Raw genomic sequence first — 228,501 nt, 5'->3', positions numbered from 1 at the left:
ACCTTCCGGCACATCGGCCGTACGGTCATGCAGAAGCTGGAGGCGCTGCCCGGCCACCCGCTGGGCGACGACTTCGAGCCGATCTCCTCGCTGCCGAAGAAGCTGCCGCTGCCCGGCGTCGCCAACCCGCGCGCGGTCGCCCACCGGCTGCTGGTCGACAACCCGGCACCCGGCCCGCGCATGGCGGCCGACACCGCCAGGCACCTGGCCACCCACTACGGCTCGCTGGCCTTCGACATCGCGCGGCTGGCCAACGAGAACCCCGAGCTGGGCGCGCGCGTCCACCCGGACGCCCCCGAGATCTGGGCGCAGGTCGTCTACGCCCGCGACAACGAGTGGGCTCAGACGGCGGACGACGTGCTGCGCCGCCGTACGACGCTGACGATCCGCGGTCTCGCCACCGACGACGTCCGCGGCAAGGTGCAGGACCTGCTCGACAGGAAGTAGGTCCTCCCGGTCACCCGGAAGCCCTCCGGAAGACCCTCCGCCGGCCTGCTCCCCTGACCGGGGCCGGTGTCAGGGACGGCCCCTCCGTACCGGGGCCGGAACAGGAAGGGGCGGCTCCACCCCTATGGGGCCGCCCCTTCCGCATGCCCGTCCGCCCTCGTGGCGGTCAGGTTGTCAGTGCCGGATGTTTTCCTGGGGACATGAACATCGATCAGGCGGATCCGGCCGAACTGGCGGCCCTGCGGGAGGCCTTCGCCGTGGCCGACGGCGGGAAGTCGGCGCTCGGCTGGGAGGCGGTCCGCGCCTTCGAGGCGGAGCACTCGGTGGTGCTGCCGGAGCCGTACCGCACGTTCGTGGCGGAGGTGACCGACGGGTCGTTCCAGGGACCGCCGGCGTACGGCCTCGTGGGGCTGGCCGAACTGCCCTCGGACTGGGGCGACGACGGCGCGCGGCGAAACCTGGCCAAGCCGTTCCCGCTCACCCGGCAGTGGCTGTGGGAGGAGGAGGACGTGCCCTTCGAGGACGAGGACCCCGAAGCGGTCGTCGAGCAGGTCCTCCACCACGGTTCCGTCGTCCTGGGGACGGACGGCTGCGCGATGAACTGGCATCTCGTCGTCACCGGCCCCCAGCGGGGGCGGATATGGCTGGTGACCGACGTGGGTGCCATGCCGTTCGACGCGGGGTCCGGCCACACGACCTCCGCGCCCGGATTCGCGGGCTGGGTGGCGCACTGGGCGGCCGGCAAGGAGTGGTTCGACGCCGCCTGAGGCCGCCCGAGGCGGGTCAGCCGACCGACTCCACGAGCGCCCGTACCGCCTCGACGCCCGTCAACTCATCGCGGCGGACGATCAGTTCGCGCCCCAGCAGCAGTGCGCGCCGGGAGGCGGGCACCGGGTCCGGGAGGGTCGTCAGGTCGGTCAGGTGGGCGAAGCCGATGATGCGGCGGACGATCTCCGTGCCCGCGTAGCCGACGGAGTCGGTCCACACGCGGCGCAGGAAGCGGTCGAGATAGGCGTCGTCGAAGAAGGTGTCGACGCGGGTCGGCCCCAGACGGCGGAACTCGGCTTCGAAGGCCTCCCAGGACAGGCGGAGCTGGCCGGCGTGGTCGGACAGCGTGCCCAGGGCGCGCGCCCGTTCCTCGGCGACCAGCACGTTCGCCCAGTAGAGGCCGAGGTCGTAGCCGATGGGGCCGACAAAGGAGAACTCGGGGTCGAAGACCCGGACCACGGGCGCGCCTTCGCGCCTGCCGACCATCACGCTGCCGGTGTGCAGGTCGCCGTGGAGGAGTGCCTGGGCGCTGGTCATGAAGGTGTGGCGGAGATCGGCGACCTCGGTGCGCAGCCGGGTGTCGGCGCGGAAGGCCGCGGCCAGGTCGTCGAGGCCGGGATGCCAGTGGTTGTGTTCGTGCTCGACGTACGGCTCGGACAGCACGACGTCTTCGGTGATCTTGCACAGCTCCGGACTGACGGAGGCCGCGATCAGCGCCTTGCGTTCGGCGGACGGCATGCCGAAGTCGCTGGTGGCGAAGGAGAACTGGGCGACGAACTCGCCGATCCTCGCCGAGGTGTGCGGGCCGTAGGCGGCGCCCTCGTTGAGCAGTGTGCGCAGTACCTCGAGGTCGGACATGTCCTCCATGACGAGGGCGTAGTTCTCGGGGTCGTAGCCGTGCACCGCCGGGATCTTGTCGGGGGCGACCCTGGCGACCTGCTGGTAGGCGCGGGCCTCGGCGTCGGCGCGGTCGGGGTTCATCGGCCAGGAGGGACCGGCGACGCGGACCCAGGGCAGGGCCTGCTTGACGGCGAGGCTGCGGGTGCCGTCGGCGGAGGAGGCCAGGAACACCCGGTTCATGTTGCCGTCCGACACCTCCCGGACCCGGATGTCCGCGAGGTCCTCCCAGTGGCCCCGCTCGCCGAGGTAGGCGGGGATGTCGTCGGTCTCCAGGATGCGGTAGCCCATGGTCGTGAACTCCCTTATGCGGTGCGGCGCTTGGACAGGGTGAAGCTGAAGACCAGGGCGAGGATCAGCACCGCGCCCTCGACGACGTCCTGCGTGTAGTACGGCAGGCCCTTGATGGTCAGGCCGGTGGTGATGATGCCGATGAGCACCGCGCCGAGGGCCGTGCCCCAGACGTTCGGCCGTCCGCGGCCCAGGACGGAGGTGCCGACGAGTGCCACCGCGACCGCCTCCAGCAGCTGGGAGGTGCCGGCCGACACGTCGCCCTGGCCGATCCTGGACGCCAGGATGAGGCCGCCCACCGAGGCGAGGACGCCGGAGATGACGTAGGCCAGGGCGCGGTAGGCGCCGACCCGGATGCCGGCCAGCCGGGAGGCCTCGGGGTTGGCGCCGATGGCGTAGAGGACGCGGCCCCAGCGGGTGCGGGCGAGGAAGACCCAGGCGGCGATCGTCAGACCGCCGAAGATCAGCACGGAGATCGGGACGCCGAGTACCGTGCCTCGGTCGATCTTCAGGAAACCGTCGGTGAACCTGCCGGGCGCGGTCGATCCGTCGGACATCGTCATGCCCGGAGTGATCGACTGGCCGTCGACGAGGATCAGCTTGCTGCCCTGGATGACGAACATCGTGCCGAGCGTGGCGAGCATGTCGGGGATCTTCAGAACGACGATCAGCAGGGCGTTGAGGAGGCCGGCGAGCGCGCCCGCCACCAGGACCGCGAGGATCGCGACCGTGCCGACCTGGTTGAAGACGACCATCGTCTGGGCGGCGACGGAGACGCCGAGGCCGGCGACAGCCCCGACGGACATGTCCATTCCGCCGACGGCCATGGTGAGGGTGACACCGAGGCCGAGGATGGCGGCGACGGAGACGTACCGCAGGGTGTCGAGCAGGGTGGCCGACTCGCGGAAGGAGCCCTCGCTCAGCGCGAAGTACAGGAACAGCGCGACCGTCACGAAGATGAAGCCGTACTTGATCACGGCGTTCTGGACGCGCACCGCGGTGCCGGCCGCCGGCCGGATCGCCGCCTTGGTGGGGACCTCGGTGCTCTGGGTGGTGGTCATGGGGTGATTCCTGGGCCTTCGTGGGGGCGGGCCGACATCAGACGGACGCCGAGATGGTCTGGATCACGCGGTCGCGTTCCGCGTCTTCGCCGTACGCGTCGAGATGGACCTCACCGGCCGCGAGGACGACGACCCGGTCGGCCACCTCCAGGACCTCGTCGACGTCGGCGGACAGGACGAGGACGGCCGCGCCCTCGGCGGCGAGGGCGCGGGCCCGGCGGCCGATGTCGCGCCGCGCGCCGATGTCCACACCTCGGAACGGTTCGTCCAGGATGAGGACACGCGGGGCGTGGGCGAGCCAACGGCCGACGACGACCTTCTGCTGGTTGCCACCGGACAGTTCCTCGACGGTGCTGTGCTCGTCGCGGGTGACGACGCCGAGGGCGTCGATCGTCTCGCGGCCGAGGGCGTCCTCCTTGGGCCGGTTCATGAGACCGGCCCGGGAGAAGGACTTCAGGAACGGCAGCGAGATGTTCCGCGCGACCGACCAGCCGGGCACCAGGGCGTCGGCGTGCCGGTCCTCGGGGACGAGGTGGACGCCGGCGCGAATGGCGTCGGAGGGGCGGCGGGGCGCGTAGGCCGTGCCGTCCAGTTCCACGGCGCCGGTGGCGAAGGGCTCGGCGCCGAACAGGCCGCGCGCCAGCTCGGTCTTGCCAGCGCCCAGCAGGCCCACGACGCCGGTGACCTCCCCGGCGCGCAGATCGAGGTCGAGGGGGGTGCGGCCCTCGAAGAGGCGGACGCCGCGCAGCGAGAGGGCGACCTCCCCCTCGGCTCCTTCCCTGACGGGCCGGGCGGTGGTCACCTCCTGGGACTGGGCCAGCATCGCGCGCAGGGCCGCGTCCCAGTCGAAGGGCCTGGCCTGGTCCTCGGTGAGAAGACCGTCGCGCAGGACGACCAGGCGGTCGGCGAGCGCGTCGATCTCGCCGAGCCGGTGGGAGACGTAGAGCACGGCGATGCCGTCCTGGCGCATCCGCTCGACGAGCGCGAACAGCCGCTGTGCCTCGGCGGCGGAGAGCGCGGAGGTCGGCTCGTCGAGGATGAGCAGCCGGGGGCGGGTCGCCAGCGCGCGGGCCAGGATCAGCAACTGCCGGTCGGAGATGCCGAGTTCGCCGACATCCTGCTTGAGCACCTGCTCGTTCCAGTCCAGGCCGAGGCCCGCCTGGATCTCGCGGGCCCGGGCGAGCGTGCCGCGGCCGCTCAGGAACGGGTTGCCGCGCTTTTGCGCGAGCTCCTCGAAGACCAGGTTCTCGGCGACCGTGAGGCCGGGCACGATGCCCTCGCCGATCCGCTGGTGCACCGTCTGGATGCCCAGCTGACGAGCGGCCAGCGGCGAGGCGAGGGCGACCGGGGTGCCGTCGACGCGCACCTCTCCCCCGTGGTCCGTGTGGACGCCCGAGAGGATCTTGATCAGCGTGGACTTGCCGGCGCCGTTCGCGCCGAGCAGCGCGACCACGCTGCCCGGTGCGATGTCCAGCGTCACGGAGGCGAGCACCGTCCTGCCGCCGAAGGCCATGCTGACGTCGGTGAGGCCGACCGCCGGGACGGTCCCCGAAGGGCCGGAGTCAGTGGGCGACATTCGAGATCCAGTCCGCGGTGGAGACCTGAGACAGGTTCAGCGCGGGCAGCGCCTCCCGCAGCTGGTCCATGTTCGCGATCTTCTTCTCGCGCAGGAAGTCCTGGGTGATGGCGACGGCCGGGAACTCGACGGAGGTCCTGTTCAGCTGACCGGCCAGCTCCAGCGCCGTGGTGCGGACGACTGCCGCGCCGACGGCGGACGGGTCGGTGCCCGCCGTGGCGACCCAGGGGCTGTCGGCGGCGGTCATCTGCTGGATGTCGGCGTTGGAGACGTCGGCGCCGAAGACCTTCACCTTGTCCTGGAGCTTCTTGTTCTGCACGGCGAGCACGGTGCCCTTGGCGAGCTCGTCGTAGGGTGCGAAGACGCCGGCCACGTCGGAGTGCTGGGTGAGCGCGGCGGAGACGAGGGGAACGTTGTCGGTGGCCGTGGAGTCGGTGACCTTGCCGACCTTGAACTGCTGCTTCCAGGCCTGCGAGGTCACCGTCGACTTCCAGACGCCGTCGCGCTTGTCGAGGGCCGCGTAGCCGGCCACGTTGACGTAGCCGACCTTGGCGTTCTTGCCGACCTCCTTGGCCATCACGTCGAGGACCGCCTGGGCCATGCTCTCGTCGTCCTGCTTGGTGGAGACGACCCCCTCGGTGGCGGTCTCGACGTCGTAGACGACGACCTTGATGCCCTTCTTCACGGCCTTGTCGATCTCCGGCTGGATGGTCGCCGGGAAGCCGTGGTCGATGATGATCGCCTTCGCCCCGGAGTTGATCGCCGAGGACAGGTCGGTGGCCTGCTTGGCGTTGTCGGCCTGGGCGTCGTACACGGTCAGGTCGATACCGAGCGCCTTGGCCTGGGCCTTCGCGCCGTTGCCCCACTGCTCGAAGTAGTCGCCGGCGCCGCTCTGCCGGACCAGGGCCACCTTGACCGCGCCCGCGCTGAAGGGGGCGGGCTTCTTGCCGGTGGCGGCGGAGGCCGAGGCGGCGGCGTTGCCGGTGCCCTTCGAGGCGTCCGTGGACTGCGCGCAGCCGGAGAGGACCAGGGCGGAGACGGAGGCCAGCGAGAGCACGGCGAGAGGCAGACGGACACGGGACATGAGGGGCTCCAGGTGCAAGGTGACGCAGAGGGGTGGGGCGCAGGGGAGGCGAAGCAGGGATGCGTGAGCCCGGAGCGAAGGACGGGAACGAGCCATCGCGTGTGGCGGGGAGCGCCCCGGGAACGGGGGCGCGTCAAAGCTCCGGGAGGGGTCAGCGACAGCTGGCCGTGGTCGACCGGAGCAAGTCCACGTACAGCCGCCGCACGAGCAGCAGCGTCTTCATATGCAGATCATGAGAACGATTTCAGCCACCCGTCAAAGCAATGGACATCGCATCTCAATATCCGAGACAACGATTACGTCACAGGCGGGGACCGCGCCGCCGGGAGTTACCATCACGGAACCGGCATCCGACCCGGCACAGTGAGGCCCCCGATGACCAGACATCGCGCGAACGCGCTGCGCATGCCCTGCATGCGGCGCTGTCCCGGCGCGCCGTGTCGCGGCTGAGTGACCGTCCTCCGCCGCCCCGTCTCTCCCCCTCTTGCCCCTCTCCTCCCCTCTCCTCCCCGTCCGATCCGTCTCGGTATCCGGACACCCCTTCCAGAAGCCTGGAGTTGCTTCCATGACGCTGCTGACGACCTGGTCCGAGTCCGGCCCGGAGACCCTGGTCCGCCGCACCTCCGACCCCGTCGAGATCGCCACGGCCCTCGAGCCGCTGGGCGTGCGCTACGAACAGTGGCCGGTCCGCGCGGACGTGCCGTTCGATGCCGACAGCGAGACGGTGTTCGCGGCGTACGGCCCGGAGATCGAGAAGCTGAACGCCCAGGAGGGCTTCACCACCGTCGACGTCCTCGGTCTGCACCCGAGCGACGACCCGGAGTTCCCGGCGAAGGCGAAGGCGGCCCGCGAGAAGTTCCTCCAGGAGCACACCCACGACGACGATGACGAGGTCCGCTTCTTCGTCTCCGGCTCCGGCATCTTCTACCTGCACGTGAACGGCGAGGTGCACGCGGTCTTCTGCGAGAAGGGCGATCTGCTGGGCGTGCCGCGCGGCACCACCCACTGGTTCGACATGGGCACCAGCCCCTCGTTCACGGCGATCCGCTTCTTCCACGAGGAGGACGGCTGGATCGGCAGCTTCACCGGCTCCACCATCGCCGGCCGCTTCCCGGACTACGACACGATCGCGGCCGGCTACGCGGCCGACCGGGCCGCCGCGTGAGCGTGCCGGGCCCGGCGTACGACGTGGACGCCGTGGTGCTCGACATCGAGGGCACCACGAGCGCCACGGGCTTCGTGGTGGACGTGCTGTACCCGTACTCCCGCGCCCGCTTCGCCGAGCTGCTCACCGAGCGGGCCGAGGAGCCCGCGGTGGCACGGGCGATCGCGCAGGTACGTGAGCTGACGGGCGAGCCGGACGCCGACGCGGCCGCGATCGAGAAGACGCTGAACGCCTGGCTCGACGAGGACCGCAAGGCGACCCCGCTGAAGAGCCTCCAGGGCGTCCTGTGGTCCGAGGGCTTCGCGCGCGGCGACCTCGTCTCGCACTTCTACGACGACGTCGTGCCGCGGCTGCGCGCCTGGCACGCGGCGGGGCTGCGGCTGTACGTCTACTCGTCGGGCGCGGTGTCCGCCCAGCGGGCGTGGTTCACCAACAGCCCGGCGGGCGACCTCACCTCGCTCCTGTCCGGGCTGTACGACACCGAGAACGCCGGCCCCAAGCAGGAGCCGGAGTCGTACCGCCGTATCGCCGCGTCGACCGCGGTGGCGGCCGACCGGCTGCTGTTCCTCTCCGACCGGCCCGGCGAGCTGGACGCGGCCCGCGAGGCCGGCTGGCACGCGGTCGGCGTCCGGCGGCCGGGGGAACCGTATTTCGGGCAGGGAGTCGGCGACCACCCGCAGGCGGGGACGTTCGACGAGATCACCGTGAGCAACTCCAGGAGCACTTCATGACCGCCGACCTCACCGCAATCGACCTGGAGGAGGCCGGGGCGGTCCTCGCCGCCGAGTCCGCCCGCTTCGCCTCCTTCGGCTGGATGCGCGGCACCTCGGGCAACCTGTCGGTGGTGCTCACCCGCGACCCGCTGCGGCTCGCGGTCACCGCGAGCGGCCACGACAAGGGTGAACTGACCCCCGCGGACGTGGTGCTGGTCGACGGGAACGGCGCCGCCGTGCACGAGGGCAAGCCGTCCGCCGAGGCCGAACTGCACGCGCGCGTGGCCGCGCTGACCGGCGCGGGCGCGGTCGTGCACGTGCACACGGTGGCCTCCGTGGCGCTCGGCCATCGGCACCCGGGCGGGATCGTCTTCAAGGACATCGAGATGCTCAAGGGCGTCGGCCAGCCCGCGCACGACGTCGAGGTGACCCTGCCGGTCATCGCCAACAGCCAGGACATGAAGGTCCTCGGCGACCGGCTGGAGGCGGCCCGCGAACCCCGGATGCCCGCGGTGGTCGTGGCCGGGCACGGCCTGTACGTGTGGGGCGACACCCCGCGCCAGGCCCGTCACCACACCGAGGTCGTCGAATGGCTCCTGGAGCTGGAGCTGACGCGGCGCTGACCACGAGAGACCCGCGCGGCACGCGGGACGCGCGAGACACGCGAAAGGCCACGGTCCCTCGACCGTGGCCTTCGGTGTGTCCGGCGCAGCCGGTGTGCTCGGCGCGGCTCAGCGCAGCCGGTCCCCGGGCAACTGCCCCGCGGACACCTCCAGTACGCCCCGTTCGGTCACCAGGCCCGTCACCAGCCGGCCCGGCGTGACGTCGAACGCCGGGTTGTGGCCGCGCGACTCGGCGGGCGCGGTCCGCACCCCGGCCCACTCCAGCACCTCGTCCTCGCCGCGGAGTTCGATGTGGATGGCGGCACCGTCCGGCGTCGAGAGATCGACCGTGGTGGTGGGCGCCGCCACCAGGAACGGGATGCCCGCGTCGGCGCAGGCGAGGGCGACCCCCACGGTGCCGACCTTGTTGGCGGTGTCGCCGTTGGCCGCGATGCGGTCGGCGCCCACGATCGCGGCGTCGACCTCGCCGCGCAGGACGGTGCCGGCGGCGGCCCCGTCGGGCTGGACGAAGTGCGCTATGCCCTCCTGGACCAGCTCCCAGGCGGTCAGGCGCGACCCCTGGAGCAGCGGGCGGGTCTCGTCGACGTAGACGACCTCGAGGCGTCCGCGCGCGTGCAGTTCGCGGATGACACCGAGGGCGGTGCCCCAGCCGGCGGTGGCCAGCGCGCCGGTGTTGCAGTGCGTCAGGATCCGCAGCGGGCGGTCCGTGCCCACCCGCTCCAGCAGCCAGTCCGCGCCGAACGCACCCATCGCACGGTTGGCCTCGACGTCCTCGCGCTGCACGGCGGCCGCCTCCGCTAGGACCGCGTCGAGTCCCTCGTCGAATCGGGTCATGACCCGGTCCACGCACACCATGAGGTTCACGGCGGTCGGGCGGGCCTCGCGGACGCGGGCGACGGCCTTGCGTATCTCGTCGTCCGTCCAGCCCTCGCGCTCGCCCTCCATGAGCGCGATCGCGACGCCGTAGGCGCCCGCCGCGCCGATCGCGGGGGCGCCGCGCACGACCAGCCGCTGGATCGCGTCGACCAGGGTGTCCACATCGTGGACATCGACGGTCGTGGTGCGGTGCGGGAGGGCCGTCTGGTCGATCAGCGCGAGGCCGGTTCCGGTCCACTCGACGGCGCGCAGTTCCTGGGACATAACGGGACGCTCCTGATGTTCCAATGGTGTTCGACACCGTACATGACCTCGAAGAACGGTCGATGGACGGTGAACGAACCACAGTTCGAGACACCCCGTCGGGTGTCCGGAAACGAGTGTTAGAGTCCAGCACCCGCATCCGCAGGGCGATACCGGCATCCCGCAGAACGAGACGAAGGGGGAATCGCATGCCGCTGCTCACCAGGCGCCGCTTCCTCGACTTCGGCCGCTGCGCCGGCGACGGCTGTCGCGGCTGAGTCCGTCCCCGCAGCCCTCCCCCGCGGTCTCTGCCGCACCGAGCACCGTCGCTCACCTCACCCCGCCGTACGCGCGCACCTCAGCATCGTGATGCGCCTCTCGGCATACCCGGAAGGTTCCCCGATGCCCCGCAGACACCGTCGTTCCGTGCAGCTCGCCGCCCTCGCGACCGGCACCGTGCTCCTCGCCACCGCCTGCAACGCCGCCGCGAAGAAGGACGACTCCGCCACGGGCGCGAGCGGCGGCAGCGGCAAGTCCTTCACCCTCGTCACCCCCGACGCCGTCGGCCAGAACGAGTTCCTCAAGCTCGCGGTGACCGGCATCAAGAGCGCGGCGAAGCAGCACGACGGGACCCAGAAGGTCTACGAGTCCACCGACACCGCCTCCCAGCAGCAGAACGTGCAGGCCGCGGTGGACGCCAAGCCGGACGTCATCGTCCTCGTCGGCTTCGAGTTCGCCGACCTCGTCGCCCAGCAGGCCGAGAAGAACCCGGGCCAGCAGTTCCTGATCATCGACGCGTGCACCACCAAGACCTTCAAGAACGTCAGCTGCGCGGTCTTCCGTGAGCACGAGGGCGTCTACCTCGCCGGCGCCGAGGCGGGCCTGCTGAGCAAGTCCGGCAAGGTCGGCGCGGTCGACGTGCTCGACACTCCCCAGTTCCGCCGCTACAGCGACCCGTTCGCGGCCGGCGCCAAGAAGGTCGCCGCCAAGACGCAGGCATCGACCCGCTTCGTCGGCGGCCAGTCCCCGTTCGACGACTCGGCCCGCGCCAAGGAACAGGCGAACACCCTGCTGGCCAAGGGCTACGACCAGATCATGGCGGCTGCGGCGGCCGGCAACTACGGCGTCTTCGAGGCCGCGAAGGCCAAGGGCGCGTTCGCGTACGGCGTCGACGTCAACCAGTGCTCCTCGGCGCCGGGCACGGTCGTCGACAACGTGATCAAGCGCACGGACATCGCCGTCGAGAAGGGCATCGAGTCGGTCCTCGGCGGCACGACCGGCACGACCGTCTCGTACGGCCTCAAGGAGGGCGGCATCAGCCTGACCGGCCTGGAGGACGGCGTGGACACGTCGAAGTGCGTGATCGCCGACCACAAGGACGTCCTGACGAAGGTCGAGGCGCTGCGCGACCAGATCGTCTCCGGAGAGCTGAAGGTCGATGACCCGGCCGCCGGCTGAACCCGAGAGCGGCGCGGGCGTGACCGGCGTCGCCGTCGAGCTCCGGGGAATCACCAAGCGGTTCCCCGGCACGCTCGCCAACGACGCCGTCGACCTGACCGTCCGTCACGGTGAGATCCACGCCCTGATGGGCGAGAACGGCGCGGGCAAGTCCACGCTGATGTCGGTCCTTTACGGCATGGAGCGCGCCGACGCCGGAACGATCCGGATCGACGGGCGGGAGGTGCGCTTCACGAGCCCCTCCGACGCCATGGCCGCGGGGCTCGGCATGGTCCACCAGAGCTTCAAGCTGTTCGACTCGCTGACGGTCGCCGAGAACGTCGTCTACGCGGCCGAACCGCGCCGCTTCGGCCTGGTGGACCGGGCCGCGGCCCGCCGCCGGGTACGTGCGCTCGCCGAGGAGCACGGGCTGGCCGTCGACCCGGACGCCCGGGTCGGCGACCTGCCGGTCGGGCTGCGGCAGCGCGTGGAGATCCTCAAGCTGCTGCATCGCGGCGCCCGTACGCTCATCCTCGACGAGCCGACCGCCGTGCTCACGCCGGCCGAGGCGGACACCCTGTTCGGCGTGCTCAAGTCGCTGACCGCGCAGGGCCGTACGGTCGTCCTCGTGACCCACAAGCTGCGCGAGGTGCTGGAGGGCAGCGACCGGGTGACCGTCCTGCGGGACGGCCGGGTCGCCGCCCGGCTGGTCACCTCCCACACGACGGCCGACGAGATCGCCGCCGCGATGACCGGCCGCGCGGTGGAACTGGACCGTGTCCACGCACCGGGAACGCCCGGTGGGGCAGTCCTGCGGGTCACCGGGTTCAGCACGGATTCCGTCCACGATGTGGACCTCACCGTCCGCGCCGGTGAGATCGTCGGTATCGCGGGCGTCGCCGGGAACGGCCAGAGCGAGCTGGTCGAGGCGCTGGCCGGGCTGCGGCCCGTCGCCGCCGGACAGGTCACGCTCCAGGGCGACGACGTCACGCACGCCTCGGCCACCGAGCGCCGTGCGAAGGGGCTCGCCTACGTCCCCGAGGACCGGCACGCGGTCGGTACGGCACCCGCCGCCTCGGTCGCGGACAACCTGGCGATGGGACACCACCGCACCACCCTCTCCGCCCGCGGCCTGCTGCCGCCGGCGGCCGTCCGCGCGCACGCCCGGCGGCTCGTAGAGCGCTTCGGCATCAAGGCGGCGACCACCGAGGTCCCGGCCTCCGCGCTGTCCGGCGGCAATCTCCAGAAGCTGCTCATCGGCCGCGAACTCGCGCATGACGCACCGCTGTTGCTGGTCGAGCAGCCGACCCGGGGCGTCGACATCGGCGCCATCCAGAACATCCACGACCAGCTGATCGCCTACCGCGACGCCGGTCACGCCGTCCTCCTCGTCTCGGCCGAGCTCAGCGAGATCCGCGGCCTCGCGGACCGGGTGCTCGTCATGTACGAGGGCCGGGTCGCGGCCTCGTACACCAGGGAAGAGGCGGACGAGCGGACGCTGGGCCTCGCGATGGCGGGCGCCCCCGTGGAGGCCACCGACATGAACCCACCGACATGACACGCATATCCGGAGCCCTGCGCTCCCCCCTCACCTTCTCCGTCCTCGCGGGCCTCGTCATCGGAGCGCTGTTCCTGCTCGGCACCGGCGCGGACCCGGTCACGGCGTACCGGGCCGTCGTGACCGGCGCGCTCGGCGCCGACGGCATCGGCTCGACCCTGACCACCGGCACCAGCGTGCTCGGTCTGGCGCTCGCGCTGGCGATCCCGCTGCGGGCCGGGCTGATCAACCTCGGCGGTGACGGGCAGATGGTGCTCGGCGGGATCACGGCCGCCGTCACCGGTCTCTACTCGCCGCTCCCCGCGCCCCTGACCGTGGTCCTGGCCCTGCTCGCCGGGATGGCGGCGGGTGCCGGGTACGCAGTCCTGGCCGCCCTGTGCGAAAACCACCTCGGGGTCCCGCTGCTGGTCAGCAGCCTGCTGCTCAGCTATCCGGCGGTGTCGCTCGCCTCCTACCTGGCGCGCTACCCGCTCAAGGAGCCGGGCTCCAGCCTGCCCCAGACCCGTGCGCTGCCGGACGGGGTGGCACTGCCCGCGTTCGGCGACTCCACGGTCACCCTCGGGCTCGTCCTCGTCGCGCTCGCCGCCGCCGCGTACTGGTTCACCGACCGGCGCACCGCCGTCGGCTACGAGATCCGCATGACGGGCCTCAACCCCCGCTTCTCCGCGTACGCGGGCGTCGAACGCCGGGGCCTGACCCTGAAGTTGATGGCGCTCTCCGGCGGCCTCGCCGGACTCGTGGGCGCCATCGGGGTGCTGAGCTTCCCCTACCGCTTCGTGGACGGCTCGCTCACCGCCCCCGGCTACACCTGGACCGGCCTGACGGCGGCCCTGCTCGCCGCCGCGGCTCCGCTGGGCACGGTGGTCGCCGCGTTCTTCTTCGCCGTCCTCCAGGTCGGCGGACTGGCGATGGAGCGCACCACCGAGGTGCCGCGCGAACTGACCCAGGTGCTCCAGGCGATCGTGATCGTGTTCCTCGCGGCCCGGCTGCGCTTCCCCAGCCGCTGGTTCGGCCGCCGCACCCGCGAAAGCGAGGCGGTGTGATGTTCCTCGACTCCGATCTCCTCATGTCGGCGCTGCGCGCGCTCACCCCGATCCTGCTGGCGGCCCTCGGCGGCGCCCTGTGCGAGCGTGCCGGGGTCTTCAACATCGGCCTCGAGGGCATGATGCTGATGGGCTGCTTCACCTCCGTGGCGACCAGCTGGTTCACCGGCAGCCCCTGGCTCGGCGTCCTGGCGGCGGCCCTCGCGGCGGCCGCCTACTCGCTGATCCTGGCCGTGGGGGCGGTCACCCTGCGCGGGGACGCGGTGGTCCTCGGCATCGCCATGAACCTCCTGGCCGTCGGCCTGACCAGCTTCCTGCTGCGCACCGTCTTCGGCGTGCAGGGCACCTTCGACGATCCCTCCCTCGCCGGGCTGCCGCTGATCGGTGGCTTCACCCCGCTCGCGTACCTGTCGTGGGCGGCGGTCGCGGTCGCCGCCCTGCTGCTGTCGCGCCACGTGTGGGGGCTCCGGCTGCGCGGGGTCGGCGAGGCGCCCGCCGCGGCGGCCACCCTCGGGGTGAGCCCGGCGAAGTACCAGTACGGCGCGATCCTGCTGTCGGGCGTGCTGTGCGGTCTGGCGGGCGCCCAGCTCGCCCTCGGCAACGTCACGTTGTTCACGGAGAACATGACGGCCGGCCGTGGTTGGATCGCTGTCGTGGCCGTCATGCTGGGCCGCGCCGCGCCCCTGGGCGTCCTGCTCGCCGCGCTGCTGTTCGGGCTCGCCGAAGCGGCCGGGTTCCGCCTCCAGGGTCTCGGCCTGCCGCAGCAGGCGACCGACGCCGCGCCCTACGTCGTCACGCTCGGCGCCCTGTTCCTCACGACGGCCCGCCGCCGTCGCCGCCCCCGTACCACCGGAGCCGTCCAATGACGCAGGACCTGCTGCCCGTCACCCGCATTCCGCGCGCCGGTCTCCCCGCGCACGCCGTGGTCGTCGGCGACCCGGCCCGCGCCGCGGCCGTCGCCGCGCTCCTCGACGGCGCCGAGGAGGTCTCGTACCACCGCGAGTACCGGGTGTTCAGCGGAAGCTGGAAGGGCGTGCCGGTCGTCGTCGCCTCGCACGGGGTGGGCGCGCCCGGCGCGATCCTGCTGTTCCAGGAGCTGGCGGACGCGGGGGTGCGCACCTTCGTGCGGTTCGGTACGGCGGGCGCGATGCAGCCGGGCATCGGGGACGGTGACCTGGTCATCGCGGAGGCGGCCGTGCGCGACGACGGCGTCACGCATCAGCTGCTGCCCCCGGAGTACCCGGCGGTGTCCGCGCCCGAGGCGGTCCTCGCCCTCCAGCGCGCGGCCCGCCAGGCCGGCGCCCCGCACCACCGGGGCGTCGTGTGGACCCGGGCCGCCTTCCAGCCAGGCCTGCTCCCGCTCTTCCCCTACGCCGGCGCCGGGCTCGCCGCCATCGAGATGGAACTGTCCGCGCTGCTGGTCACGGCTTCGCTGCGCGGCCTGGTCGCGGGCGGTGTGCTGGTGATCGACGGGGCCAACGCCGACGAGCTGGTCGACGAGCAGGCGACCGGCGGCTACGACCCGCACCGGGAGGTCGTCGCGGCCGGCGTCGAACGGGGCGCGGTGGTGTCCCTGGAGGCGCTGCGGCTGCTCGCGGAAGCGGAAGGTGAGCAGGCGTGAGCATCGATCTGCTGGTGCACGGCGGCGACGTCCTGACCGTCGACGACGCCGGAACCGTCGTCCGGGGCGGGGCGGTCGCGGTCCATGAGGGCGCCGTCCTCGCCGTGGGACCGGCCCAGGAGCTGCGCGAGCGCCACACCGCGGCCGAGGAGATCGACGCCGCCGGCTGTCTCGTCCTCCCCGGGCTGATCAACACGCACACCCACCTCGCGATGACCCTGCTGCGCGGGCGCGCCGACGACGTGACCCTCCAGGGTTTCCTGGAGCGGGTGCTGAGGTGGGAGGCGGAACTGCTGGCGCCGCGGAACGTGGCGGCGGCGGTGCGGCTGGCGGTCGCGGAGAGCCTGCGCGCCGGGGTGACCTCGGCGCTGGACATGTACTGGTTCCACGAGGCGGCCGAGCAGGCGGCCCGCGAGACGGGCTGGCGGCTGCACACCGGACCCACCTTCATGGACGTGCCCGGCCCGCCGGACGGCATCGCGTACGAGGAGCGGCTCGGGTGGGCGCGACGCGACCTCGAAGCGCGCGGGCCCGCCCGGCCCGGACACCGGCCGGTCGTCTTCGCGCACTCGGCGTACACCCTGTCCCCCGGGCAGCTCACCGAAGTCTTCACGCTGGCCCGGGAGTTCGGGGCGCTGGTGCACATCCACGCGGCCGAGAACGCCACCGAGGTCGCCACCGTCGAGGTGCAGCACGGGAAGCGGCCGGTGGAGCTGCTGGACTCCCTCGGGCTGCTCGGCCCCGATGTGCTGCTCGCGCACGCCGTCGACCTCACCGGGCCCGAGATCGCGGCGCTGGCCCGGACGGGCACGGGCGTCGCCCACTGTCCGGTGTCGAACCTGAAGCTGGGCTGTGGCATCGCGCCCGTGCCGCGGCTGCTGAGCGCGGGCGTGACGGTGGGGCTGGGCACGGACGGTGCCGTCAGCTCCAACTCGCTGGACGTGCTGGGGGCCGTGCGGCAGGCGGCGCTGGTGCACAAGGCATCCGGCGATCCGACGGCGGTCGGCGCCGAGCAGGCCGTACGGATGGCGACGATCGAGGGGGCGCGGGCGCTCGGGCTCGGCGAGCAGCTCGGTTCGCTGGAGGCGGGCAAACGTGCCGACCTGATCGTCCTCGACCTGGACGCACCGCATCTGCGGCCGCGCCACGACCCGTGGTCGACGCTGGCGTACGCGGCGCACCCGTCGGACGTGCGGGACACCGTCGTCGACGGGCGGGTGCTGATGCGTGATCGTGGGCTGACCACGGTCGACGAGCGGGCGGTGATCGCAGACCTGGAGGCACTGCTCTGATCTGCCCCCATAATGGCGCTGAGACATCCGATGTCTGGATGTGACGTCTGGATCCGATGTCCGGGCGAGGAACCACAGGGAGGCCGGCATGGCAGTCACCGACGAGGCGATCGAGAAGATCAAGGGCATGATCGTCTCGGGTGCGCTGCGCCCCGGGGACCGGCTGCCCAAGGAGAGCGAGCTGGCCGCCGATCTCGGTCTGTCCCGCAACTCCCTGCGCGAGGCGGTGCGCGCCCTGTCGCTGATCCGGATCCTGGACGTGCGACAGGGCGACGGCACCTACGTCACCAGTCTCGATCCGCAACTGCTCCTCGAGGCGCTGAGTTTCGTCGTCGACTTCCACCGCGACGACACGGTCCTGGAGTTCCTGGCCGTGCGCCGCATCCTGGAGCCGGCCGCCACCGCGATGGCCGCCCTGCGCATCAGCGAGCAGCAACTGGACGCGCTCGACGCCCAGTTGGACAAGCTCGGGGCCGATCCCTCGGTGGAGGAACTGGTCGCGGGCGACCTGGAGTTCCACCGGGGCATCGTGCAGAGCGCCGGCAACTCGGTGCTGTGCTCACTGCTCGACGGACTGTCCGGGCCCACCACCCGGGCGCGTATCTGGCGCGGCCTGACGCAGGAGGACGCGGTCGCCGGCACGCTGCGCGAACACCGGGCGATCCTGGCGGCGCTGCGCGACCGCGACGCGGAGGCGGCGCGGTCGTGGGCGACGGTGCACATCGCGAGCGTGGAGCAGTGGCTGCGCTCGACGCTGTGAGTCCGCGGCGTGCGCCCACCCTGTGCGCCGCCTGTGCGTCGACGCCGTGAGTCGGGTCCGGCAAGGGGTGTTCGGGGGTGGCGAACGGGGCAGTGATCCGTTCACTCCCCCGTGCAAGGGGGCTGCGAGCGCCCCCGCGGAACGCCGTAAGGTTGGGTGGTCAAGCGAGGGCACGTCGGAAGGAGGCGCTGGGTGATCGAGCTCGAGGGGGTTCCCGAGCTGATCGACCCGGTCATGGTGGCCGCGTTCGAGGGCTGGAACGATGCCGGCGACGCCGCCTCCACCGCGGTCGGGCACCTGGAGCGGGAGTGGAAGGGCGAGGTGTTCGCGGCGCTGGACGCCGAGGACTACTACGACTTCCAGGTGAACCGCCCCACGGTGTGGATGGACGCCGGCGTGCGCAAGATCACGTGGCCGACGACAAGGTTGTCGGTCGTCCGCGTCGGCGGCGACAAGCCGCGCGACCTGGTGCTCGTCCGCGGCATCGAACCGTCCATGCGCTGGCGCTCGTTCTGCAACGAGCTGCTGGGCTTCGCGCACGAGTTGGGTGTGGAGCTGGTGGTCATCCTGGGCGCCCTGCTCGGTGACACCCCGCACACGCGTCCGGTGCCGATCAGCGGGACCACGTCCGACGCGGACCTGGCGCAGCGGATGGACCTGGAGGAGACCAAGTACGAGGGCCCCACGGGCATCGTCGGCGTCCTCCAGGAGGCGTGCACGCACGCGGGGGTGCCCGCGGTGAGCCTTTGGGCGGCCGTGCCGCACTACGTCTCGCAGCCGCCGAACCCGAAGGCGACGCTGGCCCTCCTCAACCGGCTGGAGGACCTGATCGACGTGCGCATCCCGCTGGGCGAGCTGCCCGAGGACGCGCGCGCCTGGCAGGTCGGCGTGGACCAGCTGGCCGCGGAGGACACCGAGGTCGCCGAGTACGTGCAGACGCTGGAGGAGGCGCGGGACACCGCGGAGCTGCCGGAGGCGTCGGGCGAGGCGATCGCCCGCGAGTTCGAGCGCTATCTGCGGCGCCGGGACGGCGGCGGTCCGCCGGACCCCGGGGAGCGGACCCGGCCCCCGAAGCCGCCGAAACCGAGCGGCGACGCCTCCGACGACAGCGATTCCTCGGAGGACTAGGACACCGGGCAGGACAGAGGACCGAGAGGGGCGGTGCGCATCGGCGCACCGCCCCTCGTCGTACCCGGTGCAAGGCACCCGGTACGGGCGCCTTCGGCTACAGCGCCACGCCCAGCAGCGCGTCCACGGCCCGCGAGACGACGCCGGGGGCACCGATGTCCGTACCGCCGTGCTCCTGCTGGAGCGCCGCCCAGCGGTCGACGGCGGCGAGCGCGGCCGGGGCGTCGAGGTCGTTGCCGAGCGCCTCGCGGATCTCCTCGACGAGCGCCTCGGCGGGCGGCCCGTCGGGCCGGGAGACGGCGGCACGCCAGCGCCCGAGCCGGGCCTCGGCGTCGACGAGGACCTGGTCGGTCCACTCCCAGTCGGCCCGGTAGTGGTGGGCGAGGAGGGTGAGGCGGATGGCGGCGGGGTCGACGCCGTCCTGGCGCAGCTTCGAGACGAAGACGAGGTTGCCCCGGGACTTGGACATCTTCTCGCCGTCCAGGGCGACCATGCCGGCGTGGACGTACGCCTGGGCCATGGGGAACTCGCCGGTCAGCGCCTGGGCGTGGGAGGCGCCCATCTCGTGGTGCGGGAAGGCGAGGTCGGAGCCGCCGCCCTGCACGTCGAAGCCCATCCCGAGGTGATCCAGGGCGATGGCCACGCACTCGATGTGCCAGCCCGGCCGGCCGCGGCCGAGCGAGCCGCCGTCCCAGCTGGGCTCGCCCTCACGGGCCGCCATCCAGAGCATCGGGTCGAGCGGGTTCTTCTTGCCGGGGCGGTCGGGGTCGCCGCCGCGCTCGGCGGAGAGCAGCCGCATGGCGGCCGCGTCCAGGCCCGAGACCCGGCCGAAGTTCGGGTCGGACTCGACGGAGAAGTAGACGTCGCCTTCGAGCTCGTAGGCGGCGCCGGCGTCCCGCAGCCGCTCGACGAGCGGGACGATGCCGGGTATCGCCTCGACGGCGCCTATGTAGTGCCGCGGCGGCAGCATCCGCAGGGCCGTCATGTCCTCGCGGAAGAGCGCCGTCTCCTTCTCGGCGAGGGCGACCCAGTCGACGCCGTCGCGTTCGGCCCGCTCCAGGAGCGGGTCGTCGACGTCGGTGACGTTCTGGACGTAGTGAACCTGCCGCTTGGTGTCGAGCCACACGCGCTGAACGAGGTCGAACGCGTTGTAGGTCGCCGCGTGACCGATGTGGGTCGCGTCGTACGGCGTGATGCCGCAGACGTAGATACGGGCGACGGGACCGGGGGCGAGGGAGACCAAGCCGCCGGTCGCGGTGTCGTGGATCCTCAGGTCGCGGCCCTGACCAGGCAGGGCGGGGACCTCGGAAGCGGGCCAGGCATGCATGTCATGAGCCTAACCGGACGGAAGTTGCGTATACGAACCGGAGCACGCCGGATGGCCGGGAAGGCCCTCTTGTGTGACCCCGTCCGGCATGCGTGTGGGCCGGTGCGGGGCGGCCGCCATGCCGGACGGGTCAGACCGGGGGCCAGGGGATGGCCGGCCAGTCGCCGCTCGGCTCCGGGTGCTTCCCGGCCTCCAGCAGCGCGTCGGCACGCGCGCGCGTGGCGTCGACCTCGGCGGGGGTGATGAGCGCGGCCAGGATCACCGCCAGCCGTCCGCCGGGCTCCAGGGCGCCTCTGAGGCCCTTGAGCACGTCGACGGCCTCGCCGGTCAGAGGCTCCCCCGCCCAGCCCCACAGGAGCGTACGCAGCTTGTTCTCGGCGTTGAAGGTGACCCCGTGGTCGATGCCGTACAGCCGGCCGTCGGCGGTGGGCAGCAGATGGCCGCCCTTGCGGTCGGCGTTGTTGATCACCGCGTCGAGGACGGCCAGCCGCCGCAGCCGTTCGTCGTCGGCGTGCACGAGCAGCGCGGTGCGGCCCTCGCCGACCTCGGCGAAGCCGATCGCCCTCCAGCCCGGCTCGGGCTCCTGCGCGTCCACCAGGGCGAGCAGGTCGGCCTCCGGGGCCGTCTCGATCCACAGCTGGCACATGCCCTCGCCGTACGGCCCCTCGCGCAGCACGGTGGGCGGCACGAGGCCCCAGCCGGTCGCCTCGGAGACCTCGTAGGCGGCGACCTCGCGCTGGGCGAGGTTGCCGTCGGGGAAGTCCCACAGCGGCCGCTCCCCGGCGACGGGCTTGTAGACGCAGGCGGCCTCGCGGCCCTCGTGCACGACGGTGCAGTACAGGGCCGCGTTGGAGGCGTCGCGGATGCGCCCGCGGACGGTGAGCTCTCCGCGCGCGAGGAGCTCGGCGGCGGCGGGGTCGGTGGTCGTCACGCCCCCCGGCGGTATCCGTTCTGGCGCGGACATACGTGTCCTTCCGGATCGAGCGGCAGGCTGCACAGCGGGCACGGCGGCCGGCCCGCGTTGACGACGTCGAGGGCACGCTTGGCGAAGGCCCTCGCCTGCGCGCCGCTGAGCCGGACCCGCAGCATCGGGGGCCCGTTCTCCTCGTCCTGGAGGAGTTTCTCCTCGGCCTCGGCGAGGTCCTCCTCGGAGTCCGCGTCGAGTTCCACGAGCGCCTGCGCCTCGACGATCATGCGCTGTTCCTCGCCGTCCCAGGCGAGGGCCATGGTGCCGACCCGGAACTCCTCCTCGATCGGTGTGTCGAGGGGAGCCGTGTCGGTGTTCTCGGCGGGCGACATCGCGGGCACGGGGGCGCTGCCGCCGGTCCGGCGCACGACCTCGTCCAGCAGTTCGTCCATGCGCTCGGCGAGCGCGGCGACCTGGGTCTTCTCCAGGGCCACGCTGGTCACTCGGGAGCCGGCGGTGGCCTGGAGGAAGAAGGTACGGCGCCCGGGCAGTCCGACCGTACCGGCCACGAAGCGGTCCGGGGGGTCGTAGAGGAACACCTGACGGGACACGTCCTGTCTCCATGGGAATCGTGGGTCATCGTGGGCCGGGGAACGAGTGGGGGAACGTCCCTGCGGGTACGCGCGCGTTTGCGGACCGCTTCACCCTACTGCGGCCGACGATCACGGTGCGCCCGCACCACCCCCGACCGTCGCGTCCCCGGCCGGCGGCTCCTCGCGCGGGGCGAGCGACGCGAAGTCGCCGGTGTCGCCGAGGCGCACGAGAAAAGGGCGCAGCCGGGTGTAACGGATCGCGGTGACGGAACACGGTTCCACGGAGATCCGCTGGAAGAGGTCGAGATGAAGCCCGAGGGCGTCCGCCACGAGCGACTTGATGATGTCGCCGTGCGAGCACATCAGATAGACGGCGTCGGCGCCGTGGTCGCGCTCCACGCGCGCGTTCCACTCCCGCACCGCCTCGGCGGCGCGGGTCTGCATGGCCCGCATGGACTCGCCGCCGGGGAACGCGGCGGCGGAGGGGTGCGCCTGTACGACCTCCATCAGGGGCTCGTCCGTCAGCTCGGCGAGCTTGCGCCCGGACCAGTCGCCGTAATGGCACTCCCCGATCCGCTCGTCGGTGTGGGCGCGCAGCCCGGGGCGGGCCTCGAGGAGCGGCCGGATCGTCTCCTGGCAGCGTTGGAGGGGGCTTGCGACGACCTCGGCGATCGGCAGCGCGTCGAGCCGCCCGGGCAGGGCTGCCGCCTGCGCGGCTCCCCGCTCGTCGAGGGCGACGCCGGGCGTCCAGCCGGCGAGCAGTCCGGAGGTGTTGGCGGTGGACCGGCCGTGCCGGACGAGGATCAACGTGGGCATGCGGCCCAGGGTAGGCGCACGCGGTCGTGCGCCGGTGAGCATCCGAAGGGAGAATGCGCCGAGTGATCGTCGACTGCGCTGTCTATCGTGACGGGCACCGTACGGAGGGCCCGGAGGACTTCTCGGACGCCCTGGCCGAGGCACGGGCCGCGGGCGGATTCGTGTGGATCGGGCTGCACGAGCCCACGGAGAAGGAGTTCGACCACGTCACGCACGAGTTCGGCCTGCACCCGCTCGCCGTCGAGGACGCCCTGAAGGCCCACCAGCGGCCCAAACTGGAGATCTACGACGACTCGCTCTTCCTGGTGTTCAAGCCGGTCGTCTACGAGCCCGAGAGCGACTCGGTCTCGTCCGGTGAGGTGATGGTCTTCCTCGGTGACGGCTTCGTGGTGACCGTCCGGCACGGCGAGGGCGCTCCGCTGGCCGCCGTACGGCACCGGCTCGAACGCGAGCCGCAGCTGCTCGCCAAGGGCCCCACGGCGGTGGTGTACGCGATCGCCGACGCCACGGTGGACCACTACCTGGACGTGGCCACGGAGCTCCAGACGGACCTGGAGGAGCTGGAGGCGGAGGTGTTCTCGCCGGACGGCGGCGGCACACGGAACACCGCGTCGCGGATCTACCGGTTCAAGCGGCAGATCCTGGAGTTCCGCCGGGCGACCGGCCCGCTGGGGCCGCCGCTGACCCGGCTGACCGGCACCAGCGTGTCCGGCCCGGGGGTGCCCTTCGTGGACGACCGGGCACGTCCCTTCTTCCGTGACATCAGCGACCACCTCACGCGGGTGAACGAGTCCGTGGAAGGGCTGGACCGGCTGGTCACGGACATCCTCTCGGCGCATCTGGCGCAGATGAGCGTCCGGCAGAACGACGACATGCGGAAGATCTCGGCGTGGGCGGCGATGGCCGCGGTCCCCACGATGATCGCGGGCATCTACGGCATGAACTTCGAGCACATGCCGGAGCTGCGGTGGGTGTGGTCGTATCCGGCGGTGATCGCGCTGATGGCCGGGCTCGAGGTGCTGCTGTACCGACTGTTCAAGCATCGGGGATGGCTCTAGGGACGGCTGCGGGGCCGGCCGGCGCGCGCGGGGGTCAGGCGTACTCGGGAGCCGGGACCGCCGGACCGCCGAGCGCGTCGCGGCGCTCGGGCATCTCCAGGCGGACCATCCGCCGCCAGCCCGCGAACCGCTCCCACGCGTACAAGGCGTGGATGCCGGCCGCGAGGAGCGCCGACCTGGCCCTCGGCCAGCCGAGGATGTCTCCCATGTGGGCCATGACGGCCAGGCTCACGTCGCGGTAGATCCGGATCTCGGCGAGCGCGCACCGGCGGAGCGTCTGCTGGATGGCGCGGCCGTGCCCGGCGCGGGCGAGGCGCAGCAGTTCCTCGTGGCAGTAGGCGAGGTGGTTGTCCTCGTCGTTCGAGATCATCTTCACCGCGCGGCCGAGGTCGGGGTGGTCGGCGAAGTGCTTGCGCAGCAGCGCCATCTGCTCGGCGGCCCGCTGTTCGGTGACCCGGCTGTGGGCGAGGTAGGTGACGATGTCGTGCGCGGTCAGTGGATGGTCGGCGCGGAGCCGGTCGTGCGCGAGGCCGATACCGGCGCGCTCCAGAAGCATCGTGTAGTCGGTGTCGCGCGGGACGGGCACGGGGGCGAGCCCGCGCTTGCGCATCAGGGCGTTGAAGATCCGCCCGTGCTTGTCCTCGTCGGCGCCGTGCCGGGCGATCTTGGGAGCGAGGTGGTGTTCGCTCTGCGGGACGAGCGCGGCGATCCGGGCGTTCTCCCAGCCGCCCTGCGACTCGCCGCCGGCGGCGATGGAACAGAAGAGCGCGAAGGACTCGTCGTTGTCGATGATCTCCTGGAACAGACTCTTGGCCGAAAGCATCGTGGGGCACCTCTCCGCATTGCGCAGGATTCCGCAGCATTCCGCAAGGAACGAGTCAAATGCGGCAGGGGAGGCGGTGCAACAGCTGTGTCCGACAACTCCGCCGAAAGAGGTACCCGAGGAGTCGGCCCGGGAGCGTAACCACGCGCCGCGTGGCGCGTTGTTCCGCATGACGGCCGTGGCGGGGAAGACCCCCGAGCCCCCACCACGGCCGCTGAAATTCCCGGAGGTCCCCGTCCCGGCTAGCTCAGGCCGGCGAGCTCGATGGCCTGCGCGCCGGCCCGCAGCGAGGCGAGGCGCTCGTCCAGGGTGAAGCCCGCGGGGGCGAGGGTGAGGGTCGTGACGCCGGCCGCCGCGTAGGCCTTCATCCGGTCGGCGATCCGCTCCACCGAACCCAGCAGCGTGGTCCGGTCGATCAGCTCGTGCGGCACGGCGGCCGCGGCGCCCTGCTTGTCACCGGACAGGTACTTGTCCTGGATCTCGTCGGCCGCGGCCTCGTAGCCCATGCGGCGCGCGAGCTGGTTGTAGAAGTTCTGCTTGCGGCTGCCCATGCCGCCGACGTACAGCGCGGTGTAGGGACGGAAGGTGTCGGCGAGCCGCTCGACGTCCTTGTCGTCGCCGAGGGCCAGCGGCAGCGTCGGGCAGACGTCGAAGCCCTCCAGGGTCTTGCCGGCCTTCTCGCGCCCGGCCCGCAGGTGCTTGATCGCGGTGTCCTCGAGGTGCTCGGCGGACGGGAAGATGAGCAGGGCGCCGTCGGCGATCTCGCCGGTCTGCTCCAGGTTCTTCGGGCCGATCGCGGCGATGTACAGCGGGATGTGCTCGCGCTCCGGGTGCACGGTCAGCTTGATCGGCTTGCCCGGGCCGCCCGGCAGCGGCAGTGTCCAGTGCTCTCCGTCGTACGACAGCCGCTCCCGCGTCATCGCCTTGCGGACGATCTCCACGTACTCGCGGGTGCGGGACAGCGGCTTGTCGAACTTGACGCCGTACCAGCCCTCGGAGACCTGCGGCCCCGAGACACCGAGGCCGAGGCGGAAACGGCCGCCGGAGAGCGAGTCGAGGGTGGCGGCGGTCATCGCGGTCATCGCCGGCTGGCGGGCCGGGATCTGGAAGATCGCCGAGCCGACGTCGATGCGCTCGGTCTGCGCGGCCACCCAGGTGAGCACGGTGGCCGCGTCGGAGCCGTAGGCCTCGGCGGCCCAGCAGACGGCGTATCCGAGGCGGTCGGCCTCCTGGGCGACGGCGAGGTTGTCGCCGTCCATTCCGGCACCCCAGTAGCCGAGGTTGATCCCGAGCTGCATGGCCGATCCCCTTACTGATCAGTAACGACGCTGTTGCGGAGACCTTAGCGCGGGGGCCGGGGGCCCGGGAGGCCGGTGTGGCGAGGGTCGCGCCGACCGGAGCCGGGGCCCCGGCCTGCGGAACTCGGCTCCCCCTCCCGGAAATTCGGTTATCCACAGGCAACCCACTGCCCATCTCTGGCCAGTAATCTCGGCATCCATGGAGCAGAGGCATCTCGGCCGCACCGGCCTGCGTGTGTCCCGCATCGGGCTCGGCACCCTGACCTGGGGCCGCGACACCGACGAGCACGACGCCGCGGACGTCATGAAGACGTTCTGGGAGGCGGGCGGGACCCTCGTCGACACGGCCGACGTCTACGGCGACGGGGACGCCGAGTATCTGCTCGGACGGCTGTTGGAGGGCCTGGTGCCGCGCCGGGACCTGATCATCTCGACCAAGGCGGGCAGCGTCCCCGACCCGGACCGCCGCTACGACGGCTCCCGGGGGCACCTCCTCGCCGCCCTGGACGCCTCGCTGGCCCGGCTGGGCACGGATCACGTCGACCTGTGGCAGGTGCACGCCTTCGACCCCGGCACCCCGCTGGAGGAGACCCTCCAGGCCCTCGACATCGCTGTCACCAGCGGCCGCGCCAGATACGCCGGGGTCTCCAACTTCTGCGGCTGGCAGCTCGCCAAGGCGGCCACCTGGCAGCTCTCCGCGCCGGGCACCCGGACCCGCCTCGCGGCGACGCAGATGGAGTACTCGCTGCTGCAACGCGGCGTCGAGCGCGAGGTGCTGCCGGCCGCCCTGGATCTGGGCATCGGCCTGCTGCCCTCCTCTCCGCTGGGCCGCGGCGTCCTCACCGGCAAGTACCGGGGCGATGCCCTGCCGCCCGACTCGCGCGGCGCCTCGGACCACTTCGGGCTCTTCGTGGAGCCGTATCTCGACGACACCGCGAGCCGCATCGTGGACGCCGTCGCGACCGCCGCGGACGGGCTGGCGGTGACGCCGCTCCAGGTCGCCCTCGCCTGGGTCCGCGATCGGCCCGGCGTGGCCGCCCCGATCGTCGGCGCGCGCAACGCGCAGCAGCTCACGGCCGCATTGTCAGTGGAGGCCCTTAGTCTTCCTGACGAGATCTGCCGGGCCCTCGACGATGTGTCGGCGCCCGTGCACCGCTATCCCGATCACGACTGGAGCACGCTGTGAGCACGGAGCCGGTTCCCCCGGAGAGCACCGAGAACGCCGGACCGGCGACGCCGGACGCCGCCGAGGAGCCCGGGAGCCCGGACGGCACCGCGAAGGCGCAGCCCGAACCGGCGCCCGCGGACAGCGCTTCGACGAGCGACGACGACACCCCTCCCGCGCGCGACGCTGAGGGCGTGAGCAACGGCGAAGGCGAGGAGACACTCGCCGCAGACGAAAACCCGGCAGCGGAGACAGAGGACGGGACAGAAGCAGCAGCTGAAGCAGCAGCAGGGACGGAAGCGGGCAAGGCCGACGCCGAAGCCGAAGCGGCCGCGCAGCTCTCCGAGGCGCAGGCCGAGCTCGCCGCGCAGAAGCTCGAGCGGGAGCGGATCGAGCGGCGTCGGGCCGAGAAGGCGGAGCCGATCGCCAGCGGGACCAAGCTGAGCGGGAAGGCCGCCGACCTGCTGGCGGCGGTGCGCGCGGTGGAGGGCGGGGCCAAGCCCCCGGCCACCGTGTTCGCCGAGCCGGCGCCCGCCCCGCGCCGCCCCGCCCCGGAGCCGGTCAGCCGTCCCCAGCCGGTGCCCTCCGTACCGACGGCGGCCGCCGCGGCAACGCCCGCGGCGGAGGCCGTCGAGGGCGTGCGTCACGTGCTCTCCGACGGCGGCGCCCCCGAGACACTCGCGCCGCAGACCGCCGCCGCGCTCGGTGAGGGCGCCGAGGATCTGCTGCGCGAGGACCCGTGGCAGTTGCTGCGCGTCCCCGGGGTGCGTCCCGAGCAGGCCGACGGGTTCGCGCGGGCGCTGCTAGGCCCTCAGTGCGCCCCCGACGACGAACGGCGCGGCCGCGCGGTGACGGTCTGGCTGCTGGAACAGGCCGCCCTGGCCGGGCACACCGCCCTGGAGTTGCCGACGCTCACCGCCGCCCTCGGCCGGCAGGCCGTGCCGGACGCCGAGGCGGCCGTGCAGAGCGCGCTGGCCGAGGGCGAGGCCCTCGTCTTCCAGGACGCCCTGGACTCCGTGGACGCCGCCCGGTCCGGTCAGTCCGAGGGGCCCGCCGAGAACAACGCGAACGACACGAACGCCGGTGACGGCGGGGACGAGAGCGGGGAAGACGGCGAGGAGTCCCGGCCGGTCCGTGTCCTGGTGGGCCTGGAGCGGTACGCGCTGGCCGAGGAGAGCCTCGCCGACGCCCTGGCCCGGGTGGTCAACTCCCTGGCCAAGGAGGACTCCGCGCGGTGGGAGTCGGTGACGGCCGGCGCGTCCGGCAGTACGGCCGAACTGCTGCGCGCGGTCGCCGGACACGGCCTGGTGCTGCACACCGGCGGCGACGCCTCCCGGGCCGAACCGGCGGCGCTGCTCAGCGCGGCCCGGACCCTGGGCCTGCGCGCGGTCGCGGCCTGCCACACACCGGACGGGCGGCAGCGGTTCGCTGCTCTGCTCGGCGAGCGGGCAGAGGAAGGCGCCGTCGTGACCGTCCCCGGGCTGCTCGCCGGCACCGAGGGTCCGGGGCGGGACGCCGACGGGGCCTTCGCCCTCGACCTGCTGGTCCTGCTCGACGCGCCGCAACTGGACGTGGAGAGCGCCGCGATGCTGGTGGAGTCGCTGCCGGACGGGGCGCGGCTGGTGCTCAGCGGTGATCCGGCGGTGCTGTGGTCGGCCGGTCCGGGCCGGGTCTTCGCCGATCTGCTCGCGGCGCGCGCCTGCCCGCAGGTCGCCTCGCGCACACCCGACCCGGGACCGATCGGTGAACTCGTCTCCGGCGTCGGCATCGGCGAGCTGAACCAGGTGGACGCGCCCGGCAAGGAGATCGTGATCGTGCCGGTGCGCGAGGCGGGCGAGGCCGTGCACCGGACGGTGCAGCTCGTCGCCGACTCGGTGCCGCGGGCCTTCGGGATCACCCCCGAGGAGACGGTGGCCATCACCCCGGGGCACGGCGGCGCGGCCGGCACGCGCGCGCTGAACGCCGCCCTCAAGGAACGGCTCAATCCCGGCCCCGGCCGGTTCGGCGGCTTCGACCCCGGCGACCGGATCGCCTACTCGCCCGCGCCGGGCCGTACGGTGCCCGGCCGGGTGGTGACGGCCGACGCGGAGGGGCTGCACCTGTCCTGCGCCGACGGACCGGTGGTCGTGCCGAGGGAGCGGGTGGAACAGGCCGTACGGCACGGGTGGGCGCTGACCGCGCACCAGGCCGTGGGCAGCCGGTGGCCCGCGGCGGTCGTGGTGCTGCCCGGGGACGCCGGGCAGGCGCTCTCACGCCCCTGGGTCTACACGGCGTTCGGCCGGGGGGAGCGCCATCTGTCCGTGGTGCACGGCGTGGAGCAGGCCCTGCCGAAGGCCGTCGCCGAGGTCCCGGCGAAGCCCCGCACGACCCGGCTTCCGGTGCTGTTGCGCACCCAGGTCCCGGCGGCCGAGTAGCGCGAACGGCGGCGGTCCCGAGGGTCTCTTCCCCTCGGGACCGCCGCCGTCACGCAGACCCGGAGGCTTCCGCTGCCCGCCGCCCGCCCGCCGCTGCCGGCTGCCGGTCAGCGGCGGTCGGCGTCCAGCGGCTCCAGTTCCTCGTCCTCGATGTCGTCCACGAGATCCTCGTCGTCGCCGTCGTCACCGTCGTCGAGTTCGTCGAACACCGCGCTCACGTCGAAGCGGCAGACCACCCGCCCGGGGTCGGCCTGCTCGAAGGGTGTCTCCAGCCACTCGCCCGGCTCGGCCGGTTCGTCGGCCGCCAGCACCCACAGCGTGGAGTCGCCCTCCTCCAGGCCGAACTCCTTGTGCCGGGAGGCGATCTCGTCCGCCTCGAACTCGCCGAACAGGATGCCCAGCGCCCCATGCACCGTGTCCGAGAGCGCCCCGCCCGCCCCCTCGCCGTCCGCCGCCTCGATCCGCTGGGCCTGCGCCAGCAGCCGCTGTGGCTCCGCGACGGCGTAGTCGCGGCGGATCAGCACACTCAGCGCGTTCGGCTCCTCGGGACCCGCGTACGGCGGCAGGGAGTCCTCCGCGCCGGGGATCTCGAAGGGCGTGACCTCGTCATATCGGTCGTAGAGCAGTTCGTCGTAGACCTCGGCGGCCGCGGCCAGCTCGTTGAACGCCTCGTAGACAGCCGGGTCGTCCTCCCCCGTCCTGCGTTCGACCGCGGCCAGGTGGCGGTCGAGCGCGGTCTTGACCGCCTCGGCGGCGGCGCGTACCTCGGCAGCGGTGGGCTGCGCAGCATCAGACATAGTGCAGACGCTATCCGTACCGGACCCCAGACCGCACAATAGATGCGATGCCGGAATACGAATTTGTCGACGTCTACGTACCGCGCGGGGTCTCCCGCAAGGACGCGACCCGACTGCTGACCGACCATGCCGAGTACGGACACTGGGAGTTGGACCGCCTGAGCCTGCTGCGTGACGGCAGCCGCAGGGTGCGGTTGCGCCGGCGGATCATCCGCCAGGTGCGGGCCACGTGGTGAGGTGATCCCACGGGTACGGAGCGGGCCCCGCCGAGGCGGGGCCCGCTCCGTCGTGGGCACCCCGCAGGCTTACGCGGAGGGGCGCGCCTTGCGGTAGAGCACCGCGCCCGCGAGCAGCGCGCCCACGCCGGCCGGCAGGGCGAGGCCCATCGGCAGCTCGCTGCCGGTGTGCGCGAGCTGCGCGGCGTGGGCGGCGGGCCGGTGGACGGCGGAGGCGCCGGCCGGGCTCACGTGGTCCGAGGTGGACGGCACACCCCCGGGTCGGGACGGGTTGGACTGTCCGTGCCCGCCCGGCTTGCCGGGGCCGTGCCCTCCGGGCTTGCCCGGCGTCTCGTGGCCGCGCGAGGGGGGCGTGTGGGGGCCGGTACCGCTGTCATTGGCGCAGTCGTTGCCGAAGGACGGGTTGAGGATCCCGACGACGTCGATGCTGTTGCCGCACACGTTGACCGGCACGTCGATCGGCGCCTGGACGTGGTTGCCGGAGCCGACACCGGGCGATCCGCCGGTGTGCCCGCCCGCGTGCGCGCCCCCGGAGCCTCCTTGCGTGCCGGAGCCGCCGTGGCCGCCGCCGTGGTTCCCGCCGTGGCCTCCACCGTGGCTTCCGCCCCGGCCGCCACCGCCGCCCTGGTGGTCGCCGTAGCCACCGCCCCGGTGGTCGCCGTGACCACCGCCCCGCTGCTCGCCGTAGCCGCCCGACCGCGCACCGCCGCCCTTGTTGGCGCAGGAGTTGCCGAAGGTCGGGTTGAGCGCCCCGACGACGTCGACGGTGTTGCCGCAGACGTTCACCGGAACGTTGACCGGCGCCTGCACGGAGTTGCCCGACAGCACGCCGGGCGAGTCCGCGGCGCCGCCGTTCGCGCCGGAGTCGGCGTGGGCGTAGCCGCCCGCGGCGGCGATCACCCCCGTCGCCGCCGCCACGGTCATGAGGCTTTTGCGGGTGACCTGTCGCATTACTGAATCCCTGCTTTCGATCTCGTCATTCGTCCCGAATGCGCTCGCATCATGGCAGCTGTTCGATTCATTTCGGGCTCTTCGACTTCTTCGGCTTTTCCTTCGGAAAAAGACCGGTCGGCCCCGGAGCGCATGGCGCGCGCTCCGGGGCCGACGGTATGGACGGACGACCCCTCAGCGGGTCGACGTCACTTGTTGATGCAGGTGTTGCCGAAGGCGGGGTTCAGCAGCCCGATCACCGAGATCGTGTTGCCGCAGACGTTCACCGGGACGTGCACGGGCACCTGGATCACGTTGCCCGAGGCGACACCCGGGGAGTGCACGGCAGCACCCTGGGCACCGGCATCGGCAACAGCCAGACCCGCGCCCGCGAGAACCAGCCCACCAGTGGCAGCCGCAGCAGCGACGACCTTCTTGATCATTATTCCTCCTTGTTGGCAATGCGATCCCAAGCAGCGGATCGCATCACCAGTAACGAGGGGGAATTAATGAGGCTACGCGCTTATCGGCGCATTCACTCTTCCCAGTCCCGCCCGCACAGGCGGCCGATTATCTTCGCCCGTTCTCCGCCCGGTGGATTCTCGTCTCACCGGGACAATTCAGGACGCGTCGATGAACCGGTCGAGCACGCGCACGCCGAACTGGAGCCCGTCCACCGGGACCCGCTCGTCCACGCCGTGGAACATCCCGGCGAAGTCCAGCTCCGGCGGCAGCTTCAGCGGGGCGAAGCCGAAGCCGCGGATACCGAGGTCGTCGAAGGACTTGGCGTCCGTGCCACCGGACAGCATGTAGGGGATGGCCTTGGCGGTCGGGTCCTCGGCGAGCAGCGCGGACTGCATCGCCTCGACCAGCGGCCCGTCGAAGGACGTCTCCAGCGCCTTGTCGGAGTGCACGTCCTCGCGGCGCACCTTCGGGCCGAGGATCCGGTCGAGGTCGTCCAGGAACTCGTCCTCGTGCCCCGGCAGGAAGCGCCCGTCGACGTGCGCGGTGGCCTCGCCCGGGATGACGTTGACCTTGTAGCCGGCGCCCAGCTGGGTCGGGTTGGCGGTGTTGCTCAGCGTCGCGCCGATGAGCTTGGCGATCCCGCCCAGCCTGGCGAGGGTCGACTCCATGTCCTCGGGGTCGAGCTCGGTGCCGAGCGCGTCGCCGAGCTCGTCGAGGAAGGCGCGGGTCGTCTTGGTGACCCGTACCGGGAAGGTGTGCCGGCCGAGCCGCGCGACCGCCTCGGAGAGTTCGGTGATGGCGTTGTCCCGGTGGATCATCGAGCCGTGTCCGGCGGTGCCGGCCACGGTCAGCTTCATCCAGTGCATGCCCTTCTCGGCCGTCTGGATGAGGTAGAGCCGCCGCTCCTCGCTCACGGTGAACGAGAACCCGCCCACCTCGCTGATCGCCTCGGTGACGCCCTCGAACAGGTCGGGGTGGTTGTCGACCAGGTGCCGGGCGCCGTAGGTGCCGCCCGCCTCCTCGTCGGCGAGGAACGCGAGCACGATGTCGCGGGGCGGCCTGCGCCCGGAGCGCAGCCGGTCACGGACGACCGCCAGCGTCATCGCGTCCATGTCCTTCATGTCGACCGCGCCCCGGCCCCACACGCACCCGTCGGCGACCTCGCCGGAGAAGGGATGGTGGGTCCAGTCGACCGCGTTGGCCGGTACGACGTCGAGATGACCGTGGATGAGCAGCGCGGGCCTCGACGAGTCCTCGCCCTCGATACGGGCCACTGTAGAAGCGCGGCCCGGGTGCGACTCGAAGATCTTCGGTTCGAGTCCCACTTCGGCGAGCTTCTCGGCGACCCACTCGGCCGCCTTGCGTTCACCCGGACCCGAGTGGTCGCCGTAGTTGCTGGTGTCGATCCGGATCAGCTCGCGACAGAGGTCCACGACCTCGTCCTCGCCGGTGACGCTCCTGGCCGTGCCGTCGGTCGCGCTCACGCTGGTTCCTCCCGCTGTCACTGCTGGTGGGTCTCCTTCATCCTCCCTCTCCCCCGCTCCCCGCCCAAGGCCGGTCCCGGCCCGACACACGCCGTTCACGCGGGACGCGGCATCCGGCGGGGCGACCGCCCGTGATCGGGCACCCCGGAAAGCCTGGTAATGTTTACGACGTCGCCGCGGGGGAAACCCCGCACGACAGACACCTTGTCCGGGTGGCGGAATGGCAGACGCGCTAGCTTGAGGTGCTAGTGCCCTTTATCGGGCGTGGGGGTTCAAGTCCCCCCTCGGACACAGAAGCGGAACCGGTCGGGATGTTCGCAAGACCATCCTCGCCAGGTTTCGGATTGCCGGTGAGTCACATGACTCACCGGCAATTCTTCGTTCCCGGAGCCTTCGGGCTCTCCAAGCGCTGCGACACCGGCCCCGGCCCCGGGCCCGCCCTGGGCCGCGCCCGCCGATCCGGTCACTGATACTGGGAAAATGGGCAAATTTGGGCAATCTGTCCCAACGAGCCGACGGACCGACCACGTGCCGCCGAAGGGCGGGCCGCCGGAGGCCGACCCGAAGGCCCGTCACCGTTCGGCCGGCCGACGTCTGCTGTCGTTGCGGAAACCGCGCAGCGTCGCCGGTCAGGTCTTCCTGCTGCAACTGGTGGTCGTCCTCCTGCTCATCGCCACGGCCGTGGTGGTGCTCGTGATCCAGGACCGCAACCGCGCGATCCAGGAAGCCGGCGACCGGTCGCTGGTGGCCGCCGAGTCGTTCGCGAACGCCCCGGGCACCGCGGAGGCGATGAAGAGCGACGACCCGACGGCGGCACTCCAGCCGCATGCCGAGGCGGTGCGCAAGAGGACCGGCGTCGACTACGTGGTGGCACTGAGCCCCTACGGCTTCCGGTGGACCCACCCGGACCCGGACCAGATCGGGAAGCACGTCTCCACCTCCTACGGTCAGGCGCTCGAAGGCGAGCCCCACCAGACCACGTTCGACAGCAGTCTGGGGAAGGCGGTCGACTCGACGGTGGCCGTCTTCGACGAGAAGGGGACCGCGGTCGGCCTCGTCACCGTGGGCGTCACGGTGGACAAGGTGACCAGTGTGGTGCAGCACCAACTGCCGGTGATCTTCGCCGCCGGCGGTGTCGCACTGCTGCTGGCCGCGGGTGGGTCGGCACTGGTCAGCGGGCGTTTGCGGCGCCAGACCCGGGGCCTCGGGCCGGTGGAGATGACCCGCATGTACGAGCATCACGACGCGGTGCTGCACGCGGTCCGCGAAGGCGTGCTCATTCTGGACGGTGACGCGAGGCTGCTGCTGGTCAACGACGAGGCGCGCCGGCTGCTCGCGCTGCCGCCGGAGGCCGAGGGCAGGCCGGTCACCGGACTCGGGCTGAACCCGGCCCTGGCCGGACTGCTGGCATCGGGCCGGGCGGCCACCGACAAGGTCTTCCCGGCCGGGGACATCCTGCTCGCGGTCAGCGTGCGGCAGGTGGGCTCGCAGGGGGGCAGCGTGGCCACCCTGCGGGACACCACCGAGCTGCGCGCCCTCGCGGGCCGGGCGGACGTGGCGGGCGGGCGCCTGCAACTGCTCTACGAGGCCAGCACGCGGATCGGCACCACCCTCGACATGAAGCGCACCGCAGAGGAACTGACCGAGGTCGCGGTCCCGCGCTTCGCCGACTTCGCCACCGTCGAGTTGCTGGAGCCCGTGCTGCAAGGGGGTGAACCGACGGGGGCGAGCAGGGAGATGCGCCGTATCGCCACCGAGGGCATCCGGGACGACGTGCCCCTCTACCCCGTCGGGAGGCGTATGCACTACGCGCCCGGCAACCCGGTGGCCATCGGTATGACCACCGGCCGACCGGTCCTGGTGGCGGACCTCGCCATGGCCGACGGATGGCGGGTCCAGAACCCGGAGCGGGCCCGGAAGGTCATCGAATTCGGTATCCACTCCATGATCTCGGTGCCGCTCCAGGCCCGGGGCCAATTGCTGGGTGTCGTGGAGTTCTGGCGTTCGGAGCAGGACCCCTTCGAGCCGGACGACCTGTCCCCCGCCGAGGAACTCGCCGCCCGGGCGGCCGTGTGCATCGACAACGCGCGGCGGTACACCCGCGAGCACACCACGGCCGTCACCCTGCAACGCAGCCTGCTGCCCGGCGTGCTCCCCGAGCTGTCCGCCCTGGAGGTCGGGCACCGGTACCTGCCCGCCAAGGCGGGGGTGGGCGGCGACTGGTACGACGTCATCCCGCTGCCGGGGGCCCGGGTGGCCCTGGTGGTCGGCGACGTCGTCGGACACGGCCTGCACGCCGCCGCGACGATGGGTCGTCTCAGGACCGCGGTGCACAACTTCGCCGCTCTGGACCTGCCTCCGGACGAGCTTCTCGCGCACCTCGACGACCTGATCACCCGGATCGACGAGGACGCGGCTGCCGAGGGCAACACCGAGGCCGTCACCGGTGCCACCTGCCTGTACGCGGTCTACGATCCGGTCTCCGGGCGGTGTGTTCTCGCCCGAGCCGGTCATCCCGGTCCGGCGCTGGTCTCCCCCGACGGCTCCGTGACCTTCCCCGACATCCCCGTCGCCCCGCCGCTCGGCGTCGGCGGGGGCCTGCCCGTCGAGACGGCCGTACTCCGGCTGGCGGCCGACAGCCGGCTGGTCCTCTACACCGACGGCCTGGTCGAGGCCCGCGGCCGTGACATCGACACCGGGCTCGGCATGCTGAGGCAGGCGCTCGCCCATACGAACGGCGCCACCCCGGACGACACCTGCCGGACGGTGCTCGACGCGATGCTGCGCACCAGATCGACTGACGACGTCGCCCTGCTCGTCGCACGCACCCGGCTGCTCGACCCGGAGCAGGTCGAGGAGTGGGAGGTGCCCGACGACCCCGCCGCCGTCTCCCGGGTCCGCGCCGAGGCCACCCGCAGGCTGGAATCCTGGGGGCTCGGCGAGGCCGCCTTCACGACCGAGCTGATCCTCAGCGAACTCGTCACGAACGCCATCCGGTACGGAGCGAGCCCCATCAGCCTGCGACTGCTGCGCGACCGCGACAGTCTGATCTGCGAGGTCGCCGACGGCACCAGCACCTCCCCGCACCTGCGCCGCGCTGCCATCACCGACGAGGGGGGTCGTGGGCTGTTCCTCGTCGCGCAGATGTCCCGCCGCTGGGGGACCCGGTACACCGACCGAGGCAAGATCATCTGGGCTGAGCAGGCGCTCGACGCCGGAGCCGCCGGGGACCTGAGCGGTCTCCTGATGGCGGACCTGTGAAGCGGGGACGGAAACCGGACCGCCGCTCCGGGGTGGGCCCTCGCCCGGCACGTTCCCGGCGCGTTCAGGAGCTGTCGCCGACCGTGAAGTACGGGATCTTGGCCGGGTCCTGGCCGAAAGCGGCCCCGAGATAGACGGCCGACAGTTTGGTGAGCGTTCCGTCGTCGATCAGCTGCCTGATGATCCGGTCCAGCTCGTCCTTGTCGGGTGACCCCTTCGGGTAAAGGGCGCCGTAACCCTGGTCGGTCCTGTACTGGCCCACGAGACGCACCTTGCCCTCCCGCTTCTGGGGATACGCCAGCAGAATCGTCGTGTCGTGGACGACCGCGTCGATGCGTCCCTCCTCCAGCGCCGCGACCATCTCCGGGTCGTTGGGGAAGGCGGTGACGGGCTTGGTCGGCTTGAGGCGCTTCTCGACGAACTCCTCGCCCGTGGTGCCCTCGGCCACTCCGATGCGGACGTCACGGATGTCGGCTTCGTCGATCTTCTCCTCGTCCCTGATCAGCACTCCCAGGGTCGAGGAGAGGTAGGGCGGGGAGAACTCGGCCACCTTGCTCCGTTCCGGGGTGATCGTGATCTGCGCCAGGGCCAGGTCGAAGTCCTTGGTCCGGCCGGACACGACCTCCGGGAAGGGGGCGTTCTCGACCTTCACCCGGTCGAGTCCGGATCGATAGGCGATGTTGGCGGCCATGCAGTACTCGTAGCCGCTCTTGATGGAGTCCGGCGTGTCGCCGTTCCACCAGCCGGGCGCGGGCAGGGTCGTCTTGACCGTGAGGGCGCCCGCCGTCTCGGGCGACAGGTGGAACTCCCCGTAATGCCCCGAGACCGGGCAGTCGCCGTAGCGGACATTCGGCGCCTGCGACCTGTCCCGGTCACAAGCCGATGTCGCGACGATGAGCGCCACGCCGACAGCCAGAGAGCCGATCGCTGCCGCGGCGCGCATCATTGCACCTCCGGTAGGGGCATACTCCTCGATTCACCATGGATCACCACAAACCATACGACTGCCGGAGCCAGGCGGGAGGACTCCGGGGCGCGGGTCGGGTCGTCCGCCTTCCAGCGGTGCCGGAGTGACCGGCCGGAAGCAACGGGGCCACCGCCGGCACCCGGCGCGTGGCGCACGGAGTGCGTCGTCGGATCCGGCGCCGCTCCCGGTCCCGGTCCCGGACCCGGTCCGGGACCCGGGGGATCGCCGGCCGAGTGCGGGGCGGTTTCGGTTCTCGGGAGTTGCGGCCGATCGGCCGGGCCGCCCTCCCCGTTCTCGCCCCTCCCCGTTCCCGCCCTCGGCGCGCGCACCTCAAACCAGGACATCAGGTCGGCAGAGGCGACCTTCCCGCCGATGTGGGGCAAGTCTCGCCGCCTCGCGAAGCTCGCAGGTCAGGGCGTCGCTGTTGATCTTCCGCATCGCCCCGGACGGCCTCCCCGAGTGGCCGGCCCACCGCGGCGAGCCTAGCGTCGTACTAAAATTTCCGGCTTGTTACGGAGCTGGACCGGACAACCCCAGGCAGACCTGCGGGCCCGCCGGCTCCCCGGAGGCTTCCGGATCGAGACGCGAGGACCGATGGCAGCCATCGACGAGAGCAGTGCTCTCGGCCTGCTCGACGAAGAAATCCGCGCACAACTCGGCGACACCGCCCGCTTCTCCGGCGGCCCCGCCGCCTCCCCCCGCACCCTCGTCGACATCTTCGACGCGTCCGTGCGGTCGTTCCCGGACGAGCTCGCCCTGGACGACGGCAGCACGACCCTCACCTACCGCGCCCTCGCCGTCGAGGTGGAGAACCTCCGGCGCCGGCTGTCCGCCGCCGGGGTCGGGCTCGGCGACCGGGTGGGCATCCGTGTCCCCTCCGGCACCAACGACCTCTACGTGGCGATCCTCGCCGTCCTCGCCTCCGGCGCGGCCTACGTCCCGGTGGACGCCGAGGACCCCGACGAGCGGGCCGAGCTGGTCTTCGGGGAGGCGGACGTCCGGGCCGTCGTCGGCGCCGGGCACGAGATCACCGTCCACGGCACGCCGACGGCTGCCGCCGCCCGGCCCGGCATCGAGCACGACGCCTGGATCATCTTCACCTCCGGCTCCACCGGCAAGCCCAAGGGCGTCGCCGTCAGTCACCGCAGCGCCGCCGCCTTCGTGGACGCCGAGGCCGCGCTGTTCCTCACCGAGGAGCCGATCGGACCCGTCGACCGGGTCATGGCCGGGCTCTCCGTGGCCTTCGACGCCTCCTGCGAGGAGATGTGGCTGGCCTGGCGCTACGGGGCCTGTCTGGTGCCCGTGCCCCGCTCCCAGGTCCGCAGCGGCGCCGATCTGGGGCCCTGGCTGGTCGAGCAGGAGATCACGGTCGTCTCCACGGTGCCGACGCTGGCCGCGCTGTGGGAGCCCGAGACCCTCAACGACGTACGGCTGCTGATCTTCGGCGGTGAGGCCTGCCCGCCCGAGCTGGTGCAGCGGCTGGTGACGGAGGGGCGGGAGGTCTGGAACACGTACGGGCCGACCGAGGCCACCGTCGTCGCCTGTGCCTCGCTGATGTCCGGCGCGGAGCCGATCAGGATCGGGCTGCCGCTCAGGGGCTGGGAGCTGGCCGTCGTGGACGAGGCCGGGGAGCCGGTTCCGCTGGGCGGCAGCGGGCAGCTGGTGATCGGCGGGGTCGGGCTCGCACGGTATCTCGACGCCGAGAAGGACGCGGAGAAGTACGCGCCGCTGAAGTCACTGGGCTGGGAGCGGGCGTACCGCAGCGGTGACCTGGTGCGCGCCGACGCCGAGGGGCTCGTCTTCCTCGGGCGGGCCGACGAGCAGATCAAGCTCGGCGGGCGGCGGATCGAGCTGGGCGAGGTGGACGCGGCGCTCCAGGCGCTGCCGGGTGTCGCGGGGGCCGCCGCCGCCGTGCGGGCCGCCCGCAGCGGCAACCAGCTCCTGGTCGGATACGTCGTGACACAGGAGGGCTGGGACCAGGCGGCGGCCGTGCGGCGGCTGCGCGCCGAGCTGCCGGCCGCCCTCGTGCCGCTGCTCGCCCCGGTGGCCGACCTGCCGACCCGCACCTCGGGCAAGGTCGACCGCAACGCCCTGCCCTGGCCCCTGGAGGGCGTGCAGACGGGCGGCCCGGCCGAGCAGCTCTACGGCACCGAGGCCTGGCTGGCGGAGCAGTGGACCGAGGTCCTCGGCATCCCCGTGGGCAGTGCCCGTGACGACTTCTTCGCGATCGGCGGCAGCAGTCTCGCCGCCGCCCGGCTGACGACACGGCTGCGCACCCGCTACCCGAGCGCGGCCGTCCTCGACATCTACCAGCAGCCCACCCTGCGCAAGCTGGCCCGGCATCTGGAGAGGTCGGCGCAGGACGACGGGTCGACCCGCGTCGTCGCCCCGGTGCCCGCGCGCGCCAAGGTGATCCAGACGCTGCTGCTCGTGCCGCTGTTCACCCTGCTGGGGCTGCGCTGGACGGTGCCGCTGGCCGCGCTCGGCAACCTGCTGCCCGCGTACGGCTGGCTGCCGACCGCCCCGTGGTGGCTGGTCGGGTCCGCCGCGCTGCTGCTGTTCAGCCCGCCCGGACGGCTCGCGATCGCCGCGGGCGGGGCGCGGCTGCTGCTGCGCGGTGTGCAGCCTGGACGGTACGCGCGCGGTGGCGGCGTCCATCTGCGGCTGTGGACGGCGGAACGGCTGGCCGAGTTCAGCGGGGCGACCTCGCTGACCGGGTCCTGGCTGGAGCGCTACGCGCGGGCCCTGGGGGCCAGGGTCGGGCCGGACGTGGACCTGCACTCGCTTCCGCCGGTGACCGGCATGCTGAAGCTGGGCCGGGGCGCGGCCGTGGAGTCCGAGGTGGATCTGTCCGGCTGGTGGCTGGACGGCGACCGGTTGGAGCTCGGCACGGTCAAGGTGGGCGCGCACGCCGTCGTCGGCACGCGCAGCATGCTCTTCCCGGGCGCCCGGGTCGGCAAGCGGGCCGAGGTGGCGCCGGGCTCGGCGGTCACCGGTCAGGTGCCCACCGGTCAGCGGTGGGCGGGCGCGCCCGCGGTCAAGCTCGGCAAGGCCAAGCGCAACTGGCCCAAGGAGCGGCCGGCACGGGGCACGTCCTGGCGGGTGCTGTACGGGCTGTCCGGTCTCGCGCTGACCGCGCTGCCGGTGCTGGCGGCCGGGGCGGCCCTGCTGGTGGCGAGCCGCTTCGTGACCCCCGGCGGCGGGCTCGGTGAGGCCCTGCGGGGCGCCGCCCTCGCCCTGGTCCCGGCCACGCTCGCCTTCGGTCTGGCGTACGCGGTGCTGCTGCTGATCGCCGTACGGCTGCTGAGCATCGGTCTGCGTGAGGGCACGCATCCCACGCACAGCAGGATCGGCTGGCAGGCATGGACCGTCACGCAGCTCATGGACCACTCGCGCGAGACGCTCTTCCCGCTCTACGCGGGGCTGGTCACGCCGGTGTGGCTGCGGTTGCTCGGGATGCGGATCGGCAAGGGCGCCGAGGTCTCGACCGTCCTCGCGCTGCCCAGCCTGACCACGGTCGGTGAGGGCGCGTTCCTCGCCGACGACACGCTGACCGCGCCGTACGAGCTCGGCGGCGGCTGGATGCGGATCGGGCGGGCGGAGATCGGGCGGCGGGCCTTCCTCGGCAACTCGGGGATGACCGCGCCGGGGCGGAGCGTGCCGGACGGCGGCCTGGTGGGGGTGCTGTCGGCGACGCCGAAGAAGGCGAAGAAGGGCAGCTCCTACCTGGGTCTTCCGCCGGTGAAGCTGCCGCGGAACACGACCGGGGGCGACCAGAGCCGGACGTACGAGCCGCCCGCGCGGCTGCTGTGGGCGCGTGCCCTGGTGGAGCTGTGCCGGATCGTGCCGGTGTTCTGCTCGGCGGGGCTGGCCGTGCTGACGGTGGCGGTGCTGTGCGCGCTGGGCGTCTGGGCGCCGCTGCTGTCCGGGCTCGTCCTGCTCGGGGCCGGGGGCGCGGCGGCCGTCGTCTCGATCGTCGCCAAGTGGCTGCTCGTCGGACGGCATCGCAGCGGGGAGCATCCGCTGTGGTCCGGCTTCGTGTGGCGCAACGAGCTGGCGGACACGTTCGTGGAGGTCGTGGCGGTGCCGTGGCTGGCGGGCGCCGTGCCGGGCACGCCGGTGATGACGGCGTGGCTGCGCGGGCTCGGCGCACGGATCGGCAAGGGCGTGTGGGTGGAGAGCTACTGGCTGCCCGAGTCGGACCTGGTGACGCTGGAGGACGGGGCGACGGTCAACCGTGGGTGCGTCCTGCAGACTCACCTCTTCCACGACCGGATCTTGCGGACGGATACTGTGGTCCTCCGTGAGGGTGCCACGCTGGGCCCTGGCGGGATCGTGCTGCCCGGCAGCACGATCGGGGCCCGGACGACCCTGGGTCCCGCGTCGCTCGTCATGGCCGCGGAGTCCGTCCCGGACGACACCCGCTGGCTCGGCAATCCGATCGAGGCATGGCGTCCCTGAGAAGGGGCTACTCGCAGTCGGTGGGCGGTGCACCGGCGGCGGGTGGTTCGAGCACAGGTCAGGGAGCGGACGGGGACGTGGCAGTTCAGCAGGCGGTCGGGCCGGATCCGTATTTCCCGGCGAACGGTGATTCCCGTTACCGGGTGCACCGCTACGAGCTCACGCTGGACTACCGGCCCGCCCCGAACCGGCTGTCGGGCGCGGCGCGGATCAACGCCATCGTGGGACGCTCGGCGCTGCCGGAGTTCCAGCTGAACCTGGCCGACTTCAAGATCGGCCGGGTCCGGGTGGACGGCCGGCCCACGCACTACACCCACCGCGGCGGCCGGCTGCGCGTGCGGCCGGCCAAGCCGCTGCGCGCCGGGGCCGCCTTCACCGTCGAGGTCCACTGGTCGGGCAACCCCAAGCCGGTGAACAGCCCCTGGGGCGGGATCGGCTGGGAGGAGCTGGGCGACGGGGCGCTGGTGGCGAGCCAGCCCGTCGGGGCGCCCTCCTGGTACCCGTGCAACGACCGGCCCGCGGACAAGGCGTCGTACCTGATATCGGTCACGACGCCGTCGGCGTACTCGGTGGTGGCGGGCGGCCGGTTGCTGACGCGGACCACGAAGGCCTCGACGACCACGTGGGTGTACGAGCAGGCGGCGCCGACGTCGAGCTATCTGGTCGGCCTGTCGATCGGGAAGTACCAGACCGTCCTGCTGGGCGACCCGGGGCTCGGGGGCATCCCGCAGCACGGGCACCTCCCGGCGGAGCTGCTGGCGGAGTTCTCGCGGGACTTCGCGCGCCAGCCCGGGATGATGCACCTCTTCCAACAGCTCTTCGGGCCCTACCCGTTCGACGAGTACGCGGTCGTGGTGACCGAGGAGGCGCTCGATGTCCCGGTCGAGGCCCAGGGGTTGTCGCTGTTCGGCGCCAACCACGTGGACGGCGCGCGGGGTTCGGAGCGGCTGGTGGCGCACGAGCTGGCGCACCAGTGGTTCGGCAACAGTGTGTCCATCGCCGACTGGCGGCACATCTGGCTGAACGAGGGGTTCGCGAAGTACGCGGAGTGGCTGTGGTCGGAGCGGTCGGGCGGGCGCAGCGCGCAGCAGCTCGCCGCGGTCGCGCACCGGTCGCTGGCCTCGCAGCCGCAGGACCTGCGCCTCGCCGATCCGGGCCGCAAGTCGATGTTCGACGACCGGCTCTACGAGCGCGGCGGGCTCACCGTGCACGCGCTGCGCTGCGCGCTCGGCGACGACGCGTTCTTCCGGATGCTGCGTGCCTGGCTCGGGCTGCACCGGGGCGGTTCGGTGACGACGTCGACGCTCACCGCGCACGTGGCACGGTTCGCACCGGAGCCCCTGGACGACCTGTTCGACGCGTGGGTGTACGGCACCGTGCTGCCGCCGCTGCCGGTTGCGTCGGTGGGCCGGGGCGCGGAGTCGGCGTAGGCGCTCCGCTGTGCTCGCGCTGATGAACCGGGCGGTGGTGAGCCGCCCGGTGTTCGGCCTGCGGGCCGGTGGGGGCTGATCGCGCGGTTCCCTCGCCCCTCACGGGGCACGACGCCCCCCGACGGGTGTGATCGGCAAGGCGGGCACAATGGGGTCATGGCCCGACGTACCGCCCGCCCGCGCACTTCCCCCGTCGGCTGCCCGTGCGGGCTGCCCGCCGCCTATGACGCCTGTTGCGGTCGTTACCACTCGGGCGGCGAAGCCGCGCCCGGCGCCGAGGCGCTGATGCGGTCGCGGTACAGCGCCTTTGTCCGGGGTGACGTGGGATATCTGCTGCGGACGTGGCATCCGCGGACGCGGCCGGAGCGGCTCGAGCTCGATCCGGGGATGCGGTGGACGGGCCTGGAGATCCTCGGGACGGCGGACGGGAGCGCCTTCCACACGACCGGGACCGTGGAGTTCCGGGCCTCCTACCGGGGCGGCGCGCTGCACGAGCGCAGCCGCTTCGAGCGGGTGGCCGGGGCGTGGGTGTACGTGGACGGGGAGTTCCCGGAGGGCTCCGCATGACCCGCTAGGGCGCCAGGATGTCCAGTTCCTGGAGGGCGCCGACCGTGATCTCCCGGGTCAGTTGTTCCGCGCGGGCCGCGTCGCCCTCGCGGACCGCCTCCGCGACCTGGACGTGGAGGGTGACGGCGGTCGGGTCGGGGTCCTCGAACATGACCTCGTGATGGGTGCGGCCCGCCAGGACCTCCGCGACGACGTCGCCGAGGCGGGCAAACATCTCGTTGCCCGAGGCGGCGAGGATCACCCGGTGGAAGGCGACGTCGTGGACGAGGTATGCCTCCAGCCGGTGGCCGCGTGAGTTGGCCACCATGCCGAGCGCGCACTCGGTGAGTTCGGCGCACTGCTCCGCCGTGGCGTGCTTCGCCGCCAGGCCCGCCGCGACCGGCTCGATCGCCGAGCGCAGGACGGTGAGGGAGCGCAGCTGGTGCGGGCGGTCGGCGCCCGCCAGCCGCCAGCGGATGACCTGCGGGTCGTAGACGTTCCACGCGGCCCGGGGGCGGACCGTCACGCCCACGCGGCGGCGGGACTCGACCAGGTGCATGGACTCCAGGACGCGGACCGCCTCGCGCATCACCGAGCGGGAGACGTCGAAGCGCTGGGCCAGTTCGTCGGTGCGCAGAACACTGCCCGGCGGGTACTCACCCGCGGTGATGGCGGGGCCCAGGGCGTCCAGTACTTGGCCGTGCAGACCCCGGCCCGGAGTGGTCATGCACTCAGAGTACGGGGTAGATCACGGAGCCAAAAAGTCAGACTTATTTGTCACACACTCTTGAATTCGTCGTACCTAATCGGTTTCAGTGTCGTCGGCGTCCGTTGGCGTCAGACGTCGGAGCAGACAGCGAGGCAGAGATGCGTACCCCCCATGTCGTCGTGGTGATGGGCGTCGCCGGCACGGGCAAGACCACCATCGGTCCCCTGCTCGCCGCCCGGTTGGGCGTTCCGTACGCCGAGGGCGACGACTTCCACCCGCAGGCCAACATCGACAAGATGTCGGCCGGCACCCCGCTCGACGACGACGACCGTCGGCCGTGGCTCGACGCCATCGGCGGCTGGGCGGAAGCGCGGGCCGGACTCGGCGGGGTCGTCAGCTGCTCGGCGCTGAAGCGGTCGTACCGCGACCGGCTGCGGGCGACGGCCCCCGGGGTCGTCTTCGTGCATCTCGCGGGCGACCGCGCGCTGATCGAGGACCGCATGGCGCACCGGCAGGGCCACTTCATGCCGACCGCGCTGCTCGACTCCCAGTTCGCCACGCTCCAGCCCCTCCAGGCGGACGAGGCGGGCGTCGTCGTCGACGTCTCCGGCAGCCCGGAGGCCATCACCGGCCGGGCCGTGACCGCGCTCGACGCGCTCCCTCAGCCTGCCTGACCTTCCCGCACCACCCCGTACTTCCCTCCCCCGTCCCCGTCACCTGCAAGGGAATCACCCGTGACCAGACTCAGTGTCGAGATGCTGGCAGCGGACACCGTCGAGCCGATCACCTCGGCCGGCCACGCGCAGCTGGGCATCGCCGTTCTGGCGGGCATCGCCGTGATCGTCCTGCTCATCACCAAGTTCAAGCTCCACGCCTTCCTGGCGCTGACCATCGGCTCGCTCGCGCTGGGCGCGTTCGCCGGGGCGCCGCTGGACAAGGCCATCGCCTCGTTCACCACCGGGCTCGGCGCCACCGTCGCCGGGGTGGGCGTGCTGATCGCGCTGGGCGCGATCCTCGGCAAGATGCTCGCGGACTCCGGCGGCGCCGACCAGATCGTGGACACGATCCTCGCCAAGGCGGGCGGCCGCTCGATGCCGTGGGCGATGGTGCTGATCGCCTCCGTGATCGGTCTGCCGCTGTTCTTCGAGGTCGGCGTGGTGCTGCTGATCCCCGTCGTGCTGATGGTCGCCAAGCGGGGCAACTACTCGCTCATGCGGATCGGCATCCCGGCGCTGGCCGGCCTGTCGGTGATGCACGGTCTCGTCCCGCCGCACCCCGGTCCGCTGGTCGCGATCGACGCGGTCGGCGCCAACCTGGGCGTCACCCTGGCGCTCGGCGTGCTCATCGCCGTCCCGACGGTCGTCGTCGCGGGTCCGCTGTTCTCGCGGGTCGCCGCCCGCTGGGTCGACGTCCCCGCTCCCGACCGCATGATCCCCCAGCGGCCCTCCGAGGACCTGGAGAAGCGACCCGGCTTCGGCGCCACGCTCGCGACGATCCTGCTGCCCGTCGTCCTCATGCTGTCCAAGGCGCTGGTCGACATCGTGGTGGACGACCCCGAGCACACCGTGCAGCGCGTCTTCGACGTCGTCGGATCCCCGCTGATCGCGCTGCTCACCGCCGTACTCGTCGGCATCTTCACCCTGCTCCGGCCCGCCGGGTTCGCCAAGGACCGGATCTCGGGGCTGGTCGAGAAGGGCCTCGCGCCCATCGCGGGCATCCTGCTGATCGTCGGCGCGGGCGGCGGCTTCAAGCAGACGCTGATCGACTGCGGCGTGGGTCGGATGGTCCTGGACATCTCCAAGGACTGGTCGATCCCGGCGCTGCTGCTGGCCTGGCTGATCGCGGTCACCATCCGGCTGGCGACGGGTTCGGCGACCGTGGCGACGATCTCGGCGGCCGGCCTGGTCGCACCGCTCGCGGCCGACATGTCGACCACGCACACCGCCCTGCTGGTCCTGGCCATCGGCGCCGGCTCGCTGTTCTTCAGCCATGTCAACGACGCGGGGTTCTGGCTGGTGAAGGAGTACTTCGGACTCACCGTCGGCCAGAACATCAAGACCTGGTCGGTCATGGAGACCATCATCTCCGTGGTCGCCGGCGGCCTGGTCCTGCTCCTCTCGCTGGTCATATAGCGGTACGGCGGGAAGGAGAAGGAGTACGGGCATGAGTCATCCCCTGTTCGACATCAGCGGCCGGACCGCCCTGGTCACCGGCTCCAGCCGGGGCATCGGGCTGGCCCTGGCCCGGGGCCTCGCGGAGGCCGGCTGCACGGTGGTACTCAACGGGCGGGACGCGGACCGTCTCCAGCGGGCGGCCGCCGGGCTGCCGGGCGAGGTGCACACGAGCGTGTTCGACGTCACCGACGGCTCCTCGGTGGGCGCCGGGATCGCCGGGATCGAGGACCGGGTCGGTCCGCTCGACATCCTGGTCAACAACGCGGGTGTGCAACTGCGCGCTCCGCTCCTGGAGTTCGCCGAATCCGACTGGCACCGGCTGCTGGACACCAACCTCACCAGCGCGTTCCTGGTGGGCCGGGCGGCCGCCCGCGGGATGACGGAACGCGGCCACGGAAAGATCATCAACATCTGCTCGCTCCAGAGCGAGGTGGTCCGCCCGGGCATCGCGCCCTACGCGGCCACCAAGGGCGCGCTGAAGATGCTCACCAAGGGCATGTGCGCGGACTGGGGGCCGTACGGCGTCCAGGTCAACGGGCTCGGTCCGGGCTACATCGAGACCGAGCTGACCGGGCCCCTGGTCCGGGACGAGGAGTTCAGCGCGTGGGTGCGGCGCCGTACCCCGGCCGGGCGGTGGGGCCGCACCGAGGACCTGGTGGGCGGGGTGCTGTTCCTCGCCTCGCCCGCGGCGGACTTCGTCAGCGGACAGGTGCTGTACGTCGACGGCGGTATGACGAGTGTGCTCTGAAGGGGCGTGACGAGGGATGCTCGGTTGTGTGATCCACGGTCGGGGCGACCTGCGCGTCGAGGAGCTGGCGTCGCCGGTGCCCGGACCGGGCGAGGTGCTCGTCGCCGTCCGCTACGGCGGGGTCTGCGGCTCCGACCTGCACTACTGGCGACACGGCGGGGTCGGTGACTTCCGCCTGAAGGAGCCGATGGTGCTGGGACACGAGGTGGTGGGGACGGTCGTCGCGTACGGCTCCCCGGCCCCTTCGGGTCCCCCTGCCGGTACGCCGGTCGCCGTGCACCCGGCCACCCCCTGCGGGGTGTGTCCGGAGTGCGCGGACGGGCGGCGCCATGTCTGCCGGGACACCCGCTACCTCGGCAGCGCGGCCCGGACGCCGCACGTGCAGGGCGGGTTCGCGGGCGAGATCGTCGTCCCCGTCGGGCAGGTGCGGTCGCTCCCGGAAGGGCTTCGGCCGCGTCGGGCCGCGCTCGCCGAGCCGCTGTCGGTGGCGTTGCACGCGGTGCGGCGGGCCGGGGCGGTGTCCGGGCGGCACGTCCTGGTCACCGGTGCCGGACCGATCGGCGCTCTGGTGGTCGCGGCGGCGAAGGCGGCCGGCGCGGCCCGGGTGACCGTGACCGACCTGCTGCCCACCGCCCTCGGCCATGCCCGCGCCGTGGGCGCCGACACCGTCGTACGGGCCGACGATCCGGCGGATCCCGGGTGGCCGTCGGAGGTGGACGTGGCCGTCGAGGCGTCCGGGGTGGCCGCCGGTCTCGACAGCTGCCTGCGGCTGGTGCGCCGTGGCGGGGTCGTCGTGCAGCTGGGCATGCTGCCGCCGGGGCAGAGCCCGTTCGCCGGGAACCTGGTGGTCAGCCGGGAGATCGAGCTGCGCGGGGCGTTCCGCTTCGACACGGAGTTCGACGCGGCGCTGCGCCTGCTCGCGGCCGAGCCCGCCTTCGACGCGCTGATCAGCGCGGTGGTCCCGGTGCGGGACGCGGAGTCGGCGTTCGCGCTCGCCGCGGACCGGGACCGCTCGTGCAAGGTGCTGCTGGACTTCGGGAGTCGAGAGGCCGGGTGAGGAGAGCGGTCGAGGGGTCGGCTAGGGGCGCCACAGGCGGTGTTCCCGGCGGGCCCATTCACGGCTCACCGAACCCGTGCGCATCCCGCGACGGGCCTCCGGGTCGCCCAGGGCCATGCCGATGTGGCCGGCCAGGACGACGCCGATCGTCAGGGCGAGCCAGTCGTGGACGAAGGTCGCGCTGGTGCGCCACATGATCGGGGTGAGGTGGGTGAACCACATGAGCAGGCCGGTGCCGACCATCACGAGGGTCGCCCCGGCGATCCAGGCCGCGTAGATCTTCTGTCCGGCGTTGAACTTGGCCGCCGGACGCGACTGCCGGCGCTTGTCCCGGCGCAGGGCGGCCCCGAGCCAGCGACGGTCGTGCGGGCCGAAGCGGTTGAGGTGGCGCAGGTCGGAGCGGAACGCGCGGGAGGCGAGGCCCGCGAGGACCGGGACGGGCAGGGCCAGGCCGGCCCATTCGTGGACCCGGACCACCAGCTCGCGCCGGCCCACGAGCTGGGCGAACTCGGGGATGTACAGGAAGGCCGCCGTCACCACGCACACGCCCATCAGCAGGGCCGTGGCGCGGTGCACCCATCGTTCGGCGCGGGTGAAGCGGGGGATCCGCGTGGTCGCCGGCGGCGCCTCAGCTCGTAGGCTCATCGTCCCGTCCGTTCGAGCGGCCGACCCAGGCGTCGACGTCGTAGCCGCGCTCCTCCCAGTAGCCGGGCTTCACCTTCTCGGTGACGGTGATGCCGGAGAGCCACTTGGCGGACTTGTAGAAGTACATGGGCGCCACGTAGAGGCGGACGGGGCCGCCGTGGTCGTGGCCGAGGTCCTTGTCCTGCATGCGCAGCGCGACGAGGACGTCGGCGCGGCGGGCCTGGGCGAGGGTGAGGCTCTCGGTGTAGGCACCGTCGAAGCAGGTGAAGCGGATCGCGCCGGCCTCGGCGCGGACTCCGGCCGCGTCGAGCAGGGCGGACAGCCGGACGCCCTCGAAGGGCGTGCCCGGCACCCGCCAGCCCGTGACGCACTGGACGTCCTTGACCATCCGGGTCTGGGGCAGGGCCCTGAGGTCGGCCAGCGTGTAGGTGGCGGGCCGGTCGACCAGGCCGTCCACGGTGAGGCGGTAGTTCGTGGCGTTCCTGTGCGGGACCGAGGAGGTCACCGAGTAGTAGCGGAAGCCGCCGCCGTTGGGGAGCAGACCGGTGAGGCCGGTGGGGTCCTTGTCGGCGGCGCTGCCGAGGAAGGCCTCCATACCGCGCTGGAGCGGGGGCGCCGCGACGACCCCCAGGGCGCCGAGGGCGAGCGTGCCGAGGAAGACCCGCCGGCCGACGGGTGTGCCGCGTTCCGCGGGCGCTGCGTCCGGGCCGGCTGCCTCGGATGGTTCGGCCGGCTCGGATGGTTCGGGGTTCACCCTTCCATTCGAGCACTCGGGGGCCTGCCGGGGCCAGGGATCCCGGGCGGCCGTCAGACTTCCGTCATCACTTCTCACCCGGCTCTCAGACCGAGCGCGGCGGCACGGGCCGTGTGGAAGGCCCGGTGGGGGTCGCGGTCGGGGTAGGACCAGGGCTCCGAGGTGGCGTGCCGGCCGATGCGGTGGAAGAGGGCGGCGGCCTCGGCGCTCCGGCCCTCCAGGACCTTGGCGTGGGCGAGGAAGTTCAGGTCGATCAGGTGGCGGGGGTGGTCGTCGTGCTCCCACTCCAGCCACCAGTCGAAGGCGGCCTTCGTCACGCCCCGGGCCCGGCCGTCCCGCCAGTGCCCGGAGGCGGCGGGGTCGGCGGGCGCGAAACCGTGGGCGGCCAGGACGCGGTAGCGCTCGGCGTGCGCGACGACCGGGAGGATCGCCAGCGGGGAGTCGGCGGGCGCCTGTTCGGCGGCCCAGGCGGCGAAGTCGTGGACCTCGTGCAGCGGGTCCGGGCCGCCGTCCGCCCGGCGCTCGGCGAGCCTGGCGACCATGAGGTGGTGCGCGTGATGGTGGTCGCGGTGCCGGGACCGGATCTCCTCGAAGATCCGCACGGCCGCCGCCCCGCCGTCCCGTTCCAGCTGGAGCAGGCCGAGCCAGGGGGTGGGGTCGGCGGGCGCGAGCGCGGCGGCGGACCGGCAGGCGGCTCGGGCGACCGCCGCGTCCTCCTTGCCGCGCAGGGTCCGGCGGACCTGGGCCAGGGCGAGCAGCACGGCGGCGTCGGCGCTGCCGGGTTCGGCGAGCAGCCATTCGTGGGCCCAGGCGGCCGCGTAGGGCTCCAGGGCGAGGACCGCCGTGCGGTGGGCGCGGCGGTCCCAGTCGGCGCCGGTACGGGCCAGCAGGGAGCGGACGGGCTGTCGGCGGCCCTGGGCCAGCGCGGCGCGGGCGAGGCCGAGCTCGGTGTCGTCCAGGGCCGGGTCGGGGATCCGGCGAACGCGCTCGTGATCGCGGCCGGGAGGGGGCGGGGGTAAGGGCACCGCGGGACTTCCTCATCCTCCTCGGCGGCGGATCCGACATCGGCCCGCGATCGGCCGATCACGCACAGCCAATCCCTAGGGAACACTCACCGTCAAGGGTCGGGGAGGGACGAACAGGTGCCACAGGCGCCGGCCGCTCCCCCGGTGGCGGGAATCCGGTGGTGGAGCGCCGCTGGTGGGACCCCCCGCCGCCGGGTGTCCCGGCGGCCGGTGTGGCGTACGCCATGGCGCGGCCCGGCCGGAGCCCACACCATGGCGGTAGGGCCGCCCCGCACCCCCGACCCCGTTCCCGGGTGCCGCGGCCGGGTCAACCGCCCGGTTCCGGGTACTCGGGGCGCCGAGGGCGCTGGAACGCTACAGTCGGCCACTACGCATCCCGTCCGTGGTCCGACCGGATGATCGAGGTAGGCAGCGTGTCGGTTCTGGTTCTGGTTCTCGCCGTGAGCGCCGCCTGCTGCCTGGGCTTCGGGTTCGTCCTCCAGCAGAACGCGGCCCAGCGGGCGCCGCTCGGCGACTTCCTCTCCCCGCGGCTGCTGCTCGACTTGATCAAGGTGCCGCGCTGGCTGGGCGGCATCGGTCTGATGGTGGCGGGCATGGCGCTGGGTGCGATCGCGCTCGGACAGGGCGAGATCTCCCTGGTGGAGCCGCTGCTCGCGACCAATCTGCTGTTCGCCCTCGCGCTCTCCCGGCACCAGACGAAACAGCCGCTCGGCCGCCAGGGCTGGGCGGGCCTGCTCCTGCTCGCCGGCGGGGTGACCACCTTCATCGTGGCGGGCGAGCCGCGCGGCGGCACGGCGGTCACGGATCCGCTGCGGCACTGGCTGATCATCGGGGTGATGGTCGGGCTGGCGCTGCTGCTCACCACCTACGCCAAACGCTCCCGGCTCAGCTCCGGCCCGGTGCTGCTGGCCCTCGCGGCCGGCCTGCTGTACGGCGTCCAGGACGCGCTGACCCGGGTCAGCGGACAGCGCTTCTCCGCCGGCGGCCTCGGCGAGCTGATGACCGGCTGGCAGCCGTACGCGGTGCTCGCGCTCGGCGTGACCGGCCTCGTGCTGGTCCAGAGCGCGTTCGAGACGGCACCCCTGCGGATGTCGCTGCCCGCGCTGACCGCCGCGCAGCCCCTCGCGGGGATCATCTGCGGGGTCGGCTTCCTCGGCGACCAGTTGCGCACCGACACCGGCGCGCTGGCCTGGGAGGCGGCGGGGCTCGCGGCGATCGTGGCGGGCATCGTGCTCCTCGGGCTGCACCCGGCGATGCCGCGCGGCACGGCGCCGCGCGAACGGGTCCCGGACCTCCAGCCCCAGTAGCCGCCGGCACCGGCGGCGGGCCTGCTTGGATGGGCCCATGAGCGCTGCTGACGAGATCCTCGACATCGTCGACGAGAACGACCGGGTGATCGGACAGTTCCCCCGCGGGCAGGCGTACGCCGAGGGCCTGCGACACCGGTGCGTCTTCGTCCGGGCCAGGGACGCCGAGGGCCGGATCTTCGTCCACCGCCGCACCCCGACCAAGCTGGTCTTCCCCTCGCTGTACGACATGTTCGTCGGCGGGGTGGTCGGCGCGGGCGAGTCGTACGACGACGCCGCGCTGCGTGAGGCCGAGGAGGAGCTGGGCGTGAGCGGCCTGCCCCGCCCGGAGTTCCTCTTCAAGTTCCTGTACGACGCCGGCGCCGCCGGGAGCTGGTGGTCGGCCGTCTACGAGGTCCGCTGCGAGCTGCCGGTGCGCCCCCAGGCGGAGGAGGTGGCCTGGCACGAGTTCCTCCCCGAGGAGGAGGTCGAACGGCGGCTGTCCGTATGGGAGTGGGTGCCGGACGGGCTGGCGGCGTACGAGCGGCTGAAGGCGCACCGGACAACCGGCTGAGCGGGGCGGGAACCGCTGCGGCGGGCGGCAGGAGCGGGGCGGTCGGCGGTCGGCGGTCGGCGGTCGGCGGTCGGCGGTCGGCGGTCGGCGGGTAGGGTCCTGCGGGTGATCGAGTTCGTACGGAACGTCCGGTTGTGGTTCGCTCCCGAGCAGGTCCGGGAGGAGGGCCGCACCCCCGACTACCGGTTCTCGCTGGCCAACGAGCGCACGTTCCTCGCCTGGCTGCGGACCGCGCTCGCGCTGATCGGCGGGGGCTTCGCGGTGGATCAGTTCCTGCCGGATCTGCGCTGGGGCTGGCGGGTCGGGCTGGCGCTCGCGCTGCTGGCCGCGGGCGTGTTGTGCTCCCTGCGCGCGGTCAACCACTGGATGCGCTGCGAGCGGGCGATGCGCCGGGGGGAGGACCTGCCGGCGTCCCGCTTCCCGGCGCTGCTGGGCGTGCTGGTCGCCGTGGTGGCCCTGGCGATGGCCGTCGTGGTGCTGGTGGGGTGGGAGGGGTGAGCGAGGTGGCCCGGCCGGTGCGTGACCCCGGCCTGCAGCCCGAGCGGACCCGGCTCGCCTGGCGGCGTACGACGCTGGCGAGCACGGTGGCCGCCGTGCTCGCCGTGAAGGCGGCGCTGCACGGCGGGGTGTCGGCGTCCGGGATCGTCGCCTGCGCGCTGTGCTGCGGCCTGTGGCTGGCCTTCCTGCTGCTCGCGCACCGCCGGATCCACGCCCTGTCCGCCGCCGCGGTCCCGGCGGCCCTCAGCCCGCGGCACGCCACGGCGGCGGTGCTGTGCGCGGTGGCGACGGCGGTGTGCGCCGCGGCGCTGGTGGTGGTCTAGCGACTCGTGCGGGGTCCCGCCGGCCTCACCGCTCCGCGTTCTCGGCGGCCTCGTCCGCCCAGTCCACCGTCACCACGATCTTGCCCCGGGTGCGGCCCTGTTCGTTGAGCCGGTAGGCGTCCGCGGCACGCTCCAGCGGGAAGGTGTCGGAGACGTGCACGGACACCACACCCTGTTCGGCCAGTTCCGACAACCGGGTGAGGTCGCCGGCGTCGGGACGGACCCAGAAATACCGGCCGCCGTACCCGACGACATCCCCGTCGGCGATCGACGCCAGGCGTCCTTCCGGGGCCAGCAGATTGGCGGAGACCCTCAGCGTGTCGCCGCCGACCGTGTCGAAGACCGCGTCCACGCCCTCGGGGGCCAGCCCGCGCACCCGCTCGGCCAGCCCCTCGCCGTAGGTCACGGGTTCGCCGCCCAGCGAGCGGACGAAGTCGTGGTTGGCCTCGCTCGCCGTGCCGATCACGCGCGCGCCCAGATGGCGGGCGAGCTGCACGGCGATGGAACCGACGCCGCCCGCGGCCGCGTGGACGAGAACGGTCTCGCCGCGCTTCACCTGGAGGGCCTGGTTCAGCACCTGGTAGGCGGTGAGCCCGGTCAGCGGCAGGCCCGCGGCCTCCTCCCAGGTGAGGTTGCGCGGCTTGCGGGCGAGAGTGCGCACCGGGGCGCCGACGTATTCGGCGAAGGTGCCGCGGGAGAGGAAGTCCTCGCGGACGTAGCCGATCACCTCGTCGCCGACCGCGTACTCGGCGACGGACACCCCGAGCTGCACGACGACCCCCGAGACGTCCCACCCGGGGATCACCGGGAAGACGGCGTCGAGCATCGGGTCCAGGTAGCCCTCGCGGGCCTTCCAGTCGACAGGGTTCACGGCCGCCGCCCGGACCTTCACCAGCACCGAGTCGGGGCCGATCTTGGGCTCGCGGACGTCCCCGTACACGAGCGTCTCGGGGCCGCCGTAGCGTGAGTAGCTGATGGCCTTCATGGGTCCGACCCTCCGGGGTACCCGGACGCCACGCAAGCCGAATGACCCGATATGCGGAGTTCGCGTGGCAGCCTGTCCGACGTCATCACCCCGCAGCTTCGAAGGTGAGCAGCATGACCACCCTCCATCTCGAGCACTCCGCACACACCCACACGCACGGCCCGGACTGCGGGCACACCGAGGTGCGGCACGGCGGCCACGTCGACTACGTCCACGACGGGCATCTGCACCGTGCGCACGGCGGCCACTGGGACGAGTGCGAGCCGGGCGGGCACGTGACCCACGACGGGCACGAGCACCGGCACGGCGAGGACTGCGGGCACGCGCGCGTACGGCACGGCGACCATGTGGACTACCTGCACGACGGGCACCGGCACGCCGAGCACGAGGGCCACTGGGACGACCACTGACGCGTCCGAAGGACGACGGCCGGGCGGCCGGAACCGCCCCGACGACGGCTCCCCGGGTACTGCCCGGGGAGCCGTCGTCCTATCGTGGCCCCGATCACGTTGGGCGTGACCACTGGACGGCATACCGACCGGTCGGCATCATAGTGCGCATGCTGATTACCCGTCCCGTCCGCAGGAGCCGCGCATGAGCCCCGACCACCCGCCCGGACTCGATCTCGACCGGCTGCGCGCCCTGCTGGAGCGCGAACGTCCCGGCCTGGTCGACGGCCCCCTCACCGGCCGGCTGATCGAGGGCGGACGGTCCAACCTCACCTACGCGGTCTCCGACGGCACCGCTAAGTGGGTCGTGCGGCGCCCTCCGCTCGGGCACGTCCTGGCCACCGCGCACGACATGCGGCGCGAGCACCGGGTGATCAGCGCCCTGCACCCGACGAGCGTGCCGGTGCCGCGCCCGGTACTGCTGTGCGAGGACCCCGACAACGAAGCGGCGCCCGGAGCGCCCTTCTACGTCATGGAGTTCGTCGAGGGCACCCCCTACCGCACCGCCGACGAGCTCGCCCCGCTCGGCGAGCGGCGCACCCGGGACGCGATCCTGTCGCTGGCGGACACGCTGGTGGAACTGCACGCGGTGGACCCCGCCGCGGTGGGCCTGGCCGACTTCGGCCGCCCCGAGGGCTTCCTCGACCGGCAGCTGCGCCGCTGGGGCAAGCAACTGGACGCCTCGCGCAGTCGCGACCTGCCCGGGATCGACGAGCTGCACGCGGCGCTCGGCCGCGGGCTGCCGCACTCCCCCGCCCCGGCGGTCGTGCACGGCGACTACCGGCTCGACAACGTCCTGATCGGGACCGACGACACGATCCGGGCGATCCTCGACTGGGAGATGTCGACGCTCGGCGACCCGCTGACCGACCTCGGCCTGCTGGTGATGTACAGCGTGCCGCTGGAACTCCCGAACTCGCCCATCTCCACGACCGCCTCGGCACCCGGGCACCCGTCGCCCGCCGAGCTGGTCGAGCGGTACGCGACCCGCTCGGGGCGCGACGTCTCGGCGGTCTCCTGGTACACGGCGTTCGCCTGGTTCAAGCTCGCCGTGATCCTGGAGGGCATCCACTACCGGTACACGCTGGGCCAGACGGTCGGGCGCGGCTTCGACCGCATCGGGGAGCTCGTCCCCGTCTTCATCGAGCACGGACTGACCACTCTCCAGGAAGGCTGACCGGCATGGACTTCGCGTTCGACGCACGCACCGAGGAGCTCCGCGCCAGGCTGCTCGCCTTCATGGACGAGTACGTGTACCCGGCCGAACCCGTCGCCGAGGAACAGCGCGCGCTGCTCGCCTCGCCGTGGGACACCCCGGCCGTGGTCGAGGAGCTGAAGGAGCAGGCCCGCAGCCAGGGCCTGTGGAACCTGTTCCTCCCCGACGCCGAGCACGGCGCCGGTCTGACGAACCTCCAGTACGCGCCGCTGGCCGAGATCACCGGCCGTTCCCCGCAGTTGGCGCCGACGGCCCTGAACTGCGCCGCCCCGGACACCGGGAACATGGAGGTGCTCGCCCAGTTCGGTGACGAGCGGCAGCAGAAGCAGTGGCTGGAGCCGCTGCTGGCCGGGGAGATCCGCTCGGCGTTCGCGATGACCGAGCCGGAGGTGGCCTCCTCCGACGCCACCAACATCACCACGCTCATCCGGCGGGACGGCGACGAGTACGTCGTCACCGGGCGCAAGTGGTACATCTCCGGGGCGATGAACCCGGACTGCAAGATCTTCATCGTGATGGGCAAGACGGACCCGGACGGCGCCGACATCCGCCGTCAGCAGTCCATGGTGCTGGTGCCGCGCGACACACCCGGCGTCACCGTCAAGCGCGCCATGAAGGTGTTCGGCTACGAGGACCACTCCCACGGCGGCCACGCCGAGGTGGTCTTCGACCAGGCGCGGGTGCCGGTGACGAACCTGATCGGCGAGGAAGGCGGCGGCTTCGCCATCGCCCAGGCCCGGCTCGGCCCCGGCCGCATCCACCACTGCATGCGGCTGATCGGCATGGCGGAGCGGGCGATCGAGCTGATGTGCCGCCGGGCGGTCTCCCGCGACGCCTTCGGCAAGGCGCTGGCCCGGCAGGGCGTGGTGCAGAACTGGATCGCGGACGCGCGGGTCGCCGTCGAGCAACTGCGGCTGCTGGTCCTGAAGACGGCCTGGATGATGGACACCGTCGGCAACCGGGGCGCCCACACGGAGATCCAGGCCATCAAGATCGCGACGCCCCGCGCGGTGGTCGACATCCTCGACCGGGCGATCCAGCTGCACGGCGCGGGCGGTGTGAGCCAGGACTTCCCGCTGGCCGAGCTGTACGCGAGCGCCCGCACCCTGATGCTCGCCGACGGCCCGGACGAGGTCCACCAGCGGTCGCTGGCCCGACGGGAGCTGAAGAAGTACCTGTAGACGCACAGGTAAGGGGCGGGCGCCTTGGCGACCGCCCCTTACCTGTGTCCTTGTCCGCTCAGGGGCGCAGCGCCCGCAGCAGCAGATCCGCCAGATGGTCGGCGACCTCCTGGGGCCCCATGGAACCGTCCGGGCGGTACCAGGTCGACAGGTGGTGCACGGAGCCGAAGTGGTAGTCCACGACCAGGTCGGCCGGGGTCGCCGTGGAGAAGACGCCGGCCTCCTGGCCCTCCTCGACGAGGGCGCGGAAGCGTTCGTGGTAGCGCCGGCGCTCGGCCCGCACCTGCTTGTTCTTCTCGGGGCTCAGGTGATGCATCGAGCGGAAGAAGATCGACGCGTCGTCGAGGTTCTCGATCGTCGTGACGACGACGTCCGCCGCCGCGCCCCTCAGCCGCTTCTCGATCGGCTCGTCGGCGTTCGCGAAGGCGTCCAGCCGCTCCTGCTGCACGCGCAGCACGCGCGCGTACACCTCGTGCAGGAGGTCGTCCTTGGAGCCGAAGTAGTGGTACAGCGCACCCTTGGTGACGCCTGCCGCCTCGACGATCTCCTGCACCGAGGTCCGGTCGTAGCCCTGCTCGGCGAAGAGCCGGGTGGCGGCGGCAAGCAGCCGTTGCGGAACAGGGGCCTCTGCACCGTCCGTCGTCCTGGGCACTGCCGCCACCTGCCTTCCTCTATGCCGCATCGGCGAGCCGTACCGGCTGTCGTGCTGCTGACCTGACGCTGATTGTCACTGACTGTCCTGTGGACGGGAGCGCAGCTCCCGACGGAGGATCTTGCCACTCGCCGTCTTGGGCAGGTCGGGCAGGATCTCCACCTGGCGCGGATACTTGTACGCCGCCAGCCTGTCCTTGCAGTAGGTCGCGAGCGTATCGGCATCCGCGTCGGCGCCGGGACGCAGGCTGATGTACGCCTTGACGGTCTCGCCGCGATAGCCGTCCGGCACCCCGACGACGGCCGCCTCGCGCACCGCCGGGTGCGTGTACAGCACGTCCTCGACCTCGCGCGGCCACACCTTGAAGCCGGACGCGTTGATCATGTCCTTCTTGCGGTCCACGACGTACAGCCAGCCCTGTTCGTCCATGAAGCCGATGTCGCCGGTGCGCAGCTCGCCGTCGGGGAAGGTCTCGGCGGTGGCCTCGGGGCGGCGCCAGTACCCGGGGACCACCTGCGGACCCCGCACGACGATCTCGCCCTGCTCGCCGAAGGGCACCTCCGCGCCCTGCTCGTCGACGATACGGACGACCGTGTCGGGCCCGGGCACGCCGACGGCGAGGGTCCCGGAGGCCGGGTCGACCGGCGCCTCGTGCTGGGGCGGCACGGAGGCGCAGGGCGCGGTGCACTCGGTGAGTCCGTAGCCGTTGCGGATGTACGGCCCGAAACCCGCCCGGAACTTCTCCACCAGGGCGGGCGGCACCGGCGCGCCGCCGGAGGAGATGTTCACGAAGGACGCGAAGTGGTCGCGGGTGACGCCGGGGTGGGCCGCCAGCGCCATGAAGGCGGTGGACGGGCCCACCGTGTAGTGCGGCTTGTGCTCGGCGAACGCCTCCAGCACGACGCCCGCCTCGAAGCGGTACGTCAGGACGAGGGTCCCCGCGCTGTTCAGGCAGGCGCCGAGCTGACAGACCATGCCGGTGATGTGGAACAGCGGCGCGAGGGCGTAGTAGACGGGCGCCTCGGGCAGGCGCAGCCCGGTGCGCTGCCGCTCGGCGTTGACCATGATGTTGCGGTGGGTGTTGGTGGCGCCCTTGGGGGCGCCGCTCGTGCCCGAGGTGTAGCTGATCAGGGCGATGTCGGCGGGGGCGGCCTCGCGGCCCTCGGGGGCCTTGTGGCCGGCGCGGGCGACGGCGGTGAGATCGTCGGCGTCCGCCGCCTGCGGGAGCCGCTCGAAGGTCAGCACGCGCGCGTCGCCGCGGGTCTGGAAGTCCAGCTCGCAGCCCGTGAGCACGATCCGCACCGGCGAGTCGGCGACCGTCTCCCGCAGATACGACTCCCAGGCCCGGTCGGAGCAGATCAGCGCCGCCACCTCGCCGTCCCGCAGGACGTGGGCGACCTCGCCCGACTTGTACATCGGGTTGACGGGGACGACGGTCGCGCCCGCCTTCCAGGCGCCGAGCAGGGCGAGGACGAAGAGCGGGGAGTTCTGCAGCAGCACGGCGACCCGGTCACCGGGCTCCAGGCCACGGGCGGCGAGGTGACCGGCCACGGAGTCGCTGAGCTCGTCCACCTCGCGGTAGTTGAGCCGCCCGTCGAAATAGGCGAGACAGGTGCGGTCGGGGGCCTCGGCGACGGACCTGCGGAAGGCGTGCACGAGGGAGTCGGCCGGGTCGATCGGGGCGCGCTGGGCCTCGTCGAGGAGGGCCACCCAGGGCTTGGCCGCGTAACGGGAGGCGGACACGGTCATTCGGCGGTCTCCCACTTCTGCTGGAGGTGGTTCATGTTGGTCAGCCAGCGGTCGGGGTCCTGGGCCCGCACCTGGTAGTACCCGGCGACCTCGGGGTGCGGCAGGATCAGGAAGCGGTCCTCCGCGATGCCCTTGAACAGGGCGTCCGCCACGTCCTGCGGCTCGATCGCGGTCGGCTTGAGTACCAGGTCGCCCGCGCTGCCGGTGGCGTCCAGCATGTCGGTGCGCACGCCCTGGGGACAGATCGCGTGGACCTTGATCCCGCGGTGGCGGTAGGTCAGCGACAGCCACTCGGCGAAGGCGTACGCGCCGTGCTTGGTCACGCTGTACGGGGCGGCGCCGATCATCGTGAGCAGCCCGGCGGCGGACACGGTCGACACGAACCGGCCCCGGCCGCGCTCCAGCCAGTCCGGGAGCAGCGCGTGGGCCGCGCGGACATGGGCCATGACGTTGACGTCCCAGGCGAGCGCCCAGACGGCCTCCTCGGCCGACTCCGAGCCGCCCGAGGCCACTCCGGCGTTGGCGCAGTACACGTCGACCGTGCCGCCGAGCGCCTCCCGGGCCCGGTCGACGATCTCGGACGCGTCGCCGGGGACCGCGATCCCGCCGATCTCGTCGGCGACGGCGTGCGCCCGGTCCGCGTCCAGGTCGTTGACGACGACCCGGGCTCCCTCGGCGGCGAAGCGGCGGGCCAGCGCGGCCCCGATACCGCCTCCCGCTCCGGTCACGACCACTCCGGCATCCTGCACGGCTTCCACCATCGGTCTCCTTCGACGCGACTGCGGCACGAATCGGCTCTATCGCCAGACTAACCAGTCGGTATGTTGTGACGGAAGGGCTGCCCCGGATCGGCTCGGGCCCGTTCCGGTGGACAGGGCCGGATCGGCGCTTGTACGCATGAGCCGTGACGTATGGCCAATTGCCCCCGTTCGCAGGACGATACGCGCACTTGGCGCACCGCTCGGGGGACGAGGGGACCAGTCATGGCGGATCCGGCGATGAGCGTGACTCCCTACTGGGAGCTGATCTTCGACGCCGACGGGGACGCCGACGGCGCGCGGCGGGACCGGCTGCTGACCGGGGTGAAGCGGAGCGGTGTCCGTGACCTGATCGTCTTCGCGCACGGCTGGAACAGCGACCGCTCCGGCGCGACCCGGCTCTACAGCCGCTTCTTCGCCCCGATTCCCGCGCTGGCCCCGGCGGCGCGCATCGGCTACGTGGGCGTGGTGTGGCCGTCGATGCGGTTCTCGGACGAGCCGATCCCCGACCTGCCGCGCTCGGCGGCGGCCGAGGAGACCCGGCGCCCGGCCCTGGACGGGGACACCCGGCACGCGCTCCTCGAGACGTTCCCCGGCCGGGCCACGGTGGTCGACCGGATCGCACGGCTGCTGGAGCAGCGGCCGCCCGAGGAGGCCGAGCTGGAGGAGTTCGGCCGGCTGGTGCGGCTGCTGGTGGACGTGGTGCCGCCGGGACCGCAGGCTCTGTTCGGGGCGGACACGCTGGCGGAGGGTGTGCCGCAGGACGAGCCGGAGATGTTCGCCTGCCCGACGGCGGTGGCCTGCGAGCAGTTCGCGCGGGCCCTGTCCGGCCTCGACTCCGCACCGGGGGCCGGGGAGTTCGCGCTGCCCAACCCGTGGGACGGGGCGCACGAGTTGCTGCGGCAGGCGACGTACTACGCGATGAAGCGGCGCGCCGGGACGGTCGGGGAGCGTGGACTCGGGCCGCTCGTCGGGCGGTTGGCCACGACGGCGCCGGCCCTTCGGGTACATCTGGTGGGGCACAGCTTCGGCGGGCGGCTGGTGTCGTTCGCGCTGCGGGGGCTGCCGGACGGCGTGCGCACGGTGAAGTCCGTGACGCTGCTCCAAGGCGCCTTCTCGCACTACGCGTTCGCCCCGCGAGGGGTGCTCCAGGGCCAGCAGAACCGGATCGACGGCCCCCTGGTGTGCTGTTATTCACGGTTCGACCAGGCGCTGAGCACCATGTACCCGCTGGCCTCGCGGATGGCGGGCGACGCCCGGGGGCTCGTCGGGGAGGTGCTGGGAGCCAAGTGGGGCGCCCTGGGGCACGACGGGGTGCAGGCCGTGCCGGGCACGCACGCGCGCGTGCTGGCCGACGCGCTGTCCCGGCCCCTGCCGACGTCGGGGTGCGTGAACGTCGACGCGGCGGCGGTGGTCCGGCGTGGTGGGGCGCCGGCCGGGGCGCACAGTGACATCGTGCACCCCGAGCTGGCGCGGCTGGTGCTGGCGGCGGGCCGGATCCGCTAGGACGCGCCCCGCCACCGCAGGGGCCGACGGTGTGACATGACCACCGGTGGCACGTGGCTACCGGTGTGACGTGACTACCGGTGTGACGTGAACTCCACCACCTGCTGGAAGGTGGGCCGGTTCTGCCAGCCGATGTTGCCGTGCTTGATGCCGCCCAGGGTGCGCTGGACGATCGAGTCGGCGCACCACTGGTTGCCCGCCGCGCACAGGGTGTCGCCGGGGTAGACCTGGGCCGCGGTCTTGCCGGCCGCCGTCTTCAGCGTGCTGATGAGGATGTCCCGGCAGCTGCTGACGGTGCCGCTGCCGCAGTACTTCTGGGGCAGCGCGCCCTGCACCGACTCGCCGAGCACGGCCCGGATGTCCTTGTCGACATAGCTCCACCAGCCGTACTGGAAGGAGCTTCCGGCGTGCGCCCCGGTCGGGCCGTGGGCGGCCGACGGAGCCTCGTCGATCGGCAGGTTCGCGGTGAACGCCGTGTACAGGCCGGTGCCGAGGCCGGGTTCGAACTCGGCCTTCACCAGCAGCGGCCACCAGGCGTCCAGGATGCGGATCGCGTCGGCGTCGGCGTACGTCTTGGAGCCGGCCGACGTCTCCGTCCGCCTGCCGCCCGCCGTCAGCCAGGTCTGGAGCTTGGTCACCGCGGCCGCGGCCGTGGAGTCGGTGACCGTGGAGCTGTTGATCACCTTCAGCAGATCGGGCAGGACGTCCTCGGCGCGCAGGTCGGCGAGGGCGGCGTCCGCCATCGCCTTCGTCAGGGACGCGCGGGTGACGCCGCCGGCCGCGACCAGCTTCTTCACCCGGTCCTCCAGCAGGTTTCCGCGGTGCACGGAACCGTCGCCCCAGGACGCCGTCGAGTAGTCCTTGGCCTGCTTGTTGTTCCAGGAGACGTAGTAGTCCTGGTCGATGGAGTTGGGGTGCGCCGAGGCCGGTGTGTACGCGGCCGTGTTGGTGGCCGGCACCCAGCTCCTCCACTCGTACGCCGGCTGCGCCCACACCGGGAACTCGGCGTCGACGCCGCTCGCCCGTACCGGGTTGTCACCGCTGTTGTAGTACGCGGTGTGCGTGGAGTCGGCGTAGAACCAGTTGAAGGTGTAGTTGATGTGCTGCACCGCGCTCTGGAAGGTCTGCGGGCTCTTGACGTAGTCGGGGTCGTTCAGCATCTGGAAGCCGATGATCGAGTCGGCCTCGTGCATGAAGGACGAGCGCAGGGTCGTGTAGGCGACCTTCTTGCCACCCACGGTCGCCCGGTACTCCACGGGACCGTACTTGGTGCGGTACACGCGCATCGTGTACGAACCGGCGGCCGTCCCGTCGGCGGTGGTGGGCTTCCAGGCGTTCTTCTGCTCCACCACGTCCATGGCCGTGCAGGTGCCGTGGAAGAGGTAGTGGTAGTCGTCCTGGCAGAGTTCGACCGCGTAGGTGTCGATGATGTCCTGGCCGGAGGTCGTGGCGCTCCACGCGTAGTCCTGGCCGCGGCCCAGCTCGACGTACATGCTCAGACCCGCGAAGGAGGCACCGCGAGCGCTGATGCCCGGGCCCTGGATCTCCTGGAGCATGAGCAGCTGCGGGGCGAAGTAGCCGGTCTGCGGGCCGAAGACGGCGATCGGGTGGCCGCTCGCGGTGGCCTGGCCGCTGACGACGAGGGCGTTGGACATGCCGCGCCTGGCCGAGCTGAGGGCGGTCGCGGTCGCCGTGGCGGAGGTGGCGGTCGCCGTGGCGTCGCCGCCGGTGCCCGTGGCGTCGTAGATCAGCGGCTCCGAGGTCACCGAGCCGGTGTCGGGGAGTGCCGCGCCCTGCGGGCTCGCGGGCTTCGTGGCGTAGGGGAAGCTCTGGCCGTCGTGGACGGTGAGCACGGCCTCGGGGTCGTTGCGCTCGCGGAACGCCTCCCAGACCTGGGTGCCCTGCTCCACCCCGTACTTCTCCTGCGCGGCGAGCAGCGACACCGCGTTGTTGACCTCCCCGCCTCCGCCCGAGCCGAAGAGCGCGCCGATGACCGAGGCCAGCGCCACCAGGTCGGTGATCTTGAAGTGGTCGATGGTGCCCGCGTTGGTGATTGAGTCCTTGTGGCCGGTCAAGACGTATTCACCGGGGAAGTAGCGGCCGCTGTCGGAGGCGTCGATGTAGGCGTTGACGCCGGCCAGGTAGGCGTTGGCGTCGGCGAGTGCCTGCTGGCCGCGGGTGCCGTTGCCGGCCACCGCGTTGTCGATCTGGGCCTGGAGGTCTGCCTCGGTGTACGGAGCGTTGCGCCAGAACTGCTGTTCAAGACCCTGGTTGGAGGGGTCGCCGCCCGCGAAGGCGGTGAGCTGGCCACGGCCGACGTGCCGGAAGACGTCCATGAGCCACAGCCGGTCCTGGGCCGCCGCATACCCGGCGCCGAACTCGGTGCCGTATCTGGTCGTACCGGTGATGTGCGGCACACCCGTCTTCTTGTCGCGGACGATCGTGACGTCGCTGCGGCCCGCGGGACTCAGGGTGGAGGCGACTTGATCGGAAGCGACACCGAACGACGCGTCGTTGAAGAACGTGTTGATCGTGGCGTTCGTGAGCGTGGGGTAGCCCTTGGCCAGGTTGGCGTAGGGGCCGAGCTGGTCCTCGGCGTGTTCGGGCTGGGTGCCGAAGGCCTGGTTGAGGAGGATCTGCGCCAGGGTGGCGTTGCCGTTCTCGCCGGGCGGCAGGATGTCGGAACACTGGCCGCCGCAGTAGTCGTTCGCCGCCGTGACCTCGGCGGCTGCCGCCACTTGGGAAAGCGGCGACAAAAGACCGGCAATCAAGGCGCATACGGAGGCTGTCTTCAGGAACCCGGGGAATCTGCCGGGAGTTCTCAGTCTGTCGAGAGTGAAGCGGGGGGTTCGCCGTGGCATCGGCTGCTCCTAGCGACGGGGGGGTCTGCGGAAGGTTACCGCCGGTATCCCCGGGATTGAAGATGAACATGCGTCAAGTTTTCGACAGGTGGAGGTCCTCGGAAATCGGATGGAGCCGAATCGCATGTCGATACGTCTATTCGACGACGTCCGTACGACGACGCCGAAGTGACCGAAGTGCAGATGCAGATGTGACGGAGGTGCAAGGCGATGGCCGGATTCCGGAGTCTGGCGAGACAGGTGCGAGACCCCCGGTGCGATCTGGCACTGCGGCGGTACTCCCTGCGCAAGTGCCTTGAACGGTTCGCCCCCTACGGACACCGCGCGACCTGGGACCACCTGTGCTCCCGGGCCGGGTTCGGTCCGGAGGACCGCTCCCCCGATCCTGCGCGGCTCGTGGCCGCGTTGGACGAGTTGGAGGAGGCGCGGGCGGTGTGGCTGGCCTACGAGGTCGAGTTCGCCGAGCGCCGCAAGAAGGAGAAGCACGACGGGCTGCGCAGGCCCGGCACGGTGGACGACTGGCACCGGCTGACCTGGGGCGGATTCGGCGTCGCCTGGTGCGACGACCCGCGGCTCCACCCCCGTGAGCCGCTGGCCGACGTGCTGCGCAAGCTGATCGCCGCGCTGGAGCGTGCACCCGGTTCCGGCTGCCCGGTGTGCGGCGGCGAGCGGCTGCCGTGGAAGTACGACCTGGATCACGAACCGTCGGCCGGGCCGGTCTGCGCGGACTGCGGAATTCTCGTACCGCGCCCCGTGCTCACGCCCGAGGCCCTGGCGTACGCCAGGAGCGGACGACTGCTGGTGTCGGCCTGACACCGGCCCGAGTTCTGCCCAAGGTCGGCCCCCGGCCGGCCTGAGAGCACGGCGGGGGTGCGCCGGGGATGCCGCACCCCCGGTTTTTGCCGGTGCGGCCGACCGAGGCCGTTGTCAGGGGCGGGTGTCACCATCGGGGCATGGTGCAGGTCTGTCTCAACGGAGCGCGCGGCGCGGCGGACGGTGCGATCGTGCCGCTGACGCCCGAGGCGATGGCGGACGCCGCGGCCGAGGCCGTCGCGGCGGGGGCCACGGATGTCCATGTCCATCCCAAGACGCCGTGCGGCCGGGACACGATGTCGCCGCGGGTGGTCGCGGCGACCCTCGACGCGATCCGGGCGCGGGTGGCCGTACCGGTCGGCGTGACGACCGGCGCCTGGGCGCACCCGGACCCGGCGGCCCGGCTCACCCGGGTGCGCGACTGGACGGTGCTGCCCGACCACGCCTCCGTCAACTGGCACGAGCCGGGCGCGGAGGAGCTGGCCACCGCCCTTCTCGGGAGAGGTGTGGGCGTGGAGGCCGGCATCTGGTCCGGTACGGACGGCGCGGCCCGGTTCGCCCGCTCACCCCTCGGCCCGAAGGTGCTGCGGGTGCTCGCGGAGGTGACGGACACCGCCCCGGACACGGCCGAGGCGACCGCGCACGCTCTCCTGACCGACCTCGGCACCGCGTTCGGCCGTCCGATTCTGCTGCACGGGGAGGACGGCGGCGCGTGGCCGGTACTGCGGCTGGCGGCGCGGCTGGGCCTGCCGACCCGAGTGGGCCTGGAGGACACACTGACCCTCCCGAGCGGCGAACGGGCCCTGTCCAACGCCCAGTTGGTGACGGAGGCGCTGGCCCGGCACGGGTGAGTCCACCGATCGGAGGAGGGACGCTACCAGCCGATATTCGGTCGCTCCACCCCTTTCCTGCGGGGAGAGTTGAGGAGATGAAACCCAACCGAGCCATGCCCCGCAGGACTTGAAGGAGCCCTCATGTCGACGCTGCGCGTCACCGCCGAAGTGCTGACCGTCCACGAACACCCCAACGCCGACGCCCTCGAACTGGCGCAGGTCGGCCTGTACCGGGCCGTCGTCGCCAAGGGCGCGTACCGCACCGGCGAGGCCGCCCTGTACATCCCCGAGCAGTCGGTGCTCCCCACCGGGCTCGTCGAGGAACTCGGGCTGACCGGGCGGCTGGCGGGCAGCGGGTCGGACCGGGTGAAGGCGGTGCGGCTGCGGGGCGAGCTGTCTCAGGGGATCGTGTGCCGGCCCGAGGCGCTGGCGGACGTCGACCTGGCGCTGGCCGCCGCGGAGGGCACGGACTTCGCGGAGCGGCTGGGCATCGTCAAGTGGGTGCCGCCCATCCCGCCGACCATGAGCGGCGACGTCGAGGCGGCGCCGGATCTGCTGTCCTGGGTCGACATCGAGAACATCCAGCGCTACCCCGGCATCTTCGAGCCCGGCGAGCCGGTGATCCTGACCGAGAAACTGCACGGCTCGGCATGTCTGCTGACCTATGTCGCCGACGACGAGCGGGTGTACGTCTCCTCGAAGGGATTCGGCTCGAAGTCCCTCGCCCTGACGGAGGATCCGAGGAACCTGTACTGGCGGGCCGTTCGCGGCCATGGCGTCCCCGAGGCGGCGGCCCGTCTCGCCGACCGGCTGGGCGCGCGCCGGATCGGTGTCTTCGCCGAGGTGTACGGAGCGGGTGTGCAGGACCTGTCGTACGGCGCGGACGGCCGGCGCGACACCCTCGGGTACGCGGTGTTCGACGTGTCCGCCGAGATCGACGGCGTGGTGCGCTGGCTGGACGCGGCGGAGCTGCTGGACGGCGAACTGCCTCTCGTCCCCCGCCTGTTCGAGGGCCCGTACGACAGCGAGCGGGTCCTGGAGATCGCGACCGGCCGCGAGACGGTGTCCGGACGCGGGCTGCACCTGCGCGAGGGCGTGGTGATCCGGCCGGCCGTCGAGCGGTACAGCCCGGTGACGGGGGGACGGGCGATCGCCAAGGCGGTGAGCGGCGCGTATCTGACCCGCAAGGGCGGAACCGAGTACGAGTGAGGAACCGGGTGGGTGTGCGGGGGGGGGTGGCGGCGCGCGGGCGGGCGGGGGTGAGGGGGTGCTCCTGACGCACCGGACGCACCGGAGGCGCAGGGAGGCCGCGCGGCTCCGCTCAGCAGCAGCCTGCCGCCTTCTCCTCCTCCCGCCGCCCCTCCTCCCGCTGCTCCCCCGCCCGCTGCTCCCCCGGCCCCTGCTCGACCGTCTTCCTCTCGCCCGCCCTCTTCTCCACCAGCAGCCGTGAGCCGGAACCCCGTTCGCCGGAGGCGTCGTCCGGGTTGGACAGGACGCAGGTGGCGAGGGACAGACAGCCGCAGCCAATGCAGTCGGTGAGGTGGTCGCGGAGCCGGTTGAGCTGCTTGATGCGTTCGTCCAGCTCCGCGCGCCATGCCGCCGAGAGACGGGCCCAGTCCTCTCGGTTCGGGGTGCGTTCCTCGGGGAGTTCGGCGAGGGCCTCACGGATCGTGGCCAGCGGGATGCCGACGCGTTGCGCCGCGCGGACGAAGGCGACGCGACGCAGCGTGTCGCGGTGGTAGCGGCGCTGGTTGCCCGCCGTACGACGGCTGCTGATCAGCCCCTTCGTCTCGTAGAAGTGCAGGGCGGAGACGGCGGCGCCGCTGCGCGCGGCGAGCTGGCCGACCGTGAGCTCGTGGATCTTCTCGGGAATCTGGGGCACCCCTGGAAGCCTACCGATCGCCTCGTCCGCGGGTCCGTTGACATCGGACCGGCACCCGACCATGCTAAGCAGTCGCTTAGACCTATGGCACGGTGACATGGGCAGCTGATGACGCGAGAGGGCCGCAGACATGGCAGAGCCGAGGATCTTCACGTCCGCAGACGACCTGAAGGCGGCGGTGGGCGAGCAGTTGGGGTACACCGACTGGCTGGAGGTCGACCAGAAGCGGATCGACCTCTTCGCGGAGGCCACCGGAGACCACCAGTGGATCCATGTCGACCCCGAGAAGGCCGCCGCGGGCCCCTTCGGCACCACCATCGCGCACGGCTATCTCACGCTCTCCCTGCTGCCGCTCTTCGGCCCGCAGCTGATCAAGGTCGAGAACGTGAAGATGGGCGTCAACTACGGGACGAACAAGGTCCGCTTCCCCGCCCCGGTACCCGTCGGCTCACGCGTGCGCGCCACCGCGACGATCACCGGCGTCGAGGACGTCACCGGCGGCGTCCAGGTGGCCGTCGCCTTCACCGTGGAGCGCGAGGGCGGGGACAAGCCCGTGTGCGTGGCGGAGTCGGTGTCCCGCTACTACCTCTAGGCGCCACCCCCGCCGGGCGCTACTTCGCCGCGCCCACCATCCGCAGCACGAGGTCGGCGTACAGCGCGCCGACCTCGTCGGGTGTGCGGGGGCCGTCCACGTTGAACCAGCGGGCCACGTCGATGCAGAGGGACAGCACGGCGAGGGTCGTACCGTGCACGTCCAGCACGGCGAACTCGCCGCTCGCCACGCCGTCCTCGATGATCCCGCGCACCTCGGCGTCGACCTGCCGGCGCAGGTCGAGGATCTCGGCGCGGGCGTCGGGACCGAGCGCGTCCAGTTCGTACTGGACGACCCGTGCCGTCGTGCGCCGCCCGGCGTGCCAGCGGACGAAGGAGCTCACGGCGTCCGCGAGGCGCCCGGTGGCGTCGCCCTCGCCGGCGGCCGCCGTGCGCAGAATGCCCAGCGCGCGGTCGTGGCCGATCCGGCTGATGCGGTGGAGCAGCTCTTCCTTGGTCTTGTAGTGGATGTACAGGGCGGCCGGGCTCATACCCGCGCGGCCCGCGATGTCGCGGGTCGTCGTCGCGTGGTAGCCGCGCTCGGCGAAGGCCTCCACGGCCGCGACCAGCAGTCGCCGGGCCGCGTCAGGGGTGACCTCTTCCCACGGCTCGATCTCGCCGCCGGCCGTCTCCTCCGCCGTAGTCATCGCTCGTTCGCCCCTCTCGGTACAGGAGCTACACCATACCGCCGAAGGTGAGCGGCCGCTTAGCGTGCCTGCTCAGATCTTCTCGAAGGGGTCGTGGTCGGCGAGGAGCTTCTCCAGACGGGCCTGGTCCACCCGGCTCACGATCTGCCCGGCCTCCTGGCGGTCCCGGATCACCTTCGCCAGCGTAAAGGCGGAGGTCACCAGGTACAGGACGGCGATCGCCAGGAAGCCGCGCACCCAGGCGTCGGTGTGGAGGTTGTAGATGCCGATGGCGGTGGCCGCGATGGCGATGCCGAAGGAAGCGACGGCCTGTCCGTAGAACGCCGCCGTGCTCTGCTGCTTGACCGGTGTGTCACTCATGGGGACAAGCTTCGGCGCGGGGGGCCGGCGCCACATCCGCGCACCTACTCAGACACGTACTCAGGCGCTCCGGATCAGAACGCCGAAACCCCCGTCAGCGCCCGCCCGATGAGCAGTTTCTGGATCTGGCTGGTGCCCTCGTAGAGGGTCATCACGCGGGCGTCGCGCAGGAGCTTGCCCACCGGGTACTCGTCGATGTAGCCGTAGCCGCCGAAGACCTGGACGGCGTTGTTGGCGGCTCGGACGGCGGCCTCCGAGGCGAAGAGCTTGGCCTTGGAGGACTCGGTGGCGAACGGCAGGCCCCGGTCGATCAGGTCGGCGACCCGCCAGGTCAGCAGCCGGGCCGCGTCCACGTCGACCGCGATGTCGCTGATCAGTTCCTGGACCAGCTGGTGGTGGGCGATGGGTTTACCGAACTGCTCGCGCTCGCCCGCGTACCGCACCGCCGCGTCCAGGGCGGCCTGCGCGATGCCCACACAGCCGGCCGCGACCGACATGCGGCCCTTGGCCAGCGCCGACATCGCGACGGAGAAACCCTTGCCCTCGGGCGCCAGCATCGCGGAGGCGGGGACCCGGACGTCGTCCAGGACGAGTTCGGCGGTCGCCTGGCCGCGCAGGCCGAGCTTGCCGTGGATCGCGCGGCGGCTCAGGCCCGGGGTGTCGGTGGGGACGAGGAACGCGGAGACGCCCTTGTGGCCGGGCGCGTCGGTGGAGCGGGCGAAGAGCAGGACCACGTCGGCCCAGGTGCCGTTCGTGATGAACATCTTGGTGCCGTTGATGACGTAGGAGTCGCCGTCGCGGACCGCGCGGGTGCCGAGGTTGCCGGCGTCCGAGCCGGTGCCGGGCTCGGTGAGGCCGAAGCAGCCGACGTACTCGCCGGACGTCAGGCCCGGCAGCCAGCGCCGCTTCTGCTCCTCACTCCCCCAGGCCGCGACGGTCTTCGCGACCAGCCCGAGGGAGACGGACACGATCCCGCGCACGGACGAGTCCCCGCGGCCCAGCTCCTCCGTGACCAGGCAGTACGCGAGGTGGTCGCCGCCCGAGCCGCCGTACTCCTCGTCGATCGTCAGGCCGAGGAAGCCGACCTCGCCGAGCTTCTTGACCAGGGACCGGTCGATGTCCTCGGCGCGGTCCCAGGCGACGACATGCGGGGCGACCTCGCGGTCCACGAAGTCCTTGGCGAGCCGCCGGACGGCCTCCTGCTCCTCGCTGAGCTCCAGATTCACCACGAGATCACCTCACAGAGGAAGGCCTTCAGGACCGCTTCACGATGGCCACTTAAATTAGCAGTGCTAGTTTTCGTTCCGCAGCCCTACTATGTGCGCCATGGCCCGACCGCGCAAGCCCCTTCTCAGCACCGACCGGATCGTCGAGACCGCACGGACGCTCGTGGACGCGGAGGGCCTGCCGGCCGTCTCCACGCGCCGGCTCGCCGCCGAGCTGGGGGTGAGCGGACCCTCGCTGTACAACCACTTCCGCACGAAGGACGAGATCCTGGAGGCCGTCGCCGACTCGGTGAGCGCACAGGTCGACCTGTCGATGTTCGAGGACGGCCGGGAGTGGCGGACCGCGCTGCGCGACTGGGCGGTCTCCTACCGCGCCGCCCTGCGCGACCACCCGAACATCGTCCCGGTGCTCGCCCAGGGCCCCGGCCGCCGGCCGGCCGGGCTGCGGCTCGCCGACGCGGTGTACGGCGCGATGGTCCGCGCCGGATGGCCGCCCGCCCAGGCCACCTCCATCGGCGCGCTGATGCGGTACTTCGTCATGGGCTCCGCGCTCGGCTCGTTCGCCGGCGGCTTCGTCGACGACGTGAGCGCCTACGACCCCGCCGACTACCCGCACCTCGGACAGGCCCACCTCCTCGCCGAGCAGCAGGAGAAGATCGACGACCGGGCGTTCGAGACCGGGCTGACGGCACTGCTGGACGGGCTCTCCAGGCAGTTCGAGCAGCTGCGCTAGCACGGTTCGGCGGTCGCCGAAGTGTCCGTCGCGCATGCTGGGAGACGTGAGCATCACGGGCACCGGGAACCACAGGGACGTACGGGCGCCGGGGCTGGCCGCACTGGCCGGGCTCCTCGCCGACGAGACGCGGGCGGTCTGTCTGCTGGCGCTGCTCGACGGGCGGGCGTGGACCGCCGGTGAGCTGGCCCGGCACGCGGGCGTGGCCCCGTCGACGCTGAGCGAGCACCTGGGCAAGCTGGTCGCGGGCGGGCTGCTGGCCGAGGAACGGCAGGGGCGGCACCGGTACGTACGGCTCGCCGACACCCGGGTCGCCCAGCTCGTGGAGGACCTGGCCGTCCAGGTCGCCCCGCACCCCGCCCACCGGCCGCGCACCCTGCGGGCCGCTAGCGCCGGATCGGCGATGGCCCGGGGCCGGACCTGCTACGACCACCTCGCCGGCCGGCTCGGCATCGCCGTCACCGACGCGCTCACCGCCCACGGGCTGCTGAGCGCGGTGAGCGGGCCGGGGGGACGGACCGACGGGGCGGAGGCGGGACCGGCGGCGAGCGGACCGGCTGCACCGGCGTCATCGGCGGGCTGGCCGACGTCATCGGCGTCATCGGGGGCCAGGGAGCGGGCCACCGGGTTCCTGTTGACCGAGGCCGGACTGCGGTGGTTCGCGGGCAGTGGCATCGCGCTCGACCGCGCGACCCGCCGGCCGCTCGCCCGCGCCTGCCTCGACTGGACCGAGCGCCGCCCGCATCTGGCGGGCGCGGCGGGCGCGGCCCTGTGCCGGCACGCCCTCGACGCGGGATGGTGCGTGCGGATCGGCACCGAGCGGGCCGTGAAGGTGACGGCGGCGGGCGAACAGGCGCTGGCCGAGCTGCTGGGCATAGAGGCGGAGACGCTGCGCTGACCCGCACGCGGTGACCCACACGCGGTGACCCGGACTCGCAGCCCCTGGAGCCCCGGTCTCTCGGCCTCTCGATCACTCGTCCGAAATCCGCGAGCTTTCGGCCCGCGACTCTTCCTAGCCTGAGGAGCATGATGAACAGCCCCCGGCGTACCGAACGCCGTACCGAGTTGCTCGCCGCCGGTGCGGCCGCCGTGACCGTCGTGCTGTGGGCCTCGGCCTTCGTGTCGATCCGCAGTGCGGGCGACGCGTACTCGCCGGGGGCGCTGGCGCTCGGGCGGCTCGTCTCCGGGGCGCTGGTGCTGGGGGTCATCTGCGCCGTGCGGCGGGCGGGGTGGCCGCCGAGGGCCGCCTGGCGCGGGATCGCCGTGTCGGGCGTGCTGTGGTTCGGCTTCTACATGGTGGTGCTCAACTGGGGTGAGCAGCAGGTGGACGCGGGGACGGCGGCGCTGGTGGTGAACATCGGGCCGATCCTCATCGCCCTGCTCGGCGCACGGCTGCTCGGGGACGTGATGCCGCCGCGGCTGCTGGCGGGGATGGCCGTGTCGTTCGCGGGCGCGGTCGCGGTGGGGCTGTCGATGTCGGGCGAGGGCGGATCGTCGGTGCTCGGGGTGGTGCTGTGTCTGCTCGCCGCCTTCGGTTACGCGGGCGGGGTCGTCGCACAGAAGCCCGCCCTGGGCCGGGCGACCGCGCTCCAGGTGACGACGTTCGGATGTGTCATCGGGACGGTGGTGTGTCTGCCGTTCGCGGGGCAGCTGGTCCACGAGGCGGCCGACGCCCCGGTCTCCGCGACGCTCAACATGGTCTACCTGGGCGTCTTCCCGACCGCGCTCGCCTTCACCACGTGGGCGTACGCGCTGGCCCGGACGACCGCGAGCCGCATGGGCGCGACCACGTACGCCGTGCCCGCACTGGTCGTCCTGATGTCGTGGCTGGCGCTGGGCGAGGTGCCGGGGCTGCTCACCCTGGCCGGTGGGCTGCTGTGCCTGGCGGGTGTGGCCGTGTCGCGGTCGAGGCCGCGTGCGCCGCGCACCCCGTCGGCGCAGGAGCCGGAGGTGACGCGGGGGGCGGAAGCGGCGCAGGGGGCGGAGGCGGGGCAGGACGTTCCGGCGCCGGGGGCCGACCGGGAGATCGGCCCCCGGACGGGCTGAGAGCGCCGGAGCGAGCCGACGGCGTCGGCGCGAGGGTGCCGGAGTAGGCCGAGGGCGCCGGAGCGGGGCCCGTCAGAACATCACCAGCGCCCGCCCTCCCTTGCCCGCCAGCATGTTGTCGAAGGCCCCCGGGATGTCCTCCAGGGCGATGCGCTCCGTCACCAGGGCGCTCAGGTCGAGGCGGCCCGCCCGGACGTGGTCGGCGAGGACCGGGAGGTCCTTCGCCGGGTCGCAGTTGCCGTAGACGCAGCCGGCGAGGGTGCGGCCCCAGTGGAAGATCTCCAGGGCGTTGAAGGTGACCTGCTGGTCCTTGCCGCCGATGCCGACGACCGTGGTGCGGCCGCCGCGCCGGGTCGACTCCCAGGCCGTCCGGATGGTGACCGCGCGGCCCACGCACTCGACGGCCACGTCGACCCCCTGCTTGCCGGTGAGGGCGCGGATCTCGCGGGCGGTCCGCTCGGAGGCGACCACGTACTCCGTGGCGCCCGCCGCCCGGGCCAGCTCCTCCTTCTCCGGGGAGACGTCGACGGCGACGATCGTCGAGGCGCCGGCGATCCGGGCCGCCTGGAGGGTGGCGAGGCCGACCCCGCCGACGCCGAAGACGGCGACCGTCTCGCCGGGGCGGACCCGGGCGGAGTGGTGGATCGCGCCGTAGCCGGTGAGGACGGCGCAGCCGAGGAGGGCCGCGTCGGCGAGCGGGATGCCGTCCGGCAGGGGCAGCACACAGGAGGCCGGGACGACGGTCTCCTCGGCGAAGGCGGCGACGTTCAGCCCGGGGTGGAGGTCGGTGCCGTCCGTCGTGCGGGCGTACACCTCCGCGGCCCCGTTGAGGGCGTTCACGCACAGCCACACCTCGCCGAGCGTGCAGGGGTGGCAACTACCGCAGGAAGGAGCCCAGTTGAGGATGACACCGGCGCCGGGCGCCAGGTGTTCGACGCCCTCCCCGACGGCGACGACCGTGCCCGCGCCCTCGTGGCCCAGGACCGCGGGGAGCGGCAGCCGCATGGTGCCGTCGGACAGGGACAGGTCGGAGTGACAGACCCCGGCGGCGGCGAGCCGGACGCGGACCCGGCCGGGGCCGGGGTCCGGAAGGACGATCTCCCTGATCTCCAAGGGAGCACCGATGGCGGGGAGTACGGCGGCGCGGACAGCCATGTTCGGTTGACTCCCTTAGAACTGGAGGGACTTGGTCTGGAGGTACTCGGCGAGGCCGTGCGCGCCGAGCTCGCGGCCGACGCCCGACTGCTTGTAGCCGCCGAACGGCGCGAGCGGGTTGAAGCGGCCGCCGTTGATGTCGACCTGACCGGTCTCCATCCGGCGCGCGAAGGCCACCGCCTCCGCCTCGTCACCGGCCCAGACGGCACCCGCGAGCCCGTAGACCGTGCCGTTGGCGATCCGCAGGGCGTCCTCCTCGTCCTCGTAGCGCAGGACGGACAGGACGGGGCCGAAGATCTCCTCCTGGGCGATGGCCATGCCGGGGGTGACGTCGGCGAAGACCGTGGGGCTGACGAAGTAACCCAGCTCGCGCGGGGACTCGGGGCCGCCCGCGACCAGCCGCGCGCCCTCGGCGACGCCCTTCTCGATGTACCCGCGCACCCGGTCCCGCTGTGCGGCGTTGACGACGGGGCCGATGCGGTCGGCGTACTTGGCGGCCGCCGCCGCGGCGAGCTCGACCGCCTCGTCGTACCGGTCGCGGTGGACGAGCATCCGGGTCCAGGCGCTGCACGTCTGGCCGGAGTTGGACATCACGTTGGCGACGCCGACGTTGACCGCGCGGGCGAGGTCGGCGCTCGGCAGGATGACGTTGGCGGACTTGCCGCCGAGTTCCAGGGCGACCTTCTTCACGGCCGCGCCCGCCGTCGCCGCGATCCGCCTGCCCACGGCCGTGGAACCGGTGAAGGACACCAGGTCGACGCCGGGATGCTCGACCAGGGCCTGGCCGGCGACCGGGCCGAGGCCGGTGACGAGGTTGAGGACGCCGGCCGGGACGCCCGCCTCGTGGACCGCCTCGGCGAAGAGCTGGGCGGTCAGCGGGGTGTCCTCGGCGGGCTTCAGGACCACCGTGCAGCCCGCAGCGAGGGCCGGGGCGACCTTGGCGACGATCTGGTGCAGCGGGTAGTTCCAGGGGGTGATGGCGCCGACCACGCCGATCGGCTCCTGGAACACGGTCGAGTTGCCGACCTTCTCCTCGAAGGGGTGGGTCGCGGCCAGCTCGGCGTAGGAGCCCGCGACCGCGATCGGCACCGCCGCGTGGACGGCCTGGGAGAAGGCCAGGGGCGAGCCGAGTTCGGCGGTGACCGTCTCGGCGATCTCGTCCTTGCGGGCCGCCAGGACGTCCCGGAGCGCGGTCAGCCGGGCCGCGCGCCCGGCGGGCGGGGTCGCGGCCCAGCCCGGCAGGGCTGCGCGGGCCGCCCGTACGGCGGTGTCGACGTCCACGGCGTCGCCCGCCGGGACCCGGGCGATCACCTGCTCTCCCACCGGGTCGACGACCTCGATCACATCCCGGCCCGCGGCCGGGCGCCAGGCGCCGTCGAGATAGATGCCGTCATGTGCCTTCATCGCGTTCCCTTCGGGCGGGCGTCGTCGTCCGCGACCTAAACTAGCGCTGTTAGTTTTCTGGCACCAGGGGACGACGGGTGAAGGACTCGGAACACGCGGGGTACTGGACCGTGGCCCCCGCGGGACGCCCTCTCACTCGTCGAGGTCCGGCAGCCTGGCCGGAGCCGGGCTGATGCGCTCGCCGTGCTGGTCGAAGACGAAGAGATGGGCGATGTCGACGAGGAGCGGGACCTGCATCCCGTGCCGGAGGTCGAAGTCGGGGGTGGTGCGCACGACGAGGTCGCCGAGGGGACGGGCCTCCGGGGACGCGAGCGGCCCCTCCTGCGCCGACGGCTCGTCCAGTACGTCGACCGCGCCGGTCCGCAGGCCGCCGGCGCCCTTGCGCAGCCGGCCCAGGACCCCGCCCTCGCGGCGGCGCCGCCGGGGCGGCCGCCGACCGGGACGGGGCGCCTCCAGCTCCGGCACGACCGCGAGCCGGGAGCCGGTGTTGAAGTGGACGAGCACCTCGTGACCCTGGAACTCCACGTGCTCCACCAGGCCGGTGATGTGGGTCTCGCCGGGCCGGGCGTCGGCGGGCGTGGCGATACGGACCGCCTCAGAACGCAGCCCGACGATCACCTCCCGGCCCTGCTGCACGCGCAGCAGCTTGTGGTCCAGGGAGTGGGGCTCGGGCAGCCGCAGCGCCTGCTTGCCCAGGTTGATCGTCATGGCTCCGTCGAGCGGGGCGCGGACCAGACCGCGCAGCAGGTTGATGCGCGGGGTGCCGATGAACGCGGCGACGAAGACGTTGCGCGGCAGGGCGTAGACGGACCGCGGAGTGCCCACCTGCTGGAGGACTCCGCCACGCAGCACGGCGACCCGGTCGCCGAGCGACATGGCCTCGGACTGGTCGTGCGTGACGTAGACCGTGGTGACGCCCAGATGCCGGGTCAGCTTGGATATCTCGGCCCGCAGATGGTTGCGGAGCTTGGCGTCGAGGTTGGACAGCGGCTCGTCCATCAGGAAGGCGGAGGGGTGCCGGGCGATGGCCCGACCCATGGCGACGCGCTGGCGTTCGCCGCCGGAGAGCTGGCCGGGGAAGCGGTCGAGCAGGTCCTCGATGCCGAGCATCCGGGCGGTGGCGTCCACGCGGGGGCCCGGGTCGGCGCCGGGGGCCTCGATGCGCAGCGGGAAACCGATGTTGTCGCGGCCGGTCATGTTCGGGTAGAGCGCGAAGTTCTGGAAGACCATCGCGATGTCCCGCTCCGAGGGCGCCAGGTCGTTGGCGTACTCGCCGTCGAGCCGTAACTCGCCCTCGGTGATGTGCTCCAGGCCGGCGATCATGCGGAGCACGGTGGACTTGCCGCAGCCGGAGGGGCCGAGCAGGACCAGGAACTCACCGGGCGCGATGTCCAGCGACAGCCGGTCCACGACCCGGACGCCTCGGGTGTGGACCTTGCTGACGTCGTGCAACGAGATGGCGCGTGTCATGAGAAGTGTCCCCGGGGACTCGTGTGCCGGGCCGGCCCGGCCGGTGCTCCGTTGTCCGACCTGCCCCGTGCGGGTCGAACGGGGCTTGTGAGTCACGGAAGTTAACGGACTGTGCGCACCGGGGGGAAGAGACATGCCCGGATCGGACTCACCCGTCCGACTGGTGAGAAACCGGACTGTCCGGTTCAGCGGGTGTCGGCCCCGCGGCCGGGGACCCCGGCGCGGCCACGGCCGGGATCAGCGGGTCGCCGTCAGATGGGCGAAGACGACGACGTTGCTGGTGTATCCGGTCGCATGCCGGAAGAGGCCCCCGCAGGTGAGAATGCGCAGCTCGGGGCGGCGGGTCGGGCCGTACACCTCCTTGTCGGGGAAGGTGGCCTTGTCGAAGACGCGCACCCGGTCCACGGTGTAGACGGCCGTACGGCCGTCGGCGCGCCGGGCCTCGATCCGGGCACCCCGGGCCACGCGCGCGAGGCCCGCGAAAACCGCCGGGCCGGTCTTGGTGTCGCGGTGGCCCACGGCGATGGCGGTGCCCCGCTCCCCGGGTGTGGGGCCGCCCGCGTACCAGCCCACCAGCTTCGGCCGGTCGAGCGGGGGTGTCCCGAGGTGCCGGTCCGGGCCGAGCCGGAGCGGGACGATCGGCGCGTCGATGCCCAGCGAGGGCACGCGCAGGGTGGTCGCCGGGGACCGGGGCAGCGGGCGGGGCGGGGGTCCCGGGCTCTTCGACGCCCCCTTACCCGCCGTCCGGCCCTCGTCGGCGTCGCCCCCGGGGGCCGGGGCGGCCTGCGCCCCGCCGGACGCCACCTCCCCGGCCCTGGCCGCCGTGGCCGGGCCGTCGTGCCCCCCGCACCGGACTCCGACCGTCACCAGGACGACCGCGAGCACGGCCGTCCTGGTGAGGCGGTAGGCGCGGGTCCGGTGCCAGGGCCTGCGTACGCGCCTACGCGGCACCATGGGTGCGCCGACGGATCAGGCGGAAGTAGGCGACCCCACCGACGGCCACCAGTCCGACGGCCGCGGCTCCGGCCAGCGGGGTGAAGGCCTGCGTGGTGTCGGCGAGACCGCCGCCGCCCGCGTGCACGCCGCCCTCCGGGCCGCCCTTCTCGCCGCTCCAGGCGGAGCCGCCCTGCGTTCCGCCTTCCCGTCCGCCGGCGCCCTGCGAGGTGCCGTTCTGCGTGGTGCCGTTCTGGCCACCGCCGTTCTGACCGCCGCCGTTCTGACCGCCGCCGTTCTGGCCGCCACCGGCCTGGCCGTCGGGACCGCCGACTTCGCGGCCGTCGTCCGTGATCGGCCGGTTCGGGCTGCCGTTCCCCTCGCGCTGACCCTCAGGGCAGTTGATCTTGAAGACCTTCACCTTGGGCGAGGGCACCGGGACATCGCCGGGGATGGTCCACTCGAGCGTGTACGACCCCTCGGCCAGCCCCAGGGTGTCGGTGTGCCCGGCACCCTGGGTCAGGGTGATGGTGCCGGTGACGGTGGCGGTGTCGGGGGCCGGGGGCCGCGCCTTGATGGTGTACCCGACGGAGGGCAGCTCGCCGAAGTTGGCGGCGTCGAGGTAGAAGCGGCAGGCCACGGGGTCGTCCTTGGAGACGCCCGGGGGGACATGCTCGCGGTGGATCCTGATGTCACCGGCTTCCCCGACGGCCACGGCGGACGGTGCCGAGAGGCAGGTGAACCCCGCCGCGGCGAGCACCGTGAGGGCCGTGACGCCGAGGCGGGAGCCGAGGGCGGACGGGAGCGTCGAGCTGGACATGCGCATTCCTCCGAGTCAGGACGATTTTCATACAAATCGCTCTTGCACCTGACTCTCTTTCACATCGGCGCCCACGACTGTGGGAGCGCCGCCCGACGCGCCGTCAGACATCGCTCGACCGGCGCAATCCCGATCCGGACCGGCGCCGCCGGGGCACGGCCGCCTCCACCTGCCCGTCCCCGCGCGACCGCGCCGCCACCCCCGACGACACCAGCAGCAGCACGCCCAGCATCACGAACGGCGCGGCCACCCCCGCGACCCCGGCCACCAGCCCCGCGGCGGCGGGCGCGGCGACCTGGCCCAGGCGGTTGCCGGTGAGGCGCAGCGCGAGCGCGGTGGAACGGGCGCCGTCGGGCGCCGCCTGGACGACGGTCGTCATGGACAGCGGCTGCCCGACGCCGAGGCAGAAGCCGAGCAACGCGAGGATCACGCCCAGTCCCCAGACCGGCACCGGCAGCGCGATCCCGGCGCACAGCAGGGCCGCCAGCAGACAGGTCACGGTGAGCAGCAGGGTCCGGCCGAGCAGCCGCAACAGGGGGGTGAGGACGAGCCGGCAGGCGATGGAGGCCGCCGCGCGGACGCTGAGCAGGACGCCGATGACGGACGGCGCGATCCCCCGGTGTTCGCCGACCACCGGCAGATAGGCGGTGAGGATGTCGGTCGCGGACAGCACGGACAGGCTGATGAGGATGCCGGCGGGGACGCCCCGGGCGTTCAGGATGCGGCCGACGGGGACGCGTTCACCCTGCTCCGTACGGGACTTGGGCGTCGTGTCGCGGTGCTCGATGCGCCACAGCGAGGTGAACGCGACCGCGCAGCCGGCGCCCGCGACCAGCAGGGCGAGTGCGCTGCTGTCCGTCATGTCGCCACCGCCGATCAGCGCTCCGGCCGCGATCGGGCCGGCCAGCTGGCCGAGGGAGGCGCCGATCGTGAAGTGGCCGAAGTTGCGGTCCTGTTCGTGCGGCGCGGACTGGCGGGCGACGAGCGACTGGGAGCCGATGACGAAGCAGAGATGACCGAGGCCCATCACCCCGCTCCACAGGGCCATCGTCCAGAGGGAGCCGGCGACTCCGCTCAGCACACAGCCGCCGGATATGAGGACCACTCCGACCGGCAGCAGCGGCGCGCAGCGGCCGTGGTCGGTGCGACGGCCCAGCGGTACGGCGGCGAAGAGCGGCAGCAGCGCGTACACACCCGCGATGACGCCGATCGCCCGCTCGTCCGCGCCCAGCGCGAGGGCCCGGTAGGAGACGGCGGGCCGGGCCATCGACACCGCCCCCTGCGCGAAGCCGAAGGCGATGACGAGACGGAGCAGCCAGCCGCGGTTCCTGCCGGGCCTCACAAGTTCCTCCATGGTCGGCTCAGATGATCCCGAACAGGATGCCCGCGCCGAGGATCGCCAGACAGGTCAGGGCGGCCCACTTGACCACGAACCGCGTGTGGTCGCCGAACTCGACCTTCGCCATGCCGACGAGGACGTAGACGGCCGGGACGAGCGGGCTCGACATGTGCAGGGGCTGGCCGACGAGCGAGGCGCGGGCCATCTCCAGCGGCGAGACGCCGTGCGCCGCGCCGGCCTCGGCGAGGACCGGCAGGACGCCGAAGTAGAAGCCGTCGTTCGACATGAAGTAGGTGAGCGGCAGGCTCAGGACGCCGGTGACGAGGGCCATGTGCGGACCCATGCCCGCGGGGATGACGTCCACCATCCAGGTGGCCATGTGGTCGACCATGCCGGTGCCCTGGAGGACGCCGGTGAAGACGGCGGCGGCGAAGACCATGCCGGAGACGTTGAGGACGTTGTCGGCGTGGGCGGCGAGGCGGGCCTTCTGGTCCGGGATGTGCGGGAAGTTGACGCTGAGGGCGAGCGCGGCGCCGAGCAGGAACAGCACCGGGATCGGCAGCCACTCCATGATCATGGAGGTGAGCAGCGTGACCGTGAGCAGCGCGTTGAACCAGTACAGCTTGGGGCGCAGGGTGGCCCGGTGCGGGTCGAGGCCCTGGAAGTCGTCGTCCTCGTCGTCCTCGTCGTCCTGCGCGGCAGCGGCGGCCGCGTCGGTTCCGGCGCCGGAACCGGATCCGGAACCGCCCTTGCGGACAGGGGTCTTGCCGTCACCGGAGCCGCCGGCGCCCACCAGGACCGTCTCGGTCTGCTTCTCCTCGACCAGCACCTCGTCCAGCGTCAGCGTGCCGAGCCGGGCGCGCTCACGGCGGCCGAGGACGTAGGAGAGGGCGATGACGAAGAGCAGGCCCACGGCCAGGGCCGGGATCATCGGCACGAAGATGTCGCTGGCGTCGAGCTTCAGCGCGGTGGCGGCGCGGGCGGTCGGGCCGCCCCAGGGCAGCGTGTTCATCACGCCGTTGGCCATCGCCGCGACACCGGTCATCACGACCAGGCTCATCTTCAGGCGCTTGTACAGCGGATACATCGCCGAAACGGTGATCATGAACGTGGTGGAGCCGTCGCCGTCCAGGGAGACGATCGCGGCGAGCAGCGCCGTACCGACGACGATGCGGAGCGGGTCGGCCTTGCAGAACTTCAGGATGCCCCGAACGATCGGGTCGAAGAGGCCGACGTCGATCATCACACCGAAGTAGACGATCGCGAACATGAGCATCGCCGCCGTGGGGGCGAGGCTGGTGACGCCGTCGATGACGTAGTCACCGAGCTTGGCGCCCTTCCCGACGAAGACGCAGAACAGTGCCGGGATCAACACGAGCGCCGCGATCGGCGACATCTTCTTCAGCATGATCAGGACCAGGAAGGTCGCGATCATGGCGAAGCCGAGGATGGTCAACATGAGTGGATACCTAACGTTCGCCCTTGAACATCCCACCTGGGGGTCGGCGGTGGGTTGACGTTAGGTCCGTTCAAACGGTGTTAACAAGACGTTGACGTGCGAGCAATAAGCGCAAAACTCCAGGTCACAGCTTTGCTCAGCTCAGGAGGCCGTCACGGGGGCAAGTTCCACCGGTACTCCGTTGAGAACGGCGTTGCCCGACAGCGGGTCCAGCAGGCTGCCGTCGAGGAGCTGGTTGACGTTGACGCCGGGGTCGGTGGCGGCATGGCTGAGACGGGTGCCGGGGCGGTCGTGGCCCCAGCCGTGCGGCAGGCTGACCACGCCCCGGCGCACGCCGTCGGTGACCTCGGCCGGTGCGGTCACCTCTCCCCCGGCGCCCTTCACCCGTACCGGCGCGCCGTCCCGCACGCCGAGCCGTTCGGCGTCCTCGGGGTGGATGTGCAGGGTGCAGCGGTTGGTGCCGCCGGTGAGCGCGGGGACGTTGTGCATCCAGCTGTTGTTGGACCGCAGATGGCGCCGCCCGACCAGAACGAGTTCGTCGGGCCGTCGCTTCAGCCCCTCCCGCAGCCGCGGGAGATCGTCGACGATCGGCTGCGGCAGCAGTTCGATCCGTCCGCTGAGCGTCTTCAGCGGCTGGGGCAGGCGGGGGCGCAGCGGCCCGAGGTCGATGCCGTGCGGGTGGGCGAGCAGCCGGGCGAGGCCGAGTCCGTCCGGGCGGGTGCCGAAGCCGTCGCCGTAGGGGCCGAGGCGCAGCATCATGTCGAGCCGTCGCTCGGGACCGGTCTCGCCGGTGAGCTGTGCCGCGAGCTCGTGCGGGTCGCGGCCGTGCACGGGCGAGTGCGGCTCCTTCACCGCCTTGCCGAGGGTCTGGCCGATGACCAGGTCGTCCACGGCGGACGGATCGGCGCCGTGCATGCCGGTGGCGGCCAGGGTCAGCCGGGCGAGGATCTCGGTCTCGGCCATCCGGCCGGGCTCGAGCGGGACGGCGGGCCGGCTGTAGCGGACCTGGTTGCGCACGGCGAGGGTGTTGAAGGCGAAGTCGTGGTGCGGGCTCTGCGAGGGCGGCGGCGGGGGCAGCACCACGTCGGCGTGGCGGGAGGTCTCGTTCAGGTAGGGGTCGACGCTGACCATGAAGTCGAGGGAGTCGAGCGCCTTGTCGAGCCGGTCGCCGTCCGGGGCGGACAGGACGGGGTTGGCGGCCACGGCGACGAGCGCGCGGATCGGCTCGCCCTGCTCCGTGGCGGTGTCGATCTCCTCGGCGAGCGCCGACAGCGGCAGCTCGCCCTTGGCCTCCGGGTGCCGGCTCACCCGGGAGTGCCAGCGCGCGAGTTGGAAGCCGTGGCCGGGGCCGGCCGGCCGGGGTGTGCGGTCGGTGGCGGCCTGCGGGAAGAGGGCGCCGCCGGGCCGGTCCAGGTTGCCGGTGAGGATGTTGAGGATGTCGACGAGCCAGCTGGCGAGGGTGCCGTAGGGGACCGTGCAGCTGCCGATGCGGCCGTAGACGGCGGCGGTGGGCGCGGCGGCGAGTTCGCGGGCCAGGGTGCGGATGAGCGAGGCGTCCACGTCACAGGCGGCGCTCACCGCTTCGGGGGTGAAGTCCTTTACCGCTTGGGCCAGTTCCTCGAGGCCGTCGAGGTGCGGGGCCGACTCGCCGGGATCCACCAGGAGTTCCTCGTAGAGCACCTGGGCCATCGCGGCGAGGAGCAGCGCGTCCGTGCCCGGCCGGATCGGGATGTGCCGGTCGGCGAGCTTCGCGGTGCGGGTGCGGCGCGGGTCGATGACGGTGAGGGTGCCGCCGCGGGCCTTGAGCGCCTTGAGTTTGCCGGGGAAGTCGGCGGCGGTGCACAGACTCCCGTTGGACTCCAGCGGGTTGGCGCCGATGAGCAGGAGATGGTCGGTGTGGTCCAGGTCCGGCACCGGGATCGCGTTGGCGTCGCCGTACAGCAGGCCGCTGGAGACGTGCTTGGGCATCTGGTCGACCGTGGAGGCGGTGAAGAGGCTGCGGGTACCGAGGCCGGCGATGAGCACGGTCGGGTAGAGCGCGCCGGCCATGGTGTGCACGTTGGGGTTGCCGAGGACGACTCCGACGGAGTTCGCCCCGTACCGCTCGACGACCGGCCGGATCCCGGCGGCCACGGCGTCGAAGGCCTCCTCCCAGGTGGCTTCGCGCAGCTCGCCGTCCCGGCGCACCAGGGGCGTCCGCAGCCGGTCGGGGTCGCCGTCGACGGCACCGAAGGAGGCGCCCTTGGGGCAGATGAAGCCCTTGCTAAAGACGTCCTCCCGGTCGCCGCGGGCGCCGGTGACCTCCGTCCCCTCGATGGTGAGCGTCAGCCCGCAGGTGGCCTCGCACAACGGGCAGATTCGCAGGGCGGTGCGGGACACGGGTCCTCCTGAAGCGTGGCGGCAGCGATGACGCACGGACTGCCACCGAGCATACCGACCGGTATGAACGGAGGGGAGGGGTCTCGGGGTGACGGCGCGAACTCGCGAGCGGCTCGTTCCGGCACCCGTGCCGGACGGCTCAGTCCAGGGTCCTCGCCAGATACGCCCGCAGCAGCTCCCGCGTCTCGTCGATCACCTTCGGGTCGCCCTCCGGATGCACCCGGAAGGCCAGCTGGACGAGGGTGTCGGCGGTCTCCACGGCGATCAGGAAGGTGCGGCGCAGGTCGTCGTCGGGCTCGCGGACGAGATAGTCGGAGAGCAGGTCGGTGAGGCGGTCGGCGACCCGGTGGTTGGGTTCCGCGTGCCGGGCGCCGACCGGGATCTGGTTGCCGAAGTCGACGAGGGAGAACCCGGGAGCGGTGTGCTTCATGGCCAGGTACTCGTCGAGCACGGCGTCCATGGCGGCCCGCCAGTCGCCCCGGCGCGCGCCCTTCAGCCGCTCGGTGACGCGCTCGGAGTAGCGCTCGAGGTTGCGCTGCGCCAGCGCGTCGGCCATCTGCCGCTTGTTGCCGAAGAAGCGGTAGACGGAGCCGATGGGGACGCCGGCACGCTCGGCGACGGCCCGGGTACTCAGGCCGTCGTAGCCGACCTCGTCCAGCAGGTCGGCGCAGGCGTCGAGGATTCTGGTCAGCCGTTCGGCGCTGCGCCGCTGCACGGGCGCACGACGGAGCGATGTCGCTTGGGGCACGGAGCTCATGATGCCTTTCCGTCGCGGCGGGGTGAACCTCACCCCTCGGTACGGAGAAAGATGCCTGATGCACTCAACGAGGGCCCGCCGGGGGCGGACGCTCAGGGCGAGGGCTCCGACGCCGTGATGTACGCCGTGCTCTCCACCGGCTTGCCGTCCACCGCCCACACCGTGCCGTCGTCCGCGCACAGCCGGGCGGTGACCTGGTGGGTGCCGTGCGGCAGGTAGCCGGCCGGGATGCGGTAGGACGGGGTGCGCAGGTCGGCGACCGGCTGGTCGTCCACGTAGAGCCGGGCGGCGCCGCGGCCGTGGGCCACCCCCGCCTTCGCCGCGGTGGGCGTGAACCGGAAGTTCTCCACCTTCAGGCGGACGTCCCAGCTCCCGTCGGCCTCGGGCTCCACCTCGACACCGACCTCGGGTGCCCCCTTCTTCTCCACCTCGCGGTAGTGCCGCCCTTCGTCGTCCGTGTCCTTCAGGACCTTGCCCACCGGCGAGGGGGAGACCGACGCCGCGGTCGACGCGTCCCCCCGCTCATGGGCGTCACTGGTGCCGCAGCCCGCGGATCCGGCCAGCAGCAGGACACAGACCGCGGGCACGGCGAGGCTTCCGCGCGTCCACGACATGCGGGGGAGCGTAGAACAACGGACCGACACGCGGATCCCCCTGGAGTCTGGTTCCGGCCGTCTTGATCGTCCTCCAGGAGGAGGACCGGCGCACCTCTTGCGCCGGGGAAATCGCAATCCTACGGTGATGCATAGGAATCAGCAGGCGCACCCGCGGGGCGCCGGAGGGAGCGATCATGAGCAGCGGGGACGCACGCAAGACGGCCGAGGGCCTGACCTATCTCTCCGGGTTCGGCAACGAGCACGCCTCCGAGGCCGTGCCGGGGGCCCTGCCCGACGGCCGGAACTCGCCGCAGCGCGCGCCTCTCGGCCTGTACGCGGAACAGCTGAGCGGTACGGCGTTCACCGAGCCGCGCGCCCACAACCGTCGCTCGTGGCTCTACCGGATCCGCCCGTCGGCCGCGCATCCGGCGTTCACCCGGGTCGACGACGGCGCGCTGCGCACCGGCCCCTTCACCGAGACCGTCCCCGATCCGAACCGGCTGCGCTGGGACCCCCTGCCCGAGCCCCCGGTCGGCACGGACCTGCTCGCCGGCCTGTGGACCCTCGGCGGCAACGGCGACGTCACCCAGCGCACCGGCATGGCCGTGCACCTGTACCACGCGAACGCCTCCATGGAACGCGTGTTCAGCGACGCCGACGGCGAGCTGCTGATCGTCCCCGAGCAGGGCGGACTGCTGCTGCGCACGGAGTTCGGGCAACTGCACGCCGAGCCCGGCGAGGTGGCGCTGATCCCGCGCGGGGTCCGCTTCCGCGTCGACCTGCTGGACGCCTCCGCCCGCGGCTACGTCTGCGAGAACTACGGCGCTCCCTTCCGCCTCCCCGACCTGGGCCCGATCGGCGCCAACGGCCTCGCCAACCCCCGTGACTTCCGCGCGCCCGTCGCCGCGTACGAGGACGTCGAGGGCCCGGTGGAGGTGGTCAACAAGTACTGCGGCCACCTCTGGAGCGCGACGTACGACCACTCCCCGCTCGACGTGGTCGCCTGGCACGGCAACCACGTGCCGTACGTCTACGACCTGCGCCGCTTCAACGTCATCGGGACCATCTCCTACGACCACCCGGACCCGTCGATCTTCACGGTGCTGACCGCCCCGTCCGACACCCCCGGTCTGGCCGGCGTCGACTTCGTGGTCTTCGCCCCGCGCTGGCTGGTCGGCGAGGACACCTTCCGGCCGCCGTACTTCCACCGGAACGTGATGAGCGAGTACATGGGCCTGATCGAGGGCGCGTACGACGCCAAGACGGCCGGAAAGGGCGGCTTCGTGCCGGGCGGCGGTTCGCTGCACAACATGATGTCGGCGCACGGCCCGGACCGGGAGACGTTCGACCGGGCGAGCGCCGCCGAGCTGGGGCCGCAGAAGATCGACGACGGGCTGGCGTTCATGTTCGAGACCCGCTGGCCGATCGCCCTCACCCCGCACGCGACCCGGGCGGACCACCTCCAGCAGCGCTACGACGACGTCTGGCAGGGCCTCGAACGCCACTTCCGTCCCTCCGACGGAACATTGCACTGAACGATGCCGACCGGTACGGATAGCCCGTGACCTCCTTCGCGCCGGACTCGATCGTCCTCACCCGAAAGCTGCCGCTCTGGTACCAGGTGTCGCAGTCGCTGCGCGCCTCGATACTCGGCCGCTCGCCGCAGGACCCGCTCCGACTGCCCACCGAGGAGCAGTTGGCGGGTCACTACGGGGTGAGCGTGCTGACCATGCGGCAGGCGCTGAAGGAGCTGGAGGACGAGGGGCTGATCAGCCGGCACCGCCGGCGGGGCACGTTCATCGAGCCGAGCGCCCGACGGGGCGCTCCGGTCCGGCTCCTCGGCTCGGTCGACGCGATCGTGGCCCAGCAGTCCGCGATGACGACGGAACTCCTCGACCACGGCCGTACGTCCGTCCCCGCCGAGGTCGCCGAGCACTTCCCGGACCTGGCCGAGGTGACGACCTACCACCGGCTGCGGAGCGACGAGAACACGGGTGAGCCGACCAACCACGCCCGCAACTACGTCCGTCCCGAGATCGCCGCCCGGATCGACCCCGAGGACCTGGTCCGCCGGCCCATGACGAAGGTGCTGCGGGACCTCACGGGCGTGGACATCAGCCGGATCACGGACACGGTCGAGGCCCGGCTGGCTGACCCGGAGACCGCCCAGCTGCTGCGGGTCCCGCTGCTCAGCCCGATCCTGCACTACACGGGCGTCATCTACGACACCGGCGGACAGGTCCTCGACGTGGCCGTCATCCACTACCGGGGCGACCGTTTCTCCTTCACGGTCTCCCTCGACGCGACGTGACCGGCCGCGGGCGACCCGTCGTACGATGCCCAGCGTGACGCCCGACGACGCTCCGCCGCTGGCGGACCTCATGCCGTGGTCCGTCGCACCGCCGCGGCTCGGCCGGGGGTGGCCGACGGACCCCGACCCGGCTTCCCTGAAAGCCCGCTGGGACGCCCTGGTGAAGACCGAGGGCCCGGGCCGCGAGGCCCTGTTCGAGCCGACCCGCTCCCGCACCCTGCACACGGCGGTCGGGCAGCTGCCCGGGCACCTCGGCGGCACCGAGAGGCTCGTCCGCGCCTCGGGCCCCTGCCCCGAGCCGGTGCGGGTGCTGACCGGGCCCTTCGACGAGCACTGGCTCATCCCCGACCACCGGCTGATCGACGCGGCCCGCCCGGAGCTGTGGCGGGTGGCGGACGAGCACCAGGTCTTCGTGGTGGAGACGCCGTCCCCGCCGGGCCCGCCGCTGCTCGCGACCGCCCTGATCCCGCTGGCGCGCCCCGGGCGGATCCGCCCGCTGTACCGGCGCCCCGGCGGCGTGGAACCCAACCTGGCGCCGGGCCTGTTGGAGCACCTCGGCCACTCCCCCGATCCGGTGGACTTCCTGGCCTGGACCCTGACCGCCGTCCGCCCCGATCTCACGGTCCCGCTCACCCGTGACCCCGGGCTCTGGGCCCGGGGTGTGGAACTGGGCCGTCGCGCCCTGTGGCTGCTCCGCCGCGACGGCGACCGCCCCCGGCTCCCGGGCGGCCGCCGCCCCTACGTCCGCGCCCCGCTGCCCAGCCAGCCCCTGACGCTGCACTACGACCGCGACGAGGAGACCCTGCACCTCGACGGCGGCCGTGTCTCCCCGGTCCCGCCCGCGGCCTGGGACTTCGCGGCGGGCGGGGTCCGCGTCCTGGAGCAGTGGTTCGCGGCCCGGACGGCGGAGCCCGCACCGGGCACCCTGGCCGCGATCCGCCCGACGGCCTGGCCGCAGGCCTGGACCTCCGAACTCCTCGAACTGATCACGGTGTTGGCGCTGTTCGCGGAGGCGCGCGCCCAGCAGGAGGAGTTGACGGTGCCGGACACGGTCACCGCGAAGGAGCTGCGCGCGGCGGGTGTCCTGCCGGTGCCGGACCAGGTCCGGCACCCGGCGACGGTCCTCGACCACCACGAGGAGGGCCCGGAGGGCCAGTTCGCCCTGATCTAGCATCCACCCCATGGAACAGAGCCCCCCGCCGCTGCCGCCGCCCCTGGAGGGCCTGACCGTCGTCGCCGTCGAGCAGGCGGTCGCGGCCCCGTTCGCCACCCGCCAGCTCGCCGATCTCGGCGCCCGGGTGATCAAGGTCGAGCGGATCGACGGCGGTGACTTCGCCCGCGGCTACGACACGGCCGCGGCCGGCCTCGCCTCGCACTTCGTGTGGTGCAACCGGGGCAAGGAGTCCATCGCGCTGGATCTCAAGGACCCACGCGGCCTGGACGTCGTACGGCGGCTGATCGCCGACGCGGACGTGTTCGTGCAGAACCTCGCGCAGGGGGCGGCGGCCCGGCTGGGTCTGGACGCGGCCACGCTGTGCGCGGCGCATCCGCGCCTGGTCGCCGTCGACATCTCGGGGTACGGCGCGAGCGGGCCGTACGCGGACAAGCGGGCGTACGACATGCTCGTGCAGTGCGAGGCGGGGCTGGTGTCGGTGACCGGGACGCCCGAGCAGCCGGTGAAGGCGGGGATCCCGGCGGCGGACATCGCCGCGGCCATGTACGCCTTCTCCGGCGTGCTGGCGGCGCTGGTGCGGCGCGGCACGACCGGGCGGGGCGGTCCGGTGGAGGTGTCGATGCTGGAGGCGCTCGCGGAGTGGATGGGGCATCCGCTGCACCACACGATGCACGGCGGCGCCGCCCCGGCCCGCACCGGCCTCGCGCACGCCGTGATCGCGCCCTACGACGCCTACCCCACCGCCGACGGCGGGCGGGTGCTGTTGTCCGTGCAGAACGACCGGGAGTGGCGACGGCTGGCCGAACAGGTCCTCGGCCGACCCGACGCGGGCACGGATCCCGCGTACGCGACGAACGCGGCCAGGGTGGCGAACCGGGAGCGTACGGACGCGCTGGTGACCGGGGCACTGGGCGCCCTGGACGCCGACGAGGCGCTCGCACGGCTGGAGGGCGCGGGCATCGCCTGCGCACGTCTGAGGGATCTGCACGAGCTGGCGGAGCATCCGCAGCTGGCGGCCCGTGAGCGGTGGCGGGAGGTGGGGACGCCGGTCGGACCGCTGCGGGCACTGCTGCCCCCGATCACGCTGCCGGGCGGGGCGGAGGCACGAATGGGAGACGTGCCCGCGCTCGGGGAACACACCGAAGCGCTGCTGCGTGCCGTGGGGATGACGGACGAGGAGATCGCAGCGCTGCGCCGGGACGGTGTGGCCGCCTGAGCGCGGGACTCAGTACGTGAGGACGCGCCGGCCGGTCAGTGCTTGTTGCCTCCGAACAGTGACCGCCGCAGTCGGCGCAGCGGCGCGAAGAGCGAGACACGGCTCACCCGTGCCCGCGTCGTCTTGGGGCCGTGGCCACGCGCGGGTTCACGCGCGGTCAGCTCCCGCATGAGCGAGGTCGCCTCGAGCGTCTCGCGCTGCGGTATGGCGGGGCCCGCCAGCACCGAGAGATGGCGGTCGAGGCGCGAACTGGTCGCACTGCTCCCGCAGGTGATCGCAGGGACCCTCGCCCTGCTGTGCATCGTTATCTGTTCCATGTCACTCCCCACCCGTACGAGTCCACCCGGCCCGGGCAGGGTAACCCTATCGCCCCGTCGAGGCACACGTGTATCGAGCTCACAGGATTCACCTTCCCCGTAAGGGGGTTGACGACGCCTCTCCGATCACTCTCCGAATCCAACCGATTTCAGGGTGAGTTGGACAACCGGCTGTGTAGTGGGCTGTGGTGATCCCCCGTCCGGCTCGACGGTCACAGCGAGTGATGTCGCGACCTTGTCGAGACCGGTGGCGACCAAGGGCGTGTCGCCGTCGAAGAGCCCGAGGGAGCGCGGTTGCGCGTCGGGGCGCATGAGCCACAGCTGATGCACCTGTCCGGTGGGCAGCTCGCCGTATCCGCTCAGGGTGACGATCGCCTCCCCCTCCCCGGCGGAGGCGATCACTCCGATACTGCGGCCCTGCGCGTCCTTCCCGGTGCTCGCCCGCGCGTCGGGAGCTGCGAGAACGTGGGCGATGTCACGCGCACGGTCGCGCTCGGCGTTCAGTTCGTCCTGGGCACGGCCCGCCTGCACGGCGAAGAGCGAGGCGACGACGAGGGCCGCCGCGGCGGTGGCCGTGGCGAACGGCACGAACAGCGGACGGCGCGCGCGGGGCGTACGGGAGCGTCCGGGCGGCGGCTGCGTGCCCCAGACGTGCGGCGGCAGTTGGGGCGCGCGCTCCCTCGCCGGCGCGCGAGAGGACTCCTGCGGCGTTCTCTGCACGGCCGCCAGCACCCGGCTGCGCATGTGGGCCGGTGGCTGCGCGGCCTGGGACCAGGCGAGCCGGACCGCGTCCTCGGCCAGCGCCCGCACCTCGGCGGAGCAGCGGTCGCAGCCCGTCAGATGCTTCTCGAAGCGGCGGCGTTCGTCGGGTTCGAGGGCGTCGAGCGCGTAGGGGGCGGCCAGCGAGTGCAGGTCCTCGCGGCGGAACAGGCCGAGCACACTCATGCGGCACCTCCCAGGCAGTCGCGCAGCCGCGTGAGTCCGTCACGCATCCGGGTCTTCACCGTGCCCAGCGGCAGCGACAGCCGGTCGGCCACTTCACGGTACGTGTAGCCGTCGTAGTAGGCGAGAGTGACGGACTGGCGCTGGAGCGCCGTCAGCCGGTCGAGGCAGCGGCGGACCAACTGGCGTTCCAGGCCCGCCTCGACCTCCTCGGCCACCTGGTCGAAGGCCGGGTCGTGATAGCGCGACGCCTCACGCTGCTCACGGTCCACGGCCGCACGGGCGCTGCGCACCCGGTCGACGGCGCGGCGGTGCGCGAGGGTGAGGATCCAGGAGAGGGCGCTGCCGCGGTTCGGATCGAACCGGCCGGCCGAGCGCCAGGCCTCCAGGAGCACCTCCTGGGCGACCTCCTCCGACTGCGCGGGATCCCTGACGACCCGGCGTACGAGCCCGAACACCGGCCCCGACACCAGTCCGTAGAGCTGTTCGAATGCGCGCTGGTCGCCCCCAGCCACGAGCACCAGTAGCTCGTCCGCCTCCATGCGGTCCCCCTCCCTGCGGCCGCCACACCCGGGCCGCCCCGTCACACCAGGCATTCGCAACGAACACACCTCCGGATGGGGGGTACGTATCGAAGCGCCGAAAACGCGGGTGAGCAGGAAAGAAAAAGTTTTTGGGATTCGACCAATCCGAACCCACCCCCCGCTCCGTATCACTGTCCGTCAGGCAACTTGGCACAGAGGACGGACGGCATGACAGCTTTCTCCAGGAGCGGCAACGGACGCAGGAGCGTCGCGACCCTCGTCTGCGGTGCGTTGGCCGCCGGGGGGCTCGCAGCCGCCGGCGTGGCCACGCTGGTGCCGGGGGCGGCCTACGCCTCCAGCCACCGCGAGGCCCCCCTCATCTCGGGCACCCCGCAGTACGACAACACCGACGTGTACGCCTTCGTCAGCCCGGACCACCCGGACACGACGACGATCGTCGCGAACTGGATCCCCTTCGAGGAGCCGGCCGGCGGTCCCAACTTCTTCCCGTTCGCCGAGGACGCCCAGTACGACCTGCACATCGACAACAACGGTGACGCGAAGGAGGATCTGACCTTCCGCTACACCTTCAAGACGCATGTGAAGAACAAGAAGACGTTCCTCTACAACACGGGTGTGGTCGAGAGCCTGGACGACGCCGACCTGAACATCACGCAGACGTACGACCTCGAACTGATCAAGTCGAAGAAGGGGAAGGTCGAGCACGAGACGAAGATCGCGGACGACGTGCCGGTGGCACCGTCGAACGTGGGCAAGGCCTCGATGCCGCACTACTCGAAGCTGCGCGACCAGGCGATCTACAAGCTCTCCAGCGGCGCCAAGACCTTCGCGGGCCAGGCCGACGACCCGTTCTTCCTCGACCTGCGCGTCTTCGACCTGCTGTACGGCGGTGACCTCTCCGAGGTCGGCAACGACACGCTCAAGGGCTACAACGTCAACTCGATCGCGCTTCAGGTCCCGAACGACATGATCGCCGAGTCGAAGCACCAGCCGATCGTCGGCATCTGGTCGACGACGCAGCGCGAGAACGCCCAGGGCCACTACTCGCAGGTCTCGCGGCTCGGCATGCCGCTGGTCAACGAGGTCGTCAACCCGATCAAGGACAAGGACAAGTTCAACGCGTCCGAGCCGAAGGACGACGGCCAGTTCCTGAAGAACGTCACCAACCCCGAGCTGCCCAAGCTCATCGAGGCGATCTACAAGATCAAGGCGCCGGCCGAGCCGCGCAACGACCTCGTCGACGTGTTCCTCAAGGGTGTCAAGGGCCTCAACCAGCCGCCGTACGTGACGCCGTCGGAGGAGCTGCGCCTCAACACCTCGATCAAGCCGACCGCCAGCCCCAAGCGGCTCGGTGTCCTCGACGGTGACAACGCGGGCTTCCCGAACGGCCGTCGCCTCACCGACGACGTGATCGACGCCTCGCTCCAGGTCGTCGAGGGTGAGCTGGTCGGTTCCAAGAACGACCTGGGCGACGCGGTCGACAAGAACGACAAGTCCTTCGAGAAGTACTTCCCGTACGTGGCCCTGCCCACCGAGGGCTCGCGCGGCGCGACCGCCAAGAGCGGCGCCGACGTCCGCAGCCAGCTCGGTGACGCCCTCACGGGCTCCGACAGCAACACCACGCTGATCGCGTCCTCCGCGGGCGCCGGCGCGGCGGGCATCCTCCTCATCGGCGGCGGGCTGATGTGGTGGCGAGGCCGGCGGCGGGCCTACTAGGCCCTCCTCCCGAGCGGGGCCCACTGGGCCCTCCTCCCGAGCGGGCCGGGGAGAATCCTGCGCTCCCCGGCCCGCCTCACAGACTGGCGCGGCCCGCGTACTCATCCCCCACGGCGCGGGCCGCGCCGCCCCTGTGCAAGCAGGCTGAACGACCCCAGGCGACCTAGGAGAGGGCATGTCCCCGCGGACGAACGACGGCGAACCGGAGCCCACCCGACCGGCCTCCGCCCGACCGGTACCGGCCTCCGGCACACCGGTTTCCGGCGCACCGGCCTCCGGCGGACCGCTCGCGAACCCCGGCCGACCGGCGCCGCACCCCGGCCCGGGCCCGGCCTCCGAGGAAGCCTCCTCAGACACGAAGACCGCGGCAGAGGCGAAGCCCGGAGACCCGGCGGAAGCCGCCTCCCGGGCCGACGCCCCTGCCGACACCGAGGCGGAGACCGAGGCAGAGGCCACGCAGACCGACGGCGATGCGGGTGCCGACGCCGAGGTCGGCCATGACGCCCACGACCGCCGAGCCGGTGACCGCGACACCGATGACCGCGGCACCGGCACCGGTGGCGAACTCGCTGTCGGTGGCGATGAGCGTGTCGCCGCGGTGCGGCGGGCGGGGGCCGCCGGGCGCCGGTGGCGGGCCGCTCAACTCAGCGCCTGTGCCGCCATGCTGGCCGTGGCGCTCACCGCCGGGGCGATCGCGCTCGGGGCGGTGCGGGACGGTCAGAACGTGCCCGTGTCGACCGCAGCGGCGGTCTCCCCCGGGCTGCTGGCCAGTGGCGACCTCGACTCGAGCATCACCGCGCTCCAGGCCCATCTCCGGTCGCAGCCGAGGGACTTCGGCGGCTGGGCCACCCTCGGGCTCGCCTACGTCGAGCAGGCCCGCACCAAGGGCGACCCCTCCCGCTACCCGCAGGCCGAGCAGGCCCTGAAGCGCTCCCTCTCGCTGCGCTCCGACAACGACCAGGCGCTCGCCGGCCGGGCCGCCCTCGCCGCCGCCCGGCACGACTTCGCCAACGCCCTGGACCTGGCCGACCAGGCGCTGAAGCAGAACCCCTACAGCGAGCGCGCCCTGTGCTCCCGTATCGACGCCCTCGTCGAACTCGGCCGCTACGACGACGCCGAGGAGGCCGCGAAGACGGCCGACGAACGGCGGCCGGGCGTACCGGTGTTCACCCGCTACGCGTACGTGCACGAACTGCGCGGCGACGTCACCACCGCCCGCCGGGTCCTGGAACGAGCGCTCGACGCGTCGACCTCACCCGGCGACATCGCCTACGTGGCCGCCCAGCTCGGTCAACTCGCCTGGAACCAGGGCGACTACGCCACCGCTCTCACCCACTACGCCCGCGCGCTCGCCGCCGACGAGAACTATCTCCCCGCGCTGGAGGGCCGTGCCCGCGCCCAGGCGGCGAGCGGCCGACAGGCCGAGGCCGTCAAGGGGCTGGAGCTCATCGTCGCCCGCTATCCGCTCCCCGGACCCCTGGTGGAGCTCGGCGAGCTGTACGAGGCCCGGGGCGGCGAGGGCGACGCGGCGAAGGCCGAGAACCAGTACCTCCTCGTCGACGCGTGGACGGCCATCGCCCGCGCCAACGGCGTCAACGCCGACCTCGACACCGCGCTCGCCGCGGCCGACCACGGCGACCGGGCGACGGCCCTGCGCGCGGCCCGTGACGACTGGTCCCGCCGGCACACCGTGCACACGGCGGACGCGCTCGCCTGGGCCCTGCACGTCAACGGCAAGGACACCGAGGCCCTCCCCTACGCCCGGCAGGCCACGGCCACCGGCTACCGCAACGCGTCCTTCCTCTACCACCGCGGGGTGATCGAGAAGGCCACAGGACACCCCGCCGACGCCCGTACCCACCTCGCCGCCGCCCTGAAGCTGAACCCCGGCTTCTCACCGCCGGGCGCCCGCGAGGCCCGTACGGCACTCAAGACGCTGGAGGCGAGCAAGTGATTTCCCGTCGTCTGCTCGCCTCCTGCGCGGCCGTGTTCACGGCCGGCTGCGCGCTCGCGCTGGTCCCTTCCGCCAACGCGAGCGCGCACCCCCTCGGCAACTTCACCGTCAACCGCTACGACGGTCTCGTCGCCGCCCCCGGACAGCTCCGCGTCGACCACGTCGAGGACCTCGCCGAGATCCCGGCGACCCAGGCGAAGCCGGACATCGAACGACTCGGGATGACCGAGTGGGCCCGGCAGCGGTGCGCGAGCGCCGCGGCCGGCAGCAGGCTGACCGTGGACGGCCGCGCCGTCACCCTCACGGCGGGCGCCGGCAAGGCGGTCGTACGGCCCGGTCAGGCGGGGCTCGACACCCTGCGCGTGGAGTGCGGGCTGACGGCTCCGCTGCCCGCCGTGTCCGGCGAGGACACCCTCGCCCTCACCTTCCACAGCGAGGGCGCCTCCTCCGGGCCCGGCTGGCGCGAGATCACCGCGCGCGGCGACCGTATGACGCTCACCGGCTCCGACGTGGCGAAGAAGTCGGTTTCGTCGGAACTCACCAGCTATCCCAAGGAGTTGCTCTCCTCGCCCGCCGACACCTCGACCGCGTCGGTGCGGGTGCGGCCCGGTGGCGCGGCCCTGGTCGAGAAGGGCCGGGACGCACCGGCCGCGTCCGTGCTGCCGCGGGGCGCCGACCGCTGGACACGGGCCCTGGACGACCTGGTCGCCCGGCAGGACCTCACCGTCGGCTTCGCCGCGCTGGCCCTGGTGATCGCCGTCGGCCTCGGCGCGCTGCACGCGGTCGCCCCGGGGCACGGCAAGACCATCATGGCCGCGACGGCCGCCGCGCGGGGCGGCCGGGCCCGGATGAAAGACGTCCTTCCCCTGGCCGCCTCCGTCACCGTCACCCACACCCTGGGCGTCGTCGCCCTCGGCCTCCTCGTCACCGCCGGTTCGGCCGCGGCGCCTTCGGTGATCGCCTGGCTGGGCCTGGCCAGCGGCGCGCTGGTGCTCTTCGCGGGCGCGACCCTCGCCCGACGGGCCTGGCGCGGCCGGGGCCCCGACAGCCCCCACGGACACACCCACCCACACCCACACCCACACCCGCACCCGCACCCGCACGGCGACGACCCGCACACCCACGAGCCCGCGAAGGCTCCCGCGCGTCAACTCGCCCTCGTCGGCGCCCCCACCCCGCACACCCATGCCCATCACGACCCCGGGCACGACCACGACCACGACCACGACCACGGCCACGGCCACGACAGCGACCGCCACCACGAGCACGACCACGGTCACGAGCACGGTCGCTCCCACACGCACACCCACGGCGGCCACACCCACACCCACGCCGTCGCCCCCACGCTCCGCGGCACGCTCCTCCTCGGCTTCGCCGGCGGCATGGTCCCCAGTCCGTCCGCCGTGGTCGTACTGGTGGGCGCTGCGGCGCTCGGGCACGCCTGGTTCGGGCTGCTGCTCGTCGTCGCGTACGGCGTCGGGCTCGCGCTGACCCTGACCGCCGCCGGGTTCGCCGTCGTCAGGCTGGGCGCGGGCGCGACCCGTCTGCTGGACCGGCAGCCGCGCTGGACGACCCACCCGGTCGTGAACTTGGTCCGCCGCAACCTGCCCCTGTGGTCCGCGTTCCTCGTCGTCGCCCTCGGCGCCGGACTGGTGCTCAGGGGGGCCGCATCCGTACTCGGCTGAGCTACGTTTGTGGGGTTGCGGAGGTTTTCGCCCGGATACGAAGAGCGAAATGGGGGCGCGGTGTCCGAAGAACCGGGCAGTGAACGTCTGATCGCGGGCCGCTACCGCCTGCTGACCCCGCTGGGCGAGGGCGGCATGGGCACGGTGTGGCGGGCCCGTGACGAAGTGCTGCACCGCGAGGTCGCCGTCAAGGAGGTGCGCGCACCGCACGGACTGGCGGCCTCGGACGTCGAGCGGATGTACGCACGGCTGGAACGCGAGGCCTGGGCGGCGGCCCGGGTCGCGAACCGGAACGTCGTCACGGTGTACGACGTGGCCACGCAGGACGGGCGGCCGTGGATCGTCATGGAGATCGTGCGCGGGATCTCCCTCGCCGAACTGCTGGACGCCGAGGGGCCGCTCGAACCGGCCCGGGCCGCGCACATCGGCGCCGAGGTGCTGTCCGCGCTGCGGGCCGCGCACGAGGCCGGAGTACTGCACCGGGACGTGAAGCCGGCGAACGTGCTGATGTCGAACGACGGCAGGGTCGTGCTCACCGACTTCGGTATCGCGACCGTCGAGGGCACGTCCGCGCTGACGATGACCGGCGAGGTCATCGGCTCACCCGAGTTCCTCGCGCCGGAGCGGGCGCTGGGGCGCACCCCGGGGCCCGAGTCGGACCTGTGGTCGCTGGGCGTGCTGCTGTACGCGGCGGTGGAGGGCAACTCGCCCTTCCGCCACGACACTCCGCTGAGCACCCTGCGCGCGATCGTCGACGAGCAACTGCCGCAGCCGCGCCGGGCCGGGCCGCTCGCCCCCGTGATCGAGGGCCTGCTGCGCAAGGACCCGGCCGAGCGGCTGCCGGCCGACCGGGCCGAGGAGGACCTGCGGCTCGTCGCGGCGGGCGGTGCCGCACGCGGCGGCAATACGGTCCGTTCGACGCCACCGGCGCCGTTCGCGCCGTATCCGCCGACGGTCTCGACCCCGGCCGAGCCGTTCCGTCAGGAGCCGCCGTCCCCGACCCCGCCCCGGTCCTGGTCGGCGGCCCCGGCGACGACGGCCCGCTCGGCGGAGCCGCACCGGAGCCGGCGCGCCGGTGTGGTCCTCGCGACCGGTGTGGTGGTGCTGGCGCTGGCCGTCGCCGGGCTGACGTACGGACTGCTGAACCGCGACGACGGCGGCGGCGGCGACGCCGACGGTGGCGGGGTCACCAACAGCGCGACGGATGTGGTGAGTTCGCCCGCGACGCAGCCGGAGAAGAGCGAGGAGGCCAGCGAGTCGCCGAGCCCGAGTCCGAGCGAGAGCGAGAGTTCCGAGGCCCCGGCGCAGACCGTCTCGGTCACCGTCGCCGGCGCGCACACGGAGTACTCGGGCGGTTGTCCGCCGCCGGACGGCGACGCGCCCGCGTTCACCGCGACGATCACGGTGGGGCGGCTGCCCGCGACGGTGTCCTACCGCTGGGTGACGAAGGACGGTGAGCTCTCCGGGCAGACCTGGAAGACGCTCGACTTCGCCTCCGGCGGTGGGAAGTCCAAGCAGGACCAGGTGATCGTGTCGACGTACGCCGAGAGCGGGACGTACCAGAACTCGATCGCCGTCGAGGTCCGTGATCCGGTGAAGACGACGTCCAATTCGGTGCCGTTCTCGGTCACCTGCGAGACGGAGGCCCCGACGGACGGGGCCTCCCCCTCACCTTCCGCCTCGGAGTGACGGAGCTGACGGAACCGAGGAGCTGAGGAGCCGACGGATCAGGCGGCGCTGTTCAGGACCGGCAGATAGCCACCCGACTGGCCGGACGCGGTCGGGTGGTACGACTCACCGATGTTCAGCCAGTTGAGACTGTGCAGCCACGAACTGCCGGAGCAGATCTCGTGGCCGGCGAACGGGGTGCGGACGTCGCCGAAGACGAAGCCGTGGGCTGCGGCGCGTCTGGCGGTCGCGGCGTCCAGGTAGTCGGCCGCGTTGTTGATGGCGGAGCGCTTGGTCTCGGACAGGCCCAGGCAGACCGTGCCGAGCTTGTAGAAGCGGGGGTAGCCGATGACGACGACGCGCGCGTTGGGTGCCTTGGCGCGGATCGAGGAGTAGACGGTGTCGAGCTTGCCGGGCAGCGTCGAGTCGACGTAGGCCCTGGCCGTGTTGATGCGGGACAGACAGGTGCTGTCGGAGCCGGTGACGCAGGTCGTCATGACGTCGGCGAAGCCCGCGTCGTTGCCGCCGGCCGTGATGGAGACCAGGCCGGTCGAGGAGTTCAGGCCGCCGAGCTGACTCGCCAGAACTTCATCCGTTCGCGCGCCGGAACAAGCCGCGAAGGTGAACGACGAGGGGGCGTGGGCGGCGTTCCAGAGGTACGGATACGCCTTGGTGCTGCGCTTGCAGTTGCCGCTTGAGCTGATGTAGCTGCCCGTGCCGACACCGGAGGAGTAGGAGTCCCCCAGCGCCACATAGCCACCTGTGGCGGCGAGTTGGGCGCCCTGCGCCGAGGCCGCCCCGGTGAGGGCGGTGCCGAGGGCGAGGAGGAGTGAGCTCACGAATACGACAAGTCGGGAACGTCTCATGGAACCTCCCTTAGCAGGATCTCTGCCACAACGTTCGTAGCAACTACGCGTGTTGACGGGAAGTGTCCATGCCAAGACTTTCCGGCACCCGACGGGATCGTTCGCACCCCTTTGTGGGGCTGATGTTGCGTGAGCATGCCAAGGTTGTCGACGGCCCCTCAACTCCCTTGTTCTACGCACGTAGACGGCCGAAGCTTTACCTCAGCCGCGAACGGAACGGGACGTTCGATGCCGTGTGCGCGACCGCGCGCACCCGCCCCCACAGCCGTGCGCCCGACCCAGGCGCGGGCGGCCTGGAGGAGGACTCCCTCGTCATGGCACAACTGCGTAGCAACAAGGCCCGCATAACCGCCGCCGCCACCGTGGCGGCCGCCGCCGCCCTCGTCGGCGGGCTCACCGCGCTCCCCGCCCAGGCCGACACCGCCACGAACACCCTCTCCGGTACGTCGATGGCGACCCCGCACGTCGCGGGCGCGGCCGCCGTCTACCTGGCGGGCCACACCTCGGCGACCCCGGCCCAGGCGGCCACGGCCCTGGTGAACGGCGCGACCTCGAACGTGGTCACCAGCCCGGGCACCGGCTTGCCGAACAAGCTCCTCAAGATCGTCCCGTGACCCCTGCGGTACGTGCGGCACTGATCCGAACCACCGTTCCCCGGAGGCCTCCACGGCCCCCGGGGAACACTTTTGTTCGCTCCCGTGACCGTTCCCGTGCCGGTTCCTTTCGAGGGGACGCATCATTCTGTAACGGTCAAACGAACAAAAAGGTAAGTGAGCCGCCAAGGGCTTGCCATCCGGGCGTAATCATCAATACCGTCATACATCTCACTCGCATCGGACCGTCGGCAACGGCTCCAGGGGAGGGCTCAGGGACCGCGGCGGTATCGGGGCGGGAGCGCGGTAGGGGGGTGCCGTGCTCGGTGACCGCACTGGTGACCGGGCCGTGCCGCGCGCGGTCGGCTGCCGTCCTTCGACGGTGGCCGGTCAGTTCTGCCAGCTCACCCGTGTCTGCGCGGAGATCACTCCGCCATGGGTGAGAAACCCCCCTTTCGAACCGGACGTGGATTCCGGGCCGCCCAGGGGCGGGCGGCCCACCGGACGAGAGGGACCAGACTCATGAGTTCCGTTCTGCAACCGGCGACACCGGGCCAGGATCTCGAAAGCCCGTCGACCGTCGGCAAGTACCGGCCCATCTCCTCTCACCTGGCCATCACACCACCGGTGAGCGTGGTCATCCCCGCGATGAACGAGGCCGAGAACCTTCCGTACGTGTTCAAGACCCTGCCGGACTGGATCCACGAGGTGGTCCTGGTCGACGGCAACTCCACCGACGACACCGTGCAGGTCGCGCGAGGTCTGTGGCCGGGCGTCAAGGTCGTCGGACAACAGGGCCGCGGCAAGGGCGACGCCCTGATCACCGGCTTCGAGGCGTGCAGCGGCGACATCATCGTGATGGTCGACGCGGACGGCTCGGCCGACGGCAACGAGATCGTGTCGTACGTCTCCGCCCTCGTCTCCGGCGCCGACTTCGCCAAGGGCTCCCGCTTCGCCAACGGCGGCGGCACCGACGACATGACCTTCATCCGCCGGCTCGGCAACGGGGTCCTGTGCGCCATCGTCAACCGCAAGTTCGGCGCCCGCTACACCGACCTGTGCTACGGCTACAACGCGTTCTGGCGGCACTGCCTGGACAAGATCGAGCTGGACTGCACCGGCTTCGAGGTCGAGACCCTGATGAACATCCGGGTCGTCAAGGCCGGGCTGAAGGTGCAGGAGATCCCCAGCCACGAGTACCTGCGCATCCACGGCGTCAGCAATCTGCGCGCCGTCCGCGACGGGCTGCGCGTGCTGCGGGTGATCCTCAAGGAGCGGTCCAACCGGCGGGCGCTGCGCCGGCTGGTCCGCCGCTCGCCGATGCTCGACTCGGGCCGGGGAGAGGCGTCTTGAGCACGATCGACGTCTCGGTCGTCATCTGTGTGTACACCGAGGACCGCTGGGAGGACATCCTCGCGGCGGTCGCCTCGGTGCGGGCGCAGACCCACCCGGCCCTGGAGACCCTGGTCGTCGTCGACCACAACCCGACGCTCCTGGACCGGCTCAGGAGCGAGTACAAGGAGGCCGACGGGGTGCGCGTGCTGCCCAACGCGGGCCCGCGCGGTCTGTCGGCCGGCCGCAACACCGGCATCGCCGTCTCCCGGGGCGAGGTCGTCGCCTTCCTCGACGACGACGCCGTCGCCGAGCGGGACTGGCTGCGCCGGTTCGCCGATCCGTACTCCGATCCCCGGGTGCTGGCCGTGGGCGGCCGCGCGGTGCCCGTCTGGTCCTCCGGCCGACGGCCCGACTGGTTCCCCGAGGAGTTCGACTGGGTGGTGGGCTGCTCCTACCGGGGCCTGCCGCCCGGCCGGGTCCGGGTGCGCAACATCCTCGGCGGGAACGCCTCCTTCCGGCGTACCGCGTTCGACTTCGTGGGCGGCTTCGCCACCGGCATCGGACGCGACGGCAGCAAACGGCCGATGGGCGGCGAGGAGACGGATCTGTGCATCCGGCTCAGCCGCGCGAGACCCGACGCGATCCTGCTGATGGACGACCGCGCGGTGATCCACCACAAGGTGCCCGAGGCGCGCGAGCACTTCGGGTACTTCCGCACGCGCACCTACGCCGAGGGCCTGTCCAAGGCGCTCGTCGCGCGCAGCGTCGGCGTCGACAAGGGGCTGGAGTCCGAACGCCGGTACGTCACCCGGGTGTTGCCGGCCGGTGTGGTCCGCGGACTGCGCGACCAACTGCTGGCCCGCCCCGGCGGGGCCCGGCGGGCGGCCGCGATCCTCGCCGGGGTGCTGACGGCGGCCGGCGGGTACCTGGTCGGCAGCGTGCGGGCGCGGCGGGCGGGAACGACCTTCGCCGTGGTGCCGATCCCGGTGGACCAGGTGGAGCGGGCCGCATGACGGGGGCGGGCGTACCGATCCTCATGTACCACGCGGTGGCCGCCGACCCGAACGCCGCCACCCGCGCCCTCTCGGTCACGCCCGAGGCGTTCGCCGAACAGATGGCGGTGCTCGCGGAGCGGGGTCTGACCCCGCTCACCACCGCCGATCTGGCGGCCCGTTGGCGGTTCGGCCGGCCGCTGCCGGGCCGCCCGGTCCTGATCACCTTCGACGACGGCTACGAGGGCGTGTACCGGCACGCCCTCCCGGCGCTGGCCGAGCACGGCTTCCCGGCCACCCTGTTCGTCACCACCGGCTGGGTCCGGGGCGCCCACGACACCGGGGGCGGCCTGGACACCATGCTGGACTGGCGGCAGGTGCGCGTACTGGCGGACAGCGGCGTCGAGATCGGCGGCCACAGCCACACCCATCCGCAGCTCGACCAGCTCGACGACGCCCGGCTGCGCGCCGAGCTGACCCGCTGCCGGGACATCGTCGCCGGTGAACTGGGCACCCCGCCCGTGTCGTTCGCCTACCCGTACGGCTACTCCAGCCGCCGGGTGCGCACGGCGGTACGCGGACACGGGTTCGCCCAGGCACTCGCGGTGGGCAACTCCCTCGCCCACCGCGCCCAGGGGCCGTACGCCCTGCGGCGGGTGACGGTACGGCGCGGCACGGACGCCGAGGAGTTCGAACGGCTCGTCGACGGCCGGGCCATCGGCCGGACGTTCGCGAGGGACCGGGCGCTCACCAAGGGGTACGCCGTGGTGCGGCGGACCCGCCGGCTCCGGCGACCGGGCTGAGGGGTGGCCCCGGCCGAGCCCGTCGGGGCGGCGCACACCCGGCGGGACCGGTTCCCGGGATCCGGCCCGCCCGACACACCGGGCGCACCTCGCGCAGTGCGGAAACCGGGTGCGGACGACGCTCTTGTGCCGGATCATGGCGGCATGTCCGTACCCCCGCACGACGCACTGCCGATCCGGCTCAACGTCGACGACTCCGACTCCCCGTCCGATGTCGTCGACGCGCTGTTCCTCGGCCGCTTCGCGACGGGCGAGCAGCCGTACTCGCACGCGGTGAACATCGACCGCGTGCGCTCCGGCGCGACCCTGCTGCCGCCGCACGCCCGCGTGCTGCGGGTCGCCCGGGACGAGGACCGCAGCGCCACCCTGGCCGAGGGCGACGGCTGGACCCTGCTGGTCTCCCGCTGGAACCGCGGGGCCGACGTCACGGTCACCGCGACCACCGCCGAACTGGCCGCGCAGGTGCTCGACCAGGCCACCGACGGTGCGGCGGACGAACCCGAGCCTCAGCCGGAGAACGTGGCCATGGGCTTCTGGTACGTCTCGCCGCGGCGCGGCCCGCACCGCACCACCCGGCAGATCTCCGCGGGCACCTGGGACGAGGTGCGCCCCAACTACACGGCGCCCGTCGCCGAGGCGATGGACCACCTGATGGGGACGACCCCCGAGGACATCGCCGGCCGGCTGCTCCTGCTGCACGGCCCGCCCGGCACCGGCAAGACCTCGGCGCTGCGCACGCTGGCCCGCTCCTGGCGGGAGTGGTGCCAGGTGGACTGCGTCCTGGACCCCGAGCGGCTCTTCTCCGACGTCGGCTATCTGATGGACATCGCGATCGGCGAGGAGGACGCCGCCGGCAAGGGCCGCTGGCGGCTGCTGCTCCTGGAGGACTGCGACGAACTGATCCGCGGCGAGGCCAAGCACACGGCGGGCCAGGCCCTGTCCCGACTGCTGAACCTCACCGACGGCCTGCTCGGCCAGGGCCGCAACGTCCTGGTCGGGGTCACGACCAACGAGGACCTGGAGCGCCTGCACCCCGCCGTCGTCCGCCCCGGCCGCTGTCTGGCCCGCATCGAGGTCGGTGGGCTGACCCGCCGGGAGGCCGTGGACTGGCTCGGTACGGAGGAGGGCGTCGGCCGCGAGGGCGCGACGCTGGCCGAGCTGTACGCCCTGCGCCGGGGCACCTCCCCGACCTCGCTGCCGGAACCCCGGGGGCGGTCGGACGCGGGACTGTACCTGTAGGTGTTCTGATGGAGGCATGACGCTGTACGTCGGCACGTCCGGCTGGCAGTACAAGGACTGGAAGGGCGTCCTGTACCCGGCCGGCGTGCCCGTGCGGCGGTGGCTTGAGGAGTACACCGGGCACTTCGCCACCGTCGAGATCAACAACGCCTTCTACCGGCTGCCGTCGCGGGAGACGTTCGTGTCCTGGGCCGAGCGCGTCCCGCCGGACTTCGTGGTCGCGGTGAAGGCGAGCCGCTATCTGACCCACATCAAGCGGCTGAAGGACCCCGAGGAGCCGGTACGGCGCCTGATGACCCACGCGGCCGGCCTCGGCGACCGCCTCGGACCGGTGCTGCTCCAGCTGCCGCCGACCCTGCGGGCCGACACCGGGCTCCTGGACGCCTGTCTGTCCTGCTTCCCGTCGGGTACGCGCGTCGCGGTGGAGCCACGGCACGAGTCGTGGTGGACGCCCGGCGTGCGGGACGTCCTGCGGGCCCGGGGCGCGGCCCTGTGCTGGGCGGACGTCGGCTCCCGCCCGGTCACCCCGCTGTGGCGCACCGCCGACTGGGGGTACGTCCGCTTCCACCAGGGTCGTGCCCACCCCTGGCCGCACTACGGCCGCCGGGCCCTGGAGACCTGGCTGGACCGCATCGCGACGACCTGGGCGGTCGAGGACGGGAACGACGTCCACGCCTACTTCAACAACGACCCCGGCGGCGCGGCGGTGGAGAACGCGGCACTGTTCGGGCGGACGGCGCGGCGGGCGGGGCTGAGCGTGACCCGTACGCCGGGCACGCCGGCCACACACCGCTGATCACCGTTCGTAGGCCGCCCGCAGGGCGTCCCGCACGGCGGCCGACGCCTGTTCCTCGGTGAGTCCCAGCCGCAGCACCCGCTCGGCGTAGGCCTGCGCGGCACCCGCCGCCTCCCGCTCCGCCGCCGGTCCGGAGGGGGCGACGAACGTGCCGTTGCGTCCCCGGGTCTCGATCACCCCGTCCCCCTCCAGCGCCCGGTACGCCTTGGCGACGGTGTTCGCGGCGAGGCCGAGCGACTCGGCCAGCCCCCGCACCGTCGGCAGCCGGTACCCGACCGGCAGCGCTCCCGATCGCGCCTGCTCGGCGATCTGCGCCCGCACCTGTTCGTAGGGCGCGGCGCTCTCATCGATGTGGATCTTCAAGGTCACGGGCCGATTGTCCCGCACCCGCCGGGTAACGGGAGTGCGGACGGAGCCGAAAATGGGAGGCAGACAGGCGCCGCCCGACCGTAGCGTGCGCTCACATGACCGTCATCGTGCGCGACCTGCGCCCCGAGACGCCCGCCGACATCGAGGGCTTCATCCGGGTCCGGCACCGTGCCCTGCCCTATGTGTTCTTCAGCCCTGCCTCCGTACTGCACGGCCTCGCGCTGTCCCGTCCCGACGCCCATGCCCGCAAGCTGGTCGCCGTGGAGGACGGCGAGATCATCGGCACGGCCCAGCTGGGCCTCGCCCAGGACAGCCCGGAGCCCGGCCAGGGGTCCCTCAACGTGTACGTGGACCCCGCGCGCACCGGGCGCGGCGCGGGCACCCTGCTGGTCCGCACCGCCGAGGAGCATCTGGCGGCCCACGGGGCGACGAAGCTGTTCGCCTGGGTCCTGGACGAGCCGGCCGACCGCGCCTTCGCCGCACGACACGGCTACCGGTCGAGCCGCTCGGCGCACTTCCTCCGCCTGGACCTGGCCCGCACCGCGCTGCCGCCGCTCCAGGACCCCCCGCCCGGCGTCGAGCTGCGCACGGCAGCCGACTTCGCCGACGACCCGCATCCGCTGTTCGCCCTTGACGCGGAGGCGGGTTCGGACGAACCCGGCGACATCGCCACCGAGTTCACGGACTACGCGGCCTGGGTCGACGAGTACTGGAATCACCCTCATCTGGACCGGGAGCTGACCTCGGTCGCCGTGGCCGACGGCCGCCCCGTCGCCTTCAGCGTGGCGCACACCCACGACGGCCTGTACACCACGGGCATGACCGGCACCGCCCGCGACCATCGCGGCCGGGGCCTGGCCAAGCTCGTCAAGAACGACTCGCTGCACCGGGCCCGCGCCGCGGGGTACCCGCAGGCATACACGGGCAACGACGCGGACAACGGGCCGATGCTCACGATCAACAAGTGGTTCGGGTACGAGATCTGCGCGACGGAGGTGCGGCATGTCCGGGAACTCGGCTGAGTCGACGGGTTCGGTGGACGTCGTCCTCGTCAAGGGCGGCCGGACGAAGATCCGGTACGCGGCCGAGCTGCTGTCCGACGACGGCACCCGGATCGCCGTACGCGCCCCCTGGGCCGGGAACGCCGTACGCGACTTCGGCTTCGTCCGCTTCGAGACGGGTGACGTCTTCACCGAGTACTACTGGCGGGACCGCTGGTACGCGGTGAAGGAGGTCCGCGACGCGACGGGCGCCCTGAAGGGCTGGTACTGCGACATCACCCGCCCGGCCACGCTGTCCGGCGGCGAACTGGTCGTCGAGGACCTCGACCTGGACCTGTGGCGCTCCGCCGACGGGACGGACGTACGGCGACTGGACGAGGACGAGTTCGAGGAGAGCGGGCTGACGGAGCGGGACCCGGCGGCCGCGGCCGCCGCGGTGACGGCCCTCGACGAGCTGGAGGTGCTGGCCACCGCCGAGGGCGGCCTGGAGTCGCTGCTGGAGTGAGGGGCCGTCGGCCCGGCGCCGCGTGTCACAGCGGCGCGTCCAGCGGCGCCGCCCTCTCACACCGTCGCCACCACCGCGTACCGCTCGTCCGTCACGGCCCCGCCCCACAGCCCCGCGTCCTCCGACAGCCGTTCGACGCGCGCGTGCTCGGTCAGCGGGGCCAGCAGGGCGGTGAGCCGGTCCGCCGGTATGCCGACCGGGGTGACGGTCCCCCACACGCCCTCGACCAGCACGAGCCGCCCGCCGGGGCGCACCAGGCCGCGCCAGTGCCGCAGGACGCGGGCGGGGTCGGGCAGGGTCCACAGCACATGCCGTACCAGCAGGGTGTCGAAGCGCTGCTCACCGACCGGCGGCGCCGCCGCGTCACCTCGGAGGAACACCGCGTCACGCCCGGCGAGTTTGGCGCGGGCAAGGTCGATCATGGACGGGGAGAGATCGACCCCCGTCACCCGGTGTCCCTGCTCGGCCGCGAGGAGCGACAGGCTGCCCGTGCCGCAGCCGAGATCGAGGAGGTCACAGCCGCGCTCCGGCAGCCAGGCGCGCAGCCGCCGGGCCCAGGCGGCGCGCACCGCCGGGTCGCGCAGGCCGTGGTCCGGCTCCTCGTCGAAGGCGGCCGCCGCCGCGTCCCAGTCGACACCCGGCGCGATCGCTTCGTCACTCTTTTTCCTCATGTGCCCAAGAGTGACACCCACCACTGACAATCGAATCGTGACAGCCGCCACTGACAGAAGGGGGGTCGATGAGGAACTCTCCCCCAAAGGGTCTACCTCCGTGCGAACGCGGAACCCGGTAGCTCCTGAAGGAGGCAGCCATGCGCCGTACGACCGTGCAGAAGCCCCTGAAGAAGACGGACTCCCGCCGGATCCGTGACGAGGTCGACGAACGGCCCGCCGGACGCCCCGAGGTGCGCAAGGACATCGCACGCACCTGGTGGCCGGACGGCTGAGCGACGCCGCCCTTCAGTCCAGTCGCTTGCGGTAGTGGACGCGGTCGTACGGCCCGTCCACGCGCCGCTCCACGAGCGTGTAGCCGTACTTCGGGTAGATCTCCCGGTTCTCCCACATCATCGCGTTGGTGTAGAGCCTGACCTCGGGCAGCCCCAGCGCACGCGCGTGTGCGTCCACGAAGTGCAGCAGCCGCCGCCCGACACCCCTGCCGTGGGCGTCGGGACGGACGGCGATGCTGTCGAGGAACAGGTGGTCGGTGAACGCCTCGACCACCACGAGGCCGACCACCCCGCCACCGAGCGGGTCGCCGGTCACGAACACCTTCCCCGCGGCCACGTCGGCCGCGTGGTCCGCCTCCATGGGCTGCGGCACCTGCCCGATGCGCTCGATGTAGGGCGTGTACGCCGCGTCCGTCACGGCCTTCACGGCCGGCACGTCGGCCGCCGTGGCGGGCCGGATCTTCTCGCTCGTCATGCCGTGAACGCTACCTACCTGATCCCAGTCTCAGCGCTTCCTTAAGGCGACCCTAAAGATCGCCACGGACCGCCCCGAGCAGGCGAATTCGCGGTTTCTTGGTTCCGGCACACATCAGGCCACCACCTGTTCCGGTTCCGAGGAGTTCCCCCATGCCCGCACGCCGCAAGGCCGCCGCCGTCGCCGCCGTCGCCTCCGTCGGGCTGGTCCCGGCGGCCCTGACCCTGCTGTCCGCGGCGCCCGCGGCCGCGCACGGGTCGATGGGCGATCCGGTCAGCCGGGTCGCCCAGTGCTACGCGGAAGGTCCGGAGAGCCCGAAGTCGGACGCGTGCCGGGCCGCGGTCGCGGCGGGCGGGACGCAGGCGCTGTACGACTGGAACGGCATCCGCATCGGCGACGCGAACGGCCGCCACCAGGAGCTGATCCCGGACGGCAGGCTGTGCAGCGCGAACAACGAGGAGTTCAAGGGCCTGGACCTGGCCCGCGCCGACTGGCCGGCGACGAGCGTCGGCAGCGGCTCGTACACCTTCAAGTACCGTGTGACCGCCCCGCACAAGGGCACCTTCAAGGTCTATCTCACCAAGGCCGGTTACGACCCCGCAGGGCCGCTGGCCTGGTCCGACCTCGACCTGGAGCACCCGGTGGCGACGGCCACCGACCCGGTCGCGTCGGGCGGCTTCTACACCTTCTCCGGGACCCTCCCCGAGCGTTCGGGCAGGCAGCTGCTGTACGCGGTCTGGCAGCGCTCGGACAGCCCGGAGGCGTTCTACTCCTGCTCGGACGTGACGTTCGCGGGCACGAACACGGGCACGGGCACAGGAGCGGGGACCGGTACCGGTACCGCGCCCTCCGCCTCCGCGCCCTCCGAGGAGCAGATCGAGGACGGCGCCGGCAAGTCGACGATCGAGCACCACGGCCACGGGGACGACGACGCCACCACGACGACCGACCCGACGACGGACCCGACGACCGGGCCGTCCGCCACGGCGGATCCCTCCACCGCGGCCGAGTCGCCCGGCACGGCCAACGAGCCGAGCGCGGCCGGTGCCGGTGCGGGTCCGGGCGAGAGCCTCGCGGAGACCGGCGGCGACGGCAGCGCCCCGTATCTCGCGGTGGGCGGCGCGGCCGTCCTGGCGCTCGGCGCGGCGCTGCTGTTCGGGTCGGTGCGCAGGCGCGCGGTGAGCGGCGGGCGGCACGGCTGAGGCCGCCGCCCCCTCAATGCTCCGGGGCCTGACCGGCGGCTCAGGTCGGACAGGCCCCGGCGGAACGCCTGCGCGTCAGCTGAAGACGGACGCGCAGGTGGTGGAGGTGGCGTGGGCCGGGTCGAGCGCGTTGGCCACCTCATGGAAGGCGATCCGGTCGAGCAGACCGATCGCCACGTGCTCGGAGAGGTCCACCGGGCACAGGTCCTGGAGCAGGACGTTGCGCACGTCGGACCCGCTGAGGTACTGGGTGCGCCACGGCGTGACCACTTCGTCGTACTTGGTGGCGATGACGGTGTAGCGGACACCGGCGACGGTGTCGCCGCCCGCGTTGAGCTTGGTGAGGAAGGCCGATCCGGCGACCTGGTCCGCGAGGCCGGGGGTGGCGGCCGAGAGGAGGTCCTCGGCGCCCGGGAAGTAGGGCAGCAGGTTGGCGAGTCCGCTCAGTGTGGTGCCGTGGTTGTCGGGGGCGATGCCGACGAGCGCGTTGACCTTGGCGGCGCCGCCGAGGAACTTCAGGTAGTAGCGCGGCATCATGCCGCCCTGCGAGTGGCCGACGAGGTCGGCCTCGGCGGCGCCGGTCGCGGCGAGCACCTTGTCGACGAAGGTGGAGAGCTGCGCGGCCGACTTGTCGATGGGGCCGAGGCCGTTGAAGAACGGCACGCCCGGCAGCTGGCCGTAGTCGACGGAGAAGACGCAGTAGCCGCGGACCGTGAGGTAGGGGGCGAGGCCCAGCCAGTTGTCGACCGAGTTGCCGAAGGTGCCGTGCACGAGGACGACGGGGCGGGGGTGGGCGGCGGAGGGCTTGCAGCGGTAGTCGTTCCAGCCACTCGACGAGGCGGTGGCGGTGGAGTCGGCGTGGGCGGCGGTGGCGGGGACGATGGCGGCCGCGGCGGCCAGCAGCAGTGCGGCGAGTGGTCTGAGCGCGCGTTTCCAGGGCAGCATCGGGTGATCTCCTTGCGGCTCAAGGGAGGATGCGATGGCCTTACGCCCTGTGACCCGGATCACGAGGATGCTGTTCACTCGTCAAGTTACGGGCGAGTAGCTGAACTGTGAAGTTACGCGTCAGTAAAAACTTCCAGTGATAGCCACCGTCGCCCTGGGATCACTGATACGCCGTCACCAAGCGGGGCGAAGGGGGCCATTAGGGGCGATGCGTGACAACTGGTCGCGCAGCACGCGCACTTGCCCCTCCCCGAGCACGGCGACCCAGGCCCGCACCGCCTCGGCGGCCGCCTCCTCCGCCGCCCTGGTGCACTCCCAGCCGCGCCCGGTGAGCACGATCAGCCGGGCCCGCGCGTCCTCGGGGTGCGGCCGGCGCTCGACATACCCCTTCCGCACGAGCTCCTCGACGAGCTGACTCGCCGCCTGCTTGGTGACTCCGAGGTGCGCGCCCAGCTCGGTGACCGTGGCACCGTCCGGGGCGAGCCGGGTGAAGGCGAAGCCGTAGGCGGGCCGCGCCTCGAATCCACGGGCGAGGACGCCGTCATTGATGCGCTGGGTGAGCTCGCCCGCGGCGGCGAGCAGGACGGCGGTCAGGGCAAGGGCTTCGGAGTTCTGCACGTCTGCATTGAAACATTCTTGACAGATTGGTCAAGCAGCTTGACCATAGGACAAGTAGTCAAGCACCTTGACCATCTTCGAACCCGCGTCCAGCAGCGACGACACCCATCGGAAGCCGAAACCGACAGGAGACACCCATGCCCGTCATCCGTTCGTCCGAGGCCGTCACCCACGAGATCCACGGCGCCCGCTTCGTCTCGTACGCCACTCCCCGCACCGGCAGCAAGGAGCTGTGCGCCTGGAGAGGCGAGATCCCCGCCGGGACGAAGGCGCCCGCGCACACCGTCAGCCGGGAGGAGATCTTCCATCTGCTCGTCGGCGAGCTGATCCTCACGCTCGACGGCCGCGCCGAGCGGATCAGGGCCGGCGACACCGTGATCGTCAATCCGGGGGCGACCCTGGCCGTCGAGAACCCGACCGATCACACCGCGCTCTCCTGGGTCACCACGTCCATCGGCCTGGAGGCGGAGCTGGCCGACGGGACCCGGATCGCTCCCCTGTGGGCCAACTGACAGGGTTCAGGCCGCCGTCGCCTCACGCCGCCAGCGTCCCGGGCTTCACCGCTTCCGGCCCGAACTTCGCCCGCACCCGGTCGGCCACCTCCTCGATCCGGCGGACCTTCTCGTCCACGGGGTCGAAGGTGAGCTGGTGGGAGGCCTGGTCGGCGGGGCCGAGGGCTTCGGCGCGCAGGGCGATCGCGCGGACCCGGGCGCGTTGCAGACCGAGCGCCTCGTACAGGCCGTACGCCGTTCCCGTCAGGGCCGCCGAGTGCGCGGTCGGCTCCCCGAGGGTACGGCTGCGGGTGGTGGCGGACCTGTCGGCGTAGCGCACGGTGAGGGTCAGGGTGCGGCAGACCTTCTCCACGGCACGCAGCCGGGCGCCCAGTTCCCCGGCGGCCGAGAGAAGCGCGCGGCGATGCCGGTCGGGGTCCAGCTCGTCCCGGGTGAAGGGGCGTTCGGTGGCCAGGGAGCGCGACACGGCGTTCGGTACGACCCGGCCGCGGTCGACGCCGTTCGCTTTGTCGTGCAGTTCCCGGCCCGTCTTCGCGCCGACCAGGCGCTGGAGCGTCGACAGGGGGGCGACGGCGACCCGGCCGAGGGTGTCGAGGCCGTACTCGCACAGGGTGCGGGCGGTCGCCGTACCGACACCGGGCAGCGCCACGACGGGCTTCTCGGCGAGGAACTCCCGTACCCCGCCCTCGGGAACCGCGCACGTCACCCCGGGCCGGGCGCCCCGCAGCGCCACGCGGGCCGACATCGGGCCGGGGCCCGCGCCGATCACGCAGTCGACCCCGTGCAGCGCGAGCGCGCGCACTCTGATCACCGACGCCAGCTCGACCGCGCTGCGCCCGAAGTACCGTTCGGCGCCGCGCAGATCGGCCAGCGCGCCGTCCGGCGGCAACGCCTCGACGACCGGTGTGAACTCCTCCAGCAGCCCGAGCAGCGCCGGCAGGGCGGCCTCGTCCGCCGAAGGCAGTTGGAAACGTACGCAGAGGATGGTCATCCCGCACTCCCCGGACTCTGGTGCCACAACTTCCTTCCCACCGCGGGTCCTTCGCCCGCGGGGCGCAGATCGGCCCAGGGGTGCATCTCGTACCCCGTGGGCATGCGGATGCGACGCTGTTGCCCCGCGTCCCGGGCGGCCGAGCCCGCCGGTGCGGGCAGCCCGTCCGAACCGGCGAGCCGGCCGCGCGCCGGGCCGTCGACGCCGACGTCAGAGGCGCCCGCGTCCGGGGTGTCCGCGTCAGAGGTGCCCGCGCCCGGGGTGCCGCCGGGGCCGGCCAGCCGGGCCGCGACCCCTTCCAGCCCCTCGTCCCGGCGCACCTCCAGCAGTTCGGCGAGGTTCCAGGCGGCGGCGCCCACCACGCTGAGGCTGCGCGGGCCGCGCCGCTGCACCACCCCGCGCACCAGCAGCAGCCAGGAGTGGAAGACGGTGTGCGCGCAGGCGTCGTGGGAGTCGTCGAAGAAGGCGAGGTCGACCAGGCCGGTGCCGTCGTCCAGGGTGGTGAAGATGACCCGCTTGCCGGACCGGATCGGCGGGGTCTGGGTGGCCGCCTTGGCACCCGCCACGAGGACCGTCTCGCCGTGCCGGGTGTCGCGCAGCCGACGCGCCGACAGCACGCCCAGTTCGTCGAGGAAGCTCCGGTGGTCGTCCATCAGATGGCGCGAGGCGTCCATGGACAGCACGCCCAGTTCGGCGCTGAGCTTCTCGGCGGAGGACAGGTCGGGCAGCCCGGCCGGGGTGGTCTTCCGCCCGCCGGCCAGCGGGAGTTGGCCGCCGCCCGCGCCCCGGGCCCCCCGGTGCAGTTCGGTCAGGTGCAGTTGCAGATCGCGCCGGTTGGCGCCGAACGCGTCCAGCGCGCCGACCTGTGCGAGCCGCGCGGCGAGCGGACGGCTCGGCCGCGCCCGTTCCCAGAAGTCCAGCAGCGAGGCGTACGGCTGCCCGTCCGCGATCCGTGCCGCCTCGGCCTCGGTGATGCCGTACACGTCGGAAAGGGCGAGCCGCAGCCCCCAGACGCCGGAACCGGACGGATCAGGGCCTGCACCGGAGGAATCAGACCCTGAATCAGACACCAGTTCGATCCGGTGAGCGACCGCCGACCTGTTCACGTCCAACGGCAGCACCGGCACCCCCCGCCGCCGCGCGTCCGCGAGCAGCAGCCGCTTCGGGTACATCCCGGGGTCATGAGTGAGCAGCCCGGCATAGAAGGCGGCCGGGTGGTGCGCCTTCAGCCACGCCGACTGGTACGTCGGCACGGCGAAGGCGACCGCGTGCGCCTTGCAGAAGCCGTACGAGCCGAACGCCTCGATGATCTCCCAGGTCCGCTGAATCGTTTCTGCGTCATATCCGCCGGCCGCCGCGTGCTGGGCGAACCACACCTTGATCCGCCCCTGCGACTCCGGGTCCGACAGCCCGCGCCTGACCCGGTCCGCCTCACCGCGCCCGCAGCCGGTCATGACGGCGACGATGTCGATGATCTGCTCGTGGAAGACGACGACCCCGTAGGTGTCCCGCAGCGGCTCCGTCAGATCCGGGTGCGGATACCGGACCGGCGCCCGCCCGTGCCGCGCCTCGATGAACGGCCGCACCATGTCGGCGGCGACCGGTCCGGGCCGGAAGAGGGAGATGTCGACGACGAGATCGTGGAAGGTGGCCGGCTGCAACCGCCCCACCAGGTCCCGTTGGCCCGGCGATTCGATCTGGAAACACCCCAGCGTCTCGGCGGACCGGATGAGCCGGTACGTCGCCGGGTCGCCGCCCTTCAGCGTGTCCAGGTCGATCCGCTCCCCCGTCGCCCGCTCCACCTCGCCCACCGCGTGCGCCATCGCCGACTGCATCCGCACGCCCAGCACGTCCAGCTTGAGCAGCCCGAGGTCCTCGACGTCGTCCTTGTCGAACTGGGCCATGGGGAACCCCTCGCCGCTGGTCGGCATGACCGGCGTACGGGAGAGCAGGGAGGCGTCGGAGAGGAGCACCCCGCACGGATGCATGGCGACTCCGCGCGGGAGGGCGTCGAGAGACTCGACCAGCTCCCAGAGCCGCCCGTACCGCTCCTTCTCCCCCGCCAGCGCCCTGAGTTCGGGCAGTTCCTCCAGCGCCGCCCGGGCGTCGCGCGCCCGGATGTGCGGGAAGGACTTGGCGATGCGGTCGATGTCGGCCGGGTCCATGGACAGGGCCGCGCCGACGTCCCGGATGGCGTGGCGGACCCGGTACGTCTCCGGCATCGCGACCGTCGCGACCCGCTCGGTGCCGAACCGGCCGATGATCGCCCGGTAGACCTCCAGCCGGCGCGCGGACTCCACGTCGATGTCGATGTCGGGCAGCACGACCCGCTCCTTGGACAGGAAGCGCTCCATCAGCAGCCCGTGCTCGACCGGATCGGCGTTCGCGATGCCGAGCAGGTGGTTCACCAGCGATCCCGCGCCGGAGCCACGGGCCGCGACCCGGATGCCCATCCCCCGCACGTCGTCCACGACCTGGGCCACCGTCAGGAAGTACGAGGCGAAGCCGTGGTGGGCGATGATGTCCAGCTCCCGGTGCATCCGCTCCCAGTAGACGCGCTTGCCGGAGTGGCCGCGCAGCACCATCCCGGCCGCCGCCCGGGAGGCCAGCGTCCGCTGGGCGGTCCGGCGGCCCGCGCCGACGAGGTGCGGCTCGGGGAAGTGGACGGCGCCCATGCCGAGGTCGTCCTCGGGGTCGACCAGGCACTCGGCGGCCGTCGCCCGCGTCTGTTCCAGCAGGCGGTGCGCGGTGTCGCGCCGGTAGCCCGCGGCCTCGACGATCCGCTCGGCCGTGCGCAGCATCGCGCCCGCGTCCTTGAGCCAGGCCTCCCCGGAGTCCAGCCCTTTCGCCGGGTCGACCGGGACCAGCCGCCGGGCGGCGTCCAGCACGTCCGCGACCGGGCCCTGGCCGGGGTCGGCGTACCGGACGGCATTGCTGAGGACGGGCCGGATCCGCTGTTCGGCGGCGAAGCCGACGGTGCGGGCGGCCAGCCGCAGGGAGCCGGGTCCGGTGCCGGTGCGCCCGTGCCAGACGGCCTCCAGCCGCAGGGCGTCGCCGTACACCTCCCGCCAGGGGGTGAGGAGCTTCGCCGCGCGGTCCGGCCGGCCCGCGGCGAGCGCGCGGCCGACGTCGGAGGCGGGGCCGAGCAGGACGGTCAGGCCCGCGCCGTGGTTCTCGGCCCAGGGCAGTACCGGGGTGCCCTCGCTCTCGTGCGCGGCCGTGACGATCCGGCACAGGTCGCCCCAGCCCCGGGCGCCGTCGCGGGCGAGGAAGGTGACACGGGGGGTCGACTCGTCGATGAAGGCGCCGCCGCGCACGGGGGTGCGGCGCCTGTCCCGTCGTACGGACGCGTCGCCCTGCGGCCGCTCGGGGGGCGCCACCGCCAGGTCCACTCCGAACAGCGGGCGCACACCCGCCTTCGCGCAGGCCTTGGCAAAGCGGACCGAGCCGGCGAGGGTGTCGCGGTCGGTGAGGGCGAGGGCATCCATCCCCCGCTCCGAGGCGCGCTCGGCCAGCCGCTCCGGGTGCGAGGCGCCGTAGCGCAGGGAGAACCCGGAGACGGTGTGCAGATGCGTGAACCCTGACATCCGCACCTCCCGTGAATCGAACATCAGTTCCCAACTGACCCACCCCCACCATAGACCAATTTCCGAACATCGGTACGACAGTCGTTCGGGCGCCTCCCACCTGCGGAAACACCCCGCGCCCCGGACCGTGGGGACATGACACCGACCACCGGCGCCGACCCACCCCGCGGCTCCGCCAGTGACCCTCCCCCGGCCCCTTCCTCGACGAGGTGAAGGACGCCGTGACCCCCCGGGCCACGCTGCTGGTGATCGGGGTGGTCGCGTTCCGTCTGCACTTCATCGCCTCCTGCGTAGGGGCGCTGCACGACCCGAAGCCCAAGGACGTGCCCTTCGGGGTCGTCGCGCCGTCCCCGGCCGCCGCCCGGCAGACGGTGGCCCGGCTGAAGAAGCTGGCGATCATGGTGATCAGCTCGGGGGGCCGCCCGCTCCACCCCGAGGCGCGCCGTGATCCTCGGCAACCCCGGCGCGGGCGGCGCGCTCCCGCCTCCGCCGCTCCCGCCGTTCCGGAAGGCGATCGGTCCGGCGCTGCCGCCGAGCGCGGGGACCTGGGCGGCACGCTCGATCGCCTACTTCAAGGGCAACGACACGACCGCGTCGCTGCTGGTGCTGTCGGCGTGGGCGGTCGCGGGGACCGTCGCCCTGCCGGCGGCGGCCCTGCGGACGCGCCGCGCGCGGAGCACGCCGTGAGCCGTCCGCGGCAAGCGGCCCGCGCCCGTGACGTGCCGCGCCGGACACGTGCGAAGTCCCGCCCCTCGCGCGCGGGGCGGGACTTCAGCTGAACGAAGGGTTGTTACCGGGCGTCAGCCGATCTGCGCCCCGGTCGCCGACAGCGCCTCCGTCACCGGCTGGAAGAACGTCTCCCCGCCGGAGGTGCAGTCGCCGCTGCCGCCCGAGGTCAGGCCGACGGCGCTGCTGCCCGAGAAGAGGGAGCCGCCACTGTCGCCGGGCTCGGCGCAGACGTCGGTCTGGATGAGGCCGTTGACGATGTCACCGTTGCCGTAGTTCACCGTGGCGTCCAGGCCGGTGACCGTGCCGGAGTGCACCTGGGTGGTCGAGCCGCTGCGGGTGACCTTCATGCCGACGGTGGCCTCGGCGGCGCCGGTGATCTGCTGGGCCGAGCCGTTGTAGAGGTCGACCTCGCTCGGGTGGTCGACCTCGGCGGTGTACTTGACCAGGCCGTAGTCGTTGTCCGGGAAGCTGGACACCTCGTTGGCGCCGATCTCGGTGCCGGAGGGGTCCGACCAGGTGGAGATGGCGTCGGTGCAGTGCCCGGCGGTCAGGAAGTACGGCTCGCCGCCCTTGACCACGTTGAAGCCGAGGGAGCAGCGCCCGGTGCCGCCGGTGATGGCGTCGCCGCCTGCGATGAAGGGCTTGAACTCCCCCTTGGTGCGCTGGAGTTCGGCCACCTGGCCGAGCCCGTCGACGACCTTGGTGAGCTTGGCCCACTCGGTGTCGGAGACCGTGCGGTCGGCGGTGACGACGACCTTGTTGGTGGTCGGGTCGGTGACCCAGGCGGTGCCCGGGACGGACGCGTCAGCCTTGAGCGTCGTACGGGCGCCGGTCAGTTCGGCGAGGGAGTTCTCGACGATTCTGGCCTTGGCGCCGGCCGCCTCGACGGTCTTCGCGGCGGCCGCGTCGAGGACGTTCACCACGAGGCTCTTGCTCTTCGCGTCGTAGTACGTGCCCGCCGCGTCGGCGCCGAGATCCTGGCCGAGCGTCGAGGCGAGCTTTCCGGCCGCGAGGGCCGAGAGGGGGGCGGGCTGCGAGGTCTTCGCAGGCTCGCTGGCGTTCGCAGTCTGGAAGGTGACTCCGGCTGCGACGAGCGCGGCGATGCCCGCGCCCGTCATGACCATCCGCCGCCCGGGTATGCGTCGGTGCTTCAACTCGCGTCCTCCTGTGGGGGGTCGGCCCGGGCGGCTATGGGGGCAGCTCCGGGCCGGAAGGCTGGTTGACGGGCGCCCACTCTTCCGAACCGCACAGGGAGCACACAAGGTCGACTTCAGGACGCGCACAGGGTGAACACCGCGCGCCCGCCACGCCTTCACCACCCCGGAACATCCCCTGGCCACCACAGGGGAATTCGCACAGCAAACGCTACGCGTGAGTAACCACTTACGCGGCGGTGAGGTCTAGTCCTGGCCGGAACTCGACTCCGCCGCGGGCGGCGAAGGTGTGGATGTCGTCGGGGGTGTGGAGGACGTCGGGGGAAGCGGTTGCTGCTGCTGGGCCCGCTCCAGGAACCTCAGCAGCTCCACCGGGAACGGCAGCACCAGCGTGGAGTTCTTCTCGGCGGCGACCGCCACCACCGTCTGGAGCAGCCGCAGCTGGAGCGCGGCGGGCTGCTCGGACATCTCCTTCGCCGCCTCGGCGAGCTTCTTCGACGCCTGGAGCTCGGCGTCGGCGTTGATGATCCGGGCCCGCCGCTCACGGTCGGCCTCGGCCTGCCGGGCCATCGACCGCTTCATCGTCTCGGGCAGGGAGACGTCCTTGATCTCCACCCGGTCGATGGTGACACCCCACTCCACGGCCGGGCTGTCGATCATCAGCTCCAAGCCCTGGTTGAGCTTTTCGCGGTTCGACAGCAGATCGTCCAGATCGCTCTTGCCGATGATCGACCGCAGCGAGGTCTGCGCCATCTGCGAGACGGCGAACCGGTAGTCCTCCACCCGCATGACCGCCTCGGCCGGCGAGGTCACCTTGAAGTAGACGACGGCGTCCACGCGCACGGTGACGTTGTCCCGGGTGATGCCCTCCTGCCCGGGGACCGGCATCGTGACGATCTGCATGTTGACCTTCCGGAGCCGGTCGATGCCCGGAAGGATCAGGGCGAGTCCGGGGCCCCGCACCTCGGGCCGGAGTTTCCCGAGCCGGAGGACCACGCCCCGCTCGTACTGCTTGACGACCCGCGCCGCCGCCGCCACGTACACCGCTCCGGCGGACACCAGCGCGACGCCCGCCACCATCAGCTCCTCGACCATTGCCGGCCCCCAAGGGTCCACAGCACTGCCCGCGCATCACTGCCTGTACCCCGACGGTAACCCCGCCCCCCGGCAAGGGCGAGCCCCCGCACGCCGGTTGCGTACGGGGGCTCGCCTGCGATCGGCCACAGGCCGGGTGAAACGGTCCCGCGCGAGGACTCCTGGGTGAGGACTCCCTCGTCAGGGCTCCCTCGTCAGGGCTCCCGCGCCGGGACTCCCTCGTCAGGGCTCCCGCGTCGGGACTCTCGCGTGAGGACTAGAAGACGCTGACGCCGTAGCGGCTCAGGGCCTCGGTCACGGGCTGGAAGAAGGTCGTACCGCCCGAGGTGCAGTTGCCGCTGCCACCGGAGGTCAGACCGAGCGCGACACCGCCGGAGGTGTAGAGCGCTCCGCCGGAGTCGCCGCCCTCGGCACAGACGTTGGTCTGGATCATCTGGTAGACCACGTCGCCGCTGCCGTAGTTGACCGTGGCGTTGAGGGCGGTCACCCGGCCGGTGTGGATACCGGTCGTGGAACCGTCCCGGATGACCGACTGGCCCACGGTGGCGTTGCCGGCGCTGGTGATGTCGGTGTTGCCCGCGGTGCCCGCCTTGGCTACCGAGGTGTTGGTGTAGCGGACCAGCGCGTAGTCGTTGGTCGGGAAGCTGTAACCGGAGTTCGTACCCAGCACGGTGGTCTGACCGGAGTTGGAGTACCAGGTCGAGGCGACCTCGCCGCAGTGCCCGGCGGTCAGGAAGTAGTAGGTGCTCCCGCTGACGACGTTGAAGCCCAGCGAGCAGCGGTAGCCGCCGCCGTAGATGGCGTCGCCGCCGCCGATCAGCTTGTTGAACTTGCCCGGGGTGTGCTTGATCGTGAGCGCGCCGGCGTTGTCGCCCGCCTGCTCCTTGATCTGCGCGATCTCGGCGTCCGAGACCGTGCTGTCGACGGTGACCAGGAGACGGTTGGTCTTGCTGTCGACCGCCCAGGCGGTGCCCGGGATGTCCGCCTGGAGCACCGAGTCGCCGGCGCTCTTCAGTTCGGCGGTACTGAAGGTGGCGGTGTCGGCCGCGCTCGCGTGGGGGATGGCGATGGCGGCGGCGGCCACGAGTCCGGTGGCCACGGCGGTCAGCCGGGTCCGTCTCGAGATGCCGCTCGTGGGGGTGGTGGGGGTGGTGCGCTTGATCCTCACGTTTCGTTCCCTCCCAGGGGAAGTCGGGGGCCCGTGGTGTGGGGTCGGGGCCCGTGAGGCGCAGCCAGGGACCGACGTTCGTCCGGATTTCGGACACGCCGTGACCCTGACAAGCGCTGAGGGGGAGTATTCGGCCGAACGGCCGGTCGGCGCAAGGGCGCCTTTCGGCCGTCAGACCTTCAACGAACTGCGTGAGTTGATCCCTCTTGCAGCCTCTTGTCCCAGCTCAGACCAGGTTGCGCTCTCCTGCCTCGACCGCCACGTCATATGTGTTCCCCGGCGGCGGGAAGGGGCGGAGGAAAGCATCCGCACAGGCGCACGGGGGCAGTACGGCCCGGTTGGAGTCGACCGTCGTGCGTCCGTCCGCGTCGGGTGCGCCGGAGTGCAGGAACCGGAACAGACAGCTGGTCACCCCGCTGGTGGCGTCGGCGAACACGGTCCACAGCGAACCGTCGCCCTGCACGCTCACTTGAAGGGTGAGCCGTTGCCCGGCCAGGACGAACGCCGGTTCCCCGCCGAGCCCGAGACCGCGCTCACGCCCGTCGGCGTTCGGCACCCGGACGGTACGGTCCTCGGCGTACGGGGTGAAGCGTGCGGGCACCGCCCAGCGCGCGTCGTGGGGCGTCGCGTCGATGCCCGGGAACCGGTGCCCGTCCGCGGAGTCCGGGTCGAAGTCGCGTACTCCCCGGCCCCCCTCACGGACCGGCACGACCAGCCGCCGGTCGCCGAGCGTGACCCGGGCCGCGTCCGTCGGTCCGGTGTCGGCGCCGAGCCGTACCTCCCCGCTGAACGGCTTCCCTTCCACGGTCAGCCCGTCGAAGCCGGTCGCGGCGAGCACCACGGCATCCTCATCGGCCACCCAGGTCCCCGGGGTGTCCGGAAGTCGACCGTCCGGAAAGTCCTCGAGCCAGAGGTCTCCCAGGCCGTTTCAGGCACTGGGGAGGGCGCCGGTGAGCGCGGGCGGGCCGTACGGCGCCGAGACCGTCTCCGGGCGGCGCTCGTGTCACTGCCGCCAGGCGTCCGCCCCGTCCGCCGCGTCCTTCGAGGCCGTCGTGTCTGCCACGTGCGCGGTGTTCGCCGTCACGGGGCCGGCCTTGTCGTCAGGTGATCTGTCCTGTCGTCATAGGGTTCGCCCGTCCCCACCGGGTCGGGCAGTCCGAGGTGGGAGCGCAAGGTGCGTCCCTCGTATTCCGTTCGGAAGGCGCCGCGCTCCTGCAGCAGCGGCACCACCCGGTCGACGAACTCGTCGAGCCCGCCGGGCGTGAGCTGCGGTACGAGGACGAAGCCGTCGGCGGCGCCCTCGCGCACGAGCTCCGCCAGTTCGGTGGCGACCGCCACGGGCGTGCCGATGAAGGACTGCCGGGCACTCGTCTCGATCACGGTCTGCCGGAGGGACAGCCCCTTCTCCCTCGACAGCGCGCGCAGCTTCCCGGCCGTCGCGACCGCGTCGCCGTGCCGGGCGCGACCCCCCGTGAGCCGCGGGTCGGCCACCGGGTCGAACTCGGGCAGCGGCCCGTCGGGGTCGTAGGCCGACAGGTCGACGCCCCAGAGCCGCTCCAGGGTGAGGAGGGCGCGCTGCGGGGAGACCAGCCGGCGTCTGATCGTGGCGGCCCGCTCCTGTGCCTCGGCGGCGGTGTCCCCGAGGACGACGGTGACGCCGGGCATGATCTTCAGATCGTCGGCGGTACGGCCGTACTTGGCCAGCCGTCCCTTGACGTCGGCGTAGAAGGCGCGCCCGGCCTCCAGCTTGCCGGGCCGCGCGAGGACGACGTCGGCGGTGGCGGCCGCGAACTCCCGGCCCTTCCCCGAGCCCCCCGTCCGGATCACCACCGGGTGCCCCTGCGGTGAGCGTGGCACGGTGAACTCCCCGGCGATGTCGAAGTGCCGGCCCCGGTGCGCGAACGGCCGGGGTGCCTCGTCCGGTGTCCAGGAGTCCCACAGCCTTCTCGCGGCGGCGACGAACTCGGCGGCCCGCGGATACCGGTCGGCGCGGTCCAGGTAGTCCCCTCGGCGGAAGTCCTCGCCGGTGCGGTCGGCCGAGGAGATCGCCACGTGCCAGGCCGCCCGGCCGCCGCTGAGATGGTCCAGGGTGGCCAGTCTGCGGGCGAGTTCGAACGGCTCGTTGACGGTGACGTCGGCCGTGGCGGCCAGCCCCAGGCGCTCGGTCACGGCGGCGAGCGCGTTGAGGACGGTGAGCGGCTCGGGGCGGCCGGCCACGTCCAGGTCGTGGATGCGGCCCTGGTGTGCGCGCGGCCGCGGCCCCTCGGCGAGGAGGAAGAAGTCGAACAGGCCGCGTTCGGCGGTCCGGGCGAGGTGCTCGAAGGAGGAGAACTCGATCGGCGACTTCGTGTCGGGGCCGGTCCAGACGGTGGGGGTGTCGGCGCCGGGGAAGTACGCGGCCAAGTGGCAGTGCCTGCCGAGCGGCCTCGGGCCCCAAGGTCGGTGTCCGCTCATGCCGCTCCCCCCGCGTACTGGTTGGCGGGCCGGGCCAGCCCCAGATGCTCGCGGAGCGTGCTGCCCGGGTAGAAGGTGCGGAACAGGCCACGGTGCTGGAGCAGCGCGACCGTGCCGTTGACCAGCCGTTCCAGATCGCGGCGCGGTTCGACGGGGGTGAGGTGGAAGCCGTCGGCGGTGCCGTCCTTGTACCAGGAGGCGATCAGGTCGGCGAGGTCGACGGGGCCGCCCCGGTAGAGCGGGCCCTGCGCGGTCTGCCGGGGGCCGCCTCCGCCATGGCCGGGTTCGGCGGCGTGCTCGCCGTCCCCGAGGTCGATCAGCAGACTCACCAGGACGAGCAGGGAGTTCGGGTCCCGCCCCGCTGCGGCCGCGTCGGCCCGCAGCCGGTCGCGGAGGGTGCGGGCCTGCGCGGGGCTCGCCGCGCGGACGAGGGCCACGTCGGTGTGGCGAGCCACGGCGGACCGGGCCGGTCCCTCGGTGGCGTCGACCACGCGCACCGGGTGTCCCTGCGGAGGTCTGGGCGCCAGGGCGGGGCCCCGCACCGAGAACGCCTCGCCGGTGAAGTCGACGTGGTGCAGCTTGTCGCGGTCCAGGAAACGGCCGGTCGGTGCGTCGCGTACGGCGGCGCCGTCCTCCCAGCTGTCCCACAACCTCGCCGCCACGTCGGCCACTTCACCGGCCTCCTGCCACAGCGCGTCCAGCGGCGCGGTGTGCCGGCGGCCGAAGAGCCGGGCCTCCCCCTCCGTGGTGGAGACGTCGATCCGCCAGCCGGCCCGGCCCCGGCTGACCCGGTCGAGCGTGGCGACGGTGGCCTGGATGTGGAAGGGCTCGGTGTGGGTGGTGGTGAGGGTGGGCACCAGTCCGACGCGGTGGGTGGCGGGTGCCACCCGGGACAACACGGCCGACGCGTCGGGCCCGGGCCGGGCGAAGGTGTCGTCCAGCGTCACGAAGTCGAGTCCGCCCCGCTCGGCGAGCCGCGCCAGTTCGACGTAGGGGCCGGCGTCGTACACCCCCGGCTGGTCGACGGCGGCCGCCAGGTGCAACGGGCCCCGGCCGTGCGATGAGGTCATGAGGGGAGAACCCTTTCTTCCGTGACGCTTCGAAGCGGACCGGTTCACCCGACGGCATCGGCGCCCAGGTCCCGCAGGAACACCAGGGCGGCCCGGGCGGTGGCGTCGTTCTGGCGGAACGCGGGGCCGCCGGTGCGCGGCCGGGTGAACGCGCCCGGCGTACGGCCGTCGGTGTGCGGCCCGAGCGCGAAGCGCCGTGGGTGCGGCAGGCCGGCCCGGTCCAGGACCCGCCCGTCGGCGCGGTCCACCCGCAGCAGCCCGTCCGGGGTCTCGCCGGCGCCGTCGGCGTGCAGCTCCCGCAGCAGCGGGTCGAGGGCGCGCCGGAGCGTCGGCTCCGGCAGCCTGGCCTCCACCAACGCCCGCGCCTCGACCGAGAAACCGGGCACCGTGGCGCTCGACGCCCGGAACACCCCGTCCCGCGCGTGTACGGCCATGTCGGCGCCGACGAACTTCAGCACCCCCGCCCGGGACAGCGCGAGCAGCTGTCTCAGCCGGGGGCCCGGCGGCCCGGAGGCGAGGCAACTGAAGAACCCGTGCCACCAGGAGCCGATGTCGCCGAGCCGGACCAGTTGTCCGTAGACGGACAGCAGTCCCAGGAACACGGCCAGGTCGGTGCTGTGCGCGGCGTCGTGACGGCGGTTCAGGTCGTCCTCCACATAGCCGCGCAGCCCTTCCTGGAACTCCGCGAAGGACCCGTACGTCACCCCGTCCAACGGCCGGTCGAGGGCGGCCAGGTCGAGCCGGTCCCGCGGGTCGGGGACGGCGGACGCCACCAGGGCCTCCCGCTCGGCGCCCTCGGACGCGGCCTCGTACTTCTCCTCGAAGTCGGTCCAGGCGATCGCGGTCCGCTCGGCGTGGACCGTGAACAGCCGGTGGTAGTGGGCGAAGCCCAGCTCCTTCTCCACCAGTGGCCAGACATCCCGCCGGAAGTCGAAGCCCCCGGGCCGCGCGAGCAGCCCGTCGATCTCGGCGGGCCCCAGGAACCGTGGCAGCGGCGGCCGTTCGCCGGTCCAGTCGTAGCCGATCTTCGAGTGGTACGGCACACCGCGCCGCGAGCCGACGTACAGCACCGGTTCCCGCCCCGAGGGCACATAGGTGTCCCCCTCGTGCCGCCCGCCGCGTCCCTCGGTGAGCAGCACCATCAGGTCGACGAAGGCGAGCCCGAGACCACGCACCAGCACGGGTTCGCCGGCCGGCAGCGCGGACAGGTCGCTGTCGGCCGTGAAGTCCGGCGGCAGATGGACGAGCCCGTGCTCCGCCGCATAGGCCGTCAACTCACGCTGTTCAGCGTCGGGTTCGGCATCGAGATGACCGTGAGCGAGGACGACGAGATCGGCGGGCAGGGGCTGGTCCCGGCCTTCCAGCCACACCTGCTGGCGTCCCGAACGGGGGCCGCTCACCCGCAGAGCGCGCCCCGGATGGTGGTGGACGGTGATCTGCGGGGGCAGGGCGGCGACCGCCTGCTCGTGCACCCAGCGCAGATAGGAGCCCTGGAGCTGCCGGTCGGCGAAGGTACGCCCGTCGATACCCGCCCACTCGTGCAACGTCGGGCCGGGCCGCACCGGCCCGGTCATCTCCACCGACTCGTCGGTGAACATGGTGACGTCCTCGGCGTGCGAGTTCATCCACAGCAACGGCGACTGGGCGGCCCGCCAGATGCGTCCGGCGCCCGGCGGGTGCGGGTCGACGAGATGGATGTCGAGCCCCGAACCGGCGTACAGCTCCGGGGCATTGGCGGCGATCCGCTCGATGAGGCCGGTCCCCCGCGGCCCGGCCCCGACGATCACGAGGGTGGCGGGCGCTTCGGGGGCGAGGGTTTCGGAAGACATGCGAAGGCTCCGTGACAGCTGGAATCGAACACGGGTAGGTGCCTTCACACACCGAATGGGGCGCGCCGCGCGGCGCGGATACGGCCGAGCCCCTCAGCAGGGCCGTGCAGCGAGAGTACGTTGGCGTTTCCGCTCACTGTCAAGGCCGTCCACACTGTGAGCGGTACGTCTCAAGTCGGTTGACGCGTAACCGGAGACCTGTTCCACTTGGCCCATGCATCCGCAGCAGTGCCTGGTCACCCGCTCCCACATCGACTTCGGTCGCGTGTGGTCCTGTTCCTGTTGAGCTGACCCACTGCGGCCCCCGTTTTCGGGGTGCCCTCTTCGCGTTCTCCCCTCACCCAGCTCCGCCTTCACCTCCGCGCCCTCCCCTCGATATGCGCCTTTCCCATCGCTTTCGCCCTACCTCACCCCTGCCCTACGGCGATCAGCGCGCCCCGACCGCGCTCCGCCCCGGAGCCGCGCCGAACCCGACCACCCGGTCCATCAACGCCCCCAGCACGTCCCGTACGGAGCCGCGCTCGCGCGCGTCGCACTCCAGCACGGGCACCTCGGCACTCAGCCCCAACGCCGCCCGCACCTCGTCCAGTTCGAAGTGCTCGGCCCCGTCGAAGCGATTCACCGCGAGGACGAACGGCGCGCCCTGCGCCTCGAAGTAGTCGACGGCCGGGAAGCACTCCTCGATCCGCCGGGTGTCGGCGAGGACCACCGTGCCGAGCGCTCCCTCCACCAGGTCGTCCCACAGGAAGGCGAACCGGTCCTGCCCGGGCGTGCCGAACAGGTACAGCGCGATGGCATGGCCGAGCGTGATCCGTCCGAAGTCGAGCGCGACGGTGGTGGTGGTCTTGGACTCCACGCCCTCGAGCGAGTCGATCCCGACCGACACCTGGGTGATCGGCGCCTCGGTGTCGAGCGGGTCGATCTCGGAGACGGCCCCGATGAAGGTCGTCTTACCGACCCCGAGCCCGCCGCTCACCACGATCTTCACGGCGAGCGGAACGGTTTTGTCAGAGCGCCCGGGCATGATCATCGATCCTTTCGAGCATCCGGAGCGGTGGCTCCGCGGGTTACCGGCACGCGAACGGCCGACCGCCGGTCCCGATGGACGGCCCTGCGAAGTCCGCGTCCTCGACCAGAGATACGTTCCAGGGATGCCCGTCGCTCACCGTGGCGCCCCACACGGGCGTCAAGGGCCGGAACGGTGACGCCGCGTCAGCAGTCGCAGGAGCAGCACTCACAGCACTCGCAGCACTGACACCCGTCGCAGCAGCAATCGCAGCCGTCACAGCCGTCGCGGCACCAGCCCTCGCGCTTCTTCCGCGACCAGGGCCCCTCGAACTCGTCGGCGCAGCAGGCCTGGCAGGTGCAGCACAGCCCGAGCGCGACCGCGCACCCGGCCCAGAAGCCCCGCTTCCCGGGCCGCGGCGGCTCTCCGCCGAAGGGGTTGCCGCCGTGAGGGCTGCCGGGCGCGTACGGATTGCCCGGCGCCTGCGGGTCCACCGGCCCCTGGGGGGCGTACGGGCCGGTCGGCGGCCCGAAGGCACCCTCCGGCGCGTGCGCGTGCCCGCACGACTGCGTCCCGAACGCCCGGTCGACCGACCGCTCCAGCTCGTGCGCCAGCAGCAGGTGCGCGAGCCTGCCGTCCACGAGCTCCATGTCGCGCAGCGCGAGCCGGATGCCGTGCAGGGCGTCGTCGGCGAGCCGGCGGGCCTCGGTGAGCGGGGTGCCGGTGGCCGTCAGCGGGTTCCAGGCACCGGCCGCCGCGTCGGACTCCCGGTCCTCGACCGCGTCCAGCAGATGCGCCAGCCGCCCGAAGAGTCGGCCGGCCTCGGCGAGCGGCGCGGCGTTGCCCGGCCGGCCCGCCAGGACCGCGGTGTGCGCGAAGGCGGCTGCGGTGGCGGTCTCGGTGGGCTCGGTGACGGCGCACAGCGGAGTGCCGGGCCCGGCGAGCGTCTCGATGCCCACCTGCCGTTCCACCGCGTCGACGAGGACGCCGGTGTCGAACCCGACGGCGGCCCCGCCGCGCTCCCCGGCCCGGCCCCAGCTCGCGGCGACCCGGCGCGCGGCGACGGCGACGGGCCGTCGCGCCAGCAGCCCGTCCCCGTCGGCGACGTGGTCGCGCACCTTGGCCGAGGCGAGCACCAGCGAGACGGCGGCCGCGAGCCGGGCGCCCTCGCCCTGCGCGACGGACGCGGTCCGCATCCCGCGCAACGGGCACGGTCCCGCCGTCCGCCGCCATCCGTCGGCCGGCACCCGGTCGGCCTGAGCCTCCGTCAGAACCGATATGAGCAGGCCGTCGTAGTTGGTGACGACCCGCGCGAACTGCCCGTGGTCACCGCGCAGCGCGAGACACAGCCCGCACAGGTGCGCCATCCACTGGGTCTTGAGGCCCTCTCCGAGCCGGTGACTGCATGGCCTGACGATTCCGAACACGACAACCCCCGTCGTCCTTGGGACATTGAGCTGCGGCATGCTATCGACCGATTGTCACGCCGGATCGGGGGCACCCGGTTCACCCGGACGCACCGTGCGTCACTCGTTCGCCATGAAGAATCATATTTCACTCACAGTCAGCAGCCGTATGCGGTACGACCCTTGGGAGACGCGGGCTCTCGACGTATTCGCTGTGCACCAGTACCGTCACAAACCCCCCGCGCGGCGTCTATCCACTTGGCGCGACATCCGCATCATGGACGACCATGGGGAATGCGGAAAGCAGAAAGACCGCTGTGAGAGGAGGCGTCCATGGGATCGGTGCGCAAGGCGAGTGCCTGGCTTGGCCTCGTCGACGACAACGATGACGAGCGTTACTACGACGACGACTATTCCGAGGGGACCGACTCCGGGGACGCCTGGGTCACCGACCCCCGCGTGAAGGTGGCGACGGACACGGCCGAGGAGAAGGGCCGCCGGATCGGCACCGTCACCCCGGACAGCTTCCGGGACGCGCGGGCGATCGGTGAACTGTTCCGCGAGGGCGTGCCGGTGATCATGAACCTCACGGCCATGGAGGCCGGGGACGCCAAGCGCGTCGTCGACTTCGCGGCCGGGCTGATCTTCGGCCTGCGGGGTTCGATCGAGCGGGTGTCCACCCGGGTGTTCCTGCTGACCCCCGCCAACACGGAGATCGTGAACGGAGACCCGTCCGCGCACCGGACGGACGGTTTCTTCAACCAGAGCTGAGGCAGGGCCGCTCACCGGCCCTGCCTCGGCCCCCGGGCCGGGTCAGCGGAAGGCGTCGAGTCCGGTGAGCGCCTTGCCCAGCACGAGCTGGTGCATCTCGACGGTGCCCTCGTAGGTGAGCACCGACTCGAGGTTGGTCGCGTGCCGCATGACGGGGTATTCGAGCGAGATCCCGTTGGCACCGAGAACGGTACGGGCGGTCCGGCAGATCTCGATCGCCTCCCGTACGTTGTTGAGCTTGCCGAAGCTGACCTGCTCGGGACGCAGGCGGCCGGCGTCCATACGCCGCCCCAGATGATGGGCGAGCAGAATCCCCTTGTGCAGCTCGACCGCCATGTCGGCGAGCTTGGCCTGGGTGAGCTGGAAACCCCCGATGGGCCGCCCGAACTGCTCGCGGGTCTTCGCGTACTCGACGGCGGTCTCGAAGCAGGAGCGCGCCGCCCCCATCGCGCCCCACACGATGCCGTAGCGCGCGTGGGACAGACAGCTGAGCGGTCCGCGCAGCCCGGTGACCTCCGGCAGGACGGCGTCCGCGGGCAACCGCACGTCGTCGAGCACGAGCTCGCTGGTCACGCTGGCCCGCAGGGACCACTTGTGCTTGATCTCGGGCGCCGAGAACCCCGGAGTGCCGGCGGGCACCACGAAGCCGCGGATCCCGTCGTCGCTCTGCGCCCAGACGACGGCCACCCCGGCGACGGACCCGTTGGTGATCCACATCTTGCGGCCGTTGAGCACCCAGTCGGAGCCGTCCCGCTTGGCGTACGTCCGCATGCCCGCCGGGTCGGAGCCGTGATCGGGTTCGGTGAGCCCGAAGCACCCGATGATCTCGCCCGCGGCCATCCCCGGCAGCCAGGTCCGCTTCTGCTCCTCGCTGCCGAAGCGGTGCAGGGCGTACATGGCGAGGGAGCCCTGCACGGAGACCAGGGACCGGATGCCGGAGTCGGCTGCCTCGAGTTCGAGACAGGCGAGGCCGTACTGCACGGCACTGGCACCGGCGCAGCCGTATCCGCTGAGCGACATCCCGAGCGCCCCGATGGCGCCGAGCTCGCGCGCCAGCTCCCGGATCTCCGGCAGCTCCCCGCGCTCGTACCACTCGGCGACCTGCGGCAGCACCCGGTCCGCGGCCCAGTTCCGCACGGTGTCACGGATCGCGAGATCCTCCGGCTCCAGCAGATCGTCGATCCCGAGCGGGTCGGCGGGGTCGAAGGGGGGCAACTTCGAGGACGCGGACATGAGAGAGCCTCCGAAAAACTAGCACCGCTAGTCACACCAACGTCGCAGACGTTACACGGGAGGCCGCAAGCCGCCAACGGCGAGCCGCCCCCGCGGGCAACGGCCACCCTTCAGGAAACAGCAAAACGGTGCGTGGGTGGGAGACTCACGCGGAGACGCGGGACTCCACGACTCCGCGGGGCGCAGGAAGCTCCACCTCCGCCGGAGGCGCCTCGCACTGCATGACCCGCGGCAACCGCAACGCCATCAGCGCCCCCAGCAGCAACAGCCCCGCACTCACCAACAGCGTGACATGCAACCCGTGCACGAAGCTGTCGCGCGCGACCCGCCGCAGCGCGACCCCGACCGGCCCGCCCAACTGCCCGGCGACCTCGTACGCCTCGCCCAGCGAATGCCCGGCCGCGTCCGACGCCGACGCCGGCACCCCGGGCACGGACTTCAGTCCCGGCGCGTACGCGGCGTTCATCACGCTTCCCAGCAGCGCGATCCCCATCCCCGCCCCCAGCTGGTACGACGTCTCCCCGATCGCCGCCGCCCCACCCGCCTGCTCCGGCGGCGCCTCGCTCAGCATCGACTCGTACGCCGCGAACAACGTCGTCTCCAGGCCGAAGCCCAGCAGCAGGAACCCGAACAGCAGCAGTCCCGTGTTGTCCGACTCGCCCATCGCGGTCAGCGTCAGCACCGCCAGCGCCGTGAGGACGAACCCCCCGCACACCATCCGGCGCGGCCCGAACTGCCGGAGCAGCCGTGCCCCGGCCAGCCCTGCCGCCATCGCGGCGAAGGTCAGGGGCAGCAGTCGCAGGCCCGTCTCCAGCGGAGACAGTCCCAGCACCAGCTGCAAGTACTGTGCCGCGATCAGTTCGAGACCCACCAGCGCCAGCATCGCCAGCACGATGCACCCGACCGACGTACTGAAGGCCGGCCGCCGGAACATCCCCAGATCCACCAGCGGATGCAGGCGACGCCGCTGACGGCGGACGAACAGCACGATCAGCACCGCGCCCACCAGCAGCGGGGCCACGGTGAACAACCCGAGCTCCCCACCGCCCAGCCGCTTCACACCCAGCACGACACCGAAGAGACCGGCCGCCGCCATCAGCGCGCCGACCACGTCCCAGGGGCCGTCCGCCGCGCCCCGTGACTCGGGCAGCAGCAGCCGCCCCACCGGCAGGCTGACCAGCATCAGCGGGATGTTGACGAGGAAGACCGAGCCCCACCAGAAGTGCTCGAGCAGAAAGCCGCCCAGGAGCGGGCCGACCGCCGCACCGACCGCGGCCACCGCGCTCCAGATACCGATCGCGAGCGCCCGCTCACGCCGGTCGGGGAACACCTGGCGCAGGATCGACAGCGTCGCGGGCATGATCATCGCGCCGCCGACACCCAGCAGCGCCCGCGCCAGGATCAGGGTCTGCGCGGTCCCGGCGAACGCAGCCAGCGCGGAGGCGACGCCGAACAGGGCGTAGCCGAGCAGCAGGATGCGTCTGCGGCCCACCTTGTCTCCGAGCGTGCCGAACAGGATCAGCAGCGAGGCGCAGACCAGTGGATAGGTGTCGACGATCCAGAGCAGCTCGATCGCGCCGGGCCGCAGGTCCTCGGTGACCGCCGGCACCGCCACATGCAGCACCGTCGCGTCGACGGCGACCAGCAGCAGGCTGACGCACAGCACCACCAGGACGACCCAGCGGTTGGCACCGGCCCCGGCCGCCCGACGACGCAGCCCAGCGGCGGCCGTGGTCGTCCCGGACATGTACGTACCTCCCAGGTGATCCCCCGGTTCGGCGGGCTCACGGGGTGGGGACTCCCCGCGGCTCGGCCGGAGAGGAGCGGTGTCTCCGGCCCGCGCAAACGAACACGAGTGGAACGCAGCGTACGCGAGTTCGCGCCAGGGCCACGTGGCGGACCTCTCACCACCCACGGGCAACCCATGTGGCGTACGCCACTCCCGCGCCATGTCCCGGCCGCCCCCCGTACCCCTCCCGTGCCGCCTCCGCGCACCAGCTCCCGGGGGTCCCGACCGCCCCGGCGGATCCGGTCGCCGGGCGGGCCGTCGATAATCGAGCCCGTGACCGATCTTGAGACGCGCGTGACGCCCCCCGGCTCCGCGACCCTGCGCCGGGCGGCCCCCGCCCTCCTGGGGTACGCGGCCGTGCGTGCTCTCGGTCTGCTCGCGCTGGTCGTGTGGAGCGCCGCCCGCGACAAGAGCGCGTACACGCTGCTGACCGCCCGCTGGGACGCCCTCTGGTACACCAGGGTCGCCGAGCTGGGATACGGCTACGAGGTCCGCCTGCCGAACGGCGACGTCCACTCCAACCTCGCCTTCTTCCCGCTGCTGCCCTGGCTGGAGAGGCTCCTGCACGCGGTGACCCCGCTGTCGTACGCCGACGCCGGTTTCGCCGTGTCCCTGCTCGCGTCGCTCGCCGCGGCCTGGGGGGTGTTCGCGGTCGCCGACCAGGTGTACGGGCGCCGGGCCGGGGTGTGCGCGGTGCTGGTGTGGGCCGTTCTGCCCGTCGGGATCGTGCAGTCGATGGCGTACAGCGAGTCACTGTTCACCGCGCTGGCCGCCTGGTCGCTGTACGCGGTGCTCACCCGCCGGTGGGTGACCGCGGGAGTGCTCGCGTCACTGGCCGGGCTGACCCGTCCGGTGGGGCTCGCGGTCGTCGCGGCGGTGTGGGCGGCGGGCGTGGCGTCCTTCGTCCGTGACCGGGAGACCCCGACCGCCGAGACCGCTCCCCGGCGCGGAACCGGGGCGACCGCCGCCCGCGTCGCGCCACGCGCCCTCGGGATGCTCCTCGCGCCGCTCGGCGCCGCCGGATACGTCCTGTGGGTCGGCCACCACACCGGCAAGGGCCCGCTCGGCTACTTCGACGTCCAGGCGGGCTGGCGCAACGGCTTCGACGGCGGCTACGCCTTCGCCCGCTTCGTCGCCGACAAGTTCACGTCATTCCCGTCCGCCCTCGCCGGCCTCGGGCTGATCGTCGGCGTCGCCCTGCTGCTGTGGCTGTACGTCGTCTGTGTCCGGCAGCGCCAGCCCCTTCCGCTGCTGGTGTACGCGGGCGTGGTCCTCGCCCTCGCCCTGTGCGCGTCGAGCTACTTCGGCTCCAAGCCGCGCCTGCTGCTGCCCGCGTTCCCGCTGCTGCTGCCGCTCGCCCTGGCCCTGGCCCGGCTGCGGACGTCCAGGTCGGCGCTGGTGGTGGGGTGCCTCGCGGCGGCCTCGGCCGTGTACGGCGCGTGGTGGCTGAACGGCAGCGGTCCGCCGTAAGGGAATCCGGCTTTTCGGTGAACCCTTTCATACGTTCCCTAAAACTATCTCCTGGAATGATCAAAGGAATTGAAGGGAACACTGTTCGACCATTAGCGATTACACAGGAATAAACGGCCTTCTGAGAGCAATCCCACATCACATCGTCATCACAAACCAGCGGAATCGGCCGGGTCTCGAGCTCACTCGCTGTAACGTCGTTTAGGTGCGTACCGAACAAAACCTCACCCGTCTGGACCGGGTGTTCGCCAGGCTCGACCGGGAGCCGGAACGACCGGCCCACATCGATGTGCCGAAGATGAGCAGGCACCGGGTCGCGCTGTTCCTGGCGACCCTGGCCTTCTATCTGGCGATCGTGTGGCTCGTGGTGATCACCTCGTGGCTGGTCCGCCTCGACTGGCTGGTCATGTTCTTCCGGCCGTACCAGCAGTGGTCAGGCATCCACTGGTTCGTCGACTACTACGTGGTCCTCGGCCAGCGCGGTCCGACCGCAGTGATGGTCGCCGCCTGGCTCGGCTGGAGATCGTGGCGGCAGCACACCCTGCGCCCGCTGCTCACGCTCGGCGCCTCGCTGCTGCTGCTGAACCTCACCGTCGGGGCCGCCAAGCTCGGCATGGGCCGGCTCGGGCCGCACTACGCGACCACCATCGGCTCGAACGAGATGGGCCTGGGCGGCGATATATTTCCCAGCGGCCACACCGCCAACGCGGTCGTGACCTGGGGAATCCTGGCGTATCTGGCCTCCACCCCGAGGGCCCGCCGCTGGCTGTCCGCGCTCTCCGCGGTGACCTCGCTAGGCGTCGGCCTCGCCACGGTCTACCTCGGCACGCACTGGCTCAGTGACGTGGTACTCGGCTGGGCCGCGGGTCTGCTGATCCTGCTGGCGCTGCCCTGGTGCGAGCCGCTGATCGCGCGCGCCGAGGTCGCGATCTTCGACCTGCGCGACCGCTGGCGCGACCGCCGCGCCGGTACGGCCCCGGCCCCCGCTCCGGCTCCGGTTCCGGCCGCACCCGTCGCCGTACCCGTGCCGTTCGTCTCGGGTGCGCCGGGCCAGGAGGATGCCTCCGCGGCCCGCGAGCCGGCGCAACCGGCCCGTCCCCCGCGGGCGCCGGTCCATCTGGCGCCGGGCCCGCACACGACCCGCTCGGAGCGCACCCCGGTCACCCCGGTCGGCAGCCGCCGGCCACCGCACGCCGACCGCCTCCCGCGCGGCCCCGCGACCTCCGCGGCCCGACCGCTGACAGGCGGCTGACCTCCCCGAACAGCGGAACCCCGGTACGCACAACCCGGTTCCGCGCCCGAAGGCCCCGGTTCCCGAAGACGGGAACCGGGGCCTTCGCCGTGCTCGACCCGCCGCTTCGGGCGCCTCAGCCCTTCCAGGCGCGCGCCACCAGCCCGTCGCGTACCTCGAAGTTCAGCCGCCCGAAGCGGTACTCCATGGTGATGATCGTCCCGGGCGCCAGTTCACGCACCGTCGACCACCCCCGTTCGCGCGCGAGCCGCTCGGCCCGTGCGGCCTCGAGGCCGACGTATCCGTCCGGATTGTCCTGGGGCTCCGCTGGCGGAGTGGGATTCGGTGCCATACCGCCACGCTAGGCGGCGAGCCCCGCCCCGGGAACCCCGGACCGGCGATACGGATCACTCCGGTCACACTTCTGTCACAGGATCACGACATGCGTTTCGGTCGAACTCACTCACACGGACGAGCGGTTTCGTGCGCCTTCCGCGCGAATTCGAACGCAATTCCCGCGTGTCGCCCGGCCACCCCGAATAACCCGTCGGAAAGTTCGCGGGGTACCGTCCCAGGACCCCGCCGCATTACGATTCCGTGCGGGATCGCGGGAGCTGACTGCTCATAGGAAATACACGGCTCCCCCACACATCCTCCGTACGCACCCGGGACGCCGGCGGGCCCGGGACAGGGCGAACGAAGGGGCGAGCGAGCGATGGGGACGCAGACCGTGACGGCGGCACGAACCGGGGACATCGGTCACCGGGGCCGCGGCCGGGTGGTCGTCGACTGGCTGACCACCACCGACCACAAGAAGATCGGCCACCTCTATCTGATCACGTCCTTCGCCTTCTTCCTCGTCGGCGGGATCATGGCGCTGCTGATGCGGGCCGAACTGGCCCGGCCCGGGCTGCAGATCGTGGACGCCAACCAGTTCAACCAGCTGTTCACGATGCACGGCACGATCATGCTGCTGCTGTTCGCGACCCCGTCCTTCGCGGGCTTCGCCAACGAGCTGATGCCGCTCCAGATCGGTGCCCCGGACGTGGCCTTCCCCCGACTGAACATGCTCTCGTACTGGCTGTTCCTGTTCGGCGGGCTGACCGTGCTGGGCTCGCTGCTGACGCCGGACGGCCCGGCGGCGTTCGGCTGGTTCGCGTACGCGCCGCTGAACAGCCGGCAGTACTCGCCGGGGATCGGCCCCGACCTGTGGATCATGGGCCTGGCGCTGGCCGGCTTCGGCACGATCCTCGGCGCGGTCAACTTCATCACCACGATCATCGGGATGCGCGCGCCCGGCATGACGATGTTCCGGATGCCGATCTTCACCTGGAACACGCTCTTCACGTCGATCCTGATCCTGATGGCGTTCCCGGTGCTGGCGGCCGCGCTGCTGGTGCTGGAGGCGGACCGGCGGTTCGGTTCGCAGGTGTTCGAGGCGGCCAACGGCGGAGCGCTGCTGTGGCAGCACCTGTTCTGGTTCTTCGGACACCCCGAGGTCTACATCATCGCGCTGCCGTTCTTCGGGATCATCACGGAGATCATCCCGGTCTTCAGCCGCAAGCCGATCTTCGGCTACCTCACCCTGGTCGGCGCGACGATGGCGATCACCGGGCTGTCCATCGTGGTGTGGGCGCACCACATGTTCGTCACGGGCGCGGTGCTGCTGCCGTTCTTCTCCCTGATGAGCTTCCTGATCGCCGTCCCCACGGGCGTGAAGTTCTTCAACTGGACCGGGACCATGATCAAGGGCTCGATCTCCTTCGAGACGCCGATGCTGTGGGCGACGGGCTTCCTGGTGACCTTCCTGTTCGGAGGCCTGACCGGAGTGATCCTGGCGTCACCGCCGATGGACTTCCACGTCTCCGACTCGTACTTCGTGGTCGCCCACTTCCACTACGTCGTCTTCGGCACGGTGGTCTTCGCGATCTTCGGCGGCTTCTTCTTCTGGTGGCCGAAGTTCACCGGGAAGCTGCTCGACGAGCGGCTCGGGAAGATCCAGTTCTGGACGCTGTTCGTCGGCTTCCACACCACGTTCCTGGTGCAGCACTGGCTGGGCGCCGAGGGCATGCCGCGGCGGTACGCCGACTATCTCGCCGCCGACGGGTTCACCGCGCTCAACACCGTCTCGACGATCGGCTCGTTCCTGCTCGGCCTCTCCACCCTGCCGTTCCTCTACAACGTCTGGAAGACCGCCAGGTACGGCACGAAGGTCGAGGTCGACGACCCCTGGGGCTTCGGGCGTTCCCTGGAGTGGGCGACGTCCTGTCCGCCGCCCCGGCACAACTTCACGACGCTGCCGAAGGTCCGCTCGGAGTCCCCGGCGTTCGACCTGCACCATCCGCAGTACGCGGCCGAGATCCCGCAGCCCGAGCCAAAGCGCCATCAAGCCGGTCACGAGCCGTCCTGATCGCCTCGATCAGCTCCACGGGCTCCAGCACCTCGAACTCGAAGCCCGCCATCATCACGTGGATCACCATCACGTCGAGGCTCGCGGCGCCGGTGCGCAGGACACAGGCCCGGTCGCCGTCGGGCTCCAGCGTGCCGGCCGAGGGCGAGATCCGTTCGGCGGCCTCGGCCAGCGGCACGAACAGCCGGACGGTGGCCCGGGTGGCGTACGCGCGCGTGGAGACGCCTTGCGAGACGTACGCGGCGAGGTCCTCGGCGGGCGGCTCGCGCGGTGCGAAGCGCGGCCCGTGCGGCGGCCTCGGCGTGAGGCGGTCGACCCGGAACGTACGCCAGTCGGCGCGGTCGAGGTCCCAGGCGACGAGGTACCAGCGGCGCTCGGTGCACACCAGGCGGTGCGGTTCGACGGTGCGGCGGGTCGCCGTGCCGTCGTGCCCCCGGTAGTCGAAGCGCAGGCGTTCGGCGTCCCGGCAGAGATGGGCGAGCTCGGTGAGGACGGCCGGGTCCACGGCGGAGGACCGCGGGCCGCGCAGCATCGGCACGGTGAAGGCGTTCAGGGCGCCCACCCGGCGCCGCAGCCGGTGCGGCAGCACCTGCTCCAGCTTCGCCAGGGCCCGTACGGAGGTCTCGCCGATGCCCTCGATGCCCTGCCCGGCGGCCGTCCGCAGCCCCACCGCGACGGCGACGGCCTCGTCGTCGTCCAGCAGCAGCGGCGGCAACTCGGCGCCGGCGCCCAACTGGTAGCCGCCTCCGGTGCCGGGGCTGGCGTTGACCGGGTAGCCCAGCTCGCGCAGCCGGTCCACGTCCCGGCGCACCGTGCGCGAGGTGACTCCCAGCCGGTCGGCGAGTTGGGCGCCGGACCACTCGCGGTGGGCCTGGAGCAGGGAGAGCAGGCGCAGCAGTCGGGCGGAGGTCTCCAGCATGCGCCCAGTGTGTCCCACGAGGTGGGTGGGCCCCACCCGGCCGTCCCGCCGGATGGGGTCACCGTGTCCCGGAGGGGTAAAGGCTCAGAGCGTGAGGCGCTGTCCGGGCACGATCAGGTCGGGGTCACCGCCGACGACGGCCTTGTTGGCGGCGTAGACCCGCTGCCAGGTCAGCCCGTGGCGGGTCGCGATGGTGCTGAGGGTGTCTCCCTCGCGGACGGTGTAGTCACCACGGCCCGTACCGCGCGAGGTCGGGGCCGTCGAGCGCTCCGGCGCGTTCGAGGAACCCGACTGCGAGGAGTTCGAGGCGCCGGACTTGGAGCTGCCGGACTTCGACGAGCCGGACTTCGAGGAGCTCGACTTCGAGGAGCCCGACTTGGCGGAGCTCGACTCGGCCGAGGACGATCCGGCCCCCGGTGCGCTGCCGGATGCTCCGGCGCGCGCCGAGCAGGTCGGCCACGCGCCCCACCCCTGAGCGTTCTGCACCTTGGTGGCGACGGAGATCTGCTGTGCCTTGCTGGCCTTGTCGGCGGTCGACGCGTAGGCGGTGCCGCCGTACGCGCGCCAGGTACCGGCGGAGAACTGGAGCCCGCCGTAGTAGCCGTTGCCGGTGTTGATCGACCAGTTGCCGCCGCTCTCGCACTGGGCGATGCGGTCCCACACCCCGCTGTCGGCCGCCGTGGCGTTGCCGGTCGCGCTGAGCAGGCCGAGGGGGGCGAGCAGGATCGCCCCGGCGAGGACCGCCGTCTTGCGCGACGAGGTGCGGGTGTGGATATCGGCACATTCGGACATGTAGATCCCTCTCTACGAACCCGGGCTCCCCCTGGCCGGGGCGTGTCGGCCGCGCAGGGACGCGGTCGTCACGCCCGGCCCCTCCGCCGGCGGTGGTGCTGCGCGATGTCTGGCTCTGCGCGGCCGGCGGACGTACCCGAGCGGTGCTCGTTGCACACGGCGGAGCAATCTAGGCAGCTGACGGTTCGTTATCAACCAACTCCCCGTTGTCCCAGGCCAGTTGGCGGTTACCCTGGGTAGCGGCGAATTTCGGCCACCTACTTCGTTCCCTCATTTCCGGATTTGTCGGCCAGAGCCCCGCGCGGACTGTGAGTCAGCTCACCGGATCAACTTCCGTGACCTCTCCGTTACTTGACATGGAGTGGCGGATTCCGCACGCATCGTGACCGCGCGCGCAGGTTGGTTCGATTCCGTTCGCCGTCCAGCGTGACCCTGGCCACAGATCGCCCGTTGTCTTCTTCATGAGCCGGGGACCCACCCGGACCACGAGCCGGGGGCCACCCGCCTCGCCCACGCACCGCATCCGAGGGAGTCACCCGTGCCGCGCATGCTCGACGTCAGCGACGAGGTACGCGCCGAGATCGGCAACGAAGAAGCCGACCGGCTGCTCGCCGGAGACAACGCCCCGGGCAGTTACGACTGCACGTCCTGCCGCACCCCGGGCGACTCCGAGAACGAGCGCACCAGCACCGTCCTGTTCATCGGGGACGAGACCGCCGTTCTCGCCTTCGCCCACTCCACCTGCCTGCCCTCGCAGGTCGTCCAGGTCACCGAGGAGCAGCTCCAGGGCGCGGTCCGCTCCATCAACGGCGACACCGTCGACCTGGACCCCGACAAGGTCGCACCCGAGCAGGCGGTGCTCGGCGTCACCAGCGGACTCGTCCTGATCGCCGGGGAGTTGCACCCGGCCCTGGTCGTCGAGCCGACCGCGCCCATCGTGCGGCCCGGCACGACCGGCGCGGGCGACGACTTCCTGCCGCTCCTCATCGAGCAGGGCTTCATGCCGCTGTCCGAGCTGACCGAGGTGCCGCCGGTGCAGCACGGCTGGTCCGTGCTGCTCGCGATGGGCCAGCTGCACGCGGTGCTCCAGCCCTCGGTGAACGGCGGTCAGCCGGTCGCCTGGTGGCAGGCGCACCAGCCGTTGCAGGTGACGGAGGGCTGGCGGGCCGCCGCCAACAAGCACCAGCAGGTGCTGATGTTCGCGGCGCCGGTGGGCTCCATCGGGCGTCAGCCCCGGGAGGACCTGCTGCGGGACGCGCTGGACAAGGCCGCGGCCAACGGGCAGTTGGTCGGGGCGGCACTTCCGCTCGCCGGCACCTGAGTTCGCCCACCGGGCGGGGACCGCGGCCGTACGGCGACCGAAAGGGCGTCCACGGACGCGGCCCCACGCCCCCCTGGGACCGCCTGCCGAGCCGCATCTCTTCCCGTGCCGCGTCGTTTGGACATACGTGCACACCTACGACGTTCCCCGCCGCCCGTCCTTCCAGCCGATCCCGTCCGCGCGACCGGCCCAGGACGCGTCCGGCGGCCCATCGGCCACGCCGATCTACGACGCGCTCTACGCCGAGTACGTCAAGACGTTCCGTTCGCTGCCCGGCGACCGCAGCGGCGAGGACGAACTGGGGTTCACGGCCTTCGGGAACATCCCGCACCACACGGGTTCCCACCCGGCGCCCCGCCCGGGGTCGTTCAGCAGTTCCTACAGCGCCTACAGCGCGGGGGCCCAGAGCGCGCGGGTCGGACAGCAGTCCCAGTGGCAGCGGGTCGGGCAGCTCGGCCAGCAGGCCGCGCCGACCACGATGCACCACGTCCCGGCGGCGCTCCCGCCGGCCCCCCGCAGGTCCTTCTGATCACTGATCACGACTGGAGGGCGGCACCCGTCACGGGTGCCGCCCTCCAGTCGTGGTGCCGCTACTTCTTCTTGGTGCCGCGCTTCTCGCGCACCCGCACCGAGATGTGGATCGGGGTGCCCTCGAAGCCGAACTCCTCGCGCAGACGGCGCTCGACGAAGCGCCGGTAGCCCGCCTCGATGAAGCCGGAGGCGAAGAGGACGAAGCGCGGGGGCTTGGTCCCGGCCTGGGTGCCGAAGAGGATGCGCGGCTGCTTGCCGCCGCGGACCGGGTGCGGGTGGGCGGCGACCAGCTCGCCCAGGAAGGCGTTGAGACGGCCCGTCGGGACACGGGTCTCCCAGCCTGCCAGGGCGGCCTCGATCGCCGGGACCAGCTTCTCCATGTGCCGGCCGGTGCGCGCCGAGACGTTCACCCGGGGCGCCCAGGCGACCTGGGCGAACTCGGTCTCGATCTCCCGCTCCAGGTAGTAGCGGCGCTCCTCGTCGAGGGTGTCCCACTTGTTGTAGGCGATGACGAGGGCGCGGCCCGCGTCGACCGCCATGGTGACGATGCGCTGGTCCTGGACCGAGATGGACTCGGAGGCGTCGATCAGGATGACCGCCACCTCCGCCTTCTCGACGGCGGCCGCGGTGCGCAGCGAGGCGTAGTAGTCGGCGCCCTGCTGGAGGTGGACGCGCTTGCGGATGCCCGCCGTGTCGACGAACTTCCAGGTCACACCGCCGAGTTCGATCAGCTCGTCGACCGGGTCACGGGTGGTGCCCGCGATCTCGTTGACGACGACACGGTCCTCGTTGGCCACCTTGTTCAGCAGCGAGGACTTGCCGACGTTCGGGCGGCCGATGAGCGCGATGCGGCGCGGGCCGCCGACCGCGGTGCCGAAGGTCTGCGCGGGGGCCTCCGGCAGCGCCTCCAGGACGGCGTCCAGCATGTCGCCGGTGCCGCGGCCGTGCAGAGCGGAGATCGGGTGCGGCTCGCCGAGGCCCAGGGACCACAGGGCGGCCGCGTCGGCCTCGCCGCTCATGCCGTCGACCTTGTTGGCGGCCAGCACGACGGGCTTGCCGGCCTTGCGCAGCAGCCGTACGACCGCCTCGTCGGTGTCGGTGGCACCGACCTTGGCGTCGACGACGAAGACGACCGCGTCGGCGGCCTCGATCGCGTACTCGGCCTGCGCGGCCACGGAGGCGTCGATGCCGAGGACGTCCTGCTCCCAGCCGCCGGTGTCGACGAGCTTGAAGCGGCGGCCCGCCCACTCGGCCTCGTAGGTGACGCGGTCGCGGGTGACGCCCGGCTTGTCCTCGACGACGGCCTCGCGGCGGCCGATGATCCGGTTCACCAGGGTCGACTTGCCGACGTTCGGGCGGCCGATGACGGCGAGCACCGGCAGCGGCCCGTGCCCTGCGGCCTCGATCGCCCCCTCGACGTCCTCGACGTCGAAGCCCTCGACGGCGGCGAGCTCCATGAACTCCGCGTACTCGGCGTCGCCGAGCGCCCCGTGATCGTGCTCGAAGGCTTCCGAGCCGTCGGGCTGGATGTGGTCGTTCATGAAGTCCGTACCTCGTCGTTCATTCGTGGTGATCGGTGGAACAGCCGTTTTGTTCGGGTTGATCCACTACTCGGTATTCAGTGTCGCTCAGCGCCCGGTCAGGCGCCTGGCGTTTTCCAGGTGTGCGGCCAACTGCTTCTGGATGCGTTCGGTGGCGGCGTCCAGTGCCTTGCGGGTACGCAGCCCGCTGCCGTCGCCCGCGTCGAACGGTTCGCCGAAGACGACGTCGACGCGGGAGCGCAGCGGGGGCAGTGCCTTTATCAACCGTCCGCGCCGTTCGGAACTTCCCAGCACGGCGACGGGCACGATCGGGGCCCCGCCGCGCACCGCGAAGTACGCGAGCCCGGCGCGCAGGGCGGCGAAGTCTCCCTCGCCGCGGGTGCCCTCCGGGAAGATCCCGAGGACCCCGCCGTTCTCCAGCACGCCCAGCGCGCGGGTGATCGCCGTCCGGTCGGTGGTGTCGCGGTCTACCTTGAGCTGCCCGATAGCGGTCAGGAACGGGTCGAGGGGGCCGATGAACGCTTCCTTCTTGATCAGGAAGTGCGTCGGCCGCGGCGCCACGCCCATCACCATCGGACCGTCGACGTTGTGCGAGTGGTTGATCGCGAAGATCAGCGGGCCGCTCGCCGGAACCTTCCAGGCGCCCAGCACCCGCGGCCTGAACAGCCCGTACATCAGGCCGACGCCGATGCGCCGCCCGACCTCGGCGCCCTTTTCCGAGGGCACGGACCCGGTGGTCACTTCACGGCCCGCTTCTCCTCGACGAGGGTGACGACGCACTCGATGACCTGGGCCAGCGTCAGCTCCGTGGTGTCCACCTCGACGGCGTCGTCCGCCTTGGCGAGCGGGGAGGTCTTGCGGGAGGAGTCGGCGGCGTCCCGCTTGATCAGCGCCTCCCGGGTGCTGTGGACGTCCGCGCCCTTCAGCTCGCCGCTGCGCCGGGCGGCCCGGGCCTCGGGGGAGGCGGTGAGGAAGATCTTCAGGTCGGCGTCGGGCAGCACGGTCGTGCCGATGTCCCGGCCCTCGACGACGATCCCCTGCTCGGTGGAAGCCGCCAGCGAGCGCTGGAGCTCGGTGATCCGGGCCCGCACCTCGGGCACGGCGCTCACCGCGCTGACCTTGGCGGTGACCTCCTGTGTGCGGATCGGGCCGGCCACGTCGATGCCGTCGACCGTGATCGTCGGGGCGGCCGGGTCGGTGCCGGAGAGGATCTCCGGCTTGCCGGCGACGGCGGCGATCGCCGTGGGGTCCTCGATGTCGATCCCGTTGGTCACCATCCACCACGTGATCGCCCGGTACTGGGCGCCGGTGTCCAGGTAGCTCAGCCCCAGCTGGGCGGCCACGGCCTTGGACGTGCTCGACTTGCCCGTGCCCGAGGGGCCGTCGATGGCGACAATCACGGGCTGGGCGGCGCCGTTTTCCACGGGAGGACACCTTCCTGGTGCGAGGCGGTGGGTGCGCGGGACGCGACCGCGCCCCGCACAAGGTTACCGGCCGCGCGTCACTCGTCCGGCCGGTACCTGGTCCGCGCCGGGTGTCCGGGCCGCGCGGCGCCCTACTGCCGGATGGCCCAGCCCCTCTCGCGCAACGCCGAGGACAGCACCACCGCGGACTTCGGCTCGACCATCAGCTGCACCAGACCCGCCTGCTGTCCGGTCGCGTGCTCGATGCGTACGTCCTCGATGTTGACGCCCGCCTGTCCGGCGTCGGCGAAGATACGGGCCAGCTGACCGGGCTGGTCGTCGATGAGCACCGCCACCACCTCGTACGCCCGCGGAGCGGCCCCGTGCTTCCCGGGCACGCGGACCTGGCCCGCGTTCCCGCGACGCAGCACGTCCTGGACGCCGTCGGCGCCCTCGCGGCGCTTGGAGTCGTCGGAGGACTGCAGGGCGCGCAGGGACCGGACCGTCTCCTCCAGGTCGGCGGCGACGTCGGTGAGCAGGTCGGCGACCGGCCCCGGGTTCGCGGACAGGATGTCGATCCACATGCCGGGGTCGGAGGCGGCGATCCGGGTGACGTCCCGGATGCCCTGCCCGCACAGCCGTACGGCGGCCTCCTCGGCGTGCTCCAGACGCGCCGCGACCATGCTGGAGACCAGGTGCGGCATGTGCGAGACCAGCGCCACCGCGCGGTCGTGGGCGTCCGCGTCCATGACCACGGGGACGGCACGGCAGTGCGAGACCAGCTCCAGGGCGAGGTTCAGCACCTCGGTGTCGGTGTCCCGGGTCGGCGTCAGCACCCAGGGGCGCCCCTCGAAGAGGTCACCGGTCGCGGCCAGCGGGCCCGACTTCTCCCGGCCGGACATGGGGTGGCTGCCGATGTACGCCGACAGGTCGAGGCCGAGCGCCTGCAGCTCACGGCGCGGCCCGCCCTTCACGCTGGCCACGTCGAGGTAGCCGCGGGCCACCCCGCGGCGCATCGCGTCGGCGAGCACACCGGCCACGTGCGCGGGCGGCGCGGCGACGATCGCGAGGTCGACCGGACCCTCGGGTTCCGCGTCGGTGCCGGCGCCGAGCGCCGCCGCCGTACGGGCCTGCCCGGGGTCGTGGTCGGCGAGGTGGACGACGACGCCCCGCTGGGCCAGGGCCAGCGCGGCGGACGTGCCGATCAGCCCGGTTCCGATGACGAGCGCGGTCCTCACTGGGCGATGTCCCTGCGCAGGGCGGCCGCGGCCCCGAGGTAGACGTGGTTGATGTCGGCGCGCGCCTTGTCGGACTCGACGTGCGCCAGGATGCGCACGACCCGCGGCATGGCGCCCGCGATGTCGAGTTCCTGGGCGCAGATCAGCGGCACGTCGACGATGCCGAGCTTGCGGGCCGCGGCCGCCGGGAAGTCGCTGTGCAGGTCGGGGGTGGCCGTGAACCAGATGCTGATCAGGTCGTCGGCGCCGAGCGAGTTCCGCTCCAGGACTGCGGTGAGCAGGGCTCCGACCTGCTCGTCCATGTGGCCGGCCTCGTCCCGCTCGAGTTGGACGGCTCCCCGGACCGCTCGTACCGCCACGGCGCTGCTCCTTGCTGACGTACCCACTGCCGACTACGGCTCCTGACGCAGCCAGCCTAGTCAGCCCGAGCCGGTCCGGTGCGTGCCGCCCGCGTGCCGAGACGGGAACGCCCCCGTACGCCCTTTACGGCGCGTTCGGCCTGCGCTCTCATGGCACTCTGACGGCAGGACACCCGCATCGGGGAAGGCCCGACATGAAGCGTCCAGGACCCCTGCTCACCCTTCTCGCGGGACTGGTGCTCGGCCTGTTCCTGCTGACGCTCAACGCGACGACAGGGACGAAGACCGCCTCGTCCTCTTACGAGGAGAAGTCACCGAATCCGGCCCCCGCCCGGAGCGCCGCCTCGTCCGCGCCCACCCCGGCTCCCTCCCCCTCACGTGTCCCGGCCGCCGACGCCGACTACGCCGGCCGCACGGACGACGACGCGGCGGCGATCGCCGTCACCGTCCGCGACGGCAAGGCGATCGCGTACTACTGCGACGGCCGTACCGCGGAGTCCTGGCTCAAGGGCGACGTCGAGGACGACGGCTCGCTGCGGCTCTCCGGCAAGCACGGCGCGAAACTGGACGGCAAGCTCCAGGACGGCAAGCGTGTCGAAGGCACGGTCACCGTGGGCGGCGGACGGCACGCCTTCTCGGCGGACCGGGCGACGAAGCCGTCCGGGCTGTGGCGGGCGACGGCCACCGTGCGCTCCGCGAAGATCGACGGCGGCTGGATCGTGCTGAAGGACGGCACCCAGGTCGGCATCCTCACCCGCGACGGCAAGCCCTCCCCCGCGCCGGTCATCGACCCGGAGACCGGCGCGGTGACGGTCGACGGACAGCAGCTCACGGCCCGCCCCGCCACGCCCTGACCCCTTCGAGCAGGGAGCCACCATGACCGTCGACCCGAACGCCGCCACCCAGGGTTTCCCCGGCCCCGGTCCCGCACGGCCCGGCCCGCACCCCGCCCGCTATCTGGTCCCGGCGCTGGTCGCCGCCGCCGTGGCGCTCGCCCTGGGCGTGTACGGCAAGGTCCACGACCCGGCCGGGACGGCCTTCAACCTGGCCGGCTTCAGCAGCACGGGCGCGGTCAAGTCCTGGCTGGCGACGGCCGCGATGTTCTTCGCGCTGGTCCAGCTCGTCTCCGCCGCGATGCTGTACGGCAGGCTGCCGGGACCCGCCTGGTCCGGCACGCTGCACCGCTGGTCGGGTCGCGCGGCCTTTCTGATCGCGGTCCCGGTTGCGGTGCACTGCCTGTACGCGCTTGGCTATCAGACATACGAAACGCGCGTCATCTGGCACTCCCTCCTGGGTTGCTTCTTCTTCGGCGCATTCAGTGCCAAGATGCTGCTGCTCCGCTCGGAGCGACTCCCGGGATGGCTGCTGCCGGTCGTCGGCGGACTCGTCTTCGCGATACTCACGATCATCTGGCTGACCTCGGCCCTCTGGTTCTTCCGCACGTTCGGAGTGACGACATGACCCTTCCCGCGACACGGCGCACGGTTCTCCTGGCGACGGGCGGCGCGGCAGCCGCGCTCGCCACGGGCTGCGGCGAGTACGGCAACGAGGACGACTCCTCGTCCGAGCAGTCCCCGAAGGCGTCCGCCGGCCAGGAGCTGGCGAAGACCACCGACATCCCCGTCGGCGGCGGCAAGATCTTCGCGGAGGAGAAGGTCGTCGTCACCCAGCCGACGAAGGACGACTTCAAGGCGTTCTCCGCGGTCTGCACCCATCAGGGCTGCACCGTCGGCAGTGTCGCCGACGGCATCATCCACTGCCCCTGCCACAAGAGCGAGTTCCGTATCGCCGACGGATCGGTGGCGGGCGGCCCGGCGACCAAGCCGCTGCCCACGGAGCAGATCACCGTCGAGGGCAGCTCGATCAAGCTGGCCTGAGCCCCTGCCGGGTCACTGGTCCCAGAGCGCCCCGAGCGTCACGAGCTCCCCCTGGTACTCGATCCGGTCCGCCCACGCCGTCGGCCAGGCGTCGGCACCGGCGTACGCGCCCGCGAAGGCGCCCGCAAGACAGGCGATGGAGTCGGAGTCCCCGGAGGAGCAGGCGGCCCGGCGCAGCACGGTCACCGGCTCGTCCGGGAAGAGCAGGAAGCACAGCAGACCGGTCGCCATGGCCTCCTCGGCGATCCACCCCGCCCCCGTGGCCAGGCACGGATCGGTCTCGGGCGCGGGGTCGCGCAGCGCCTCCCCGAGGCGCTCCAGCACGCCGAGGCACTCGTCCCAGCCGCGCGCGATGAAGTGCTCCGGGGTGGGGTCCTGGCTGCGGGTCCACAGGTCGCCGAGCCAGCGGTGGTGGTAGCGGGAGCGGTTGTCGACGGCGTAGGCCCTCAGAAGCCCGACCAGGGCCGCCGACTCGGCACCCTGGGTGAGCAGCCGTACGGCGTGGGCGGTGAGGTCGGAGGCGGCGAGCGCGGTGGGGTGCCCGTGGGTGAGGGCGGACTGGAGCTGGGCGGCACCGGCCCGCTGCTCCTCGCTGAGCCCGGGGACGAGTCCGACGGGCGCCACGCGCATGTTGGCGCCACAGCCCTTGGAACCGATCCGACTGGCGTCCTGCCAGCCGCGCTTCTCGTCCTTGAGCAGGCTGCACGCCGTCAGGCAGGTCCGCCCGGGGGCCCGGTTGTTGTCGGGCGACTGATACCAGTCCACGAACTCCGCGCGCAGCGGGTGCGCGAGCGACGTCGGCACGAGCAGCCCCCGGTCCATGGCGGTCCGCAGGGCTCGGCCCACGGCCAGGGTCATCTGGGTGTCGTCGGAGACGAAGGCGCGCTTCGGCAGTTCCATCTCCCGCCAGGGCCCGCACTTGGCGAGGATCGACGGAACGTCGTCGAACTCGGTGGGAAACCCGAGCGCGTCCCCCAGCGCGAGTCCCAGCAGGGACCCGGTGGCCCGCTTCCTGACGGTGGTCGAGGTGGTCATGCGGATCGTCCTTCCCGGGGCGGTCGCAGCAGGGGCGGGTGGAGCGCGGTGGCGGCGCCCGCCCGGTAGAGGGCGGCGGGCTTGCCGCGGCCGCCGGTGAGGCGCGCGCCGCCGGCCACGGGCTCGACGAAGCCCGGGGTGGCGAGCACCTTGCGGCGGAAGTTGGGCCGGTCCAGGCCGGTCCCCCACACCGTCTCGTAGACCTGCTGGAGCTCGCCGAGGGTGAACTCGGGCGGGCAGAAGGCCGTGGCGAGGCAGGTGTACTCGAGTTTGGCGCCGACCCGGTCGTGGGCGTCGGCCAGGATCCGGTCGTGGTCGAAGGCGAGCGGCCTCGCGTCGTCGTACGGCAGCCAGCGCGCCTGGGCCGCGTCGCCGCCGCCCGTCGGCTCGGGGGCGTCGGGCAGCAGCGCGGCGAAGGCGACGGACACGACCCGCATCCGGGGGTCTCGGTCGGGTTCGCTGTAGGTGCGCAGCTGTTCCAGGTGCAGCCCGGAGACGTCCTTCAGGCCGGTCTCCTCGGCGAGTTCCCGCCGGGCGGCGGTCTCCGCGGACTCGTGCGGCAGCACGAAGCCCCCCGGCAGCGCCCACCGGCCGGCGTACGGCTCCTGGCCGCGTTCGACGAGCAGTACGTGCAGGCTGCCCGCGCGGAGCGTGAGGACGGCGAGGTCGACGGTGACGGCGAAGGGTTCGTGGGCGTACTTGTCGTAACCCGGCACGACGAACACCCCCTCTTAATAGTCATTACGACTATAAAAAGGGGGTGCGGTCACACACAAGCCCTGGGGGCCTCAGAAGTCCTTAGAGCTCGACTTCCTTCATCAGCATGCCGACCTCGGTGTTGGACAGCCGGCGCAGCCAGCCCGACTTCTGGTCGCCCAGGGTGATCGGGCCGAAGGCGACGCGTACCAGCTTGTCGACCGGGAAGCCGGCCTCCGCCAGCATCCGGCGCACGATGTGCTTGCGGCCCTCGTGCAGGGTCACCTCGACCAGGTAGTTCTTGCCGGTCTGCTCGACGACTCGGAAGTGGTCCGCCTTCGCGTACCCGTCCTCCAGCTGGATGCCGTCCTTCAGACGCTTGCCCAGGTCACGCGGGATGGGACCCACGATGTGCGCGAGGTAGACCTTCTTCACGCCGTACTTGGGGTGGGTCAGCCGGTGCGCCAGCTCGCCGTGGTTGGTGAGCAGGATGACGCCCTCGGTCTCGGTGTCGAGCCGCCCGACGTGGAACAGCCGCGTCTCGCGGTTGGTCACGTAGTCACCGAGGCACTGACGGCCCTCGGTGTCCTCCATCGTGGAGACCACACCGGCCGGCTTGTTCAGCGAGAAGAACTGGTACGACTGGGTGGCGACCGTCAGGCCGTCGACCTTGACCTCGTCGTTCTCCGGGTCGACCCGCTTGCCCTGCTCCAGGACGATCTCGCCGTTGACCTCCACCCGCGCCTGCTCGATCAGCTCCTCGCAGGCGCGCCGGGAGCCGTAGCCCGCGCGCGCGAGAACCTTCTGCAGCCGCTCGCCCTCCTGCTCGGCGCCCGGGAAGGTCTTGGGCAGCTTCACTTCCTTCTTGCCTGCGTACCGGTCCCGGTTGCGCTCCTCGGCGCGCGTCTCGTACTCACGGGAGCGCGCCGGCTCCGTGCGTCCGCCGCGCTGCTGGCCCTGCCTGGGGCCGCCCTTGGCGCCGCCCCGGGCCGCACCGCCGCGCCCGGCCTTCGGGCCCTCGTGGGTGGCGCCGGGGCCCACGTCGTAGCGACGCTCCTCGGGACGGGGCTTGCTCGGACGCTTCGGCCTGTCGTCGCGGCCCCCCGCGCCCGTCGGCCTGTCGTCGCGGCCGCCCGAGCCGCCCCTGGAACGGTCGTCACGGCCTCCGGAAGCACCCCTCGACCGGTCGTCGCGGCCTCCCGAGCCGCCCCTCGGCTGGGAACCGCCCCCGCCGGTCCCCCGGGGCTTGCCGCGCCCGTTGTTCCTGCCACTGCCGCTGCCACTGCTTCGCATCAAAGTTCCGTCGTCGTCGTGTCGTCTGCATCTGCATCCGGTGCGTCCGGATCGAACGACGGGACCCCTTCCAGCATCTCGGCCTCGATCGCCTCCGCCTCGGGGAGAAAGGGCGCGAGCTCCGGGAGCTCGTCCAGACCGCGCAGGCCCATCCGCTCCAGAAAGTAGTTCGTCGTCACGTACAGGATCGCACCTGTTTCGGGTTCCGCGCCCGCCTCCTCGACCAGACCGCGCTGGAGCAGGGTGCGCATCACGCCGTCGCAGTTCACTCCGCGCACCGCGGAGACCCTGCTGCGGCTGACCGGCTGGCGGTACGCGACGACCGCCAGGGTCTCCAGCGCCGCCTGTGTGAGCCGGGCCTGCTGTCCGTCCAGCACGAAGCCCTCGACGGCCGCGGCGTACTCGGGCCGGCTGTAGAACCGCCAGCCGCCTGCGATGAGCCTGAGCTCGAAGCCGCGCCCCTGCACGGTGTACTCGTCGGCCAGCTCGCGCAGCGCGTCCGCGATCCTGCGCCGGGGCCGCTGGAGGATCTTCGCGAGGTGTTCCTCGGTCGCGGGCTCGTCGACGACCATCAGGACGGCCTCCAGGGCCGGCTTGAGGTCGAGTGCGGCGACGGTCTCCTCGGTCACGTCTTCGTCTCCTTCTCGGGCTCCTCGGGCGGCCGGTCGAACTCGTCCGTGACCATCGGCTGAGCCTCCCCGTCCCCGCCGGTCCAGCGGACCAGCAATTCGCCGAGGGCGGTCTCCTGGTCGAGCGCGACCGCCTTCTCCCGGTACAGCTCGAGCAGCGCGAGGAAGCGGGCCACCACGGTGAGGGTGTCCTCGGTGTCCGCCACCAGCGTGCGGAAGCTGGCCTCGCCGAGCTCCCTGAGCCGGGCGACGACGATCCCGGCCTGTTCCTGCACGCTCACCAGGGGCGCGTGGATGTGATCGACGTACACCTGCGGTTTCGCCCGGGGCTGCATCGCCTTGACCGCGAGTCTCGCGAACCCCTCCGGTCCGATGCTGATGACGACCTCGGGCAGCAGCTCCGCGTGGTGCGGTTCGAGTCCGACGGTACGCGGGTAGCGCCGGGCCTCGCTCTCCAGCCGGTGCGTGAAGATGTCGGCGACCCGCTTGTAGGCCCGGTACTGGAGCAGCCGGGCGAACAGCAGGTCCCGGGCCTCCAGCAGGGCCAGGTCGGCCTCGTCCTCGACCTCCGCGGCGGGCAGCAGCCGGGCCGCCTTGAGATCGAGCAGCGTGGCGGCCACGACCAGGAACTCGGTCGTCTGGTCCAGGTCCCAGTCGGGACCCATCGCCCGGATGTGCGCCATGAACTCGTCGGTCACCTTCGACAGCGCGACCTCGGTGACGTCCAGCTTGTGCTTGGAGATCAGCTGGAGCAGCAGATCGAAGGGCCCCTCGAAGTTGGCGAGGCGGACCTTGAAAACACCGTCGGGAACTTCCTGGGGAGCTTCCCGGGACTCGGGAACGGATTCCGGCACCGCCTCGGATACGACGGGCTCCGGGTCGGCGGGCTCCGGGTCCGCGGGCTCCGGGTTCCGGGTTCGCGGATTCGCGGATTCCGGTTCCACGGGTTCCGGTTCGGCACGTTCCGATTCAACGGGTTCGGGCACGACGGGATCCGGTACGACCGGGTCCGGCACGACGGGATCCGGTGCCGGTTCCGGTCCGGCCGGCCCGGAAGGGACCGGCGCCGTCCCGGGTCCCCGGCCCAGCACACGCCGACGGCCGGCTGCTGCGCCGGGGACGGGAACGTCGTTCGAGGTCATGGCCCCCGCAGGCTACCGCTACCGCCCGCGAAGTCGTCGGACCAGGATGCTGGCGTCCCCGCGGCTCTCCAGGTCGGCGAGGACCACGGCGACCGCCTCGCGGACGATGCGCCCCCGGTCCACGGCCAGCCCGTGCTCACCGCGGAGCACCAGCCGGGCGTGCTCCAGATCCATGAGCTCCTCGGCGGAGACGTAGACAGTGATCTTCTCGTCGTGCCGCTCGCGGCCGCTGGGCCTGCGGGACGCCTGCCGTCCGCGTTTGCGCGACTGGCCGTCGGCGGCGGAGGCAGAACCTTCCTGCGGGCCCTGGCGCCGCTCTGGGCGCTCCCCGGGAGCGCCCCGGGTACGGGACTCCCCGGCGTCGCCCTGACCCGCGTCGGCCGCCGCGTGCTCGGCGCCCTCGCCGTCACCGCCCTGCGCGGGCACGGCCTGCGGCGCGTCCTCCGCGCCGCCGGCCGCCACCCCGTCGCTCTCGCCGGCCGGCGCCGGTACCCGGGCCTCGCCGTTGGCGGGGCGCCGGGGCGCGGACGGCTGAAGCGCCATTCCCCCTGTCGTACGGAAGAGTTCGTCGGCCCCCGGCAGACTCACTCGGCGTGACACCGGGCGAGCACCTCCCTGGCGAGCTGGCGGTAGGCGGCGGCGCCGACGGAGTTGGAGGCGTACGTGGTGATCGGCTCACCGGCGACCGTGGTCTCCGGGAAGCGGACCGTGCGCCCGATGACCGTGTGGTAGACGTGGTCGTCGAAGGCCTCGACGACCCGCGCGAGCACCTCACGGCTGTGCACGGTGCGCGAGTCGTACATCGTGGCGAGGATCCCGTCGAGTTCCAGTTCCGGGTTGAGCCGTTCCTGGACCTTCTCGATGGTCTCGGTCAGCAGGGCCACACCCCGGAGGGCGAAGAACTCGCACTCCAGCGGCACGATCACCTTGTGAGCGGCCGTCAGGGCGTTGACGGTGAGCAGGCCGAGCGAGGGCTGACAGTCGATGACGATGTAGTCGTAGTCGTCCATCAGCGGCTTGAGCGCACGCTGGAGCGTGGACTCGCGCGCGACCTCGGAGACCAGCTGGACCTCGGCGGCCGACAGGTCGATGTTGCTGGGCAGCAGGTCCATGTTCGGGACCGCTGTCTTCAGGAGCACCTCGTCCGCCGCCATGCCCCGCTCCATGAGCAGGTTGTAGACGGTGAGGTCGAGCTCCATCGGATTGACGCCGAGACCGACCGACAGCGCGCCCTGCGGGTCGAAGTCCACGAGCAGCACGCGCCGACCGTACTCCGCGAGTGCGGCACCCAGGTTGATGGTCGACGTCGTCTTGCCCACGCCGCCCTTCTGGTTGCACATCGCGATGATCGTCGCGGGGCCGTGCTGGGTCAGCGGGCCCGGGATCGGGAAGTACGGCAGCGGGCGTCCGGTCGGACCGACGCGCTCACGGCGCTGTCGGGCCGCGTCGGGCGCGAGCGTGGCCGCGTACTCCGGGTCCGGCTCGTACTCGGCATCGGGATCGTAGAAATGCCCTTCGGGCAGTTCGTCGTAGTCGGCGAAGTGGTTGCGGGGCGCGCCACTTCCGTCGCCGGCCATGGCGTTCACGTGATGGCCATCCATGCTCTGGTGTGCTGACAGAGCCACATGGGTGCTGCGCTGGCTCTGGTGGGCTGCGAAGGTTCGGACAGCGACGGAGCCGACAGCCTCGAGCCCCGCGGAGACCTGGGCCCGCGTCGGCATTCCTGGTTGACCACCCCCGGGAGCAAATGTCGACTCATTCACAAGTCGTCTTACCTCCTTGGTGACCAGGAAACTTCTAGACAAGGTCAGCGTGGCACCATGCCGACAGTCGGCGACTCTATGGCGTGTCGGGTGTTCGCAGCAACACAATCCGCCGGACCCGGCCCGATGTGTCGGCAATGAAACATCCCGCTGTCAAGGGCGTACGGCCGTCGCACGGCAGGTTTCACCGGTGTACGAATCGGTCGAAGCGTTACGTTCGAGGCGAGTTGGCCGAGAGCCGCAAAGTGACCATACACACATCCGGCCGGACCTTGTCGGGCAAGGTCCGGCCGGGTGTGCGGGGTTGACGACCTGTGTTGACGTATCGCCTTTTTCCGCGGGGTTACTTGGCCGATCGACTCGGCACGGGGGCTCAGCCGAGCAGCTGGTCGAGCTCCATGTGCTCCAGGCCGTGCGCCTCCGCGACCTCACGGTAAACAACCTTGCCGTCATGGGTGTTGAGGCCCCTGGCCAGCGCGGCATCGCGGCGCAGCGCCTCCACCCAGCCCTTGTCGGCGAGTTCGACGATGTACGGCAGCGTGGCGTTGGTGAGCGCGTAGGTGGAGGTGTTGGGGACCGCGCCGGGCATGTTGGCGACGCAGTAGAACACCGACTCGTGGACCGGGAAGGTCGGCTCGGCGTGCGTGGTCGGACGGGAGTCCTCGAAGCAGCCGCCCTGGTCGATCGCGATGTCGACAAGGACACTTCCGGGCTTCATCCGGGACACGAGCTCGTTGGTGACCAGCTTGGGCGCCTTGGCTCCCGGGATGAGGACGGCGCCGATGACGAGGTCGGCCTCGAGGCAGGCCTTCTCCAGTTCGAAGGCGTTGGAGACGACCGTCTGGATCTTCGTACCGAAGATCTTGTCGGCCTCCTTGAGCTTGTTGATGTCACGGTCGAGCAGCGTGACGTGGAAGCCCATGCCGATGGCGATCTGCGCCGCGTTCCAGCCGGAGACACCGCCGCCGATGACGACCGCCTTGGCGGCCAGCACGCCCGGCACACCGCCGGGCAGCACGCCGCGGCCGCCGTTGGCGCGCATCAGGTGGTAGGCGCCGACCTGGGGCGCCAGCCGGCCCGCGACCTCCGACATCGGGGCGAGCAGCGGCAGCGCGCGGTTCGGCAGCTCGACGGTCTCGTAGGCGATCGCCGTGGTGCCGGACTCCACGAGGGCGTCCGTGCACTCCTTGGACGCGGCCAGGTGCAGGTAGGTGAAGAGCGTCTGGTCCTTGCGGAGGCGGTGGTACTCCTCGGCGATGGGCTCCTTGACCTTCAGCAGCAGGTCGGCGGTGGCCCACACCTCGTCGGCGGTCTCGAGGATGCGCGCGCCGGCGGCCACGTACTCCTCGTCCGTGATGGACGAGCCGACACCGGCGTTGCGTTCGACGACGACCTGGTGGCCGTGGCGCACCAGTTCGTGCACACCGGCGGGGGTGATGGCCACCCGGAACTCGTTGTTCTTGACCTCGCGGGGGATGCCGACCTTCACGTCGATCACGGTCCTTGGCTCAGTAGATGTGGGGGCACAGCAAAGGCATACCCGGAGATACAGGGCACACCGGGATGCACCGCAGGAGAACGAGCGGCAGAGCCAGTCTAATGAAGGTGTTCCCGCTGTCTAGCCTTTCATTGCATCAATCTTCAGCGGGTGTACTGCGGATTTCGCAGGTGTTAGCGCGGTGTTCCGGTGGATCAGGCCGTTCCGGCCCTGCCACCGGCCCCGACCCTGGCCCTGGCTCCGGCCCCGACTCGGGCCGCGACTCCGCCTCCGGCCGCGGTCCCGATGCCGGTCCCGATGCCGGTTCCGATGCCGCCGACCGAGGCTCCGGGTCCGGCTCCGGATCCGGATCGCGGTTCGGGCGCTCCTCTCCCAGGATGCGCTCGGCCGCGCCCCGGTGCAGGCCGGCCGCCACCGGATCGCCGAGGCGCTCCAGGGTGTCGGCCAGCCTCAGCTGCACCGCGGCCTGCAGACGCGTGTCCTCGGCGCGCCCGGCCCACTCCACCGCCTCCTGACAGGTGCGCAGCGACTCCTCGGGGCGCCCCGCGTACTCCTGGACCCGGGCCAGCTCGCTCAACGCCCGTGCGTACGCGCCGATGTCGCCGTTCTTGCGGTGCCCGGCGGCCGCGGCCCGCCAGGCCCGCTGCGCCTCGCCGTAGCGGCCCGCGTAGGTGTGCGCGGTGGCGATACGGCCGTAGAGCCGGGCGGCGTCCGCGCGCTCGTCGCGGGCCAGCCGCTGGGCGAGTGCCCGTCCGAACCAGTCGGCGGCCCGGTCGTAGTCCCCGAGCTCGAGATGGGCGCCGCCTACGGATTCCATCGCGCGACCGATCGCATACGGGTCGTTCGCCTCGCGTCCGGCGTCCAGAGCGGCCCGATAACGCACCAGGGCCTCCGCAGTGCGGCCCGTCCTGGCGTCGACGTCGGCGAGGTTCAGCAGGGCTGCGGCCTTCTCGCGGGGCAGGTTGCGCCGTTCGGCCACGTCCAGGACGAGCTGGTGGACGCCGTACAGGTCGGGCGCCGCCGCCTGGGTGCCGAAGTGCGCGACCATCGCCCTGACCAGCTGGGACATCAGGCGGCGGGCCAGGGTGTCCAGGTCGCCGTCGGCGACCGCAAGGCGGGCCGAGGCGAGCAGGGCGGGCCGGCGGACCCGCAGCCACTCGGCGGCCGCGCGGGGGGTGGGGAAGCGCAGGGCGCTGGGCATGCCCTGGAGCTTCTCGCGGGCCTGGGGGTTGTCGGTCTCGGTGATGGCCCGGCAGGACTGGAGCAGCCGCACCGTCCGCTCCAGCATGCGGGCGCGCGCCAGCTGGAGCTCGGCCGGGCGGTCGTGGCTCTCGGCGGCGGCGTGCAGCAGGGGGTACAGGCAGGCGGGCACCTCGTACTGGGGCAGCGGGGAGTCCAGGGGCCGCAGCAGACCCAGGGCGGCGAGGTCGTCCAGAGTGGTGCGGGCGGCGCCCACCGAGCAGCCGGCGAGCGCGGAGGCGGTGTGCGGGTCCGCCAGGCCGGCCGGGGCCAGGCAGAGCAGTCGCAGTATCCGGGCGGCGGGGGCGGGCAGCGCGGCATGCACCAGCCGGAAGACCCGGCTGAGCGGGGAGCCCTCGTCACCCTCCGCGTGGAGCTGCTTGGCGAGGTCGGCCACGGCCGCCTTCGGGCGGGCGGCGAGCCAGCCGCCCGCCAGGTTCAGCGCGGCCGGCTGGCCCTGGCAGGCCTCCACGAGGCCCTCGGCGGAGCGCGGGTCGACGGTGATGCGGACCGAGCCGGTGTGGCGGCTCAGCAGTTCGAGGGCGGACTTGGTGTCCAGGCCGCCCAGGGTGCAGGGGCGGACGTCCGCGATGCCGGTGAGCGGCCCGGCGGAGACGGCGACGAGGAGGCACTGCGGGGCGTCCGGGAGCAGCGCGTCGACCTGTTCGGCGCCGGCCGCGTCGTCGAGCAGGAGCAGGACGCGGCGCCCCGCGAGGGCCTGGCGGAGGAGGGCCGCGAGATCGTCCTCGTCGGCGCCCGGCGGCGCCGGTACGTCCAGCGCGGTGAGCAGTTCACGGGCGGCTCGCTCGACCGGCACGGGCGTGCCGTCGGGCTCGGCGAGGCGGGCGCGCAGGACGCCGTCCCGGTAGTTGTCGGCGACCTGCCGGACGAGTTCCTCGGCGAGCGCCGTACGCCCGGAGCCGGGCCGCCCGGCGATGAGGAGCACCCGCGCGCGTGGCGCCTTCTTCCCGGAGATGGTGTCCAGTCCCGCGCGCTCGATGTCGGCGCGCAGCTCTTTCAACTCCCGGAGTCTGCCCAGGAAATGGCCCTCTGTCGCAGCGTGTCCCGACAGCTGCACGCCGCCTGTGTCCACTGCCTGATCCGTCACGGGCCACACTCCCGTCCCACCGCACGCGCAAGCCCGCCGGGACTCCGGATCGGGCGATTCCCGAGCCTAGTTCACGCTCTGCGACGTTCCGGGTGGAGTACGGCGGCACGGCCGGGACGTCCCTCGATCGGATCAGCCGATCGTCACACCGGACGGCGTCGGGACGGCCTCGGAAGGAACGGCTTCACGCGGGACAGCCGCGCGCGGGCGCCCACATGTGGGCGCCCCACATGCGGGACGGCCACATGTGGAGCGGCCTCGGGACGGCGGCGGAGGGCGTCACGCCTCGAAAGGGCGCGCCGGCCAGGGCGCCTCGGCCGGGCGCAGCGCGTCGAGCCCGTCGCCGGTACGCGCGGCGACCAGGGAGAGGACGCCCACGACGAGGCAGTTGCTGTGCACGTCGCCCGCGAGCACCCCGCGGACCAGTTCGTCGACCGGCACGCGCGCGTGCTCCATGTCGGCCTCCTCGTCCTCCACCGCGAAGCGCTCGCCGTCGGCCTCCGACAGGTCACGGGCCAGGAAGATCCGCACCGACTCGTCACAGCCGCCCGCGGTGGGGTAGACGTCGGTCAGCACCCGCCAGTCCTCGGCCTTGACGTGCGCCTCCTCGTACAGCTCGCGCTGGGCGGCGTGCAGGGGGTTCTCGCCGGGCACGTCGAGCAGACCGGCCGGGATCTCCCACAGCTTCTGCCCGACCGGGTGACGGTACTGCTTGATGAGCAGGACACGGCCCTCCCCGTCGAGGGCCAGGACGGCCACGGAACCCGGGTGGACCTGGAAGTCCCGGCGTACCACCGAACCGTCGGGCATGACCACCTCGTCCGTGCGGACGGAGGTCTTGTTGCCGACGAAGGGGGTCTCGCTCGACCGGATCTCCCACGCCTCGGGGGTGTCCTTGATCGTCATGCAGTGCGTCCTTCCACGTGCCACGTGCGCAAACGAAAACCGGGGTGCCCACCCTTGAAGGTTTGCACCCCGGCCACCGTACAACTGGTGTGTTACTTCGAAGCCTTCCCCGCCTCGACGGTCCGCTGGACCGCGGCCTTCACCAGGCCGGCGAACAGCGGGTGCGGACGCGTGGGCCGCGAGCGCAGCTCGGGGTGGGCCTGGGTGGCGACCAGGTACGGGTGGACGTCACGCGGATACTCGACGTACTCGACGAGCTTGCCGTCCGGCGAGGTGCCGGAGAACAGGATGCCCGCCTTCTTCTCGAGCTCCGCGCGGTAGGCGTTGTTCACCTCGTAGCGGTGCCGGTGGCGCTCCTCGACGTACTCCTTGCCGTCGTACACCTCACGGACGATCGAGCCCTCGGCCAGCTTGGCCGGGTACATGCCCAGGCGCATCGTTCCGCCCATGTCGCCCTCGCCGGCCACGATGTCCAGCTGCTCGGCCATGGTGGAGATGACCGGGTGGCCGGTGGCCGGGTCGAACTCGGTGGAGTTGGCGTCGCCGATGTCGGCCAGGTTGCGCGCGGCCTCGATAACGATGCACTGCAGGCCGAGGCACAGGCCGAGCAGCGGGATCCGGTTCTCCCGGGCGTAGCGGATCGCGCCGACCTTGCCGAGCACACCGCGGTCGCCGAAGCCGCCCGGGATGCAGATGCCGTCGACGTCCTCGAGTTGCGCCTTGGCACCCGCCGGGGTCTTGCAGTCGTCCGACGTGACCCACTTGATCTTCACGCGGGCCTTGTTGGCGAAGCCGCCGGCGCGCAGCGCCTCGGTGACCGAGAGGTAGGCGTCGGGCAGGTCGATGTACTTGCCGACCAGGGCGAGAGTGATCTCGTGGTCGGGGTTGTGGACGCGGTCGAGCAGGTCGTCCCAGGTCGTCCAGTCCACATCGCGGAACGGCAGGTCCAGCTTTCGGACGACGTAGGCGTCCAGACCCTCGCCGTGCACGGTCTTCGGGATGTCGTAGATCGAGCGCGCGTCGGGGCAGGCCACCACCGCGTCCTCGTCGACGTCGCACATCAGCGAGATCTTGCGCTTGATCGCGGCCGGCACCTCGCGGTCGGAACGCAGGACGATCGCGTCCGGCTGGATACCGATGTTCCTCAGCGCCGCGACCGAGTGCTGGGTCGGCTTGGTCTTCAGCTCACCCGAGGGACCGATGTACGGCAGGAGCGAGATGTGCACCACGAAGACGTTGTCGCGGCCCACCTCGTGACGGACCTGGCGGACCGTCTCCAGGAACGGCAGCGACTCGATGTCGCCGACCGTGCCGCCGACCTCGGTGATCACGACGTCGACCTCGTCGGTGGCCATCCGGCGGATGCGGTGCTTGATCTCGTTGGTGATGTGCGGGATGACCTGCACGGTGTCGCCCAGGTACTCGCCACGCCGCTCCTTGGCGATCACCGTCGAGTAGACCTGGCCTGTAGTGACATTGGCGGAGCCGTCCAAGTCACGATCGAGGAAGCGCTCGTAGTGTCCGATGTCCAGGTCGGTCTCGGCGCCGTCGTTGGTGACGAAGACCTCACCGTGCTGGAAGGGGTTCATCGTGCCCGGGTCGACGTTCAGGTACGGGTCGAGCTTCTGCATCACGACCCGCAGACCCCGCGCCTTCAGCAGCATGCCGAGGCTGGAGGCCGTCAGACCCTTGCCGAGCGAGGAGGCGACACCCCCGGTGACGAAGATGTGCTTGGTCGTCGTGGATTTGGGCGTCATGGCCAAGAGGGGGCTCCCGTGGTCGCGATTCGGAGGTGCGGTTCGGGGGCTTCGAGACCACCGGTCCACGGGCTACCAGGGTATCAGCGCCTCAGGGGGATGGCTTCCGGCCACGCTCCGCGCACAGCTCGACACGGGCCGCCCCCGCGCACCGGTTTCTCACCCGTTGCTCACCCGTTCGGCCCACCCGCGTTGTCCGGAGCGGCACGCAGATCATCTACGTGCGTCGTATCCTGCTCGGACACTCGCTGCCGAGCCCGGTCGGCAAGACGGCACACCCCAGTCCGTATCCCACCGGAACAACGAGAGCTCGTCAGTTCGTTGAGCAGGAACCGGCGTTTTGCCTAGATGGCTGAGCGGCTGCTTTGCTTCAGCGCTCAACGACGCATTACAAACGACCCCTTGACCGCACTAGCGACAGCCCCCGTTCCATCCGGGGGTGACGTGGCCGTTCGACTGGAGTTGCACGTGGCCGGGCGCATCGAAGATTACGCACTCATCGGAGACATGCAGACCGCCGCACTGGTCTGCCGGGACGGCACAGTCGACTGGCTGTGCCTGCCCCGCTTCGACTCGCACGCGATCTTCGCAGGTCTGCTCGGCACCGAGGAACACGGGTTCTGGCGCCTCGGCCCCGCGCACGCCTCCGACGCGCCGCCGCCGCGCGCGGCCCGGCGCACCTACCGGGGCGACTCCCTCATCCTGGAGTCCGAGTGGGACACCCCGCGCGGCACGGTCCGGGTGACCGATTTCATGCCCCCTCGCGACGGCGCGCCCCAGCTGATCCGGATCGTCGAGGGCGTCTCGGGCCGCGTCCCGATGCGCTCCGCGCTGCGGATGCGGTTCTCCTACGGCCGGGTCGTGCCGTGGGTGCACAAGCACGAGGGCCGCACGGTGGCCGTCGCGGGCCCGGACTCCGTGTGGTTCGACACCGAGTGCGAGACCTACGGAAAGTCGCTGACCACCTACGCGGACTTCACGGTCGCGCCGGGTGACCGGATCGCGTTCACGATCTCGTGGGAGCCCTCGCACAAGGAGCCGCCCGCGCTGCCCGAGCCCGAGCAGTCGCTCCAGGCGACCGAGGACTTCTGGCGCGAGTGGGTCGAGCACTGTACGTACCACGGCCCCTACCGCGAGGCAGTGATCCGCTCGCTGATCACGCTCAAGGCGCTGACCTACGGCCCGACCGGCGGCATCGTCGCCGCGCCCACCACCTCCCTGCCCGAGGACATCGGCGGCGTCCGCAACTGGGACTACCGCTACACCTGGCTGCGCGACGCGGCCATCACGCTGTCCTCGCTGCTGCGCACCGGCTACCGCGAGGAGGCCCGCGCCTGGCGCGAGTGGCTGCTGCGGGCCGTCGCCGGCGATCCCGAGAACCTCCAGATCATGTACGGCATCGCGGGCGAGCGCGAGCTGGGCGAGGCCGAACTGGACTGGCTGCCCGGCTACGAGAACTCCGGCCCGGTCCGGGTCGGCAACGGCGCCGCGCACCAGCTCCAGCTGGACGTCTACGGCGAGGTCACCGAGGCCCTGCACCTCGGCCACATGACCGGCCTGGCCCGCAACGACTACGCCTCCCTGCTCCAGCTCAAGCTGATCCGCTACCTGGAGCAGCACTGGGACGAGCCGGACGAGGGCATCTGGGAGGTGCGCGGTCCGCGCCGCCACTTCGTGCACTCCAAGGTCATGGCCTGGGTCGCCGTCGACCGCACGATCAAGCTCATCGAGTCCGGCGACGCGGACGGCCCGCTGGAGAAGTGGCGCGAGCTGCGCGACGACATCCACCGGGACGTGTGCGAGAAGGGCTACGACAAGGAGCGCAACACCTTCACCCAGTCCTACGGCTCCAAGGAGCTGGACGCGTCCCTGCTGCTCATCCCGCAGATGGGCTTCCTGCCCCCGGACGACAAGCGCGTGATCGGCACCATCGAGGCGATCCAGCGCGAGCTGTCCACCCCGGACGGCTTCATCCTGCGCTACCCCACCTCGGGCGGCGACGAGGGCGTCGACGGCCTGCCCGGTGACGAGGGCGCCTTCCTGGCCTGCTCGTTCTGGATGGCGGACGACCTCGCGATGATCGGCCGGGTGGACGAGGCCCGCAAACTGTTCGAGAAGCTGCTCTCGCTGCGCAACGACCTCGGTCTGCTCGCCGAGGAGTGGGACCCCCGCCTGCAGCGCCAGGTCGGCAACTTCCCACAGGCCTTCAGCCACGTCCCGCTGATCGACACGGCCCTGCGCCTGACGGCGTCGGGGGCGTACGGCGGCTGAGGGCCCGCGCCGGGCCCTTACGGACCGGTCACGCGCGGCCGCCGAACAGGACCGGGCGGCCGCGCACGCCTACGCTGGAGCCATCTGCCCCTGGACGGAAGGGGGCGCCTCATGGCCTCCCCATCGAAGGCGGGCGCGGCCCTCTCCGCGCTGCGCGAGGAACTGGTCGGCGACGTGTTCGCCCCGGAGGATCCGGGTTACGACGAGGCCCGGGCCGTCTTCAACTCGATGATCGACCGCCGTCCCGCGGTGATCGCCCAGTGCGTGGACGAGGCCGATGTCGTGCGGTCGGTGCGCTTCGCCCGTGACCTGGACCTGCCCATCGCGGTGCGCGGCGGCGGACACAGCGTCGCGGGCATGGCTCTGGGCGACGGAGCCCTGGTGGTGGACCTGCGCCATATGCGCGTGGTCACCGTCGACCCCGCCTCCGAAGCGGTACGGGTCGCGGGCGGGGCCACCATGAGCGACCTGGACCGTGCCTGCCAGCCCCACGGGCTGGCCACGACTGGCGGGCGGACCTCCACCACCGGCGTCGGCGGCTTCGTCCTCGGCGGCGGCACCGGCTGGCTCGACCGCTGCTGCGGGCTGGCCGTCGACAACCTGCTCGGCGTCGAGCTGGTCACCGCCGAAGGCCGGCAGGTCCACGCGAACGCCGACGAGAACCCGGACCTGTTCTGGGCTTTGCACGGCGGCGGCGGCAACTTCGGCATCGCCACCGCGCTCACCCTGAGACTGCACGAACTGCCCGAGTTCTCCATCGCGCTGCTGCTGTACCTGCCCGAGTTCGGCGCCGAGGCCACCCGCACCTACCGGGACGTGATCACGGCCGGCCCGGACGAGGCGAGCGGCGCCGTCATCCACCTCTCCGGCCCGCCCGAGGAGTTCGTTCCGCCGCACCTGGTCGGCTCGCTGTTGTGCGGGGTGCTGCTCACCTACGCCGGTGCCGAGGCGGACATGCGCAAGCTCGCCGAACCGCTGCTGGCGATGCCGCACGAGACGGAGGTCGTCGGGGCGATGCCCTACGCCGACGTGCAGTGCATGATCGACAATCCTCCCGGGATGCGGAACTACTGGTCGGCGGAGTACCTGACGGGTGCCCCGGACGACTTCGTGGACGTGTACTGCGCCCGCGGCCGGGCCATGCCCGTGCCGACGGGCACCATGCACACGCTGTTCCCGCAGGGCGGCGCGATCGGCTCCGGCCCGCACGAGTACCCGGTGCCCTACCGCGACGCGCCCTGGGGGGTGCACCCCTTCGGGCAGTGGGAGGACCCGGCGGACGACGAGCGGTGCGTCCAGTGGGTCCAGGACGTCCGGGCCGCCGTACAGCCCTGGAGCACGGGCGCGGTCTACCTCAACTTCATCGGCGACGAGGGTGCAGACCGGGTCGTGGCGGGCGTGGGCGAGGCGAACGCCCGGCGGCTCGCGGACCTGAAACGGCGGTACGACCCCGACAACGTCTTCCGCTTCAACCACAACATCAAGCCGGCCTGAGAGCCGTCGGCGCCCAAGCCGTCGGCGCCCGAGCCACCGGCCCAAGGGTGCCCGAGCTGTCGCTCCGGGACGTCAGCCCGCTGCGAGGCCCGCCAGCGCCGTCAGCGTCCTTTCCCCGGCCGGATCGGCCGCCGTCGCCGGGACGAGCGCGATCTCGTCGAGTCCCGCCTGCGCGTAGGCGTCGATCCGGGCGCGCACGGTGTCGAGGCCGCCGACCAGGCCGACGGTGGCCGCTGCTGCCGCCGGCAGGGCGCGGACGAGGGTGGCGCGGTCGGCGCCGCCCGCGGCGAGCTCGACGGCGGCCGCGAAACCGGCCTCGGCGAACACCTCGCGGTACCCCGGCACCGTCAGGTATCCGGCGATGCTGCCCAGCACCTCGGCGAGCGACTCGGGCGCCGGGTCGACGGCAGCGGGCAGCCAGGCGGCGAGCGTGGGCCGCGCACGTCCCGCCCGCCCGGCCGCCGCGTCCAGCTTGGCGCGCAGCTCACGGACCTGCTCCGGGGAGATCACGTCGAGCAGCATCCGGTCGGCGTGCGCGGCGGCGGCGGCGATCGCGCGGTCCCCGAAGGCGGCCACGGTGAGCAGACCGCCGGGCGCCGGCAGCCGGCGCCGGAAGCTGCTGCCGGGCACGACCGGCTCACCGGGCGCGCCGTGCAGCAGGGCGCGGACGGCCGCCGCGGTCTCGGTCAGGACGGCGGCGGGGCGTACCCGGGGCCGCCCGTGCACGCCCTCCACGACGCGTCTGCTCGAGGTGCCCAGCGCCACGCCGACCGCCCGTCCGCCGGTGACGGCGGAGACCGACGCGGCACCCCGGGCGAGGGAGTACGGGTCGCGCAGCGACACCGGGACCGGCCCCGCCGTCAGCGCGGCCCGCTCGGTGACCCGGCCGAGCGCCGCGGCGAGCACGAAGGCGTCCCAGGTCGGCCCTTCGCCCGCCCACACCTCCCGGTAGCCGAGCCGGTCGGCGAGAGCCGCGACCCGCAGCGGCTCGTCGACCGGGCTGTCGTCCTCACGGGCCACGGCCACCACACTGAAATCCATGGTCCGCCGCTACCCGGTGACGGCCGCCCCATACCGGACGGAGCTGTCACCTGGACGTCCGCGCAGGTAGCGTCCGCTGCATGGACAGCGGCACGGACCACCGATTCGACAGCCAGAGCGCCGGCATCACCGTGCGACGCGCACTGGAGCTGCCCGGCCTGCGCAGCGGGCTGCCCGAGATCCTCGCGGGCGCCGACCGGCTGGGCCGCACGGTGCGCTGGGTGCACGCGGGCGAGGTCCCGAACATCGCCTCGCTGCTCAAGGGCGGCGAGCTGCTGCTGACCACGGGATACGGGCTCGGCACCCGTCCGGCCGAGCAGCGGGCGTTCGTCCGCACGCTGGCCGAGCGGGGCATCGCGGCCCTGGTGATCGAGCTGGGCCCGCGCTTCACCCGGCTGCCCGCGGCCCTGGTGGAGACGGCGCGCACGACCGGGCTCCCCCTGGTCCAGCTGCACCGCGAGGTGCCGTTCGTGACCGTCACGGAGGAGATCCACACCGAGATCGTCAACGGGCACTACGCCCTGCTCCAACAGGCCGAGGAAGTGCACCGGCGCTGTACCGAAGCGCTGCTCGGCGGGGGCGGGATACCGCAGGTCCTGGGCATCCTGGCGGACTTCAGCGGCAACCCCGTCTTCCTGGAGACGACCGAGGGCCAGCTTCTGTACGCCGCCGGAGCCGGCCCCGAGGGCGCGGACCCGCTCCAGGTGTGGGAGGGCCTGCGCGGGCCGCACAAGGACGCGCCGCCGCCCGTCGGCTCGGTGCTGGTGGACGTGCCCGGGGGCGGGCCGGGGGCGGGTTCGGTACGCGCCCGGCTCGTGCTGCTGCCCGTGCGCGCCCCTCTCGCACCCGTGCACCGGATCGCCGCCGAACGCGCCGCCGGGATCCTGGCCGTGGTGCTGATGCAGGCCCGCCAGGAGGAGGAGCTGGCGGCACGGGGCCGGGGCGACTTCCTCACCGACCTCGCCGAGGGCCGGATCGCCGCGGAGGACGCTCCGGCGCAGGCACGCGTCCTCGGCTTCAAGCCGGGCACCGGTCCGCTGCTCCCGGTCGTCATGCGGCTGGGCGACGGCCTCTCCCCCGGCGGAGGCTGGGCGGTGCTGGCGCGGGCGGTCGCCGAGGAGCTCGCGTCGGTGGGCGTGCCCGTGCTGCTCGGTGTGCGGCCGGTGGAGGGCCGGGTGCCGTTGCTGTTGGGCCTGCGGTCGGAGTCGGAGCGGTCGGCGGTGGCGGACCGGGTCGCGGCGGCGCTGCGGGCCGGGGCGGAACGGGCCGGGATGCAGCGGCCGGGGGCCCAGCCGCCGGTGGTGGTGGTCGGGGTGGCGGGCGGCTGGGCGGCCGCCTCGGCGGGCCTCAGACACGCGGCGGAGACGGCGACCGCCGCGCAGGGCCTGTCGGACCGCCCCTGGTACGACGCCCGCCGCCTGGACATCGACCTGCTGCTGTGGCGGCTGCGCGACCACCCCGATCTGGCGGCTTTCGTGGACCGCGCGATCGGCCCGGTCCGCGACCACGACCACCGCTCCAAGCCGCCGCTGCTGCCCACCCTGGAGACCTACCTCGCGCACGCGGGCCGCAAGGCGGAGACGGCCCGCGAGCTGCATCTGAACCGCCAGACGCTGTACAACCGCCTCGCCCGTATCGGCGAGTTGCTCGGCACCGACCTCGACGACCCGCAGACGGTGCTGGCGTTGAGCCTGGCGCTGCGGGCGCGGCGGCACGTGGCGTAGGGCTCAGATCATCGGCTGGGGCTGCGTCAGCTCGTCGTAGACGCTGAGGACCTGGGCGACGGTCTCGTCCTCGGTGGGCCAGCCGGCCGCCTGCCGGGTGCCCAGGTCCCGGAGGTGTTCGGCCCGTTCGGGGTCCTCGAGGAGGCGTACGGCGGCCGCGGCGAAGGCCCCCGGCTCATGCGGCGGGACCAGTTCGGCCGCGTCGCCGACGAGTTCGCGGATCCCGCCGGTCAGGGCGGCGACGAGCGGCACGCGCGCGTGCAGGGCCTCCTGGGCCAGGACCGACCGGGACTCCTCGCCCCCGGGCAGCAGCGCGAGGTCGGCGGCGGCGAGCAGTTCGCTCACGTCGTCGCGGCGCCCGAGCAGCCGGACGGGCAGCTCCTCGTCCTCGATGCGGCGCTGGAGCTCCGCCCGCTGCGACCCCTCCCCCGCCACCACGACCAGCGGCACCGGGTCGAGGCCGCGCCACACCCGCGCGGCGTCCAGCAGCAGGTCGTGACCGCGGTGACCGTCCAGGGACCCGACGGCCGTGAACAACGGGCGCCCTATGGCGCCGAGTTCGGCCCGCAGCTTCGAGGACGGCCGCTCGGACTCCTCGATCCCCTCGATCCCCTCGGTCCGGCGGGGCCGGGGCAGCGCCACGGCGGCGAGCCGTGCGTCACGTGCGCCGGTCCTGCGGGCCCGGTCGACGAGGTCGGAGGTGGTGCCGAGGACCACGGTCGCCGTCCTCGCGACCCGGCGCTCCAACAGCCGCAGCAGATGGGCGCGGGCCCCCTCGGCGTGCGCGCGGTTGTGCCAGGTGACGATGAGCGGGGTGCGCCGGCCGCTGAGTGCGAGAACGGCCCGGAACGAGGCGTGCAGTCCGTGCGCGTGGACGAGGTCGGCGTCCGTGCAGGCCGCCCGGAGCGCCGCGACGGACCCCGGATCGCTGCTGCGCGGCACGTGCACGTGTGCGGCTCCGGCCCCCGTGAAGTCGTAGGTGTCATCCGCCTCGCCGGGGGCGCACACCGTCACTCGCACGCCCCGCGCGACGAGCCCCGCCGCCAGGGAACGCACGTGCGCGCTGCTGCCGGCGTTGCCGCCGCCCAGCACCTGCACGGTGCGCAACGACGACTGGCCGTGCGGTGAGTGGCTGCTCACGTGGCCGGGGCTCCTGGTTCGGCGTCGGACGGTCACGAAGAAACGTACAGAGGGACCGGGCGGAGGGGTGGACCGCTGGCGTTCCTCCACGTACTACGCCCAAGGATGCCAGCACGTACGGGTGTTCCGTGCCGCCGAGCACACTGACACCCGGTCACGGGGTCCCCCTCATCACCCACACGAGTGAGAGAACTCGGGGTTCCGTTCGATTACCCGAGCACTGACCTCACCACCTGACTCACCGTCTCCCCGCAGATCCCGGCACCGACCCGGCAAGCACGACGGCCGACCCCCGTCCACCCCCGAGGCCGACGGCCGGAGTGGCGGCCGGCGCGGCGGCGGGCCGCAGTGCGGCCCGACCGTCCGGTCTCCGTGGTTCTCGCGGTTACGGCATGCGCGCCCTGTGGGCGCCGGGGCGCGCGGAGCCGCCGCCGTCCCCCGGCTCGGCCCGGCCGCCACCGCGAACGCCGGGCCCCGTCCGCTCGGGGTGGACATGCCCTTCACCCTCGGGAACGGGCGACGGCCGTCCGGCACCCGGACCGGCCGGCGCCGGCGCCTACCTCGTCGCTAGCCGTCCGCGCGGGCCGTGGCCAGCAGCTCCTCGGCGTGCGCCCGGGCCGTCTCGGAGTCCTCCTGACCGGCGAGCATCCGGGACAGCTCCCGGATGCGGTCCTCGCCCTCCAGGACCTTCACGCCGGACCGGGTCACCGACCCGTCGTTGGTCTTCTCGACCAGGAGCTGCCGGTCGGCGAAGGCGGCGACCTGCGGAAGGTGGGTGACCACGACGACCTGAGCGGTCCTGGCCAGCCGGGCCAGGCGCCGTCCGATCTCGACCGCGGCCTTGCCGCCCACACCGGCGTCGACCTCGTCGAAGAGATACGTCGGCACGGGATCCGTCCCCGCGAACACGACCTCGACGGCCAGCATCACGCGCGAGAGCTCACCGCCGGACGCGCCCTTGGCGATGGGCCGCGGCGGCGCGCCGGGGTGCGGGGCGAGCAGCAGCTCGACCTCGTCCGCACCGGCCGGTCCGTAGGCGACCGGACGTCCGCCGACCTCGACGCCCTCCGGGTCCTCGGTCTGCCGGATGTCGAACGACACGCGCGCGTGCGGCATGGCGAGAGAGGCCAGCTCGGCGGTCACGGCGGCGGCGAACCGCTCGGCGGCGTCCGTGCGCGCGTCCGTCAGTGCCTGCGCCAGCCCGCCGAGTTCGCCGCGCAGCGCGTCCCGTTCCGCGGTCAGCTCGTCGATGCGCTCGTCGTCGCCGTCCAGCTCGGTGAGCCGGGCGGCGCTCTGCTCGGCCCAGGCGAGCACGGAGTCCACGTCCTGCCCGTACTTGCGGGTGAGCGCGGTGAGCGCGGCCCGCCGCTCCTCGACGGCCGACAGCCGCAGCGGATCGGCGTCGAGGTCGTCGGCGTACCCCGCCAGCTCGCCCGCGACATCGCCGAGCAGGATCCCGATCTCCCCGATCCGGTCGGCGAGCGCGGCCAGCGCCGGATCGTGCGACCTGACGGCCTCCAGGGCCCGCTGCGCGCCCGCGACGAGCGTGGTGGCCTCGATGCCCTCGGGGTCCTCGGGATTACCGGCGAGGGCGGCGTGGGCGGCCGTGGCGGCGGAAGACAGCGCTTCCGCATGCCCGAGCCGCTCGGCCTCCTCCGCCAGCTCCACGTCCTCCCCGGCGCGCGGTTCGACGCCGCCGATCTCGTCGAGCCCGAAGCGCAGCATGTCGGCCTCCTGGGCCCGCTCACGCGCGCGCGTGACGATCTCCTCCAGCTCGACGGCGACGGCCCGCAGCCGCCGGTAGGCCTCGGTGTACTTGGCGAGCGGCACGGTCACCGCGTCACCCGCGTACCGGTCGAGCGCCTGTCGTTGCCGGGACTGCTTCAGCAGCCCCTGCTGGTCCGTCTGCCCGTGGACGGCGACCAGCTCGTCGGCGAGCTCGGCGAGCACGCCCATGGGCACGCTCCGCCCGCCCACGTGCGCCCGCGACCGCCCCTCGGCGGAAACGGTACGGCTGATGAGCAACGCCCCGTCGTCGAGCTCGGCCCCGGCCTCCTCGGCCCGTACCACCACCGAGGCGTTCGGGGGCATGGTGATGCGCCCCTCCACCACCGCCTTCTCGGCGCCGATCCGCACGAGCGCGGGATCAGCGCGTCCGCCCAGCAGCAGCCCGAGGCTGGTGACCACCATGGTCTTGCCCGCGCCTGTCTCACCCGTGACAGCGGTGAAGCCTGGCGACAGCTCGACGACCGCGTCGTCGATGACTCCGAGCGACCGTATCCGCATCTCCTCCAACACGGACAAGACCTTACGAGGTCGGGGGGAGGAAGTGCGACGCCCCCCGGCCCCGGAAGGGGAACCCGCAGGTGAAGAATGTGTATCGACGGCGCCGTGTCACCCGGGTGAGTGCAGTCGGACCCGGGGCGCCGAGGCGTACGGACCGGCCGGCGTACGGACCCGCTAGTGACGCGCGCCTCGCCAGCCGGAGACGGGCAGCGCGAACTTCGCCACCAGCCGGTCCGTGAACGACGCGTGATGCAGCCGGGCCAGCCGGACCGGCACAGCCCCCCGCCGCACCTCCACCCGGGCACCGGCGGGCAGCTCGACGGTCCGCCGCCCGTCGCACCACAGAACGCCCGGCGGAATGTGCGGCAGCACCTCCACCGCGAGCACGGAGTCGGGCGAGGTCACCAGCGGCTTCGCGAACAGCGCGTGCGCACTGATCGGCACCATCAGCAGCGCCTCGACCTCGGGCCACACCACGGGGCCGCCCGCCGAGAACGCGTAGGCGGTCGACCCCGTCGGCGTGGACAGCACGATCCCGTCGCACCCGAACCCGGTGACCGGCCGCCCGTCGATCTCCAGCACCACTTCGAGCAGCTTCTCCGCGCCGGCCTTCTGCACGGCCGCCTCGTTCAGCGCCCAGTCGGTGTGCACGATGTCCCCGTTGCGATGCACGACGACATCGACGGTCATCCGCTCCTCGACCTCGTACGCCTTCGTCACCACCCGGTCGACGACCTTGTCGAGGTCGTCGCGCTCGGCCTCGGCGAGGAAGCCGACGCTCCCGAGGTTGACGCCCAGCATCGGCACCCCGGACGCCCGCGCGAACTCCGCGCCGCGCAGCAGCGTGCCGTCGCCGCCGAGGACGATGAGCAGCTCACACCCCTCCAGGCACTGCGGGGTGGCCTCGGAGACCAGCTCCACCTCCTCGGGCAGCGGCAGGTCGGCGGCCTCGTACTCCAGGACGCGCACCCCGATACCCTCACGCAGCAGCCCCTTGACGACCAGCTCGGCACTGCGGATGGCCGCGGGCCGCCCGGTGTGGGCGAGCAGGAAAACAGTACGAGCTCGGTTCTGAGTCAACGCGGCCCCTCCGCAACTGCACGGTCAACATCGGCCGGGTCGAGGGCAGGCGCCCCGGCCCTGAGCCACAGAAAGTACTCGACATTGCCCGAAGGTCCGGGCAGCGGGCTGGCGGTGACACCCTTCACGCCGAGCCCCAGGTCCCACGCCTTCCCGGCCACACCGCGCACCGCTTCCGCCCGCAGCTGCGGACTCCGTACGACACCCCCGCTGCCGAGCCGTTCCTTCCCCACCTCGAACTGCGGCTTGACCATCATCACCAGGTCCGCGTCCGGCGCGGTGCACCGTGCCAGGGCGGGCAGCACCAGCCCCAGCGGGATGAAGGACAAGTCCCCCACGACAAGATCCACAGGCTTCCCATCGATCGCTTCAAGCGTCAACTCGCGTACGTTCGTACGGTCCTTGACGGTGACGCGTTCATCGCTCTGCAGAGACCACGCGAGTTGTCCGTATCCGACGTCCACGGCGACCACGTGCGCGGCCCCCGCCCGCAGCAGCACATCGGTGAACCCGCCGGTCGACGCGCCGGCGTCCAGCGCCCGCCGCCCCTCCACCAGGAGCCCCCGCGGCACGAACGCGGCCAGCGCGCCGGCGAGCTTGTGGCCGCCCCGGGACACGTAGTCGGGGTCGTCGCCGTCGACGGCGACGACGATCGCCGCCGCCGTCTCGACCTGGGTCGCGGACTTGGTCGCGACCGTCTTGCCGACGCTGACCCGCCCGGCGGCGATCAGCTGGCCGGCATGCTCACGCGAGCGCGCGAGCTTGCGGCGGACCAGCTCCGCGTCCAGACGGCGTCGTGCGACTCCTGCCACGTTCGGTTCAGCTCCTGTGTTGGTGTGACGCCGGGGGCACCGGAGGTCCCGGGCGGGCGTCGAGCGCGGTGAGCGCGTCGCGCAGCCCCCGGTGTACATCCTCGTACACCTCGACGTGTCCGTCGGTGGCGAGGTGGTCGGCGTCCGCCAGCCGGTCCAGCAGCGCGTCCGCCTCCGCGTTGCCGGTGGGGGTCCGCGGGACGCCCAGCGGGGCGGGAGCGGCGGGATCGTACTCCCGCTCCCGCTCCTGTTCCTCGGGCACGGTCTCCGTCCCCGGCTCCGGCTCCGGCTCCGGCGCTGTGTCGCTCATGCGAAGACGCTACCTCGAAGGCCTGGGGTACCGTCGATCACGATGGCCACGATCGAGGAGTGCCACGCCGCACTCGAGAAGCTCTCGGACAACATGCGCAGCGCCGAAGGGGACGTCCGGACGGCCGCCGTCCTGGACCGCTCGGTGAGCTGCCGGATCACCGACCTGGACGTCACGTTCGTCGGCCGGATGACGGACGGCCGGATCGTCGTGCAGGACACCCTTCAGGGGCCTCCGGTGGAGAAGGCCGAGATCAGGCTGACCATGACCGGCGACGACCTGGTCGCGCTGGTCGCCGGCGAGCTGAACTTCGCCAAGGCCTGGGGCTCGGGCCGGGTGAAGCTCGAAGCGGGGCTGCGCGATCTGTTCCAGCTCAGGAAACTTCTGTAGCGACCGCCCGCACCGCCTGCCCGGCCCGTGCTCGTGCCTTGCGCGCCGCCGGCACCACCAGCGGGGTCCCCGTCTCGGGGTCGTCGATGACCTGACAGCGCAGCCCGAAGACCTCCTCCACCAGTCCCGCGGTGACGATGTCGTTCGGCGCGCCCTGCGCGATCACCTCGCCGCCCTTCAGCGCGATCAGGTGGGTGGCGTACCGCGCCGCGTGGTTGAGGTCGTGCAGCACCGCGACGAGCGTGCGCCCCTGCTCCTCGTGCAGCTCGGCGCACAGGTCCAGTACGTCGATCTGGTGCTGGATGTCGAGGTAGGTCGTCGGCTCGTCGAGCAGCAGCAGCGGGGTCTGCTGGGCAAGGGCCATCGCGATCCACACCCGCTGGCGCTGACCGCCGGACAGCTCGTCGACATAGCGGTCGGCGAGCTCGGCCACCCCGGTCTGCGCCATGGACTCCTGCACGATCCGCTCGTCCTCGGCCGACCACTGGCGCAGGATGCCCTGGTGCGGGTAGCGGCCGCGGCCCACGAGGTCGGCGACGGTGATCCCGTCGGGCGCGATCGACGACTGCGGCAGCAGCCCCAGCGTCCGCGCGACCTTCTTCGCGGGCATCGACTGGATGACCTGCCCGTCGAGCAGCACCCGGCCCCGACTCGGCCTCAGCATCCGCGACAGGGCCCGCAGCAGGGTCGACTTGCCGCAGGCGTTCGGGCCGACGATCACCGTGAAGGAGTGGTCCGGTATCTCCACCGACAGCTGTTCGGCGATGACCCGCTGGTCATAGGCGAGGGTGACGTTCTCGGCGGACAGGCGGTTCACGGTGCTCCTTGGGTTGTTCCGGTCGGCCGGGCGGCCGTTGTCGTCGACCGCGGCGCTCATATCCGGCCCGCCCTGCGCTCGGTGACGAGGAGCCACAGCAGGTACACCCCGCCCAGCACACCGGTGACCACGCCCACGGGCAGCTGTCCGTCACCGAAGAGCCGCTGTGAGGCCCAGTCGGCGGTGACCAGCAGGGCGGCGCCCATGCACAGGGACGGCACGAGGTTGGGCCCGGGCGAGCGGGTCAGGCGCCGGGCGAGCTGCGGCGCGGTGAGCGCCACGAAGCTGACGGGCCCCGCGGCGGCGGTGGCGGCGGCGGTGAGCAGCACGGCGGAGACCATCAGCACCAGCCGGACACGCTCCACCCGCACCCCCAGCGCGTGGGAGACGTCGTCGCCCATCTCCATCATCCGCAGCCCGCGCGCGTTGGCGAGCACGAGCGGCACGAGCACGCAGGCCAGCCCGAGCAGTGGCCAGACCTGCTTCCAGTCACGGCCGTCGAGGGTGCCGGTCATCCACACGACCGCGCGGGCCGCGTCGACGAAGTCGGCCTTGGTCATCAGATAGCCGTTGACCGCCGTCGCGATCGCCGAGATGCCGATGCCGACGAGCACCAGCCGGTACCCGTGGACGCCCCGCTTCCATGCCAGCAGGTAGATGAGGGCCCCGGTCACCAGGCCGCCCACCAGCGCGCCGACGGTCACCTGGGCGGCGCTCCCGGAGAACAGCACGATCATCACGAGCGCGCCGGCGGTCGCGCCCTGCCCGAGCCCCAGCACGTCGGGGCTGCCCAGCGGGTTGCGCGCCACGGCCTGGAAGAGCGCACCGCCGAGCCCCAGCGAAGCCCCGACGAGCAGGCCCACCAGGACCCGCGGCAGCCGCAGCTCGTTGACGATGAACTCCTGGCCGGCGTTGCCGTCGCCGAGCAGCGTCTTCACGACGTCCCCGGCCGGGATCGGGAAGTCTCCGGTGCCGATCAGCACCACGCTCGCGGCGAGCGCGGCCACCACCAGCTCGGCGACGACGATCAGCGCCCGCGGCTCCAGCCGGACGGAGAACCCGCCCGGGGTGCGCAGCGCCCGAGGGCGGCCGTGCGGGATCTTCTGCGCGGTCTTCACAGCTGGGCCGTCCTCCGCCGTCGTACGAGAAAGATGAAGACCGGCCCGCCGATGATCGCGGTGATGATGCCGACCTGGACCTCCGAAGGCCGGGCGACGACCCGGCCGATGACATCGGAGCCCAGCAGCAGCACCGGGGACAGGACGGCCGCGTACGGCATGATCCAGCGCAGGTCGGGGCCGGTGAACGAGCGGACGATGTGCGGGACCATCAGCCCGACGAAGACGATCGGCCCGCAGGCGGCGGTGGCGGCACCGCACAGCACGGTCGCGGCCAGCATCGACAGCGCCCGCGTGCGGTTGAGGTCGGCGCCGAGCGCCTTGGCGGTGTCGTCGCCCATCGCCACGGCGTTCAGCGGCCGGGCGAGGACGAACGCCAGAAGCGTGCCGACGACCAGGAAGGGCAGCACCTGCCGGATGGTCTCGTCGGTCGCCGTGGACAGCGAACCGACCGTCCAGAACCGCATCCTGGCGAGCGCCGCGTCATCCATGATCATCACGGCCTGGAGATAGCCGTAGAGCGCGGCACTGATCGCCGTGCCGGCGAGCGCGAGCCGCACCGGCGTGGCTCCCCGGCTCCCGCCGAGGAACCAGACCAGCGCACCGACGGCGGCCGCCCCGAAGAAGGCGAACCACACATATCCGGTCAGGCTGGTGACACCGAAGTAGGTGATGGCGGTGACGACGGCCGCCGAGGCGCCCGCGTTGATACCGAGCAGGCCGGGGTCGGCCAGCGGATTGCGCGTGAGCGCCTGGAGCACGGCACCGGAGAGTCCGAGCGCGGCCCCGACGAGCAGCCCCAGCACGGTCCGCGACAACCGCTCGTCGACCACGACGTCCGCGTAGGTCCCCGAGTCCTCGAACAACCCGTGCAGCACCTGCGCCACGGACAGCTCCTTGGCCCCGACGGCGATGCTCGCCATCGCCACCAGCAGCAGGACCGCCAGGGCGGCGAGCAATCCGAGGGAACGTATCGCCCGGCGATTTGGAGGCACGGGGGCGGTCTCCGCGCGCTGTTCGGGAACACTGTCGACCAACACGCAGTTAGGTTAGCCTACCCTCCCAACGTGCCTCGATCCCTGGCCACGACCCGTGCCAGGGTTCACAGCATCACCGCTTCGCGGCCCCACCACCCGCTCCTCTTCCGGCCCGGCGGTTCACAACCCCAGCCGCGCCAGTGCCTTCCCTCCGTCCAGCTCGCACGTCCCCTGACCGGCCGCCGTCCAGGCCGCCGCGCACAACGCCCGCAGCCCGTCCAGGGCTTCGCCGTCCCCCGCCAGCTCCAGGCTCTCGGCACCCGCGCTCGCCGTCCAGCCACCGCAGCGGAAGCCGTCACCGTCCACGGCGACCTCGGGCTGTCCGGTGAGCATCCCCCGCAGATCGGCGTCGACATACGTCGGCCGGTGCCGCGGCGGCGCGGCGAGCAGCTGCGCCCCGTCGGTGACGCCGGTGAGGACGAGCAGCGAATCGACCTCGCCGTTGAACGCCCCCTCGATGTCCGTGTCCAGCCGGTCCCCGACGACCAACGGCCGCTCGGCGCCGGTCCGCAGGATCGTCTCCCGGTGCATGGGAGGCAACGGCTTGCCCGCGACCTGCGGCTCGGCACCGGTGGCGATCCGCACGACCTGCACCGCCGCGCCGTTGCCCGGCGCGATGCCACGCCCGCTGGGGATCGTCAGGTCGGTGTTGGACGCGAACCACGGCACCCCGCGCGCGACGGCGTACGAAGCCTCCGCGAACCGTCCCCACGGCAGGTCGGGCCCGCCGAACCCCTGTACCACGGCCGCCGGATCGTCGTCCGCCGACTCCACCGGCTCGAGCCCGCGCTCGCGCAGCGCGACCCGCAGCCCCTCCCCGCCGATCACCAGCACCCGCGCGCCGGCCGGCACCTGCTCACTGATCAGCCGCGCGACCGCCTGCGCCGAGGTGATGACCTCGTCGGCGCCCGTCGGTATGCCCAGCTCCGTCAGATGCCCGGCCACCGCGTCCGGCGTCCGCAGCGCGTTGTTGGTGACGTACGCGAGATGCATCCCGCCCGCACGCGCGGTGGCCAGCGACTCGACGGCGTACGCGATCGCGTTGCCCCCCGCGTACACCACCCCGTCCAGGTCGAGCAGCGCCGTGTCGTACGCCTCGCTCAGGGCCTGCCCACTGCCCTCGGGCCTCGTCCTGACGCTCCGGCTCATTCCACATCGCTCCTCGTTCGCTCCGCTTTCCCCCGATCATCCCGCATGCCACCGACAGACGTACGATGCCGGGATGAACTCAGCAGGTCACTCGGAAGCAACGGCGCCCCGAGGCCTGGAACTCACCCCGTTCCGAGGCCTGCGCTACGACCCCGACCGGGTCGGCAGTCTCGCCGCCGTCACCTCCCCGCCGTACGACGTCGTGGTCCGCCCCGACGGCCTGCACCACCTCCAGGACGCGGACCCGTACAACATCGTCCGCCTGATCCTGCCCCAGGCCACCACTCCCGCCGCCCGCAACGAGCAGGCCGCCGACACCCTGCGCGACTGGCTGGCCGAGGGCGTCCTGACCGCGGACCCCGAGCCCGCCCTGTACGTCTACGAGCAGCGGCACGCGGACGGCATGCTCCAGCGCGGGCTGATCGGCACCCTGCGGGTCTCGGAGCCCTCGGAGGGAATCGTCCTCCCTCACGAGGACGTCATGCCGCACATCGTCGCGGACCGCGCGGCCCTGATGCGCGCCACGCACGCCAACCTCGAACCCCTGCTCCTCACCTACCGCGGCAACGGCACCGCGGCCGAGATCGTGGACCGCGCGGCGGAGCGGCCCCCGCTCCTCTCCACCACCACCGAGGACGGCTTCAGCCACCGCCTCTGGGCGATCACCGACCCCGCCGAGACGGCACGCGTCCTCGCGGACCTGGCCCACCATCAGGCCCTCATCGCCGACGGACACCACCGCTGGGCTACCTACCTGCGTCTACGCGCGGAGCACCCGTCCCCCAGCCCCTGGGACCACGGTCTGGTCCTCCTGGTCGACACCGCCCGCTTCCCGTTGCGCGTCCGCGCCATCCACCGCCTGCTGCACGGCTTTCCGGTCGCCGACGCCCTGGCCGCGCTCGACGGCCGCTTCCGCGTCCAGCGCCTGGACGTCCCGCTCCCGGAGGCCCTCGACGCCCTCGCGGACGCGGTCTGCGCGGGCAACGGGTTCCTGCTGGCGGGCGACGGCGCCTTCCACCTCGTCGACCGACCGGACCCGGCACTCCTCGACCGCACGATCCCCGCCGACTTCCCCGAGGCCTGGCGCACCCTGGACGCCACGGTCCTGCACGCCACGCTCCTCGACCACATCTGGCACATTCCCGAGGACGACCCCGCCCGCATCGCCTACATCCACGACACCGCCGCGACGGTACGCAAGGCGGAACGCGACGGCGGTACGGCGGTCCTCCTGCATCCCGTCCGCGAGGAGGTCGTCCGCGATCTCGCCCGGCAGGGCGTCACGATGCCCCGCAAGTCGACATCGTTCGGCCCGAAACCCGCATCGGGCCTGGTCCTGCGCGCGCTCGGCCTCTGAACGCAACGCACCCCCGAACGCACGAAGGGGCGGGACCCGGTGTCCACCGGATCCCGCCCCTCGCCGCTGCTACCGGTCTGCGTCAGTCCTCGTCACGGTCGACCGCAACGTGCCCGGCCTCGTCACGACCGACCTGACCCTCGACCGAGTCCTCGGCCTCTTCCGCGTCCGTCGCCTGCTCGACGACGGTCTCACCGGACTCGGTCTCGTGCTCGGTCTCGACCTCGTCCTCGTCCAGGGCGTCGACGAAGTCCACCCCGTCCATCTCGGCGAGCCGGTCGGAGGCGTCCGTGCTGCCGTCCCGGTCCGCCTCGAGGGCCTTCGCGAACCACTCCCGCGCCTCGCCCTCACGCCCGGCGGCGAGCAGCGCATCGGCGTACGCATACCTCAGCCGCGCGGTCCACGGCTGGACGGAGCCGGCAGCGAGCTCGGGGCTCTGCAACGTCACGATGGCCGCATCCAGCTGCCCCAAGTCACGCCGGGCACCCGCCGCGACGAGCCGCATCTCCACCTGCCCGGCCTTGTCGAGCTTGTTCACCTCGGGAGCACCGGCCATGTCGAGCGCCTTCTCCGGCCGCCCGAGCCCACGCTCGCAGTCGGCCATGACGGGCCACAGCTCGACGCCGCCGCTCATCCGCCGCGCGGCCCGGAACTCGGCGAGCGCCTCGCTGTACTTCTGGTTGGCGTACGCGGCGAATCCGGCCGCCTCACGCACGGCGGCGACACGCGAAGCGAGCCGCAGGGCCACCTTGGAGTACCCGTAGGCACCCTCGGGGTCCTCGTCGATCAGCCGGGCGACCATCACCAGGTTCTTCGCGACATCCTCGGCGAGGGTCTTGGGCAGGCTCTGGAGCTCCTGCCGTACGTCCTTGTCGATCTCGTCGCCGGTGACGTCCTCCGGGATCGGCAGCCGCTTGATCGGCTCGCGGTCCCGGTCCCGCTCGTCGCGGAAACGAGGCCCGCCGCCACGCCGGTCGTCCCGACGGTCGTCACGCCCGTCACGGCCCCGGAACCCACCTCCGGACCCACCGGGCCGTCCACCACGGTCGTCCCGACGCGGCCCACGGTCGCCCCGGTCATAGCCACCGCCACGGTTGTCGTCCCGACGGAAGGAGGGGCGATCACCACGGTCGTCACGTCGATCATCGCGCCGGTCGTCGCGGCGGAAGGGGGGACGCTCGTCACGGTCGTCACGGCGCGGGCCACGGTCACCGCGGTCATCACGCTGGAACGCCGGACGCGAACCCCGGTCATCCCGCCGGTCATCCCGACGGTCGTCACGGCGGAACGGAGGACGCTCACCACGATCGTCACGGCGCGGCCCACGGTCGTCACGCTGGAACGCGGGACGCGAACCCCGGTCGTCACGGCGGTCGTCGCGGCGGAAGGGGGGACGCTCGCCACGGTCGTCACGGCGCGGGCCACGGTCACCGCGGTCATCACGCTGGAACGCCGGACGCGAACCCCGCTCATCCCGACGGTCATCCCGCCGGTCGTCACGGCGGAACGGAGGACGCTCACCACGATCGTCACGGCGCGGGCCACGGTCACCGCGGTCATCACGCTGGAACGCGGGACGCGAACCCCGGTCGTCACGGCGGTCGTCGCGGCGGAAGGGGGGACGCTCGCCACGGTCGTCACGGCGCGGGCCACGGTCACCGCGGTCATCACGCTGGAACGCCGGACGCGAACCCCGCTCATCCCGACGGTCATCCCGCCGGTCGTCACGGCGGAACGGAGGACGCTCACCACGGTCGTCACGGCGCGGCCCACGGTCGTCACGCTGGAACGCGGGACGCGAACCCCGGTCGTCACGGCGGTCGTCGCGGCGGAAGGGGGGACGCTCGCCACGGTCGTCACGGCGCGGCCCACGGTCGTCACGCTGGAACGCGGGACGCGAACCCCGGTCGTCACGGCGGTCGTCGCGGCGGAAGGGGGGACGCTCGCCACGGTCGTCACGGCGCGGGCCACGGTCACCGCGGTCATCACGCTGGAACGCCGGACGCGAACCCCGGTCATCCCGACGGTCATCCCGCCGGTCGTCACGGCGGAACGGAGGACGCTCACCACGATCGTCACGGCGCGGCCCACGGTCGTCACGGCGGTCGTCGCGCCGGCCCGCACCACCACGGTCGTTGTCACGACGGAAGCCGCCACGGTCCCCGCGGTCGCCGCCACGGTTGTCACGGTCCCCACTACTGTCCCGTCGCCGCTGGTCGCGCTCCGGTCGATCGTCGGGAGAGTTGGTGGACATCGGTGACTCCTGTCTTCGGTACCGCAAACATTCTCGCGCACCCGGGTACCCGGCGCGCTACAGAAAAACAAAAAGGACCCCTGGTCCCAGCTGAACGCTGGGACCAGGGGTCCTTCCAAAGATTGTTCGGCGGTGTCCTACTCTCCCACAGGGTCCCCCCTGCAGTACCATCGGCGCTGTAAGGCTTAGCTTCCGGGTTCGGAATGTAACCGGGCGTTTCCCTCACGCTATGACCACCGAAACCCTAATGGTTTCGAGCGAACAAGCACACTTTTTACTTGTTTTCAGCTCTAGCCGGCAACAGTCGTTGCCTCAGAACTAACACAGTGGACGCGAGCAACTGAGGACAAGCCCTCGGCCTATTAGTACCAGTCAGCTTCACCCATTACTGGGCTTCCACATCCGGCCTATCAACCCAGTCGTCTACTGGGAGCCTTAACCCCTCAAGGGGGTGGGAATACTCATCTCGAAGCAGGCTTCCCGCTTAGATGCTTTCAGCGGTTATCCCTCCCGAACGTAGCCAACCAGCCATGCCCTTGGCAGAACAACTGGCACACCAGAGGTTCGTCCGTCCCGGTCCTCTCGTACTAGGGACAGCCCTTCTCAATATTCCTGCGCGCGCAGCGGATAGGGACCGAACTGTCTCACGACGTTCTAAACCCAGCTCGCGTACCGCTTTAATGGGCGAACAGCCCAACCCTTGGGACCGACTCCAGCCCCAGGATGCGACGAGCCGACATCGAGGTGCCAAACCATCCCGTCGATATGGACTCTTGGGGAAGATCAGCCTGTTATCCCCGGGGTACCTTTTATCCGTTGAGCGACGGCGCTTCCACAAGCCACCGCCGGATCACTAGTCCCGACTTTCGTCCCTGCTCGACCCGTCGGTCTCACAGTCAAGCTCCCTTGTGCACTTACACTCAACACCTGATTGCCAACCAGGCTGAGGGAACCTTTGGGCGCCTCCGTTACTCTTTAGGAGGCAACCGCCCCAGTTAAACTACCCATCAGACACTGTCCCTGATCCGGATCACGGACCCAGGTTAGACATCCAGCACGACCAGAGTGGTATTTCAACGACGACTCACCGTGAACTGGCGTCCACGTTTCAAAGTCTCCCACCTATCCTACACAAGCCGAACCGAACACCAATATCAAACTGTAGTAAAGGTCCCGGGGTCTTTCCGTCCTGCTGCGCGAAACGAGCATCTTTACTCGTAGTGCAATTTCACCGGGCCTATGGTTGAGACAGTCGAGAAGTCGTTACGCCATTCGTGCAGGTCGGAACTTACCCGACAAGGAATTTCGCTACCTTAGGATGGTTATAGTTACCACCGCCGTTTACTGGCGCTTAAGTTCTCAGCTTCGCCACAACGAATTGTGACTAACCGGTCCCCTTAACGTTCCAGCACCGGGCAGGCGTCAGTCCGTATACATCGCCTTACGGCTTCGCACGGACCTGTGTTTTTAGTAAACAGTCGCTTCTCGCTGGTCTCTGCGGCCACCCCCAGCTCGAGCAGCAAGTGCTCTCACCAGACGTGGCCCCCTTCTCCCGAAGTTACGGGGGCATTTTGCCGAGTTCCTTAACCATAGTTCACCCGAACGCCTCGGTATTCTCTACCTGACCACCTGAGTCGGTTTAGGGTACGGGCCGCCATGAAACTCGCTAGAGGCTTTTCTCGACAGCATAGGATCATCCACTTCGCCACAATCGGCTCGGCATCAGGTCTCAGACTATATGGCGTGCGGATTTGCCTACACACCGTCCTACACCCTTACCCCGGGACAACCACCGCCCGGGATGGACTACCTTCCTGCGTCACCCCATCACTCACCTACTGCAAGTCTGGTTCGTCGGCTCCACCACTTTCCTTTCCCCGAAGGGTCCGGAACGGCTTCACGGACTTAGCATCGCCTGGTTCGATGTTTGACGCTTCACAGCGGGTACCGGAATATCAACCGGTTATCCATCGACTACGCCTGTCGGCCTCGCCTTAGGTCCCGACTTACCCTGGGCAGATCAGCTTGACCCAGGAACCCTTAGTCAATCGGCGCACACGTTTCTCACGTGTGTATCGCTACTCATGCCTGCATTCTCACTCGTGAACCGTCCACAACTCGCTTCCGCGGCTGCTTCACCCGGCACACGACGCTCCCCTACCCATCACAGCGGGCGTTGGCCCTATAGCTGCAATGACACGACTTCGGCGGTACGCTTGAGCCCCGCTACATTGTCGGCGCGGAATCACTAGACCAGTGAGCTATTACGCACTCTTTCAAGGGTGGCTGCTTCTAAGCCAACCTCCTGGTTGTCTGTGCGACTCCACATCCTTTCCCACTTAGCGTACGCTTAGGGGCCTTAGTCGATGCTCTGGGCTGTTTCCCTCTCGACCATGGAGCTTATCCCCCACAGTCTCACTGCCGCGCTCTCACTTACCGGCATTCGGAGTTTGGCTAAGGTCAGTAACCCGGTAGGGCCCATCGCCTATCCAGTGCTCTACCTCCGGCAAGAAACACACGACGCTGCACCTAAATGCATTTCGGGGAGAACCAGCTATCACGGAGTTTGATTGGCCTTTCACCCCTAACCACAGGTCATCCCCCAGGTTTTCAACCCTGGTGGGTTCGGTCCTCCACGAAGTCTTACCTCCGCTTCAACCTGCCCATGGCTAGATCACTCCGCTTCGGGTCTTGAGCGTGCTACTGAAACGCCCTATTCGGACTCGCTTTCGCTACGGCTTCCCCACTCGGGTTAACCTCGCAACACACCGCAAACTCGCAGGCTCATTCTTCAAAAGGCACGCAGTCACGACGCATTGAGTAAACTCAATGCGCGACGCTCCCACGGCTTGTAGGCACACGGTTTCAGGTACTATTTCACTCCGCTCCCGCGGTACTTTTCACCATTCCCTCACGGTACTATCCGCTATCGGTCACCAGGGAATATTTAGGCTTAGCGGGTGGTCCCGCCAGATTCACACGGGATTTCTCGGGCCCCGTGCTACTTGGGTGTCTCTCAAACGAGCCGTTGACGTTTCGACTACGGGGGTCTTACCCTCTACGCCGGACCTTTCGCATGTCCTTCGCCTACATCAACGGTTTCTGACTCGTCTCACAGCCGGCAGACTGTGAAAGAGAGATCCCACAACCCCGTACACGCAACCCCTGCCGGGTCTCACACGTATACGGTTTGGCCTCATCCGGTTTCGCTCGCCACTACTCCCGGAATCACGGTTGTTTTCTCTTCCTGCGGGTACTGAGATGTTTCACTTCCCCGCGTTCCCTCCACACTGCCTATGTGTTCAGCAGCGGGTGACAGCCCATGACGACTGCCGGGTTTCCCCATTCGGAAACCCCCGGATCAAAGCCTGGTTGACGACTCCCCGGGGACTATCGTGGCCTCCCACGTCCTTCATCGGTTCCTGGTGCCAAGGCATCCACCGTGCGCCCTTAAAAACTTGGCCACAGATGCTCGCGTCCACTGTGCAGTTCTCAAACAACGACCAGCCACCCATCACCCCGAACCCTTAACGGATCCGAGTGCACTGGGGCCGGCACTGAAGGCAGCCATACGGCCATACCCTCAGATACCCAACAGCGTGCCCGGCACCCTCGCCACTCGTGATCAGCTTTCCACGCTCCGAAGAACAGTACTTGCAGCCCGAGATGACTGAGAATGCCGAATAATCAACGTTCCACCCATGAGCAACCAGCATCGGACGTACGCCGATGTACTGGCCTCTGAACCGGCCCCCGAAGGGACAGGCTTAGAAGTGCTCCTTAGAAAGGAGGTGATCCAGCCGCACCTTCCGGTACGGCTACCTTGTTACGACTTCGTCCCAATCGCCAGTCCCACCTTCGACAGCTCCCTCCCACAAGGGGTTGGGCCACCGGCTTCGGGTGTTACCGACTTTCGTGACGTGACGGGCGGTGTGTACAAGGCCCGGGAACGTATTCACCGCAGCAATGCTGATCTGCGATTACTAGCAACTCCGACTTCATGGGGTCGAGTTGCAGACCCCAATCCGAACTGAGACCGGCTTTTTGAGATTCGCTCCACCTCACGGTTTCGCAGCTCTTTGTACCGGCCATTGTAGCACGTGTGCAGCCCAAGACATAAGGGGCATGATGACTTGACGTCGTCCCCACCTTCCTCCGAGTTGACCCCGGCAGTCTCCTGTGAGTCCCCATCACCCCGAAGGGCATGCTGGCAACACAGAACAAGGGTTGCGCTCGTTGCGGGACTTAACCCAACATCTCACGACACGAGCTGACGACAGCCATGCACCACCTGTACACCGACCACAAGGGGGCGCCTGTCTCCAGACGTTTCCGGTGTATGTCAAGCCTTGGTAAGGTTCTTCGCGTTGCGTCGAATTAAGCCACATGCTCCGCTGCTTGTGCGGGCCCCCGTCAATTCCTTTGAGTTTTAGCCTTGCGGCCGTACTCCCCAGGCGGGGAACTTAATGCGTTAGCTGCGGCACCGACGACGTGGAATGTCGCCAACACCTAGTTCCCACCGTTTACGGCGTGGACTACCAGGGTATCTAATCCTGTTCGCTCCCCACGCTTTCGCTCCTCAGCGTCAGTAATGGCCCAGAGATCCGCCTTCGCCACCGGTGTTCCTCCTGATATCTGCGCATTTCACCGCTACACCAGGAATTCCGATCTCCCCTACCACACTCTAGTCTGCCCGTATCGAATGCAGACCCGGGGTTAAGCCCCGGGCTTTCACATCCGACGCGACAGACCGCCTACGAGCTCTTTACGCCCAATAATTCCGGACAACGCTTGCGCCCTACGTATTACCGCGGCTGCTGGCACGTAGTTAGCCGGCGCTTCTTCTGCAGGTACCGTCACTTTCGCTTCTTCCCTGCTGAAAGAGGTTTACAACCCGAAGGCCGTCATCCCTCACGCGGCGTCGCTGCATCAGGCTTTCGCCCATTGTGCAATATTCCCCACTGCTGCCTCCCGTAGGAGTCTGGGCCGTGTCTCAGTCCCAGTGTGGCCGGTCGCCCTCTCAGGCCGGCTACCCGTCGTCGCCTTGGTGAGCCATTACCTCACCAACAAGCTGATAGGCCGCGGGCTCATCCTTCACCGCCGGAGCTTTTAACCCCCACCCATGCGAGTGGAAGTATTATCCGGTATTAGACCCCGTTTCCAGGGCTTGTCCCAGAGTGAAGGGCAGATTGCCCACGTGTTACTCACCCGTTCGCCACTAATCCCCACCGAAGTGGTTCATCGTTCGACTTGCATGTGTTAAGCACGCCGCCAGCGTTCGTCCTGAGCCAGGATCAAACTCTCCGTGAATGTTTACCGGTAATCCGGCCGACACCACGAGAGCGGAACAGCCAGGCGGAATAAGCCCGGCCGTTCACAGCATCCTCGCTGTGTTTTGTTTCAAAGGAACCTCATCCTCGGCTATCACTGCCGGGGACGGGGTATCAACATATCTGGCGTTGATTTTTGGCACGCTGTTGAGTTCTCAAGGAACGGACGCTTCCTTTGTACTCACCCGAGAGACTCTCTCAGGCTTTCCTCCGGGCGCTTCCCTTCGGTCTTGCGTTTCCGACTCTATCAGATCCTTTTCTTGATCCGATTCCCTGTCGGGGGGATTGTCTTGGGCTTTGGGCTTTCGCCCGTCGGCCTTTCGACATTCACTACGTTAGCCGATTCCCTCCGCAACTCATAATCGAGTTCCGCCGGGTTTGAATTCGGGCATGCGGACATGCCGAATTCGCTCCCGCTGAGGGGCGTCGTAGGTAGTGGGTTGGCCGCTTCCGACTGCCGGCGAATGCCGTACCCGGTTCAAGCGGCTCGGGCTACGTTACGCTCCGGCCAACAGCGAGTCAACTTCGTCGGCGCCTGGGGACATGGGCCCGGTAGGGGCTCACCGTCGGGTCGTCGGCGACCCAGTACCGCCAGGGGTGGACCGCTCCATCGCCGGACACTCCGGTGCGCGGGCCGCTGCGTACCTGGTCGGAGGTGACCGGGGTACCGGTCAGGATCCTCAGGGGGGTGTCCCCCGTGGCGCAGGCGTCCGTGCCGTCGAGGGCTCGGTCCACATCCAGGGCGGTGGCCAGGCGGGCGGGGCCTTTGGCCAGTTCCTTGTCATTTCGGGCCGAGAGTCGACGTTTGCGGGCCGACTCGGTGCCTTCGACGATCTCGCCGGCGCGGAGCAGGACGGCGCTGGCCGTGCCGTCCGGACCGCAGACGAGGTTCATGCAGTGCCACATGCCGTAGGTGAAGTAGACGTACACATGTCCGGGGGGACCGAACATCACGCCGTTGCGGGCCGTGGGGCCGCGATAGGCGTGGGAGCCCGGGTCGTTCGGGCCGTCGTAGGCCTCGACCTCCGTGAGGCGCAGGGTGATCGGACCGTCGGGGGTCGTACGGACGAGGTGACGGCCGAGCAGATCCTGGGCCACCTCCAGGACAGGGCGGTCGAAGAAGGTCCTGGGGAGGGGCGTACGGTCGGGGGTCGCGATCATGCTCTCCGAGCGTAGTGCAGACGCGTGGGTGCGTCGGGGTGGTCAGCGGGCATCCGCCTTGCCAGGGTGTGGGGCACGGAACCGGCCGCGCCGGGATCGCGTATGTAGGGGTCGAGGGATCCCGTAAGAAGAAGGTCGTAGAGGGAGAGACATGGCGTTCAAGAAGCTGCTCGCGAGTCTGGGGGCCGGCGGGGCTTCGGTCGAGACGGTGCTGACCGAGGTCAACGTCGTTCCGGGCGGTGTCGTGCAGGGTGAGGTGCGGATCCAGGGCGGGTCCGTCAACCAGCAGATCGAGGGGCTCTCGGTCGGGCTTCAGGCCAAGGTCGAGGTCGAGAACGGCGACCAGGAGTACAAGCAGGACATCGAGTTCACGAAGCTGCGGCTCGGGGGTGCCTTCGAGCTCCAGGCCGGTGCCGTGCACGCGGTGCCGTTCGGGCTCGAGATCCCGTGGGAGACGCCGGTCACGACGATCGACGGTCAGACGCTGCGCGGCATGAACATCGGTGTGACCACCGAGCTGGAGATCGCCCGCGCCGTGGACTCCGGTGACCTTGACCCGATCAACGTGCACCCGCTGCCGGCGCAGAAGGCGATCCTGGATGCCTTCATCCAGCTGGGCTTCCGCTTCAAGAACGCGGACCTGGAGCGCGGGCACATCCGCGGTACGCGGCAGAAGCTGCCGTTCTACCAGGAGATCGAGTTCTTCCCGCCGTCGCAGTACCGGGGGCTGAACCAGGTCGAGCTGAGCTTCGTGGCCGACGAGCACACGATGGACGTCGTGCTGGAGATGGACAAGAAGCCGGGGCTGTTCAGCGAGGGCAGTGACACCTTCCGCTCGTTCCAGGTGGGTCTGCACGACTACCAGGGAACCGACTGGGCGGCGTACCTCAACCAGTGGCTGTCCGAGGTCGGCAGCAAGCGCAACTGGTTCTGACACACAGAGAGGGCCCGGAGTGCCGTGCGGCGTTCCGGGCCCTCTGTGCGTCCGCGCGGGGTGTGGAGGTCGTAGGCTCCGAAGGGAGTGCTAGCCGATCGATCAGGAGGTGTCGAAGTGACCGAGCCGAAGAGGCGGCCGCTGCCCCACGACTTCCATCCGCCGGTTCCGTCGTTCACGGTCACGAGCGAGGATGTCGAGGAGGGGGCGACGCTCGAGGACGCCCAGGTCCATGCGGCGGGGAACACCTCGCCCCAGCTGCGGTGGGAGGGTTTCCCGTCCGGGGCCAAGAGCTTCGCCGTGACCTGCTACGACCCCGATGCGCCGACGGGCAGCGGATTCTGGCACTGGGTCCTGTTCGACATCCCGGCCTCGGTGACCGAACTGCCGGCGGGTGCGGGCGGCGGCAAGTTCGAGGGGCTGCCCGAGGGCGCCGTACACGCGCGCAACGACTACGGCAGCAAGGAGTTCGGCGGGGCCGCCCCGCCGCCGGGGGACGGGCCGCACCGGTACGTCTTCACGGTGTACGCGGTGGACCAGGAGAAGCTCGGCCCGGATGCCGATGCCTCGCCCGCCGCCGTGGGTTTCAATCTGCGGTTCCACACGATCGGCCGCGCCCAGCTGATCGGTGAGTACGAGGTTCCCGCGGAGGGATGAGTCAGCTCATCGTTCATTGAACGTTTGCCCGCCTCTGGTCTTGGAAGTGATCAGAGGCGGGCATTTTTGTTGCCGGGGGTCGCGGGGGTCACCTCCCGTGGAGCAGCAGATATTGCGTTGTCCATCTCGGCGTGCCCGGCCAGAGTTGATCCCAGCCCGCCAGGGGGTGGGCCGGTGCACACAGGAGGTGGGCTGGTATGCGGGACACGCTGGTACTGAACGCGAGCTTCGAGCCGCTGTCGACGGTGACGTTGAACCGAGCCGTCGTTCTGGTGCTTCAGGACAAGGCCGTCGTCGAGCAGGCCCACCCCGAACTGCGGATGCGCGGAGCCGAGGTCGACATCCCGGCGCCTCGTGTGATCAGGCTGTGCAGGTACGTACGGGTGCCCTTCCGAAGACAAGCTCCGTGGTCGAGGCGGGGTGTGCTGATAAGGGACCGTCACCGGTGCGCGTACTGCGGTCGCCGGGCGACGACCGTGGACCACGTGGTGCCGCGGGCGCAGGGGGGTCAGGACGTGTGGCTGAACACCGTCGCCTCGTGCGCGGAGGACAATCACCGCAAAGCGGACCGTACTCCGGAGCAGGCGCAGATGCCGTTGCTGCGGCAGCCGTTCGAGCCGACGCCGGCGGACGCGATGCTGCTGGCTCTGGGGCAGGACGACCTGGCCGCGCTGCCGGAGTGGCTGACCATGGACGCGGCGTAGCCCGTGTCCGGATGTGACCGGGGCCCACCTTCGCTGGGAAGGTGGGCCCCGGTCGTGTGTCTGTGTCTGGGGGTCAGTCGATCGACGGCTTCTCGCGGCGTTCCGAGCCGCCGCCGTTGCCGGAGTTGTTGCCGCCCGAATTGCCGCCGAAGTTGCCGAAGTTGCCCATGGCGCCGGACAACCCCTTGAGGGCGTCGCCGATTTCGCTGGGGACGATCCAGAGCTTGTTGGCGTCGCCTTCGGCGATCTTCGGGAGCATCTGGAGGTACTGGTAGGAGAGGAGCTTCTGGTCCGGGTCGCCGGCGTGGATGGCCTCGAAGACCGTACGCACGGCCTGGGCCTCACCCTCGGCGCGCAGCGCCGCCGCCTTGGCCTCACCCTCGGCGCGCAGGATCTGGGACTGCTTCTCGCCCTCGGCGGTGAGGATGGCGGCCTGGCGCGTGCCTTCGGCGGTGAGGATCGCGGCGCGCTTGTCACGGTCGGCGCGCATCTGCTTCTCCATCGAGTCCTGGATGGAGGTCGGCGGCTCGATGGCCTTCAGTTCCACGCGGTTGACGCGGATGCCCCACTTGCCGGTCGCCTCGTCGAGGACGCCGCGCAGCGCCGCGTTGATCTCCTCGCGGGAGGTCAGGGTCCGCTCGAGGTCCATGCCGCCGATGATGTTGCGGAGCGTGGTGACGGTGAGCTGCTCGATCGCCTGGATGTAGCTGGCGACCTCGTAGGTCGCGGCCCGGGCGTCGGTCACCTGGTAGTAGATGACGGTGTCGATGTTCACGACCAGGTTGTCCTGGGTGATCACCGGCTGCGGCGGGAACGGCACGACCTGTTCGCGCAGGTCGATGCGGTTGCGGATGGTGTCTATGAACGGGACGACGATGTTGAGGCCCGCGTTGAGTGTCCGCGTGTAGCGGCCGAACCGCTCCACGATCGCGGCACTCGCCTGCGGGATGACCTGGATCGTCTTGATCAGGGCGATGAAGACCAACACCACCAGAATGACCAGGACGATGATGACCGGTTCCATCGCGGCTCCCCGTACCTTTCTCCGCCTCGGCGCTTTCGGAAGATCTTATGCCTGTTGAAGATCTTGCTGGACGAGTGTGACAGACCGTCGTGCGGCTCGTGAGGTGTTCTGTTCACTTACGTCGTGCGGGAGTTGCGCAGGGTCAGATGACGATCGCCGTGGCCCCCTCGATGTCCACGACATCGACTTCCTGCCCCACGTCGTAGGCGCGGTCGGTGTCGAGGGCGCGGGCCGACCAGATCTCTCCGGCGAGTTTGATGCGGCCGCCCGAGCCGTCGACGCGCTCCAGCACGACGGCCTGTTTGCCCTTCAACGCGTCGATGCCGGTGGCGAGTTGGGGACGCTGCTTGGCGTGCCGGGTCGCGATCGGGCGTACGACGCCGATCAGCGCGACGGAGACGACGATGAAGACGAGCACCTGGGCGACGGCTCCGAAGCCGAGGCCTGCCACGACGGCGGCGGCCACCGCGCCGACCGCGAACATGCCGAACTCGGGCATCGCGGTCACCACGAGCGGGATTCCGAGCGCTGCCGCGCCGACGAGCCACCACACCCACGCGTCGATGTCGTTCACACCGTCATGGTAGGGCCGCACGTCCTGCCGGGGACAGGGCGCACAGGGAGCGGTCAGGACATCGGCAGGCCCTGCGCCGTCCAGCGGTCGCCGACCTGTTCCACGACGAGCGGGAGGCCGAAGCAGAGGGAGAGATTGCGGGAGGTGAGCTCCAGCTCGACCGGGCCCGCGGCGAGGACCTTGCCCTGGCGGATCATGAGGACGTGGGTGAAGCCGGGGGCGATCTCCTCGACGTGGTGGGTCACCATGATCATCGAGGGGGCGATGGGGTCGCGCGCGAGGCGGCCGAGGCGACGTACGAGGTCCTCGCGGCCGCCGAGGTCCAGGCCGGCGGCGGGCTCGTCGAGGAGCAGCAGCTCGGGGTCGGTCATCAGGGCGCGGGCGATGAGGGTGCGCTTGCGCTCGCCCTCGGAGAGCGTGCCGAACTTGCGGTCCAGGTAGTCGCTCATGCCGAGGCGGTCGAGGAAGGCGCGGGCGCGCTGCTCGTCGACGTCCTCGTACTCCTCCTGCCAGCCGGCGGTCATGCCGTACGCGGCGGTCAGCACCGTCTGGAGGACGGTCTGGCGCTTGGGGAGCTTGTCGGCGAGGGCGATGCCGGCCATGCCCACGCGGGGGCGCAGCTCGAAGACGTCGGTGCCGGGGCTGCCGAGGGTCTCGCCGAGGATGGAGACGGTACCGGCGCTGGGGAAGAGGTAGGTGGAGGCGATGTTCAGGAGGGTCGTCTTGCCGGCCCCGTTGGGACCGAGGATGACCCAGCGCTCGCCCTCCTTGACCGACCAGGAGACCTGGTCCACCAGAGCCCGGCCCTCACGGACCACGGATACGTCCTGAAGCTCCAGAACATCGCTCATGAGCGCGTTGTCTCCCCTTGCTGTGTGGCCGGTCGGTTGTCGCGGGCGCCTGTGGCTCGGACCGCCGCGCATGGGTGGGCGCGGCCTCTCCGGGAAAATCTACGCCACCGGTCGGGCGGCCCGATCCATCGGTCCGGTCCTTAGGGTGGAGGCATGCTCTCGGAACCGCGCTCTGGTCGCCTTGCCGCTTGGGGAAACGCCCTGTTGGTCGGAATTGTCTCACCGGACGACGCCGTCCACGCCATCGTCGGCGAGGACGGCGTGCACCGGGTGGAGGGGCTGCCCGGTGAGTCGGCGCCCGTCGGACTCACGCTCGCGCTGGGGCGGCTGCGGGCGCTCGGGGTGAACGGGCTGCGGGTGGCGTTGCCCGCGCCGGGACATCCGCTGGGGCTGAGCGGGCCGCCGGAGTTCAACACGCGGGCGCTGGAGGCGGAGGAGGCCGTGGTCTGCCACGGCGCCGGGTACGGGCTGGTGCCGGAGGTGTACGAGGCCGGGCCCGACGGTGATGTACATGTCGAGGTCGTGTGGCACTGCCTGCCGGTGCGGGAGGCTCCACCCGCCGACGTGCCGTCGCTGGGCGAGGCGGAGCGGGAACTGGCGGAGGCGCTGCGGGACGCCACGGCGGTGCTGGCGCGACTGGATCTGGCGGGATCGGGGCCGGTGGCGGAGGCGGCGATCGACGCGTACCGGGCTCGGGCCGAGCGGGGGCGGGAGGTCCTGGCGCCGGGGTACCCGCCGCGGGCGGTGCGGGTGCTGGAGCTGGCGCAGCGGGTGGGGCTGCTGGTGTCCCTCGCCTATGAGAACGGACCCGGGGGCGCGGTCAGCTCCGCGGAGATGGCGGTGCGTGCGGAGGCATTGCGGCCGGTCGAGCGGACGGGGCGGCGGGCGCAGGTCGCCGCGTACAACTCCGTTGTGGAGGAGCGGGAGCGGGGGGTTCGGTGAGCGTCGCTGCTCAGGTGGCCCGGGTTGGTGTGAGCCTCTGGGGGCTGTGCCCCCAGGCCCCCCTACGGCCCTGAAGGGGCCTTGTCCTCAAGCACCGGACGGGCTGGATTGCCGGGCGGCGGTGGAATGGTCACGGCATGCAGAGGGGCCCACGTGTCGTCCGTGACGCGTGGGCCCCTCTGTGGTGCGGCTGCGAGATCAGTCGTTGACGCAGGTGTTGCCGAACGCCGGGTTCAGCACGCCGACCACGTTGATCGTGTTGCCGCAGAGGTTGATCGGGACGTGGACCGGCACCTGGACGACGTTGCCCGAGATGACGCCCGGCGACTTCACGGCCGCGCCTTCCGCACCCGCGTCGGCGACGGCGGCACCGGCCGAGGCGCCCGCGGCGATACCCGCGACGGTGAGGGCCACAGCAGCCTTCTTGGCGATGTTCATGAGAAGCGTTCCTCCTGCGTTTGCGTGTCCGACCCGGCCGCGGGTCGGACACTGCCCAACGCGAAAGCGATCGGGAACGATGTGGGGCCCACCGGAAAGACACCTCGTTCGGATCATTGGAGCGACAAACAGACCGGCCTCCCTCGGTGGGGGCCGAGGGAGGCCGACGGTCACCGCGGGTGCGGGCGGGACCTCAGTGGTTGAGACCCAGGTTGCCGAAGGCCGGGTTCAGCACGCCGATGACGTTCACGCTGTTGCCGACCACGTTGACCGGGACGTGCACCGGGGCCTGGACGAGATTGCCCGAGACGACGCCCGGCGAGCCCTTGGCCTCGCCGAGAGCGGTGGCGCCGTCGGTGGCGGAGGCCATGCCGGCACCCGCGGCCATCAGCCCGCCGGCCACCATCGTCACGGCCGCTGCCTTCTTCAGGTTCTTCACTTCTGACCCCTCCTAGCGATTGCCGCGGCAATCGCCGCGGCACGCACTGGAGAACGGCGGCGGGCCACGAAGGATGCGCCATCCGGGCGACATTCCCACTACGGTATGAATCTCGGATCGGAAGTTAACCTTCCGCTCAGCGGGTCACGCCGTGGCGCACGGCCCACAGCGCGGCCTGGGTGCGGTCCGCGAGGTCGAGCTTCATCAGGATGTTCGAGACGTGTGTCTTGACGGTCTTCTCGGAGAGGACCAGGGCCCGGGCGATCTCGCGGTTGGAGCGGCCGTCCGCGATCAGGCCGAGCACCTCGCGCTCGCGTTCCGTGAGCGCGCCGCCTCTGCCCTGGCCCGAGGTGCCCTCCTCCTGGGAGAGGAGTGCGCCGGCGACCTCCGGCTGGAGCAGGATGTGGCCGGCGTGGACCGAGCGGATGGCGCCGGCGAGGGCGTCGGGGTCCACGTCCTTGTAGACGTATCCGGCGGCACCCGCGCGCAGGGCCGGGACCACCGTGCGCTGTTCGGTGAAGCTGGTGACGATCAGCACGCGCGCGGGGTTGGCCAGGTCGCGGAGTCTGCGGAGGGCCTCGACGCCGTCCATGCCGGGCATCTTGACGTCCATCAGGACGACGTCGGGCTTCAACTCCTCGGCGAGAGCGACTCCTTCGGCGCCGTCGGCGGCCTCGCCGACGACCTCGATGTCGTCCTGCACCTCCAGAAAGGTGCGCAGGCCCCGGCGGACGACCTGGTGGTCGTCGACGAGCAGCACCTTGATTGCGTCAGCCACCGGGAGCCTCCATCTCGATCGTGGTGCCCTTGCCGGGCGCCGATTCCACCGTGAGCGTGCCACCTACCCCGCTCGCCCGGTCCCGCATCGACACCAGCCCGAGGTGGCGGCCGGCCCGGCGGACCGTCGTCGGGTCGAAGCCGCCGCCGTCGTCCGTGACGCGCAGGACCGTGCCCGGGCCGCGCTTGCCGAGGGTCACGTCGACGCGCTGTGCCCCGGAGTGGCGCAGCGCGTTGTGCAGAGCCTCCTGGGCGACCCGCAGCAGGGCCTCCTCCTGCGCGGCGGGCAGAGCGCGGACGCCCTGACTGGTGAAGGTCACGCGCGCGGCGTGGGCGCGGTCGAGGACCTGGATGTGGGTGCGGAGGGTGGCGACGAGGCCGTCCTCGTCGAGCGCCGCGGGGCGCAACTCCACCACGGCGGCGCGCAGTTCGTCGGCGGCCTCCGCGGCGAGCGCCGCGACCTGTTGCAGTTCGCCCTTCGCACGCGCGGGGTCGCGGTCGACGAGGGCGGTGGCGGCCTGGGCCGTCAGGCGCAGGGAGAACAGCTTCTGGCTGACCGCGTCGTGCAGTTCGTGGGCCAGCCGGGAGCGTTCCTCGGCGATCGTCAGTTCACGGCTGCGCTCGTAGAGGCGGGCGTTGGTGAGGGCTATCGCGGCGTGCTGGGCGAGGATCGCGAGCAGTTCCTCGTCGTCCTCGGTGAAGCCGCAGCCGCCCTGGGGCCTGGCGCAGTTCTTGTTGGCCAGGAACAGGGCGCCGAGCACCTCGTCGCCGTCCCGGACGGGCAGGCCCAGGAAGTCGGACATCTCGGGGTGGGCGGACGGCCAGCCCTCGAAGCGCGGGTCCTTGCGGACGTCGGCGAGGCGCTGGGGCCGGGCCTCCTGGAGCATCGCCGCCAGGATGCCGTGCTGGCGGGGCAGCGGACCGATGGCCTTCCACTGCTCCTCGCCGACGCCGTCGACGACGAACTGGGCGAAGCCGCCGTGGTCGTCGGGCACGCCGAGGGCGGCGTACTGCGCGTCCAGCAGTTCGCGAGCGGAGGCGACGATCGTCTTGAGGACGTCGCGGACCTCGAGGTGCCTGCTCATGGCCAGCAGCGCGGAACTCACCGCGGCGAGGCCGGACCGGGGGCCTTGACTCATGCCCTCACGGTACCGGCGGGGTGTGACAGCGCGGATCGGACCTGTGACGGCCACGGGCTGCGGCGGAAGACCTAGGTCCGAGGTCCCCGGTACCGCGGCCTAGGGCGAAGGGACCGGGCGCCCGGGCGTACGACGAAGGGCCCCTCCGGCTTGCGTCCCGCGTCCGAGGCGGGGGCGGGGGGCCGGTTCCTACGTTGGGATCACCGCCGGACGGAGGCGGATCGGACGAGGGGACGGTTGTCATGCCGGTTGCGATCATCACGGGTGCGTCGAAGGGGCTGGGGCGAGCGCTGGCCGAGGCGCTGGCCGCACGTGGCTGGGATCTGGTGCTCGACGCCAGAACCGCGGAGGTGCTGAAGGAGACGGCGGCGGCCGTGGCGGCGCACGGGGCCCGGGTCGAGGCCCGCGCGGGGGATGTCACCGACGCGGCGCACCGGGCCGAGCTGGTGGCGGCCGCCTGGCGGCTCGGGGGCTGCGACCTGCTGGTGAACAACGCGAGCGCGCTGGGCGCCGAGCCGTTGGTGCGGTTGGCCGAGCTGCCCCTGGACGGGCTGCGGCGGGCGCTGGAGGTGAACGTGGTGGCGGCGCTGGGGCTGGTCCAGGAGGCGCTGCCGCTGCTGCACGGCGCGCGGGCGGGCGCGGTGATCACGGTCAGCTCGGACGCGGCGACCGAGGCGTACGAGACGTGGGGCGGCTACGGGGCGTCCAAGGCGGCCCTGGACCATCTCGCGGCGGTGCTCGGTGCGGAGGAGCCGGGGTTGCGGGTGTGGGCGGTGGACCCCGGGGACATGGCCACGGACCTGTACGCGGCGGCCGTGCCGGACGACGACGATCCGCGGCCGGATCCGGCCGGTGTGGCGCCGGCCTTCCTGCGGCTGCTGGACGAGCGTCCGGCGAGCGGGCGGTACGGGGCTCCGGCCCTGCTGGAGGGACGGCGATGACGCTGGCGCTGGGGGTGCCGCAGCACGAGCGCAGCCGAGGGTGGGGGAAGGTGCCGCAGGAACTGTCGGCTCGGGTGCCGGCCGAGCAACGCGGGCCGGGACGGGACCGGGACGACGTACGGCTGCTGGTGTCGCGGGGGACGGAGGCGACGCATCACGCGTTCCGGGAGCTCCCGTGTCTGCTGCGGGCCGGGGACCTGCTCGTGGTGAACACCTCGCCGACGCTGGCGGCGGCCGTGGACGGCCGGGTCGGGCACGCGCGCGTGGTGGTGCACTTCTCCACGCGCGGTGACGACGGACGGTGGGCCGTGGAGCTGCGGGAGCCGGACGGGAAGGGCACCACCCGCGCGCGTGCGGGCGGGCCCGCGGGGACCGAGGTGCGGCTGGCCGGGGGTGTGCGGCTGACGCCGGAGGAGCCGCTGAGCCCGGGGAGCGGACGGCTGTGGTGGGCGCGGGTGTCCCCCGTCGGCGCGGTGCCCGGGCTGCTGCGGGAGCACGGGCGGCCCATCCGCTACTCCTACACGGAGCGGGATCAGCCGCTGTCCGTCTACCAGACGGTGTTCGCGTTGCCGTCGGCCGACGGGTCGGGCAGTGCGGAGATGCCGAGTGCGGCGCGGCCCTTCACCGCGGGGCTGGTGGCGGAGCTGGTGAGCCGGGGGGTGCAGTTCGCGCCGGTCACCCTGCACACCGGGGTCGCCTCGGCGGAGGTGCACGAGCCGCCGTACCCGGAGCGGTTCGTGGTGCCCGAGGCGTCGGCGCGGCTGATCAACGCCGTGCGCGGTGGTGGGGGGCGGCGGGCGCGCGGGCGGGTGATCGCGGTGGGGACGACCGCTGTGCGGGCCGTGGAGTCGGCGGCCGGGTCGGACGGGGTCGTACGCGCGCGTGCGGGATGGACGGATCTGGTGGTCACTCCCGCGCGCGGGGTGCGGGTGGTGGACGGGCTGCTGACCGGGCTGCACGAGCCGGAGGCCTCGCATCTGCTGATGCTGGAGGCGGTGGCGGGGCGGGACGCGATCAGCCGTGGCTACGAGGAGGCGCTGGGCGGGCGCTACCTGTGGCACGAGTTCGGGGACGTGCACCTCGTCCTTCCGGAGGAGAGTGCTGACGCAGAGCATTGCTCGGGCAACTGCCAGTGAGAACAGGGTGGGGCCCGTGTGAGCCCGCACATAGGGCGCGGATCACGTACTACGGGCAATAGGAGATAAAGGGGACGCGGTGAACGGGGCAGATGGTTCTATCTGTCCCGTTTTGCCCTTCCCTGATCCACTATCGGGGATAGTACGTCACACCTTTGCCTGCCCATTTTGCGGCCGCTAACAATGGCTCTCGTCGCTCAGCGCCGTGGGTTCTCCCCCGGCGGCGCCCGTGCCGAAAGCACCCGCTGTCCGCCGTTGGACGAAGAGAGCGACCTCCGCGCTATTCGAAGAGGTCCATCCGCATGCCCAAGAACACTCGTAAGATCGCGATCGCCGGTGCCGCCACGCTCGGTGCCGCTGCCCTCGCCTTCTCCGTGGTGCCGGCCGACGCGCAGACGACCACTACGGACGCCGTCTCCTCGGCCCGGGTCGCCTACAGCGCTGCGCCGGTGCAGGCCGTCAAGGCCAGCGTGACCGACCAGCTGGCCACGACGAGCGTGAAGGTCGACGCCATCGAGGCCAAGAAGAAGGCCGCCGCGGCCGCCGCCGCCAAGAAGAAGGCCGCCGCCGAGGCCGCCGCGAAGGCAGCGGCAGCGAAGAAGAAGGCGGCCGCCGCGGCCGCCGCCAAGAAGGCTGCCGCCGCGCGCAAGGCCAAGGAGGCCGCGAGCCGGTCCACCGAGCGTGTCGCGGTCAAGAAGGCGGCCACCAAGAGCTACGCCAACAACCTCGACGGGTGGATCAAGCACTCCCTGGACATCATGAAGTCCAAGGGCATCCCGGGCTCCTACAGCGGTCTGCACCGCAACATCATCCGGGAGTCCTCGGGCAACCCGAAGGCGATCAACAACTGGGACATCAACGCCATCAACGGCATCCCGTCCAAGGGCCTGCTCCAGGTGATCCCGCCGACCTTCGCCGCGTACCACGTCGCCGGGACGTCCTGGAACATCTACGACCCGGTCGCCAACATCACCGCCGCCGCCAACTACGCGGCCGACAAGTACGGCACGATCGACAACGTCGACAGCGCGTACTGAGCCACCTCCGTACGCCGATGGGCGGCACCCCGTACCGGGGTGCCGCCCATCGGCGTACTACGGCGACGACTACTTGCGCATGACCTCGGGCTCGTGGCGGCGCAGGAAGCGAGCCACGAAGAAGCCGCAGATCACACCGAGGACGATCAGGGCGACCATGTCCAGGCCCCAGGCGCCGACGGTGTGCTCCCACAGCGGGTCCGTCTCGCCGCCGTCCTTGGGCGGGCTGATCTTGTTGAAGTCCAGCGTGGCACCCGCGGCGGCGACCGCCCAGCGCGAGGGCATCAGGTACGAGAACTCGTTGACGCCGACCGCGCCGTTCAGGGTGAACAGGCAGCCGGTGAACACGACCTGGATGATCGCGAACATGACCAGCAGTGGCATGGTCTTCTCGGCCGTCTTGACCAGCGACGAGATGACGAGGCCGAACATCATCGAGGTGAAGCCCAGCGCCATGATCGGGATGGAGAGCTCGAACATGGTGGCGCTGCCGAGGACCAGGCCCTCGGTCGGGATCTCCCGGCTCGCGAAGCCGATCACGCCGACCAGCAGGCCCTGGAGCACGGTGACCACGCCGAGCACGAACACCTTCGACATCAGGTACGCGGACCGGGACAGGCCCGTGGCGCGTTCCCGCTCGTAGATGACGCGTTCCTTGATGAGCTCGCGGACCGAGTTGGCCGCGCCCGCGAAGCAGGCGCCGACCGCGAGGATCAGCAGGACGGTGGTGGCCGTGCCGTTGGGGATGATCCGGCCGGTCTTCGGGTTGACCGGGTTGGGCAGCAGACTGTTCCCGGAGTCGATCAGCAGGCTCACCGCGCCGAGGACGGCCGGCAGGATCACCGTCAGGGCCAGGAAGCCCTTGTCGGAGGCGATCACCGAGACATAGCGGCGCACCAGTGTGACGAACTGGGACATCCAGCCCTGCGGCTTCGGCGGCTTCATCGCCTGCATCGGCGGCATCTGTACGGACTGCGGCGCGATGGCGTCGATGTCCGCGGCGTACATCTGGTAGTGCTGCGAGCCCTTCCAGCGGCCCGCCCAGTCGTAGTCGCGGTAGTTCTCGAAGGCGGAGAAGACGTCGGCCCAGGTGTCGTAGCCGAAGAAGTTCAGCGCCTCCTCGGGCGGGCCGAAGTAGGCGACGGCCCCGCCCGGCGCCATCACGAGCAGCTTGTCGCAGATCGCGAGTTCGGCCACCGAGTGCGTGACCACCAGGACCGTGCGGCCGTCGTCGGCGAGGCCGCGCAGCAGCTGCATGACATCGCGGTCCATGCCCGGGTCGAGGCCGGAGGTCGGCTCGTCCAGGAAGATCAGCGACGGCTTGGTGAGCAGTTCCAGGGCCACCGAGACACGCTTGCGCTGACCACCGGAGAGGGAGGTGATCTTCTTCTCTTTGTGGATGTCGAGCTTCAGCTCGCGCAGCACCTCGTCGATCCGGGCGTCGCGCTCGGCGGCCGTGGTGTCGGCCGGGAAACGGAGCTTGGCCGCGTACTTGAGGGCCCTCTTGACGGTCAGTTCCTTGTGCAGGATGTCGTCCTGCGGGACCAGACCGATGCGCTGGCGCAGCTCGGCGAACTGCTTGTACAGGTTCCGGTTGTCGTAGAGGACATCGCCCTGGTTGGCCGGGCGGTAGCCCGTCAGCGCCTTGAGCAGGGTCGACTTGCCGGAACCGGACGGTCCGATGACCGCGATCAGGGACTTCTCCGGGACACCGAAGGAGACGTCCTTGAGGATCTGCTTGCCGCCGTCGACCGTGACGGTCAGATGGCGGGCCGAGAACGAGACCTCACCGGTGTCGACGAACTCCTCGAGCCGGTCGCCGACGATCCGGAACGTCGAGTGGCCGACGCCCACGATGTCGGTGGGCCCCAGCTGGACCGAGCCGCCCTTGGGGATCGGCTGGCCGTTGACGTAGGTGCCGTTGTGCGAGCCGAGGTCGCGGATCTCCATGCGGCCGTCGGGCGTCGAGTGGAACTCGGCGTGGTTCCGCGAGACCTGGAGGTCGGAGACGACCAGCTCGTTCTCCAGGGCACGGCCGATGCGCATCACGCGGCCGAGGGAGAACTGGTGGAACGTGGTCGGGCTGCGGTCTCCGTAGACCGGCGGCGCCCCCGCGCCTCCACCGGGCACATTCTGCACGTACGGCTCGCTCGGCCCCTGCTGCTGCGGGACGTGCGGCGTTCCCTGCTGCGGCGGCTGCCAGCCGGCCTGAGGTGCCTGCTGCGGCGGGGCCTGCTGGGCCCAGCCCGGGTTCGCGGCCTGCGCGGCGTACGGCTGCTGGGGCTGCGCGGCGGGCGCCTGCGTGCCCGAGAGGTTCACGCGCGGCCCGTCGGTCGCGTTGCCCAGGTGCAGCGCCGAGCCGGGGCCGATCTCCAGCTGATGGATCCGTTGCCCCTGCGCGAACGTGCCGTTGGTGCTCCCGTGGTCCTCGACGACCCAACTGCGCCCGTTGAAGCTGACCGTGGCGTGACGCCAGGAGACCCTGGCGTCGTCGAGGACGATGTCGCCCTGCGGATCACGTCCGAGGGTGTATGGCCTGGACGGATCCAGCGTCCAGGTGCGTCCGTTCAATTCCAGTACGAGTTCCGGCACTCCAGCCCCACTGAGTTGTCCCCCGAGTTAGCCCCATCAACGGGGAGTCTAGGGATGTCGAACATCGGGGGGAACTATTTCAGTAGCGGCCCCCTGACCGAAAGTCGGGCCTTGTGAAGAGCCTGCGTGAGCGTATCGGCCGTTCCCGTTGACGGGGTTGAAACCGGGCCGGAGAGTGGTAAAGGCACGCGAGGGGGACGGAAGCGGCGATCTTCGCCGCTGCGCGCCGCGGATCGGGGGGTCTGCATGAGTGCCGGTACGGGTGTCGAAGGCAGTGGGAGCGCGGCGCGCGGCAGGGGCGTGCCGTGGATCGACGTGCTGCTGGCCGCCGTCGCGGCGGTGAGCTGGGCGCTGATCGGGATGGCCGGGACGGCGGCGCTGGGGCTGCACCTCCTGGAGGCGGACTCCGCGGGCTCGTTGGGCCCGATGACGGCCGCGGTGGTGGCCCTGGCCGCCGGGGGCTCGGTGACTCCGTCGGGCGATGTGTCCGCTTTCGGGCTCACGGGCGCGGAGGCGGACACGGCCATCGAGATCACGCCATTGGGGGTGAGCCTGGTGGGCGCGCTGCTGCTGTCGTGGTTCTTCCTGCGGTCCCTGCGCTCGGCGGGAGTTGTGATCGCCCCGGCCGAACTGCTCGCACGCGTCGGGACGGTGGTCGCGCTGTACGTGGCGATGCTCGGCGGCCTGGCCTGGGCGGGTCACGACGTCATCACGCTCGACGGGGGCGCGCTGGGGCTGGACGACCTGCCCGGCGGCGGGGGCGGTGGCGGTGGCGGTGGCGGCCTGGAGATCCCCGGGCTCGGGGACATCGGCGGACTGCTGCCCGACCGGCTCGGTGACCTCGTCGACGCGAAGGCCGCGGTCGGCTTCACCGTCGACACGGCGCCCACGCTGCTCGGCGGCCTCGGCTGGTCCCTCGGCATCCTGGTGATCGCGCTGCTGGCCTCGCGCCGGACGCCGCTGCCGGGCGGCTGGGAGGCGGTGCACCGGGTGGTGCGTCCGGCGGTGTCCGCCGTCGTGACCGTGCTGCTGGTGGCCGTGGCGGCCGGGTTCGCCGCGGCGGCGTACGCGGCGATCGGTGACGACCACCCACGGCGGATCGCGGGGGCGGCGCTGCTCGGCGCGCCGAACGGGGTCTGGCTGGGCATCCCGATCGGCCTGTTCGTCCCCTGGGACGGACGGGCGACGGGCGCGCTGACGAGCGTCCTCCCGGACCCGCTGGACGATCTGCTGGGCGTCGGCACCGAGCAGTCGGTGACGCTGGGCCGCCTCGCGGAGCTGGACGGACGGGTGTGGCTGCTGGGCGTGGCGGCGGCGCTGATGATGCTGCTGGCAGGGGTGCTGACGGCGGTGCGGACGCCGGTGGGGCCGGCGGGGTTCGCGCCGCGCGCGAGGGCCGGGTCGGGGGCGGGGGCGGGGTTCGAGGGCCGGGGCGGGCGCGAGGCCGGCGCGGTCGGGTTCGCCGGGCGTTGTGCCGTGCGCTTGGGGGCCGCGACCGCCGTGGCGTTGCCGTTGATCGCCTGGTTGACGAACGTGTCCGTGGACGCCTCGCTGTCCGTGCTGGGGTTCGACGCCTTCGGGGCCGGGATCGAGCTGCACGGGCACCTCGGGGCGGCGTTGCTGCTGGGTGCCGGGTGGGGCGCGGGGGCGGGGGCCGCCGGTGCGCTGCTGGCGTGGGCGAGCGGCGCCGCGGGGCGGCGGGCGGCGCCCCTGGCACGGAGTGACCCGTGGGGCTCCGCGGGTCCCGGCGAGGCAGGGGGGCCTTCGGGGTACCCGGACGACCGGGCCGGGCCGTACGCGCCGGGTGGGCCCTCGTACCGACCGCCGAATCCGGCGACCAATCCCTATCTGCGGATTCCGGAGGAGTTGCGTGAGTCGCGGGACGCGGGGCCGCAGCGGGTCCGGCCCGAGCGGGCCAGGGGAGACAGGAGCGGGCAGTCGAGGCCCTACGAGAGCTCCCGGCCGCCCGAGCCCCCCTCGGGCCAGGGGCGGCCGCCTGCCGGTCCGCCGGGGACGGACGACGTCTACGGCGCTCCGACCGTGGTCCGGCCGATCGGGCCGGCTCCCCGTACGCCGCGCCGGCCTCCGGGTCCACGGCCCGGTGAGCGGCCGCCGCCCGCACCGGAGGAGCGGGAGGAGGGACCGCCGCCGCCTCCACCCCCTCCTCCCGCTCCTCCGAGGGGCCCCAGGCCGCCTGGCGGACCGCGGTGAGGGGCCGGGGCCGGAACACCCGCAGAACGCCCGCGGCCGACTGTTGTGGAGCGCGCCACCTCACCGACATCCACTGTTCCCCGTCCGTCAGGCGGACCTCGGCGGCGCGCGGCACGGGGTGCCGGATACGGTGGGTACACCATGAGCGCTTTGCAGACTTCGTCCTCGGACGTCCCCACGCTCCTTGTCAAGATCTTCGGCAAGGACAGGCCGGGCATCACGGCCGGCCTTTTCGACACCCTCGCCGCCTTCTCCGTCGACGTGGTCGACATCGAGCAGGTCGTCACCCGAGGCCGGATGGTGCTGTGCGCGCTCGTGACCGAGCCGCCGACCGGCTTCGAGGGGGAACTGCGGTCCACGGTCCACAGCTGGGCCGAGTCGATGAAGATGCAGGCCGAGATCATCTCCGGCATCGGTGACAACCGGCCGCGTGGCCTCGGCCGGTCGCTGGTCACCGTGCTCGGGCATCCGCTCACCGCGGAGGCCACGGCGGCGGTGGCCGCGAAGATCACGAAGGCCGGCGGGAACATCGACCGTATCTTCCGGCTCGCCAAGTACCCCGTCACCGCCGTCGAGTTCGCCGTCTCCGGTGTGGAGACCGCGCCCCTGCGCACCGCTCTGGTCACGGACGCGGCGGCGCTGGGGGTGGACGTCGCGGTGGTGGACGCGGGCCTGTACCGACGGGCCCAGCGGCTCGTCGTGATGGACGTCGACTCCACCCTGATCCAGGACGAGGTGATCGAGCTCTTCGCCGCGCACGCCGGCTGCGAGGACGAGGTCGCCGAGGTGACGGCGGCCGCGATGCGTGGTGAGCTCGACTTCGAGCAGTCGCTGCACGCGCGCGTGGCGCTGCTGGCGGGACTGGACGCGTCGGTCGTGGACAAGGTGCGCGCCGAGGTCCGGCTGACGCCGGGTGCGCGCACGCTGATCCGGACGCTGAAGCGGCTCGGCTACCAGGTGGGGGTCGTCTCCGGCGGCTTCACCCAGGTCACCGACGATCTTCAGGAGCGGCTCGGGCTGGACTTCGCGCAGGCCAACACGCTGGAGATCGTCGACGGCAGGCTGACAGGCCGGGTCACCGGCGAGATCGTGGACCGTGCGGGCAAGGCGCGGCTGCTGCGCCGGTTCGCCGCGGCGGCGGGCGTACCGCTCTCGCAGACCGTGGCGATCGGCGACGGCGCCAACGACCTCGACATGCTCAACGCGGCCGGTCTCGGGGTCGCCTTCAACGCCAAGCCGGTGGTGCGCGAGGCGGCGCACACGGCGGTGAACGTGCCGTTCCTGGACACCGTCCTGTATCTGCTCGGCATCACCCGTGAAGAGGTCGAGGCCGCGGAGACGCACGACGAGCAGTAGCCCCGCGCGGGCGTGGCGAGGACGCAGGGGCGCCGGCGCGCGGACGCACGGGTGCCCCGAGGGACGCGGAGGGCCCGGCACCATCGCGGTGCCGGGCCCTCGCGCGTGCCGGGTGGGTCACTCGGAGGGCGCCCAGTAGTCGCGCAGCGTGGCCACGCCGGGCTCCAGGGACTTCCAGGGACCGTCGAAGGAGACGACGGCGAAGGCCGCGGCCGGGAACCCGCGGCGGCGCATCCGCTCGCCGGCGTCGCCGTCGCTCCGGCCGGAGAGGATGTCGGCGAGACCCTGGATGCCCGGGTTGTGGCCGATCAGGACGACGTCACGCACGTCGTCGGGTGTTTCGTTGAGCAGGGCGATCAGCTCACCGGGTGAGGCCTCGTAGATCCGCTCCTCGTAGACGGTTTTCGGCCGCTGCGGGAACTCATGGACGGCGAGCTTCCACGTCTCGCGCGTGCGGGTCGCGGTGGAGCAGACGGCCAGGTCGATGGGGATACCGCTGTCGACCAGCTTGCGTCCGGCGACGGCGGCGTCCTTACGGCCCCGCTCAGCGAGCGGACGCTCATGGTCGGTCACCTGCGGCCAGTCGGCTTTCGCATGGCGGAAGAGGACGATCCTGCGGGGTTCTGCGACGCTCATGAGTCCCAGCTTCGCATGAAACAGGCCACGGGGCGCAGGGAGTTGACACGCGGCTTCACCAGCGGTCCTGAGCTCCGCCCTAGCGGGTGACCAGCTGTTGCACGCGCTCGACGAGGTGGGTGATCGCCGGGTCGCCGGTGGCCGCGTGGGCGTCGGCGGGGTTCAGTATCAGCACCAGCAGGGTGATGAAGGCGAGCGTCGGGAGGGCGAGGGCCCACCAGGGCAGCCAGGTGTCGACGCCGCCCGAGGTGGCCGGGTGGGGCCGGGTGTGCGTAGGGGCCGACATGGGTGCCTCCGCTGTCTTCGAGTGGTCCGTGGACCTTGGCAGGTGATCCGCGTCCTGCGGCCACACCTCGAAGTTACGGAATCGGCGGCCCTCGACCCATCCGGTGATCCACCCACTTGACCCTGACCCTCACCCCCTAGGGGACAGGGGGGTTAACCCCACCCCGTTCACTCGGACGGGATCGCGGCAGGGCGGATGCGGCCGGTCGTCACGACCGGCTCGTCTCGGCCGGGCCGTCAGGGCGAGGCGATGGTCGCGATGACGGCGATGACGACGAAGATGGCGAAGAACGAGCCGAAGACGATCAGCATCTTCTTCTGACCGTTCTGGGGGTTCGGGTCGAGCACTGGCATACGGCAAGTCTCGCACCCCGCGTCCCCCACGGTTCCCCCGGGGGTCAGCGGGTGGCCTCCTCCTCCACCGTGCGGTCCCGGCCGGCCAGGACGCCCACGACCGTCTGCGGGACCATCAGGGCCGCCATGAGCGCGAGCGGCAGGCCCCAGCCGCCGCTGTGCTGGTAGAGCACCCCCACCAGGAGCGGGCCGGGGATGGAGATCAGATAGCCGGTGCTCTGCGCGAACGCCGACAGCTGAGCCACACCCGCGCCGGTCCTGGCCCGCATCCCGACCATCGTGAGGGCCAGCGGGAAGGCGCAGTTGGCGATGCCGAGCAGCAGGGCCCAGACCCAGGCGCCGCCGGCCGGCGCGAGGTACAGGCCGGCGTATCCGACGAGGCCGCAGCCGCCGAGCGCGAGCACGATCGGGCCCTGGCGCGGCAGCCGGGTGGCGACGCGCGGGATGACGAAGGCCAGCGGCACGCCCATCGCCATCGTCACGGCGAGAAGCAGCCCGGCCGTGCTCGCGGGCACTCCGGCGTCCCGGAAGATCTGCGGCATCCAGCCCATGGTGATGTAGGCGGCGGTGGCCTGGAGGCCGAAGAAGACGGCGAGCGCCCAGGCGGTTCGGCTGCGGGTGATGCGCAGCGGGGCGGCCGACGGCTGCGGCCCGCGCGCGTGGGCCTGCGGGGCGGGCCGCGGGCCCCGCTCCTGCCGTTCCCCCTCCGCACGCGCTCCGCCCGGTGCCGTCCCGCGGTCCCGTGCGAGCGGCAGCCAGGGCAGGACGGCCGCCGCCGCCAGGCCCGCCCAGAGCGCGAGGCCGGTCTGCCAACTGCCGCCCAGCGCATCGGTCATGGGCACGGTGATCGCGGCGGCGGCGGAGGTGCCGAGGGCGAGGGCCATCGAGTACAGGCCGGTCATGGTGCCGACCCGGTCCGGGAAGTGACGCTTGACGATGACCGGCATCAGGACGTTGCTGACGGCGATGCCCATGAGGGCGAGGGCACTGGCGGCGAGGAACCCCGCCGTACCGCCCGCGTAGGGGCGCAGGAGCAGCCCCGCCGTGATGGCGACCATGCCGGCGCACACCACCGCTCCCGGCCCGAAGCGGCGGGCGAGACGGGGTGCCATGACGCCGAAGACGGCGAAGCACAGCGGGGGCACGGAGGTGAGGAGCCCGGCGACGCTGCCGCTCATGCCGAGCCCGTCGCGCACCTCTTCGAGGAGGGCGCCGAGGCTCGTGATGGCGGGCCGGAGGTTGAGGGCGGCCAGCACGATGCCGACGACGAGCAGCCGTGTGCCCCGGTCCCACGCGCGGGGGGCCGTTCGCGGGAGCTCGCCCGCGGCCGAGGTGCGGGTGGGCGGGGGTGTCGTCGTCCGGGTCTGCTCGCTAGCCATGCCGACCATCATAGAATCATAGGATGATTGGTTGTCCATGCCCGGGTTCCCCTGGGCCGCCCCACCCGTGCGAAGGTGTGCCATGCCCCTGAGCCATCCCCGCCGCTCGGCGCTGTCCGAACAGGTCATCGCCGCGCTGCGCACCCAGATCACCTCGGGCGAGTGGCCGGTCGGCGCGCGCATCCCCACGGAGCCCGAACTGGTCGAACAGCTGGGCGTCGCCCGCAACACGGTGCGCGAGGCCGTCCGGGCGCTCGCGCACAACGGGCTGCTGGACATCAGACAGGGCTCGGGAACCTACGTCGTGGCGACCAGCGAACTGGCGGGCGTGATGCACCGCCGCTTCGCCGACGCCGACCCCGGGCACATCGCCGAGCTGCGCGCCACGCTGGAGTCGAGCGCGGCGAAGCTGGCGGCCGGACGGCGCACGGAGAAGGACCTCAAGCAGCTGGACGCGCTCCTCCTGCGCCGTGAGGAAGCCTGGGACTCGGGCGACGCGGAGGCGTTCGTGACGGCGGACTCGAGCTTCCACCTGGCGGTGGTGGCCGCCTCCCACAACGACGTCATGAGCGCGATGTACGCGGACCTCGGCGAGGTGCTGCGGGACTGGCTGCGCGAGGATGTCGGCGAGGAGCTGACGCCGGAGACGTACATGGACCACACGCGGCTGGTGGACGCGATCCGCGCGGGCGACGCGGAGGCCGCCGCCGTCGAGGCGGCCAGCTACCCCCTGCTGTGCCGCCCCGGCCGGTTCACAGCTTCTGGTGGCTGACCCAGGCCGAGCGGACCTCCTTCCAGCAGCGGCCGGTGAGCCGTACGGTCCGGGCGGGGCCCGCGTCGGCGGGGCTGCCGTCGGTGTCGAGATCCCACCAGCGGTCGCACTCGATGTGCAGACGGACGCGGTCGGTGTCGGCGTAGGGGTTGTGGCAGTAGGCGACGACCCGGGAGCCGCGGACCTCCGTGCGGCACTCCGCGCCGAACGGCTCCTCGGGTGCGGCGGTGGCCTGCCGGGCGGCCGGCACGCGCGCGTGGGGCAACGCGTCGTACGGCAGCGACAGGACGAGACAGACGGCGACGGTCACTGGGGCCAGGCTGCGAGACAGGCGCACAAGGGGACCTCCTCGGCCGTACTGGGGAGGAAAGCGCGGTAAGGAACCCGCACTTCAGAGTGCCTTGCCGGGGCACTCCCCCGCCTGGCCGAATGAGCCGAACGGGTGACGCCCCGCTCCCCGCGCGCGAGCGGGGGAACGGGGCGTCGACGGCGTGTCGGTGATCAGGCTCCGATGGCGTGCAGGCCACCGTCGACGTGCACGATCTCGCCGGTGGTCTTCGGGAACCAGTCGCTCAGCAGGGCGACCACACCGCGGCCGGCCGGGCCCGGGTCGTTGAGGTCCCACTCCAGCGGAGCGCGGTCGTCCCACACGGAGGCCAGCTCGGAGAAGCCCGGGATGGACTTGGCCGCCATGGAACCGATGGGACCGGCGGAGACCAGGTTGCAGCGGATGTTCTGCTTGCCCAGGTCACGCGCCATGTAGCGGCTGGTGGCCTCCAGGGCCGCCTTGGCGGGGCCCATCCAGTCGTACTGCGGCCAGGCGAACGAGGCGTCGAAGGTGAGGCCGACGACCGAGCCGCCGTTCTGCATCAGCGGCAGACAGGCCATGGTGAGCGACTTCAGGGAGAACGCCGAGACGTGCATGGCCGTGGCGACCGACTCGAACGGGGTGTTGAGGAAGTTGCCGCCCATGGCGTCCTGCGGCGCGAAGCCGATGGAGTGCACGACGCCGTCGAGACCGCCGAGCTCCTCGCCGACGATGTCGGCCAGCCGGCCGAGGTGCTCGTCGTTCGTCACGTCGAGCTCGATGACCTTGGTGGGCTTCGGCAGCTTCTTGGCGATGCGCTCGGTCAGCGTGGGCCGCGGGAACGCGGTCAGGATGATCTCGGCACCCTGCTCCTGGGCCAGCTTGGCGGTGTGGAAGGCGATGGAGGACTCCAGCAGCACGCCGGTGATCAGGACGCGCTTGCCCTCGAGAATTCCGCTCATGGTGATCAGTGACCCATTCCCAGTCCGCCGTCAACGGGAATGACGGCTCCAGTGATGTACGAGGCGTCGTCCGAGGCGAGGAACCGCACCGTCGCGGCGATCTCCTCCGGCTGCGCGTACCGGCCGAGCGGGACCTGCGAGACGATGCCCGCGCGCTGCTCGTCGGTGAGCACCTTGGTCATGTCGGTGTCGACGAAGCCGGGCGCGACGACGTTGAAGGTGATGTTGCGCGATCCCAGCTCACGGGCGAGGGAACGCGCGAAGCCGACCAGGGCGGCCTTGGAGGCGGCGTAGTTCGCCTGCCCGGCGGAGCCGAGCAGGCCCACGACCGAGGAGATCAGGACGACACGGCCCTTCTTGGCGCGCAGCATGGCGCGGTTCGCGCGCTTGACCACGCGGAAGGTGCCCGTGAGGTTGGTGTCGATGACCGAGGTGAAGTCCTCCTCGGACATGCGCATCAGGAGCTGGTCCTTGGTGACGCCGGCGTTGGCGATCAGAACCTCCACGGGGCCGTGCTCGGCCTCGATCTCCTTGTAGGCCTGCTCCACCTGCTCGGAGTCGGTGATGTCGCACTTGACCGCGAGGAAACCGGCCGGTGGCTCGCCCGAGCGGTACGTGATCGCGACCTTGTCGCCGGCATCGGCGAACGCGCGGGCGATGGCGAGGCCGATGCCCCGGTTTCCTCCGGTGACGAGAACCGAGCGGCTCAACGGATCACCCTTTCGATAGGGGTCTGACGCACCCGCCCGAACACGGAACGGCAGGTGGCTTCCCTCGAAACCTATCGGTCCGCCTCGTCCGACGGACATTCGGGCACCGACAGTGGCGCACCGGACTGGCTGTGGGGTCTCTACAGAAAGTTTGCGGAAGCGGGGCGGAAACGTGTGGTCCGGGGCTGCCGGGCGCGACATGATCGAGGCCTTCACACGACGACACCAGGGAGAGACGTAGGTGCCCCACAGCATCGATGAAAGTTTCACGGCCCTACCCCTACGCGCCCTCGCCGACGCCGCTCTCGCACGCGCGCGTGCGCTGGGGGCGGAGCACGCGGACTTCCGGTTCGAGCGGGTGCGCAGCGCGTCCTGGCGGTTGCGGGACGCCAAGCCCTCCGGGTCCTCCGACACGACCGACCTCGGGTACGCGGTGCGGGTGGTGCACGGCGGTACGTGGGGGTTCGCGTCCGGCGTGGATCTCACGATGGACGCCGCGGCCCGGGTCGCCTCGCAGGCCGTGGCGATGGCCAAGTTGTCCGCCCAGGTGATCAAGGCGGCCGGTTCGGACGAGAGGGTGGAACTGGCCGACGAGCCGGTGCACGCCGACCGGACGTGGATCTCGTCCTACGAGATCGACCCGTTCACCGTGCCGGACGAGGAGAAGGCGGCGCTGCTCGCGGACTGGAGCGCGCGGCTGCTGGCGGCGAACGGGATCAACCACGTGGACGCCTCGCTGCTCACCGTCCACGAGAACAAGTTCTACGCCGACACGGCCGGGACGGTGACCACCCAGCAGCGGGTGCGGCTGCACCCGGCACTGACCGCGGTGTCGGTCGACGAGTCGAGCGGCGAGTTCGACTCGATGCGCACGATCGCGCCGCCCGCCGGACGCGGCTGGGAGTACCTCACGGGCACCGGGTGGGACTGGGACGACGAGCTCGACCGGATCCCGGAGCTGCTCGCCGAGAAGATGCGGGCGCCGAGCGTCGAGCCGGGGCTGTACGACCTGGTCGTCGACCCGTCGAACCTGTGGCTGACCATCCACGAGTCCATCGGGCACGCCACCGAGCTGGACCGGGCCCTCGGCTACGAGGCCGCCTACGCCGGCACCTCCTTCGCCACCTTCGACCAACTCGGCAAACTGCGCTACGGCTCGGACCTGATGAACGTCACGGGCGACCGCACCGCCGAGCACGGCCTGGCGACCGTCGGCTACGACGACGAGGGCGTCGAGGGCCAGTCCTGGGACCTCGTGAAGGACGGCACGCTCGTCGGCTACCAGCTGGACCGGCGGATCGCGAAGCTGACCGGGTTCGAGCGGTCCAACGGGTGCGCCTTCGCCGACTCCCCCGGCCATGTGCCGGTGCAGCGGATGGCCAACGTGTCGCTGCGGCCCGATCCGGCCGGGATGTCGACCGAGGGTCTCATCGGCAGCGTCGACCGGGGCATCTACGTCGTCGGCGACCGCTCCTGGTCCATCGACATGCAGCGCTACAACTTCCAGTTCACCGGGCAACGGTTCTTCCGGATCGAGAACGGACGGATCACCGGCCAGCTGCGGGACGTGGCCTACCAGGCGACGACCACCGACTTCTGGGGGTCGATGGCGGCGGTCGGCGGCCCGCAGACGTACGTCCTCGGCGGCGCCTTCAACTGCGGCAAGGCGCAGCCGGGCCAGGTCGCGGCGGTGTCGCACGGCTGCCCGTCGGCCCTCTTCAAGGGCGTCAACATTCTGAACACCACGCAGGAGGCCGGTCGATGAGCGCGGGCACCAACAAGGCGCAGCAGCCGCACGAGATCGTCGAGCGCGCCCTCGAACTGTCGCGGGCCGACGGCTGTGTCGTGATCGCCGACGAACAGTCCACGGCGAACCTGCGCTGGGCCGGCAACGCGCTCACGACCAACGGCGTCACGCGCGGGCGCACGCTCACCGTGATCGCCACCGTCGACGGCAAGGAGGGCACCGCCTCCGGCGTCGTCTCGCGGGCCGCCGTCACCAAGGACGAGCTGGAGCCCCTGGTCCGCGCCGCCGAGGCCGCCGCGCGGGGCGCGGCCCCCGCCGAGGACGCGCAGCCGCTGGTCGCCGACGTGGCCCGGTCCCCCGAGTTCACCGAGGCGCCCGCGGAGACCTCGTCGGCGGTGTTCGCCGACTTCGCGCCCGCCCTGGGTGAGGCGTTCGCACGCGCGCGTGCAGGGGGTCGCGAGCTGTACGGGTTCGCCAACCACGAGCTCGTATCGACGTACCTGGGCACGTCGACCGGACTGCGGCTGCGGCACGACCAGCCGAACGGAACGCTGGAACTCAACGCCAAGTCCCCGGACCGGACCCGCTCGGCGTGGGCCGGGCGCTCCACCCGGGACTTCAAGGACGTCGACCCGGCGGCGCTCGACGCCGAGCTGGCCGTACGGCTGGGCTGGGCGGAGCGGCGGATCGAGCTGCCCGCCGGGCGGTACGAGACGCTGCTGCCGCCGACCGCGGTGGCCGACCTGATGATCTACCAGCTGTGGTCGGCGTCCGGCCGGGACGCCACCGAGGGCCGGACGGTGTTCTCCCAGCCCGGCGGCGGCACCCGGCTCGGGGAGAAGCTGTCCGACCTGCCGCTGACCCTGCGCAGCGACCCCAACGAGCCGGGTCTGGAGGCGCCGCCGTTCGTCATCGCGCACTCCTCCGGCGGCGACCAGTCGGTCTTCGACAACGGCCTGCCCGTGCGGCCCACCGAGTGGATCTCCGCGGGCGTGCTGAAGCGCCTGACGACCACCCGGCACAGCGCGGCCCTGACCGGCCTGCCGGTGGCCCCCGGGGCCGACAACCTGATCCTGGACGGCGGCGAGGACCGCTCCCTGGAGGAGATGGTCGCGGCCACCGGACGCGGGCTGCTGCTGACCTGCCTGTGGTACATCCGCGAGGTCGACCCGGCGACGCTGCTCCTCACCGGCCTGACCCGGGACGGCGTCTACCTGGTGGAGAACGGCGAGGTGGTCGGCGAGGTGAACAACTTCCGGTTCAACGAGTCGCCGGTCGGCCTGCTGGGGCGCGCGACGGAGGCGGGGCGCACGGAAAAGACGCTGCCCCGGGAGTGGAGCGACTGGTTCACTAGGGCTGCGATGCCCGCGCTGAGGGTGCCGGACTTCAATATGAGCTCTGTCAGCCAGGGCGTATAACCTCGTAGCCGGTGGTCGCTCGACCGCCCGAACAGTCTGAAGATCATCAAGGAGATATGAGAACCGTGACGGACATCGTCGACGAACTGCAGTGGCGCGGGCTGATCGCCCTCTCCACTGACGAGGACGCATTGCGCAAGGCGTTCGCGGACGGTCCCGTCACGTTCTATTGCGGCTTCGACCCGACCGCGCCCAGCCTGCACCTCGGCAACCTCGTGCAGATCCTGACGATGCGCAGGATCCAGCAGGCGGGCAACCGTCCGCTGGGTCTGGTCGGGGGCGCCACCGGGCTGATCGGCGACCCGAAGCCCACCGCGGAGCGGACGCTGAACTCGCCCGAGGTCGTCGCCCAGTGGGTCGAGCGGCTGCGCGCGCAGATCGCGCCGCTGCTCGACTTCGAGGGCCCGCACGCGGCGGTCATGGTCAACAACCTGGACTGGACGCAGGGCCTGTCGGCCATCGAGTTCCTGCGGGACGTCGGCAAGCACTTCCGCGTCAACAAGATGATCGCCAAGGAGGCCGTCTCCCGGCGGCTCAACTCCGAGGCGGGCATCGGCTACACCGAGTTCAGCTACCAGATCCTCCAGGGGATGGACTTCCTGGAGCTGTACCGGCGGCACGGCTGCACGCTCCAGACCGGCGGCAGCGACCAGTGGGGCAACCTCACCTCGGGCACCGACCTGATCCACCGGGTGGAGTCCGACGCCGTGGTGCACGCGCTGGCCACCCCGCTGATCACCAAGGCGGACGGCACCAAGTTCGGCAAGACGGAGTCCGGCACGATCTGGCTCGACCCCGAGATGACCACGCCGTACGCCTTCTACCAGTTCTGGCTGAACGCGGACGACCGGGACGTGTCGAAGTTCCTGCGCATCTTCAGCTTCAGGTCCCATGACGAGATCGAGGAGCTGGAGCGGCAGACCGAGGAGCGTCCGCAGGCCCGGGCCGCTCAGCGCGCGCTGGCCGAGGAGCTGACGACCCTGGTGCACGGCGCCGACCAGACGGCCGCCGTGGTCGCCGCGTCCAAGGCCCTCTTCGGCCAGGGCGAGCTCGGCGAGCTCGACGACCGGACGCTGGCCGCGGCCCTCTCCGAGGTGCCGCACATCCAGGTCACCGAACTCGGACCGGTCGTGGACCTGCTCGCCGAGGTCGGCCTGGTGGCCAGCAAGTCCGCCGCGCGGCGGACCGTGAAGGAGGGCGGGGCCTACGTGAACAACGTCAAGGTCACCGCGGAGGACGCCGTCCCGGCGAAGGACGAGCTCATCCACGGGCGGTGGCTGGTGCTGCGGCGCGGCAAGAAGAACCTGGCCGCCGTCGAGGTCACCGACGTCTGAGTGCCGCGCTCCCGCTCTGCGGGTCGCGCGTAGGGGGTGCTCCGCAGGGGGTGCGGGTTTCCGCGGGCCGCGGCTCTCGTCGCGGCTTGTCGCGCCGTTTCCCGCGCCCTCCCGGGCGCCCGGCTCAGGCGTGGGTCTTCCGCTTGCCCAGCGTCGCCATGTAGAGCATGTCGCCCAGGGCGACGATGATGATCGCGGCGATCAGCTGGAAAAGGTGGCGGCTCCAGTCGATGCCGGAGGTCTCCTCGACCCCTGCCGCGCGGGCGATCGCGTTGCCCACGATCGCGCCCAGCATGCCGAAAATGGTGGTCAGCCAGAGCGGACTGTGCTGCTTGCCCGGGAGGATCGCCTTCGCGATCAGGCCCAGCACGAATCCCACGATGATGGCCCACAACCAGCCCATGGCTGCCTCCTTGTACGGCTCTACGTGAGCATTGCCCCCAAGTCTCGGTCCGCCCGCCGTACGGCGCATGTCGGGTGCGGCCATACGCGGCACGGCGCAGAACGTTCGTCCGGGCGGCAGGTGACCCGGTCTCGAAGGCGACGCAGTCGCGGCGTAACGTGGACGGTGTCCGGGCCCGGCTCCCCGATCGGGTGCCGGCCGGAGAGGGGCCGGGGCAAGGCCGATGCGGGCGGACGGTGGAATGTGATGCGGAAGCAGGGTGGCGGCGGCAACGTCCAGGTGTTCCGGATCACCGGTGCGCGCCAGGGACTCCAGGACGACGTGCGGGGCCGGCAACGGCGGTACATCATCTCGATGTCGATCCGTACGCTCTCGGTGATCCTCGCGGCGACCTTGTGGAACGTGGAACGCCATGTGGCGATCGTGGCGTTGGTCCTGGGGGTGGTGCTCCCCTATATCTCGGTGGTGATCGCCAACGCGGGGCGGGAGAACGTGCCTTCGCTGCCCTCCACTTTCCTGACGGTACCGGTGCGAACCATGATCGCCCCGACGCGGGCCGAGGGTGAATCCGTGGGCTCGGTGCCGGAAGAGGAGGGCTTCGCGGAACCCCTCCGGGAGGAACCGCAGCCCGATCCGGCTGAGCGTCAGCCGTGAACACGCCATGAGCGGACTGTGCTCCAAGCTCAGGAAAAGCTCAGATCAATCATGTTGTTCCAGTGCCGTGCGGACCGTGAGCCATGACATACTTCGTACGCGCTCCGCATCCCCCGTCGGAGCGACGGACCGACGCCGGGCAGCTCCCCCCGTGGCTGCTCGGCGTCGCCTTTGTGCGCGTGTGGTGAGACGAACCTGTGAGTGACGAGACCCCGATCTGTTCCGCCAAGGGCTGCCGTGTCGACGCGGTGTGGGTACTGGCGTGGAACAACCCGAAGCTGCACACGCCGGAGCGGCGCAAGACATGGCTCGCGTGCGAGGAGCACCGGGAGCATCTGTCGCAGTTCCTCGGCGTCCGGGGCTTCCTCAAGGACGTCGTCCTGCTGACCGAGTGGGAGTCCCCGCAGGCTTCCTAGCCGCCGATCGCCGACATCGGCCGGTCCGGCTGGAGGAACGTCGGGTCGTCCAGGCCCGAGCCCGCCTTCTTGCCCCACATCGCCAGTCGCCAGATACGGGCTATCTCCTCGTCGGGTGCGCCGGAGCGCAGGGCCGCTCGCAGGTCCGTCTCCTCGCGGGCGAAGAGGCAGGTGCGGACCTGGCCGTCGGCCGTGAGGCGGGTGCGGTCGCAGGCGGCGCAGAACGGGCGGGTGACGGAGGCGATGACGCCCACCCGGTGCGGGCCGCCGTCCACCAGCCAGCGTTCGGCCGGGGCGGAGCCGCGCTCTCCCTCGCCCTCGACGGTGAGGTCGAAGCGGGTGCGCAGGGAGGCCAGGATGTCGTCGGCCGTGACCATGCCCTCGCGCTTCCAGCCGTGCTGGGCGTCCAGCGGCATCTGCTCGATGAAACGCAGCTCGTAGTCGTGCTCGACGGCCCAGGCGAGGAGGTCGGGGGCCTCGTCCTCGTTCAGGTCGGGCATCAGGACCGAGTTGACCTTCACCGGCGTCAGGCCTGCCTCGCGGGCGGCTTCGAGGCCTTCGAGGACGTCCTTGTGACGGTCCCTGCGGGTGAGGGTCTTGAAGACGTCGGGCCGCAGGGTGTCGAGGGAGACGTTGACCCGGTCCAGGCCCGCCGCCTTGAGGGCGGTGGCGGTGCGGCGCAGGCCGATGCCGTTCGTCGTGAGGGACATCTGGGGGCGGGGCGTCAGGGCCGCGACCCGCTCGACGATGCCGACCAGACCCGGACGCAGCAGGGGCTCGCCTCCGGTGAAGCGGACCTCCTCGATGCCGAGCGTGGAGACCGCTATGCCGATCAGTCGGACGATCTCGTCGTCGTCGAGCAGATCGGGCTTGGCCAGCCACTGCAGGCCCTCCTCGGGCATGCAGTACGTGCAGCGCAGGTTGCACCGGTCCGTCAGCGAGACCCTCAGGTCGGTGGCCACTCGGCCATACGTGTCGATGAGCACGTGGGCCCCCTCCCTCGTAGCGATCCCGTGTTCTTCTCCGTCTCTTGCGAGCCTACGTGACACCGGTGACAACGACAGTGCCCGATCCCACGAGATCCCACGGAGCGGAACGCGGCCGCGTCGTAGGGATCTACGACGCGGCCGCGCGGACGGGACGGTCAGCGGTTGCTCAGTGGGCTCCGGTGCCGGTCAGGGAGCGGACCTCCAGTTCGGCGTACTTGCCCTTGTCGGGCTCGTCCTTCGACAGCAGGGTGCCTACGACGCCCAGCAGGAAGCCGACCGGGATCGAGATGATGCCGGGGTTCTCCAGCGGGAACCAGTGGAAGTCGACATCCGGGAACATCGAGGTGGGCTTGCCGGAGACGACCGGCGAGAACAGCACCAGGCCGACCGCGGTGACCAGGCCGCCGTAGATCGACCACAGGGCTCCGGAGGTGGTGAACCGCTTCCAGAAGAGGCTGTAGAGGATCGTCGGGAGGTTGGCGGAGGCGGCGACCGCGAAGGCGAGGGCGACCAGGCCGGCGACGTTCAGGTCGCGGGCCAGGGCGCCCAGGAGGATGGAGACGGCGCCGATGCCGACGGTCGCGTAGCGGGCCGCGCTCATCTCCTGCTTCTCGGTGGCCGTACCCCTCTTGATGACGTTCGCGTAGATGTCGTGGGCGAACGAGGAGGACGAGGCCAGGGTCAGGCCGGCGACGACCGCGAGGATCGTGGCGAAGGCGACCGCCGAGATGGTGGCGAGCAGGATCGCGCCCCAGTTGGAGTCGACGCCGCCGAGATGGAGGGCGAGCAGGGGCGCCGCGGTGTTGCCGGCCTTGTTGGAGGCGGTGATCTCGTCCGGTTTGATCAGCGCGGCGGCACCGAAGCCGAGGGCGAGGGTCATCAGGTAGAAGGCGCCGATCAGGCCGATGGCCCAGAGGACCGACTTACGGGCGGCCTTGGCGGTGGGGACCGTGTAGAAGCGGATCAGGATGTGCGGCAGGCCCGCGGTGCCCAGGACCAGGGCGATGCCGAGCGAGATGAAGTCCAGTTTGGTGGTGCCGGTGGCGCCGTACTTCAGGCCGGGCTCCAGGAAGGCCGCGCCCTTGCCGCTGTTGTCGGCGGCCGAGCCCAGCAGGTCGGAGAGGTTGAAGTCGAACTTCAGCAGGACCAGGAAGGTGAGCAGGAGGGCGCCGGCGATGAGCAGGACCGCCTTGACCATCTGGACCCAGGTGGTGCCCTTCATGCCGCCGATCGTCACGTAGACGATCATCAGTACGCCGACCAGTGCGACGATGCCGATCTTGCCGCTGTCGCTGGTGATGCCCAGCAGCAGCGAGACCAGGACGCCCGCGCCCGCCATCTGGGCCAGCAGGTAGAAGATCGACACCACGATGGTGGAGGTGCCGGCCGCCGTGCGGACCGGCCGCTGGCGCATGCGGTACGCCAGGACGTCGCCCATCGTGTAGCGGCCGGAGTTGCGCAGCGGCTCGGCGACCAGGAGCAGGGCGACCAGCCAGGCGACCAGGAAGCCGATGGAGTACAGGAAGCCGTCGTAGCCGAAGAGGGCGATGGCGCCCGCGATGCCGAGGAAGGACGCGGCGGACATGTAGTCGCCGGAGACGGCGAGGCCGTTCTGGAAGCCGGTGAACTGGCGGCCGCCGGCGTAGAAGTCGGCGGCGTCCTTGGTCTGGCGGCCGGCCCAGACGGTGATGACGAGGGTCGCGGCGACGAACACCGAGAACAGGATGATGATCAGCGTGCGGTGCTCGCCGGCCTCGCCCGCGGCGAGCAGGGTGTGCTGTGCGGGGCTCATGCTCCGCCCTCCATCCGGGACTTGATGGCCTCGGCCTTGGGGTCGAACCGTGCGGCGGCGGTCCGCGCGTACCACCAGGCGATGAGGAAGGTGGTGAGGAACTGGGCGAGCCCGAGGGTCATGGCCACGTTGAAGTTGCCGAAGAGCTTGGTGCCCATGAAGTCGCCCGCGTAGTTGGACAGCAGGACGTACAGCAGATACCAGACGATGAAGGCGAGGGTCAGCGGGAAGGCGAAGTTGCGGTAGGAGCTGCGCAGTTCACCGAACTCCGCGCTCTCCTGCACCGCGACGAACTCCTCGGTGGACGGGAGTTGGGTTGGGGATTTCGAGGGGGGCGGTGTCTCGGTGGCCACGAAGTCTCCTCGTTGCGGATGCGGGTCGGACGGCGAAAGGAGGCGAGTGTCCTCTCGCTCCCTGCCCAAGGTCACGGCGCCGCACAGGGACGGGTTCAACGCGTCGGGCGGGTTTGTCGAAGTGGCCTTCGGCAGGTCATAGCCAACGAGTGGGGGCCGCGTCAGGTCATGGGTCGGCAAACTCGCCGCCTGGAAGTCATTGCTGGCCGGTGAGTCAGGGAGATAGCTTCGGGCAAGCACCACCCGTCATGTACCTGCCCAGGCAGCACCTGCGCCTGGGTCAGGTCCCGTTTCCGGATGATGTGGAGACCCCATGGCTCATCTGCCTTCCAGACGCCGCCTCGCGCTCGCGGTGCCCGTCGTGCTGTCGCTGACCGCTTCCCTCGGCTTCCTGCCGACGGCGGCCTCCGCGGCCCCCGTCACGACTTCCGCCACCCAGACGGCCGATGCCGGAACCCTGGCGTACGTCGTCAACACGAAGGTGGACCACCGCACGATCGGGTCGGTGAAGAAGGCGATCGCCGCGGCCGGCGGCACCGTCGTCGCGGCGTACGAGAAGATCGGCGTCCTCGTCGTCCATTCGGCGAACCCCGACTTCGGGCCGCAGATACGCGCGGTGCGCGGCGTTCAGTCGGCGGGTGCGACCCGTACCGCGCCGCTCAGCGCCGCCGGCACCACCGACGAGGGGGCCGCGCAGGTCCTCTCCAAGGCGGAGGCCGCGAAGATCGAGAAGGCGTCCGACGCGGCGGGCCAGAGTGAGCCGCTCGAGGCCGACCAGTGGGACCTGCGCGCGATCGGCGCCGACAAGGCCGCCGGGATCAACCCGGGCAGCAAGAAGGTGACGGTCGCCGTGATCGACACCGGCGTGGACGACACCCACCCGGACCTCGCGCCGAACTTCTCCGCGTCCCAGTCGGCGAACTGTGTCGGCGGCGTCGCGGACACCAGCGAGGGCGCCTGGCGCCCCTACACCGCGGACGACTACCACGGCACCCATGTGGCGGGTGAGATCGCCGCGGCCCGCAACGGCATCGGCGTGGCGGGCGTCGCGCCCGGCGTGAAGGTCGCCGGCATCAAGGTGAGCGACCCCAAGGACGGCCTCTTCTACCCGGAGAACGTCGTCTGCGCCTTCGTGTTCGCCGCCGACCACGGCGTCGAGGTCACGAACAACAGCTACTACGTCGACCCGTGGCTGTACAACTGCATGGACGACCCCGACCAGAAGGCGATCGTCGACGCGGTCAACAGGGCCCAGCTGTACGCCCAGAAGAAGGGCACGATCAACGTCGCCTCGGCGGGCAACTCCAACCACGACCTGGACTCCGACTCCCTGGTCGACGCCTCGAGCCCGGACGACTCCACGCCGGTCGAGCGGACCGTCGATCCGCACGAGTGCTTCGACGTCCCGACCCAGCTGCCCGGTGTCGTCACGGTGAGCGCGACGGGCGTCAAGGGCACCAAGTCGTACTACTCCACGTACGGCCTGGGAGCGATCGACGTCGCGGCTCCGGGCGGCGACAAGTACCAGATACCGGACACCCCGTCCGCCAACGGCCGCATCCTGTCGACGCTGCCGAACAACACGTACGGCTTCCTCCAGGGCACCTCGATGGCGTCCCCGCACGTCGCCGGTGTGGCCGCGCTGCTGAAGTCGACCCACCCGCACGCGAGCCCGGCCCAGCTCCAGGCGCTGCTCAAGCTCCAGGCCGACAGCACGGCGTGCCCGACCGAGCCGTACGACGGCGACGGCAACGGGGTCGTGGACGCGACCTGCGTGGGCGGCAAGCGCCTCAACGGCTTCTTCGGCTTCGGCGTCGTGAACGCGCTGCGTGCCGTGAAGTAGTCGCCTGACAGGCGGTTGGAGGGTCGGGCGGACATCCGCCCGGCCCTTCGTGCGTGTGCGCGGGGCCCATATATTGATTGAATCAATACTGCATAGTGCAGTCATGACTGGAATCAAGTTTGCCTGGTCGGAGCTGGGCGGCGATCCCGCCCTCCTCGCGCGCGTGTCGACCGTCGTCCGGGAGGGCGCCCTCCCGGCGCGTCTTCCGGTGCGGGAGCTGGCGCGCGCCTGTGTGGGCGTGTGCGCGTTGGCCGGCGCCGAACTGGCGGCGCGGCGGGCCGGCCTCCCGGAGGTGCCCGGGGTGCGGGTGGACGACGCGGTGGTGGCCACCGCGTTCGCCAGCGAGCGGCAACTGCTGGTCGACGGGCGGGCGCCGGTCGCCTTCGCCCCGCTGTCACGGTTCTGGCGGACGGCCGACGGATGGGTGCGCACCCACGCCAACTACCCGCACCACCGCGCGCGGTTGCTCGGGGCGCTGGCGCTGCCGGAGGACGCCGACGCGGCCGCCGTCGCAGCGTCGCTGGCGGAGCGCTCCGCCCTGGAGGTGGAGGACACGGTGTACGCGGCCGGGGGTCTGGCCGTCGCGTCGCGCACGCCCGAGGAGTGGGCGGCCCAGGAGCAGGCGGCCCTGATCGCCGCTCGCCCCCTGGTGGAGCGGGGCCGGTCGGACGAGGCACGCGTGCGTACCTTCGCGCCCCTGGAGGGCGGCCCGCTGCTGCCCGCGGCCGGACTGCGGGTCCTGGACCTGACCCGGGTCCTGGCCGGGCCGGTCGCCACCCGCACCCTCGCCCTGCTGGGCGCGGACATCCTGCGGGTCGACGCACCCCACCTGCCCGAGCTGCCCGACCAGCACGCCGACACGGGCTTCGGCAAGCGCTCGACACTGCTGGACCTGACGACGGACCGGCGCACCTTCGAGGAATTGCTCGCGGCGGCGGATGTCGTGGTCACCGGCTACCGGCCGGGCGCCCTGGACCGGTTCGGACTCTCCCCGGAGGCGCTGGCCGAGCGTCGGCCGGGGCTCGTCGTGGCGCAGGTGTCGGCGTGGGGCGCGTACGGGCCGTGGGGCGGACGGCGCGGCTTCGACAGCCTGGTCCAGGTGGCCACCGGCATCGCGACCGTCGAGGGCTCCGCCGGGCGGCCGGGCGCGCTGCCCGCACAGGCCCTCGACCACGGCACCGGCTATCTGCTGGCGGCGGCCGTGCTGCGGGCGCTGACCGAACAGTCGTACGACGGAGGCAGCCGGTTCGTACGGTCGGCGCTGGCCCGGACCGCGGCGTGGCTCACCGAGGGAGTCCGGATGGGCGAAGGGGAGGGCAAAGGGATGACCAAGGCACGGGAACGGCAGGTGAACGGGGGCGGGAGCGTCGACCCCGGCCGCCGGCTCGCGGAGACCGACAGCCCTCTCGGGCGGCTGCGCCATGCCCTTCCGCCGGTGTCGTTCGACGGTGGGCCGGGTGACTGGGCACGGCCGCCGGGGCCCTGGGGCGCCGATCCGGCGCGCTGGCTCTGAGCCATCGGACGACCGACTGCCGTGCCGGCACCGGACCCACCTGACCGGTTCAGAATGAGTTGCCCGTATTTGCTGTTAATGGTGAAGATCCTGGCATGGCCCTCATACGACCGACCGACGCCACCGACGCCACCGAATCCGTACGCCGTACCGGCCCGGGCCGGGCGGTGGCGCTGCTCGTCCTGGTGGGGCTCGCGGCCCTGATCCCGCTGTTCGGGCCCTCCGTCGCCGCGCACGGCACCGGGGAGAGCGCGCCCACGGACTCCGGCGTGGTGGCGCTGCTGCGGGTGCTGCTGTTCGCGGCGCTGTGCGTGCAGGTGGGCGAGCTGTTCGCGGCCGGTCTCACCCGGTGGGTGCCGGGCGCCCCGACCGGCCGGCCGGTCGGTTGGGCGCCGTACGCGGCGGTCGTGGGGTTCTCGGCCGCGGCGGCCGCCGGTGAGCTGGCGCCGCACGGCCATGGCTCGCGGGGCGGCGTTCTCGCCCTGCTGGAGGCGGTCGCGTTCGCCGTGGCGGGGCTGTGCGCGCTCACACGCCGGCCGAACCGTCAGGCGTGGCCGCTCGCGGCGGTGATCCTGGCGGAGGCGCTGCGCGCGCATCCGCCGACCGAGTCCACGCCACTGATCGGCTCCGGGCTGACGGTGGTGCATCTGACCTGCTCGGCGCTGTGGGCCGGCGGACTGCTGAACGTGCTCCGCACGCTGCGAGGGTGGGGCGACACCGAGGCGGGCGCCGCGCTGCTGGGGCTCTACGCGCGCGTGGCGGCCGTTCTGTTCGCCGGGGTCACCACGACCGGGCTGTTCAGCTCACTGCGCCGGATGCCGTCGGAGGCGGTGCTCGATCAGCTGACGACGACGGCGTACGGGCGCGTGCTGCTCGCCAAGGTGCTTGTCGTGGGCGCGGTCGCGCTGCTCGCCCTGTGGGCGCGGACCCGGCTGCGCCGGTCCCCCGACCCGCTGGCCGCCTGTTCCCCCGCGCGCGTGGAGATCGCCGGGCTGGGGATGGTGGTCGCGGTGTCGGGGCTGTTGACGGCATTGCCGCTGCCGATCAAGGGTTGAGGATCAAGGGCCGCGGTTCAACTGTCGGGTGGCGGCGGCCTGTTGCGCCCAGGACCAGCAGGATCTGGGCGGCGATGTAGGTGAGCATGATCCACAGGTCGGGACGCGGAGCCTGCGGCCAGTCGGCGACGCCGGTGGCGATGAGGGTGTCGGAGAGCAGGAACAGCGCGCCACCGGCACCGGCGACCGGACCGAGCCGGGTGGCGGCGAAGTACGCCATGGCGGTGAGCAGGGTGCTGTAGACGGCGACGGGGAGGCGCAGGTCCGCGGGGAGGTCGGGCCACAGCAGGGCGACGGTGGCGATCAGGGCGGTGGCGTAGCAGGGGGCGAGGAGGGCGCCGCGCGCGTGGGGGCGGCCGATGCGGGCGAACAGCGCCAGGTAGCAGACGTGACCTGCGGCGAAGGACGCCATGCCGGCGAGGAAGGCGGGGTCGGCGTCGAGCAGCAGCAGGGTGTCACCGCCCCAGCCGCACAGAAGGGCGGCGACCAGGAGCCGGGGCGCGCCCCGCGAGGCCGCCCAGGCGGCCAGGAGGGGCATCAGAAGGGGCTTGGCCACCATGTGCCCGGCGTCGGAGCCGACCGCGAGGCTGAGCAGGTCGACGGCCGCGGCGAGGGCGAACAGACCGAGGAGGACGCGGGAGCGGGTCACGCGGCCGTGGTCTCCTCGGCCGTGGTGGGCGTGGTCGTGGTGGTAGCGGCTGTCGAGGGTGCCGGCGCGGACGCGGGCTGCCAGCCGGGCCCGCGGAACACGCGCCCGGTCCGCTCGCGCCAACTGCTCGCCGCCTTCACGTCCTTGACGATCGCGACGTACTCATGCGTGGCCACCTTGATCGGGTTGAACGTGTTGATGTTCTTGGTCAACCCGTAGACGGGCCGGGTGACCTCGGGCACGAACGACCCGAAGAGCCGGTCCCAGACGATGAGGATGCCGCCGAAGTTGCGGTCCAGATAGCCGCCCTGGGAGGCGTGGTGGACTCGGTGATGGGAGGGCGTGTTGAACACGAACTCGAACCACCGGGGCATCCTGTCGATCCGCTCGGTGTGGATCCAGAACTGGTAGACGAGATTGGCCGAGGAGCAGAACGCGAGCGCGGCCGGGTGGACGCCGAGGGCGATGAGCGGGACGTAGAACGGCCAGACGGTCAGCGTGGTCCAGGGCTGGCGCAGGGCGGTGGTGAGGTTGAACTTCTCGCTGGAGTGGTGGACGACGTGACAGGCCCACAGCACGCGGATGACATGGTGGCCGCGGTGGGACCAGTAGTAGAAGAAGTCCTGCGCGAGCAGCATCAGCGGGAGCGTCCACCACAGGACCGGGACACGGAGCGGGGTCAGCTCGTAGATCGCCGTGTAGATCGCGACGATCGGGATCTTCCAGACGAAGTCGAACACGAGACTCCCGAGCCCCATGCCGACGCTCGTCGCGGCGTCCTTCGTCTCGTACCCGGCCGCATCCTCGTCGGGATGGAGCCGGACGCTGATCACCTCGACCACGGTGAGCAGCACGAAGGCGGGTATCGACCACAGCACGACATCGGGCAGGTTCGGCATGGTGGCACCGTAGAACGGCTGATGGGCTGCGGCTAGACGTTGTTACCCACAAGTATTACCGACGGTACGCGCTTGCTTGTTGGCGATCTCCGCCAATCGACGGGCGGCTCCCGCCGACGACGTCGGCCGCAGCCGCGGTGGCCGTGGCGGACCGATCCACCCTCAGAAACCCGCCCACACCCACCGGGCGCCGGGCGCCGGGCACCGGGCGTCGCCTCCGCGTCTCCGTCCCGACCCTCACACCCCCGCTGCCCCCAGCAGCGATCCGACGAGGTACGTCACCCCCATCGCCAGTGCCCCGCCGCCCACGTTGCGCAGGACCGCGCGGCCCGGTGCCGCTGCTCCCAGGCGGGCGCTGCTCCAGCCGGTGCCGGCCAGGGCCGCCAGGACCGACGCGACGGTCACCGGGAGGCGCCAGTCCGCCGGGGGCAGCACGATGGCGAGCAGGGGGAGCAGGGCGCCGGCCGTGAAGGCGAGGAAGCTGGCCCAGGCCGCGTGCCAGGGATTGGTGAGGTCGTCGGGGTCGATGCCGAGCTCCACGCGCGCGTGGGCCTTCAGGGCGTCCCGTTCCGTGAGCTGGACGGCGGCCTCCCGGGCCACGTCCCGGGACAGTCCGCGCTCCTCCAGCAGTCCAGTCAGCTCCGCCAGCTCGGCCTCCGGCTGCTCGCGCAGCTCCCGGCGCTCCAGTGCGAGGGCGGCCTTCTCGGAGTCCCGTTGGGTCGACACCGAGACGTACTCCCCCGCCGCCATGGACATCGACCCGGCGAGCAGACCGGCGAGGCCGGCCGTCAGCAGGACCGAGCGGTCGTCCGTCGCGCCGGCCACACCGACGACGAGGCCCGCGGTGGAGACGATGCCGTCGTTGGCGCCGAGGACCGCGGCCCGCAGCCAGTTCAGCCGGGATCCGAGCGAGCCTTGGTGGGCCTCGGCGTGGGTGGGTTCCGTCACAGCACGGAGGATGGCATCCCGGGAGGCGCGTGCCCCGTACCGACGCTCGCCGTCGCGCGAGCGGGCGCGGACCGGGGGCGACGGGCCGGGTGGGCGGGTGCGTGAACCGACGTCCGGAAGGTCGGAGTTGGCCGGGCATCGGCCGACGGCCGCAGGCACGCGCGCGTGCGCCCCGCGAACTCCCGTACGGTCCGGAGGGCTTCGCACGGCCCCTCTTCGGGGCGGGTGCCGCAAGCTGTCAGTGGGGGCCCGTATCCTCAATGACCATGCTCGAAGACCACACGACGACAGCGTCCTCCCCCACGGAGTGGCCGACCGCGTATCCCCAGGGGTACGCGGTCGTTGACGTGGAGACCACCGGCCTGGCCCGGGACGACCGGATCATCTCCGCCGCCGTCTACCGGCTGGACGCGCGCGGCGAGGTGGAGGACCACTGGTACACGCTGGTCAACCCGGAGCGCGACCCGGGCCCGGTGTGGATCCACGGTCTGACGAGCGATGTGCTCGAGGGGGCGCCCCTCTTCCAGGAGGTGGCCGCCGAGTTCGCCGCCCGGCTCGACGGGCGGGTACTCGTCGCGCACAACGCGGTCTTCGACTGGCAGATGATCGCGCGGGAGTACGCGCGCGCGGAGCGCGAGGCGCCGGTGCGGCAGCGGCTGTGCACCATCGCGCTCTCCAAGGAGCTCGGCCTTCCGCTGCCCAACCACAAGCTGGAGTCCCTGGCGGCCCACTTCGGTGTGGTGCAGCAGCGGGCCCACCACGCGCTGGACGACGCGCGCGTGCTCGCCGAGGCGTTCCGGCCGAGTCTGCGGGCCGCGGCGGCCGGCGGGGTCCGGCTGCCGCTGCTCGAGTGCCGGCCGCTGACCGAGTGGTCCGACCGGCCCGCGCCTCTGATCGGCCGGCAGGCGAGCGGTTCGGGCGGTGGCTACGGCAGCTACCGGCCCGGCAGTTGGCGGCCGTCCCGAAAAAGGCCCGCATGCCCCCATCCCAACCCCGGTCGGTACGAAGACGGCAAAAGGCTCAAGCAGGGCATGCGGGTCGCCTTCTCGGGCGACACGTCGGTCGAGCGGGAGCTGTTGGAGGACCGCGCCGCCGAGGCGGGGCTGCACGTCGCCACGAGCCTGTCCCGGCTGACCAGCCTGCTGGTCACCAACGACCCCGACTCGGGCACCTCGAAGGTGGTGAAGGCACGCCAGTTCGGGACACCCGTCGTCGACGAGGCCGCCTTCGGGCAACTCCTG

The 228,501-nt window shown here is 71.7% G+C and carries 203 protein-coding genes, 1 tRNA gene, 3 rRNA genes and 4 pseudogenes (2 of these 211 cut by a window edge); 94 read left to right on the top strand and 117 right to left on the bottom strand.

Features of this window, described 5'->3' with window-relative positions:
- A protein-coding gene (locus OHU34_RS33665) for a glycerol-3-phosphate dehydrogenase/oxidase (RefSeq protein ID WP_142269486.1) crosses the window boundary here: on the top strand, positions 1–447 show its 3' portion. It extends 1,170 nt beyond the left edge of the window; the window shows 447 of its 1,617 coding nt (coding positions 1,171–1,617); its start codon lies off the left edge, out of view; its stop codon occupies positions 445–447.
- A gap of 200 nt (positions 448–647) precedes the next feature.
- On the top strand, positions 648–1,214 hold the full coding sequence (locus OHU34_RS33660; protein WP_142269487.1) for an SMI1/KNR4 family protein: 567 nt from the start codon (positions 648–650) through the stop codon (positions 1,212–1,214).
- Between the two features lie 16 nt (positions 1,215–1,230).
- Here the strand turns inward: OHU34_RS33660 and mtnK are convergent, their stop codons facing one another.
- From mtnK to OHU34_RS33640, 4 genes are read right to left on the bottom strand one after another with little or no spacing between them, the layout of a single operon-like run.
- Positions 1,231–2,403, bottom strand: a complete 1,173-nt coding sequence (gene mtnK / locus OHU34_RS33655; RefSeq protein ID WP_405769903.1) for an S-methyl-5-thioribose kinase — start codon at positions 2,401–2,403, stop codon at positions 1,231–1,233.
- Between the two features lie 14 nt (positions 2,404–2,417).
- Entirely contained in the window at positions 2,418–3,464 is a 1,047-nt protein-coding gene (locus OHU34_RS33650; protein ID WP_142269489.1) for an ABC transporter permease, read from the bottom strand.
- Between the two features lie 37 nt (positions 3,465–3,501).
- On the bottom strand, positions 3,502–5,040 hold the full coding sequence (locus OHU34_RS33645; RefSeq protein ID WP_405769900.1) for a sugar ABC transporter ATP-binding protein: 1,539 nt from the start codon (positions 5,038–5,040) through the stop codon (positions 3,502–3,504).
- Complete coding sequence (locus OHU34_RS33640; protein ID WP_405769898.1) at positions 5,027–6,124, bottom strand: substrate-binding domain-containing protein; 1,098 nt, start codon at positions 6,122–6,124, stop codon at positions 5,027–5,029. Before OHU34_RS33640 ends, OHU34_RS33645 begins: the two co-directional genes overlap by 14 nt.
- Before the next feature lie 565 nt (positions 6,125–6,689).
- Here OHU34_RS33640 and OHU34_RS33635 point away from each other — a divergent pair.
- Genes OHU34_RS33635 through mtnB form a run of 3 tightly spaced genes read left to right on the top strand, consistent with a single transcriptional unit; the run spans position 6,690 to position 8,625 of the window.
- Positions 6,690–7,289 (top strand): acireductone dioxygenase, encoded by a 600-nt coding sequence (locus OHU34_RS33635; protein ID WP_142269492.1) that lies wholly within the window; start codon positions 6,690–6,692, stop codon positions 7,287–7,289.
- A complete protein-coding gene (gene mtnC, locus OHU34_RS33630; protein ID WP_230196388.1) occupies positions 7,286–8,020 on the top strand; it encodes an acireductone synthase in 735 nt (244 codons plus the stop codon). The genes OHU34_RS33635 and mtnC overlap by 4 nt, the downstream gene beginning before the upstream one ends.
- A complete protein-coding gene (gene mtnB / locus OHU34_RS33625) occupies positions 8,017–8,625 on the top strand; it encodes a methylthioribulose 1-phosphate dehydratase (RefSeq protein ID WP_142269494.1) in 609 nt (202 codons plus the stop codon). Before mtnC ends, mtnB begins: the two co-directional genes overlap by 4 nt.
- A gap of 108 nt (positions 8,626–8,733) precedes the next feature.
- On the opposite strand, the gene mtnA is transcribed toward mtnB, so the two are convergent.
- Positions 8,734–9,765: an S-methyl-5-thioribose-1-phosphate isomerase gene (mtnA, locus tag OHU34_RS33620; RefSeq protein ID WP_142269495.1), complete on the bottom strand. Its 1,032-nt coding sequence runs from the start codon at positions 9,763–9,765 to the stop codon at positions 8,734–8,736.
- Positions 9,766–10,146: 381 nt separating this feature from the next.
- On the opposite strand from mtnA, the gene OHU34_RS33615 reads away from it, so the two are divergent.
- The 8 genes from OHU34_RS33615 (at position 10,147) to OHU34_RS33580 (ending at position 18,583) form a co-directional block, all read left to right on the top strand.
- Positions 10,147–11,202 (top strand): BMP family ABC transporter substrate-binding protein, encoded by a 1,056-nt coding sequence (locus tag OHU34_RS33615; RefSeq protein ID WP_142269496.1) that lies wholly within the window; start codon positions 10,147–10,149, stop codon positions 11,200–11,202.
- Positions 11,183–12,739, top strand: a complete 1,557-nt coding sequence (locus OHU34_RS33610) for an ABC transporter ATP-binding protein (protein WP_230196387.1) — start codon at positions 11,183–11,185, stop codon at positions 12,737–12,739. Before OHU34_RS33615 ends, OHU34_RS33610 begins: the two co-directional genes overlap by 20 nt.
- Positions 12,736–13,782 carry an ABC transporter permease gene (locus OHU34_RS33605; protein ID WP_142269498.1) on the top strand — a complete coding sequence of 349 codons (1,047 nt, stop codon included), beginning with the start codon at positions 12,736–12,738 and terminating at the stop codon, positions 13,780–13,782. The genes OHU34_RS33610 and OHU34_RS33605 overlap by 4 nt, the downstream gene beginning before the upstream one ends.
- The gene (locus OHU34_RS33600) at positions 13,782–14,648 is read left to right on the top strand and encodes an ABC transporter permease (RefSeq protein ID WP_142269499.1); all 867 of its coding nucleotides are present in this window, start codon (positions 13,782–13,784) and stop codon (positions 14,646–14,648) included. The genes OHU34_RS33605 and OHU34_RS33600 overlap by 1 nt, the downstream gene beginning before the upstream one ends.
- Entirely contained in the window at positions 14,645–15,403 is a 759-nt protein-coding gene (locus OHU34_RS33595; protein ID WP_405769892.1) for a nucleoside phosphorylase, read from the top strand. The genes OHU34_RS33600 and OHU34_RS33595 overlap by 4 nt, the downstream gene beginning before the upstream one ends.
- Positions 15,400–16,695: an amidohydrolase gene (locus tag OHU34_RS33590; RefSeq protein ID WP_405769889.1), complete on the top strand. Its 1,296-nt coding sequence runs from the start codon at positions 15,400–15,402 to the stop codon at positions 16,693–16,695. Before OHU34_RS33595 ends, OHU34_RS33590 begins: the two co-directional genes overlap by 4 nt.
- Before the next feature lie 88 nt (positions 16,696–16,783).
- Positions 16,784–17,455, top strand: a complete 672-nt coding sequence (locus tag OHU34_RS33585) for a FadR/GntR family transcriptional regulator (protein WP_142269502.1) — start codon at positions 16,784–16,786, stop codon at positions 17,453–17,455.
- 192 nt (positions 17,456–17,647) lie between these two features.
- Positions 17,648–18,583 (top strand): PAC2 family protein, encoded by a 936-nt coding sequence (locus OHU34_RS33580; protein ID WP_142269503.1) that lies wholly within the window; start codon positions 17,648–17,650, stop codon positions 18,581–18,583.
- 97 nt (positions 18,584–18,680) lie between these two features.
- Here the strand turns inward: OHU34_RS33580 and mshC are convergent, their stop codons facing one another.
- The 4 genes from mshC to OHU34_RS33560 all read right to left on the bottom strand — a co-directional run bounded on the left by mshC (position 18,681) and on the right by OHU34_RS33560 (position 22,226).
- Entirely contained in the window at positions 18,681–19,910 is a 1,230-nt protein-coding gene (gene mshC, locus OHU34_RS33575; RefSeq protein ID WP_142269504.1) for a cysteine--1-D-myo-inosityl 2-amino-2-deoxy-alpha-D-glucopyranoside ligase, read from the bottom strand.
- A gap of 130 nt (positions 19,911–20,040) precedes the next feature.
- Positions 20,041–20,874, bottom strand: coding sequence for an SCO1664 family protein (locus OHU34_RS33570; protein ID WP_230196383.1), 834 nt, complete (start codon positions 20,872–20,874; stop codon positions 20,041–20,043).
- The gene (locus OHU34_RS33565) at positions 20,838–21,428 is read right to left on the bottom strand and encodes a DUF3090 domain-containing protein (RefSeq protein ID WP_020128287.1); all 591 of its coding nucleotides are present in this window, start codon (positions 21,426–21,428) and stop codon (positions 20,838–20,840) included. The genes OHU34_RS33570 and OHU34_RS33565 overlap by 37 nt, the downstream gene beginning before the upstream one ends.
- A gap of 111 nt (positions 21,429–21,539) precedes the next feature.
- Complete coding sequence (locus tag OHU34_RS33560) at positions 21,540–22,226, bottom strand: histidine phosphatase family protein (protein WP_230196382.1); 687 nt, start codon at positions 22,224–22,226, stop codon at positions 21,540–21,542.
- Positions 22,227–22,288: 62 nt separating this feature from the next.
- Here OHU34_RS33560 and corA point away from each other — a divergent pair, with 62 nt between their 5' ends.
- Positions 22,289–23,284: a magnesium/cobalt transporter CorA gene (corA, locus tag OHU34_RS33555; RefSeq protein ID WP_200840053.1), complete on the top strand. Its 996-nt coding sequence runs from the start codon at positions 22,289–22,291 to the stop codon at positions 23,282–23,284.
- 34 nt (positions 23,285–23,318) lie between these two features.
- Here the strand turns inward: corA and OHU34_RS33550 are convergent, their stop codons facing one another.
- Positions 23,319–24,107 carry a ferritin-like domain-containing protein gene (locus OHU34_RS33550; protein WP_142269508.1) on the bottom strand — a complete coding sequence of 263 codons (789 nt, stop codon included), beginning with the start codon at positions 24,105–24,107 and terminating at the stop codon, positions 23,319–23,321.
- A 242-nt stretch (positions 24,108–24,349) separates the two neighbouring features.
- Positions 24,350–25,405, bottom strand: coding sequence for an LLM class F420-dependent oxidoreductase (locus tag OHU34_RS33545; protein WP_142269509.1), 1,056 nt, complete (start codon positions 25,403–25,405; stop codon positions 24,350–24,352).
- Between the two features lie 199 nt (positions 25,406–25,604).
- On the opposite strand from OHU34_RS33545, the gene OHU34_RS33540 reads away from it, so the two are divergent.
- Both OHU34_RS33540 and OHU34_RS33535 read left to right on the top strand, forming a co-directional pair.
- Entirely contained in the window at positions 25,605–26,591 is a 987-nt protein-coding gene (locus OHU34_RS33540) for an aldo/keto reductase (RefSeq protein ID WP_142269510.1), read from the top strand.
- The gene (locus OHU34_RS33535) at positions 26,588–28,984 is read left to right on the top strand and encodes a helix-hairpin-helix domain-containing protein (RefSeq protein ID WP_405769884.1); all 2,397 of its coding nucleotides are present in this window, start codon (positions 26,588–26,590) and stop codon (positions 28,982–28,984) included. The genes OHU34_RS33540 and OHU34_RS33535 overlap by 4 nt, the downstream gene beginning before the upstream one ends.
- 107 nt (positions 28,985–29,091) lie before the next feature.
- On the opposite strand, the gene OHU34_RS33530 is transcribed toward OHU34_RS33535, so the two are convergent.
- The gene (locus OHU34_RS33530; RefSeq protein ID WP_142269512.1) at positions 29,092–29,781 is read right to left on the bottom strand and encodes a hypothetical protein; all 690 of its coding nucleotides are present in this window, start codon (positions 29,779–29,781) and stop codon (positions 29,092–29,094) included.
- Positions 29,782–29,828: 47 nt separating this feature from the next.
- On the opposite strand from OHU34_RS33530, the gene OHU34_RS33525 reads away from it, so the two are divergent.
- A complete protein-coding gene (locus OHU34_RS33525) occupies positions 29,829–30,017 on the top strand; it encodes a DUF5703 family protein (RefSeq protein WP_005485166.1) in 189 nt (62 codons plus the stop codon).
- A gap of 69 nt (positions 30,018–30,086) precedes the next feature.
- On the opposite strand, the gene OHU34_RS33520 is transcribed toward OHU34_RS33525, so the two are convergent.
- The 3 genes from OHU34_RS33520 to OHU34_RS33510 form a co-directional block, all read right to left on the bottom strand.
- A complete protein-coding gene (locus tag OHU34_RS33520) occupies positions 30,087–30,968 on the bottom strand; it encodes a chaplin (protein ID WP_142269513.1) in 882 nt (293 codons plus the stop codon).
- A 188-nt stretch (positions 30,969–31,156) separates the two neighbouring features.
- Positions 31,157–31,390 carry a chaplin ChpH gene (chpH, locus tag OHU34_RS33515; RefSeq protein ID WP_028806602.1) on the bottom strand — a complete coding sequence of 78 codons (234 nt, stop codon included), beginning with the start codon at positions 31,388–31,390 and terminating at the stop codon, positions 31,157–31,159.
- Between the two features lie 177 nt (positions 31,391–31,567).
- A complete protein-coding gene (locus OHU34_RS33510; protein ID WP_405769881.1) occupies positions 31,568–32,896 on the bottom strand; it encodes a M20/M25/M40 family metallo-hydrolase in 1,329 nt (442 codons plus the stop codon).
- Positions 32,897–33,102: 206 nt separating this feature from the next.
- Between OHU34_RS33510 and OHU34_RS33505 the strand changes: the two genes are divergently transcribed.
- Both OHU34_RS33505 and OHU34_RS33500 read left to right on the top strand, forming a co-directional pair.
- Positions 33,103–33,187: transfer RNA gene (locus OHU34_RS33505), tRNA-Leu, on the top strand.
- 237 nt (positions 33,188–33,424) lie between these two features.
- On the top strand, positions 33,425–36,157 hold the full coding sequence (locus OHU34_RS33500) for a SpoIIE family protein phosphatase (RefSeq protein ID WP_405769878.1): 2,733 nt from the start codon (positions 33,425–33,427) through the stop codon (positions 36,155–36,157).
- A gap of 64 nt (positions 36,158–36,221) precedes the next feature.
- Here the strand turns inward: OHU34_RS33500 and OHU34_RS33495 are convergent, their stop codons facing one another.
- Positions 36,222–37,100 carry an ABC transporter substrate-binding protein gene (locus tag OHU34_RS33495; RefSeq protein WP_230196376.1) on the bottom strand — a complete coding sequence of 293 codons (879 nt, stop codon included), beginning with the start codon at positions 37,098–37,100 and terminating at the stop codon, positions 36,222–36,224.
- Positions 37,101–37,718: 618 nt separating this feature from the next.
- Between OHU34_RS33495 and OHU34_RS33490 the strand changes: the two genes are divergently transcribed.
- The 3 genes from OHU34_RS33490 (at position 37,719) to OHU34_RS33480 (ending at position 43,582) form a co-directional block, all read left to right on the top strand.
- Positions 37,719–41,585 (top strand): Pls/PosA family non-ribosomal peptide synthetase, encoded by a 3,867-nt coding sequence (locus tag OHU34_RS33490; RefSeq protein WP_405769874.1) that lies wholly within the window; start codon positions 37,719–37,721, stop codon positions 41,583–41,585.
- A 77-nt stretch (positions 41,586–41,662) separates the two neighbouring features.
- Positions 41,663–43,015, top strand: a complete 1,353-nt coding sequence (locus OHU34_RS33485) for a M1 family metallopeptidase (RefSeq protein ID WP_405769871.1) — start codon at positions 41,663–41,665, stop codon at positions 43,013–43,015.
- A 156-nt stretch (positions 43,016–43,171) separates the two neighbouring features.
- Positions 43,172–43,582 (top strand): YchJ family protein, encoded by a 411-nt coding sequence (locus OHU34_RS33480; protein ID WP_142269519.1) that lies wholly within the window; start codon positions 43,172–43,174, stop codon positions 43,580–43,582.
- A 4-nt stretch (positions 43,583–43,586) separates the two neighbouring features.
- On the opposite strand, the gene OHU34_RS33475 is transcribed toward OHU34_RS33480, so the two are convergent.
- Positions 43,587–44,288, bottom strand: coding sequence for a FadR/GntR family transcriptional regulator (locus OHU34_RS33475; RefSeq protein WP_142269520.1), 702 nt, complete (start codon positions 44,286–44,288; stop codon positions 43,587–43,589).
- 140 nt (positions 44,289–44,428) lie between these two features.
- On the opposite strand from OHU34_RS33475, the gene OHU34_RS33470 reads away from it, so the two are divergent.
- Genes OHU34_RS33470 through OHU34_RS33455 form a run of 4 tightly spaced genes read left to right on the top strand, consistent with a single transcriptional unit; the run spans position 44,429 to position 48,249 of the window.
- Positions 44,429–44,944, top strand: coding sequence for a gluconokinase (locus tag OHU34_RS33470; RefSeq protein ID WP_142269521.1), 516 nt, complete (start codon positions 44,429–44,431; stop codon positions 44,942–44,944).
- 60 nt (positions 44,945–45,004) lie between these two features.
- A complete protein-coding gene (locus tag OHU34_RS33465; protein ID WP_142269522.1) occupies positions 45,005–46,402 on the top strand; it encodes a gluconate:H+ symporter in 1,398 nt (465 codons plus the stop codon).
- Between the two features lie 31 nt (positions 46,403–46,433).
- Positions 46,434–47,192, top strand: a complete 759-nt coding sequence (locus OHU34_RS33460; RefSeq protein ID WP_142269523.1) for an SDR family oxidoreductase — start codon at positions 46,434–46,436, stop codon at positions 47,190–47,192.
- A 16-nt stretch (positions 47,193–47,208) separates the two neighbouring features.
- The gene (locus OHU34_RS33455; protein ID WP_142269524.1) at positions 47,209–48,249 is read left to right on the top strand and encodes an L-idonate 5-dehydrogenase; all 1,041 of its coding nucleotides are present in this window, start codon (positions 47,209–47,211) and stop codon (positions 48,247–48,249) included.
- A gap of 21 nt (positions 48,250–48,270) precedes the next feature.
- Here the strand turns inward: OHU34_RS33455 and OHU34_RS33450 are convergent, their stop codons facing one another.
- The 3 genes from OHU34_RS33450 to OHU34_RS33440 all read right to left on the bottom strand — a co-directional run bounded on the left by OHU34_RS33450 (position 48,271) and on the right by OHU34_RS33440 (position 50,673).
- On the bottom strand, positions 48,271–48,894 hold the full coding sequence (locus tag OHU34_RS33450; protein WP_142269525.1) for a cytochrome b/b6 domain-containing protein: 624 nt from the start codon (positions 48,892–48,894) through the stop codon (positions 48,271–48,273).
- A complete protein-coding gene (locus OHU34_RS33445) occupies positions 48,878–49,648 on the bottom strand; it encodes a molybdopterin-dependent oxidoreductase (protein ID WP_054239346.1) in 771 nt (256 codons plus the stop codon). The genes OHU34_RS33450 and OHU34_RS33445 overlap by 17 nt, the downstream gene beginning before the upstream one ends.
- A 74-nt stretch (positions 49,649–49,722) precedes the next feature.
- A complete protein-coding gene (locus OHU34_RS33440; protein WP_142269526.1) occupies positions 49,723–50,673 on the bottom strand; it encodes a hypothetical protein in 951 nt (316 codons plus the stop codon).
- A 413-nt stretch (positions 50,674–51,086) separates the two neighbouring features.
- On the opposite strand from OHU34_RS33440, the gene OHU34_RS33435 reads away from it, so the two are divergent.
- From OHU34_RS33435 to OHU34_RS33420, 4 genes are all read left to right on the top strand, one after another.
- Positions 51,087–51,980, top strand: a complete 894-nt coding sequence (locus tag OHU34_RS33435) for a DMT family transporter (RefSeq protein ID WP_142269527.1) — start codon at positions 51,087–51,089, stop codon at positions 51,978–51,980.
- Positions 51,981–52,017: 37 nt separating this feature from the next.
- Positions 52,018–52,533, top strand: a complete 516-nt coding sequence (locus OHU34_RS33430; RefSeq protein WP_142269528.1) for an NUDIX hydrolase — start codon at positions 52,018–52,020, stop codon at positions 52,531–52,533.
- Between the two features lie 105 nt (positions 52,534–52,638).
- On the top strand, positions 52,639–53,031 hold the full coding sequence (locus tag OHU34_RS33425) for a YidH family protein (protein ID WP_020128261.1): 393 nt from the start codon (positions 52,639–52,641) through the stop codon (positions 53,029–53,031).
- A complete protein-coding gene (locus OHU34_RS33420; RefSeq protein ID WP_230196371.1) occupies positions 53,028–53,354 on the top strand; it encodes a DUF202 domain-containing protein in 327 nt (108 codons plus the stop codon). The genes OHU34_RS33425 and OHU34_RS33420 overlap by 4 nt, the downstream gene beginning before the upstream one ends.
- Positions 53,355–53,379: 25 nt before the next feature.
- On the opposite strand, the gene OHU34_RS33415 is transcribed toward OHU34_RS33420, so the two are convergent.
- Positions 53,380–54,339 (bottom strand): NADP-dependent oxidoreductase, encoded by a 960-nt coding sequence (locus tag OHU34_RS33415; protein WP_142269530.1) that lies wholly within the window; start codon positions 54,337–54,339, stop codon positions 53,380–53,382.
- Between the two features lie 113 nt (positions 54,340–54,452).
- Here OHU34_RS33415 and OHU34_RS33410 point away from each other — a divergent pair, with 113 nt between their 5' ends.
- The 3 genes from OHU34_RS33410 (at position 54,453) to OHU34_RS33400 (ending at position 57,185) form a co-directional block, all read left to right on the top strand.
- Positions 54,453–54,749: a hypothetical protein gene (locus OHU34_RS33410; protein WP_405769861.1), complete on the top strand. Its 297-nt coding sequence runs from the start codon at positions 54,453–54,455 to the stop codon at positions 54,747–54,749.
- A 184-nt stretch (positions 54,750–54,933) separates the two neighbouring features.
- Complete coding sequence (locus OHU34_RS33405) at positions 54,934–55,965, top strand: phosphotransferase family protein (RefSeq protein WP_405769858.1); 1,032 nt, start codon at positions 54,934–54,936, stop codon at positions 55,963–55,965.
- Between the two features lie 5 nt (positions 55,966–55,970).
- On the top strand, positions 55,971–57,185 hold the full coding sequence (locus OHU34_RS33400) for an acyl-CoA dehydrogenase family protein (protein ID WP_142269533.1): 1,215 nt from the start codon (positions 55,971–55,973) through the stop codon (positions 57,183–57,185).
- A 58-nt stretch (positions 57,186–57,243) separates the two neighbouring features.
- On the opposite strand, the gene OHU34_RS33395 is transcribed toward OHU34_RS33400, so the two are convergent.
- The 3 genes from OHU34_RS33395 to OHU34_RS33385 all read right to left on the bottom strand — a co-directional run bounded on the left by OHU34_RS33395 (position 57,244) and on the right by OHU34_RS33385 (position 60,347).
- Positions 57,244–57,837 carry a TetR/AcrR family transcriptional regulator gene (locus tag OHU34_RS33395; protein WP_020128252.1) on the bottom strand — a complete coding sequence of 198 codons (594 nt, stop codon included), beginning with the start codon at positions 57,835–57,837 and terminating at the stop codon, positions 57,244–57,246.
- 75 nt (positions 57,838–57,912) lie between these two features.
- Positions 57,913–59,586 (bottom strand): class I adenylate-forming enzyme family protein, encoded by a 1,674-nt coding sequence (locus tag OHU34_RS33390; RefSeq protein WP_235034721.1) that lies wholly within the window; start codon positions 59,584–59,586, stop codon positions 57,913–57,915.
- Positions 59,583–60,347 carry an SDR family oxidoreductase gene (locus tag OHU34_RS33385; protein ID WP_020128250.1) on the bottom strand — a complete coding sequence of 255 codons (765 nt, stop codon included), beginning with the start codon at positions 60,345–60,347 and terminating at the stop codon, positions 59,583–59,585. The genes OHU34_RS33390 and OHU34_RS33385 overlap by 4 nt, the downstream gene beginning before the upstream one ends.
- A 222-nt stretch (positions 60,348–60,569) precedes the next feature.
- Between OHU34_RS33385 and OHU34_RS33380 the strand changes: the two genes are divergently transcribed.
- Positions 60,570–61,850 (top strand): serine-threonine protein kinase, encoded by a 1,281-nt coding sequence (locus OHU34_RS33380; protein ID WP_405769853.1) that lies wholly within the window; start codon positions 60,570–60,572, stop codon positions 61,848–61,850.
- Positions 61,851–61,924: 74 nt separating this feature from the next.
- On the opposite strand, the gene OHU34_RS33375 is transcribed toward OHU34_RS33380, so the two are convergent.
- Positions 61,925–64,711: a penicillin acylase family protein gene (locus tag OHU34_RS33375; RefSeq protein WP_405769851.1), complete on the bottom strand. Its 2,787-nt coding sequence runs from the start codon at positions 64,709–64,711 to the stop codon at positions 61,925–61,927.
- 210 nt (positions 64,712–64,921) lie between these two features.
- On the opposite strand from OHU34_RS33375, the gene OHU34_RS33370 reads away from it, so the two are divergent.
- From OHU34_RS33370 to OHU34_RS33360, 3 genes are all read left to right on the top strand, one after another.
- Positions 64,922–65,524 carry a hypothetical protein gene (locus OHU34_RS33370; protein WP_020128247.1) on the top strand — a complete coding sequence of 201 codons (603 nt, stop codon included), beginning with the start codon at positions 64,922–64,924 and terminating at the stop codon, positions 65,522–65,524.
- A 140-nt stretch (positions 65,525–65,664) separates the two neighbouring features.
- Positions 65,665–66,375, top strand: coding sequence for a 3-keto-5-aminohexanoate cleavage protein (locus OHU34_RS33365; RefSeq protein WP_230196367.1), 711 nt, complete (start codon positions 65,665–65,667; stop codon positions 66,373–66,375).
- A 123-nt stretch (positions 66,376–66,498) separates the two neighbouring features.
- Complete coding sequence (locus tag OHU34_RS33360; protein WP_142269537.1) at positions 66,499–67,566, top strand: RNA ligase (ATP); 1,068 nt, start codon at positions 66,499–66,501, stop codon at positions 67,564–67,566.
- Between the two features lie 112 nt (positions 67,567–67,678).
- On the opposite strand, the gene soxR is transcribed toward OHU34_RS33360, so the two are convergent.
- Entirely contained in the window at positions 67,679–68,239 is a 561-nt protein-coding gene (soxR, locus tag OHU34_RS33355; protein WP_230196366.1) for a redox-sensitive transcriptional activator SoxR, read from the bottom strand.
- Positions 68,240–68,369: 130 nt separating this feature from the next.
- On the opposite strand from soxR, the gene OHU34_RS33350 reads away from it, so the two are divergent.
- Positions 68,370–68,831 (top strand): MaoC family dehydratase, encoded by a 462-nt coding sequence (locus tag OHU34_RS33350; protein WP_142269539.1) that lies wholly within the window; start codon positions 68,370–68,372, stop codon positions 68,829–68,831.
- 19 nt (positions 68,832–68,850) lie between these two features.
- On the opposite strand, the gene OHU34_RS33345 is transcribed toward OHU34_RS33350, so the two are convergent.
- The 3 genes from OHU34_RS33345 to OHU34_RS33335 form a co-directional block, all read right to left on the bottom strand.
- Entirely contained in the window at positions 68,851–69,477 is a 627-nt protein-coding gene (locus OHU34_RS33345) for a TetR/AcrR family transcriptional regulator (protein ID WP_142269540.1), read from the bottom strand.
- A 72-nt stretch (positions 69,478–69,549) separates the two neighbouring features.
- Positions 69,550–69,837: a YiaA/YiaB family inner membrane protein gene (locus tag OHU34_RS33340; protein WP_020128241.1), complete on the bottom strand. Its 288-nt coding sequence runs from the start codon at positions 69,835–69,837 to the stop codon at positions 69,550–69,552.
- Between the two features lie 74 nt (positions 69,838–69,911).
- Positions 69,912–71,063, bottom strand: a complete 1,152-nt coding sequence (locus OHU34_RS33335) for an acyl-CoA dehydrogenase family protein (protein ID WP_142269975.1) — start codon at positions 71,061–71,063, stop codon at positions 69,912–69,914.
- Between the two features lie 91 nt (positions 71,064–71,154).
- Between OHU34_RS33335 and OHU34_RS33330 the strand changes: the two genes are divergently transcribed.
- The 3 genes from OHU34_RS33330 to OHU34_RS33320 all read left to right on the top strand — a co-directional run bounded on the left by OHU34_RS33330 (position 71,155) and on the right by OHU34_RS33320 (position 73,842).
- Positions 71,155–71,796, top strand: coding sequence for a TetR/AcrR family transcriptional regulator (locus tag OHU34_RS33330; protein WP_200840055.1), 642 nt, complete (start codon positions 71,155–71,157; stop codon positions 71,794–71,796).
- A 34-nt stretch (positions 71,797–71,830) separates the two neighbouring features.
- On the top strand, positions 71,831–72,694 hold the full coding sequence (locus OHU34_RS33325; RefSeq protein WP_405769843.1) for an ArsR/SmtB family transcription factor: 864 nt from the start codon (positions 71,831–71,833) through the stop codon (positions 72,692–72,694).
- 128 nt (positions 72,695–72,822) lie between these two features.
- A complete protein-coding gene (locus OHU34_RS33320) occupies positions 72,823–73,842 on the top strand; it encodes a DMT family transporter (RefSeq protein ID WP_405769840.1) in 1,020 nt (339 codons plus the stop codon).
- Between the two features lie 72 nt (positions 73,843–73,914).
- Here the strand turns inward: OHU34_RS33320 and OHU34_RS33315 are convergent, their stop codons facing one another.
- From OHU34_RS33315 to OHU34_RS33270, 10 genes are all read right to left on the bottom strand, one after another.
- Entirely contained in the window at positions 73,915–74,997 is a 1,083-nt protein-coding gene (locus OHU34_RS33315; RefSeq protein WP_405769837.1) for a Zn-dependent alcohol dehydrogenase, read from the bottom strand.
- Between the two features lie 15 nt (positions 74,998–75,012).
- On the bottom strand, positions 75,013–76,401 hold the full coding sequence (locus OHU34_RS33310) for an aldehyde dehydrogenase family protein (protein WP_142269544.1): 1,389 nt from the start codon (positions 76,399–76,401) through the stop codon (positions 75,013–75,015).
- A 132-nt stretch (positions 76,402–76,533) separates the two neighbouring features.
- Positions 76,534–77,871 carry an ABC transporter ATP-binding protein gene (locus tag OHU34_RS33305; protein ID WP_405769834.1) on the bottom strand — a complete coding sequence of 446 codons (1,338 nt, stop codon included), beginning with the start codon at positions 77,869–77,871 and terminating at the stop codon, positions 76,534–76,536.
- Positions 77,872–78,108: 237 nt separating this feature from the next.
- Complete coding sequence (locus OHU34_RS33300) at positions 78,109–78,825, bottom strand: class F sortase (RefSeq protein WP_142269546.1); 717 nt, start codon at positions 78,823–78,825, stop codon at positions 78,109–78,111.
- Entirely contained in the window at positions 78,812–79,624 is an 813-nt protein-coding gene (locus OHU34_RS33295) for a hypothetical protein (RefSeq protein WP_142269547.1), read from the bottom strand. The genes OHU34_RS33300 and OHU34_RS33295 overlap by 14 nt, the downstream gene beginning before the upstream one ends.
- A gap of 103 nt (positions 79,625–79,727) precedes the next feature.
- Positions 79,728–80,966 (bottom strand): MFS transporter, encoded by a 1,239-nt coding sequence (locus OHU34_RS33290; RefSeq protein WP_142269548.1) that lies wholly within the window; start codon positions 80,964–80,966, stop codon positions 79,728–79,730.
- A gap of 19 nt (positions 80,967–80,985) precedes the next feature.
- Positions 80,986–82,422: a CitMHS family transporter gene (locus tag OHU34_RS33285; protein ID WP_142269549.1), complete on the bottom strand. Its 1,437-nt coding sequence runs from the start codon at positions 82,420–82,422 to the stop codon at positions 80,986–80,988.
- Positions 82,423–82,563: 141 nt separating this feature from the next.
- The gene (locus OHU34_RS33280) at positions 82,564–84,801 is read right to left on the bottom strand and encodes a molybdopterin oxidoreductase family protein (RefSeq protein ID WP_142269550.1); all 2,238 of its coding nucleotides are present in this window, start codon (positions 84,799–84,801) and stop codon (positions 82,564–82,566) included.
- A 139-nt stretch (positions 84,802–84,940) separates the two neighbouring features.
- Positions 84,941–85,558, bottom strand: coding sequence for a TetR family transcriptional regulator (locus OHU34_RS33275; protein WP_405769828.1), 618 nt, complete (start codon positions 85,556–85,558; stop codon positions 84,941–84,943).
- 92 nt (positions 85,559–85,650) lie between these two features.
- Positions 85,651–86,172 (bottom strand): hypothetical protein, encoded by a 522-nt coding sequence (locus OHU34_RS33270; RefSeq protein ID WP_230196353.1) that lies wholly within the window; start codon positions 86,170–86,172, stop codon positions 85,651–85,653.
- A gap of 176 nt (positions 86,173–86,348) precedes the next feature.
- Here OHU34_RS33270 and hmgA point away from each other — a divergent pair, with 176 nt between their 5' ends.
- Genes hmgA through OHU34_RS33250 form a run of 4 tightly spaced genes read left to right on the top strand, consistent with a single transcriptional unit; the run spans position 86,349 to position 90,855 of the window.
- Positions 86,349–87,689 carry a homogentisate 1,2-dioxygenase gene (gene hmgA / locus OHU34_RS33265; RefSeq protein ID WP_142269552.1) on the top strand — a complete coding sequence of 447 codons (1,341 nt, stop codon included), beginning with the start codon at positions 86,349–86,351 and terminating at the stop codon, positions 87,687–87,689.
- Positions 87,690–87,715: 26 nt separating this feature from the next.
- The gene (locus OHU34_RS33260) at positions 87,716–88,465 is read left to right on the top strand and encodes a GntR family transcriptional regulator (protein ID WP_142269553.1); all 750 of its coding nucleotides are present in this window, start codon (positions 87,716–87,718) and stop codon (positions 88,463–88,465) included.
- Positions 88,466–88,490: 25 nt separating this feature from the next.
- Positions 88,491–89,636, top strand: coding sequence for a type ISP restriction/modification enzyme (locus tag OHU34_RS33255; RefSeq protein WP_405769823.1), 1,146 nt, complete (start codon positions 88,491–88,493; stop codon positions 89,634–89,636).
- A 10-nt stretch (positions 89,637–89,646) separates the two neighbouring features.
- Positions 89,647–90,855, top strand: a complete 1,209-nt coding sequence (locus tag OHU34_RS33250; protein ID WP_142269555.1) for a CaiB/BaiF CoA-transferase family protein — start codon at positions 89,647–89,649, stop codon at positions 90,853–90,855.
- 35 nt (positions 90,856–90,890) lie between these two features.
- Here the strand turns inward: OHU34_RS33250 and OHU34_RS33245 are convergent, their stop codons facing one another.
- The 3 genes from OHU34_RS33245 to OHU34_RS33235 form a co-directional block, all read right to left on the bottom strand.
- Positions 90,891–91,172, bottom strand: coding sequence for a hypothetical protein (locus tag OHU34_RS33245; protein WP_142269556.1), 282 nt, complete (start codon positions 91,170–91,172; stop codon positions 90,891–90,893).
- A 126-nt stretch (positions 91,173–91,298) separates the two neighbouring features.
- A complete protein-coding gene (locus OHU34_RS33240; RefSeq protein ID WP_405769820.1) occupies positions 91,299–92,117 on the bottom strand; it encodes an anti-sigma factor domain-containing protein in 819 nt (272 codons plus the stop codon).
- Entirely contained in the window at positions 92,114–92,656 is a 543-nt protein-coding gene (locus OHU34_RS33235; protein ID WP_054239311.1) for a sigma-70 family RNA polymerase sigma factor, read from the bottom strand. The genes OHU34_RS33240 and OHU34_RS33235 overlap by 4 nt, the downstream gene beginning before the upstream one ends.
- Positions 92,657–92,866: 210 nt before the next feature.
- Here OHU34_RS33235 and OHU34_RS33230 point away from each other — a divergent pair, with 210 nt between their 5' ends.
- From OHU34_RS33230 to OHU34_RS33215, 4 genes are all read left to right on the top strand, one after another.
- The gene (locus OHU34_RS33230) at positions 92,867–94,375 is read left to right on the top strand and encodes a DUF4331 domain-containing protein (protein ID WP_142269558.1); all 1,509 of its coding nucleotides are present in this window, start codon (positions 92,867–92,869) and stop codon (positions 94,373–94,375) included.
- Positions 94,376–94,550: 175 nt separating this feature from the next.
- Positions 94,551–96,329 (top strand): tetratricopeptide repeat protein, encoded by a 1,779-nt coding sequence (locus tag OHU34_RS33225; RefSeq protein ID WP_405769815.1) that lies wholly within the window; start codon positions 94,551–94,553, stop codon positions 96,327–96,329.
- A complete protein-coding gene (locus tag OHU34_RS33220; protein ID WP_405769812.1) occupies positions 96,326–98,014 on the top strand; it encodes a nickel transporter in 1,689 nt (562 codons plus the stop codon). The genes OHU34_RS33225 and OHU34_RS33220 overlap by 4 nt, the downstream gene beginning before the upstream one ends.
- A 60-nt stretch (positions 98,015–98,074) precedes the next feature.
- Positions 98,075–99,703 carry a serine/threonine-protein kinase gene (locus tag OHU34_RS33215; RefSeq protein ID WP_142269561.1) on the top strand — a complete coding sequence of 543 codons (1,629 nt, stop codon included), beginning with the start codon at positions 98,075–98,077 and terminating at the stop codon, positions 99,701–99,703.
- Between the two features lie 38 nt (positions 99,704–99,741).
- Here OHU34_RS33215 and OHU34_RS33210 read toward each other — a convergent pair whose 3' ends face one another.
- On the bottom strand, positions 99,742–100,548 hold the full coding sequence (locus OHU34_RS33210) for an SGNH/GDSL hydrolase family protein (RefSeq protein ID WP_142269562.1): 807 nt from the start codon (positions 100,546–100,548) through the stop codon (positions 99,742–99,744).
- Between the two features lie 329 nt (positions 100,549–100,877).
- Here OHU34_RS33210 and OHU34_RS33205 point away from each other — a divergent pair.
- The 6 genes and pseudogenes from OHU34_RS33205 to OHU34_RS33180 form a co-directional block, all read left to right on the top strand.
- Positions 100,878–101,162: pseudogene (locus tag OHU34_RS33205) on the top strand (S8 family serine peptidase); the annotation flags it as partial.
- 501 nt (positions 101,163–101,663) lie between these two features.
- A complete protein-coding gene (locus OHU34_RS33200) occupies positions 101,664–102,494 on the top strand; it encodes a glycosyltransferase family 2 protein (RefSeq protein ID WP_054239305.1) in 831 nt (276 codons plus the stop codon).
- Positions 102,491–103,489 carry a glycosyltransferase family 2 protein gene (locus OHU34_RS33195; protein ID WP_142269563.1) on the top strand — a complete coding sequence of 333 codons (999 nt, stop codon included), beginning with the start codon at positions 102,491–102,493 and terminating at the stop codon, positions 103,487–103,489. The genes OHU34_RS33200 and OHU34_RS33195 overlap by 4 nt, the downstream gene beginning before the upstream one ends.
- The gene (locus OHU34_RS33190) at positions 103,486–104,271 is read left to right on the top strand and encodes a polysaccharide deacetylase family protein (RefSeq protein ID WP_142269564.1); all 786 of its coding nucleotides are present in this window, start codon (positions 103,486–103,488) and stop codon (positions 104,269–104,271) included. The genes OHU34_RS33195 and OHU34_RS33190 overlap by 4 nt, the downstream gene beginning before the upstream one ends.
- Positions 104,272–104,415: 144 nt before the next feature.
- The gene (locus tag OHU34_RS33185; protein WP_142269565.1) at positions 104,416–105,510 is read left to right on the top strand and encodes a DUF5925 domain-containing protein; all 1,095 of its coding nucleotides are present in this window, start codon (positions 104,416–104,418) and stop codon (positions 105,508–105,510) included.
- A 16-nt stretch (positions 105,511–105,526) separates the two neighbouring features.
- Positions 105,527–106,306: a DUF72 domain-containing protein gene (locus OHU34_RS33180; RefSeq protein WP_230196349.1), complete on the top strand. Its 780-nt coding sequence runs from the start codon at positions 105,527–105,529 to the stop codon at positions 106,304–106,306.
- Here the strand turns inward: OHU34_RS33180 and OHU34_RS33175 are convergent, their stop codons facing one another.
- Entirely contained in the window at positions 106,307–106,675 is a 369-nt protein-coding gene (locus OHU34_RS33175) for a GntR family transcriptional regulator (protein WP_200840056.1), read from the bottom strand. It lies immediately after the preceding gene.
- 95 nt (positions 106,676–106,770) lie between these two features.
- Between OHU34_RS33175 and OHU34_RS33170 the strand changes: the two genes are divergently transcribed.
- Positions 106,771–107,697, top strand: coding sequence for a GNAT family N-acetyltransferase (locus OHU34_RS33170; RefSeq protein WP_405769805.1), 927 nt, complete (start codon positions 106,771–106,773; stop codon positions 107,695–107,697).
- Positions 107,678–108,181 carry a DUF402 domain-containing protein gene (locus OHU34_RS33165; RefSeq protein ID WP_142269569.1) on the top strand — a complete coding sequence of 168 codons (504 nt, stop codon included), beginning with the start codon at positions 107,678–107,680 and terminating at the stop codon, positions 108,179–108,181. Before OHU34_RS33170 ends, OHU34_RS33165 begins: the two co-directional genes overlap by 20 nt.
- 56 nt (positions 108,182–108,237) lie before the next feature.
- On the opposite strand, the gene OHU34_RS33160 is transcribed toward OHU34_RS33165, so the two are convergent.
- Positions 108,238–108,852, bottom strand: a complete 615-nt coding sequence (locus OHU34_RS33160) for a class I SAM-dependent methyltransferase (RefSeq protein WP_405769801.1) — start codon at positions 108,850–108,852, stop codon at positions 108,238–108,240.
- A gap of 140 nt (positions 108,853–108,992) precedes the next feature.
- On the opposite strand from OHU34_RS33160, the gene OHU34_RS33155 reads away from it, so the two are divergent.
- Complete coding sequence (locus OHU34_RS33155) at positions 108,993–109,127, top strand: hypothetical protein (protein ID WP_020128204.1); 135 nt, start codon at positions 108,993–108,995, stop codon at positions 109,125–109,127.
- A 13-nt stretch (positions 109,128–109,140) separates the two neighbouring features.
- Here the strand turns inward: OHU34_RS33155 and OHU34_RS33150 are convergent, their stop codons facing one another.
- Positions 109,141–109,602: a GNAT family N-acetyltransferase gene (locus OHU34_RS33150; protein WP_142269571.1), complete on the bottom strand. Its 462-nt coding sequence runs from the start codon at positions 109,600–109,602 to the stop codon at positions 109,141–109,143.
- Positions 109,603–109,754: 152 nt separating this feature from the next.
- Here OHU34_RS33150 and OHU34_RS33145 point away from each other — a divergent pair, with 152 nt between their 5' ends.
- Entirely contained in the window at positions 109,755–110,804 is a 1,050-nt protein-coding gene (locus OHU34_RS33145; protein ID WP_230196346.1) for a lytic polysaccharide monooxygenase, read from the top strand.
- A gap of 75 nt (positions 110,805–110,879) precedes the next feature.
- Here OHU34_RS33145 and OHU34_RS33140 read toward each other — a convergent pair whose 3' ends face one another.
- The gene (locus OHU34_RS33140) at positions 110,880–111,749 is read right to left on the bottom strand and encodes a triacylglycerol lipase (protein ID WP_142269573.1); all 870 of its coding nucleotides are present in this window, start codon (positions 111,747–111,749) and stop codon (positions 110,880–110,882) included.
- Between the two features lie 174 nt (positions 111,750–111,923).
- Positions 111,924–112,367 carry a MarR family winged helix-turn-helix transcriptional regulator gene (locus tag OHU34_RS33135; protein WP_142269574.1) on the bottom strand — a complete coding sequence of 148 codons (444 nt, stop codon included), beginning with the start codon at positions 112,365–112,367 and terminating at the stop codon, positions 111,924–111,926.
- 137 nt (positions 112,368–112,504) lie between these two features.
- On the opposite strand from OHU34_RS33135, the gene OHU34_RS33130 reads away from it, so the two are divergent.
- On the top strand, positions 112,505–112,879 hold the full coding sequence (locus OHU34_RS33130; RefSeq protein WP_142269575.1) for a cupin domain-containing protein: 375 nt from the start codon (positions 112,505–112,507) through the stop codon (positions 112,877–112,879).
- Between the two features lie 22 nt (positions 112,880–112,901).
- Here the strand turns inward: OHU34_RS33130 and OHU34_RS33125 are convergent, their stop codons facing one another.
- Both OHU34_RS33125 and OHU34_RS33120 read right to left on the bottom strand, forming a co-directional pair.
- Positions 112,902–113,870, bottom strand: coding sequence for a DNA polymerase thumb domain-containing protein (locus tag OHU34_RS33125; protein WP_142269576.1), 969 nt, complete (start codon positions 113,868–113,870; stop codon positions 112,902–112,904).
- The gene (locus tag OHU34_RS33120; protein WP_405769794.1) at positions 113,867–117,457 is read right to left on the bottom strand and encodes a DNA polymerase III subunit alpha; all 3,591 of its coding nucleotides are present in this window, start codon (positions 117,455–117,457) and stop codon (positions 113,867–113,869) included. The genes OHU34_RS33125 and OHU34_RS33120 overlap by 4 nt, the downstream gene beginning before the upstream one ends.
- A 209-nt stretch (positions 117,458–117,666) precedes the next feature.
- Between OHU34_RS33120 and OHU34_RS33115 the strand changes: the two are divergent.
- Positions 117,667–118,144: pseudogene (locus OHU34_RS33115) on the top strand (hypothetical protein).
- Positions 118,145–118,257: 113 nt separating this feature from the next.
- Here OHU34_RS33115 and OHU34_RS33110 read toward each other — a convergent pair.
- The 9 genes and pseudogenes from OHU34_RS33110 to OHU34_RS33070 all read right to left on the bottom strand — a co-directional run bounded on the left by OHU34_RS33110 (position 118,258) and on the right by OHU34_RS33070 (position 129,389).
- Complete coding sequence (locus OHU34_RS33110; RefSeq protein ID WP_142269578.1) at positions 118,258–119,340, bottom strand: S1 family peptidase; 1,083 nt, start codon at positions 119,338–119,340, stop codon at positions 118,258–118,260.
- Positions 119,341–119,586: 246 nt separating this feature from the next.
- Complete coding sequence (locus tag OHU34_RS33105) at positions 119,587–120,435, bottom strand: slipin family protein (RefSeq protein ID WP_405769791.1); 849 nt, start codon at positions 120,433–120,435, stop codon at positions 119,587–119,589.
- Between the two features lie 256 nt (positions 120,436–120,691).
- Positions 120,692–121,603 (bottom strand): S1 family peptidase, encoded by a 912-nt coding sequence (locus tag OHU34_RS33100; protein ID WP_020128192.1) that lies wholly within the window; start codon positions 121,601–121,603, stop codon positions 120,692–120,694.
- Between the two features lie 226 nt (positions 121,604–121,829).
- Positions 121,830–122,666 (bottom strand): annotated as a pseudogene (locus OHU34_RS33095) (DUF1684 domain-containing protein).
- 17 nt (positions 122,667–122,683) lie between these two features.
- Complete coding sequence (locus tag OHU34_RS33090; RefSeq protein WP_405769787.1) at positions 122,684–124,057, bottom strand: NtaA/DmoA family FMN-dependent monooxygenase; 1,374 nt, start codon at positions 124,055–124,057, stop codon at positions 122,684–122,686.
- Entirely contained in the window at positions 124,054–125,127 is a 1,074-nt protein-coding gene (locus tag OHU34_RS33085; protein WP_142269581.1) for an LLM class flavin-dependent oxidoreductase, read from the bottom strand. Before OHU34_RS33085 ends, OHU34_RS33090 begins: the two co-directional genes overlap by 4 nt.
- A 44-nt stretch (positions 125,128–125,171) precedes the next feature.
- Positions 125,172–126,956 carry an FAD/NAD(P)-binding protein gene (locus OHU34_RS33080; RefSeq protein WP_405769784.1) on the bottom strand — a complete coding sequence of 595 codons (1,785 nt, stop codon included), beginning with the start codon at positions 126,954–126,956 and terminating at the stop codon, positions 125,172–125,174.
- A gap of 427 nt (positions 126,957–127,383) precedes the next feature.
- Positions 127,384–127,986, bottom strand: a complete 603-nt coding sequence (locus OHU34_RS33075; protein ID WP_372481781.1) for an ATP/GTP-binding protein — start codon at positions 127,984–127,986, stop codon at positions 127,384–127,386.
- Positions 127,987–128,168: 182 nt separating this feature from the next.
- Entirely contained in the window at positions 128,169–129,389 is a 1,221-nt protein-coding gene (locus OHU34_RS33070) for a DUF5685 family protein (RefSeq protein WP_235034722.1), read from the bottom strand.
- A gap of 312 nt (positions 129,390–129,701) precedes the next feature.
- Here OHU34_RS33070 and OHU34_RS33065 point away from each other — a divergent pair, with 312 nt between their 5' ends.
- A complete protein-coding gene (locus OHU34_RS33065) occupies positions 129,702–130,139 on the top strand; it encodes a cell division protein SepF (protein ID WP_020128186.1) in 438 nt (145 codons plus the stop codon).
- Positions 130,140–130,181: 42 nt separating this feature from the next.
- Here OHU34_RS33065 and OHU34_RS33060 read toward each other — a convergent pair whose 3' ends face one another.
- Together OHU34_RS33060 and OHU34_RS33055 are read right to left on the bottom strand one after the other, a co-directional pair.
- Positions 130,182–131,372: an acyl-CoA dehydrogenase family protein gene (locus OHU34_RS33060; RefSeq protein ID WP_142269585.1), complete on the bottom strand. Its 1,191-nt coding sequence runs from the start codon at positions 131,370–131,372 to the stop codon at positions 130,182–130,184.
- Between the two features lie 145 nt (positions 131,373–131,517).
- A complete protein-coding gene (locus tag OHU34_RS33055) occupies positions 131,518–133,119 on the bottom strand; it encodes an MFS transporter (RefSeq protein ID WP_142269586.1) in 1,602 nt (533 codons plus the stop codon).
- A gap of 315 nt (positions 133,120–133,434) precedes the next feature.
- On the opposite strand from OHU34_RS33055, the gene OHU34_RS33050 reads away from it, so the two are divergent.
- A complete protein-coding gene (locus OHU34_RS33050; RefSeq protein WP_405769780.1) occupies positions 133,435–134,631 on the top strand; it encodes a mannosyltransferase family protein in 1,197 nt (398 codons plus the stop codon).
- Positions 134,632–134,836: 205 nt separating this feature from the next.
- A complete protein-coding gene (locus OHU34_RS33045) occupies positions 134,837–135,883 on the top strand; it encodes a phosphatase PAP2 family protein (protein WP_405769777.1) in 1,047 nt (348 codons plus the stop codon).
- 115 nt (positions 135,884–135,998) lie between these two features.
- Here OHU34_RS33045 and OHU34_RS33040 read toward each other — a convergent pair whose 3' ends face one another.
- Positions 135,999–136,214: an I78 family peptidase inhibitor gene (locus OHU34_RS33040; RefSeq protein WP_142269589.1), complete on the bottom strand. Its 216-nt coding sequence runs from the start codon at positions 136,212–136,214 to the stop codon at positions 135,999–136,001.
- A gap of 363 nt (positions 136,215–136,577) precedes the next feature.
- Here OHU34_RS33040 and ctaD point away from each other — a divergent pair.
- Positions 136,578–138,110: pseudogene (gene ctaD, locus OHU34_RS33035) on the top strand (cytochrome c oxidase subunit I); the annotation flags it as partial.
- A gap of 40 nt (positions 138,111–138,150) precedes the next feature.
- Here the strand turns inward: ctaD and OHU34_RS33030 are convergent.
- Positions 138,151–139,191: a YafY family protein gene (locus tag OHU34_RS33030; protein WP_142269590.1), complete on the bottom strand. Its 1,041-nt coding sequence runs from the start codon at positions 139,189–139,191 to the stop codon at positions 138,151–138,153.
- Between the two features lie 84 nt (positions 139,192–139,275).
- Positions 139,276–139,983, bottom strand: coding sequence for a transglycosylase family protein (locus OHU34_RS33025; protein WP_142269591.1), 708 nt, complete (start codon positions 139,981–139,983; stop codon positions 139,276–139,278).
- A 538-nt stretch (positions 139,984–140,521) separates the two neighbouring features.
- Between OHU34_RS33025 and OHU34_RS33020 the strand changes: the two genes are divergently transcribed.
- Both OHU34_RS33020 and OHU34_RS33015 read left to right on the top strand, forming a co-directional pair.
- The gene (locus tag OHU34_RS33020) at positions 140,522–141,304 is read left to right on the top strand and encodes a hypothetical protein (protein WP_020128177.1); all 783 of its coding nucleotides are present in this window, start codon (positions 140,522–140,524) and stop codon (positions 141,302–141,304) included.
- Between the two features lie 127 nt (positions 141,305–141,431).
- Positions 141,432–141,833: a hypothetical protein gene (locus tag OHU34_RS33015; RefSeq protein WP_142269592.1), complete on the top strand. Its 402-nt coding sequence runs from the start codon at positions 141,432–141,434 to the stop codon at positions 141,831–141,833.
- 61 nt (positions 141,834–141,894) lie between these two features.
- Here OHU34_RS33015 and der read toward each other — a convergent pair whose 3' ends face one another.
- From der to aroH, 5 genes are all read right to left on the bottom strand, one after another.
- Entirely contained in the window at positions 141,895–143,376 is a 1,482-nt protein-coding gene (gene der / locus OHU34_RS33010; protein ID WP_142269593.1) for a ribosome biogenesis GTPase Der, read from the bottom strand.
- A gap of 87 nt (positions 143,377–143,463) precedes the next feature.
- On the bottom strand, positions 143,464–144,117 hold the full coding sequence (locus tag OHU34_RS33005) for a 1-acyl-sn-glycerol-3-phosphate acyltransferase (RefSeq protein ID WP_230196334.1): 654 nt from the start codon (positions 144,115–144,117) through the stop codon (positions 143,464–143,466).
- The gene (gene cmk, locus OHU34_RS33000; protein ID WP_142269595.1) at positions 144,114–144,800 is read right to left on the bottom strand and encodes a (d)CMP kinase; all 687 of its coding nucleotides are present in this window, start codon (positions 144,798–144,800) and stop codon (positions 144,114–144,116) included. Before cmk ends, OHU34_RS33005 begins: the two co-directional genes overlap by 4 nt.
- A gap of 131 nt (positions 144,801–144,931) precedes the next feature.
- Complete coding sequence (locus tag OHU34_RS32995) at positions 144,932–146,017, bottom strand: prephenate dehydrogenase (RefSeq protein WP_020128172.1); 1,086 nt, start codon at positions 146,015–146,017, stop codon at positions 144,932–144,934.
- The gene (gene aroH / locus OHU34_RS32990) at positions 146,014–146,376 is read right to left on the bottom strand and encodes a chorismate mutase (RefSeq protein ID WP_020128171.1); all 363 of its coding nucleotides are present in this window, start codon (positions 146,374–146,376) and stop codon (positions 146,014–146,016) included. Before aroH ends, OHU34_RS32995 begins: the two co-directional genes overlap by 4 nt.
- Positions 146,377–146,570: 194 nt before the next feature.
- On the opposite strand from aroH, the gene OHU34_RS32985 reads away from it, so the two are divergent.
- From OHU34_RS32985 to OHU34_RS32975, 3 genes are read left to right on the top strand one after another with little or no spacing between them, the layout of a single operon-like run.
- Complete coding sequence (locus OHU34_RS32985; protein ID WP_405769771.1) at positions 146,571–147,230, top strand: hypothetical protein; 660 nt, start codon at positions 146,571–146,573, stop codon at positions 147,228–147,230.
- Between the two features lie 22 nt (positions 147,231–147,252).
- Complete coding sequence (locus OHU34_RS32980) at positions 147,253–147,837, top strand: DUF6529 family protein (RefSeq protein ID WP_405769768.1); 585 nt, start codon at positions 147,253–147,255, stop codon at positions 147,835–147,837.
- The gene (locus OHU34_RS32975) at positions 147,834–148,253 is read left to right on the top strand and encodes a Rieske (2Fe-2S) protein (RefSeq protein ID WP_142269598.1); all 420 of its coding nucleotides are present in this window, start codon (positions 147,834–147,836) and stop codon (positions 148,251–148,253) included. Before OHU34_RS32980 ends, OHU34_RS32975 begins: the two co-directional genes overlap by 4 nt.
- A gap of 12 nt (positions 148,254–148,265) precedes the next feature.
- On the opposite strand, the gene OHU34_RS32970 is transcribed toward OHU34_RS32975, so the two are convergent.
- The 11 genes from OHU34_RS32970 to OHU34_RS32920 form a co-directional block, all read right to left on the bottom strand.
- Positions 148,266–149,288, bottom strand: a complete 1,023-nt coding sequence (locus OHU34_RS32970) for an ADP-ribosylglycohydrolase family protein (RefSeq protein ID WP_405769766.1) — start codon at positions 149,286–149,288, stop codon at positions 148,266–148,268.
- On the bottom strand, positions 149,285–150,013 hold the full coding sequence (locus OHU34_RS32965; RefSeq protein WP_230196331.1) for an NUDIX domain-containing protein: 729 nt from the start codon (positions 150,011–150,013) through the stop codon (positions 149,285–149,287). Before OHU34_RS32965 ends, OHU34_RS32970 begins: the two co-directional genes overlap by 4 nt.
- A gap of 73 nt (positions 150,014–150,086) precedes the next feature.
- Positions 150,087–151,280, bottom strand: a complete 1,194-nt coding sequence (locus tag OHU34_RS32960) for a pseudouridine synthase (RefSeq protein WP_399047879.1) — start codon at positions 151,278–151,280, stop codon at positions 150,087–150,089.
- Positions 151,277–151,849 carry an SMC-Scp complex subunit ScpB gene (gene scpB / locus OHU34_RS32955; protein ID WP_230196340.1) on the bottom strand — a complete coding sequence of 191 codons (573 nt, stop codon included), beginning with the start codon at positions 151,847–151,849 and terminating at the stop codon, positions 151,277–151,279. Before scpB ends, OHU34_RS32960 begins: the two co-directional genes overlap by 4 nt.
- Before the next feature lie 53 nt (positions 151,850–151,902).
- On the bottom strand, positions 151,903–153,048 hold the full coding sequence (locus OHU34_RS32950) for a segregation/condensation protein A (RefSeq protein WP_405769763.1): 1,146 nt from the start codon (positions 153,046–153,048) through the stop codon (positions 151,903–151,905).
- 18 nt (positions 153,049–153,066) lie between these two features.
- On the bottom strand, positions 153,067–153,648 hold the full coding sequence (locus OHU34_RS32945) for a hypothetical protein (protein ID WP_028806582.1): 582 nt from the start codon (positions 153,646–153,648) through the stop codon (positions 153,067–153,069).
- A complete protein-coding gene (locus OHU34_RS32940) occupies positions 153,633–154,769 on the bottom strand; it encodes a ParA family protein (protein ID WP_028806581.1) in 1,137 nt (378 codons plus the stop codon). The genes OHU34_RS32945 and OHU34_RS32940 overlap by 16 nt, the downstream gene beginning before the upstream one ends.
- A 415-nt stretch (positions 154,770–155,184) precedes the next feature.
- Positions 155,185–156,309 carry an alanine dehydrogenase gene (ald, locus tag OHU34_RS32935; protein WP_020128160.1) on the bottom strand — a complete coding sequence of 375 codons (1,125 nt, stop codon included), beginning with the start codon at positions 156,307–156,309 and terminating at the stop codon, positions 155,185–155,187.
- A gap of 136 nt (positions 156,310–156,445) precedes the next feature.
- The gene (locus tag OHU34_RS32930) at positions 156,446–158,656 is read right to left on the bottom strand and encodes a tetratricopeptide repeat protein (RefSeq protein WP_230196327.1); all 2,211 of its coding nucleotides are present in this window, start codon (positions 158,654–158,656) and stop codon (positions 156,446–156,448) included.
- Between the two features lie 279 nt (positions 158,657–158,935).
- A complete protein-coding gene (locus tag OHU34_RS32925) occupies positions 158,936–159,562 on the bottom strand; it encodes an NUDIX hydrolase (protein ID WP_142269604.1) in 627 nt (208 codons plus the stop codon).
- Positions 159,563–159,654: 92 nt separating this feature from the next.
- Complete coding sequence (locus tag OHU34_RS32920) at positions 159,655–161,319, bottom strand: CTP synthase (RefSeq protein WP_142269605.1); 1,665 nt, start codon at positions 161,317–161,319, stop codon at positions 159,655–159,657.
- A 468-nt stretch (positions 161,320–161,787) separates the two neighbouring features.
- Between OHU34_RS32920 and OHU34_RS32915 the strand changes: the two genes are divergently transcribed.
- Positions 161,788–163,590: a glycoside hydrolase family 15 protein gene (locus tag OHU34_RS32915; protein ID WP_020128156.1), complete on the top strand. Its 1,803-nt coding sequence runs from the start codon at positions 161,788–161,790 to the stop codon at positions 163,588–163,590.
- A 111-nt stretch (positions 163,591–163,701) separates the two neighbouring features.
- Positions 163,702–165,084, top strand: a complete 1,383-nt coding sequence (locus tag OHU34_RS32910; protein ID WP_405769760.1) for an FAD-binding oxidoreductase — start codon at positions 163,702–163,704, stop codon at positions 165,082–165,084.
- A gap of 72 nt (positions 165,085–165,156) precedes the next feature.
- On the opposite strand, the gene OHU34_RS32905 is transcribed toward OHU34_RS32910, so the two are convergent.
- Positions 165,157–166,125, bottom strand: coding sequence for an LLM class F420-dependent oxidoreductase (locus OHU34_RS32905; protein WP_405769757.1), 969 nt, complete (start codon positions 166,123–166,125; stop codon positions 165,157–165,159).
- Between the two features lie 80 nt (positions 166,126–166,205).
- On the opposite strand from OHU34_RS32905, the gene OHU34_RS32900 reads away from it, so the two are divergent.
- Positions 166,206–167,849, top strand: a complete 1,644-nt coding sequence (locus OHU34_RS32900) for a PucR family transcriptional regulator (protein WP_230196322.1) — start codon at positions 166,206–166,208, stop codon at positions 167,847–167,849.
- Between the two features lie 3 nt (positions 167,850–167,852).
- Here OHU34_RS32900 and OHU34_RS32895 read toward each other — a convergent pair whose 3' ends face one another.
- The 5 genes from OHU34_RS32895 to OHU34_RS32875 all read right to left on the bottom strand — a co-directional run bounded on the left by OHU34_RS32895 (position 167,853) and on the right by OHU34_RS32875 (position 173,477).
- Entirely contained in the window at positions 167,853–168,989 is a 1,137-nt protein-coding gene (locus OHU34_RS32895; protein WP_230196321.1) for a glycosyltransferase family 4 protein, read from the bottom strand.
- Positions 168,990–169,556: 567 nt separating this feature from the next.
- Positions 169,557–171,275 (bottom strand): DNA repair protein RecN, encoded by a 1,719-nt coding sequence (recN, locus tag OHU34_RS32890; protein ID WP_142269979.1) that lies wholly within the window; start codon positions 171,273–171,275, stop codon positions 169,557–169,559.
- A gap of 174 nt (positions 171,276–171,449) precedes the next feature.
- Complete coding sequence (locus OHU34_RS32885) at positions 171,450–172,355, bottom strand: NAD kinase (RefSeq protein ID WP_020128151.1); 906 nt, start codon at positions 172,353–172,355, stop codon at positions 171,450–171,452.
- Entirely contained in the window at positions 172,352–173,167 is an 816-nt protein-coding gene (locus OHU34_RS32880; RefSeq protein WP_142269610.1) for a TlyA family RNA methyltransferase, read from the bottom strand. Before OHU34_RS32880 ends, OHU34_RS32885 begins: the two co-directional genes overlap by 4 nt.
- A 7-nt stretch (positions 173,168–173,174) precedes the next feature.
- Complete coding sequence (locus tag OHU34_RS32875; protein WP_405769753.1) at positions 173,175–173,477, bottom strand: hypothetical protein; 303 nt, start codon at positions 173,475–173,477, stop codon at positions 173,175–173,177.
- Positions 173,478–173,519: 42 nt separating this feature from the next.
- Here OHU34_RS32875 and OHU34_RS32870 point away from each other — a divergent pair, with 42 nt between their 5' ends.
- Positions 173,520–173,867 carry an SCP2 sterol-binding domain-containing protein gene (locus OHU34_RS32870; RefSeq protein WP_142269612.1) on the top strand — a complete coding sequence of 116 codons (348 nt, stop codon included), beginning with the start codon at positions 173,520–173,522 and terminating at the stop codon, positions 173,865–173,867.
- On the opposite strand, the gene OHU34_RS32865 is transcribed toward OHU34_RS32870, so the two are convergent.
- The 4 genes from OHU34_RS32865 to OHU34_RS32850 form a co-directional block, all read right to left on the bottom strand.
- Positions 173,851–174,744: an ABC transporter ATP-binding protein gene (locus OHU34_RS32865; protein ID WP_142269613.1), complete on the bottom strand. Its 894-nt coding sequence runs from the start codon at positions 174,742–174,744 to the stop codon at positions 173,851–173,853. The genes OHU34_RS32870 and OHU34_RS32865 overlap by 17 nt on opposite strands.
- Entirely contained in the window at positions 174,741–175,802 is a 1,062-nt protein-coding gene (locus OHU34_RS32860; RefSeq protein ID WP_405769750.1) for a FecCD family ABC transporter permease, read from the bottom strand. The genes OHU34_RS32865 and OHU34_RS32860 overlap by 4 nt, the downstream gene beginning before the upstream one ends.
- On the bottom strand, positions 175,799–176,842 hold the full coding sequence (locus OHU34_RS32855; protein ID WP_142269614.1) for an iron ABC transporter permease: 1,044 nt from the start codon (positions 176,840–176,842) through the stop codon (positions 175,799–175,801). Before OHU34_RS32855 ends, OHU34_RS32860 begins: the two co-directional genes overlap by 4 nt.
- Positions 176,843–176,959: 117 nt before the next feature.
- The gene (locus OHU34_RS32850) at positions 176,960–177,988 is read right to left on the bottom strand and encodes an HAD hydrolase-like protein (protein ID WP_230196317.1); all 1,029 of its coding nucleotides are present in this window, start codon (positions 177,986–177,988) and stop codon (positions 176,960–176,962) included.
- 73 nt (positions 177,989–178,061) lie between these two features.
- On the opposite strand from OHU34_RS32850, the gene OHU34_RS32845 reads away from it, so the two are divergent.
- Entirely contained in the window at positions 178,062–179,345 is a 1,284-nt protein-coding gene (locus OHU34_RS32845) for a DUF1015 domain-containing protein (protein WP_142269616.1), read from the top strand.
- Between the two features lie 82 nt (positions 179,346–179,427).
- Here OHU34_RS32845 and OHU34_RS32840 read toward each other — a convergent pair whose 3' ends face one another.
- The 5 genes from OHU34_RS32840 to OHU34_RS32820 all read right to left on the bottom strand — a co-directional run bounded on the left by OHU34_RS32840 (position 179,428) and on the right by OHU34_RS32820 (position 188,090).
- Positions 179,428–180,255 (bottom strand): tetratricopeptide repeat protein, encoded by an 828-nt coding sequence (locus tag OHU34_RS32840; protein WP_200840090.1) that lies wholly within the window; start codon positions 180,253–180,255, stop codon positions 179,428–179,430.
- A gap of 1,468 nt (positions 180,256–181,723) precedes the next feature.
- Positions 181,724–181,840, bottom strand: a 5S ribosomal RNA gene (rrf, locus tag OHU34_RS32835).
- 101 nt (positions 181,841–181,941) lie between these two features.
- Positions 181,942–185,063 (bottom strand): 23S ribosomal RNA (locus OHU34_RS32830).
- A gap of 320 nt (positions 185,064–185,383) precedes the next feature.
- A 16S ribosomal RNA gene (locus tag OHU34_RS32825) occupies positions 185,384–186,909 on the bottom strand.
- Together the 16S, 23S and 5S rRNA genes form the textbook arrangement of a ribosomal RNA operon.
- Before the next feature lie 539 nt (positions 186,910–187,448).
- Entirely contained in the window at positions 187,449–188,090 is a 642-nt protein-coding gene (locus OHU34_RS32820; protein WP_142269620.1) for a DNA-3-methyladenine glycosylase, read from the bottom strand.
- Between the two features lie 151 nt (positions 188,091–188,241).
- Between OHU34_RS32820 and OHU34_RS32815 the strand changes: the two genes are divergently transcribed.
- From OHU34_RS32815 to OHU34_RS32805, 3 genes are all read left to right on the top strand, one after another.
- Positions 188,242–189,024: a sporulation protein gene (locus OHU34_RS32815; RefSeq protein WP_142269621.1), complete on the top strand. Its 783-nt coding sequence runs from the start codon at positions 188,242–188,244 to the stop codon at positions 189,022–189,024.
- 117 nt (positions 189,025–189,141) lie between these two features.
- Positions 189,142–189,681 (top strand): YbhB/YbcL family Raf kinase inhibitor-like protein, encoded by a 540-nt coding sequence (locus tag OHU34_RS32810; protein ID WP_142269622.1) that lies wholly within the window; start codon positions 189,142–189,144, stop codon positions 189,679–189,681.
- 197 nt (positions 189,682–189,878) lie between these two features.
- On the top strand, positions 189,879–190,385 hold the full coding sequence (locus OHU34_RS32805; RefSeq protein WP_020130380.1) for an HNH endonuclease: 507 nt from the start codon (positions 189,879–189,881) through the stop codon (positions 190,383–190,385).
- Between the two features lie 73 nt (positions 190,386–190,458).
- Here OHU34_RS32805 and OHU34_RS32800 read toward each other — a convergent pair whose 3' ends face one another.
- The 3 genes from OHU34_RS32800 to OHU34_RS32790 all read right to left on the bottom strand — a co-directional run bounded on the left by OHU34_RS32800 (position 190,459) and on the right by OHU34_RS32790 (position 192,834).
- A complete protein-coding gene (locus tag OHU34_RS32800) occupies positions 190,459–191,409 on the bottom strand; it encodes an SPFH domain-containing protein (protein WP_020130381.1) in 951 nt (316 codons plus the stop codon).
- Positions 191,410–191,551: 142 nt separating this feature from the next.
- Positions 191,552–191,983 carry an NfeD family protein gene (locus OHU34_RS32795; RefSeq protein ID WP_142269623.1) on the bottom strand — a complete coding sequence of 144 codons (432 nt, stop codon included), beginning with the start codon at positions 191,981–191,983 and terminating at the stop codon, positions 191,552–191,554.
- Between the two features lie 53 nt (positions 191,984–192,036).
- On the bottom strand, positions 192,037–192,834 hold the full coding sequence (locus tag OHU34_RS32790; protein WP_054239278.1) for an ABC transporter ATP-binding protein: 798 nt from the start codon (positions 192,832–192,834) through the stop codon (positions 192,037–192,039).
- 153 nt (positions 192,835–192,987) lie between these two features.
- Between OHU34_RS32790 and OHU34_RS32785 the strand changes: the two genes are divergently transcribed.
- Positions 192,988–193,776 (top strand): hypothetical protein, encoded by a 789-nt coding sequence (locus tag OHU34_RS32785; RefSeq protein ID WP_405769745.1) that lies wholly within the window; start codon positions 192,988–192,990, stop codon positions 193,774–193,776.
- Positions 193,777–193,974: 198 nt separating this feature from the next.
- Here OHU34_RS32785 and OHU34_RS32780 read toward each other — a convergent pair whose 3' ends face one another.
- The 4 genes from OHU34_RS32780 to OHU34_RS32765 all read right to left on the bottom strand — a co-directional run bounded on the left by OHU34_RS32780 (position 193,975) and on the right by OHU34_RS32765 (position 196,569).
- Positions 193,975–194,214 carry a chaplin gene (locus OHU34_RS32780; protein ID WP_142269625.1) on the bottom strand — a complete coding sequence of 80 codons (240 nt, stop codon included), beginning with the start codon at positions 194,212–194,214 and terminating at the stop codon, positions 193,975–193,977.
- A gap of 193 nt (positions 194,215–194,407) precedes the next feature.
- Positions 194,408–194,653, bottom strand: a complete 246-nt coding sequence (gene chpE, locus OHU34_RS32775) for a chaplin ChpE (protein WP_057599241.1) — start codon at positions 194,651–194,653, stop codon at positions 194,408–194,410.
- A 136-nt stretch (positions 194,654–194,789) separates the two neighbouring features.
- Positions 194,790–195,431, bottom strand: a complete 642-nt coding sequence (locus OHU34_RS32770) for a response regulator transcription factor (protein WP_142269626.1) — start codon at positions 195,429–195,431, stop codon at positions 194,790–194,792.
- Positions 195,424–196,569, bottom strand: a complete 1,146-nt coding sequence (locus OHU34_RS32765) for a GAF domain-containing sensor histidine kinase (RefSeq protein ID WP_142269627.1) — start codon at positions 196,567–196,569, stop codon at positions 195,424–195,426. Before OHU34_RS32765 ends, OHU34_RS32770 begins: the two co-directional genes overlap by 8 nt.
- Positions 196,570–196,811: 242 nt before the next feature.
- On the opposite strand from OHU34_RS32765, the gene OHU34_RS32760 reads away from it, so the two are divergent.
- From OHU34_RS32760 to OHU34_RS32750, 3 genes are all read left to right on the top strand, one after another.
- Positions 196,812–197,510, top strand: coding sequence for an SDR family NAD(P)-dependent oxidoreductase (locus tag OHU34_RS32760; RefSeq protein WP_405769740.1), 699 nt, complete (start codon positions 196,812–196,814; stop codon positions 197,508–197,510).
- Complete coding sequence (locus tag OHU34_RS32755) at positions 197,507–198,646, top strand: S-adenosylmethionine:tRNA ribosyltransferase-isomerase (RefSeq protein ID WP_405769738.1); 1,140 nt, start codon at positions 197,507–197,509, stop codon at positions 198,644–198,646. The genes OHU34_RS32760 and OHU34_RS32755 overlap by 4 nt, the downstream gene beginning before the upstream one ends.
- Before the next feature lie 302 nt (positions 198,647–198,948).
- Positions 198,949–199,683: a transglycosylase SLT domain-containing protein gene (locus OHU34_RS32750; protein ID WP_020130391.1), complete on the top strand. Its 735-nt coding sequence runs from the start codon at positions 198,949–198,951 to the stop codon at positions 199,681–199,683.
- 69 nt (positions 199,684–199,752) lie between these two features.
- Here the strand turns inward: OHU34_RS32750 and OHU34_RS32745 are convergent, their stop codons facing one another.
- Positions 199,753–202,275, bottom strand: coding sequence for an FHA domain-containing protein (locus OHU34_RS32745; RefSeq protein ID WP_142269630.1), 2,523 nt, complete (start codon positions 202,273–202,275; stop codon positions 199,753–199,755).
- A gap of 246 nt (positions 202,276–202,521) precedes the next feature.
- Between OHU34_RS32745 and OHU34_RS32740 the strand changes: the two genes are divergently transcribed.
- Positions 202,522–204,486: a streptophobe family protein gene (locus OHU34_RS32740; protein WP_405769735.1), complete on the top strand. Its 1,965-nt coding sequence runs from the start codon at positions 202,522–202,524 to the stop codon at positions 204,484–204,486.
- A gap of 141 nt (positions 204,487–204,627) precedes the next feature.
- Positions 204,628–205,842: a phosphoserine phosphatase SerB gene (gene serB / locus OHU34_RS32735; RefSeq protein WP_405769733.1), complete on the top strand. Its 1,215-nt coding sequence runs from the start codon at positions 204,628–204,630 to the stop codon at positions 205,840–205,842.
- A 117-nt stretch (positions 205,843–205,959) separates the two neighbouring features.
- Here serB and OHU34_RS32730 read toward each other — a convergent pair whose 3' ends face one another.
- The 4 genes from OHU34_RS32730 to OHU34_RS32715 all read right to left on the bottom strand — a co-directional run bounded on the left by OHU34_RS32730 (position 205,960) and on the right by OHU34_RS32715 (position 208,508).
- Positions 205,960–206,478 (bottom strand): histidine phosphatase family protein, encoded by a 519-nt coding sequence (locus tag OHU34_RS32730; protein WP_142269632.1) that lies wholly within the window; start codon positions 206,476–206,478, stop codon positions 205,960–205,962.
- 79 nt (positions 206,479–206,557) lie between these two features.
- Positions 206,558–206,764, bottom strand: coding sequence for a hypothetical protein (locus OHU34_RS32725; protein ID WP_020130396.1), 207 nt, complete (start codon positions 206,762–206,764; stop codon positions 206,558–206,560).
- A 236-nt stretch (positions 206,765–207,000) separates the two neighbouring features.
- On the bottom strand, positions 207,001–207,117 hold the full coding sequence (locus tag OHU34_RS32720) for an SGM_5486 family transporter-associated protein (protein WP_107095507.1): 117 nt from the start codon (positions 207,115–207,117) through the stop codon (positions 207,001–207,003).
- Positions 207,118–207,161: 44 nt separating this feature from the next.
- Entirely contained in the window at positions 207,162–208,508 is a 1,347-nt protein-coding gene (locus OHU34_RS32715; protein ID WP_142269633.1) for an MFS transporter, read from the bottom strand.
- 70 nt (positions 208,509–208,578) lie between these two features.
- Between OHU34_RS32715 and OHU34_RS32710 the strand changes: the two genes are divergently transcribed.
- Entirely contained in the window at positions 208,579–209,268 is a 690-nt protein-coding gene (locus tag OHU34_RS32710; RefSeq protein WP_142269634.1) for a FadR/GntR family transcriptional regulator, read from the top strand.
- Here the strand turns inward: OHU34_RS32710 and OHU34_RS32705 are convergent.
- The 3 genes from OHU34_RS32705 to fabG form a co-directional block, all read right to left on the bottom strand.
- Positions 209,249–209,605 (bottom strand): hypothetical protein, encoded by a 357-nt coding sequence (locus OHU34_RS32705; RefSeq protein WP_405769728.1) that lies wholly within the window; start codon positions 209,603–209,605, stop codon positions 209,249–209,251. The two genes, OHU34_RS32710 and OHU34_RS32705, sit on opposite strands and share 20 nt — an antisense overlap.
- Positions 209,606–209,769: 164 nt before the next feature.
- Complete coding sequence (gene fabI, locus OHU34_RS32700) at positions 209,770–210,537, bottom strand: enoyl-ACP reductase FabI (RefSeq protein ID WP_142269636.1); 768 nt, start codon at positions 210,535–210,537, stop codon at positions 209,770–209,772.
- Between the two features lie 5 nt (positions 210,538–210,542).
- On the bottom strand, positions 210,543–211,247 hold the full coding sequence (gene fabG, locus OHU34_RS32695; protein WP_142269637.1) for a 3-oxoacyl-[acyl-carrier-protein] reductase: 705 nt from the start codon (positions 211,245–211,247) through the stop codon (positions 210,543–210,545).
- Positions 211,248–211,488: 241 nt separating this feature from the next.
- Here fabG and OHU34_RS32690 point away from each other — a divergent pair, with 241 nt between their 5' ends.
- The 3 genes from OHU34_RS32690 (at position 211,489) to tyrS (ending at position 215,746) form a co-directional block, all read left to right on the top strand.
- The gene (locus tag OHU34_RS32690) at positions 211,489–213,012 is read left to right on the top strand and encodes a TldD/PmbA family protein (RefSeq protein ID WP_020130403.1); all 1,524 of its coding nucleotides are present in this window, start codon (positions 211,489–211,491) and stop codon (positions 213,010–213,012) included.
- The gene (locus OHU34_RS32685) at positions 213,009–214,412 is read left to right on the top strand and encodes a metallopeptidase TldD-related protein (RefSeq protein ID WP_142269638.1); all 1,404 of its coding nucleotides are present in this window, start codon (positions 213,009–213,011) and stop codon (positions 214,410–214,412) included. Before OHU34_RS32690 ends, OHU34_RS32685 begins: the two co-directional genes overlap by 4 nt.
- 65 nt (positions 214,413–214,477) lie before the next feature.
- Positions 214,478–215,746, top strand: coding sequence for a tyrosine--tRNA ligase (tyrS, locus tag OHU34_RS32680; RefSeq protein ID WP_142269639.1), 1,269 nt, complete (start codon positions 214,478–214,480; stop codon positions 215,744–215,746).
- Positions 215,747–215,870: 124 nt separating this feature from the next.
- Here tyrS and OHU34_RS32675 read toward each other — a convergent pair whose 3' ends face one another.
- Complete coding sequence (locus OHU34_RS32675) at positions 215,871–216,149, bottom strand: GlsB/YeaQ/YmgE family stress response membrane protein (protein WP_020130406.1); 279 nt, start codon at positions 216,147–216,149, stop codon at positions 215,871–215,873.
- Between the two features lie 246 nt (positions 216,150–216,395).
- On the opposite strand from OHU34_RS32675, the gene OHU34_RS32670 reads away from it, so the two are divergent.
- Both OHU34_RS32670 and OHU34_RS32665 read left to right on the top strand, forming a co-directional pair.
- Positions 216,396–216,803: a DUF3099 domain-containing protein gene (locus OHU34_RS32670; protein ID WP_142269640.1), complete on the top strand. Its 408-nt coding sequence runs from the start codon at positions 216,396–216,398 to the stop codon at positions 216,801–216,803.
- A gap of 197 nt (positions 216,804–217,000) precedes the next feature.
- A complete protein-coding gene (locus OHU34_RS32665) occupies positions 217,001–217,219 on the top strand; it encodes a hypothetical protein (RefSeq protein ID WP_142269641.1) in 219 nt (72 codons plus the stop codon).
- On the opposite strand, the gene moaA is transcribed toward OHU34_RS32665, so the two are convergent.
- The 3 genes from moaA to OHU34_RS32650 all read right to left on the bottom strand — a co-directional run bounded on the left by moaA (position 217,216) and on the right by OHU34_RS32650 (position 220,353).
- On the bottom strand, positions 217,216–218,205 hold the full coding sequence (gene moaA / locus OHU34_RS32660) for a GTP 3',8-cyclase MoaA (RefSeq protein ID WP_405769720.1): 990 nt from the start codon (positions 218,203–218,205) through the stop codon (positions 217,216–217,218). The two genes, OHU34_RS32665 and moaA, sit on opposite strands and share 4 nt — an antisense overlap.
- 169 nt (positions 218,206–218,374) lie before the next feature.
- Entirely contained in the window at positions 218,375–220,000 is a 1,626-nt protein-coding gene (locus tag OHU34_RS32655; RefSeq protein WP_230196308.1) for a cation acetate symporter, read from the bottom strand.
- A complete protein-coding gene (locus OHU34_RS32650) occupies positions 219,997–220,353 on the bottom strand; it encodes a DUF485 domain-containing protein (protein WP_142269643.1) in 357 nt (118 codons plus the stop codon). The genes OHU34_RS32655 and OHU34_RS32650 overlap by 4 nt, the downstream gene beginning before the upstream one ends.
- 313 nt (positions 220,354–220,666) lie before the next feature.
- Here OHU34_RS32650 and OHU34_RS32645 point away from each other — a divergent pair, with 313 nt between their 5' ends.
- The 3 genes from OHU34_RS32645 to OHU34_RS32635 all read left to right on the top strand — a co-directional run bounded on the left by OHU34_RS32645 (position 220,667) and on the right by OHU34_RS32635 (position 224,764).
- Positions 220,667–222,196 carry a S8 family serine peptidase gene (locus OHU34_RS32645; RefSeq protein WP_230196307.1) on the top strand — a complete coding sequence of 510 codons (1,530 nt, stop codon included), beginning with the start codon at positions 220,667–220,669 and terminating at the stop codon, positions 222,194–222,196.
- Between the two features lie 103 nt (positions 222,197–222,299).
- A complete protein-coding gene (locus OHU34_RS32640) occupies positions 222,300–223,709 on the top strand; it encodes a CoA transferase (RefSeq protein ID WP_405769715.1) in 1,410 nt (469 codons plus the stop codon).
- Positions 223,710–223,804: 95 nt separating this feature from the next.
- On the top strand, positions 223,805–224,764 hold the full coding sequence (locus tag OHU34_RS32635) for a CopD family protein (RefSeq protein ID WP_405769712.1): 960 nt from the start codon (positions 223,805–223,807) through the stop codon (positions 224,762–224,764).
- Here OHU34_RS32635 and OHU34_RS32630 read toward each other — a convergent pair.
- The 3 genes from OHU34_RS32630 to OHU34_RS32620 form a co-directional block, all read right to left on the bottom strand.
- A complete protein-coding gene (locus tag OHU34_RS32630; protein ID WP_405769709.1) occupies positions 224,754–225,413 on the bottom strand; it encodes a lysoplasmalogenase in 660 nt (219 codons plus the stop codon). The genes OHU34_RS32635 and OHU34_RS32630 overlap by 11 nt on opposite strands.
- A complete protein-coding gene (locus tag OHU34_RS32625) occupies positions 225,410–226,312 on the bottom strand; it encodes a sterol desaturase family protein (RefSeq protein WP_142269648.1) in 903 nt (300 codons plus the stop codon). Before OHU34_RS32625 ends, OHU34_RS32630 begins: the two co-directional genes overlap by 4 nt.
- Before the next feature lie 237 nt (positions 226,313–226,549).
- Entirely contained in the window at positions 226,550–227,260 is a 711-nt protein-coding gene (locus OHU34_RS32620) for a VIT family protein (protein WP_142269649.1), read from the bottom strand.
- 266 nt (positions 227,261–227,526) lie between these two features.
- Between OHU34_RS32620 and OHU34_RS32615 the strand changes: the two genes are divergently transcribed.
- Positions 227,527–228,501 carry the 5' portion of a DEDDh family exonuclease gene (locus OHU34_RS32615; RefSeq protein WP_020130418.1) on the top strand. The gene runs 27 nt beyond the window's last position, so only the first 975 of its 1,002 coding nucleotides appear in the window; the start codon lies at positions 227,527–227,529; its stop codon lies off the right edge, out of view.

It is taken from the genome of Streptomyces sp. NBC_00080, assembly GCF_045041255.1.
Classification (GTDB): Bacteria; Actinomycetota; Actinomycetes; order Streptomycetales; family Streptomycetaceae; genus Streptomyces; species Streptomyces coriariae.
This window is presented reverse-complemented; position numbering and strand designations above follow the sequence as displayed.

Coding starts and splice junctions, on each gene's coding strand:
- OHU34_RS32815 (WP_142269621.1), top strand. CDS start 188,242: ATGGCGTTCAAGAAGCTGCTCGCGAGTCTGGGGGCCGGCGGGGCTTCG.
- OHU34_RS33055 (WP_142269586.1), bottom strand. CDS start 133,119: ATGTCCGGGACGACCACGGCCGCCGCTGGGCTGCGTCGTCGGGCGGCC.
- OHU34_RS33090 (WP_405769787.1), bottom strand. CDS start 124,057: ATGAGCGGACACCGACCTTGGGGCCCGAGGCCGCTCGGCAGGCACTGC.
- OHU34_RS32785 (WP_405769745.1), top strand. CDS start 192,988: ATGCTCTCGGAACCGCGCTCTGGTCGCCTTGCCGCTTGGGGAAACGCC.
- OHU34_RS33360 (WP_142269537.1), top strand. CDS start 66,499: ATGTCGACGCTGCGCGTCACCGCCGAAGTGCTGACCGTCCACGAACAC.
- scpB (WP_230196340.1), bottom strand. CDS start 151,849: ATGGTCGTCGACGAGCCCGCGACCGAGGAACACCTCGCGAAGATCCTC.
- OHU34_RS33385 (WP_020128250.1), bottom strand. CDS start 60,347: ATGGTGGAAGCCGTGCAGGATGCCGGAGTGGTCGTGACCGGAGCGGGA.
- OHU34_RS33275 (WP_405769828.1), bottom strand. CDS start 85,558: ATGAGCTCCGTGCCCCAAGCGACATCGCTCCGTCGTGCGCCCGTGCAG.
- OHU34_RS33245 (WP_142269556.1), bottom strand. CDS start 91,172: ATGGAACAGATAACGATGCACAGCAGGGCGAGGGTCCCTGCGATCACC.
- OHU34_RS32865 (WP_142269613.1), bottom strand. CDS start 174,744: ATGAGCGCCGCGGTCGACGACAACGGCCGCCCGGCCGACCGGAACAAC.
- OHU34_RS33450 (WP_142269525.1), bottom strand. CDS start 48,894: ATGAGCCTACGAGCTGAGGCGCCGCCGGCGACCACGCGGATCCCCCGC.
- OHU34_RS33185 (WP_142269565.1), top strand. CDS start 104,416: ATGTCCGTACCCCCGCACGACGCACTGCCGATCCGGCTCAACGTCGAC.
- OHU34_RS33075 (WP_372481781.1), bottom strand. CDS start 127,986: ATGATCATGCCCGGGCGCTCTGACAAAACCGTTCCGCTCGCCGTGAAG.
- OHU34_RS32710 (WP_142269634.1), top strand. CDS start 208,579: ATGCCCCTGAGCCATCCCCGCCGCTCGGCGCTGTCCGAACAGGTCATC.
- OHU34_RS33315 (WP_405769837.1), bottom strand. CDS start 74,997: ATGGCTGTCCGCGCCGCCGTACTCCCCGCCATCGGTGCTCCCTTGGAG.
- OHU34_RS32675 (WP_020130406.1), bottom strand. CDS start 216,149: ATGGGCTGGTTGTGGGCCATCATCGTGGGATTCGTGCTGGGCCTGATC.
- OHU34_RS33200 (WP_054239305.1), top strand. CDS start 101,664: ATGAGTTCCGTTCTGCAACCGGCGACACCGGGCCAGGATCTCGAAAGC.
- OHU34_RS32780 (WP_142269625.1), bottom strand. CDS start 194,214: ATGAACATCGCCAAGAAGGCTGCTGTGGCCCTCACCGTCGCGGGTATC.
- OHU34_RS33585 (WP_142269502.1), top strand. CDS start 16,784: ATGGCAGTCACCGACGAGGCGATCGAGAAGATCAAGGGCATGATCGTC.
- OHU34_RS33040 (WP_142269589.1), bottom strand. CDS start 136,214: ATGGCACCGAATCCCACTCCGCCAGCGGAGCCCCAGGACAATCCGGAC.
- OHU34_RS32645 (WP_230196307.1), top strand. CDS start 220,667: ATGGCTCATCTGCCTTCCAGACGCCGCCTCGCGCTCGCGGTGCCCGTC.
- OHU34_RS33405 (WP_405769858.1), top strand. CDS start 54,934: ATGAGCCCCGACCACCCGCCCGGACTCGATCTCGACCGGCTGCGCGCC.
- OHU34_RS33210 (WP_142269562.1), bottom strand. CDS start 100,548: ATGAGACGTTCCCGACTTGTCGTATTCGTGAGCTCACTCCTCCTCGCC.
- OHU34_RS33145 (WP_230196346.1), top strand. CDS start 109,755: ATGCCCGCACGCCGCAAGGCCGCCGCCGTCGCCGCCGTCGCCTCCGTC.
- OHU34_RS33640 (WP_405769898.1), bottom strand. CDS start 6,124: ATGTCCCGTGTCCGTCTGCCTCTCGCCGTGCTCTCGCTGGCCTCCGTC.
- OHU34_RS32750 (WP_020130391.1), top strand. CDS start 198,949: ATGCCCAAGAACACTCGTAAGATCGCGATCGCCGGTGCCGCCACGCTC.
- OHU34_RS33270 (WP_230196353.1), bottom strand. CDS start 86,172: ATGTCGTGGACGCGCGGAAGCCTCGCCGTGCCCGCGGTCTGTGTCCTG.
- OHU34_RS33530 (WP_142269512.1), bottom strand. CDS start 29,781: ATGTCTGATGCTGCGCAGCCCACCGCTGCCGAGGTACGCGCCGCCGCC.
- OHU34_RS33400 (WP_142269533.1), top strand. CDS start 55,971: ATGGACTTCGCGTTCGACGCACGCACCGAGGAGCTCCGCGCCAGGCTG.
- mshC (WP_142269504.1), bottom strand. CDS start 19,910: ATGCATGCCTGGCCCGCTTCCGAGGTCCCCGCCCTGCCTGGTCAGGGC.
- OHU34_RS33490 (WP_405769874.1), top strand. CDS start 37,719: ATGGCAGCCATCGACGAGAGCAGTGCTCTCGGCCTGCTCGACGAAGAA.
- OHU34_RS32975 (WP_142269598.1), top strand. CDS start 147,834: ATGACCCTTCCCGCGACACGGCGCACGGTTCTCCTGGCGACGGGCGGC.
- OHU34_RS33605 (WP_142269498.1), top strand. CDS start 12,736: ATGACACGCATATCCGGAGCCCTGCGCTCCCCCCTCACCTTCTCCGTC.
- OHU34_RS33105 (WP_405769791.1), bottom strand. CDS start 120,435: ATGGTCGAGGAGCTGATGGTGGCGGGCGTCGCGCTGGTGTCCGCCGGA.
- OHU34_RS32875 (WP_405769753.1), bottom strand. CDS start 173,477: ATGAGCGACACAGCGCCGGAGCCGGAGCCGGAGCCGGGGACGGAGACC.
- OHU34_RS32790 (WP_054239278.1), bottom strand. CDS start 192,834: ATGAGCGATGTTCTGGAGCTTCAGGACGTATCCGTGGTCCGTGAGGGC.
- OHU34_RS33120 (WP_405769794.1), bottom strand. CDS start 117,457: ATGTCAGGGTTCACGCATCTGCACACCGTCTCCGGGTTCTCCCTGCGC.
- OHU34_RS33495 (WP_230196376.1), bottom strand. CDS start 37,100: ATGCGCGCCGCGGCAGCGATCGGCTCTCTGGCTGTCGGCGTGGCGCTC.
- OHU34_RS33380 (WP_405769853.1), top strand. CDS start 60,570: ATGGCGGATCCGGCGATGAGCGTGACTCCCTACTGGGAGCTGATCTTC.
- OHU34_RS32755 (WP_405769738.1), top strand. CDS start 197,507: ATGACGCTGGCGCTGGGGGTGCCGCAGCACGAGCGCAGCCGAGGGTGG.
- OHU34_RS33080 (WP_405769784.1), bottom strand. CDS start 126,956: ATGTCTTCCGAAACCCTCGCCCCCGAAGCGCCCGCCACCCTCGTGATC.
- chpH (WP_028806602.1), bottom strand. CDS start 31,390: ATGATCAAGAAGGTCGTCGCTGCTGCGGCTGCCACTGGTGGGCTGGTT.
- OHU34_RS33230 (WP_142269558.1), top strand. CDS start 92,867: ATGACAGCTTTCTCCAGGAGCGGCAACGGACGCAGGAGCGTCGCGACC.
- OHU34_RS33650 (WP_142269489.1), bottom strand. CDS start 3,464: ATGACCACCACCCAGAGCACCGAGGTCCCCACCAAGGCGGCGATCCGG.
- OHU34_RS32870 (WP_142269612.1), top strand. CDS start 173,520: ATGGCCACGATCGAGGAGTGCCACGCCGCACTCGAGAAGCTCTCGGAC.
- OHU34_RS33550 (WP_142269508.1), bottom strand. CDS start 24,107: ATGCTTTCGGCCAAGAGTCTGTTCCAGGAGATCATCGACAACGACGAG.
- OHU34_RS32740 (WP_405769735.1), top strand. CDS start 202,522: ATGAGTGCCGGTACGGGTGTCGAAGGCAGTGGGAGCGCGGCGCGCGGC.
- mtnK (WP_405769903.1), bottom strand. CDS start 2,403: ATGGGCTACCGCATCCTGGAGACCGACGACATCCCCGCCTACCTCGGC.
- OHU34_RS32970 (WP_405769766.1), bottom strand. CDS start 149,288: ATGACCACCTCGACCACCGTCAGGAAGCGGGCCACCGGGTCCCTGCTG.
- OHU34_RS32760 (WP_405769740.1), top strand. CDS start 196,812: ATGCCGGTTGCGATCATCACGGGTGCGTCGAAGGGGCTGGGGCGAGCG.
- OHU34_RS33030 (WP_142269590.1), bottom strand. CDS start 139,191: ATGCTGGAGACCTCCGCCCGACTGCTGCGCCTGCTCTCCCTGCTCCAG.
- OHU34_RS33460 (WP_142269523.1), top strand. CDS start 46,434: ATGAGTCATCCCCTGTTCGACATCAGCGGCCGGACCGCCCTGGTCACC.
- OHU34_RS33645 (WP_405769900.1), bottom strand. CDS start 5,040: ATGTCGCCCACTGACTCCGGCCCTTCGGGGACCGTCCCGGCGGTCGGC.
- OHU34_RS33365 (WP_230196367.1), top strand. CDS start 65,665: ATGGTGCAGGTCTGTCTCAACGGAGCGCGCGGCGCGGCGGACGGTGCG.
- OHU34_RS33660 (WP_142269487.1), top strand. CDS start 648: ATGAACATCGATCAGGCGGATCCGGCCGAACTGGCGGCCCTGCGGGAG.
- OHU34_RS33415 (WP_142269530.1), bottom strand. CDS start 54,339: ATGAAGGCCATCAGCTACTCACGCTACGGCGGCCCCGAGACGCTCGTG.
- hmgA (WP_142269552.1), top strand. CDS start 86,349: ATGAGCAGCGGGGACGCACGCAAGACGGCCGAGGGCCTGACCTATCTC.
- OHU34_RS32905 (WP_405769757.1), bottom strand. CDS start 166,125: ATGGATTTCAGTGTGGTGGCCGTGGCCCGTGAGGACGACAGCCCGGTC.
- OHU34_RS33470 (WP_142269521.1), top strand. CDS start 44,429: ATGCGTACCCCCCATGTCGTCGTGGTGATGGGCGTCGCCGGCACGGGC.
- mtnB (WP_142269494.1), top strand. CDS start 8,017: ATGACCGCCGACCTCACCGCAATCGACCTGGAGGAGGCCGGGGCGGTC.
- OHU34_RS33390 (WP_235034721.1), bottom strand. CDS start 59,586: ATGACCGTGTCCGCCTCCCGTTACGCGGCCAAGCCCTGGGTGGCCCTC.
- fabI (WP_142269636.1), bottom strand. CDS start 210,537: ATGAGCGGAATTCTCGAGGGCAAGCGCGTCCTGATCACCGGCGTGCTG.
- OHU34_RS32920 (WP_142269605.1), bottom strand. CDS start 161,319: ATGACGCCCAAATCCACGACGACCAAGCACATCTTCGTCACCGGGGGT.
- OHU34_RS33520 (WP_142269513.1), bottom strand. CDS start 30,968: ATGCGACAGGTCACCCGCAAAAGCCTCATGACCGTGGCGGCGGCGACG.
- OHU34_RS33455 (WP_142269524.1), top strand. CDS start 47,209: ATGCTCGGTTGTGTGATCCACGGTCGGGGCGACCTGCGCGTCGAGGAG.
- OHU34_RS32625 (WP_142269648.1), bottom strand. CDS start 226,312: ATGCCGAACCTGCCCGATGTCGTGCTGTGGTCGATACCCGCCTTCGTG.
- OHU34_RS32715 (WP_142269633.1), bottom strand. CDS start 208,508: ATGATGGTCGGCATGGCTAGCGAGCAGACCCGGACGACGACACCCCCG.
- mtnA (WP_142269495.1), bottom strand. CDS start 9,765: ATGTCCCAGGAACTGCGCGCCGTCGAGTGGACCGGAACCGGCCTCGCG.
- OHU34_RS33065 (WP_020128186.1), top strand. CDS start 129,702: ATGGGATCGGTGCGCAAGGCGAGTGCCTGGCTTGGCCTCGTCGACGAC.
- OHU34_RS33150 (WP_142269571.1), bottom strand. CDS start 109,602: ATGACGAGCGAGAAGATCCGGCCCGCCACGGCGGCCGACGTGCCGGCC.
- OHU34_RS33600 (WP_142269499.1), top strand. CDS start 13,782: ATGTTCCTCGACTCCGATCTCCTCATGTCGGCGCTGCGCGCGCTCACC.
- OHU34_RS33345 (WP_142269540.1), bottom strand. CDS start 69,477: ATGACTACGGCGGAGGAGACGGCCGGCGGCGAGATCGAGCCGTGGGAA.
- OHU34_RS33480 (WP_142269519.1), top strand. CDS start 43,172: ATGGCCCGACGTACCGCCCGCCCGCGCACTTCCCCCGTCGGCTGCCCG.
- OHU34_RS32910 (WP_405769760.1), top strand. CDS start 163,702: ATGGCCTCCCCATCGAAGGCGGGCGCGGCCCTCTCCGCGCTGCGCGAG.
- OHU34_RS33285 (WP_142269549.1), bottom strand. CDS start 82,422: ATGTTGACCATCCTCGGCTTCGCCATGATCGCGACCTTCCTGGTCCTG.
- OHU34_RS33255 (WP_405769823.1), top strand. CDS start 88,491: ATGCCCAGCGTGACGCCCGACGACGCTCCGCCGCTGGCGGACCTCATG.
- OHU34_RS33545 (WP_142269509.1), bottom strand. CDS start 25,405: ATGCAGCTCGGGATCAACCTCGGCTACTGGGGTGCCGGAATGGACGGC.
- OHU34_RS33170 (WP_405769805.1), top strand. CDS start 106,771: ATGACCGTCATCGTGCGCGACCTGCGCCCCGAGACGCCCGCCGACATC.
- OHU34_RS32940 (WP_028806581.1), bottom strand. CDS start 154,769: ATGCCGACGCGGGCCCAGGTCTCCGCGGGGCTCGAGGCTGTCGGCTCC.
- OHU34_RS33165 (WP_142269569.1), top strand. CDS start 107,678: ATGTCCGGGAACTCGGCTGAGTCGACGGGTTCGGTGGACGTCGTCCTC.
- OHU34_RS32640 (WP_405769715.1), top strand. CDS start 222,300: ATGACTGGAATCAAGTTTGCCTGGTCGGAGCTGGGCGGCGATCCCGCC.
- OHU34_RS33130 (WP_142269575.1), top strand. CDS start 112,505: ATGCCCGTCATCCGTTCGTCCGAGGCCGTCACCCACGAGATCCACGGC.
- OHU34_RS33250 (WP_142269555.1), top strand. CDS start 89,647: ATGGAACAGAGCCCCCCGCCGCTGCCGCCGCCCCTGGAGGGCCTGACC.
- OHU34_RS33410 (WP_405769861.1), top strand. CDS start 54,453: ATGACCACCCTCCATCTCGAGCACTCCGCACACACCCACACGCACGGC.
- OHU34_RS33060 (WP_142269585.1), bottom strand. CDS start 131,372: ATGTCCGCGTCCTCGAAGTTGCCCCCCTTCGACCCCGCCGACCCGCTC.
- OHU34_RS33525 (WP_005485166.1), top strand. CDS start 29,829: ATGCCGGAATACGAATTTGTCGACGTCTACGTACCGCGCGGGGTCTCC.
- OHU34_RS33330 (WP_200840055.1), top strand. CDS start 71,155: ATGTGCGCCATGGCCCGACCGCGCAAGCCCCTTCTCAGCACCGACCGG.
- OHU34_RS33225 (WP_405769815.1), top strand. CDS start 94,551: ATGTCCCCGCGGACGAACGACGGCGAACCGGAGCCCACCCGACCGGCC.
- OHU34_RS32685 (WP_142269638.1), top strand. CDS start 213,009: ATGAGCGCGGGCACCAACAAGGCGCAGCAGCCGCACGAGATCGTCGAG.
- OHU34_RS33615 (WP_142269496.1), top strand. CDS start 10,147: ATGCCCCGCAGACACCGTCGTTCCGTGCAGCTCGCCGCCCTCGCGACC.
- OHU34_RS32670 (WP_142269640.1), top strand. CDS start 216,396: ATGCGGAAGCAGGGTGGCGGCGGCAACGTCCAGGTGTTCCGGATCACC.
- OHU34_RS33025 (WP_142269591.1), bottom strand. CDS start 139,983: ATGTCCGAATGTGCCGATATCCACACCCGCACCTCGTCGCGCAAGACG.
- OHU34_RS33320 (WP_405769840.1), top strand. CDS start 72,823: ATGATGAACAGCCCCCGGCGTACCGAACGCCGTACCGAGTTGCTCGCC.
- OHU34_RS32925 (WP_142269604.1), bottom strand. CDS start 159,562: ATGACGATCAAGGACACCCCCGAGGCGTGGGAGATCCGGTCGAGCGAG.
- OHU34_RS33610 (WP_230196387.1), top strand. CDS start 11,183: ATGACCCGGCCGCCGGCTGAACCCGAGAGCGGCGCGGGCGTGACCGGC.
- OHU34_RS32820 (WP_142269620.1), bottom strand. CDS start 188,090: ATGATCGCGACCCCCGACCGTACGCCCCTCCCCAGGACCTTCTTCGAC.
- OHU34_RS33540 (WP_142269510.1), top strand. CDS start 25,605: ATGGAGCAGAGGCATCTCGGCCGCACCGGCCTGCGTGTGTCCCGCATC.
- OHU34_RS32655 (WP_230196308.1), bottom strand. CDS start 220,000: ATGAGCCCCGCACAGCACACCCTGCTCGCCGCGGGCGAGGCCGGCGAG.
- OHU34_RS33375 (WP_405769851.1), bottom strand. CDS start 64,711: ATGCCACGGCGAACCCCCCGCTTCACTCTCGACAGACTGAGAACTCCC.
- OHU34_RS32720 (WP_107095507.1), bottom strand. CDS start 207,117: ATGCCAGTGCTCGACCCGAACCCCCAGAACGGTCAGAAGAAGATGCTG.
- OHU34_RS32985 (WP_405769771.1), top strand. CDS start 146,571: ATGAAGCGTCCAGGACCCCTGCTCACCCTTCTCGCGGGACTGGTGCTC.
- OHU34_RS33370 (WP_020128247.1), top strand. CDS start 64,922: ATGGCCGGATTCCGGAGTCTGGCGAGACAGGTGCGAGACCCCCGGTGC.
- OHU34_RS33235 (WP_054239311.1), bottom strand. CDS start 92,656: ATGGAGGCGGACGAGCTACTGGTGCTCGTGGCTGGGGGCGACCAGCGC.
- OHU34_RS33595 (WP_405769892.1), top strand. CDS start 14,645: ATGACGCAGGACCTGCTGCCCGTCACCCGCATTCCGCGCGCCGGTCTC.
- OHU34_RS32850 (WP_230196317.1), bottom strand. CDS start 177,988: ATGAGCCGGAGCGTCAGGACGAGGCCCGAGGGCAGTGGGCAGGCCCTG.
- OHU34_RS33560 (WP_230196382.1), bottom strand. CDS start 22,226: ATGCCCACGTTGATCCTCGTCCGGCACGGCCGGTCCACCGCCAACACC.
- OHU34_RS33180 (WP_230196349.1), top strand. CDS start 105,527: ATGACGCTGTACGTCGGCACGTCCGGCTGGCAGTACAAGGACTGGAAG.
- OHU34_RS32950 (WP_405769763.1), bottom strand. CDS start 153,048: ATGACCTCGAACGACGTTCCCGTCCCCGGCGCAGCAGCCGGCCGTCGG.
- OHU34_RS32730 (WP_142269632.1), bottom strand. CDS start 206,478: ATGAGCGTCGCAGAACCCCGCAGGATCGTCCTCTTCCGCCATGCGAAA.
- OHU34_RS32805 (WP_020130380.1), top strand. CDS start 189,879: ATGCGGGACACGCTGGTACTGAACGCGAGCTTCGAGCCGCTGTCGACG.
- OHU34_RS33085 (WP_142269581.1), bottom strand. CDS start 125,127: ATGACCTCATCGCACGGCCGGGGCCCGTTGCACCTGGCGGCCGCCGTC.
- OHU34_RS32800 (WP_020130381.1), bottom strand. CDS start 191,409: ATGGAACCGGTCATCATCGTCCTGGTCATTCTGGTGGTGTTGGTCTTC.
- OHU34_RS33240 (WP_405769820.1), bottom strand. CDS start 92,117: ATGAGTGTGCTCGGCCTGTTCCGCCGCGAGGACCTGCACTCGCTGGCC.
- OHU34_RS32725 (WP_020130396.1), bottom strand. CDS start 206,764: ATGTCGGCCCCTACGCACACCCGGCCCCACCCGGCCACCTCGGGCGGC.
- OHU34_RS33190 (WP_142269564.1), top strand. CDS start 103,486: ATGACGGGGGCGGGCGTACCGATCCTCATGTACCACGCGGTGGCCGCC.
- OHU34_RS33310 (WP_142269544.1), bottom strand. CDS start 76,401: ATGAAGGCACATGACGGCATCTATCTCGACGGCGCCTGGCGCCCGGCC.
- OHU34_RS33635 (WP_142269492.1), top strand. CDS start 6,690: ATGACGCTGCTGACGACCTGGTCCGAGTCCGGCCCGGAGACCCTGGTC.
- OHU34_RS33125 (WP_142269576.1), bottom strand. CDS start 113,870: ATGACCATCCTCTGCGTACGTTTCCAACTGCCTTCGGCGGACGAGGCC.
- serB (WP_405769733.1), top strand. CDS start 204,628: ATGAGCGCTTTGCAGACTTCGTCCTCGGACGTCCCCACGCTCCTTGTC.
- OHU34_RS33350 (WP_142269539.1), top strand. CDS start 68,370: ATGGCAGAGCCGAGGATCTTCACGTCCGCAGACGACCTGAAGGCGGCG.
- OHU34_RS33340 (WP_020128241.1), bottom strand. CDS start 69,837: ATGAGTGACACACCGGTCAAGCAGCAGAGCACGGCGGCGTTCTACGGA.
- OHU34_RS33475 (WP_142269520.1), bottom strand. CDS start 44,288: ATGACCACTCCGGGCCGGGGTCTGCACGGCCAAGTACTGGACGCCCTG.
- OHU34_RS33305 (WP_405769834.1), bottom strand. CDS start 77,871: ATGACACGCGCCATCTCGTTGCACGACGTCAGCAAGGTCCACACCCGA.
- OHU34_RS33570 (WP_230196383.1), bottom strand. CDS start 20,874: ATGTCCGCGCCAGAACGGATACCGCCGGGGGGCGTGACGACCACCGAC.
- OHU34_RS32980 (WP_405769768.1), top strand. CDS start 147,253: ATGACCGTCGACCCGAACGCCGCCACCCAGGGTTTCCCCGGCCCCGGT.
- OHU34_RS33155 (WP_020128204.1), top strand. CDS start 108,993: ATGCGCCGTACGACCGTGCAGAAGCCCCTGAAGAAGACGGACTCCCGC.
- OHU34_RS33160 (WP_405769801.1), bottom strand. CDS start 108,852: ATGAGGAAAAAGAGTGACGAAGCGATCGCGCCGGGTGTCGACTGGGAC.
- OHU34_RS33430 (WP_142269528.1), top strand. CDS start 52,018: ATGAGCGCTGCTGACGAGATCCTCGACATCGTCGACGAGAACGACCGG.
- OHU34_RS32765 (WP_142269627.1), bottom strand. CDS start 196,569: ATGAGTCAAGGCCCCCGGTCCGGCCTCGCCGCGGTGAGTTCCGCGCTG.
- OHU34_RS33300 (WP_142269546.1), bottom strand. CDS start 78,825: ATGGTGCCGCGTAGGCGCGTACGCAGGCCCTGGCACCGGACCCGCGCC.
- OHU34_RS32635 (WP_405769712.1), top strand. CDS start 223,805: ATGGCCCTCATACGACCGACCGACGCCACCGACGCCACCGAATCCGTA.
- OHU34_RS33295 (WP_142269547.1), bottom strand. CDS start 79,624: ATGTCCAGCTCGACGCTCCCGTCCGCCCTCGGCTCCCGCCTCGGCGTC.
- OHU34_RS33325 (WP_405769843.1), top strand. CDS start 71,831: ATGCTGGGAGACGTGAGCATCACGGGCACCGGGAACCACAGGGACGTA.
- der (WP_142269593.1), bottom strand. CDS start 143,376: ATGAACGACCACATCCAGCCCGACGGCTCGGAAGCCTTCGAGCACGAT.
- OHU34_RS33140 (WP_142269573.1), bottom strand. CDS start 111,749: ATGCTGCCCTGGAAACGCGCGCTCAGACCACTCGCCGCACTGCTGCTG.
- OHU34_RS32900 (WP_230196322.1), top strand. CDS start 166,206: ATGGACAGCGGCACGGACCACCGATTCGACAGCCAGAGCGCCGGCATC.
- recN (WP_142269979.1), bottom strand. CDS start 171,275: ATGCGGATACGGTCGCTCGGAGTCATCGACGACGCGGTCGTCGAGCTG.
- OHU34_RS32845 (WP_142269616.1), top strand. CDS start 178,062: ATGAACTCAGCAGGTCACTCGGAAGCAACGGCGCCCCGAGGCCTGGAA.